Origin of the sequence: Segatella intestinalis, from assembly GCF_029348455.1 — a bacterium.
GTDB lineage: Bacteria > Bacteroidota > Bacteroidia > Bacteroidales > Bacteroidaceae > Prevotella.
On sequence record NZ_JARJVV010000001.1, the window covers coordinates 1 to 230686 of the forward strand.

At 47.5% G+C, this 230686-nt stretch carries 185 protein-coding genes, 4 tRNA genes and 1 rRNA gene (1 of these 190 cut by a window edge); 98 read left to right on the forward strand and 92 right to left on the reverse strand.

The window, feature by feature from the left end; all coding sequences use genetic code 11:
- Positions 1–77: ribosomal RNA gene (gene rrf / locus P3T48_RS14355) — 5S ribosomal RNA — on the forward strand; the annotation flags it as partial.
- A gap of 258 nt (positions 78–335) precedes the next feature.
- On the opposite strand, the gene rnr is transcribed toward rrf, so the two are convergent.
- Together rnr and P3T48_RS00010 are read right to left on the reverse strand one after the other, a co-directional pair.
- Positions 336–2633 (reverse strand): ribonuclease R, encoded by a 2298-nt coding sequence (rnr, locus tag P3T48_RS00005; RefSeq protein ID WP_158462852.1) that lies wholly within the window; start codon positions 2631–2633, stop codon positions 336–338.
- Positions 2634–2735: 102 nt separating this feature from the next.
- Positions 2736–3434 carry an NAD-dependent deacylase gene (locus P3T48_RS00010; protein WP_276505144.1) on the reverse strand — a complete coding sequence of 233 codons (699 nt, stop codon included), beginning with the start codon at positions 3432–3434 and terminating at the stop codon, positions 2736–2738.
- A gap of 138 nt (positions 3435–3572) precedes the next feature.
- Between P3T48_RS00010 and bamJ (P3T48_RS00015) the strand changes: the two genes are divergently transcribed.
- From bamJ (P3T48_RS00015) to bamJ (P3T48_RS00025), 3 genes are read left to right on the forward strand one after another with little or no spacing between them, the layout of a single operon-like run.
- Complete coding sequence (gene bamJ / locus P3T48_RS00015; protein WP_022252467.1) at positions 3573–4175, forward strand: BamJ family beta-barrel-assembly machinery protein; 603 nt, start codon at positions 3573–3575, stop codon at positions 4173–4175.
- A gap of 32 nt (positions 4176–4207) precedes the next feature.
- Positions 4208–5083, forward strand: a complete 876-nt coding sequence (bamJ, locus tag P3T48_RS00020; protein ID WP_276505145.1) for a BamJ family beta-barrel-assembly machinery protein — start codon at positions 4208–4210, stop codon at positions 5081–5083.
- A 43-nt stretch (positions 5084–5126) separates the two neighbouring features.
- The gene (bamJ, locus tag P3T48_RS00025) at positions 5127–6116 is read left to right on the forward strand and encodes a BamJ family beta-barrel-assembly machinery protein (RefSeq protein WP_276505147.1); all 990 of its coding nucleotides are present in this window, start codon (positions 5127–5129) and stop codon (positions 6114–6116) included.
- Positions 6117–6256: 140 nt separating this feature from the next.
- Here bamJ (P3T48_RS00025) and P3T48_RS00030 read toward each other — a convergent pair whose 3' ends face one another.
- Entirely contained in the window at positions 6257–7762 is a 1506-nt protein-coding gene (locus tag P3T48_RS00030; RefSeq protein WP_276505148.1) for a butyryl-CoA:acetate CoA transferase, read from the reverse strand.
- Positions 7763–8129: 367 nt separating this feature from the next.
- Here P3T48_RS00030 and cysS point away from each other — a divergent pair, with 367 nt between their 5' ends.
- The 4 genes from cysS to P3T48_RS00050 all read left to right on the forward strand — a co-directional run bounded on the left by cysS (position 8130) and on the right by P3T48_RS00050 (position 12988).
- Positions 8130–9620 carry a cysteine--tRNA ligase gene (cysS, locus tag P3T48_RS00035; protein ID WP_158462856.1) on the forward strand — a complete coding sequence of 497 codons (1491 nt, stop codon included), beginning with the start codon at positions 8130–8132 and terminating at the stop codon, positions 9618–9620.
- Positions 9621–9697: 77 nt separating this feature from the next.
- A complete protein-coding gene (locus P3T48_RS00040) occupies positions 9698–10165 on the forward strand; it encodes an Lrp/AsnC family transcriptional regulator (protein WP_022252473.1) in 468 nt (155 codons plus the stop codon).
- Complete coding sequence (locus P3T48_RS00045) at positions 10166–11914, forward strand: membrane dipeptidase (RefSeq protein ID WP_276505149.1); 1749 nt, start codon at positions 10166–10168, stop codon at positions 11912–11914. It begins immediately after the preceding gene.
- A gap of 57 nt (positions 11915–11971) precedes the next feature.
- Positions 11972–12988, forward strand: coding sequence for a M28 family peptidase (locus tag P3T48_RS00050; protein ID WP_276505150.1), 1017 nt, complete (start codon positions 11972–11974; stop codon positions 12986–12988).
- A 428-nt stretch (positions 12989–13416) separates the two neighbouring features.
- On the opposite strand, the gene P3T48_RS00055 is transcribed toward P3T48_RS00050, so the two are convergent.
- Positions 13417–14067, reverse strand: coding sequence for a DUF4294 domain-containing protein (locus P3T48_RS00055; RefSeq protein WP_443217150.1), 651 nt, complete (start codon positions 14065–14067; stop codon positions 13417–13419).
- Positions 14068–14247: 180 nt separating this feature from the next.
- Here P3T48_RS00055 and P3T48_RS00060 point away from each other — a divergent pair, with 180 nt between their 5' ends.
- From P3T48_RS00060 to P3T48_RS00090, 7 genes are all read left to right on the forward strand, one after another.
- On the forward strand, positions 14248–16227 hold the full coding sequence (locus tag P3T48_RS00060) for a helix-hairpin-helix domain-containing protein (RefSeq protein ID WP_276505152.1): 1980 nt from the start codon (positions 14248–14250) through the stop codon (positions 16225–16227).
- Positions 16228–16374: 147 nt separating this feature from the next.
- The gene (locus P3T48_RS00065; RefSeq protein ID WP_276505299.1) at positions 16375–18321 is read left to right on the forward strand and encodes an LTA synthase family protein; all 1947 of its coding nucleotides are present in this window, start codon (positions 16375–16377) and stop codon (positions 18319–18321) included.
- Between the two features lie 21 nt (positions 18322–18342).
- Complete coding sequence (locus tag P3T48_RS00070) at positions 18343–19401, forward strand: CDP-glycerol glycerophosphotransferase family protein (protein WP_158462861.1); 1059 nt, start codon at positions 18343–18345, stop codon at positions 19399–19401.
- 7 nt (positions 19402–19408) lie between these two features.
- Positions 19409–20482: a pyridoxal-phosphate-dependent aminotransferase family protein gene (locus P3T48_RS00075; RefSeq protein ID WP_276505153.1), complete on the forward strand. Its 1074-nt coding sequence runs from the start codon at positions 19409–19411 to the stop codon at positions 20480–20482.
- A gap of 25 nt (positions 20483–20507) precedes the next feature.
- Positions 20508–21854, forward strand: coding sequence for an adenylyltransferase/cytidyltransferase family protein (locus P3T48_RS00080; protein WP_276505154.1), 1347 nt, complete (start codon positions 20508–20510; stop codon positions 21852–21854).
- Positions 21855–22010: 156 nt separating this feature from the next.
- Positions 22011–23210 (forward strand): ATP-binding protein, encoded by a 1200-nt coding sequence (locus P3T48_RS00085; protein WP_276505155.1) that lies wholly within the window; start codon positions 22011–22013, stop codon positions 23208–23210.
- 22 nt (positions 23211–23232) lie between these two features.
- A complete protein-coding gene (locus tag P3T48_RS00090) occupies positions 23233–24006 on the forward strand; it encodes a glycosyltransferase family 2 protein (RefSeq protein ID WP_022252482.1) in 774 nt (257 codons plus the stop codon).
- A 59-nt stretch (positions 24007–24065) separates the two neighbouring features.
- Here P3T48_RS00090 and P3T48_RS00095 read toward each other — a convergent pair whose 3' ends face one another.
- The 10 genes from P3T48_RS00095 to P3T48_RS00140 form a co-directional block, all read right to left on the reverse strand.
- The gene (locus P3T48_RS00095) at positions 24066–24866 is read right to left on the reverse strand and encodes a glycosyltransferase family 2 protein (RefSeq protein ID WP_276505157.1); all 801 of its coding nucleotides are present in this window, start codon (positions 24864–24866) and stop codon (positions 24066–24068) included.
- A 12-nt stretch (positions 24867–24878) separates the two neighbouring features.
- Positions 24879–25820, reverse strand: a complete 942-nt coding sequence (locus P3T48_RS00100) for a glycosyltransferase family 2 protein (RefSeq protein ID WP_276505158.1) — start codon at positions 25818–25820, stop codon at positions 24879–24881.
- A gap of 12 nt (positions 25821–25832) precedes the next feature.
- Positions 25833–26651, reverse strand: a complete 819-nt coding sequence (locus P3T48_RS00105; RefSeq protein WP_276505159.1) for an alpha-1,2-fucosyltransferase — start codon at positions 26649–26651, stop codon at positions 25833–25835.
- A 33-nt stretch (positions 26652–26684) separates the two neighbouring features.
- On the reverse strand, positions 26685–27617 hold the full coding sequence (locus P3T48_RS00110; protein ID WP_276505160.1) for a lysophospholipid acyltransferase family protein: 933 nt from the start codon (positions 27615–27617) through the stop codon (positions 26685–26687).
- 74 nt (positions 27618–27691) lie between these two features.
- Positions 27692–29467 (reverse strand): LTA synthase family protein, encoded by a 1776-nt coding sequence (locus tag P3T48_RS00115; protein ID WP_276505161.1) that lies wholly within the window; start codon positions 29465–29467, stop codon positions 27692–27694.
- 180 nt (positions 29468–29647) lie between these two features.
- A complete protein-coding gene (locus tag P3T48_RS00120) occupies positions 29648–31501 on the reverse strand; it encodes an ABC transporter ATP-binding protein (protein WP_158462868.1) in 1854 nt (617 codons plus the stop codon).
- A 60-nt stretch (positions 31502–31561) separates the two neighbouring features.
- Complete coding sequence (gene miaB, locus P3T48_RS00125; protein WP_022252489.1) at positions 31562–32896, reverse strand: tRNA (N6-isopentenyl adenosine(37)-C2)-methylthiotransferase MiaB; 1335 nt, start codon at positions 32894–32896, stop codon at positions 31562–31564.
- A gap of 219 nt (positions 32897–33115) precedes the next feature.
- Positions 33116–34105: a phosphatase PAP2 family protein gene (locus P3T48_RS00130; RefSeq protein WP_276505162.1), complete on the reverse strand. Its 990-nt coding sequence runs from the start codon at positions 34103–34105 to the stop codon at positions 33116–33118.
- A 62-nt stretch (positions 34106–34167) separates the two neighbouring features.
- Positions 34168–35163 carry an NAD-dependent epimerase/dehydratase family protein gene (locus P3T48_RS00135; RefSeq protein ID WP_276505163.1) on the reverse strand — a complete coding sequence of 332 codons (996 nt, stop codon included), beginning with the start codon at positions 35161–35163 and terminating at the stop codon, positions 34168–34170.
- 149 nt (positions 35164–35312) lie between these two features.
- On the reverse strand, positions 35313–37022 hold the full coding sequence (locus tag P3T48_RS00140; RefSeq protein WP_276505164.1) for a Na/Pi cotransporter family protein: 1710 nt from the start codon (positions 37020–37022) through the stop codon (positions 35313–35315).
- Between the two features lie 107 nt (positions 37023–37129).
- Between P3T48_RS00140 and P3T48_RS00145 the strand changes: the two genes are divergently transcribed.
- Positions 37130–38791 carry a nucleoside kinase gene (locus P3T48_RS00145; RefSeq protein ID WP_276505165.1) on the forward strand — a complete coding sequence of 554 codons (1662 nt, stop codon included), beginning with the start codon at positions 37130–37132 and terminating at the stop codon, positions 38789–38791.
- 365 nt (positions 38792–39156) lie between these two features.
- Here P3T48_RS00145 and upp read toward each other — a convergent pair whose 3' ends face one another.
- The gene (upp, locus tag P3T48_RS00150) at positions 39157–39816 is read right to left on the reverse strand and encodes a uracil phosphoribosyltransferase (RefSeq protein ID WP_022252494.1); all 660 of its coding nucleotides are present in this window, start codon (positions 39814–39816) and stop codon (positions 39157–39159) included.
- A 204-nt stretch (positions 39817–40020) separates the two neighbouring features.
- On the opposite strand from upp, the gene P3T48_RS00155 reads away from it, so the two are divergent.
- The 12 genes from P3T48_RS00155 (at position 40021) to P3T48_RS00210 (ending at position 53210) form a co-directional block, all read left to right on the forward strand.
- Entirely contained in the window at positions 40021–40929 is a 909-nt protein-coding gene (locus P3T48_RS00155; RefSeq protein ID WP_276505166.1) for a DNA/RNA non-specific endonuclease, read from the forward strand.
- 290 nt (positions 40930–41219) lie between these two features.
- Positions 41220–42833, forward strand: a complete 1614-nt coding sequence (gene pckA, locus P3T48_RS00160) for a phosphoenolpyruvate carboxykinase (ATP) (protein WP_217757747.1) — start codon at positions 41220–41222, stop codon at positions 42831–42833.
- A gap of 309 nt (positions 42834–43142) precedes the next feature.
- Positions 43143–44609: a BamI family beta-barrel-assembly machinery protein gene (gene bamI / locus P3T48_RS00165; protein ID WP_276505167.1), complete on the forward strand. Its 1467-nt coding sequence runs from the start codon at positions 43143–43145 to the stop codon at positions 44607–44609.
- A gap of 32 nt (positions 44610–44641) precedes the next feature.
- Positions 44642–45325, forward strand: a complete 684-nt coding sequence (gene porG, locus P3T48_RS00170; protein ID WP_022252498.1) for a type IX secretion system protein PorG — start codon at positions 44642–44644, stop codon at positions 45323–45325.
- On the forward strand, positions 45325–46089 hold the full coding sequence (locus tag P3T48_RS00175; RefSeq protein ID WP_158462876.1) for an isoprenyl transferase: 765 nt from the start codon (positions 45325–45327) through the stop codon (positions 46087–46089). The genes porG and P3T48_RS00175 overlap by 1 nt, the downstream gene beginning before the upstream one ends.
- Before the next feature lie 81 nt (positions 46090–46170).
- The gene (locus tag P3T48_RS00180; protein WP_276505168.1) at positions 46171–48807 is read left to right on the forward strand and encodes a BamA/OMP85 family outer membrane protein; all 2637 of its coding nucleotides are present in this window, start codon (positions 46171–46173) and stop codon (positions 48805–48807) included.
- A gap of 56 nt (positions 48808–48863) precedes the next feature.
- On the forward strand, positions 48864–49379 hold the full coding sequence (locus P3T48_RS00185; RefSeq protein WP_217757426.1) for an OmpH/Skp family outer membrane protein: 516 nt from the start codon (positions 48864–48866) through the stop codon (positions 49377–49379).
- Positions 49380–49515: 136 nt separating this feature from the next.
- Positions 49516–50001: an OmpH/Skp family outer membrane protein gene (locus P3T48_RS00190; protein WP_022252502.1), complete on the forward strand. Its 486-nt coding sequence runs from the start codon at positions 49516–49518 to the stop codon at positions 49999–50001.
- Between the two features lie 115 nt (positions 50002–50116).
- Positions 50117–50659 (forward strand): OmpH family outer membrane protein, encoded by a 543-nt coding sequence (locus P3T48_RS00195; RefSeq protein ID WP_276505169.1) that lies wholly within the window; start codon positions 50117–50119, stop codon positions 50657–50659.
- Complete coding sequence (gene murI, locus P3T48_RS00200; RefSeq protein WP_022252505.1) at positions 50656–51492, forward strand: glutamate racemase; 837 nt, start codon at positions 50656–50658, stop codon at positions 51490–51492. The genes P3T48_RS00195 and murI overlap by 4 nt, the downstream gene beginning before the upstream one ends.
- A gap of 74 nt (positions 51493–51566) precedes the next feature.
- Positions 51567–51902, forward strand: coding sequence for a 30S ribosome-binding factor RbfA (gene rbfA / locus P3T48_RS00205; RefSeq protein WP_022252506.1), 336 nt, complete (start codon positions 51567–51569; stop codon positions 51900–51902).
- 78 nt (positions 51903–51980) lie between these two features.
- Positions 51981–53210: an FtsX-like permease family protein gene (locus P3T48_RS00210; protein WP_022252507.1), complete on the forward strand. Its 1230-nt coding sequence runs from the start codon at positions 51981–51983 to the stop codon at positions 53208–53210.
- A 29-nt stretch (positions 53211–53239) separates the two neighbouring features.
- Here the strand turns inward: P3T48_RS00210 and P3T48_RS00215 are convergent, their stop codons facing one another.
- The gene (locus P3T48_RS00215; protein ID WP_022252508.1) at positions 53240–53878 is read right to left on the reverse strand and encodes an O-methyltransferase; all 639 of its coding nucleotides are present in this window, start codon (positions 53876–53878) and stop codon (positions 53240–53242) included.
- Position 53879: 1 nt separating this feature from the next.
- Complete coding sequence (gene aroQ, locus P3T48_RS00220; protein WP_022252509.1) at positions 53880–54302, reverse strand: type II 3-dehydroquinate dehydratase; 423 nt, start codon at positions 54300–54302, stop codon at positions 53880–53882.
- A gap of 127 nt (positions 54303–54429) precedes the next feature.
- On the opposite strand from aroQ, the gene P3T48_RS00225 reads away from it, so the two are divergent.
- From P3T48_RS00225 to P3T48_RS00275, 11 genes are all read left to right on the forward strand, one after another.
- The gene (locus P3T48_RS00225) at positions 54430–55371 is read left to right on the forward strand and encodes a site-specific tyrosine recombinase (protein ID WP_276505170.1); all 942 of its coding nucleotides are present in this window, start codon (positions 54430–54432) and stop codon (positions 55369–55371) included.
- Positions 55372–55462: 91 nt separating this feature from the next.
- Complete coding sequence (gene metK, locus P3T48_RS00230; protein ID WP_022252511.1) at positions 55463–56737, forward strand: methionine adenosyltransferase; 1275 nt, start codon at positions 55463–55465, stop codon at positions 56735–56737.
- A 3-nt stretch (positions 56738–56740) separates the two neighbouring features.
- A complete protein-coding gene (locus tag P3T48_RS00235; protein WP_022252512.1) occupies positions 56741–57760 on the forward strand; it encodes a DUF4271 domain-containing protein in 1020 nt (339 codons plus the stop codon).
- A gap of 6 nt (positions 57761–57766) precedes the next feature.
- A complete protein-coding gene (locus tag P3T48_RS00240) occupies positions 57767–58516 on the forward strand; it encodes a uroporphyrinogen-III synthase (RefSeq protein ID WP_022252513.1) in 750 nt (249 codons plus the stop codon).
- A 3-nt stretch (positions 58517–58519) separates the two neighbouring features.
- Positions 58520–58972: a ribonuclease P protein component gene (rnpA, locus tag P3T48_RS00245; RefSeq protein WP_022252514.1), complete on the forward strand. Its 453-nt coding sequence runs from the start codon at positions 58520–58522 to the stop codon at positions 58970–58972.
- A gap of 46 nt (positions 58973–59018) precedes the next feature.
- The gene (gene yidD, locus P3T48_RS00250) at positions 59019–59264 is read left to right on the forward strand and encodes a membrane protein insertion efficiency factor YidD (protein ID WP_276505171.1); all 246 of its coding nucleotides are present in this window, start codon (positions 59019–59021) and stop codon (positions 59262–59264) included.
- Between the two features lie 175 nt (positions 59265–59439).
- Positions 59440–60603 (forward strand): IS4 family transposase, encoded by a 1164-nt coding sequence (locus P3T48_RS00255; protein WP_118192664.1) that lies wholly within the window; start codon positions 59440–59442, stop codon positions 60601–60603.
- 57 nt (positions 60604–60660) lie between these two features.
- Positions 60661–61962 (forward strand): tyrosine--tRNA ligase, encoded by a 1302-nt coding sequence (tyrS, locus tag P3T48_RS00260; protein WP_276505172.1) that lies wholly within the window; start codon positions 60661–60663, stop codon positions 61960–61962.
- 94 nt (positions 61963–62056) lie between these two features.
- Positions 62057–62127, forward strand: a tRNA-Gln gene (locus tag P3T48_RS00265).
- Between the two features lie 261 nt (positions 62128–62388).
- The gene (gene kduI, locus P3T48_RS00270) at positions 62389–63234 is read left to right on the forward strand and encodes a 5-dehydro-4-deoxy-D-glucuronate isomerase (protein ID WP_022252517.1); all 846 of its coding nucleotides are present in this window, start codon (positions 62389–62391) and stop codon (positions 63232–63234) included.
- 80 nt (positions 63235–63314) lie between these two features.
- On the forward strand, positions 63315–64118 hold the full coding sequence (locus P3T48_RS00275; RefSeq protein WP_276505173.1) for a gluconate 5-dehydrogenase: 804 nt from the start codon (positions 63315–63317) through the stop codon (positions 64116–64118).
- 76 nt (positions 64119–64194) lie between these two features.
- Here the strand turns inward: P3T48_RS00275 and P3T48_RS00280 are convergent, their stop codons facing one another.
- Positions 64195–64470 carry an HU family DNA-binding protein gene (locus P3T48_RS00280; RefSeq protein WP_022252519.1) on the reverse strand — a complete coding sequence of 92 codons (276 nt, stop codon included), beginning with the start codon at positions 64468–64470 and terminating at the stop codon, positions 64195–64197.
- Positions 64471–64678: 208 nt separating this feature from the next.
- On the opposite strand from P3T48_RS00280, the gene P3T48_RS00285 reads away from it, so the two are divergent.
- From P3T48_RS00285 to secDF, 3 genes are all read left to right on the forward strand, one after another.
- Positions 64679–65620 (forward strand): rhomboid family intramembrane serine protease, encoded by a 942-nt coding sequence (locus P3T48_RS00285; RefSeq protein WP_276505174.1) that lies wholly within the window; start codon positions 64679–64681, stop codon positions 65618–65620.
- 59 nt (positions 65621–65679) lie between these two features.
- Entirely contained in the window at positions 65680–66771 is a 1092-nt protein-coding gene (locus P3T48_RS00290; protein WP_276505175.1) for an endonuclease/exonuclease/phosphatase family protein, read from the forward strand.
- 103 nt (positions 66772–66874) lie between these two features.
- Entirely contained in the window at positions 66875–69898 is a 3024-nt protein-coding gene (gene secDF / locus P3T48_RS00295) for a protein translocase subunit SecDF (protein WP_276505176.1), read from the forward strand.
- 101 nt (positions 69899–69999) lie between these two features.
- On the opposite strand, the gene P3T48_RS00300 is transcribed toward secDF, so the two are convergent.
- Positions 70000–70071 (reverse strand) — tRNA-Arg (locus tag P3T48_RS00300).
- A gap of 174 nt (positions 70072–70245) precedes the next feature.
- Between P3T48_RS00300 and P3T48_RS00305 the strand changes: the two genes are divergently transcribed.
- Both P3T48_RS00305 and P3T48_RS00310 read left to right on the forward strand, forming a co-directional pair.
- Positions 70246–71202: an endonuclease/exonuclease/phosphatase family protein gene (locus P3T48_RS00305; protein WP_276505177.1), complete on the forward strand. Its 957-nt coding sequence runs from the start codon at positions 70246–70248 to the stop codon at positions 71200–71202.
- 539 nt (positions 71203–71741) lie between these two features.
- Positions 71742–72461 (forward strand): porin family protein, encoded by a 720-nt coding sequence (locus P3T48_RS00310; protein ID WP_276505178.1) that lies wholly within the window; start codon positions 71742–71744, stop codon positions 72459–72461.
- A gap of 108 nt (positions 72462–72569) precedes the next feature.
- Here P3T48_RS00310 and P3T48_RS00315 read toward each other — a convergent pair whose 3' ends face one another.
- The 5 genes from P3T48_RS00315 to P3T48_RS00335 form a co-directional block, all read right to left on the reverse strand.
- A complete protein-coding gene (locus P3T48_RS00315; RefSeq protein ID WP_158462890.1) occupies positions 72570–73427 on the reverse strand; it encodes an enoyl-ACP reductase FabI in 858 nt (285 codons plus the stop codon).
- A gap of 312 nt (positions 73428–73739) precedes the next feature.
- Complete coding sequence (locus tag P3T48_RS00320) at positions 73740–74780, reverse strand: peptidase associated/transthyretin-like domain-containing protein (RefSeq protein ID WP_276505179.1); 1041 nt, start codon at positions 74778–74780, stop codon at positions 73740–73742.
- Between the two features lie 146 nt (positions 74781–74926).
- On the reverse strand, positions 74927–76993 hold the full coding sequence (metG, locus tag P3T48_RS00325) for a methionine--tRNA ligase (protein WP_276505180.1): 2067 nt from the start codon (positions 76991–76993) through the stop codon (positions 74927–74929).
- 411 nt (positions 76994–77404) lie between these two features.
- Positions 77405–78028 carry a LuxR C-terminal-related transcriptional regulator gene (locus P3T48_RS00330; RefSeq protein WP_158462894.1) on the reverse strand — a complete coding sequence of 208 codons (624 nt, stop codon included), beginning with the start codon at positions 78026–78028 and terminating at the stop codon, positions 77405–77407.
- 42 nt (positions 78029–78070) lie between these two features.
- Entirely contained in the window at positions 78071–79930 is a 1860-nt protein-coding gene (locus tag P3T48_RS00335) for an ATP-binding protein (RefSeq protein WP_276505181.1), read from the reverse strand.
- Between the two features lie 240 nt (positions 79931–80170).
- On the opposite strand from P3T48_RS00335, the gene P3T48_RS00340 reads away from it, so the two are divergent.
- Complete coding sequence (locus P3T48_RS00340) at positions 80171–81400, forward strand: hypothetical protein (protein ID WP_276505182.1); 1230 nt, start codon at positions 80171–80173, stop codon at positions 81398–81400.
- A gap of 36 nt (positions 81401–81436) precedes the next feature.
- On the forward strand, positions 81437–82708 hold the full coding sequence (locus P3T48_RS00345; RefSeq protein WP_276505183.1) for a BACON domain-containing protein: 1272 nt from the start codon (positions 81437–81439) through the stop codon (positions 82706–82708).
- 149 nt (positions 82709–82857) lie between these two features.
- Here P3T48_RS00345 and P3T48_RS00350 read toward each other — a convergent pair whose 3' ends face one another.
- The 11 genes from P3T48_RS00350 to prmC all read right to left on the reverse strand — a co-directional run bounded on the left by P3T48_RS00350 (position 82858) and on the right by prmC (position 91244).
- Positions 82858–84405 carry a YifB family Mg chelatase-like AAA ATPase gene (locus P3T48_RS00350; protein WP_276505184.1) on the reverse strand — a complete coding sequence of 516 codons (1548 nt, stop codon included), beginning with the start codon at positions 84403–84405 and terminating at the stop codon, positions 82858–82860.
- Positions 84406–84463: 58 nt separating this feature from the next.
- Entirely contained in the window at positions 84464–85471 is a 1008-nt protein-coding gene (locus P3T48_RS00355; RefSeq protein WP_276505185.1) for a DUF4369 domain-containing protein, read from the reverse strand.
- 14 nt (positions 85472–85485) lie between these two features.
- Positions 85486–85571 (reverse strand) — tRNA-Leu (locus tag P3T48_RS00360).
- Positions 85572–85590: 19 nt separating this feature from the next.
- A tRNA-Gly gene (locus P3T48_RS00365) sits at positions 85591–85663 on the reverse strand.
- Positions 85664–85767: 104 nt separating this feature from the next.
- On the reverse strand, positions 85768–86373 hold the full coding sequence (locus P3T48_RS00370; RefSeq protein WP_276505186.1) for a hypothetical protein: 606 nt from the start codon (positions 86371–86373) through the stop codon (positions 85768–85770).
- Between the two features lie 25 nt (positions 86374–86398).
- Complete coding sequence (gene argH, locus P3T48_RS00375; RefSeq protein ID WP_158462900.1) at positions 86399–87739, reverse strand: argininosuccinate lyase; 1341 nt, start codon at positions 87737–87739, stop codon at positions 86399–86401.
- Between the two features lie 91 nt (positions 87740–87830).
- Positions 87831–88292 carry an SRPBCC family protein gene (locus P3T48_RS00380; protein ID WP_276505187.1) on the reverse strand — a complete coding sequence of 154 codons (462 nt, stop codon included), beginning with the start codon at positions 88290–88292 and terminating at the stop codon, positions 87831–87833.
- A gap of 19 nt (positions 88293–88311) precedes the next feature.
- Complete coding sequence (pyrE, locus tag P3T48_RS00385) at positions 88312–88944, reverse strand: orotate phosphoribosyltransferase (RefSeq protein WP_158462902.1); 633 nt, start codon at positions 88942–88944, stop codon at positions 88312–88314.
- A gap of 81 nt (positions 88945–89025) precedes the next feature.
- Positions 89026–89754: a ComF family protein gene (locus tag P3T48_RS00390; RefSeq protein ID WP_022253173.1), complete on the reverse strand. Its 729-nt coding sequence runs from the start codon at positions 89752–89754 to the stop codon at positions 89026–89028.
- Positions 89755–89768: 14 nt separating this feature from the next.
- Complete coding sequence (locus P3T48_RS00395) at positions 89769–90305, reverse strand: regulatory protein RecX (protein WP_254880120.1); 537 nt, start codon at positions 90303–90305, stop codon at positions 89769–89771.
- Positions 90306–90356: 51 nt separating this feature from the next.
- Positions 90357–91244, reverse strand: a complete 888-nt coding sequence (prmC, locus tag P3T48_RS00400) for a peptide chain release factor N(5)-glutamine methyltransferase (RefSeq protein WP_276505188.1) — start codon at positions 91242–91244, stop codon at positions 90357–90359.
- 89 nt (positions 91245–91333) lie between these two features.
- On the opposite strand from prmC, the gene ribD reads away from it, so the two are divergent.
- Positions 91334–92362 (forward strand): bifunctional diaminohydroxyphosphoribosylaminopyrimidine deaminase/5-amino-6-(5-phosphoribosylamino)uracil reductase RibD, encoded by a 1029-nt coding sequence (ribD, locus tag P3T48_RS00405; protein ID WP_276505189.1) that lies wholly within the window; start codon positions 91334–91336, stop codon positions 92360–92362.
- Between the two features lie 36 nt (positions 92363–92398).
- Positions 92399–92554: a hypothetical protein gene (locus P3T48_RS00410; RefSeq protein WP_276505190.1), complete on the forward strand. Its 156-nt coding sequence runs from the start codon at positions 92399–92401 to the stop codon at positions 92552–92554.
- A gap of 379 nt (positions 92555–92933) precedes the next feature.
- On the opposite strand, the gene P3T48_RS00415 is transcribed toward P3T48_RS00410, so the two are convergent.
- The 4 genes from P3T48_RS00415 to P3T48_RS00430 form a co-directional block, all read right to left on the reverse strand.
- The gene (locus P3T48_RS00415) at positions 92934–93455 is read right to left on the reverse strand and encodes a porin family protein (protein ID WP_158462906.1); all 522 of its coding nucleotides are present in this window, start codon (positions 93453–93455) and stop codon (positions 92934–92936) included.
- Positions 93456–94527: 1072 nt separating this feature from the next.
- On the reverse strand, positions 94528–94998 hold the full coding sequence (locus P3T48_RS00420) for an RNase H family protein (RefSeq protein ID WP_276505191.1): 471 nt from the start codon (positions 94996–94998) through the stop codon (positions 94528–94530).
- A 125-nt stretch (positions 94999–95123) separates the two neighbouring features.
- Positions 95124–96944: an arginine--tRNA ligase gene (gene argS, locus P3T48_RS00425; protein ID WP_276505192.1), complete on the reverse strand. Its 1821-nt coding sequence runs from the start codon at positions 96942–96944 to the stop codon at positions 95124–95126.
- Between the two features lie 218 nt (positions 96945–97162).
- A complete protein-coding gene (locus tag P3T48_RS00430; protein WP_158464133.1) occupies positions 97163–97357 on the reverse strand; it encodes a hypothetical protein in 195 nt (64 codons plus the stop codon).
- Positions 97358–97794: 437 nt separating this feature from the next.
- On the opposite strand from P3T48_RS00430, the gene P3T48_RS00435 reads away from it, so the two are divergent.
- The 5 genes from P3T48_RS00435 (at position 97795) to P3T48_RS00455 (ending at position 107222) form a co-directional block, all read left to right on the forward strand.
- Positions 97795–101061, forward strand: a complete 3267-nt coding sequence (locus P3T48_RS00435; protein WP_276505193.1) for a glycoside hydrolase family 2 TIM barrel-domain containing protein — start codon at positions 97795–97797, stop codon at positions 101059–101061.
- 339 nt (positions 101062–101400) lie between these two features.
- Complete coding sequence (locus tag P3T48_RS00440; protein ID WP_276505194.1) at positions 101401–102720, forward strand: TolC family protein; 1320 nt, start codon at positions 101401–101403, stop codon at positions 102718–102720.
- 56 nt (positions 102721–102776) lie between these two features.
- Positions 102777–104030 (forward strand): efflux RND transporter periplasmic adaptor subunit, encoded by a 1254-nt coding sequence (locus tag P3T48_RS00445; RefSeq protein ID WP_276505195.1) that lies wholly within the window; start codon positions 102777–102779, stop codon positions 104028–104030.
- A gap of 78 nt (positions 104031–104108) precedes the next feature.
- Positions 104109–106493: an ABC transporter permease gene (locus P3T48_RS00450; RefSeq protein WP_158464136.1), complete on the forward strand. Its 2385-nt coding sequence runs from the start codon at positions 104109–104111 to the stop codon at positions 106491–106493.
- 48 nt (positions 106494–106541) lie between these two features.
- Positions 106542–107222, forward strand: coding sequence for an ABC transporter ATP-binding protein (locus P3T48_RS00455; protein ID WP_276505196.1), 681 nt, complete (start codon positions 106542–106544; stop codon positions 107220–107222).
- A gap of 40 nt (positions 107223–107262) precedes the next feature.
- Here P3T48_RS00455 and P3T48_RS00460 read toward each other — a convergent pair whose 3' ends face one another.
- From P3T48_RS00460 to P3T48_RS00485, 6 genes are all read right to left on the reverse strand, one after another.
- A complete protein-coding gene (locus tag P3T48_RS00460; RefSeq protein ID WP_276505197.1) occupies positions 107263–108054 on the reverse strand; it encodes a Fic family protein in 792 nt (263 codons plus the stop codon).
- 16 nt (positions 108055–108070) lie between these two features.
- Positions 108071–108460: a HEPN domain-containing protein gene (locus P3T48_RS00465; RefSeq protein WP_117664037.1), complete on the reverse strand. Its 390-nt coding sequence runs from the start codon at positions 108458–108460 to the stop codon at positions 108071–108073.
- A gap of 5 nt (positions 108461–108465) precedes the next feature.
- Complete coding sequence (locus tag P3T48_RS00470) at positions 108466–108786, reverse strand: nucleotidyltransferase domain-containing protein (RefSeq protein WP_158464139.1); 321 nt, start codon at positions 108784–108786, stop codon at positions 108466–108468.
- Between the two features lie 78 nt (positions 108787–108864).
- The gene (locus P3T48_RS00475) at positions 108865–110055 is read right to left on the reverse strand and encodes a sensor histidine kinase (RefSeq protein ID WP_276505198.1); all 1191 of its coding nucleotides are present in this window, start codon (positions 110053–110055) and stop codon (positions 108865–108867) included.
- Positions 110045–111397 carry a sigma-54-dependent transcriptional regulator gene (locus P3T48_RS00480; RefSeq protein WP_276505199.1) on the reverse strand — a complete coding sequence of 451 codons (1353 nt, stop codon included), beginning with the start codon at positions 111395–111397 and terminating at the stop codon, positions 110045–110047. The genes P3T48_RS00475 and P3T48_RS00480 overlap by 11 nt, the downstream gene beginning before the upstream one ends.
- 294 nt (positions 111398–111691) lie before the next feature.
- Positions 111692–113926 carry a TonB-dependent receptor gene (locus P3T48_RS00485; RefSeq protein ID WP_276505200.1) on the reverse strand — a complete coding sequence of 745 codons (2235 nt, stop codon included), beginning with the start codon at positions 113924–113926 and terminating at the stop codon, positions 111692–111694.
- Between the two features lie 197 nt (positions 113927–114123).
- Here P3T48_RS00485 and P3T48_RS00490 point away from each other — a divergent pair, with 197 nt between their 5' ends.
- Positions 114124–114288 (forward strand): hypothetical protein, encoded by a 165-nt coding sequence (locus tag P3T48_RS00490; protein ID WP_276505201.1) that lies wholly within the window; start codon positions 114124–114126, stop codon positions 114286–114288.
- A 155-nt stretch (positions 114289–114443) separates the two neighbouring features.
- On the opposite strand, the gene P3T48_RS00495 is transcribed toward P3T48_RS00490, so the two are convergent.
- Together P3T48_RS00495 and P3T48_RS00500 are read right to left on the reverse strand one after the other, a co-directional pair.
- Positions 114444–115778, reverse strand: a complete 1335-nt coding sequence (locus tag P3T48_RS00495) for an ATP-binding protein (RefSeq protein WP_276505202.1) — start codon at positions 115776–115778, stop codon at positions 114444–114446.
- A 428-nt stretch (positions 115779–116206) separates the two neighbouring features.
- Positions 116207–117001 (reverse strand): ABC transporter ATP-binding protein, encoded by a 795-nt coding sequence (locus P3T48_RS00500; protein WP_276505203.1) that lies wholly within the window; start codon positions 116999–117001, stop codon positions 116207–116209.
- A 72-nt stretch (positions 117002–117073) separates the two neighbouring features.
- On the opposite strand from P3T48_RS00500, the gene P3T48_RS00505 reads away from it, so the two are divergent.
- The 4 genes from P3T48_RS00505 to P3T48_RS00520 all read left to right on the forward strand — a co-directional run bounded on the left by P3T48_RS00505 (position 117074) and on the right by P3T48_RS00520 (position 122625).
- Positions 117074–119101 (forward strand): AAA domain-containing protein, encoded by a 2028-nt coding sequence (locus P3T48_RS00505; protein ID WP_276505204.1) that lies wholly within the window; start codon positions 117074–117076, stop codon positions 119099–119101.
- A gap of 203 nt (positions 119102–119304) precedes the next feature.
- The gene (locus P3T48_RS00510) at positions 119305–120597 is read left to right on the forward strand and encodes an ATP-binding protein (protein WP_276505205.1); all 1293 of its coding nucleotides are present in this window, start codon (positions 119305–119307) and stop codon (positions 120595–120597) included.
- Positions 120598–120692: 95 nt separating this feature from the next.
- Positions 120693–121085 carry a hypothetical protein gene (locus P3T48_RS00515; RefSeq protein ID WP_158464147.1) on the forward strand — a complete coding sequence of 131 codons (393 nt, stop codon included), beginning with the start codon at positions 120693–120695 and terminating at the stop codon, positions 121083–121085.
- Positions 121086–121263: 178 nt separating this feature from the next.
- A complete protein-coding gene (locus P3T48_RS00520; RefSeq protein ID WP_276505206.1) occupies positions 121264–122625 on the forward strand; it encodes an MATE family efflux transporter in 1362 nt (453 codons plus the stop codon).
- An 89-nt stretch (positions 122626–122714) separates the two neighbouring features.
- Here the strand turns inward: P3T48_RS00520 and P3T48_RS00525 are convergent, their stop codons facing one another.
- Positions 122715–123587 carry a tetratricopeptide repeat protein gene (locus P3T48_RS00525; RefSeq protein WP_276505207.1) on the reverse strand — a complete coding sequence of 291 codons (873 nt, stop codon included), beginning with the start codon at positions 123585–123587 and terminating at the stop codon, positions 122715–122717.
- A 586-nt stretch (positions 123588–124173) separates the two neighbouring features.
- Here P3T48_RS00525 and P3T48_RS00530 point away from each other — a divergent pair.
- The 3 genes from P3T48_RS00530 (at position 124174) to P3T48_RS00540 (ending at position 128168) form a co-directional block, all read left to right on the forward strand.
- A complete protein-coding gene (locus P3T48_RS00530) occupies positions 124174–125457 on the forward strand; it encodes an ATP-binding protein (RefSeq protein ID WP_276505208.1) in 1284 nt (427 codons plus the stop codon).
- Between the two features lie 169 nt (positions 125458–125626).
- Positions 125627–126922: an ATP-binding protein gene (locus P3T48_RS00535; protein WP_276505209.1), complete on the forward strand. Its 1296-nt coding sequence runs from the start codon at positions 125627–125629 to the stop codon at positions 126920–126922.
- 370 nt (positions 126923–127292) lie between these two features.
- Positions 127293–128168 (forward strand): hypothetical protein, encoded by an 876-nt coding sequence (locus tag P3T48_RS00540; protein ID WP_276505210.1) that lies wholly within the window; start codon positions 127293–127295, stop codon positions 128166–128168.
- A 90-nt stretch (positions 128169–128258) separates the two neighbouring features.
- On the opposite strand, the gene P3T48_RS00545 is transcribed toward P3T48_RS00540, so the two are convergent.
- The 3 genes from P3T48_RS00545 to P3T48_RS00555 all read right to left on the reverse strand — a co-directional run bounded on the left by P3T48_RS00545 (position 128259) and on the right by P3T48_RS00555 (position 133427).
- Positions 128259–130448, reverse strand: a complete 2190-nt coding sequence (locus P3T48_RS00545) for a glutamine synthetase III family protein (protein ID WP_217758690.1) — start codon at positions 130446–130448, stop codon at positions 128259–128261.
- A 168-nt stretch (positions 130449–130616) separates the two neighbouring features.
- Positions 130617–131363, reverse strand: coding sequence for a LytR/AlgR family response regulator transcription factor (locus P3T48_RS00550; RefSeq protein WP_276505211.1), 747 nt, complete (start codon positions 131361–131363; stop codon positions 130617–130619).
- A 45-nt stretch (positions 131364–131408) separates the two neighbouring features.
- Positions 131409–133427 carry a histidine kinase gene (locus P3T48_RS00555; RefSeq protein WP_276505212.1) on the reverse strand — a complete coding sequence of 673 codons (2019 nt, stop codon included), beginning with the start codon at positions 133425–133427 and terminating at the stop codon, positions 131409–131411.
- A gap of 590 nt (positions 133428–134017) precedes the next feature.
- Here P3T48_RS00555 and P3T48_RS00560 point away from each other — a divergent pair.
- From P3T48_RS00560 to P3T48_RS00570, 3 genes are read left to right on the forward strand one after another with little or no spacing between them, the layout of a single operon-like run.
- The gene (locus tag P3T48_RS00560; protein ID WP_228114151.1) at positions 134018–134860 is read left to right on the forward strand and encodes a Cof-type HAD-IIB family hydrolase; all 843 of its coding nucleotides are present in this window, start codon (positions 134018–134020) and stop codon (positions 134858–134860) included.
- Positions 134861–134874: 14 nt separating this feature from the next.
- Entirely contained in the window at positions 134875–136074 is a 1200-nt protein-coding gene (ilvA, locus tag P3T48_RS00565) for a threonine ammonia-lyase (protein ID WP_276505213.1), read from the forward strand.
- A 59-nt stretch (positions 136075–136133) separates the two neighbouring features.
- Positions 136134–136508 (forward strand): RidA family protein, encoded by a 375-nt coding sequence (locus P3T48_RS00570; RefSeq protein ID WP_022252684.1) that lies wholly within the window; start codon positions 136134–136136, stop codon positions 136506–136508.
- Between the two features lie 134 nt (positions 136509–136642).
- On the opposite strand, the gene P3T48_RS00575 is transcribed toward P3T48_RS00570, so the two are convergent.
- Together P3T48_RS00575 and P3T48_RS00580 are read right to left on the reverse strand one after the other, a co-directional pair.
- A complete protein-coding gene (locus P3T48_RS00575; protein WP_276505214.1) occupies positions 136643–139651 on the reverse strand; it encodes a glycoside hydrolase family 2 protein in 3009 nt (1002 codons plus the stop codon).
- 58 nt (positions 139652–139709) lie between these two features.
- Entirely contained in the window at positions 139710–140597 is an 888-nt protein-coding gene (locus P3T48_RS00580) for a DMT family transporter (RefSeq protein ID WP_276505215.1), read from the reverse strand.
- A 151-nt stretch (positions 140598–140748) separates the two neighbouring features.
- Between P3T48_RS00580 and P3T48_RS00585 the strand changes: the two genes are divergently transcribed.
- Positions 140749–142404 carry an RluA family pseudouridine synthase gene (locus tag P3T48_RS00585; RefSeq protein WP_276505216.1) on the forward strand — a complete coding sequence of 552 codons (1656 nt, stop codon included), beginning with the start codon at positions 140749–140751 and terminating at the stop codon, positions 142402–142404.
- Between the two features lie 113 nt (positions 142405–142517).
- Here P3T48_RS00585 and P3T48_RS00590 read toward each other — a convergent pair whose 3' ends face one another.
- Complete coding sequence (locus P3T48_RS00590) at positions 142518–144176, reverse strand: putative transporter (protein WP_276505217.1); 1659 nt, start codon at positions 144174–144176, stop codon at positions 142518–142520.
- A gap of 299 nt (positions 144177–144475) precedes the next feature.
- On the opposite strand from P3T48_RS00590, the gene P3T48_RS00595 reads away from it, so the two are divergent.
- Positions 144476–145354, forward strand: coding sequence for a PfkB family carbohydrate kinase (locus P3T48_RS00595; RefSeq protein ID WP_276505218.1), 879 nt, complete (start codon positions 144476–144478; stop codon positions 145352–145354).
- A 6-nt stretch (positions 145355–145360) separates the two neighbouring features.
- Here P3T48_RS00595 and P3T48_RS00600 read toward each other — a convergent pair whose 3' ends face one another.
- From P3T48_RS00600 to P3T48_RS00625, 6 genes are all read right to left on the reverse strand, one after another.
- On the reverse strand, positions 145361–146419 hold the full coding sequence (locus P3T48_RS00600; protein WP_276505219.1) for a hypothetical protein: 1059 nt from the start codon (positions 146417–146419) through the stop codon (positions 145361–145363).
- A gap of 12 nt (positions 146420–146431) precedes the next feature.
- Entirely contained in the window at positions 146432–146956 is a 525-nt protein-coding gene (locus tag P3T48_RS00605; protein WP_276505220.1) for a hypothetical protein, read from the reverse strand.
- Positions 146956–147147 carry a PG0215 family putative anti-sigma factor gene (locus P3T48_RS00610; RefSeq protein ID WP_276505221.1) on the reverse strand — a complete coding sequence of 64 codons (192 nt, stop codon included), beginning with the start codon at positions 147145–147147 and terminating at the stop codon, positions 146956–146958. Before P3T48_RS00610 ends, P3T48_RS00605 begins: the two co-directional genes overlap by 1 nt.
- A gap of 26 nt (positions 147148–147173) precedes the next feature.
- Positions 147174–147686 (reverse strand): RNA polymerase sigma factor, encoded by a 513-nt coding sequence (locus P3T48_RS00615; RefSeq protein ID WP_158463725.1) that lies wholly within the window; start codon positions 147684–147686, stop codon positions 147174–147176.
- A 472-nt stretch (positions 147687–148158) separates the two neighbouring features.
- Positions 148159–149061 (reverse strand): hypothetical protein, encoded by a 903-nt coding sequence (locus P3T48_RS00620; protein WP_276505222.1) that lies wholly within the window; start codon positions 149059–149061, stop codon positions 148159–148161.
- Between the two features lie 258 nt (positions 149062–149319).
- Positions 149320–149487, reverse strand: coding sequence for a hypothetical protein (locus P3T48_RS00625; protein ID WP_276505223.1), 168 nt, complete (start codon positions 149485–149487; stop codon positions 149320–149322).
- Positions 149488–149956: 469 nt separating this feature from the next.
- Here P3T48_RS00625 and rplM point away from each other — a divergent pair, with 469 nt between their 5' ends.
- The 12 genes from rplM (at position 149957) to P3T48_RS00685 (ending at position 164401) form a co-directional block, all read left to right on the forward strand.
- Positions 149957–150418, forward strand: a complete 462-nt coding sequence (gene rplM, locus P3T48_RS00630; RefSeq protein WP_022252192.1) for a 50S ribosomal protein L13 — start codon at positions 149957–149959, stop codon at positions 150416–150418.
- A gap of 10 nt (positions 150419–150428) precedes the next feature.
- On the forward strand, positions 150429–150815 hold the full coding sequence (gene rpsI / locus P3T48_RS00635) for a 30S ribosomal protein S9 (RefSeq protein WP_022252191.1): 387 nt from the start codon (positions 150429–150431) through the stop codon (positions 150813–150815).
- Between the two features lie 157 nt (positions 150816–150972).
- Positions 150973–151755 carry a 30S ribosomal protein S2 gene (rpsB, locus tag P3T48_RS00640; RefSeq protein ID WP_158463726.1) on the forward strand — a complete coding sequence of 261 codons (783 nt, stop codon included), beginning with the start codon at positions 150973–150975 and terminating at the stop codon, positions 151753–151755.
- 104 nt (positions 151756–151859) lie between these two features.
- Positions 151860–152855, forward strand: a complete 996-nt coding sequence (gene tsf, locus P3T48_RS00645; protein WP_276505224.1) for a translation elongation factor Ts — start codon at positions 151860–151862, stop codon at positions 152853–152855.
- Positions 152856–152994: 139 nt separating this feature from the next.
- The gene (locus P3T48_RS00650) at positions 152995–153612 is read left to right on the forward strand and encodes a fumarylacetoacetate hydrolase family protein (protein WP_022252187.1); all 618 of its coding nucleotides are present in this window, start codon (positions 152995–152997) and stop codon (positions 153610–153612) included.
- 152 nt (positions 153613–153764) lie between these two features.
- Positions 153765–157376, forward strand: coding sequence for a type IX secretion system sortase PorU (gene porU, locus P3T48_RS00655; RefSeq protein WP_276505225.1), 3612 nt, complete (start codon positions 153765–153767; stop codon positions 157374–157376).
- Positions 157377–157535: 159 nt separating this feature from the next.
- On the forward strand, positions 157536–158717 hold the full coding sequence (gene porV, locus P3T48_RS00660) for a type IX secretion system outer membrane channel protein PorV (RefSeq protein WP_276505226.1): 1182 nt from the start codon (positions 157536–157538) through the stop codon (positions 158715–158717).
- Between the two features lie 11 nt (positions 158718–158728).
- Positions 158729–159208, forward strand: coding sequence for a 2-C-methyl-D-erythritol 2,4-cyclodiphosphate synthase (gene ispF, locus P3T48_RS00665; RefSeq protein ID WP_022252184.1), 480 nt, complete (start codon positions 158729–158731; stop codon positions 159206–159208).
- Between the two features lie 456 nt (positions 159209–159664).
- Positions 159665–160939 carry a glycosyltransferase family 4 protein gene (locus P3T48_RS00670; protein WP_276505227.1) on the forward strand — a complete coding sequence of 425 codons (1275 nt, stop codon included), beginning with the start codon at positions 159665–159667 and terminating at the stop codon, positions 160937–160939.
- Positions 160936–161712: a glycosyltransferase family 2 protein gene (locus P3T48_RS00675; RefSeq protein ID WP_276505228.1), complete on the forward strand. Its 777-nt coding sequence runs from the start codon at positions 160936–160938 to the stop codon at positions 161710–161712. The genes P3T48_RS00670 and P3T48_RS00675 overlap by 4 nt, the downstream gene beginning before the upstream one ends.
- Positions 161713–161917: 205 nt before the next feature.
- On the forward strand, positions 161918–163369 hold the full coding sequence (locus tag P3T48_RS00680; protein WP_443217151.1) for a glycoside hydrolase family 140 protein: 1452 nt from the start codon (positions 161918–161920) through the stop codon (positions 163367–163369).
- Between the two features lie 111 nt (positions 163370–163480).
- On the forward strand, positions 163481–164401 hold the full coding sequence (locus P3T48_RS00685; RefSeq protein ID WP_276505300.1) for a cation diffusion facilitator family transporter: 921 nt from the start codon (positions 163481–163483) through the stop codon (positions 164399–164401).
- Between the two features lie 103 nt (positions 164402–164504).
- Here the strand turns inward: P3T48_RS00685 and P3T48_RS00690 are convergent, their stop codons facing one another.
- Positions 164505–166562, reverse strand: coding sequence for a TonB-dependent receptor plug domain-containing protein (locus tag P3T48_RS00690; RefSeq protein WP_276505230.1), 2058 nt, complete (start codon positions 166560–166562; stop codon positions 164505–164507).
- A 372-nt stretch (positions 166563–166934) separates the two neighbouring features.
- Between P3T48_RS00690 and P3T48_RS00695 the strand changes: the two genes are divergently transcribed.
- From P3T48_RS00695 to aat, 4 genes are all read left to right on the forward strand, one after another.
- Entirely contained in the window at positions 166935–167441 is a 507-nt protein-coding gene (locus tag P3T48_RS00695) for a flavin reductase family protein (RefSeq protein WP_158463736.1), read from the forward strand.
- Between the two features lie 53 nt (positions 167442–167494).
- The gene (locus tag P3T48_RS00700) at positions 167495–167797 is read left to right on the forward strand and encodes an ATP-dependent Clp protease adaptor ClpS (protein WP_022252174.1); all 303 of its coding nucleotides are present in this window, start codon (positions 167495–167497) and stop codon (positions 167795–167797) included.
- A gap of 71 nt (positions 167798–167868) precedes the next feature.
- Positions 167869–170280 carry an AAA family ATPase gene (locus P3T48_RS00705; protein WP_504182840.1) on the forward strand — a complete coding sequence of 804 codons (2412 nt, stop codon included), beginning with the start codon at positions 167869–167871 and terminating at the stop codon, positions 170278–170280.
- Between the two features lie 56 nt (positions 170281–170336).
- Complete coding sequence (aat, locus tag P3T48_RS00710; protein WP_276505232.1) at positions 170337–171005, forward strand: leucyl/phenylalanyl-tRNA--protein transferase; 669 nt, start codon at positions 170337–170339, stop codon at positions 171003–171005.
- A 171-nt stretch (positions 171006–171176) separates the two neighbouring features.
- On the opposite strand, the gene pafA is transcribed toward aat, so the two are convergent.
- Both pafA and P3T48_RS00720 read right to left on the reverse strand, forming a co-directional pair.
- A complete protein-coding gene (gene pafA / locus P3T48_RS00715; RefSeq protein WP_276505233.1) occupies positions 171177–172787 on the reverse strand; it encodes an alkaline phosphatase PafA in 1611 nt (536 codons plus the stop codon).
- A gap of 225 nt (positions 172788–173012) precedes the next feature.
- Positions 173013–174116, reverse strand: a complete 1104-nt coding sequence (locus tag P3T48_RS00720; protein ID WP_276505234.1) for a glycosyltransferase family 4 protein — start codon at positions 174114–174116, stop codon at positions 173013–173015.
- A 246-nt stretch (positions 174117–174362) separates the two neighbouring features.
- Here P3T48_RS00720 and P3T48_RS00725 point away from each other — a divergent pair, with 246 nt between their 5' ends.
- The gene (locus P3T48_RS00725; protein WP_217758129.1) at positions 174363–175802 is read left to right on the forward strand and encodes a lipopolysaccharide biosynthesis protein; all 1440 of its coding nucleotides are present in this window, start codon (positions 174363–174365) and stop codon (positions 175800–175802) included.
- 180 nt (positions 175803–175982) lie between these two features.
- Here the strand turns inward: P3T48_RS00725 and P3T48_RS00730 are convergent, their stop codons facing one another.
- The 12 genes from P3T48_RS00730 to P3T48_RS00785 all read right to left on the reverse strand — a co-directional run bounded on the left by P3T48_RS00730 (position 175983) and on the right by P3T48_RS00785 (position 188583).
- Positions 175983–176945, reverse strand: a complete 963-nt coding sequence (locus tag P3T48_RS00730; RefSeq protein ID WP_276505235.1) for a glycosyltransferase family 2 protein — start codon at positions 176943–176945, stop codon at positions 175983–175985.
- Positions 176946–176976: 31 nt separating this feature from the next.
- A complete protein-coding gene (locus P3T48_RS00735; RefSeq protein WP_276505236.1) occupies positions 176977–178317 on the reverse strand; it encodes a DUF6080 domain-containing protein in 1341 nt (446 codons plus the stop codon).
- A gap of 101 nt (positions 178318–178418) precedes the next feature.
- Entirely contained in the window at positions 178419–179855 is a 1437-nt protein-coding gene (locus P3T48_RS00740; RefSeq protein ID WP_276505301.1) for a DUF6080 domain-containing protein, read from the reverse strand.
- A gap of 54 nt (positions 179856–179909) precedes the next feature.
- Positions 179910–180353, reverse strand: coding sequence for a GtrA family protein (locus P3T48_RS00745; RefSeq protein ID WP_276505237.1), 444 nt, complete (start codon positions 180351–180353; stop codon positions 179910–179912).
- 65 nt (positions 180354–180418) lie between these two features.
- Positions 180419–181090, reverse strand: a complete 672-nt coding sequence (locus tag P3T48_RS00750) for an HAD family hydrolase (RefSeq protein ID WP_276505238.1) — start codon at positions 181088–181090, stop codon at positions 180419–180421.
- 1 nt (position 181091) lies between these two features.
- A complete protein-coding gene (locus tag P3T48_RS00755; RefSeq protein ID WP_276505239.1) occupies positions 181092–182003 on the reverse strand; it encodes a decaprenyl-phosphate phosphoribosyltransferase in 912 nt (303 codons plus the stop codon).
- A 66-nt stretch (positions 182004–182069) separates the two neighbouring features.
- Positions 182070–183080: an acyltransferase family protein gene (locus P3T48_RS00760; RefSeq protein WP_276505240.1), complete on the reverse strand. Its 1011-nt coding sequence runs from the start codon at positions 183078–183080 to the stop codon at positions 182070–182072.
- A gap of 54 nt (positions 183081–183134) precedes the next feature.
- Complete coding sequence (locus tag P3T48_RS00765; RefSeq protein WP_276505241.1) at positions 183135–184259, reverse strand: acyltransferase family protein; 1125 nt, start codon at positions 184257–184259, stop codon at positions 183135–183137.
- Positions 184260–184263: 4 nt separating this feature from the next.
- Positions 184264–186162, reverse strand: a complete 1899-nt coding sequence (locus P3T48_RS00770) for a phosphoethanolamine transferase family protein (RefSeq protein ID WP_276505242.1) — start codon at positions 186160–186162, stop codon at positions 184264–184266.
- Between the two features lie 15 nt (positions 186163–186177).
- Positions 186178–186762 carry a nicotinate (nicotinamide) nucleotide adenylyltransferase gene (gene nadD, locus P3T48_RS00775; protein WP_217758070.1) on the reverse strand — a complete coding sequence of 195 codons (585 nt, stop codon included), beginning with the start codon at positions 186760–186762 and terminating at the stop codon, positions 186178–186180.
- Positions 186763–187066: 304 nt separating this feature from the next.
- Complete coding sequence (gmk, locus tag P3T48_RS00780; RefSeq protein ID WP_022252981.1) at positions 187067–187642, reverse strand: guanylate kinase; 576 nt, start codon at positions 187640–187642, stop codon at positions 187067–187069.
- 62 nt (positions 187643–187704) lie between these two features.
- A complete protein-coding gene (locus P3T48_RS00785) occupies positions 187705–188583 on the reverse strand; it encodes a YicC/YloC family endoribonuclease (RefSeq protein WP_158462936.1) in 879 nt (292 codons plus the stop codon).
- A gap of 89 nt (positions 188584–188672) precedes the next feature.
- On the opposite strand from P3T48_RS00785, the gene tsaB reads away from it, so the two are divergent.
- The 9 genes from tsaB (at position 188673) to P3T48_RS00830 (ending at position 196435) form a co-directional block, all read left to right on the forward strand.
- Entirely contained in the window at positions 188673–189365 is a 693-nt protein-coding gene (gene tsaB, locus P3T48_RS00790; protein WP_276505243.1) for a tRNA (adenosine(37)-N6)-threonylcarbamoyltransferase complex dimerization subunit type 1 TsaB, read from the forward strand.
- Between the two features lie 27 nt (positions 189366–189392).
- Positions 189393–189998: a DUF4290 domain-containing protein gene (locus P3T48_RS00795; RefSeq protein WP_276505244.1), complete on the forward strand. Its 606-nt coding sequence runs from the start codon at positions 189393–189395 to the stop codon at positions 189996–189998.
- Between the two features lie 42 nt (positions 189999–190040).
- Positions 190041–191351, forward strand: a complete 1311-nt coding sequence (gene murA, locus P3T48_RS00800; RefSeq protein WP_217758060.1) for a UDP-N-acetylglucosamine 1-carboxyvinyltransferase — start codon at positions 190041–190043, stop codon at positions 191349–191351.
- Positions 191352–191414: 63 nt separating this feature from the next.
- Complete coding sequence (gene rimM, locus P3T48_RS00805; protein ID WP_022252830.1) at positions 191415–191939, forward strand: ribosome maturation factor RimM; 525 nt, start codon at positions 191415–191417, stop codon at positions 191937–191939.
- 144 nt (positions 191940–192083) lie between these two features.
- Complete coding sequence (locus P3T48_RS00810; protein ID WP_276505245.1) at positions 192084–193250, forward strand: 1-deoxy-D-xylulose-5-phosphate reductoisomerase; 1167 nt, start codon at positions 192084–192086, stop codon at positions 193248–193250.
- A gap of 156 nt (positions 193251–193406) precedes the next feature.
- A complete protein-coding gene (rseP, locus tag P3T48_RS00815; protein ID WP_276505246.1) occupies positions 193407–194789 on the forward strand; it encodes an RIP metalloprotease RseP in 1383 nt (460 codons plus the stop codon).
- Positions 194790–195098: 309 nt separating this feature from the next.
- Entirely contained in the window at positions 195099–195521 is a 423-nt protein-coding gene (locus P3T48_RS00820; protein ID WP_276505247.1) for a hypothetical protein, read from the forward strand.
- Between the two features lie 6 nt (positions 195522–195527).
- Positions 195528–196004, forward strand: a complete 477-nt coding sequence (locus P3T48_RS00825; RefSeq protein WP_276505248.1) for an RNA polymerase sigma factor — start codon at positions 195528–195530, stop codon at positions 196002–196004.
- Complete coding sequence (locus P3T48_RS00830) at positions 196001–196435, forward strand: hypothetical protein (RefSeq protein ID WP_276505249.1); 435 nt, start codon at positions 196001–196003, stop codon at positions 196433–196435. The genes P3T48_RS00825 and P3T48_RS00830 overlap by 4 nt, the downstream gene beginning before the upstream one ends.
- A gap of 530 nt (positions 196436–196965) precedes the next feature.
- Here the strand turns inward: P3T48_RS00830 and P3T48_RS00835 are convergent.
- The 9 genes from P3T48_RS00835 to P3T48_RS00875 form a co-directional block, all read right to left on the reverse strand.
- Positions 196966–197199, reverse strand: coding sequence for an HTH domain-containing protein (locus tag P3T48_RS00835; protein ID WP_276505250.1), 234 nt, complete (start codon positions 197197–197199; stop codon positions 196966–196968).
- A 1953-nt stretch (positions 197200–199152) separates the two neighbouring features.
- Positions 199153–199278, reverse strand: coding sequence for a hypothetical protein (locus P3T48_RS00840; protein WP_276505251.1), 126 nt, complete (start codon positions 199276–199278; stop codon positions 199153–199155).
- Entirely contained in the window at positions 199275–200057 is a 783-nt protein-coding gene (locus P3T48_RS00845; protein ID WP_276505252.1) for a CPBP family intramembrane glutamic endopeptidase, read from the reverse strand. Before P3T48_RS00845 ends, P3T48_RS00840 begins: the two co-directional genes overlap by 4 nt.
- A gap of 217 nt (positions 200058–200274) precedes the next feature.
- Positions 200275–201120: a hypothetical protein gene (locus P3T48_RS00850; RefSeq protein ID WP_276505253.1), complete on the reverse strand. Its 846-nt coding sequence runs from the start codon at positions 201118–201120 to the stop codon at positions 200275–200277.
- Positions 201121–201446: 326 nt separating this feature from the next.
- Complete coding sequence (locus P3T48_RS00855) at positions 201447–202394, reverse strand: M23 family metallopeptidase (protein WP_276505254.1); 948 nt, start codon at positions 202392–202394, stop codon at positions 201447–201449.
- Between the two features lie 335 nt (positions 202395–202729).
- Positions 202730–203131 (reverse strand): hypothetical protein, encoded by a 402-nt coding sequence (locus P3T48_RS00860; RefSeq protein WP_276505255.1) that lies wholly within the window; start codon positions 203129–203131, stop codon positions 202730–202732.
- 59 nt (positions 203132–203190) lie between these two features.
- Positions 203191–205287 (reverse strand): ATP-dependent DNA helicase RecG, encoded by a 2097-nt coding sequence (gene recG / locus P3T48_RS00865; RefSeq protein ID WP_276505256.1) that lies wholly within the window; start codon positions 205285–205287, stop codon positions 203191–203193.
- Between the two features lie 48 nt (positions 205288–205335).
- Positions 205336–206007 (reverse strand): 2-C-methyl-D-erythritol 4-phosphate cytidylyltransferase, encoded by a 672-nt coding sequence (locus tag P3T48_RS00870; protein WP_158462957.1) that lies wholly within the window; start codon positions 206005–206007, stop codon positions 205336–205338.
- A 22-nt stretch (positions 206008–206029) separates the two neighbouring features.
- Positions 206030–206602, reverse strand: coding sequence for a DJ-1 family glyoxalase III (locus P3T48_RS00875; protein ID WP_276505257.1), 573 nt, complete (start codon positions 206600–206602; stop codon positions 206030–206032).
- 84 nt (positions 206603–206686) lie between these two features.
- On the opposite strand from P3T48_RS00875, the gene P3T48_RS00880 reads away from it, so the two are divergent.
- Together P3T48_RS00880 and P3T48_RS00885 are read left to right on the forward strand one after the other, a co-directional pair.
- Complete coding sequence (locus P3T48_RS00880; protein ID WP_022252140.1) at positions 206687–207577, forward strand: NAD kinase; 891 nt, start codon at positions 206687–206689, stop codon at positions 207575–207577.
- 59 nt (positions 207578–207636) lie between these two features.
- A complete protein-coding gene (locus tag P3T48_RS00885; protein ID WP_276505258.1) occupies positions 207637–209334 on the forward strand; it encodes an ABC transporter ATP-binding protein in 1698 nt (565 codons plus the stop codon).
- Between the two features lie 11 nt (positions 209335–209345).
- On the opposite strand, the gene P3T48_RS00890 is transcribed toward P3T48_RS00885, so the two are convergent.
- From P3T48_RS00890 to P3T48_RS00925, 8 genes are all read right to left on the reverse strand, one after another.
- Positions 209346–210245, reverse strand: coding sequence for an Rpn family recombination-promoting nuclease/putative transposase (locus tag P3T48_RS00890; RefSeq protein WP_276505259.1), 900 nt, complete (start codon positions 210243–210245; stop codon positions 209346–209348).
- Between the two features lie 340 nt (positions 210246–210585).
- A complete protein-coding gene (locus tag P3T48_RS00895; RefSeq protein ID WP_276505260.1) occupies positions 210586–212595 on the reverse strand; it encodes an alpha-amylase family glycosyl hydrolase in 2010 nt (669 codons plus the stop codon).
- Between the two features lie 323 nt (positions 212596–212918).
- On the reverse strand, positions 212919–213479 hold the full coding sequence (locus P3T48_RS00900; RefSeq protein ID WP_276505261.1) for an ORF6N domain-containing protein: 561 nt from the start codon (positions 213477–213479) through the stop codon (positions 212919–212921).
- A 167-nt stretch (positions 213480–213646) separates the two neighbouring features.
- Positions 213647–215047: an Outer membrane protein SusF domain-containing protein gene (locus P3T48_RS00905; protein ID WP_276505262.1), complete on the reverse strand. Its 1401-nt coding sequence runs from the start codon at positions 215045–215047 to the stop codon at positions 213647–213649.
- A gap of 16 nt (positions 215048–215063) precedes the next feature.
- A complete protein-coding gene (locus P3T48_RS00910) occupies positions 215064–216257 on the reverse strand; it encodes a SusF/SusE family carbohydrate-binding protein (protein ID WP_276505263.1) in 1194 nt (397 codons plus the stop codon).
- Positions 216258–216297: 40 nt separating this feature from the next.
- Complete coding sequence (gene susD / locus P3T48_RS00915) at positions 216298–217986, reverse strand: starch-binding outer membrane lipoprotein SusD (protein ID WP_276505264.1); 1689 nt, start codon at positions 217984–217986, stop codon at positions 216298–216300.
- 21 nt (positions 217987–218007) lie between these two features.
- Positions 218008–221058 carry a SusC/RagA family TonB-linked outer membrane protein gene (locus P3T48_RS00920; protein ID WP_276505302.1) on the reverse strand — a complete coding sequence of 1017 codons (3051 nt, stop codon included), beginning with the start codon at positions 221056–221058 and terminating at the stop codon, positions 218008–218010.
- A gap of 211 nt (positions 221059–221269) precedes the next feature.
- Positions 221270–222451: a site-specific integrase gene (locus tag P3T48_RS00925; protein WP_276505265.1), complete on the reverse strand. Its 1182-nt coding sequence runs from the start codon at positions 222449–222451 to the stop codon at positions 221270–221272.
- A gap of 1081 nt (positions 222452–223532) precedes the next feature.
- Between P3T48_RS00925 and P3T48_RS00930 the strand changes: the two genes are divergently transcribed.
- The 4 genes in view from P3T48_RS00930 to P3T48_RS00945 are tightly spaced (at most 38 nt apart) and all read left to right on the forward strand, a layout consistent with a single transcriptional unit that may run on beyond the window.
- Positions 223533–226586, forward strand: a complete 3054-nt coding sequence (locus P3T48_RS00930) for a SusC/RagA family TonB-linked outer membrane protein (RefSeq protein WP_276505303.1) — start codon at positions 223533–223535, stop codon at positions 226584–226586.
- Positions 226587–226606: 20 nt separating this feature from the next.
- Positions 226607–228298: a starch-binding outer membrane lipoprotein SusD gene (susD, locus tag P3T48_RS00935; RefSeq protein ID WP_276505266.1), complete on the forward strand. Its 1692-nt coding sequence runs from the start codon at positions 226607–226609 to the stop codon at positions 228296–228298.
- A 38-nt stretch (positions 228299–228336) separates the two neighbouring features.
- On the forward strand, positions 228337–229530 hold the full coding sequence (locus P3T48_RS00940; RefSeq protein ID WP_276505267.1) for a SusF/SusE family carbohydrate-binding protein: 1194 nt from the start codon (positions 228337–228339) through the stop codon (positions 229528–229530).
- Between the two features lie 17 nt (positions 229531–229547).
- A protein-coding gene (locus tag P3T48_RS00945) for an Outer membrane protein SusF domain-containing protein (RefSeq protein WP_276505268.1) crosses the window boundary here: on the forward strand, positions 229548–230686 show its 5' portion. 241 nt of this gene lie beyond the right edge of the window; the window shows 1139 of its 1380 coding nt (coding positions 1–1139); the start codon lies at positions 229548–229550; its stop codon lies beyond the right edge, outside the window.

Consider the following 230686-nt stretch of genomic DNA (forward strand, 5'->3'; position numbering starts at 1 on the left):
ATTCCGAACAGAGAAGTTAAGCCCACTTGCGCCGATGGTACTGCAATGCAATGCGGGAGAGTAGGTAGCCGCCTCCTTTTTTCATCAAGGCCTCAGGTTTCGAAAGATTCCTGAGGCTTTTTCGTTGCTTTTTCTTTTTCCTTTTCTTTTTCCTACATTCACTAATGGTACTGATTCTTTCTTTAATATAAATTTAATGGGGATATTTAATATCACAGATTTAGATTAGTTCGGTCCTTGATTACGCAGAATTTTGTGCGTTTCTTGATGATAGGTACGGGATTAATAAAAAACTGGACTAACCATGACGGTTAGCCCAGTATGATATTGAGAGATTATTTGTTTTTACGATGATTGCGTGTCTTCTGCTTAGACTTCTTAGTTCTTTTAGATGATGAGCTTGCCGCAGGCTTTTCTTTGCGAACAGGAGCAGAATCTCCAGCCAGAGTGAAGTCGAGTTGTTTCTTTTCGAGGTTGGCTTGAGCCACCTTGATGCGGATTTCATCACCTAACTGATATTTATTGTGATGGCGACGCCCTACCAAGCAGAAGTTTCTTTCGTCGAAGTCGTAATAGTCGTCTGCGATGTCTCGCATAGGAATCATACCTTCGCAGTGATTTTCGTCTATTGTTGCATAGATACCATAGCTTGTTATTCCACTAATGTGTGCATCAAATTCCTCTCCGAGCTTATCGCCCATAAATTCTACCATTTTGTATTTGATGCTGTCTCGTTCCGCATTCTGTGCTATCTGTTCCATTTCAGAGCAATGTTCGCAGAGTTCTTCGTAATGCTTTTCGTTGGCGCTTCTTCCACCAGCAGCATACTTGGTCAGTAAACGATGCACCATCGTGTCGGGATAACGGCGTATAGGAGAAGTAAAGTGCGTGTAATACTCAAAAGCCAAACCAAAGTGTCCGATGTTGTGTACTGAGTATTTTGCCTTCATCATGGCTCGCAGAGCAACCATCTGAATAAGGTTGTTTTCAGGTTTCCCCTCACAGTCGGCCATCAGTTTGTTCAGGCTCTTTGCCGTGGCTCCCTTTGTTCCTTCCGTTTTCATCTTATAGCCGAACTTTACGACAAACTCGCGCAGTGTTTCCAGTTTCTGTGGATCCGGATTGTCGTGTATACGGTAAGGCAGGGTTTTAGACTTCTTGCCTTTCTTTGTCTTTCCGATGCTTTCTGCCACTGTGCGGTTGGCAAGGAGCATGAATTCCTCTACAAGTTTGTTGGCATCCTTAGAGCGTTTGAAATAGCAGCTTATAGGTTTCCCCTTTTCGTCAACATCGAAGTGCAATTCCTCGCGGTCGAACTTCACGGCTCCGTTCTTGAATCGTGCTGCACGGAGTTTCTTAGCCAGTCTGTCGAGTGTGATGAGCTGCAGCGCATTTTCTCCCTGATAAGGATGTTGCTTGGTTTCTGCTGGTGCCGGTTCTCCAGTTCCGTCGACAACTCCATTGGCTTCCAGTAATTCTTGAACCTCTTCATATTTATAGCGTCGGTTACTCTTGATGACAGTATGAACGATTCGGTAGTTCTTTACTTCTGCATTATTGTCGAGTTCGAAGATAACACTGTAAGCCAGTTTCTCCTCGTCGGGTCGCAGAGAGCAGATGAAGTTGCAGAGTCGTTCTGGCAACATAGGGATGGTGCGGTCAACGAGATAGACAGATGTGGCACGCTTCACAGCTTCCTTGTCTATGATACTTCCTTCTGTGACGTAGTGTGAAACGTCAGCAATGTGCACACCCACCTGCCAGTTTCCGTTGTCCAGTTTCTGTATACTGAGTGCGTCGTCGAAGTCTTTTGCGTCCTTAGGGTCTATTGTGCAAGTGAACACATCCCTGAAGTCTTCTCTTTCCTTATAATCTTGCTCTGTGATTTCGCCAGTAATTTTGTTGGCAGCATCCTCTACGTTTTTAGGATACTTGTATGGCAATCCGTATTGGGCTAAGATAGAGTTCATCTCCACATCGTTGTCGCCCTTCTGTCCCAGCACATCCACCACTTCTCCGATGGGGCTTTTGTTTTCTCCGTCTGGCCATTCTATGATGCGTACCACGGCCTTGTCGTCAGTTTTTCCACCTTTCAACTTTCGTTTAGGAATGATGATGTTGTGAGCAAACACATCACTTGGTGTTACCAGATAAGCGATATCCTTATCTACTTTCAGTCGTCCCACGAAGCTGTCCTTGGCACGTTCTATGATTCTGTTGACCTGTGCCTCCTTGATGTGGTTCTTGCGTCGTGCGAGGAACGTAAATTCCACCATGTCGCCGCTGAGAGCACCCATTGAGTTTCGTTCCGACACAAAGATCGGTTTCTCGCTTCCTTCAGGTATTACTGAGTTCTTACCATTTGGTTTTCGCACAAACTTTCCCTCCATGACCTGAATGCTCTGGTTGAGCCTGTATGAGTTGTCACTTACTTTGGCGAGATAATCGTCCCATGCCATTTCCTCCATGATGTCGATAGCCAACATCTTCAGAGGATGTGTATCAAGATGCAGGGCACGGAAAATTTCCTTGAAACTGAGAGTGACGCCTGGCTGACTGGCAAAGAAATCGTGCAGCTTCTCAGTAAGCTGTGCCTTGTTCATTCTTTTGCCTCCTTTTTTTCCTTTTCCCATAGTTTTTCTTATTTTAATAGTTAAGGGGGTTGTTTTAATAATAAGGGGGATGTTTAAGGTATAGAGTTTTAGAAACTGATGCTCAAAGTAGTTTTGTTTTCACTATTTCAGCAATATGTCCTTTAAATCTTTCATTCCTTCGGAAGCCCCCTTCATGATATGCTCAATCTTGTAGTATCCGTTCGTGCTGACAGCGCTTGGGTCAATCAAGTAGATCGGTATGTTGGGCTTGGTGTATGAAATCAATCCCGCAGCAGGATAGACATTGAGCGAAGTTCCGATGATGACGAAAATGTCAGCTTGCTGTACAGCTTTGGCTGCAGGTTCTATCATTGGCACACTCTCTCCGAAAAAGACAATGAAGGGTCGCAGCAGACTTCCGTCTCCAGCCAGTGTGCCAGGTTTGATTTCGCAGTTGTCTTCGGGCAGTTCCTGAATATATCGAGGATCGTATGGATTTTGTGCAGAACAAACCTTACTCAGTTCTCCATGCAGATGTATGACATGGCTTGAGCCAGCCTTCTCGTGCAGGTTGTCCACGTTCTGCGTAATCACGGTTACCTCGAAGTTGTTCTCCAGCTCCTTGATGAGCTTATGTCCCTCGTTGGGCTTTGCCGCGTACAGTTTCTTGCGCAGCATATTATAGAAGTTGGTCACTAAGGTTGGGTCGGCCTCCCAGCCTTCGTGGGTGGCTATCTGTTCCACAGGATAGTTCTCCCACAATCCATCATTGCCCCGGAAAGTCTTGAATCCGCTTTCCACCGACATGCCGGCACCTGTTAAAAATACGAGTTTCTTCATAAATCTTTTATTAAGAATGCACAAAAATAGCAATTTTTCTGCAAATAGCATCGTTATGAGTAAGAAAAATGTTATCTTTGCACTCGTTTTAAAGTAAAATAAGAATATTAATAACAAAAAACTTTTATAGATAGATTTATGGACAAAGTAAGTTACGCTTTGGGTATTGGCATTGGTCGCCAGTTGGCATCGATGGGTGCAGAGACATTAAACATCGATGATTTTGCTCAGGCGGTCAAGGACGCCATTGCTGGCAAGTTGCAGATTAGTGAGCAGGAGGCACAGGAGTTGGTTCAGAATTTCTTCGCCGCTCAGGAGGCTAAGGCTCAGGCAGCAGCAGCCGAGAAGGGCAAAGTAGCCAAGGAAGCTGGTGAAAAGTTCCTCGCCGAGAATGGTAAGAAGGAAGGCATCATCACCACCAAGAGTGGTTTGCAATATCAGGTTTTGCGTGAAGGAAACGGCAAGGCTCCTAAGGCTACCGATCAGGTGGAGTGCCACTATGAGGGAACTCTCATCGACGGAACCAAGTTTGACAGCTCTTATGACCGTGGTCAGACTGCCACCTTCCCATTGAATCAGGTTATCGCAGGTTGGACCGAGGGCCTTCAGCTCATGACCGAGGGTGCCAAGTACCGCTTCTTCATTCCTTATCAGTTGGGTTATGGCGAGCGTGGCGCAGGTGCTGCTATTCCTCCATTCTCAGCATTGATTTTTGATGTAGAGCTTGTAGCAGTAAAGTAAACGAGAATTAAGATTAAAACATAAAGAAAACAATGAAAAAGTTATTTTTCGGAGCCGTTGTGGCTTGTGCAGCAGCTACATTTGTAGCTTGCGGCAACTCAACTCCTAAGGCAGACCTCAAGAACGATGTCGACACAATGAGTTATGCCATGGGTATGTCTCAAACTCAGGGCTTGAAGGAGTTCTTGGTAGAACGTATGGGCGTGGATACAGCTTACATGGACGATTTTATCAAGGGTCTGAATGATGGTGCCAATGCTGGCGACGACAAGAAGAAGGCAGCTTACTATGCTGGTATTCAGATTGGTCAGCAGATTAGCAACCAGATGGTAAAGGGTATTAACCACGAAGTGTTTGGCAATGACTCTACCCAGACAATCTCTTTGAAGAACTTTATGGCTGGTTTCATCACCGGTACTACAGGCAAGAAGGGCTTGATGACAGTAGAGCAGGCTCAGCAGGTGGCTCAGGCCAAGATGATGGCTATCAAGGCTAAGGCTATGGAGAAGCAGTATGGTCCTAACAAGCAGGCTGGTGAGAAATTCCTCGCTGCCAACAAGAAGAAGCCGGGTGTGGTAACACTTCCTTCAGGTCTTCAGTACAAGGTAATCAAGGAGGGAAATGGTCCAATGCCTAAGGACACTTCTTTGGTAAAGGTAAATTATGAGGGCAAGACCATTGATGGCAAGGTATTCGATTCTTCTTATAAGCGTGGCGATGCCGTTACCCTTCGTGCCAATCAGGTTATCAAGGGCTGGACAGAGGCTTTGGTTCGCATGCCTGTAGGTTCAGTTTGGGAGGTTTACATTCCTCAGCAATTGGCTTACGGCGAGCGTGAGCAGGCTCAGATTAAGCCATTCTCTGCTCTTATCTTCAAGATAGAGTTGGTTTCACTTGGTGCCAAGTAAAATCCTTTAAGAGACTCAATAATAAAGAGGACTTTCGAGAAATATGAATAAAATGATAATGACAGCGCTCGTCCTCGTGGCGAGTGCTTCTTTGTTTACGGCGAGTGCTGCAGGCAAGGGTAAGAAAAAGGACAAGGCCAAGAAGCCAGCCGCGTCTGCAGTAGTGTTGGCTTCAGTTTCCGACTCGTTGAGCTATGCTGCCGGAATGAAAGCAAGCAATCAGGGTTTGATACCTTATCTTCAGCAGGCTTATCAGGTTGATACAGCCTATATGAGCGATTTTGTGAAGGGTTACAGCGAGGCTTTCCAGCGTGGCAATACTCCTCAGGATGTGGCTTATGCTGCAGGTATTCTCATTGCCCAGATGGCGAAGAACCGTATTCTTCCTGCCACACAGAAGGAGTTTAAGTCGAGCAAGGATTCTATTGTTGCCGACTTGTTCAATCAGGGTTTTGTTGCCACACTTTCTAAGGACACCACTTTCTTCACTCCTGCCAAGGCAGCTGAGTATACAGAAGATGTGCTGATGGGTGCCGGCAAGCGTTGGTTGACAGAGAATGCCAAGAAAGAAGGCGTGAAGGTTACTCCAAGCGGTTTGCAGTACAAGGTGCTGAAGGAAGGCAATGGCGAAGTCCCTAAGGCGAGCGATGAGGTAGAGGTCATCTATGAGGGTCGTATGCTCGACGGCACAGTGTTTGATGCCACTTCCAAGCATCATGGTGCCAAGACAGACAAGTTTAATGCCGGCCGTCTTATCAAGGGCTGGACTGAAGCCTTGACGATGATGCCTGTAGGCAGTAAGTGGGAAATTTACATTCCTCAGGAGTTGGCTTATGGCGAGCGTGGTGCTGGTCAGATTCCTCCTTATTCTACTTTGGTGTTCGACCTGGAGTTGGTAAGCATCGTAAAGCCAGAGGTTAAGGAAGCTCAGCCAGCCACAGAAGTGAGCGACAAGACAGCTGCAGCCAAGAAAGTTGTTTCTGCCAAGAAATTGACTCCAGCCAAGAAGGCTGTTGCCAAGAGAAGAAAGTAAACTAAGTGACGGTTTAAATTCCTCACTAAGAGAATTCTGTAGAAACAGAAGCATAAAAGCAAAGAACTTGATGAATGGCCGATATCGGTCCGCTCATCAAGCTCTTTTTGTTTAAATCTTCATCATCTGCTTTGTCTGTTTTATTTCAGATATTCCCCGAAGTCGGTGAGTCGCATATCGCCCTTCTTCAGGAAGGTGTCGTGCATGGCGAGCGCAGCCCTCATGCTCTGAGGTTCGTGTCCCTTCTCTGCCAGCTTCAGGTATTCGCGCAGCATGGGTCGGTAGTCGGGATGAGCACAATTCTCGATAATCTCTTTAGCTCTGCGCAGCGGACCCTTTCCTCGCAGGTCAGCAACGCCCTGTTCAGTCACAATGACGTCCACATCGTGCTCCGTGCTGTCCACATGGCTGCACATAGGCACAATGGCTGAGATGCAGCCGTTCTTGGTGGTGCTCTGTGTGGTGAAGATCGATATGAATCCGTTTCGTTCGTAGTCGCAGCTTCCTCCGATTCCGTTCATCAACTTGCTTCCACAGATGTGGCTTGAGTTCTCGTTGCCATAAATGTCGCATTCTATGGCGGTGTTCATGGCGATGACTCCCAGTCGGCGAATCACCTCTGGCGAGTTGCTTATCTCGCTCTGCCGGATGGTGAGGTGCTGTTTGAAGTAGTCGATGTCGTTGTACACTTCTTTCAATGTATCGTTGGTCACGGTGAGCGACGAGCATGAAGCGTCCTTGATTCTTCCCTCACGCATGTATTTCACCACCGCATCTTGTACCACTTCGGTGTAAACGCTGAATACCGGCACGTTCGGATTTTGTCCTAATGCCTCCAGAACAGCATTCGAAGTGACTCCCACACCGCTCTGCAGCGGCAGGAACTGTGGAGGAATATGTCCCTTCTTCAGGTCTGATACCAGAAAGTCGGCAACGTTGTGTCCCATCTGTTCTGTCACAGGGTCGAGAGGTTTGAAGGCTCGTGCCTCTTCCGGAATATTGCATTCCACCACTCCCACAATTTTTCTTGCATCTATTTCTACATACTCTTTTCCTATTCTGTCGCCTACATTCAGTATTGGAATAGGTTTGCGGAATGGGCATTCTGCAATTTCATACACGTCGTGCAGAAATCGAGATGCAGGGCTATGGAATGAATTCTTCTCGATGAGCACCTTTTTGGCGAGACGCACGATGGTGGGCACGATGCCGCCAGCCGATGTGAGGAAAGCCTTGCAGGTAGTTTCGCCCTCCTCCAGGTCGGAAACCTCGATGATGGCAAGGTCTATTTCTCCATAGAAGCCGCGGCGCAGACGCTCAGCCATGTGCCCTAAGTGCATATCCTCATAGTCTATCTCGCCCATGTTGGTATGCGTGCGGAAGTCTTTATTGGTCGAAAATGGCGCACGGAACTTGATGGCGTTGGCTGCAGCCATGTCGCCTTCGATGCTCTGCGATGTAGAGGCACCAGTCAGGATTCCCACCTGGAACGGGCGTCCAGCCTCGTGTTCGGCGATGGCTCTCTTAGAGAGTTCTCGGAAAGTAGCCTTTGGTACGCCGTTAGGAGTAAATCCACTCAGTCCGATGTTGTCTTGATCCTTGATCATAGCTGCTGCTTCGGCAGCTGTCAGCCTTGTGTATGCCATTTTTTCTTTATGTTTAAATCTTTGATGTTTGGGTTGCAAAGTTACACAAATCTTTTAAAACAAAATAACTTTTTGTTAGTTTTATGCAAATAAAAGGTTATTTAGTTATCTTTGTTGTATATATATACGATTATTTTCTGCTTTATGCAAAAATAAGTGCTGTAATGTTGTCATTGTATGCTTTATTCCCTATAACTTTATTGCTTTAATTCTTTTTGCGATAAACTATCATTAGGTGAGTGTTTTATGGCAGTTTAAGAAGATTTTAACGATTATAGCAACATTTTGTTAGCAAATTGACTGATTAATCGAAAAAAAACACTAACTTTGCAACATAATAAACAAAAAAGAAAAAGCGTTATAAAATATGGAACAGAAACTATTGATCTATAACACCCTCACCCGCACAAAGGAGAGATTTACACCGCTTCATGCCCCCAATGTAGGCATGTACGTTTGTGGCCCCACTGTGTATGGCGACCCGCATCTTGGTCATGCGCGTCCTGCCATTACTTTCGATATTCTTTTTCGTTATCTCAAGCATTTGGGATACAAGGTGCGCTATGTGCGCAACATTACCGATGTGGGACACCTGGAGCACGATGCCGATGAGGGCGACGACAAGATAGAGAAGAAGGCACGACTGGAGCAGTTGGAGCCAATGGAGATAGCCCAGTACTACACCAACCGCTATCACGATGCGATGGAGGCACTCAATGTGCTTCCCCCAAGCATTGAGCCTCATGCCACGGGTCATATCATCGAGCAGGAGAAGCTGGTGCAGGAGATTCTCGACAACGGTTATGCCTACGAGAGCAATGGCTCTATCTATTTCGATATAGAGAAGTATAACAAAGACCATAAGTATGGCATTCTTTCGGGTCGCAACTTAGAGAATGTCATCAACGAGAGCCGTGAACTTGCCGGTATCGGCGAGAAGAAAAATCAGGCCGACTTTGCCCTTTGGAAGAAGGCTTCGCCCGAGCACATCATGCGCTGGCCAAGTCCTTGGAGCGATGGTTTCCCCGGCTGGCATTGCGAGTGTACTGCTATGGGCAGAAAATATCTGGGCAGCCATTTCGATATTCACGGAGGCGGCATGGACCTCATCTTCCCTCATCATGAGTGCGAGATAGCGCAGGCTGTGGCTTCGCAGGGCGACCAGATGGTTCACTACTGGATGCACAACAACATGATTACCATCAACGGACAGAAGATGGGCAAGAGCCTCGGCAACTTCATTACGCTTGAGCAGTTCTTCACTGGCGCCCATAAGAGTCTGGAGCAGGCTTATTCGCCTATGACCATCCGTTTCTTCATCCTCTCAGCCCACTATCGCAGCACCGTCGATTTCTCCAACGATGCCCTGAAGGCAAGTCAGAAAGGACTGGAGCGCTTGATGAATGGCTTGAACGACCTTGAGCGTGTGCCTGTAGCCAAGCAGAGCGACGAACAGGTGAAGAAGTTTGTGGGCGAGTTGCGCCAGCGTTGCTATGATGCGATGAACGACGACTTCCAGACACAGCTTGTCATCAGTTATCTCTTCGAGGCATGTCATGTCATCAATACCGCCCTTGACCATAAGGCCAATATCTCTGCCGACGACTTGAAGGAACTTTCTGACACCATGCGTCTTTTCACCTTCGACCTCTTGGGTCTGAAGAGCGAGAAGGGTGCCAATAATGATGCCCGTGAGGAAGCTTACGGCAAGGTTGTCGACATGGTGCTCAACCTGCGTGCCAAGGCCAAGGCTGACAAAGACTGGGCTACCAGCGACCAAATTCGCGATGCCCTTGCTGAGGCAGGTTTCGAGGTGAAGGACACCAAGGATGGTGTAACCTGGAAACTGAATAAATAAAAATTGTAAGAAGTGCTTGGACCATATTGTATTATCATGGCCACAAAGATGAAATAACGACATTAAAAACATAAAGAATGGATAAAATTGATAATCTTGACAGAAAAATCCTGGGCATCTTGTCTAAGAATGCCCGCATACCTTTCAAGGACGTAGCAGCAGAGTGTGGTGTGTCGCGTGCAGCCATTCATCAGCGTGTGCAGCACTTGGTAGAGGATGGTTACATCACCGGCAGCGGTTTCGATGTCAACCCCAAGAGCTTGGGTTATTCCACCTGCACCTATGTCGGTATCAACCTCGAGCGAGGCAACATGTACAAGAAGGTGGTGGAGCGTCTGCTCAACATCCCCGAAATCGTGGAGTGCCATTTCACCACTGGTTCCTATACCATGCTTCTTAAACTCTATGCCCGCGATAACGAGCAGCTCATGGATTTGCTCAACAATAAGTTGCAGGCCATCCCTGGTGTCGTTTCCACTGAGACTCTCATCTCTCTGGAGCAGAGCATCAAGCGTGAGATACCTGTTATTTTGGAAGACGAATAAATGGAAAACTTTGATTTGGAGTCGCACCTGCAGGGTGTGTACTCCGCCTTTCCCGAAGCGAAGCATCGTCCCCTCATAGGCCTTACTGCCAATTACGAGGGCATCGACGCTACGCTTCGTGAACGTTATTACAAGCAGGTGGTCGAGGCTGGCGGAGTGCCGGTCATCGTTCCTCCAGTGGCCGACACAGCCGTCATCATCAATACCCTCCAGCAGTTGGACGGACTCATTCTGACGGGCGGTGGCGACCATAACCCTTTGTGGATGGGCGAGGAGCCTTCGCCTCGTCTGCACAACATCAATCGTGAGCGCGATCTTGCTGAACTCTTGCTCGTTCGCCTTGCCTTCAATCGTCAGATTCCTATGTTGGGCATCTGTCGTGGCATACAGACCTTGGCGATAGCCCTTGGCGGAAAGGTGGAACAAGATATAGAACAGCAGGTGAAGCACAGTCAGGATGCCGACCGTTCGGAGCCAACCCACAGCGTCTGTTTGGTCAAGGACTCTACCTTATATAATATATATGGCAGCGAGCGCATCATGGTCAATTCGTTTCATCATCAGGCTGTGAGCCAGCCCGGCAAGCGCTTCCGTGTCATTGCCCGTTCTGCCGACAACATCATCGAGGCCATAGAGAGCAGCGAGTACAAGTCGATTCTCGGTGTGCAATGGCATCCAGAATGGCTCGAGGCGGAAGGTCAGAAAATCTTCCGTTGGCTGGTAGAAAGGGCAGACGAGTTCTATGCTGCCAAGCAGTTTCATGCCCGCAATCTTACTCTCGACACCCATTGCGACACTCCGATGTTCTTTCCTCAGGGTGTCCGGTTCGACCATCGCGACTCTCGCATCCTTGTCGACCTTCACAAGATGACCGACGGTCGGCAGGACGCCACTACGATGGTGGCTTATCTGCCGCAACCCAAGCCAGGTGAGAGTTTCAGCAGCAAGGTGGAGTTTGATGTAGAGACGCCTGTGCAGTATGCCGACCTCATCTTCGACAAGATAGGCGACATCGTGGCTCAGAATTCCGATTATCTGGCATTTGCCCGCACTCCAGCCCAATTGTATGCCAACAAGCAGTCTGGTCGCAAGAGCATCATGCTCGGCATAGAGAACGGTTTGGCAATTCATCACGACCTTGCCAATGTGGAGCATTTTGCCCAGCGAGGCATCGTCTATATCACACTTTGCCACAACGGCGACAATGATATTTGTGACAGTGCCCGTGGCAGCAACACCCATCATGGAGTAAGCGACTTTGGTGAGCAGGTTATTCGCGAGATGAACCGTCTGGGCCTCATGGTCGACCTGAGTCATGCCTCCGAGAAGAGTTTCTACGATGCTCTGCAGATAAGCAGCACACCTATCGTGTGCAGTCACAGCAGTTGCCGTGCTCTCTGCGATGTTCCACGCAATCTTACCGACGATCAGCTTCGTGCATTGGCAGCCCGTGGAGGTGTGGCACAAGTTACGCTCTATCATGGTTTCCTGCGCAAGGATGGCGAGGCCGACATTCTCGACGCCATTGCCCATCTGGAGCATGCCGTCAGCATCGTGGGAATCGATCACGTGGGCTTGGGAACCGACTTTGATGGTGATGGAGGCATTCGCGGACTTGCCGATTCCTCAGAGCTCATTCTCTTCACCCAGCAGCTGTTGCGCCGCAAGTACAGCGAAACAGACATTGCCAAGATTTGGGGCGGCAACTGGCTTCGTGTCATGCGGCAGGTACAGGAGAGTGTTAAGTGAAGAATGAAGAAAGTAGAACGTTGTAAGAGAAGAAAATATTAAACGATGACAAAAAAGATGAAAATCATATTGGGCTTTGTTGCTGCGGCAGCCATTGCTGCCGGGGCTTACACCTATAGCAAGAGCCATAGTGTGTCGCCCGACGTGCAGGAGGTGGAAGAGGCCGAGAAACTCAATCCCGTGGGTCCAGCCTTCAATGCCGACTCCGCTTTCGCCTATTGTGATGCGCAATGTCAGTTCGGTCCGCGCACAATGAACAGCGAAGCGCACGAGCGTTGTGGCGAATGGATCGTCAGCAAGTTCCGTCAGTTCGGCTGTCAGGTGGAAACCCAGAAAGCCGATCTTAAGGGCTACGACGGCACTATACTCAAGAACACCAACATCATAGCCCATTACAATCCTCAGGCATCCACACGCATCCTTCTGTGTGCCCATTGGGACAGTCGTCCATGGGCAGACAATGATCCCGACAGTGCCAACTGGCGCAAGCCGGTCATGGCTGCCAACGATGGAGCCAGCGGCATAGCCGTGATGTTGGAGATAGCCCGACAGTTGCAGGCCGACAAAAAGTTGAATCCACAAATAGGAGTCGACTTTGTGTGCTTCGATACTGAGGACTGGGGAACTCCACAGTGGGCTGACGTTCAGGACGATGGCGACTCCTGGGCTTTGGGCGCTCAATACTGGAGCGAGAACAAACCTTCTGATTATCAGCCCCGTTACGGCATTCTGCTCGATATGGTGGGCGGACAGGGTGCTCAGTTCTATCGTGAGGGCATGTCCATGCAGTATGCTTCTTCGGTAGTCCATAAGGTGTGGCGTGCAGCCCGTCAGGCAGGTTATGGCAGTTTCTTCCCCAAGAGCGACGGAGGCATGATTACCGACGATCACATTCCTGTCAACCAGAAGGCGAAGATTCCTACCATCGACATCATCCCTTATTATCCCGACTGCCAGCAGAGCAGTTTCGGTCCTACTTGGCACACCGTGAACGACGACATGGCTCATCTCGACAAGAACACCCTCAAGGCTGTGGGTCAAACCGTCATTCAGGTGCTTTACACCGAGGAATAGTTTCCTCGTCGTATGTTGGGAAGCCCCATCTTGAGCAGAGATATTGTAGCATTTGTCCACCATGCTGCATAGCTCTGTATTGTGCCTCCTTTGGGTCTTAATAGATGACCGACGCCGGTCGTCTATTGTGACCTTCCTTGGTCATAATAGATGCCCCCCGTGGGGCTTAAGAGGCCTCAGTTATATAGAGCACTTTTTCTCTTTAAAAACGAAAATGACACAAAATGACCATGACACAAAATGACCGAATTTCAGCATCCTCTTCTCTGTTTTTTAGTCATTTAGTCATTAGTCATTAAGAGAAAATGAAGCAAGTCAGGAAACCACGATTCCAAAGTGTCAAAGTGTCAAAATGACTAATGACTAATGACTAAAATGACTAACTTTTCAAGGTGTTACAGTATATGACCTTTCCATACATAGAAAAGTCAGATCTGTCCCGATTCCACCTGTCTTACCACACGTTCGGTAAGTCGGTCTACGCCGTTGGGGTCGTATTTCTTGGTAAGGCTGGCACCAAAGAGGGCGGCAAAAGCCTGATAGAAGCCTGCACGGATAGGACCAAGAAAAGCCTGTATCAGCTGATAGGAAGATGAGTTACACTCGCGGTAAACCAGTTTGATGCAGAGTTTGCCCTGGGCGTAGGTGAGTTTCTTCATGCGTGGCGTGTATTCGCGCTTGATGTCTTTTTCCACTCGTTTCATGTGCTCGTCTTTCGCCTTTTTGTTGGGAAGTGTTTCCAGATAAGCTCCTGTTTCCAGAATAATCTGTCTTACTTCCTTGGCGATGGGCAAAACTTTCTTTATGTTGTAAACCAGGCGGTTGTAAGCCATGCGCTGTTTGGCATCCTTGAACTCGGGTTCCGGATAGACGTACACCTTGTTGACCTCGACATACTGTACGCTGTCTTTGCCAATCAGCACCTTTCCCACCTTCACCATGGGGTCGAAGGTAGGTGCATCCATGTCCACCTCCCTGTCTTCGGGATGAGGCGTGGAAGTATCGTCGCTCTGCGCCAAGGCAGGCGCGGAGTGTGCGGCGAGGATAGCTGGAAACAGTATGGGTAAAAGTCTTCTCATTTTCATGATTTCTTATTCTGTGCGCAAAAGTAACGATATTTTTGCATTTAAAGAAAAATATTTGCCATTTTCTTCTTCTTTTTCATTATTTCACAGTACCTTTGTCCGGAGTACAGAGCATTCTCGTACACACCTAAACAATAATGACAATCTACATATCAACCTAAAAGCCCCAAAGAGATGACGAAGAGGACAATTTGGCTTTTGTTCGTATGTCTGATGCCGGTCATGGTCCTGGCTCAGAAGGAGATAACTGCTGCGACACCGTGGCAGCAATATCTGGATCAACTGAGCGATGTGGAGGACTTTGAGGACCAGTCGTGGAAGGAATATGAGGACGTGCTGAATGAGTTGGCAGAACACCCCATCAACATCAATACCGCCACTACGGAAGACCTTCAGCGCCTGCCGTTTCTCACCGCCCAGCAGATAGAGGACATCGAGGCTTACATCTATCGCTATGGGGCGATGAAGAGCCTGGGCGAGCTTGCCATGATAAACGGCATGTCGTGGGCTCAGCGCCAGTTGTTGACGTGCTTTGTCTATGTCGGTGAGGTGAAGACAAGGAGTTTCCCCTCTCTGCGCCAGATTGCTAAATATGGAAAGCACGAGCTGATGGGCATGGTGAAAGTGCCCCTGTATGAGCGCAAGGGCGATGCCGACGGCAGTTATATGGGGAGTCGTTACAAGCACTGGTTGCGCTATCAGTTTCGTTATAGCGACAAAGTGAAAATGGGTTTCACTGGTTCGAAAGATGCTGGCGAACCCTTCATGAGCAAAGGCAACGGAACTGGCTACGATTTCTATTCTTTTTATCTTCAGATACGCGGTTGGGGCAGGCTGAAAAACCTCACCTTGGGCCGTTACAGGCTGCATGAGGGAATGGGACTGATACTGAACAACGACTTCTCGTTTGGCAAGTTGTCCACACTCTCGGCTCTGGGCCGCAACAGCAATGTGATCAGGGCGCACAGTTCGCGCTATGCAGCCAACTATCTGCAGGGCGCGGCTGCCACGGTGACGGTAGTGCGCGGACTCGACGTGACAGGCTTTGTGTCGTATCGCAAGATAGACGCCACTCTGAAGGACGGAGGCATACAGACCATTCTCACCTCAGGACTGCACCGCACCGCCTCCGAGATGGCTAAGAAGGATGTGGCGTCGGCTTTTCTTGCAGGAGGCAATGTGAGTTATCGAAGGGGCGCTCTGCATGTGGGAGCCACAGGTTTCTACAACTCTTTCTCGCTGCCTCTCACGCCCAACCGCAAGTTGTTGTACAAACGTTTTGCACCTGTAGGGAGTGCATTCTGGAATGCGAGTGTAGACTATTCCTACGTTTCGCCCCGGCTTGTGGTGCAAGGCGAGACGGCAACCGGCTCGTGTGGGGTCGTGGCCACAGTCAACGCCATGAGCTACGTCTTCTCCAACCGCTTCTCGTTGGTGGCTCTTCAGCGCTTTTATCCCTATCGTTACTATTCGCTTTACGCCCGTTCCTTTGCCGACGGAACCAGTGTGCAGGACGAAAGTGGCGTGTATCTGGGCGGCAGCTGGACGCCTACCGACAGATGGAACGTGACGGCTTACACTGATGTGGCTTATTTCGCCTGGCCCAAGTTTGGCACCACGGGCAGCACGCACAGTTGGGACAATCTGCTCAGTATCACCTTCCGTCCATCGGGCTCAACCTTGTTGGGTGCACGTTACCGTTATCGCGACAAGCAGAACAATCAGACCCAGCGAGGCAGATTTTACGCCACGTATGGGGGCAGAAGCTGGAGTTGTAAGACGCAGTGCGACATGAGTTATGTGCGCGAGCCCGAAGCTGCAAGCCGAGGATGGATGGCAAGCCAGCAAGCAGCCTACCGATGGCGGTGGCTGAGGCTGACGTGTATGGCCGGCTACTTCAGTACCGACGACTATGCTGCGCGCATCTATGCCAGCGAGCCCACACTGCTCTACGGCACACATTTCGGCAGTTTCTTCGGCCGTGGCATGCGCCTTGTGCTGACAACCCGCGCCGATGTGGGCAGTCATCTCGTAGCCCTCTGCAAGGTGGGCAGTACCAAGTATTTCGACCGCGACTGTATTTCGTCAGGACTGCAGCAGATAGATGATTCCTCGCAGACTGATATCGAAATACAGGTGAAATGGCGATGGTAAGTCAAAATACGCAGCCAATTATTTGTATATTACATGATTTTTAAGTAATTTTGCCAACTGTAACAACATGTAATAAACAGCTAAAATAACACAAACGTGAGACTAAAGAGAAATTTGTTTACCTCGCCACTCTGTTTCGTCATCAATATGGCGATTGTATACATCGTTTATGAAATATGCCGCCTGGTGTTTCTGGCAGTCAACTGGAGTATGTTCTCCGACTCGCTTACCTGGCAGGCTTTTGGCGAGATGCTCGTGGGCGGCTGGTTCTTCGACACTTCAGCCATTCTTTATACCAACGCACTCTATGCGCTCCTGATGCTTTTCCCCATCCACTACAAGGAGAGTGCCCTGTATCAGAAGGTAGCCAAATGGGTGTTTGTCGTGGTGAATGCCGTGAGCATAGTGGCCAATCTGACCGACTGTGTGTATTTTCAGTACACAACCCGTCGCACCACAGGAACAGTGTTCTCTGAGTTCAAGAACGAGAACAACTTAGGCAGCATCTTCGGTGTAGAGCTTTTGCGCCATTGGTATTTAGTACTCATCGGCGTGGTGCTGATAGTTGCGTTGTGGTATTTCTACCGCATGCCCAAGGGCGAGCGTCCTGAGGCTGTGAAGCGTCCCTACAGACTGAAACCTATGGCAAGATACTATGCCGTGCAGACGGTTTGTCTTGTTGTCTTCGTGCCTTTCTGTGTTGCAGGTATGCGAGGCGGATTCACTACAGCCGTGCGTCCCATCACCATCAGCAATGCCAACCAGTATGTGGAGCGTCCACAGGAAGCGGCTATTGTATTAAACACTCCTTTTTCTATTATCCGTACCATCGACAAGCCCATCTTCGAGGTGCCAAACTACTATACAGAAAAGCAACTCAATGCCATCTATTCGCCTATCCATCATCCTTCTGATACGCTTGTTAAGCGCAAGAAGAACGTTGTGGTAATCATCATAGAGAGTTTCGGACGAGAATATATTGGCGGCTTCAATAAGTGGCTCGATGGTGGCAAGTATAAGGGTTATACACCTTTTGTTGACTCGCTGATGCAGCATAGTGCCACTTATCTGTACTCATATTGCAATGGTAGAAAGAGCATCGACGGAATGCCCAGTATCTTGTCGAGCATTCCAATGTTTGTGGAACCATTCTTCCTGACGCCTGCCTCGATGAACAATGTGAGCGGACTGGCTGGCGAACTGAAGAAGGAAGGCTATTACTCAGCTTTCTTCCATGGAGCCGCGAATGGTTCGATGGGGTTCCAGGCTTTTGCCCGCACCACGGGTTTCACTGATTATTTCGGTCGTACAGAATATGATGCAGACAAGCGCTTTGATGGAGACAAGGATTTTGATGGCACATGGGCAATTTGGGACGAGCCTTTCATGCAGTTTTACGCCACAAAAATGGGCGAGATGAAGCAGCCTTTCATGACGGCTCTCTTCACAGCATCGTCGCATCATCCGTATGTCATACCTGATGAGTATAAGAAGGTTTTTCCTGAGGAAGGTATCGTCATCCACAAATGTATACGCTATACCGACAATGCCCTGCGGAAGTTCTTCAACAAGGCGAAAACCATGCCTTGGTATAAGAATACGCTCTTTGTGATTACATCCGACCACACCAACTTGAGCGACCATGCATACTATCAGACCGACTTAGGTGGTTTCTGCTCGCCTATCATCTTCTTCGACCCGAGTGGCGAATTTAAGCCTGGCATGCGCGATGCCATCGCCCAGCAGATAGACATCATGCCTACGGTACTGAGCTATTTGGGCTACGACAAGAAGTATGTGGGCTTCGGCATCGACCTGCTCACCACGCCAGCCAAGGACACATGGGCTGTCAACTACATCAATGGTTTCTATCAGTATGTGAAGGGTGACTATCTGTTGCAGTGGGACGGACAGAAGACCAAGGCTATGTATCGTTTCCGCACCGACCTGTTGCTGAAGAACAACGTGGCAGACAAGGAACCCAAGGTGCGCCAGGAGATGGAGCGTCAGGTGAAAGCCATCATACAGTCGTACATGGAGCGAATGACGCAAAACCGACTGGTGTATGCCAATGAGAACAACAAAAAGAAGTAAACAACAAGAAAAAGCAAAGATATGAGAATCGTTCTGTTTTGTGAGAACAAGTATGCCATCGACATTCTCAACCCGATACAGGAATACGTGACAGCCAACCACTTGCCGCACGAGGTGCTGTGGTACATTCATCAGCCCAAGATAGACAAGTTTGAGTATGCCGATAAGGTGAGATGGACAGGCTCAATACAGGAGGTTTACGACTTCTCTCCCGATGCCATCTACGTGCCGGGAAACATCGTCCCCTACTATCTGCCTGGAGTCAAGATACAGGTGTTTCATGGCTATGCTGCCGAGAAGAAAGACCACTGGATTATACGCAGATATTTCGATACATACTTTACGCAGGGCCCTTATTTCACTTCACATTTTAAGGCTTTGTCGAAGAAGTATGGCGACTTCGAGGTGCTTGAGACAGGATGGCCCAAGCAAGACTGGATCAAGGCCAATCTGCATAAGTATGATGCCGAGCGTGAGCAGTTGCTCAGCCAGAGTGGCAAGAAAACCATCATTCTCTATGCGCCCACTTTCTCGCCCAAGCTTACATCGCTGCCTTACATCAAGGAACAGCTCGGCAGACTGGCAGAGGAGCGAAACGCCTTGGTGCTGATGAAGTTTCATCCATTGACCCGACAGGAATGGGTAGACGAATATCGCGACTGGGCGAGCCAGAGGAATGATGTCATCTTCATCGACAAGGGCGAGAATGTCACCAAGTATCAGCTCATGTCGGATGTGCTCATCAGCGACACGTCGTCCACCATCTATGAGTTCCTGTTGCTCTCGCGTCCTGTCATCACGCTGGGCACAATCTCGAAAGCCATCTACTGGGAGAACATCACCGAGCCGTCGCTGCTCATTGCTGCTTACGACCATGCCCTGACCGACCCTGAGGCTATAGCTAAGCGGCAGTGGATAGTAGACAACTACGATCCCTATCTGGACGGCAGGGTGTGCGAGCGCATGATAGCTGGTGCTGAGGACTACATACGTCGCCACGGCGTGCCGAAGAAGAGGAAGCTGAACCTTTGGCGTAAATATACCAGCATCAAAACATTTGGAAGAATCAAAAAAGGATAAATAAAATATGCTTAATTTTACAGTAGGACCTGTCATGGCAAGCGATGAGGTTAGAGCCATCGGTGCAGAGCAGGTTCCATATTTCAGAACAGCAGAGTTCTCAGAAACCATGAAGGAGAACGAACGGCTGATGAAGGAGTTTGCCAAGGCTTCTGACGATGCCCGCGTGGTGTTTATCACAGGTTCGGGAACTGCCTCGATGGAGGCTGTGGTGATGAATTGCTTCACGTCTGCCGACAAGCTGTTGGTGGTGAACGGAGGTAGCTTCGGTCATCGTTTCGTTCAACTGTGCCAGATACACGACATTCCTTATACCGAAATCAAGTTGGAAACGGGCAATCCGTTGACAGCCGAAGAGCTGAGCGCCTATGAGGGACAAGGCTATACTGGATTCCTTGTCAACTTGCACGAAACCTCAACGGGTGTTCTCTACGACATAAAGATTATCAGCGACTTCTGTCATCGCAACCAAATGTTCTTGGCAGTTGACTCCATCAGTTCGTTCCTTGCCGATCCATTCGACATGCAGGCATTGGGCGTCAACGTGATGATAACAGGTTCGCAGAAAGCTCTGGCTTGTCCTCCGGGCATATCGGTTATCGTTCTCGATGCTGAGGCTCAGAAGCGAGTGGAAGCCAACCAGGTGAAGTCGATGTACTTCGACCTGAAGGATGCCCTGAAGAATGGCGAGCGTGGACAGACTCCCTTTACACCTGCAGTCGGAACATTGTTGCAGATCAATGCCCGGCTGAAGGAGATAGAGCGCAACGGAGGCGTGGAGAGCGAGAACCGCAGAATGAAAATGTTGGCAGAAGACTTCAGAAGCAAGATCAAGGACTTGCCATTCACCATCGTGTCGAAGTCGATGTCGAATGCTGTCACTCCGCTCCATCCGCTCCATGCGTCGGCCTACGACATCTTCCAGAAACTGAAGGATGAGTATGGCATCTGGGTTTGCCCTAATGGTGGAGACATGGCAGAGAAGGTGTTCCGTGTGGGACATCTCGGACATCTCTCACCCGAGGACAACACCACTTTGGTGAATGCACTCAAGGACATGCAGCAAAAAGGACTGCTCTGAACAAAAACTCCATAAACAAAGAATAATGGTAAAAGTCATCACATACGGAACCTACGACCTGTTGCATTACGGTCATGTTCGTCTCTTGGAGCGTGCCAAGGCTTTGGGCGATTATCTCATCGTGGGAGTAACATCCGACACCTTCGACCGCGAACGTGGAAAGATCAACGTACAGCAGTCGCTCATGGAGCGTGTGGAGGCTGTAAGAGCCACGGGGCTGGCAGATGAAATTATCATCGAGGAATATGAGGGACAGAAGATTGACGACATCAAGCGCCTGAATGTCGACATCTTTACGGTTGGCTCCGACTGGAAAGGCAAGTTCGACTATCTTAAAGCCTATTGCCAGGTGGTGTATTTGGATAGGACCAGTGGCGTGTCGAGCACAGAGATACGCTCAGAGCAGCAAGTGGTGCGCTTAGGACTGGTGGGCGAGTCGCCCATACTCAACAAGATAGAGCGTGAGAGCCAGTATGTGAATGGACTTGAGTCGGGCAAGGTGTTTACCCTGAACGACACTTATCTTTCAGACAGTCTGAAGCGCACATCCCAGCAGGCTGCATCCTATCAGGACTTGCTCGACGACAGCGATGCGCTCTATGTCATTTCGGCTCCCGAGAAGCATTATGCACAGATCAAGGAGGCGCTGCAGAAGGGGAAGCACGTGCTCTGTGAGTCGCCAGTCACCATGGAGACTGAGCAGTGGGAAGAACTGCGACAGATGGCAAAAGACAGGAAGTTGGTGCTCATGGATTCCATCAAGACGGCTTATTCTGTGGCTTACTATCGTCTTCTATTATTGGCAAAGGGAGGCGTCATAGGCGACATCATTTCTGTAGATGCCACCTGTACAAGTCTGGTGGATTTTGATCCGACTCAAGACTCTCAGAAGAGCCTTTACGAATGGAACAGCATCTGCGCATGGGGTCCTACAGCGCTCCTGCCCATCTTTCAGTTGTTGGGAACAGGTTTCACCTCAAAGCAGATTGCCACTCACTTCTTAGACGAGCATCAGAAGTATGATGCCTTTACGAAGATTTCTTTAGTTTATCCTCATGCTGTAGCCTCGCTCAAGGTGGGGCAGGGTGTCAAGTCGGAAGGCTCGCTTGTCATATCAGGCACCAAGGGCTATATCTATGTGCCGGCTCCTTGGTGGAAAACCGATTACTTTGAGGTGAGATACGAGAATCCGCAGAACAATAAGCGTTATTTCTATCAGTTGGACGGTGAGGGCTTGCGCTATGAGCTTCTCTCCTTTCTCAAGGCCATCCGCACCGGCAAGGACTTCTCGTATGTGTCGGGCGACATATCGGAATGCATCATCAAGGTTATTGCCGATTTTGAGGCACGAAAGGATATGGTTGTTATCTGATAAGGATGTAAATCCTTCTTTCACCTCCTTCCAATAGAGGAACTGAAATAGCAGCGCGCTGCAAATCTTATGTATTTTCGAAAGAAAAATGCAGTGCATTTCATTTTTCTTGAGAAAGTTTTGTATATTTGCAGTGTAATTCATTTTTTTCTGCTTATGATAGAACGTACAGAGTATATGTCTCTTCTGGAGAAATGGAGAGATAAGAAAATAATAAAAGTGGTGACTGGTATCCGTCGTTGTGGCAAGTCATCTCTTTTGAGGATGTTTCGTGAGAAGCTTCTTGTTGAAGGCGTGTCTGAACAACAGGTGCAGGAACTCAACTTCGAAGACTTGGACAATGAGCCATTTCTCAACTATAAGGCTTTGTACTCGTATGTCAAGAAGAATCTCTGTCCAGGAAAGATGAATTATCTCTTTTTTGATGAGATTCAGATGGTGGATGGATTCCAAAAGGCGATAGACAGCTTATTCTTATTAGATAATGTTGACCTCTATGTGACTGGCTCCAATGCTTATCTCTTGTCTGGTGAGATAGCAACTTTACTTACTGGTAGATATGTAGAAATCAAGTTGTTCCCATTCTCTTTCAATGAATATCTCCAATCTATGCCTTCTGATACGAATATTGAGGCAGCTTATCGTGAATATATCGAGAAGAGTTCATTCCCTTATGTCTTGCAAATCAAAAATGACCGTGAGATGGTGCGTGAATACCTTACGGGTTTGTACAATACGATAGTACTGAAAGACGTGGTGAGTCGCAGGAAGATAACGGATGTCATGATGCTGGAGAGCGTTGTTCGTTTTCTGGCCGATAATATTGGCAATATATCCGTCATCAAGCGTATCAGTGACACGATGACTTCTTTGGGAAGAAAAATAGCTTCGCATACTGTAGAAAACTATATCTCAGCCTTAACGAACAGTTATATTTTTTATTCTGTTCCGAGATATGATGCCAAGGGGAAGCAATTGTTGAAGACAGGACAGAAGTATTATCTTGTGGATGTTGGTTTGCGCAGTATCATCAATGGTACCAAGGGTGGCGACTTGGGGCATGTGTTGGAGAATGTCGTCTATTTGGAATTGGCGCGTCGGGGTGGAGAAATCTATGTCGGAAAAATAGGTGATGCCGAGATAGATTTCGTTGTTGTTCAAGGTGAGCGAAAAGCGTATTATCAAGTTTCACTTAGTGTGAGGGATGAGGATACAATGAAGCGAGAATTGGAACCCTTGCAAGCCATACCGGATAATTATCCCAAATACCTATTGACGCTTGACAACGATCCGCAGATATTCCATGATGGCATCAAGCAACAGTATGTGTTGGACTGGTTGAGAAGGGAAAATTAAAATATTAAAAGATAAAATGGATATGAGCAATAATAAGATATCAGTAGTAATCAATACTTACAATGCTTCGCAGCATTTGGCACGAGTGCTTGAAACCGTCAAAGACTTCGACGAGATAGTGATTTGCGACATGGAAAGTACCGATGATACTTGCGACATAGCAAAGCGATATGGATGTAAGATTGTTGTCTTCCCGCGTGGCAACTATCAAATCTGTGAGCCCGCACGCCAAACTGCTATTGATGCTGCTTCTCATAAATGGGTCTTTGTAGTGGATGCTGATGAGTTGGTTCCTATGCAGTTAAAGGATTATCTTTATGGTTTGATAGCTCATGAAGATGTTGCCCAGGGATATTATGTTCCAAGAAAAAGTAAGTTTATGGGGCGGTTTATGCATTGTTTCTATCCTGATTACCAACTTCGCTTTTTTATAAAGGAAGGTACTGTTTGGCCTGCTATCATTCATGCAGATCCAATTATTCAAGGCCGAATTGATAAATTGCCTTCAAACAATGAAAATTTGGCATTTGTACATCTTGCCGACGATTCCATTTCTTCTCGTATGGCTAAAATCAACCAATATACAGAAAGTGAAATAGAAAAGAAGAAAGACCGAAATTATGGGATAGGTGCTTTGTTTTATCGTCCGTTTGTTAGATTTTTTAGAGCTTACATACAGAAGGGCGGTTTCCGCGATGGAATAGAAGGCTTTATTTGTGCTTGTTATGAAGGTATTTATCAATTTGTGGCAGTGAGCAAGATACTGGAAGATAGGAATCGTAAGAATGAAAAATGAAAATCAGCGTGAAGAGTGTTGGAAATGGCACTTCACGCTGATTGTGTTATTGCTTCATCTTAGGATAGATACTTATCTATTCCGTTTTCACACCATGAAAGGTGTTCTCGTTTTACTTTGTCAAGTTCCGCAAGGTGTCGTTGTTCGTTATTTTTAGATGCCTCTTTGTGGTAAAGGTGGTAAACATTTCCCCCCATTTTAAGAACTTTCTTCTTGACACCAGCAAAATGAAGGCGAAAAGCAATTTCTCCATCCTCGTGTCCCCATTGCATTAAGTCCTCATTGAAGCTGTTTACCTTAATTAGGTCATCTTTCCAAAAGGCCATATTGCAGCCACGTAAGTGGTCTATTTTTTTAGCATATCTTTCTGCCATAAAATGGCGTAAGAACTTGGAACGGAAACTGTTGAAAACAAACGTAATTGGCATATTCCAAATGCTCAGCTTGAATTTTTTAGAATCCATCAATCGTTTGGTTACTTTAGGAGATAGCTTCACTCTACTGCCACATACGAAATAGTTCTTTTCTGCAAGTTCAAGATGGTCACTTACGAAATGAGGTGACAGGACAACATCTCCATCAACTTGTAAGATGTACTCTCCTGAAATTTGCGCAATAGCTTTGTTTAGTATGATAGTTTTGCGAAATCCTCTGTCTTCATGCCATATGTGTTTGATAGGAATGGAGGTTTCATTTCTTAATCGTTCAATGAGATCTGTAGTCTCATGTGAAGAACCATCATCTGCTATAACAATCTCATCGGGTAAAATGGTTTGTGTAAACATACTTTTGATGGAAAACTCTAATGCTTCCGGCCAATTGTATGTAGATACAAGAATACTAACTTTTATTTTTTTCATTGTTATCTTGTTTTATAGTCTTAGCTTAATATGTAATATCTGGCAGAGTGTTTTGATAATGCGCTCCAAGTAATAGCATTTCTTAGTTACTCCATATTTGCGCATGTTGGCAAGTGTTTGTTTCTTGCGGCTTTCCTCCATGTTCGTTCTGATGATTTCCTTATATACATAACCTTTTGATAAGGTAAGTTGAAATCCATTTAATATAAGTTTATCCCAAAGATAGGTGAAAATGATTAGCTTTTCTGCTAATTGCTTTTCCTTTCTATCTATTTGAACTGTAACACTTTGGCTATGTCGCCTGAACCGATTAAGTCGTTTGTGTAAGATGGCGACATCACCTTTCTCTGCCATTTTTATCCAGAAGAGCCAATCTCCACAATAGTGCATAGCAGTAAAGTCTTTATCAATGAGGTGATACTTGCTCTTGCGGAAGACGGTCATGCTGGCATTGTAGGTTTCATCATGATATAACATGAAGTCTTTTAGGTATTGGTGGGAAGTATAGGTGTATGTCTTGCCATTATCTTTACCTAAAGGCCAGGTATCATAATTACGTTCCAATTTCTTTCCATCCTGGTCTACTAGGATTGACCCACAATGTGTGAATGAGATACGAGGTTTTTCGTCTAATATTCTCACAGCATTTTGTAGGAATGTCTTATCGCAATAATCATCGCTTTCTGCTATCCAGATATATTCGCCTTGTGCCAAAGCGATACCTTTCTCCCATTGTACGAATGGGTTGCCCGTGTTTGTTTCACCCAAGATAAGGTGGCTTACCTTGGGATGCGATGCAAATTGTTGAAGATATTGGCGGCTGCCGTCTGTTGAGCAGTCATCTAGTAATATAACTTCATAGTCGGTAAATGTCTGCTCAAATATGGATTGTAACCTTTGAGGAAGATATTTGCGGTAATTGTAGTTGGGTACAATAATGCTGACTTTTGGCATATAACAAATAGTTTATCTGATATTACGGAATAAATGATTGAACTTTTCGAAAGATGAGATAGAGAGTTTTTCCTCTTTATCTTCAAGCCAATATAGCGGAAGATCATGATACATGGCTGCTACCAGAGAGAATGTACTTGGGGCACCTATCAGGTAATCACATTCCGAAAGTAGGCAGAGGTCGTCTTCTTGACCTCCTTGTGGAAATACGATGGCTGCATCTTTTAGGTGGTCTCGATAGAATTGCTTGTCAAGGGCAGGATCGTTGCTGCAGATATACACTGTCAACTGCTTATCTGGAAACAGCGACTGGAACTGCTGAATGTAATCTTGGTATACATCATCTTCAAAATAGTATTTCCCATTATGCCATGTCTTGTAGTCACCTCGGCGAATATGCACACCAAGCCTAATCTCATCAATCTTCTTTTTGCCCATAAAGGCCTGGGTTTTATCCAGAATAGGCTTGTCGAAGGAAAAGAGGTCTATGATTTCTGCTTTATACTTGATGAAGAGTTCGTAGAAACGGACACACCAGCCTTTAATCAGAACGTGTTTGTTGCGGGCTACAATAGCAGCATCTCTTTCAATAGCCTCTTCGGCTATGTCGTTGAAGTCCACGGTAGCTATCAGTCCCCACTTGGCAGCGTATTTAGCTATTATATAAGTCAGGAAGTTATGGCCTTTAGTGTGGCATATCTTGAAATATTGGTATTTATAGCAGAAACGCATAGAAATGCTTTTTCTGCCATGCTCACGTGCCCAAGCGTAAACATGACCATACTGTAAGATATTGTTACACATACGTCCTTTGTCTGTTACAAATATCATCTTTTTTATCTGGTTAAATATAAATTCTGATAATTATTGTAGATCTCTTCTCATTTTATGCGTCAATGGGTCTACAACTTTGAGCCATTGTTCACGTGTACGTTTCCAGCGGTTGTGTGTCCAGAGCCAATAAGGAGGCTGGCGCTGGATAGTTTTTTCCAATTCGCGGAAATACATCTCGGTGATTTCAAACTTCTTACATTCTTTGGGTTTGTCGGTCAATAGTTTGAATTCTCCTTTATAATAGCCACGTTTCACTCGTTGCATATCCAAGTAGTATACAGCAAAGTTGGCTTTTATGGCTATTTTCTCTGTACCAGTGAGCACGGGAGTGTCATGGTGCAGAAAGTCGGTCCAGTAATGGATGTTGTTCCAAAAAGGTACCTGGTCGGCGATGAAGCCGATGACAATCTGTTTGCCTTCCTGGCGCATTTTTACTATTTTTCTTAAAGTTTCTGCCATAGGAATGCTGATGGCTCCTAAGCGGTTGCGGAGATACAGGAAGAGTTTGTCGAAGGCGGAATTCTCCAGTACATGATAAATCTGGCCGAATGTAATGTCCTCGCCAGCCCAAAGAGGGAGGGATGTTACCCACTCCCAGTTGCAGTAATGACCTAAGTATACTGCGCACGACTGTCCTTTCTGGCAGGATTCTCTTACCTTTTCGGCTCCTACAAACTGCATGCGTTTCATCACCTGCTTCTTGCTCATCGTGAAGAGCTTGATGGTTTCCACAAAATAGTCGCAGAGCCAAGAGTAAAATTCGCGCTCTATCTTTAGTCGCTCTTCGTCGCTCTTTTCTGGAAAACAATCGATTAGATGTTTCCTTACCAAGTGTCTTCGGTATCTTACAACATAATACATCATATAGTATATTCCATCGCTGATGGCATATAATATTGTTAAAGGTAGCAATGAAACCAAGTAAAAAATGCAGTAGAGACTGCCATACAATATTTTTCCCATGCTAAAATACTTTATGGTGGAGACTACATAGTGGCCTCCACCTTATGATTTTTTTCGAGTTTTGCGAATGTCTTTTAGAAGTATAGTCGCAACAAGAGTTCGCGAGCTTGTGCCTTCCTTTCTGCCTTCTTCAAATAATTAGGCGCTGCTAATGTTTGCTCTTCATTATAGCTATACGATCTGTCGTCTGGTACTGTTGTATCGAGCAGATTGTTGCCCAGTTTCATATAGTCGGTACCTTTGAAGGCAAACGGGGCTAATGTAGCCAAGATGTCATAGTGGCATCCATATTTCTTAGAGTATAGCGGATAGTTGTTGCTACGCAGATACGGAGGAAGGTATACATATAGTGGTACCGAGTTTTTCCATTTCTTGTCTACAGTATTGTAGTCAAGTATGGAGCGAACGTTGTGGTCGCCAGTGATGACAAGAATCGTGTTATCAGCCGCTTTCGATTTCTTGAATTTGTCGAGGAATGCAGCTAAGTTCTTGTCATAATACTGGAAAGCCCTAAGATATTTCATCACTACATTTTCGCCCACATTGCTAAAGCATGCTTGTTTGCAGTAGTCTTTTGGTAATGCTGGTAGTTTTACATTACTTGGCAAATCCAACGGCGGATGGTTGGTGGTGGTCATACCCATGATCATCTGTGGATGTTTGGTATCTCTATTGAGATGGTTTAAGATAACATCCAGCATGTATTCATCGTACACTCCGATGCCATTATATTCAGCCTTAGGAATTTCTTTCAGAATGTCAAACTTACCCGTCAGTTTGTCGAATTTCTGTTTTTTCAATGCTATGCCGCAATTTTCCCAAGCTAAGTCCATGCCCGAAATAAATTCGCACGTGTAGCCGCTATTTCTGAATGGTAGCGTGATGGCTGATGGCAAGCAATCTTTGCGATATTTAGAACGAAACACACGCGGATATGGTGTTGAAACAGTGATGTTCTCTATTGTTGCAACAGTTCCGTTGCGTACCGACTGATAATTGCTGAAAAAGATATCTTGGGCTAGATGCTTCTCCATGCCACATTGCAATGGTTTTTGGTGCAGCAGATAGTTGCTCCAGCTTTCGCTGCATAGCAGCAAAATGTTGGGTTGCAGATGCTTCATGGTATCAGCAGCATGGCTGAACAATACCTTGCGAAGGCTTGCAAGCGTGTCAGCAGTTAGGGCATTGTCGGCATCATTGAATGTATCCATTGCCTCTTTTAGGCTAGCAAAAGAATATTCTTTCAGCAGGGCATCTGTGGATTTCGTGTCGAAAACGACAGATTTCTCCTTTAATGCTTTCTTTAGCATATACGGAGCGTTTGGTATGATGTTGTTGATGCGTTCATCTGCCGATACAACCAGATCTTCCACTTGTAGTGGATACATACCCAAAGAACCTCTTAGGCATATTGCCAGTATGACTACGTACCCCACGAGCCTGCAACTGATACCTTTTGGCGAAATCTTGCAAGGCTTGCCTACGTGTGAGTATGCCTTATTGCTAATGATTTTGCATATAAATCCAACCACACATAAGCCTATAGCTATCCATACTACAGGATAATCGTCCCAAATGGTTTGAACCAAACTAAGAGGTTCTTCATCGAAGAAATCGAAGAAAGTTATGGATATATGGCTATTGAAATTGGCATAATATCCTAGATCGATAGCTGATAGGAGCGAAATCAAGATGATGGCTATCGCATAGTACCATGAGCAAAATTGCTTTAACCACATCTTGGTGTGCGCTGAAGCTATGAACGCTTGCGCCAGCATAATCACCGTAGGAAGCAGTGCTACATAAGCGGCAACTTGCATATCAAAGCGTAAGGCGTTGTATACCGTCATTGTAAGATCCCCGCATTGGTCGCATATTACCTGAATAGGTACGTTCAGAGCTATAAATATCAACCTAAAGAGAACGAGTATACCCACTACAAGGCTTGATGATATAAGCAATCCTCGCAGAAAAGGCATCGTATCTTTTATCCTGTATGTAATCTTCATCGTTGTTTGTTATTTTGTGTCTTATACCTGCTGCATATCATGCAACTTGCGGTAATAGCCATTCTTGGCTATCAGGTCTTCATGAGTGCCTCTTTCTACGATGCGTCCCTCGTGGAGCACACATATCTCGTCGGCATTCTTGATGGTGCTCAGGCGGTGGGCTACAGCCACAGTGGTGCGTGTCTTCATCAGTTTTTCAAGAGCATCCTGTACCAGTCGCTCGCTCTCTGTGTCGAGTGCTGATGTAGCCTCGTCAAGGATGAGGATAGGTGGATTCTTCAGAATGGCACGGGCGATGCTGACACGCTGGCGCTGGCCACCTGAGAGACGTCCGCCACGGTCGCCGATATTTGTATCGAAGCCTTGCTCTGACTGTGTGATGAAGTTGTAGGCATTGGCTATTTTTGCTGCGTTGGCTATTTCTTCTTCTGTGGCATCGGTCTTGCCAAATCGTATGTTGTCCTTGAAGGAAGCATTGAAGAGGATTGCCTCCTGATTCACGTTGCCTATCAGCTGTCGGAGGTCGTGCACGGCCAGGTCTTTCACGTTGATACCGTCGATAAGCACTTCTCCTTCCTGTACGTCGTAGTATCGAGGAATGAGGTCTACCATCGTACTCTTTCCGCTACCGCTCTGTCCTACCAGGGCAACGGTTTTTCCCTTGGGAATCACCAGGTTGATGTTCTTCAGCACATAAACCAACTCGTTGTTGCGGTGGTCGGTATAGGCGAAGGATACATTGCGGAATTCTATCTGATGCTCAAAGCTACTTATATGAGCAGGGTTCTCCTTATCCTTGATTTCTATCTTTGCCTGCAGTATCTTGTCGATACGGTCCATGGAGGCAAGACCCTTAGGGATGTTGTAGCTTGCCTTCGAGAACTCCTTCAGCGGGTTGATGATGCTGTAGAGCATGACGAGATAGAAGATGATGGTAGGACCGTCGATGCGTCCGTAGTCGAGAACGAGAATACCTCCAAACCACAATACGATGACGATGAGTATAGTGCCCAAGAACTCACTCATAGGATGCGCCATCTGCTGACGGATGTTTACTCGCATGATGTGGTCGCGATACAATCCGTTCACTTTGGCGAAAGCTGCGTTCATCTTGCTTTCAGCACAGAAAGCCTTGATGATGCGCAAGCCTCCGAGTGTTTCCTCTACCATGCTCATGGTGTCGCTCCATAGCGACTGTGCCTCCGTACTTTGCGCTTTCAGCTTCCTGCCTACAAAGCCCATAAACCATCCGAATCCTGGTACGAAGAGGATGGTAAAGATGGTGAGTTGCCAGCTGATAACCACGAGGGCAGTGAAGTAGGCTACGATGAGGATAGGATTCTTGAAGAGCATGTCGAGTGACGACATGATGCTGTTTTCCACTTCCTGTACATCGCCGCTCATTCGTGCTATGATGTCGCCCTTGCGCTCCTCGCTGAAGAATCCCAACGAGAGGGAGGTAATCTTGTGGTAGAGCTGGTTTCGGATATCGCGCACGATGCCTGTACGGATAGGTATAATCATGGCAGATGACAGGAAGTAAGCACCAGTCTTCAGGAATGTCATGAAGGCCAGGAACAGACCGATGACCAAAAGCGCCGTAGAGGCACTATACTCTACGATAAACTCCTGGATGTAGTAGTACATATTGTTGGTAGCTACTTCCTTGATGCTGCCAAGGTCTCCATTCCAGCTCATGTAGTCGTTGGCACGTATGCCTCCGTCTACCTGAAACAGGATTTGCAGGATTGGTATGAGTGCTGCAAATGAGAAGATGTTCAATATCGCTGACAGGATATTGAAGACGATAGAAAGTGCCAGGTACTTCTTGTAGGGTGGCACAAAGCGTCGTAAGACTTGCAAGAATTCCTTCATAGTCTGCAAATATAGTGCTTTTATTGAAAAACGCAAAGCCTTTTTGCGTTTTTCTTGTTTTTATTCTGTTATTTCCTCACCAAAGAGTGTAGCAGAGGTGGAACCTGTGATGCGTACTTTCACAAATTCGCCTATGTGATGATTGCCTTTGTCCATGATGACGGCCTTGTTCTGTTCGGTGCGTCCCATGAGTTGTTCGCGGCTTCTCTTGCTGAAGCCCTCGATGAGGATAGTAAACTCCTTGCCCTCGTCTTTCTTGTTTTGCTGGGCGCTGATCTCGGTCTGCAGTTTGATGAGTTCATTGAGTCGGGCTATCTTTGTCTCCTCTGATATGTTGTCGGGCAGATGCTTGGCTGCATAGGTGCCTGGACGCTCAGAATACTTGAACATGAAGGCGCTGTCGAAGCCGACTTCCTTGACGAGCGACAAGGTGAGCTGTTGGTCTTCCTCAGTCTCGTCGTGGTAGCCCACAAAGATATCTGTCGTGATGCCGCAACCTGGAATGATGCGCTTGATGGCGGCTATCTTGTCCAGATATTCCTCACGTGTGTACTTGCGGTTCATGAGCTTCAGAATCTTGTTGCTTCCGCTCTGGGCAGGGAAGTGGATATGTTTACAGAGGTTGGGCTCTTCGGCTATGGCTTGCAGGATGTCCTCGGTCATGTCTTCGGGGTTGGAAGTGGTAAATCGTACGCGCATATCGGGCACGGCCTGTGCCACCATGTGCAGCAACTGGGCAAAGGACAGGCTTCCTTCCTCGCGCTTGCCCGATGGAGAGAGACCGTAGCTGTTGACGTTCTGTCCCAACAGGGTTACTTCCTTGAAACCACGGTCGTGCAGGTCGCGTACTTCGCGCAGGATGCTTTCTGCATCACGGCTTCTCTCTCGGCCTCGTGTATAGGGCACGATACAATAGTGGCAGAAGTTGTTGCATCCACGCATGATGCTTACAAATCCGCTGATACGGTTTCCGCCGATTCGCTGAGGCACGATGTCGCGGTAAGTCTCAGTCTTGGATAGTTCTATGTTGATGGCGTTGTTGCCGTTTTCGCACTGTGCTATCATGTCGGGCAGGTTGAGATAGCTGTCTGGTCCGCATACCAAGTTGGCATAATGGTTCTCGATGAGGTCGGTCTTTACTCGTTCTGCCATACAGCCCAGCACGCCCAATATTACTTTCCGTCCTTTCTTCTGTTCGGCGTGAAGAGTTTCCAGACGGTGGTAAATCTTGTTCTCTGCATTCTCTCTGATGCTGCAGGTGTTGAGGAAGATGGCATCGGCCTCTTCTTCCTTCTCACACATGTCGTAGCCTGCCATTTGCATGATGCTGGCTACAACTTCGCTGTCTGCCACATTCATCTGGCAGCCATAAGTTTCGATAAATAGTTTCTTCATTGTTCTAGATGAATTCTATTTGTTTGGTTATTAATTGAACTTTAGCAAGTTCAGAAGTTATAGAAGTTAAAGAAGTTATCACTCCCTTCGGTCGTTAGAAGTTATAGCCAACAGCCTTTTTTGATTGAATATTTTGCTGTTAAGCATATGGCTTTAACTTCTCTAACTCCTTTAAATTCTTTAACTTCCCCATTTGCAATATATATAATAATGTGTATATTATCTCTGACTCAGTTTGGCGGTTGAGGTGTTGTGCTCGGTCATGTTGCGCGATACAGCCATCAGCCCGAAGTATACTGCTACTCCTGTCACCAGTCCTGCCAAGGCATCTATGAGGTAGTGAGCCTGTATGTATACAGTGGCCAGGCACAGGAAGATGTAGAAGGGCAGGAGAGTGTAGGTGAGCTTGCGGTTGCCCGAGTGCCATGCCAACAGCATGCATACGGTGCTGATGCTGACATGCGAGCTTGGGAAGGCTGCTGTGGGGCGTTCGCCTGCTGCCTTGGCGTCTTCTACGAGATGATAGAATATGCCGTCGGTATAGCCTGGTGTGGGCAGGCAGTCGGTGCAGTAGTTGAAATAGTCGTGCATGGGTGGAAAAACACCTTTGGCTATGTCGCTCAGTCCTACGGCATGATAGTAGAACGTTGGTCCGGCTACGGGCACGAAGATAAATATCACATAATAGATGATAAACGAGGCGTAGATGACGAATGTGGCACGCTCGAACTCTCTGTATCGGCAGAAGAAGTAGTAGTAAGCCACAATGACCATCATGGGATAGTACATCACGTAGCCCAAGTCCATCAGCTCGCTCACGATGACCCAGGGCATGTTCTTGGCAAACACCAGTGCTGGCTGGAATCCGAATAGCGACTGCTCCCATTGGGCAAAAACATGGTCCAGATTGGGGAACATACGGTTGATCTCGTAAGTGTCTGGATACCACCAGGCGAGGAGCGACAGTTGGGCGAGGATTCTTGCCATCTTGGTGATGCGGCAGGGAATCATGCGATATACAGCCCACATGGCTGCTGTGATGAACAGTACTCTGATGCGTCCCCATACCATAGACTCGGGGTTTACCAGTTTGGTGTAAGTGAAGAGCATGGCTATCACGGTGATGGCCATATATCCCAACATGACCCATTCCAGTGCCAGGAGTCCTTTCTTCGGGTTTTTCTCTATCTTGAAATAATCTTTTATCACACTATTCTTGTTTGTTGTTTTTTCTGAAGGTCGTAGTGAAAGTCAGTCTTTCTGTCCCATCATTACAGCCATCCGTTCTTCTTGTACCATTCTACGGCCAGCTTGACGCCTTGTTTCAGCTTGTAGCGAGGATGGAATCCCAGCTCATCGACAGCAGGCTCGATGTCGCATCTCCAGTTGCGCTGTTTCAGAATGTTGTATTTGTCGTTGTTCAGAGCCGACATCTTGCCAGTCATCCTTCCTATGTATTCGCCAAAGAAGGTTACCAGGCGGAGCACCCATATAGGCGCTTTGATGCGCAGGAGCCATGTGTCGCCCAACTCGTGGTGAAGCAGGTCGCTGAATGTTTCCGACTGATATACTTCTCCGTCGCTGAGGAAGTATTTGCGTCCGTTCTTACCATGGTTGAGGGCAAGGAACACAGCCTGCACCACATCCTGAACGTATACGAAAGTGATGTCCTGACGCTTGAAGCCTACCGAGAAATCGGTGTGCTGCTTGATGCTTTTTGCCATTAGGAAATAGTCTTTCTCGCGAGGTCCGTAAACACCTGTAGGTCGCAGTATGATGTAGGGAAATCCTATGCCTAAACTGTCGAGGTAGCGTTCGGCCTTGAGCTTGCTCTTTCCGTATGCCGTGTTGGGTTTGGGTGTGTCGTGCTCTGTGATTTCCTGATAAGGCTGCTTCTCGCGTATGGCACCAAAGATGCTGAGTGAGCTTACGAAGACGAATCGCTTGATGGGCATCTTCAGCGCGATGATGGCATCTGCCAGGTTCTTGGTTCCTTCGGTGTTGACGCGGTAAAAGTCGTCAACGTGCAGACACTTCGTTGCGCCTGCTGCATGAACCACATAGTCGAACTCGTGTCCGTCTAACTGGCTGATAAGTTCTTCCTTGGAGGAAAGATTGAGGTTGATGAAATGGATGCGCTCGTCCTGCAGGTATTTTCTGGAACTGGAAGGGCGAACTGCCGCCCATGTTTCCATACCTTGCCTGAGGGCCTCTTCTACGATGAAGCTCCCTATGAATCCCGACGCACCCGTCACTAATATCTTCATTAAATATTTATAAAATTGCAATTTTAAGGTGCAAAGATACGCTTATTTGTACACATGGCAAAGGAAAATGGTCTTTTTTTCAAGAAAGAAGGTCATATCATCCTGTTTTCTGGGATGATATGACCTTCTTGGGGCTGAAATGTAGCGATTTAAGCCTCGTGCTGACGCACGCCCATTCGGGCTTCTACGACGTTTACCACATAGTCGCCGAGTTTCTCGCATTCCTGTACGATATCCATGTACATCGTGCCTATGGCGTAGGTGTAGAGGTGGTTGTTCACGTCGTTGATGTTCTGGCTCTTCAACTGGTTTCGGTAGTTGTTGATTTCGTTCTCTATGTTGAACGAGAGATTGGCATCGTTGTCTACCTTATGTCCTACGAGCGTGATGTTCATCTGTGTGAGCGCCTGGTCGGTAAGTTCCATCATCTGGTGCATGTGCTCATACTGTGATGGTATGAAGTCTTCCTTGCCCTTGATGCGTCGGTTCAGGGTTCTTGCTATGTTGTAGCAGCTGTCGCCGATACTTTCTATTTCTGAAATCTCGCGCAGCATGGCGCGTATCTTGGCCTTGGTCTCGTCACTCAGATGTGAGTCGCTCACCTGATCCAGATACTTGGCAATCTCTATCTCCATATTGTCTGAGATTCCCTCGTACTTCTCGATGCGGGTGAAGAGTTTCACAAACTTATCTTCGTTGGTCTCGCCCAGGAGCTCTTTCACCATGCCAAACATTCGCTGTATGCGCTCGGCGAAGGAGTGGATTTCCTTTTGTGCCTCGAGGACAGAGATTTCTGGTGTCTTCATGATACCAGTCTGGATGAAGCGCAGGCGGAAGTCGTCCTCGTCGGCATTCTTCTTAGGACGGATGATCTTGCACACCAATCTCTCTATCTGTGGGATAAACCAAACCAGGATAAAGGTATTGGAGATGTTGAAGGTGGTGTGGAAAGCGGCAAGCACAAAGGACAACTTGGCAGCATTGGCGATGAAGTGTGGGTCGCTCTTTTCCATCACGTCGTCGTAGCCAACCCATCCGCATACGAGATGGATGAAAGGACGGAACACGCACAGAATCCACAGCACACCGAAGATATTGAACACCATGTGCGCCATGGCCGCCCTTCGGGCTTGCGTGTTGGCAGTGAGGGCAGCCACATTCGAGGTTACTGTGGTTCCGATGTTCTCACCCATCACGAGGGCAATACCTTGATAAATAGGCAGTACGCCGGTGGAGCAGAGTATCATCGTGATGGCCATGACGGCTGCTGAACTCTGTACGCACATGGTAAGCACGCTACCTATCAATAAGAAGACGATGGTAGTTTTGAAACTGTGAGGATCAAAGCTTGCGAAGAAGTCGAGGACGGGCTGGTTGTGAGCCAAGTCCATGTCGATACCGGTTTGTCGGAGAGTTCCCAAACCAAGGAACATAAAGGAAATACCAAAGATGAAGTCGCCAACGATTTTGCGTTTCTTGCTATAGATAAGGATGATGGCGAAGAAGAAAGCCGGCCATACAAAGTCGGTGATGTTGAACGAGAAGCCTGCACTCATGATCCAGGCGGTGAGGGTGGTTCCGATATTGGCACCCATGATGACTGATATGGCTTGTGCCAAGGTGAGAAGACCAGCGTTGACAAACGATACTGTCATCACCGTGGTGGCAGTAGAAGACTGCACGGCTGCAGTGATGAGTGTTCCTGAGAGGATGCCTGTCAGGCGGTTGGTGGTCATGGTTCCTAACACATGGCGCAGCTGTGGGCCAGCCATCTTCTGTAAACTGTCGCTCATCGACTTCATACCAAACATCAATAAGGCGAGTGCTCCGATAAGCCTAAAAAAAATCCAAATCGACATATTTTAATTTAATTTAAGTTGCTAATAGCATGTTGTTTCCTTTTTTATTTGTAATTTTACCCGAAAGTTGAGAGAACGTTTAACTTTGTAACACTATCGAAACGAAAATGAAACAAGTAGTACAAATCCGCTGCAAAAATAATAAAAAAACTCAGAAAGTAGCAAACGGAAGCACACTTTCTGATATTTTTTCTTCATTTAACCTCAAAATGGAGCATGGACCCGTGTCTGCCAAGGTGAATAACAAGGTGGAAGGCATGCATTATCGTGTTTACAACAACAAGGATATTGAGTTCCTCGATATGCGCACTTCCTCCGGCTCGAGAGCCTATACTCGTACACTTTTTTTTGTGCTCTGCAAGGCTGTGCAGGATCTTTATCCCGGGCATGATGTGGTGATCGACATTCCGGTGTCGAATGGTTTTTATGTCGATGTGCGACTGGAACGTGATGTTACGGCCGAAGATGTGGACTGCATCCGTAAGCGAATGCAGGAAATCGTGGATGCACGTATGCCTATCCGCCGCTATATGGTGCCTACTGAGGACGCCATAGCCCTCTTCGAGGAGAAAGGTGATGTGGAGAAGGTGAAGCTGCTGCGCACTTCGGGCTCGCTCTATACTACCTATTATAAAATAGGTGAATACGTAGACTTCTATTATGGCACGCTCCTCACCAACACCTCGCAGCTCTATCTCTTCGGGTTGGAGAAGTATTACGACGGCATGCTGTTGCGCATTCCGTCGCTCCAGAACCCTGATGAACTGGGCGAGGTAACCCGTCAGGACAAGATGTTCGAAATCTTCAAGGAGCATCATCACTGGCAGGATATTATCGGCATCCGAACAGTGGGCGACTTCAATGCGGCTGTTGATGCGGGCCATGCCACGGATATCATCAATATCAGCGAGGCGCTTCAGGAGAAGAAGATTGCCCAGATAGCCGAGCAGATAGCAGCACGGCCTGGGGTGAAACTCGTCCTCCTGGCTGGACCTTCGTCGTCGGGTAAGACGACTTCGTGCAAGCGTCTCTCCATACAGTTGGCTGTCAACGGACTGAAACCTCTGCAGATTTCTCTCGATGACTATTTTGTCGATCGCGAGCGAACGCCTAAGGACGAGAATGGAGAATATGATTATGAGAGTATCTATGCCCTCGACCTTCAGAAGATCAACGACCAGTTTAATGCCCTCTTCCGTGGTGAGGAGGTGGAACTGCCTAAGTACGATTTCCAGAGCGGCAAGAGTAAGAAAAGCGGCCAGCGACTCAAGATGAACGACAATAATGTGCTCGTGGTGGAAGGCATTCATGCGCTCAATCCCGAACTGACAGCCCAGATTCCCAACGAGCAGATTTTCCGTGTCTATGCCTCTGCGCTTACCACTATTTTGCTCGATAATCACAACTACATCCCGACAACCGACAACCGTCTGTTGCGCCGCATCATACGCGACTACAAATATCGTGGCGTCTCGGCTCAGGAAACGATTCACCGATGGCCGTCGGTACGTGCTGGCGAGAACAAGTGGATTTTCCCTTTCCAGGAGAATGCCGATGCCATGCTCAATACGGCCATGCTCTACGAGTTGGCTGTTCTCAAGATGCAGGCAGAACCGCTGCTGGAGCAGGTGCCCGAAAACTGCGACGAGTATGCTGAGGCTTACCGACTGCTGAAGTTCCTGAAGTATTTCAAGGGCATTCCTTTCAACAATCTGCCTCCCACGTCACTGTTGCGCGAGTTTCTTGGCGGAAGTTCGTTCCACTATTAAAGTGTTTTTGTGCTTGCGAAAGTGAATGCCGGTTTGGGTCGTCTATTATGACCAGCGTTGGTCATAATAGATGACTCGCATCGGTCATAATAGACGACCTTTATCGGTCATAATAGATGACTTATATAGACGTACAACTATGCACCATGCCCACTGCGATGGGCAAGTTTACCCATAACTATGAACAACTTTGCCCATCGTTATGGGTAAAGTTGCCCAAAGGCTTGGGCAGATGCTAATAAAGCCCTTCGTTGACTTCTTTTGCTGGTAAACGATAATTTTCCTAATGGTAAAAACGCAGATACTTGCATTGGCAATCGAAAGTATTTGCGTTTTATAGACACACAATGCGAGCTCTCTGATTTCTACAGCTTTCCTCCGTAGCAGAGATCGCCGGCATCGCCAAAGCCCGGCACAATGTATTTGTGCTCATTCAGTCCCTCGTCGATGGCGGCGCACCAGATAGTGGTCTTGTCATCGGGGAAAGTGTTCTTGATGTGCTCAATACCCTCGGGAGTTGCCAGTACACAAGCTACATGGATGTGCTTGGGCGAGCCTTTCGTGAGAATGGCCTTCAGTCCTAACTCCATGCTTCCACCAGTAGCCAGCATCGGGTCGGCAATGATGAGTGTCTTGTCGTCAATCTCTGGAGTGGCCAAGTACTCGATGTGTATTCCCACTTCGGTATGGTTCTTGTCTGTATATTCGCGGAAGGCGCTGACAAAGGCGTTTCCTGAGTGGTCGAAGATGTTGAGGAAGCCTTCATGGAAAGGCAGTCCTGCACGGAATATGGTTCCGATGACAATATCATCGGTAGGCAGGTTTACCCGGGCTACGCCTAAAGGCGTTGTTACATTCTCGGGCTTATAGTCGAGAGTTTTGGAAATCTCGAAAGCCTCATACTCGCCGATTCTCTTGATGTTGTTGCGGAAGAGGAGTCGGTTCTTTTGATACTCTTTGTCACGCATCTCAGCCAAATAGCGGTTGATGATGGAGTTCTGATCGCTTAGGTTAATTATTTTCATATCGTACAATTTTTATGCAAAGATATTGCAAGCGAGCGCAATGAAAGTTTACTTTCTGATTGCCGAGCGCAGCATATTTTATGCAAAGATACACGAAAATGCAGATAAAGCAAAGGAAAGTTGTCGTTTTTTTGAAAAATATATTCCTCTTTATGCTTTCTTGGTAAAAAAGTAGTACTTTTGTGCCTAAAAAGATATTGCATCATGAGTAGAAAGAAAAGAAGTTTGAAAGAGCGTCTGATAGGTTTAGTCGTAGTTCTCGTTGTGGCGGGCGGGTTCGCATTCAGAAGATCGCTTGATTCGGAGAAAGAGATTGTCAAGCCGGCCAATAAGACTGTCCTGGCAGAAAAGTCGGACACGAAGGCTGAGAGCGAGCCCAAAGACGACAGTTCCGCCTGGTATTCGGCAGAAGATGAGGCTTACATGGTGCCTCTCAACGAAGGGCTGAAGGTTCCTGAACAGCGCCTGAACCGTTATGCCTATATTACTTCTTACAATGCCGGGACGCGCAATCCCAACTGGGTGGCGTGGACACTTACAGCCGATCATGTCGACGGTGAGTATTCCCGTGGCGGACATAAGTTTATGGAAGATATGGACGTGCCTGAGCCACGTGCGGCTTATAGCGATATTCGCGAGGGAGAGTGTGGCTATCAGCGTGGACATATGTGTCCGGCAGGCGACAACAAGTGGTCGTATAAGGCGCAGAAGGAGGCTTTCCTGATGACGAACATCTGTCCGCAAAATGGCGACTTGAACCAGCGTGACTGGAAATATCTTGAGGAAGCCTGTCGCGACTGGGCCAGTAAGTATGGCAAGATCTATATCGTGTCGGGGCCGGTCTTCCGTTCGAAGAATCCCCAGACGGTAGGCGAACATGAAGTGTCCGTGCCCGATGCATTCTTTAAGGTAGTTCTCACTTTAGGTAAAAAACAGGATGCGCCCAAGTCCATCGGGTTTATTTATAATAATGTGGAAGGACGCCACAAAATGGAATATTATGCCCGTTCGGTAGATGAGGTGGAAAAGATGACGGGACTCAACTTCTTCAGTCATCTTGATGACAAGGTGGAGAACCGGATAGAGGCCGAGTGCGATTTGGGTAGTTGGTAGTTTTTTGTTCTGTAGCAAGTCTGGTTTGCTATATATAATAAGGTGTAACTTTTCGCCCCAAAGTGCATCGAGTTAATAATATTTGCAAAGTCTATGTGCCAAATTGCGGCTGAAATCCTTTCATTTAATTTTCTTTAACCTAAAAAGATTTTAAAATGCAGGAAATATATAAGCTAAAGTTGGTCGGGAAACATATTTTTCGTAACTTTGCGGCGGCTTTGAAAGAAAATCAGAATAACATCTTAAAAGTTAGAAAGAATTAATTCACAACTTAAATACATTTAATAAAAATGGCAAAGTTTGATAAGTCAGTTTTAGCAAAGTACGGAATCACAGGTACAACTGAGGTTCTCTACAATCCTTCTTATGAGGTATTGTTCAACGAGGAGACTAAGGAAGGTCTCGAGGGTTTTGAGGTTGGTCAGGAGACTGAGCTCGGTGCAGTTAACGTAAAGACAGGTATCTATACCGGTCGTTCTCCTAAAGACAAGTTCATCGTTGACGATGCTACATCTCACGACACAGTATGGTGGGATTCTGAGGAGTATCACAACGATAATCACAAGGCTACTCCAGAGGCATGGAACGCCGTTAAGGAGATCGCTAAGAAGGAGCTTTCTAACAAGAAGTTGTTCGTAGTAGATGGTTTCTGTGGTACACACAAGGATACACGTATGAAGGTACGTTTCATCGTTGAGGTAGCATGGCAGGCACACTTCGTAACAAATATGTTCATCCGTCCTCAGAACGAGGCTGAGTTCGATCAGGAGCCAGACTTCATCGTTTACAATGCTTCTAAGGCAAAGGTTGAGAACTGGAAGGAGTTGGGTCTCCACTCAGAGACTGCTGTTGTATTCAACGTAACTTCTAAGGAGCAGGTTATCATCAACACATGGTATGGTGGTGAGATGAAGAAGGGTATGTTCTCTATGATGAACTACTTCTTGCCATTGAAGGGTATGGCTTCTATGCACTGCTCTGCCAACACAGATATGAACGGTGAGAACACTGCTATCTTCTTCGGTCTTTCTGGTACAGGTAAGACTACATTGTCAACAGATCCTAAGCGTAAGTTGATCGGTGACGATGAGCACGGATGGGACGATGAGGGTGTGTTCAACTTCGAAGGTGGTTGCTACGCTAAGGTTATCAACCTCGACAAGGAGTCTGAGCCAGACATCTACGGTGCTATCACACGTGACGCTCTCCTCGAGAACGTAACAGTAGACAAGAATGGTAAGATTGACTTCGCAGATAAGACAGTTACCGAGAATACTCGTGTATCTTATCCTATCTACCACATCAAGAACATCCAGCGTCCATTCTCTCAGGGTCCAGCTGCTAAGCAGGTTATCTTCTTGTCAGCAGATGCATTCGGCGTATTGCCACCAGTATCTATCTTGAACGCTGAGCAGACTAAGTACTACTTCCTCTCTGGCTTCACAGCTAAGTTGGCTGGTACAGAGCGTGGTATCACCGAGCCTACTCCAACATTCTCTGCTTGCTTCGGTCAGGCATTCTTGGAGTTGCACCCAACTAAGTACGCTGAGGAGTTGGTTAAGAAGATGCAGAAGTCTGGTGCTAAGGCATACTTGGTTAACACAGGTTGGAACGGTACAGGCAAGCGTATCTCTATCCGTGATACACGTGGTATCATCGACGCTATCCTCAACCACTCAATCGACGCAGCTCCTACAAAGACTATCCCATTCTTCAACTTCGTAGTTCCTACACAGTTGGAAGGCGTAGATCCTAAGATCCTCGATCCACGTGATACATACGCTGAGGCTTCTCAGTGGGAGGAGAAGGCTAAGGATTTGGCTGCTCGTTTCATCAAGAACTTCAAGAAGTACGAGACTAACGAGGCTGGTAAGGCTCTTGTTGCTGCTGGTCCACAGCTCTAATTCAAGCACGCTTTCCCATGACGGGGGAGCATGTTCCTATCGAAAAATCGATAAAACTCATTATAATGGAATCCCGTTTCTCGCAAGAGAAATGGGATTTCTTTTGTTTCAGCATAAAGGCTGAAAGGCTAAACCATTGAAAGAAAAAAACTGGAAACTGGTGGCTTAACTGCCAGAATAGTTCCTTTAAATCACTAAACAAACTTAAAAATTGCCGTTAATTTCCATATTTTGCATAATAAAGCGAACAAAAGGGGCTTTTTTTGAAGAATTCTCCGTAAATTTGCAGCTAAAAATATTTAGAGTGTAATGAAAAGGAAGTTTTTAGCTTTCATCTTGCTGGTGACAGCAGGTTTGTCGTTGTCGTCTTGTCTCGACAGCACTGACAACAATACTAATATAGTATATTATCATGATACTGCCATCACCGACTTCTCGTTGGGCAAGATGGACAAGTTTGGAAAGAAGAAGGATGGCGTTAGTGATTCTCTCCTGAGAGGTGTCGTAGACGGCTCTACCTTCGGTTTCACCATCGACCAGACCAATCATGAGATTTATAATCTCGATTCTCTCCCTGTGAATACTCGTATCGCTGCCGTTCTTGCTACTATTTCTGCCAAGAACAGCAGTTATATTCAGATAAATTATGTAAAGCAGAAGCCTGAGAAAGAGGGCGAGACCGATTCTCTCGTGTGGTACAACAGTACCGACTCTATTGACTTTACCAAGACCAAGGAGAAGGCTATCCGTGTCTATGCACAGGATGCTTCAGCTTATGCCGACTACAAAGTGAAGGTAAACGTGCATACGCAGCGCCCTGATACCTTTATCTGGCAGTCTTTGACACAGGCCAATGCTAAGTTGGCTGCACTTAATAGCATGAAGGCTGTCAGTGCAGGTGGAAAGGTTGTGCTCTTCGGTAAGAATGCTGAAGGTGCTCTTGAGATGTTTAAGAGCGAGAATGGCAAGCAGTGGAAAGATGTCAGCACTGAGGCTAACTTGGGTAATCAGGCTGCCGAGAATGTGGTGGTGTTCGACAATAGTATCTATGTTCTTAATCCAGAAACGCATCAGCTGTTGAAGTCTATGGATGCGGAGAATTGGACTCTCGTTGGTACTTTTGCCTCGCTCAAGCAGTTGATAGGAGCTGGCAGCAAGAATCTTTATGCATACTCAGGAAATGACGAAGGCGTAACCGGCATTTCTGTATCTACTGACAAGGGTGCTTCATGGACAGCAGAGCAACTTGATGCTGACGCCAAGTACTTGCCAGTTTCAAATATCAATATGTCATATTCGGCTGTTCGCTCTACCAAGGATGCAGAGAATGTACTCCTTATCGGAAACCGCAACACAACAGAGAAAACTGATACTATCGCCATGGTATGGAACCGTACCATCGATTTCTCAGGTAATAATTTCGCTGGCAGCAAGTGGAACTTCGTAGAGTACGACAACAACCAGCCTTACAAGATGCCTAAGCTCGACCAGCTTGTAGTAGCTAAGGATGAAGATAGCTATATAGCGCTCGGTAGCGACGCCAAATGGTATGAGAGCATCGATGGTGGTCTCTCTTGGAAGGTAGACACCATGGTCATCATGCCAAAGCAGACACCTGCCTTCGACAAGACCAAGCCTTTTGCTTTTGTCAAGGTGAAAGAAGCTGCTGTGGCTCCCGACGGAACATCATACGACACCTATATCTACTGGTTGGTAAATGGTGGCAATGTATGGAAGGGACGCTACAACCGTGACGGATGGTTGAGAAAAAACTAAAATACCCCTATATATAATAAGGTGTAAAAAGCATGCGCAAGATACTCTTCATGATACTGATAATGATGGCTACTGCTGCTCGGATGAGTGCGCAGGATGACCCGCAGTATCGTATGGAGGTGGGTGCTGGAGTAGGACTTGTGACTTACGAGGGCGATTTCAATGGCAATATATTTGCCCAGATGCAACCCTTGGGAACAGTCGTGGGGCGCTATAATATAGATGCTTATAAGGCTCTGAAAATGGGAGTGAGCTTCGGTAAGCTGAAAGGTTCATCTGACAAGGTGGAAACTTATTATCCAGATTTTGAGGATGCCTCCTATAGTTTCAGCAATACGCTGGTAGACGTAAACTTGGTATTCGAATACAACTTCTGGCCTTATGGTACAGGGCGCGACTATCGCGGAGCCAAGCGTCTCACTCCCTTCATCTTTGGAGGTCTGGGAGCTACGTATGTGAAAGGTGGCGATAAAAATGTATTTACAGGCAATGTGCCCATCGGACTGGGCATAAAATATAAGATGTCGGAAAGAGTGAATGTTGGGCTCGACTGGGCGATACACTTCTCGTTGAGCGATGAACTCGACGGAGTGAAGGATCCTTATGGCATCAAGAGCAGTGGACTCTTCAAGAATACCGACTGCTATTCGGCACTTCAGCTGACGCTTACTTACAGCTTTAGTGCTAAATGTAGAACTTGCAATAAAGAAGATTAATGGCTAACGACTTGGATATGAACAGAATACCCCAGCATATCGCTATCATCATGGATGGCAATGGACGCTGGGCTACAGAACGCGGAAAGGAGCGCAGCTTCGGCCATCAGGCTGGAGTGGAGACAGTGCGCCGCATCACGTCGGAATGTACACGCCTCGGAGTAAAGTATCTCACACTCTATACTTTCTCTACCGAGAACTGGAACCGTCCGGCTGACGAGGTGGCAGCACTCATGGGACTTGTCCTTACTTCGCTTGAGGACGAGATCTTTATGAAGAATAATGTGAGGTTCCGTGTCATTGGCGACATAAAGCGCCTGCCACAACAGGTGCAGGACAAGTTGTGGCAGACCATGGAGCATACGGCACAGAATGACGCCATGACCATGGTGGTGGCCTTGAGCTACTCGTCGAGATGGGAAATTGTCAATGCTATGAAGGAAACTGTTTTCGAGGCTTTGACCAACGGCTCTTGCCCTACTGGCAGTTATTATGAGCTGGAGAAGCAACTCACAGAGGAAAACTTCAGCCGTCATCTGGACACTTATTTCATGCCCGACCCAGAACTCCTCATACGTACAGGAGGAGAACTGCGCATCAGCAACTATCTGTTGTGGCAGATAGCCTATTCGGAACTGTATTTCTGCGACACTTATTGGCCTGACTTCAGAGAGGAAGACCTTCGCAAGGCCATAGCAAGCTATCAGAGCAGGCAGCGTCGCTTCGGCAAGACAGAGGCGCAGGTGGAGGAAGAAGAAAAGTAGGAGTAAGCTGAATCAGTATAGGCTGTCTTCTACCAGAATAAAATAAGATAAAGCAACGTATTTGATACATATAAGACATCAATGGATAAGATAAGAAAGATTTTCATCCTCTTGTATGGCCTGGCTATAGGAATGCAGGTGCAGGCACAGGACAAGATAGTAAACCCAGACATCTCGTATGCCGGTACTCCTCGTACACTGACCATAGGAGGCATCAATGTGTCGGGTGTCGAGGGATATGAAGACTATGTACTCACCGGTATCTCTGGCCTGTCGGTAGGCGAGCAGGTAGAAGTGCCTGGTGATGATATTACCAATGCGGTAAAACGCTATTGGAAGCATGGCTTGTTCTCTAAGGTGGCTGTGGCTGCCGACTCTATTGTGGGTGATAAACTCTATCTGCACATCTATCTGTCGGTACGTCCACGTATCTCCAATATCAACTATATCGGTCTGAAGAAGAGCGAGCGTGAGGATATGGAGCAGAAGTTGGGTATGGTGAAAGGTACTCAGCTGACTCCTAACATGATAGACCGTGCTAAGATTCTGGCCAAGAAATATTTCGACGATAAAGGCTTTAAGAATGCCGATATCGAGATCAACCAGCGCGAGGATGTGACAGAAAAGAATCATGTCATCCTCGACGTAGTGGTGGATAAGAAGGAGAAAACAAAGGTTCACAAGATTACCATCGAGGGTAACGAGAAACTGAGCGACCATAAGATAAAGGGTGGACTCTTCTCGAAAGGTGCCTTTGCCAAGACTCATGAGGCTGGCAAGCTGAGCAGCTTCCTCAAAGCCAAGAAGTTTACTCCTGAACGCTGGAAGGAAGACAAGCAGAAACTTATCGACAAGTATTATGAGCATGGCTATCGTGATGCCCAGATTCTGGAAGACAGTGTCAGCAATTACGATGGAAAGCATGTGGACATCTATCTGAAGGTGGATGAGGGTAAGCAGTATTTCCTCCGCAACGTGACATGGGTGGGCAACACCGTATACTCTACCGACTATCTGTCGGCATTGCTCGGTATGAAGAAGGGCGATGTGTATAATCAGAAGTTGTTGCACAAGCGACTCAATGAGGATGAAGATGCTGTTGGCAACCTTTATTACAACAATGGTTATGTGTTCTCGAACATCAATCCTGCAGAGGTGAATATCGATGGCGACTCTATCGACCTGGAAATGCGAGTTACTGAAGGCCCACAGGCTTATCTGAGTCATATTCGTATCAACGGTAACACCCGTCTGTACGAGAATGTGGTTCGTAGAGAGCTTCGTACCAAGCCAGGCGACCTCTTCTCTAAGGATGCTGTCATGCGTTCTGTGCGTGAGTTGGCTTCTATGGGACACTTCGATCCTGAGAAGATGAATCCAGATATCAAGCCTAACTACGAGGATGGTACCGTAGACATCAACTACGACCTTACACAGAAGAGCAACGACCAGATAGAGTTCTCGCTCGGATGGGGTCAGACGGGTGTTATCGGTCGTGTGGGATTGAAGTTGAACAACTTCTCTATGCGCAACCTCTTCAACAAGAACAAAGAGCATCGCGGCATTATGCCTATTGGTGACGGCGAGGTGCTGAGCATCGGTGCGCAGACCAACGGTACCTATTATCAGTCGTACAACATCAGCTATTCTACCAACTGGTTTGGCGGAAAGCGTCCTATCCAGTTCAGTGTGGGTGCCTACTACAGTAAGTCTACCGACGTGTCGAGCAACTACTACAACAGTGCCTACATGAACAACTACTACAGTTATATGTACGGTTATGGTAATAGTTATTATAACAATTACGAAAACTATTACGATCCAGACAAGTACATTCAGATGCTGGGCTTGAGCCTCGGATGGGGTAAGCGCCTGCGTTGGCCTGATGATTACTTCACCCTCTCGGTACAGGTGGCTTATCAGCGCTACATGATGAAGAACTGGAACTATATGTTGATGACCAATGGTAATGCGAACAACCTGAACTTTACCATTTCGCTCAACCGTACATCTACCGACAACCAGCTCTTCCCACGAAGAGGCTCTGAGTTTGAGGCAAGTGTCAACCTTACTCCACCATGGAGTATGTTTGATGGCAAGGACTATAAGAATCTTGCCAACGATTCCAAGTCACCTACCTATGCTGCCGAGCAGCAGGAGAAATATCGCTGGGTAGAATACCACAAGTGGAAGTTCAAGGCCAAGACCTATACAGCCCTGACAAATGGCCAGAAGTGCTTCGTGCTGATGACACGTGTGGAGCTTGGCTTGTTGGGAGCTTACAACAAGTATAAGAAGAGTCCGTTCGAGACCTACTATGTGGGTGGTGACGGAATGAGCGGATATTCATCATACTATGGTGAGGAGACCATCGGTCTTCGTGGTTACGAGAATGGTTCGGTATCTTATAACCGCAGTACTGGCTATTATGCTTATGCATACGACCGCTTCTCATTGGAGCTCCGCTATCCTTTCCTCTTGGGTAACACCACTATTTATGGTTTGACCTTCGTTGAGGCTGGTAATGCTTGGTATGAAACCAAGAACTTCAATCCGTTCAGCATGAAGCGCAGTGCCGGTGTGGGTGTACGTATCTTCCTGCCTATGGTGGGCTTGATGGGTATCGACTGGGCTTATGGTTTCGACAAGGTATGGAACGGAAGCCAGTATAAGAAGGGTGGAAGTCAGTTCCACTTCATCTTGGGACAGGAGTTCTAATTTAAAGTGAAGAGTGAAGAACAAAAAGTGAAGAATTCATTTGTGGAGGATTTGAAATGAAGAAGATAATAATGATGCTGATGATGGCAGTAATGGCCATCACAGCGAACGCACAGAAATATGCCTTGATAGACATGGAGTACATCCTGAAAAATGTGCCTGCCTATGAGCGTGCCAACGAACAGCTCAACCAGGTGAGCAAAAAGTGGCAGGCAGAAGTGGAAGCTCTCAACATAGAGGCAAGCACCATGTACAAGAACTATCAGAACGAAGTCGTCTTCCTCTCGCAAGAGCAGAAGAAAGCCAAGCAGGAAGCTATCATGAACAAGGAGAAAGAAGCCAGCGAACTGAAGAAAAAATACTTCGGTCCTGAAGGTGAGCTCTTCAAGAAGCGTGAGGCGCTGATGGGACCTATACAGGAGGAAATCTACAATGCCGTAAAGGAGGTTTCCGACCTGCGTGGCTATTCGTTGGTTCTCGACCGTGCCAGCAACAGTGGCATTATCTTCGGCTCGCCAAAGATCGACATCAGCAATGAAGTGCTGAAGAAATTGGGCTATTCTGCCAACTAAGCCTAATAAGGCTTAAAATAATAGCTTTTCTTTTCGCATAATCAGAAAATTGTGCTATCTTTGCAAGCGGTTATTATATTGCAACCGAAAGAACTAATAAACAGTAATGAATTAATAATTAAAAACAAATAGAACAATGAAAAAATTAGTTTTAATGTTGATGCTTCTTGCTCCTATGACTATGATGGCGCAGAAGTTTGGTAAGGTCAACACCCAGACTATCATGCAGGCTCTGCCTGATGTTGCTAAGGCTAATGGTGAGCTCGAGGCTCTGCAGAAGCAGAAGGACAATGAGTTGAAGGCTATGCAGGAAGAGTTCCAGCGCAAGGCTGACGAGTACCAGAAGGGTGCAAGCACGATGAATGCTACTGCCAAGCAGCAGAAGGAGACTGAGTTGCAGGGACTTCAGCAGAAGATCCAGCAGGCTTATCAGGATGGTCAGCAGGAGTTGCAGAAGAAGAGCAACGAGCTGATGCAGCCTATCGTAGCCAAGGTGCGTGCTGCCATTGACGCTGTAGGCAAGGCTGGCAACTATACTTATATCTTCGAGGAGGGTGCTGCTATTTACACAGGCTCTAACGTCTTAGATGTAACCAAGGAAGTTCAGTCTAAGATCAAGTAACCGATTACTGGTTGGACAATAGAATAAAAAGGGCAGGCATACATGCTTGCCCTTGTTTCTCTTATATTATAATAAGGTGTCATTATTTATTTTCATTATCTAAAAGGTGTAACTCATGAAACAGATACTCTTGCCTTTGGTCTTTATGCTTATGCCCGTTGCGGCTTCGGCTCAGCAGTCTGCTCATCCACAAGTGTCGGCTCCTGTAGAACAGTCTTTGCGTTTTGGGTATTTCAGCTATGAAGAGGTGCTTCATACCATGCCTGGTTATGCGATAGCCAAGCATAATATGGACGACCTCAGAGCGAAGTATGATGCTGAAACCAAGCGTGCTGAGGATGAGTTTAATGCCAAGTACGAGGAGTTCCTCGACGGACAGAGAAGTTTTGCGCCTTCTATCTTGGAAAAGAGACAGGCCGAGCTTCGTGAACTGATGGCTAAGAATGTCACCTTCAAGGCGGAGGCTGTGCGCCTCTTGCAACAGGCTGATGCTGATGCTTATGCTCCTTTAAAGGCGCAGATAGATGCTGCTGTGCAAAAGGTGGGAAAGGTGAAAGGACTTGCTTTTATTCTGAACACAGACAAGGGAGCTTTTCCTTATGTGAATGCCCTATGTGGTGAGGATGTAACCCTATTAATCAAGGAGAATTTGAAATGATGTTGCCTTCTAATCCAGGTCCTATTGGAATCTTTGATTCTGGTTATGGCGGTCTGACTATTTTGCATGGACTTCGCCAGGTTTTGCCGCAATACGACTATATGTATTTAGGTGATAATGCCAGGGCTCCTTATGGCTCTCGTTCGTTCGAGGTTGTGTATAAGTTTACCCGTCAAGCTGTTATTAAGTTGTTCTCCATGGGTTGCCATCTGGTGATATTGGGTTGTAATACAGCTTCGGCAAAGGCTTTGCGCTCCATCCAGCAAAGGGATATTCCGGAGCTTGACCCCAATCGTAGGGTATTGGGTATTATTCGTCCTACTGCTGAAGTGATAGGCAACCTTACAAAAAGCAGACATGTGGGTATTCTTGCTACGGAAGGAACCATCAAGAGTGAGAGCTACAAGATGGAGATAGGAAAACTGTGGCCAGATATTCAGGTAAGTGGTGTGGCTTGCCCTTTATGGGCTGCTATTGTGGAAGCCAATGAGGCTGACAGCCCGGGAGCCGACTATTTTGTAAAAAAACGTATCGATCAGCTGATGAGGAAGGATTCGGATATAGACACCGTCATTCTGGGTTGTACGCATTATCCTTTGCTGATGAACAGCATAGTGAAGAATGTGCCTGATGGTGTGCGTATCGTACCACAAGGGCAATATGTGGCTAATAGCCTTCACGAATATCTGAACAGGCATCCTGAACTGGAGCGTAATATCACGCAAAACGGCACTTGTCAGTATCTTACCACTGAGAGTGAGGAAAAGTTCAAAGAGTCTGCACAGATTTTTCTGCATGAGCGCGTCAATGTGACTCATGTGGACTTAGAGTAATAGTTTTATAACCAGTGTATTTATGTTTAGTTGTTCAAAGAATTGAATGATTATACTTTAAAATTGAGAAAAATATGCAAGAAACAAGACAAAACCGTATATCAAGACTGCTGCAGAAAGAGCTCAGTCTTATCTTCCAGTCTCAAACACGCATGATGCATGGTGTGATGGTGAGTGTGACCAAGGTGAAAATAAGCCCAGACCTCAGCATCTGTACAGCCTATCTCAGTGTGTTTCCATCAGAGAAGGGAGAGGAGATATTGCAGAACATTACTGCCAACGAGAAGACGATTCGTTACGATTTGGGCAAGAATGTGAGAAATCAGTTGCGCATTATTCCTGAGTTGCGATTCTTCCTTGATGACAGCTTGGATTATCTGGAGCGCATTGATGAATTATTGAAAAAGTAGGATGTGAGAATAAGGGAGTCAAGACTGGCGTACTTGACTCCCTGTAAACTTTTAGGCCAAACAAGCAAAGCAGAATCTATGAATTTTCCTTTTTTCATTGCGAGAAGGTATATTTTTGCCAAGAAGAGTACGCATGCCATTAATATCATTAGTGCTATCAGTGCCATAGGTGTAGCTGTGGCTACTATGGCATTGGTCATAGTGCTGAGCGTATTTAATGGATTCCACGATTTGGTGGCTTCGCTTTTCACCAACTTTGACCCGCAACTGAAAGTTGTTCCTGTAGAGGGAAAGACGGTTCCTGCCGATGATCCCATATTGACCGAGATAAAAGCATTGCCACAGGTAGATGTCGCTACTGAGTCGGTGGAAGATCAGGCTTTGGCCATCTATCAGGATAAGCAAGCCATGGTTATGGTGAAGGGTGTGGATGACAACTTCTCGGAGTTGACGCATATCACAGATATCCTTTATGGCGACGGTACGTTTTCCTTGCATGCTGCCAATTTGGAGTTTGGAGTCTTGGGCATAAGGTTGGCCCAGACTCTCGGTGTGGGAGCGCAATGGAATGGATTTCTGCGAATTTATGCTCCACAGAAGGAAGGACAGTTTGATATGTCCAATCCTGATGCAGGCTTTGTGGTCGACTCGATCAATAGCCCAGGTGTGCTGTTCTCTGTTAAGCAGTCGAAGTATGACAAGAATTATATCATCACCTCTATTGCCTTTGCCCGTAATCTGTTTGGACAGCAAGGTATGTTGTCCTCATTGGAGATTCGCTTGAAGCCGGGTAGTGATCTTGAGGCTGTAAAGTCGAAAATGCTCAAGATAGCAGGAGGAAAGTATAAGGTGCTCGACCGCTATGAACAGCAGGAAGACACATTTCGTATCATGTCTATAGAGAAGATGATAGCCTACATCTTCCTTACTTTTATCCTTGTGGTGGCTTGCTTCAATATTATAGGCTCGCTGTCTATGCTCATCATCGACAAGAAGGATGATGTTCTGACATTAAGAAACTTGGGTGCCACAGATAAGCAAATAGCTCGTATCTTCCTTTTTGAAGGACGAATGATTTCTGCTGTTGGAGCACTCTTTGGTATCGGTTTGGGACTTTTGCTTTGTTTCCTTCAGCAACAATACGGATTGGTGCGTTTGGGCGACTCTGAAGGGTCGTTTATCGTGAATGCCTATCCTGTCAGTGTACATTATCTGGATGTGTTGCTTATCTTGGTGACGGTCATTGCCGTGGGATGGCTTTCAGTCTGGTATCCCGTAAGGTATCTTAGCAAGCGGTTGATAAATTAATGAGTGAGTCTTTCTTTTGAGAGTGTAAGCTATTTCTTTCTGATAAGGGTAAGACCATCTCTCAAAGGAAGAATGACAACTTCTACACGAGGATCTTTGGCGATGAAATCGTTGAACTTGCGTATGCCTTGAGTCTGGTGGTCGTGGTCGTAACAGGAATCTGTCACATGTCCATCCCATAAGGTGTTGTCAGCAAGGATATAGCCTCCTGGATTCAGGAGGCCCAATACCATTTCGTAAGTTTCGAGATAGGTGCGTTTGTCGCCATCAACAAACGCCATGTCGAACGTAATGCCCAGTTTGGGTGCTTCTATGTTTGCATCTCCTATACGAAAGTCAATCTTGTCGGCAACCGATGAGCCTTCTATCCATGGTCGGGTAAAGTCTTCCATTTCGTCGTTGATCTCGAAGGTGTACAGTTTGCCTCCTTCTTTCAGACCTTCTGCCAGACAGATGGCACTGTATCCACTGAAGGTACCTACCTCAAGAATGTTGTTGGGACGAATCATCTCAACGAGCATCTTTAACAGTCTGCCTTGTATGTGTCCGCTTGCCATACGCCCATGGATGGTGTGAATATTGGTGGCGCGGTACAGTCGATACAGATAATCGCCTTCTGGCTCAATATGCTGGCAGATATACTTGTCAATAACCTCTGTCTCTGTCATGCTATTTTTGTGCTAAAATGCCGGCAATGGCAAGGTCGTATGAAGCTAATCCGAAGCCGCAGATAACACCCAGGCAAGCTGCCGACAGATAAGAGTGATGTCGGAATTCCTCACGCTTGTGAACGTTGGAGATATGAACTTCCACTACGGGGCATTTCATGCTCCGTATACAGTCTTGCAGGGCTATACTGGTATGCGTGTAGGCACCGGCATTGAGAACAACTCCGTCGTAACTGAATCCTACTTCCTGCAACTTATTGATGAGCTCGCCCTCGATATTGCTCTGATAATACTCTATCTCGATATCGGGATACTTAGCCTTAAGTTGTGGAAGGTAACTTTCGAAAGAATTGTTGCCGTAAATACCAGGTTCGCGAACACCAAGCAGATTGAGGTTGGGGCCATTGATAATCTGTATCTTCATATCTAAACGATGTTTTTGTTTTAAATATCAGAATTTTTTTGTACTTTTGCGAGCAAAGAGCGAGCCTGTTGTCTGAGGGCTATAGGCGTTCATGTTCGCAGTTGTATATGCAAAGGTAATAATAAAAATGGAAACAAGCAAGAAAACGAGTACGGAAATTGTAAAGAACTATATGAGATATCTTAAGTTGGAGCGCAATTTCTCTGTCAATACGTTGGAGGCATACAGGCACGATTTGGATTACTTGCTCAGTTATGTGGCTCAGAACAATATGTCAGTGCTTGATGTTAAATTGCCAGACTTACAGCATTTCTCGGCATCTATCCATGATGTTGGGGTGGGAGCCCGTACACAGGCCCGTATCCTGAGTGGCATACGCTCGTTCTATCGTTTCTTGGTTCTTGATGGTTATCTTAAGGATGATCCTACCGAGTTGTTGGAAAATCCACAGGTGGGTCTGCACTTGCCTGAGTATCTGACAACTGAGGAAGTAGACCAACTGGAAAATGCTATCGACCTAAGTAAATGGGAGGGGCAACGCAACAAAGCCATTATTGAGGTACTCTTCTCGTGTGGCTTGCGTGTGAGCGAGCTTGTCAATCTTAAGTTGAGCAATCTTTTTGAGGAGGAGAAATTCGTTCGTATATTGGGAAAGGGAAACAAAGAACGGTTGGTTCCTATCTCGCAGAAGGCATTGGATGAATTGCATGCCTGGTATGGCGACCGTAATAAGATGAATATCAAACCGGGTGAGGAAGACTATGTTTTCCTCAATCGCAGGGGCGCTCATCTTACTCGTACCATGATTCTGATTATGATCAAGCAGTATGCAATCATGGCTGGCATCACCAAGACCATCTCGCCCCATACTTTGCGGCATAGCTTTGCCACGGCATTGCTCAAGGGAGGTGCCGACCTGCGAGTCATACAAGCCATGCTTGGCCATGAGGATATAGGAACGACAGAAGTTTATACTCATCTGGAGGATTCCGACCTCAGAAAAGCCATCTTGGAGCATCATCCTCGCAACATCATGTATGATAAGAATCAAAAAACACAACTTTTTTGAGCAAACACATCGGTATGTGGAAAATAATGCGTAACTTTGCAGCCCGATAAATATTATATATATAATAACCAAGATTTTAATAAGAAAAAATATGGCATATTTGTTTTCATCAGAATCAGTTTCTGAAGGACATCCAGATAAAGTGGCTGACCAGATATCAGACGCTTTGCTTGATCAGTTTTTGGCTTATGACGAGAATGCTCATTGCGCTATTGAGTCTTTCTGTACCACTGGTCAGGTAATTATTATGGGTGAGGTTCGCTCGTCGGAATATGTGGATTTGCAGGCCATCGCCCGCAAGACCATCAAAAAGATAGGCTATACTAAATCGGAATATCAGTTTGACGGAGACTCTTGTGGCGTGCTTACTGCCATTCATGAACAGAGTGATGACATCAATCGAGGCGTAAGCCGTGAGGAAGATGAGGAGCAGGGAGCCGGTGACCAGGGTATGATGTTCGGCTATGCTACCAACGAGACTGATAATTACATGCCCGTGTCACTCGACTTGGCTCAGATTATTATGCGCGAGCTTGCCAATATCCGTAAGGAAGGCAAGGAAATGACATATCTTCGTCCCGATTCTAAGAGTCAGGTTACTATAGAATATTCTGACGATAATATCCCTCAGCGCATAGATACCATCGTGGTCTCAACTCAGCATGATGACTTTATTAAAGATGCTAATGGTAACGATGATGATGAGGCTATGCTGGCAAAAATCCGAGAGGACGTGATCAATATCCTGATTCCTCGTGTCAAGAAGCAGTTGAGTGAAAAGGTGCTGGCCTTGTTTAATGATGACATCAAGTATTATGTCAATCCTACAGGCAAGTTCGTGATAGGTGGTCCTCATGGTGATACTGGTCTTACCGGTCGTAAAATTATCGTTGATACCTATGGAGGCAAAGGTGCTCATGGTGGAGGAGCCTTCTCGGGTAAGGACAGCAGCAAGGTAGACCGTTCGGCTGCTTATGCCACTCGTTATATAGCCAAGAACATGGTGGCTGCAGGTGTGGCAGACGAGATGCTCGTACAGGTAAGCTACGCTATCGGCGTGGCAGAGCCTGTAAGCATTTATGTCAATACTTATGGTCGTAGCCATGTCAATATGACTGATGGTGAGATTGCGAAAAAGATAAAGGAGATGTTCGACCTTCGCCCTAAGGCTATTGAGCGTAAATTAAAATTGCGTCAGCCTATGTTCCTTGAGACAGCTGCCTATGGACACATGGGTCGCAAGAACGAGGTGGTGGAAAAGATATTCACCAGCCGTTATCATGAAATCAAGAAGATGACGGTAGAGTTGTTTACTTGGGAAAAGTTGGACAAGGTAGAAGAAATCAAGAAAGTTTTCGGACTCTAAGCAATGGTGTTACAGGCAGATTCTGTACAGGTAGAGGCTGCTGAAGAAGAAAGTCTTCAGAACCCTGTTGTGCATACAGGCGAACTTACGCCACGGAAAGTGCTGAGCTGGTTGCCACGCAATGCGACACCGGCTCAGCAGGACTCCATGATTCGGGCTCATATCAAGCCCAGTGAAATCAGATGGAGCACGATGCCTGACACCCTTCATTTGCCGGGTCATCCTGCAGGAAAGAGCTTTCGGGATGTCTCCTTGCCGCAATATTATAGAGAGTCTTTCTTTTCGAAGGACTCTTTGTTTCATCCCGAGTTGCGTGGCGGTCGAATGGGTGTTTCGGGCGACCCGGTTCCATATTCGGTTTCGGGCGACAACTTTGTCACATCGCTGTTGTTGCTATGCTTTGTATTGGCATGTGTTGCTTTTGCTCAGTCACGTGAGTTTATCCTCCGGCAGTTACGAAAGTTCTTTTATACGCCTCGCTTTGGTACTACCGAGATATCGGAGACCTCTACTGAATTGAGGTTCCAACTCTTCTTGGTGCTGCAAACCTGTTTGTTGGGAGCCATTGGATTCTTTCTTTATTCTCGAGCATCAATCAGCGACACATTTACCATCGAGCAGTATCAGGTGATAGCAATCTATGCTGGAGTTGTGGCTTCTTATTTTCTGTTCAAGGCATTGCTCTATTCTGTTGTGGGATGGGTGTTCTTTGATAGAAAAAAAAACGTACAATGGATGAAAGCTTATCTCTTTCTCTTCTCATGTGAAGGAGTGCTTTTGTTTCCTGTAGTTATGCTGTTGACATACTTTAATTTGTCGCTGGATGCAGCTATCATTTATGCTCTGATAGTGGTAGGATTAGTTAAAATCCTCTCATTTTATAAGAGTTATATCATCTTTTTTAGAGGAAACGGCTCGTTTTTGCAAATATTTTTGTACTTTTGTGCCCTCGAAGCGGTGCCTTTCTCTGCATTGTGTGGAGGACTGGTATTGATGAGCCATTATTTGAAAATAAACTTTTAAGACAAAATGATTAAAAAGATCTTAGTTTCTCAACCCAAACCTGCAAGTGAGAAATCGCCTTACTATGATATAGAGAAGGAGTATGGTGTAGAATGTGTGTTCCGTCCATTCTTCAAGGTTGAGGGACTTTCTGCAAAGGAGTTTCGTCAGCAGAAGATAAACTTGCTCGACTATACTGCAGTAGTTTTCACATCACGCCATGCGGTTGATAACTATTTCAATCTGGCAAAAGAGATGCGAATCACCATTCCAGAAGATATGAAATATTTCTGTGTGATTGAGACCATCGCCCTTTATATCCAGAAATATGTGCAATATCGCAAGCGCAAGGTGTTCTTCGGAACAACAGGAAAGATTGATGGATTGATACCACAGATGGCTCGTCATAAAACAGAGAAGTATCTCGTACCATTGAGTTGTGTGCATAATGATGATATTAAGAATCTGCTTGATGAGAAGAAACTCAACCATACCGAGTGCGTGATGTATCGTACCGTGAGCAATGACTTCACCGAAGAAGAAATCGAGGGATTTGATTACGATATGATGGTGTTCTTTAGCCCAACAGGAGTGAAGGCTCTCAAGAAGAACTTCCCTAACTTCGAACAAGGCAAGGTCGCAGTCGGTGCTTTTGGCCCTGCAACAGCCAAGACGGTAGACGAGGAGGGACTTCGTTTAGACCTCAGTGCTCCAACCAAGGAATTCCCATCCATGACGGGTGCGCTAAAGGATTATCTGCAGAAGCATAATAAATAGGAAATGGAATCAACAACAGGAACCTATACTTTTGGCAAGGAAGAGAGGTTGTGTCGCAAGTTGCTCATAGACCAACTCTTCAGCGGAAAAGCCAGTTCTTTCTCAGCCTGGCCAATAAGAGGTGTGTTCTTACTTGTTGATGACTGCCAGAGCGAGAAGGCAGCCAGTACTGAGTTGTTGATAAGTGTTTCGAAGCGTTATTTCAAGCGTGCAGTCAAGAGAAATCGTGTGAAACGACAGATTCGTGAGGCTTATCGCAAGAACAAGGCTTTGATTGCTGAAGCCTTGGAGAAAGTAACAGGCAAGAAATTGCTATTGGCGGTGATATGGCAGGATGCCAAATTGCATGATACGGCAAGAGTGGAAAGTAAGATACAAATACTTCTGCGACGTGTGGCAGACAAACTGCTCCATGAGGAAGACAGATTGCCTTCGTGCAGTAAGGAAGATAAGTAGACACTATATTTTGGGAGGGAAGAAAATGGTGTGTAGCCTGAAGCAAATGATGAAGTGGTTATGGCAGGGCTTTAATATGGTCTTGACCAAGTTGCTGGTTGGGCCTATCCTGTTCTATCAGAAGTGCATCACTCCCTTCACACCTCCTTCTTGTCGGTTTACGCCTACGTGCTCAGAGTATGCCCGTCAGGCTATTCTCAAGCATGGACCCTTCAAGGGCATGCTGCTTGCTGTCAGGCGCATATTAAGATGCAACCCATGGGGTGGTTCGGGCTATGATCCCGTTCCGTAAGTTTCTGGCAGTTGTCAGGTCCCATATACATATTATAATATATAATAAATCACTACTGTCCCGTTAAAGTGGACTAATCGCTCTTTGAATTAATTGAAATACAGTCTATTAGGTGGTGTTTGGGAATGAAACGGACTTGATTTCGTAACTTTGCAGTCAAATTAAAATGACTGCTATGTTCCAAGACAAATACGTTTTTGCCCAGCTCACCGCTTTTTTGAACAGAACTCAGTTTAACAACTATGTTCGCAAGTATGATGGAAACCGCTATGTGAAGCATTTCACATGTTGGAATCAGTTGCTTGCTATGATGTTTGGTCAACTGAGTAATCGAGAGAGTTTGCGAGATTTGATTGTTGCTTTTGAAGCACATAGAGCAAAGCAATACCATCTTGGATTAGGGCGTAAGCCTATTGCGAAAACGACATTTGCTTCTGCCAATCAGAATCGTGACTACCGTATCTTTGAAGACTTTGCTTTCTATATGATGGAGCAAGCCAGGAAGAAACGAGTAACGGATATCTTCAAGTTGAAAGGCAATGTATATGCTTTCGACTCAACGACCATTCCATTGTGTTTGTCGGTCTTCTGGTGGGCAAAGTTCCGTAAGAAGAAGGGAGGAATAAAAGCACATGTGCTATATGACCTCGAATCTCAGGTTCCAGCTTTCTTCCATATCTCTACAGCATCAGTTTACGACTCAAAGGCTATGAAGGAAATTCCTTATGAATCAGGTTCTTACTATGTTTTCGACCGTGGATACAATGCATTCAAGGAGCTTTTCAAAATACATCAGCATGAATCGTTCTTTGTTGTGCGAGCCAAGAAGAATCTGCAATACAAATGCTGTAAATGGAGGCGCAGGTTGCCAAAGAATATATTGACAGATGCTGTGATTGAATTCACTGAATACAATTCATACCGGAAGTATCCAGAGAAACTCAGACTCGTCAATTTCTATGATGAAGAACAAGGTAGGGAGTTTGCCTTCCTGACAAATGCTTTTCATCTAACAGCTCCTGAAATCGCCAACCTTTACAAGAACAGATGGCAGATAGAGCTGTTCTTCAAATGGCTAAAGCAGCACCTCAAGATCAAGAAGTTTTGGGGTACTACAGAGAATGCTGTGAGAATCCAAATCTCATCGGCAATCATAGCCTATTGCCTTGTTGCTATCGTACAACATGATTTGCAACTTAAGCGATCAACTTATGAGGTTCTTCAGATTCTAAGCATTTCTCTTATGGATAAGACACCACTCGTAGATCTCTTCGAAAGGACTGATTTCAATAATTTCAAAGAACTCGATTGTCCCCTCTTTCCGGGGTTATTTGATTAATATTTAACTGGTCCCGATTTTAACGGGACACTAATGATAATAAATAGAAATCATTCTATGGCAAAAAATTTTGTTGAAGAATTGAAATGGCGTGGTATGCTGGCACAGATAATGCCAGGTACAGAGGAATATCTCAACACCCATATGGTGTCTGCCTACCTTGGAACCGATCCTACAGCAGACTCCCTGCACATTGGTCATTTGTGTGGTATCATGATGTTGCGTCATTTGCAGCGTTGCGGTCATAAGCCTTACCTCCTTGTTGGTGGTGCTACAGGTATGATCGGTGATCCTTCTGGCAAGAGTCAGGAGCGTAATCTTCTCGATTCAAAGACTCTCTATCATAATCAGGAGGCAATTAAGAAGCAGGTGTCTAAATTCCTCGACTTCGATGGTGATCAGCCCAACAAGGCAGAGTTGGTAAACAACTATGACTGGATGAAGGATTTTACCTTCCTCGACTTTGCCCGTGAGGTGGGAAAGCATATCACCGTTAACTATATGATGGCCAAGGATAGCGTGCAGAAGCGTTTGAATGGTGAGGCTCGTGACGGATTGTCTTTCACCGAGTTTACCTATCAGTTGCTTCAGGGTTACGACTTCCTTTATCAGTATCAGAAGTATGGCGTTCGCCTGCAGCTTGGTGGTAATGACCAGTGGGGCAACATGACCACTGGTACCGAACTTATTCACCGTACTTTGGGCAATGATGCAGAATGCTTCTGTCTTACCTGTCCGTTGATCACCAAGGCTGATGGCAAGAAGTTTGGTAAGACTGAGAGTGGCAATATCTGGCTGGATCGCAACCGTACCACTCCTTATGCTTTCTATCAGTTCTGGTTGAATGTAAGCGATGACGATGCTGAGAAGTATATCAAGATCTTTACCGACTTGGACCAGGAGACCATTAATGCACTTGTAGAAGAGCACAAGCAGGACCCTGGTCGTCGTGTGCTTCAGAAGCGTCTGGCAGAGGAGGTAACAGTGATGGTACATTCCAAGGAGGACTTGGAGATGGCTATTGCTGCCAGCAACATTCTCTTTGGTAAAGCTACCAAGGAAAATCTTGCCCAGCTTGACGAGGCTACTTTGAATGATGTCTTCGCCAATGTGCCTCATTATACCCTTGATAAGAGTCTGCTGGGTGGTAGTGCTGTTGACCTGTTCTGTCAGGAAGATATGCAGATTTTCCCAAGCAAGAGCGAAATGCGCAAACTTGTCAAGGGCGGTGGTGTGTCACTCAATAAGGAGAAGCTCTCTGCTTTCGATCAGCTGGTAACAGCTGAAGATCTTATCGACGGTAAATACCTCTTGGTTCAAAAGGGCAAGAAGAATTATTATCTGATTACAGTGAAATAGTATATTTCAGTGTATTTCAATAATAAAAATGCAAAAAGTATTAAAATAATTTGGTAGTGGAGAAAAAATCCGCTACCTTTGCATCCGGTTTGATTGTCCTATGGTGTAATGGTAGCACTACAGTTTTTGGTTCTGTCAGTGGTGGTTCGAATCCGCCTGGGACAACTTTTCAAAAACAACCCTTCAGGCTGTTATGGCTTGGAGGGTTGTTTTTTTTATGTCTTCTGACTCATTTTTTCATGAGGTGTTTATTGTTTTCTTTTCTTTCCTCTTTTTTAGTAGTATAAAATGGCATCTAATTTACACTTATCATTATTTCTAATAATAAAATAAGCAAAAAGGAAGAATCTTTCGTGTGTTTTTGGTGGAATTAGAAAAATAATTTGTAAATTTGCCATCAAACTAATCTTAGAGACTTAAAATTTCATGAAAACTAATTATTCACTTCGTTATGCGTCTCACCCTGTGGATGCTAAAAATTATGATACCCAGCGCTTGCGAAAAGAGTTCTTGATAGACACGCTTTTTGTGAACGATGAGGTTAATATGGTTTATTCCATGTACGACAGAATGATAGTGGGAGGTGTTATGCCTAAAGCCGAGACTCTTCGACTGGAAGCGATAGATCCTCTCAAAGCTACTTATTTTACCACTCGCCGCGAGATTGGTGTTTTCAATGTAGGCGAGGGAGAAGGTGTGGTTAAAGTGGGTGAAGAGTCTTTCACCTTAGGTTTTAAGGAGGCACTTTATATAGGCAGTGGCGACAGAGATGTGCTGTTTGAGAGCAAGGACCCTCAGCATCCTGCCAAATTCTATTTCAACAGTACCTGTGCTCATACCAGTTATCCTTGTCGTAAGGTGACCAAGCAGGATGCCATCTGTGCCCACATGGGTTCACTCGAAATGAGCAATGAGCGTAATATTAATAAAATGTTGGTAAACCAGGTGCTTCCTACCTGCCAGTTGCAGATGGGAATGACAGAATTGGCACCAGGCTCCGTATGGAATACTATGCCAGCACATACCCACAGCAGAAGAATGGAAGCCTACTTCTATTTTGAAGTTCCCGAGTCGCAAGCAGTTTGCCACTTGATGGGAGAACCACAGGAAACCCGTCATATCTGGATGAAGGGCAATCAGGCAGTCTTGTCGCCAGAGTGGAGTATACATAGTGCGGCAGCTACCCACAACTATACATTCATTTGGGGAATGGGCGGCGAGAATCTTGACTATGGTGATCAGGATTTCTATGAGATAACTGATCTGAAATAGCAGACTTGATTGAAATAGCAGACTTTAGAAACAAAATTGAGATAACAGACTTGATATAACAACAATAATTCTATTGAGATATGGATTTTTCTAAATTATTTTCATTGGAGGGCAAGGTAGCCCTTGTAACAGGAGCCGCTTACGGAATCGGCTTCGCTATCGCTGAGGCTTATGCCAAGGCAGGTGCAAAGATTGCTTTCAACTGTCGTAGCCAGCATCACATGGATCAGGCTTTGGCAGATTACAAGGCAAAAGGTATTGATGCCAAGGGATACATCTGTGATGTTACTGACGAGGAGCAGGTGAAGAAGATGGTTGTCGATATTGAGAAGGAACTCGGCGTGATAGATATCTTGGTGAATAATGCCGGTATCATCAAGCGTATTCCTATGACGGAAATGTCGGTAGAGGACTTCAAGCAGGTGGTAGATATCGACCTGACTGCGCCTTTCATTGTTTCAAAGGCAGTACTTCCTGGTATGATAAAGAAGGGACATGGCAAGATTATTAACATCTGCTCTATGATGAGTGAGTTGGGGCGTGAGACAGTTTCTGCCTATGCCGCAGCCAAGGGTGGCTTGAAGATGCTGACACGTAATATCTGTTCAGAGTTTGGTGAGCACAACATTCAGTGCAATGGCTTAGGCCCTGGTTATATTGCCACTCCTCAGACTGCACCTCTTCGTGAGCATCAGCCAGATGGCAGCCGTCATCCTTTTGACAGCTTTATTTGTGCTAAGACTCCTGCCGGCCGCTGGTTGGAGCCAGAGGAGTTGATGGGTCCGGCGGTGTTCCTCGCTTCAGAGGCATCTAATGCAGTAAACGGACACATTCTCTATGTGGATGGTGGTATCTTGGCTTATATCGGCAAGCAGCCAAAATAAACAGGTAGGACATAGACTATAAAATAAGGGCAGTCAAAAATGACTGCCCTTTATTTATCTGCAAGAATTTTTACAATTACTTGTTCAAAGCATCTGCAAGCTCAGCGCCAGCCTTGAATTTAGCAACCTTCTTGGCAGCAATCTGGATCTTCTCCTTTGTTGCAGGGTTGATACCCTCGCGAGCAGGACGCTCGTTAACACTGAATGTACCGAAACCTACCAACTGTATCTTGTCGCCAGCGATGAGGGCTTCCTTAAGTGCGTTAACTGTGGCGTCGAGAGCCTTCTTAGAATCAGCCTTGCTGATGCCAGCACCTGCTGCAATCTTGTCAATCAATTCTGTCTTGTTCATAATTTTACTTTATTAAATGATTAATACTAATGTTTTTTCATCGATTTTGCTTACAAATATAGAATTATTCTTTTAAAAGTCAAACAAAAAATGCAGAAAAGTGATGAATTTATTGAAAATTAAGTGTATTATGCCTTTTTTTTGGCGTTTTCACGGATATTTTTAGTAATTTTGCCGCAAATATTTAGTAATTAATCAGATTTTAAAGATGCGCAATATACCTATAGTTACAAAGAACTTGTTGATAGTGAATGTCGTAGCCTTCCTGCTTACTTTCCTGATGGGCAAGGATGCCAGTGGTGGCTATGCTCTGAATGATATTTTCGGACTCCATTTCTTTTTGGCTTCCGACTTTCAAATTTATCAGCTCTTTACTTACATGTTTATGCATGGAGGTTTCGAACACATTCTCTTCAATATGTTTGCCCTCTGGATGTTTGGCTGTGTGGTAGAAAGAGTGTGGGGAGCAAAGAAATTCCTTTTTTATTACATTGCTTGTGGCGTGGGAGCTGGTCTGTTTCAAGAGGCAGCTCAGTTTGTGCAGTTTTATGTGAAGATGTCTGACTTTATGCCTGGCATCACGATTGGCAATATATTCTCGGTATCCCAAAATTTGTCGGGTGCATTGAACAGTTGGACTACAGTTGGAGCCTCGGGTGCCATCTATGCCATTCTGTTGGCTTTTGGTATGATATTCCCCGAAGACCGCATCTTCATCTTCCCTATCCCAGTGCCTATCAAGGCCAAGTATTTCGTGATAGGTTATGCTGCCATCGAACTGTTTTCTGCCATAGCGACCACGGGTGATGGTGTGGCTCATATTGCTCACCTCGGAGGTATGGTCTTTGGCTTCTTCATGATTCGTTATTGGCGCAAGCAGATAGATGGAGGTTATGGTGGCAACAGGGCAAAGGATGCTTTTGCGAAGATGCGTGACACCTTTGCGGGCAAACATCGTAAACAGCAGTTTACTTATACCCGAAATGAGAACTTTACAGACGATGAGCGTCAGCAAGACTGGGATTATAATAAGAAAAAGCAAGCTACACAAGAAGAGATAGACCGTATCCTTGACAAGATACGCAAGAATGGTTATGATAGTTTGACTAAGGAAGAAAAGCAGATCCTTTTCGATCAGAGCAATAAATAAGGCTATCAATGATAAAGTACTAACAACATTACTTGCTAAGTCAGAAATAAGTTAGGGAAATGTTTGACGGAATCAAGATTTTCACCATACGGATGATAGCAGGCGCCAATGTCGCTTCTGTCATTCTGATGATGGCTGTAGGATACTCTGACCATTTGTCGCCAGAGCATTTTGCATTGCTGTCTACTGCCGGATTGTTCTTTCCCCTTTTCCTTTTCGTCAATTTCTGCTTTTTGTTCTTCTGGCTGATTGTCAAGGCGCGATATGCTCTTATTCCGTTTTTGGGCTTTTTGCTGTGTTATGTGCCGGTAAGGAAATACATGCCCTTGAATATCTGTAGCGAACCGCCTGCTGGTTCTATCAAAGTACTGTCTTATAATACGTTGAGCCTTGCAGAAGGCGTGACGGATGAGGATGGTGTCAATCCTATAGTGAAGTATGTGCGCAGGCAGAATGCAGATATTGTGTGTCTTCAGGAAGCTGTCCCTACCGCTTACGAATGGGAACAGATAGACACGCTGTTGCGTCCTGTTTATCCTTATATCGAAACCATCAATCACCCTAATGGCGGTAACGGCCTGATGGTGCTGAGCAAGTTCCCTATACTGGGCAAGGAACTGATTCCCTATGCCTCTAAAGGCAACTTGAGTGCGGCTTTTCGTCTGTCGGTAAAGGGTAAGGAAGTGTTGTTGGTCAATAATCATTTGGAGACTACAGGCTTGTCTTTAGAAGAGCGTCGTAAGTTCAAGAATTTAGTGAAAGGTAAATTGGAGACCGATACAGCCGAACAGACATCTAAACTGTTGATTGTAAAACTGGCGGAAGCCACTAAGAAACGTGCTCCTGAGGCAGACGCCGTGGCAAACTATCTGAGTCGGTATAAAGGAAAGAGCATCATACTTTGTGGTGACTTCAATGACAGTCCTATCTCGTATGCGCATCGTACGATAGCACAAGACCTGACTGATTGTTTTATAGAGAGCGGGAATGGATTGGGGATAAGTTATCACAGGAGTGGATTCTATGTACGTATAGACAATATCATGTGCTCTGAAGATTGGAAGCCTTATGGCTGTAAAGTGGATAGTAAAATAGCAGTTTCAGACCATTATCCCATGCTTTGTTACCTAAAAATGCAGTCTAAACACTAAAAAAAGAATAATATCGCAGAAATAATTTCTTAAAAAGAAAAAAAATGATTATTTTTGCACGTCATTATATGTAAATTAATAATTAATAACAATAAAAATAGAAATGCAAAACAAAGGAATTGTAATTTGTGTTGCCGTCTTGTTGACGCTTGCAAGCATCTTCTATCTGTCATTCTCGTTTGCTACGAGATATTATGACAGTAAGGCTGCAGAGTTGAAAGACCCCATTGCACAGCAGAATTATAAAGATTCTGTGAAGTATCTTGGTGTCTACTCTTATCAGAACTGCTTGGAAACTCAGATTGGTCTCGGACTTGACCTTAAGGGCGGTATGAATGTAATCCTTGAGATTTCTGTACCTGATGTACTTGAAAACCTTGCCGATCATAAGACCGATGCAGGCTTTACAAATGCCATGAAGGAAGCCAGAGCTCAGGAAGAAGCTAACGGTGGTGACTTTGTGTCACTTTTTATTAACGCTTATCACAAGAGCGCACCAGGTCATAAACTTGCAGAAGTGTTCGCTACCCAGCAGTTGCAGGGTAAGGTTTCTCCTCAGAGCAGCGATGCGGAGGTAGAAAAGGCTATCCGCGCTTCTGTACAGGATGCTATCGACAACTCTTTCAATGTCGTACGCACTCGTATCGACAAGTTTGGTGTTGTTCAGCCTAATATTCAGAAACTGGAAGGTCAGCAGGGCCGTATCATGGTAGAGATGCCTGGTATCAGCCAGCCAGAGCGTATGCGTAAGATGCTTCAGGGTAGTGCCAACCTCGAGTTCTGGGAGACATACAATTCTGATGAGATCGCTCCTTATCTGCAGCAGCTCGACACTCGTATCGCTAATGGCGATAATGGTGAGGAGAAGACTGATACTGTAGCAGCAGATTCTGCTGCAGCCAAGAAAGCCGTAGCCAAGGCAGAGCCTAAGAAGGCAGAAGGTAAGTTCTCTATCAAGAAGAAGGACGATGCTGCTGCTAAGGTAGGCGAGGATGCACAGAATGCAGCTGCCATCAAGGCTCATCCATTGCTGGCTCGTCTGCAACTCGCTGGCGGTTTGAGTACTGTAGGTTATGCCAGTGTCCGCGATACTGCTGCTATCAACAAGATTATCTACTCAGCCGTAGCTAAGCGTGTTTTGCCATCTGACTTGCGTCTGCTTTGGAGTGCTAAGCCAGCTGATCATCTGAATGTAAAGAATATCTATGAGCTTCATGCCTTGAAGGTGACTACCACTACAGGTCGTGCTCCATTGGAGGGTGATGTAATCACAGACGCCAAGGACGAGTTCGACCAGATGGGTTCTCCTGTTGTCAGCATGAAGATGAATACTGAGGGTGCACGCAAGTGGGCTCAGATGACCAAGGCCAACGTGGGCAAGGCTATTGCCATTGTGTTGGATGGTGTAGTTTATTCTGCTCCTCGTGTTAATGGCGAGATTGATGGTGGTAGCTCACAGATCTCTGGTAACTTTACTATCGAGGATACCAAGGACTTGGCCAACACATTGAAGTCTGGTCGTATGCCAGCTCCTGCACGTATCGTTCAGGAAGAGGTAGTTGGTCCTACTCTTGGTGCTCAGTCTATCCAGATGGGTATCATCTCATTCGTTGTGGCTTTCGTACTCTTGATGGTTTATATGGTTGTTATGTACAACATTGTACCTGGTATGATGGCTAACTTGGCTTTGCTCGTCAATGTATTCTTCACGCTTGGTATTCTGACGTCGTTCCAGGCAGCCTTGACGTTGCCAGGTCTTGCCGGTATGGTGCTTTCTTTGGGTACTGCGGTGGATGCCAACGTGCTTATTTATGAACGTATCAAGGAAGAGCTTCGTTCTGGCAAGGGTATGAAGCAGGCTGTTGCCGCAGGTTATGGTAACGCTTTCTCTGCCATCTTCGACTCTAACTTGACTTCTTTGATCACAGGTGTTATCCTGTTGGTTACAGGTACAGGTCCTATCCGTGGTTTCGCCACTACCTGGATTATCGGTATCATCGTATCTTTCTTCACTGCTGTGTTCTTGACTCGTCTGGTTTACGATTACAAGTTGAACCACGACAAGTGGATGCACTGCAAGTTTGACACTGCCGTTTCTCACAACCTGATGCAGGGCAAGAAGTACAAGTTCATGTCTATGTACAAGATTACCTTTACCGTAGCTATCATTGCTGCAGTAGTATTTATCAGCAGTTTCTTTGTACGTGGATTGAGCAAGAGTATCGACTTTACAGGTGGTCGCAACTATGTGGTTCAGTTCGAGAGCCCAGTTGAGCCAGAGGAGATCCGTACAGTACTTGGTGATGCTTTCGTCAATGCTGATGGAACTAAGGCTAATACAAGTGCCATTGCTATCGGAACAGATGGTAAGACAATCCGTGTGTCTACCAACTATATGATTGAGAGCAACAACCCAGCAGTCGACGATCAGGCAGAGACTATTCTCTACAACTCTTTGAAGAAGGCTGGTTTGGTTTCTCAGGAAAATGTTGATGCATTCAAGAATCCAGATGTTCGTCAGGGTGGTTCTATTATCAGTAGTACTAAGGTCGGTCCTTCAGTAGCCAAGGATATCACTATGGGCGCTATCTATAGTGTGCTCTTCGCTTTGATTGCTATCTTCCTTTACATCCTGCTTCGTTTCCGCAACGTAGCCTTCTCTTTGGGTTCTACCATCGCTTTGGCATTCGACGCCTTGACAGTTGTTGGTTTCTATTCTCTCTTGTGGGGTCTCGTTCCATTCTCATTGGAGATTGACCAGACCTTCATCGGTGCTATCCTGACTGTGGTAGGTTACTCTATCAATGATAAGGTGGTTGTATTCGACCGTATCCGTGAGAACCTGAAGCTTCATCCTAAGGGTGATCGTCAGCAGATCTTCAATGCTTCTGTCAACGAGACCTTGGCACGTACCATCAATACTTCTGTTTCTACATTGCTCGTGTTGCTCTGCATCTTCATCCTTGGTGGTGACAGCATCCGCAGCTTCTCATTCGCAATGATTCTGGGTGTTGTATTCGGTACATTGTCTTCTATCTTCATCGCTTCACCTTTGGCTTACCTCGTTTTGGGTCGTAAGATCAAGGCTGAGCCTGCTGAGGAAGTTGCAGCTGTTGAGGCTAAATAATCAATGAATCTGATTCCCTGTCCGAGTCCTTCGGACGGGGGCAAGATATAAAACAACAAAAGGTCGCATCCATCAAGGAGCGACCTTTTATTGTTTGTCAGTGATTCCACCGAGAATCGAACTCGGATCAAAGGTTTAGGAAACCTCCGTTCTATCCATTAAACTATGGAACCCCTGTAGAATATATTTTGCAAAGCCATTGGCAGAGTATGCAAAGAATGATTCTCTGTAGTACTGCGTGCAACTTTGCTTCTGCAAAGATACATCAAAAAAATGACTTTCCGAAATAAAAGCCCTTATTTTTTATCACTCCCTCCGTTTTACCCTATTATAATAATGTGTTGTCTATGTTTTTAGCCTTACTTTTATCCAGTTTACTCACTTTTGTAGAGCTGAATTGCGAGAATCTGTTTGATACACGTCACGATTCCCTCAAGAATGACATGGAGTTTACTCCTGAAGGCAGCTATCATTGGACTCGTACCCGGTATTGGCGTAAACTGAACAATCTGGCAAAGGAACTGGTAGCTTTGGGCGAGAAGGGAAATAAGGAATGGGAAATCCCTGATTTGGTGGCTCTGTGCGAGGTGGAGAACGATACGGTGATGACCGACCTCACCAAGCGCTCGCTTCTTCGTCTTGCCGGTTATGAATATCTGATGACTTCTTCGCCCGATGAGAGAGGTATAGATGTGGCTCTGATGTATCTTCCTTCTTCTTTCTGCCCTTTGCGTTCTTATCCCATACGTATCAAGTCTTTAGCTGGAATGCGCCCTACACGCGATATTTTGTATGTCAGTGGGCTTCTTCTGGGTGGTGATACCCTGCATGTGTTTGTTGTACATGCTCCCAGTCGTAGGGGAGGAGAGACGGTTTCTCGTCCTTTTCGTATGCAGGTTGCCAAGCAGTTGAACGAGGCGGTGGATTCTATCTATACCTTGAGTAAGGAGGCAAGTATCATCGTGGCAGGAGATTTTAATGACTATTCCGACTCACCGGCATTGTTGTCTTTGCGTGCAGGCTCCCGTCTAACAGAGGTTTCGCAGCATGCAACGGGCAGACATGGTGCAAAGGCCACATATCGTTGGCATGGTGAATGGCGCAGTCTCGATCATATACTTTGCAGTCCTCCTGTGGCAAGATGCTCTGTTGAGTGTTATGTGGGTGATTTGCCCTTCCTGATGGAAGAGGATGAGCGTTATGGTGGCTATCATCCTAAACGTACTTACTTGGGACCTCGTTACCTGGGAGGCTATAGTGACCATCTGCCACTTGTCTTTCGTTTTGAGCGTAAAGATGATTGAGTGCGATTGGATTCTTGAAGACTTCATGGTTCTGTGTATTTGTAAATAGCTTAGTCTTTGATGCTATATAAAAATGTGTATAGACTATGATGAAACACAATCTTTCTAATGGAGTGCCGTGGGTGTTGTAAAGTGTACTGCTTTAATAGGAAGATTGATTTGTGTGGGTTGTATATAAACGAAGAAAGTTACCTGAAAATTCAGATAACTTCCTTGTTTCTCCTAAGAATAATTTCTTAATATTATATATGTATAAGTAAAAGATGATGAAATGCGTTTCACAACGTCGTTTTTGTTTTCTGATGCAAAGATATGAAATAGTTATCTTTAGATGGGGTAAAAACAGTTTTTGTAGGCGTAATAATTGTTTCGTTGCTCCATTTAGCCAGTAAATGCCTTTATTTATGATGGCTTTAATAGCTTTTTGACTCTTTTAGTTGATTCCTTATGATATGGGTGCAATATTATGAGTGTGTTTGCGTTTTAGATAATATATATAAGGAGTATTCATGATTTATTAATGGAATATATAAGTGTTTATGAGAAGAAATATTTTATCACTTGTCTGCTTATTGGCTCTTTCTTTAGGGGCAATGGCGCAGACAGTAGAGAGTGAGGTCGGCAGGTTTTCTGTCATCCCTCGTGTAGGAGTGGCGCTTGCCAACTGGAGCAATAACCGCATTTATTATGCTTCAGGTGAAGATAAGGCTTCTTTGAAGTCAAGTTTCCAGGCTGGTTTTATGGGTGGTGTCGATGTGGAGTATCGTGCTACCAAGGAGATTGGCGTCAGTTTAGGAGCTTATTATGCCAAGCAGGGCTTCCGCTTCTCCAGTTATGAGGCTACTATTGATGCTGAAAGAAGGAAGTATCAGGGCATTTCCGACTATCACACCAATTTGCATTATCTCAATGTACCTTTGATGGTGAAGGGTTATGTTACCCGTCAGTTGGCATTTATGGTTGGCGTACAGGCAGGTTTCCTGCTCAACGATCCTAAGTATGAGTTTACCTCCATTGATATAGAGAGGGATCAATATGGTGGTGCTACCTATGACAATTCACAGAAGGTATCAGATTCCTGGCCAGCTAAAAAGGTGGATGTCTCTCTGCCTATAGGCTTGTCTTATGAGTATATGGGGGTAGTGCTTGATGCCCGTTACAACTTGGGACTTACTAATGTTGACGATTCTCCAGGTCATGATGACAGTTGTAAGAATCGTGTGTTTACATTCTCTGTGGGTTATCGTTTTGCACTTTGATAACATAGCAAAATCCGCATTCAGAAGAGTTTTCGATCTCTCTTCGAATGCGGATTTCTTATTTGATGCAGTATCGCTATCTTCTTGAAGCAGATATTGCGGGTTGTATTATCCGTAGATCACCTTTCCGTTCTCGTCCTCGTAAGGAGTCAGATCCTTTGCATACTGGTTCATGGCGCGAAGGCTCATACCCATAGACGAGAAACCACCATCGTGGAAGAGGTTCTGCATGGTTACCTTGCGTGTGAAGTCAGAGAACATCATTACGCAGTAGTTTGCGCAATCCTCTGCAACGGCATTGCCCAGTGGCGACATCTTGTCGGCAAAGTCCATCATGTTGTCAATATCCTTGATACCCTTACCAGCGGTAGTGGCTGTAGGACTCTGTGAGATGGTGTTGATACGCACGTGCTTCTCGCGACCGTAGATGTATCCGAAGCTACGTGCGATGCTCTCCAGCATACTCTTGGCATCAGCCATGTCGTTGTAACCGAAGAATGTGCGCTGAGAAGCCACATAAGTAAGGGCAACTACAGAACCCCACTCATTGATGGCGTCCAACTTCTTGGCTACCTGCAGCATCTTGTGGAAAGAGATGGCAGAAATATCGAGAGTCTTGTTCAGGAAGTTGTAGTCGAGATCATCGTAAGTGCGATGCTTGCGCACGTTAGGGCTCATGGCTACAGAGTGGAGAACGAAGTCAATCTTGCCACCCAATTTCTCCTGTGCTTCTGTGAAAACCTTTTCCAAGTCTTCTACGCTTGTCGCATCAGCTGCGATGATAGGAGCGTTGATTTGTTCAGCGAGTTTGTCGAGTGTACCCATTCTCAGGGCCATTGCTGTGTTACTCAGTGCGATGGTGGCACCTTCTTCAGCAGCCTTAACGGCTACTTTCCAAGCGATTGATTCCTCATTGAGGGCACCGAAGATGATGCCACGCTTGCCTTTTAACAAATTGTGAGTCATTGTTATCTTAATACTTTTGTTTATAATAACGGCACGATATCTTATATATATAATAAGGTGTAAACTTCTCTCGCTTACCATCTTTGCCGTTGAAATCGGGTGCAAAGGAACGCTTTTTTTTTTATATGAGCAAACTTTTTGATGAAAAAGATAGCCGTTTGTGCACAAACCCTATCAAACTGTGCATGTTTTTGGCCCAAAAAGCGAGATGTATGAAGGGTTCTTTCTGTTTTTGTTGTTTGTCATCACGGCTTTCTTCTGTATTCCCTTCTCTGCCTTCTATAACTTCTGAACTTGCGAAAGCTCAATTCTTTACATTTCCCAAAATCTTTTTATCAAGAGGCCTTCCGTCTCTTTGGCTACGTCGTAGGGGATGGCTGGCAGACAGTCGGGCAGAGTGAAGTTGTCGGTTTCTGTCCTGTCTTTCATTTCTGTCTGTGCTTGCTCCTTGGTCAAGGCTTTCACGCCGGTTACCACAAAGTCGTTCATCTCCTCTGTTTCTATTGCGCTCTTGCCAGGCAATGGTGTATTGTCGTAGTTCCATATCTTTCTGAATGATACGAGCGAGCTCCAGGCCTCCTTTTTATCAGAGAAGGTCCAGTCGCATACATCGGTCTTTATTTTGAGCAGCGGATTGGTGATTTTTCTGTATTGTGTGTTGTCTATGATGTGCCTGTACAGGTTCTTCTGGTGTGTGTCTATGTACATGATGGCTTTGTCGCTCTGCGTACCTTTGAAGTGTGAGCTATAGAATGTTGTGTCCCCCTTTATGCTGTTTATGGTATCGCGCTTCACATATTTGATGCGTGACATATCGAACGATCTGGCTTCGCTGAGGATGGAAATATTGAAGTTGATGAGCTTTCTGAGTCCGCTTCGCTCGTATTGTCGGCAGGCACGCACTCTGCGTTTTGTCTTCCCGTTTTCCAGGTTGATGTAGAAGTCCATGATGCCCTCCCGGTATAGGATGGTCTTTCCATTGTTGCGGCAGATGTCCCGAAAGACTCCGGTAAGTTTTATGTAGTCGGTCTTGTTTGCTGTCACTTCGGGCAGCGCATAAACCTTTTGCTTCAGCAGAACATCTCCTTTGACGGTCGACGCATCTATGGTTTTCGATTCATACGCCACGTTGCTGATGGTGATCATTCCGCTCTGTGGTTCTATGTTCCCCTTTGAGTCGCTGATGCACAGCAGGTGGTTGTCGCTGCTGAAGATGTAAGCGCCAGCAACGGGCTTCCCGTCTTGTTCGTCCACGATTCTTATCTGTGCGCATGCTGGCATCCAACAGATGCAGAGCAGCATGGCGATTGTAGAGATGATTCTATTTAAATGTATATTACGCTTTATTCCCATACGATTTGATATTTTTGTGATTTTTCCGCTTTTAGCTAATATAGAGCGGTACGCCGATGATATGGTAAAAGGCTCTATACCTTATATTAAAAATATAGATATAGAGCCTTTGCAATATAGGGGCGAAAGTACTTTTATGTTTGTCTTTATCCCACCTGGCTTCCTGGCTTCACCTTGCCCAGGAGAGAGGTGACGTTGAGGCTTCCGTCGAAGTTGACAGCCGAGAGAATCATGCCCTGACTCTCTATGCCCATCATCTTGCGTGGAGCAAAGTTGGCAACGAAGAGCACGTCCTTGCCGATGAGGTCTTCTGGCTCATAATAAGCAGCGATGCCTGAGCAGATGGTGCGCTCGGTGCCTGTACCGTCATCGATGGTGAACTTGAGGAGCTTCTTCGACTTCTTTACCTTTTCGCAGTTCAGGATGTGTCCTACGCGTATGTCGAGTTTCTCGAAGTCTTCGAAACTTACTTCTGGCTTGACAGGCTCTGCCTTATAGGAAGCCTCCTCGTTGGCCTTCTTGGTGTCGGCAAGTTTCTGGAGCTGTTTCTCTATCACCTCGTCTTCTATCTTCTCGAAGAGGAGCTCTGGCTCGCCCAACTGGTCGCCAGCCTTCAGCAGGTCGGTGCTTCCGAGTTGTGTCCATTCGAAGTTTGGCATATTGATCATCTTGCGGAGCTTCTCAGAAGAGAATGGCAGGAATGGCTCAAAGGCGATGGCGAGGTTGGCAACCAACTGGAGTGAGATGTTCAGAATGGTCTCTACTCGCTTAGGGTCGGTCTTCCATACCTTCCAAGGCTCGCATTCGGTGATATACTTGTTGCCGATTCGTGCCAGGTTCATGGCTTCCTTCTGTGCCTCGCGGAACTTGAACACGTCGAGGAACTGCTCTACCTTCTCCTTTACGTCCTTGAATTCTGCAATGGCTTTCTTGTCCACTTCCTGAAGTTCGCCACAGGCAGGAACCACGCCATTCCAGTATTTCTTGGTAAGTTGCAGGGCGCGGTTGACGAAGTTTCCATATACGGCTACCAACTCAGAGTTGTTGCGCTCCTGGAAGTCTTTCCATGTAAAGTTGTTGTCCTTGGTCTCAGGTGCATTGGCTGTCAGTACATAGCGCAATACATCCTGCTTGCCTGGTAAGTCTACGAGATATTCATGCAACCATACAGCCCAGTTGCGCGAGGTGGAAATCTTGTCATCCTCGAGGTTCAGGAACTCATTGGCTGGCACATTGTCTGGCAGAATATAGTCGCCGTGAGCCTTCAGCATGGTAGGGAATATGATGCAGTGGAATACGATGTTGTCCTTACCGATGAAGTGTACGAGGCGAGTCTCTGGATCCTGCCACCACTTCTGCCATGTGCCCCATTTCTCGGGATGTGCATCGCAGAGCTCCTTGGTGTTGGAGATATATCCGATAGGTGCGTCGAACCATACGTAGAGCACCTTGCCTTCAGCTCCCTCTACAGGAACAGGAATACCCCAGTCGAGGTCGCGTGTCATCGCACGTGGCTGAAGGTCCATGTCGAGCCAGCTCTTGCATTGACCGTAAACATTGGAGCGCCATTCTTTGTGTCCTTCCAGAATCCACTGCTTCAGCCAGTCCTGATATTTTCCTAAAGGCAGATACCAGTTCTTGGTAGGCTTCTTTACCAGACCGTGGCCTGGGTTGTTCTTGTTGGTAGGGTTGATAAGTTCCTCTGGTGAGAGGGTTGCGCCACACTTCTCGCACTGGTCGCCATAAGCTCCCTCTGCACCACATCGAGGACATGTGCCCACGATATTACGGTCGGTAAGGAACTCGCCGGTAACCTCGTCGCAGAACTGCTCCTCTACCTTTTCCTCTAAGACGCCCTTGTCATAGAGTGTGCGGAAGAAATCGGAAGCAAACTTATTGTGAGTAGGTGAAGTGGTACGGCTGTACACATCAAAAGAGATTCCGAAATCCTCGAAGCTCTTCTTGATAAGGTTGTGGTAACGGTCAACCACCTCCTGTACGGTGATGCCTTCTTTTTTAGCTCGGATGGTTACGGGAACTCCGTGCTCATCACTTCCGCCGATGAAGACCACGTCTTGCTTCTTGAGTCTGAGATAGCGTACATAGATGTCGGCAGGTACGTAAACTCCAGCCAAGTGTCCAATATGTACACCACCATTAGCATAAGGCAAGGCTGCCGTCACGGTGGTACGTTTAAAATTCTTTTGTTCCATATTAGCTAATATATTTTTGTTATTTGGCTGCAAAATTACAAAAAAATACTGTAATTAGTAGGAAATATTTGCTTTTTTCTTTAGCTAATTGGTCGTTGATACATGAAAAAGTAACACCCCGGCACCCCTATAGCCATGAGTAATTACTTTAATACTATACAAATTGTTTTTGGTTCGATATGAAATTGTTCTGACTCTTGTGAAAAATCTATGTTCTAAAGTTTAGAACATAAGTTCGATACTTTAGAACACAAGTTCCAAACTTTAGAACATAAGTTCGATAGTTTAGAACATAGATTTTTGTAGGCTTGAGAAAGTTTAGTTACATAAAAAAGCCGAAAACATGCTGTTTCGGCTATGCAAAAAGTCTGGATGACGAGTCTTTCCTATGGTAATCCGTAGTTGTGAGCTTCACTTTATGAAGTTGAGCCCCAACTGTATCGCTTTCTTCACGAGCTGTGCCATGTTGTTGGCAGAGAGTTTCTTCATCAGGTTGTGACGATGGAACTCCACCGTGTTGTTGCTGATGTTGAGTTGCTGGGCGATATCGTTGGTGGATAAACCATTGGAGATGTGTTCCAACACCTCAGCCTCTCTATTGGACAAGGTGATTTCTGAAGTGTCCTGGCTGTTGATGAGCCTCATGAACTGTTGGCTGAAATATCCCTTGCCCTGTTCTATCTTGCGAAGGGCAATGAGCACTTCTTGTGGATTGTCGCCTTTCATGACGATGGCATCGGCGTCCTCCTTCATCAGTTGGCGAATCGTCCAGAGTTCTTCGTGCATCGTATAGACCAGTATCTTGGTGTTGATGTGAGTCTGGTGGATGTACTTGATCAGTTCCATGCCATTGGCATCCTGCAATTCCAGGTCGATGATGGCGATGTCGATGTCTTTTTGCCTGAGCAGAAGGCGGCTTGATGCGATGTTGTTGGTGACATATATTTTGCCGTATTCTCCTGTGTGTTCAATGAGGGCTTGTAGCCCTGTTGAAACGATGGGATGGTCATCTACGATGAGAATGTTCTTTTTCATGTCTGTTTCGTTGCTGTCTGTGATGGGTTGAGAAGGCTTGGATTATAGTGGAAAACGCACCTCTACTTTGTATTCTTCGTCTTGTTCGCTGATGGTGAGAACGGCTTTCAGGGCTTCTGTTCTCATCTTCAGCGTATCTTTGCCTATACCCATCTTACCCTGTGTGATAGGGTGTTCTCGGGATATGTCATTGGCAATGCAGAGGGAGGCTTGGTTGTTGCTTGCGTCCAGGGTCACGGTAATCATCTTGCTGTAGCCATACTTGATAGCATTCGACACACTCTCTTGAACGATGCGATATACTTCTAAAGCCGTTCGGCTTGGGAGATTCAGCTTCTCAAAGGAACGGCTGACGAACGGTTTGACGATAGTGCCATTCTCGGCGCTCATCGACTGGCAATAGGTGCATACCAGCTCAGAGAGAGAGGCATTGTCGAAACGAGGTGGTATCAACTCGTGTGAGAGGCGACGCACATCGTTTCCTACATTTTTGAGCAGGCGTTCTGCAGCTTCCTTGTCGGTCTGCATCATGATGTTGACGGCGAGGATGTCGTTGCATACGCCGTCGTGCAGTTCCTTGGCAAGTCGCTTACGCTCAGTCTCCACTCCATTGATATAGGAAGTTTTCTCGGTCAACTCGGCACGTTGCTTGTCCAACTTTCTGCGGTAGAGAATGATAAGAATGGCGATGAGCAGGATGATGATGGCGATGGTGAGGCAGAGAATGCGGATGTAGAGTAGGCTCTGCTCGTGGTTCATCTTTTCTATTTGTACCTCTTTCTCCAAGGTCTTGTATTTGACGTTGAATTCGCTCAGTTGCTTGTCGATGTCGCTTTGTTTCAGGGAGTCAGCCTTCTGATAGGCAGCTTTCATGGTGCTGTAAGCTTCGTGTGTCTTGCCCAGGTTGTAGAGGCACTCGGCCTGGGTGGCAAAGAGTTTGTCTTGTGGCATCGCCATGTTGACATTGTTGAATCTGCTGATGCTGTCAAGCAGGATGCTCTGCTCGGCGTATCTCTTCTGTTTGCCCAACATTTGCGCCTTGATTTCCAGGATGCCAAGTATGCCGTTGCTGGTTGGACCCAAGTTGCGGCAAGCCTCGTCAGCATAAGCCATATAGTGCATCACGGAATCTGTCTTTCCCAAAGCTAAGTATGACTTGAGCAAAGGTGACAGATATTTGAGGGTCAGCACATTATAGTTGGCTTCTTTTACCATGCCCCAAAGAGGGGTGAGGAAATCGATGCTCTTTCGGTATAAGCCCTGTCGCATGAATATAGCCCCCTTGTTGGCGTGAGCAGACAGTCTTTCGATGGTGTCATTGGTGGCTATCGCCTTGTTTTCTGCCTTGTCGGAGTATTCGATGGCTTCACGGTATCTTTTTTGCTCGTTGAAAAGCACGGAGATGCAGTTGTTCAAGTATATCTCGTATTCTGTATTCTGACTCTCTATGGCTGTTTCCAATCCCTTTTTGTAGTAAAAGAGCGAGGAGTCGAGGTCACCCAGTCTTCGGTAGCAGATGCCCAGCGAACCGCACATCCCCATCATACCTTCTTCGTCCTTGATTTTCTCAGCGAACAGTATGCCGTTCTTGCCTATGGCAGTTGCTTCTTTCAACTTTCCGAGGTCGACGAGTGCCGTGGTCTTCTCGCAGGTAAGCCAACTGCGAGTGGTGTCGGCGGCATTCATCTGCAGAGCGCTGTCGATAAGGGTAATCGCAAGTTTTTTGTCGCCGGCGGCATTGTGGTTTATTGCCTCAAGGAACAGGGCATACGCCTTCTGCTCGTCTCCTGCTTTGTGGTTGGAACAGGCGGAGAAGAATGCCAATATCGGCAGCATGACGAATAGCCATGCCAATAGGGAGGATGGATGCTTGGATGTCATTATAGTCAGTTTACGTTGCATTTACCTTGCAAAGATAATAAAAAAAGAATTGAAAGTATATTTTTCTGCGATTGAAAATTTAAAGGAAGGTGTCCTTTTTCTGTAACTCGGGTTTCAAACTACGGAAAACCATAGGTACAAGGCTATGGAATAACGTAGAATTTTAAGGAAAAGATGACTTTTATGTCATGTGGAAAGACTTTCATCTTATTTTGTCTTACCTTTACAACTCAAATTTTTAAACTAACATGATATTTTAATATGGAAAATGAAGAAAAAGAACAGTTGGCTATCCGTAGAGAAGCTTTGAAGGGATATGATAATTTTTTGTTGTCAATAGGATTCTTCTTTACATTTGTGGTGTTGGAGAGAGGACTGTTTGTAATAGATGTTATCCTCATTGCCCTTGGCGCTTATTTTGCCGTGAAGCGTTCTGCTGGTATTCGCAACGAAGTGATTGCATCATGGGTGAAGAGTAGTGGAATGTTGCTGGCTGCTTATGGCGTGGCAGGTATTGTAGCTACCTTGTCCTTTGGTGTTGTTTGGGGAGGGGGATTGGCTGGCCTTATTGTGTTGATAGCGGGTTGTAAGCATCTTGGTGCTCTGCAGCAAGTTGGCAATTCTCTATGTTCAAGAGGTATGTTGCAGTATTTGCGCTATTTGCAACAAACCTATATTCTGTGGTCTGTCATCGCTTTTTTGGTGAAGGATACGTCTTCGGTTGTATATATCAGTTTGGCACTTGCCATCTTGCTTGCTAAAAATCATGCAGGAATGCTCAATGATGTGAAGCTGACATTCTTTAGGTCTGTTGGTGCGGAATGGAGTGCTCCTGACGATATGGAGGACAGTCATTATTGTGACGAGAAGAAGGTTCTGTGTGTAGGAGGTGTGGTGCTTGGTATTCTTTCGGTACTGATAGCCGACTCCCAACTATCGATTTCTGTGTCTGGATTATGGGACGTCTTTAACAAGAACTTAGGCGGACCGGCTTTGGTAAGTCCCATACTCTTTGTCGTCATGTTCCTTCTTTATGAGCGTATTGATCGTTTCGTATTGAAAGTGGATAAGGGGGATAAGTCGTATGTGCGTAGTGGCAATATGCGACTTTTAGGGTCTGTAGCCTTGGGTCTTTGGTCTTTCTTATGCTTGCTTTTTGGCGAGGACGCCAATGTGTATCTTATAGCTTCCTTCTGTGTGATCTTGTGTGTTGTTTTCGCTTATGAGGATACTCCCAAGGAGGTGCGTTGGCGCAAGATAGTTTTCCAAGCTGTGGCTGCAGGTATTTCTTACATGGCAGGATTCTCCATTGTCGGAGTGCTGATCCTGTTATTCTCATTGATGTTTCTCTTCAAGTTCATGAAGTTTGAGTTGCATGATATGTTCAGTTTTGGTAATTCTGTACAGGGATGGACCAATAAGGGCAATTTCCATATTATCAATACTGTCACGGGATTGGATGAGGATGGAAACCGTTGGGTTGTGAAATAAGTTTTTTAAAATGATAATGATTTAATACTTGAATTTATGAAGAAAATCTTTAGTTACTGGGTGCTGTGCCTGATGGCATTTGCTACCTCGGCATTGGTAAGTTGTAGCTCCGATGATAATGGAGACGAGTGGGGTGGATTTAAGTTTGAGAATGTTCGTGATGGCAAACTGTCTGTTGTCGCGGATCAAACCTCTTCAGAAATCATCATGAAGGCATCCAAGGCTTATCGTGCTTATGTTTCAGCTACGTCTGATGGTTCTTCTACAGAAGAAATCAGTTGGCTGCGTTATGAAGGCTCTCGCCTTGATGACGGAACCTGTCACATCAGTATCCAGCTTGATAAGAACGATACTGGGAAAAGCCGTTCTGCATACATTATTATAGTATGTGACGACAAGACGGTGCCCATATTGATTACTCAGACTGCTGAGGATAGCTCAAATGTTGGAGGAGATTCCGATGCAGATAATGGTGGAATTACGGCTCTCTTTACTATCACCAAAGAATGTTCTGTCATTACTGGTACTCATGTAGAGGATGATGGGACGGAGACTTATGAACTGCAGTATCAGAATGGCAATTTGACGAGGTTCAAGCATGTGGAGCGTGATGATATGGCTGGTGCCAGCGACAAGTATTGTATTGAGACTACTACCGGAACCATCTTCAACTCGGGAGCAAGCATCAAGACGGATTGGAATAGGAAATCTATCTATTATCCTTCTCAGAAGACAGAAGAGGATATGGCAGACTTTAATGCCAAATTGGAGAATGGAAGGATAGTCAGTGGTACTATCTTCAAGTCATGGATGAACGGCACAAGGCCATTTGAGATATCTTATAATGCTGATGGTACGATGATGCAGACTCGTTATAATGACATCAGTGAGTATGATGGCTCTGACGACTGGGACAATCATACTTTCATTTGGGAAAATGGTTATCTCACAAAGGTGAAGTGTGAAAGCATGGATGCTGTCTCTACATTCGCTTACGACAAGACAACAGCCATTCCTGCACCTTTTGACAAGACTCTTGACCTGAATATGTTGCTGCTTTTGGAGGAAGCTGAGTTCTTTGATGGCACCAATGGTGAGATTCTGAATGTCCTGGCTATAGGTGGCAAGTTGGGCACTCGCTCCAAGGGATTGATCAAGGAGTATCATTGCGATTGGACAGAAGACACTCCTTTCACTCTCAAGATGACCTACAAGAAGTTGACCAGTGATGAGGTCATTGTGGAAGTAAACCATTATGAAAATAATCAATTACGTTTTGGTTATAAGTGGACTATCAAGCGTTCTTAATCAATTAGCGAGAAATGAAATATGAAAAAGCGGACATTGGACTCAATCCCAATGTCCGCTTTTTGGTTAAAGCCAATAATAGTATCCGTTTCTATACTCAGCATCGTTTTCGGTGTAGCCTGACGGTACTTACCGATAAGACGAAAGTTCTATATTCCTCTTTCTGCCCAGTCGCCACGGTCGAGGGTGCGATAACCGATGGCCTCTGCCAAGTGGTGCGACTCTACATGCTCGCAGCCTTCCAGGTCGGCAATGGTGCGTGCTACCTTCAGGATGCGGTTGTAGGCGCGGGCAGAGAGTGACAGACGTTCCATCGCCATTCTCAACATGCTGATGCCAGCCTCGTCGGGTTCGGCATACTGATGTATCATGCGCTCGCTCATTTGTGCATTGCAGTGGATTCCTTTTTGTCCGCTGAAGCGTGCCGCCTGGATTTCCCTTGCCCTTATCACACGTTTGCGTATCTCGGCACTTGGCTCACCTTGTGCCGCCTTCGAGATGTCCTTGAAGGGAACGGGAGTTATCTCGCACTGGATGTCGATGCGGTCGAGCAGTGGACCAGAGATTTTGTTCATGTAGCGTTGTATCTGTCCTGGGGTGCAGACACAGTTGTGGGTTGGATCGCCATAATAGCCGCAGGGACAAGGGTTCATGCTTGCCACAAACATGAAAGAACAAGGATAGTCGATGGTGTATTTGGCGCGGCTGATGTTGATGTGCCGGTCTTCCAAAGGCTGGCGCAGCACCTCGAGGGTCGTCTTGTTGAACTCGGGCAGCTCGTCGCAGAAGAGCACGCCATTGTGTGCTAACGAGATTTCGCCAGGCTGAGGAGTTGCTCCTCCACCTACTAAAGCCACTTGAGATATGGTGTGATGGGGAGAGCGGAAAGGACGTTGCGAGATGAGCGATACGTTCTTGCCCAACTTGCCAGCTATGGAATGTATCTGTGTGGTTTCCAAACTCTCAGAGAGCGTGAGAGGAGGAAGAATGGAAGGCAGACGCTTAGCCATCATCGACTTACCCGAACCAGGAGGTCCTACCATGATGAGGTTGTGTCCGCCTGCAGCAGCTACTTCCAAGGCACGTTTCACATTCTCCTGACCTCGTACGTCAGCATAGTCGAGGTCGAAATGACTCTGATTTTCGTAAAATTCCTTGCGGGTATCGACGATGGTGGGAGAAGGATTGCTCTGGTCGTTCATGAACTGGATGACCTCGAGCAGGTTTTTCATGCCGTACACCTCTAAGTTGTTGACCACGGCAGCCTCGCGCACATTCTGTTCGGGTACGATGAGTCCCTTGAAATGTTCGGCTCTTGCCCTTATGGCAATAGGCAGGGCGCCCCTGATGGGCTGCAAGGTTCCGTCGAGACTCAGCTCGCCCACCATCATATATTCCTTGAGATGATCTTCTATGATGTTGCTGTTGGCTCCCAATATGCCGATAGCTAAGGGCAGGTCGAAACAGCTTCCTTCTTTGCGAAGGTCGGCTGGAGCCATGTTGATGGTAATGTCGGCCACGGGAAACTTGAAGCCACTATACTGCAGGGCAGCGGCTATTCGGTCGCGGCTTTCTCTTACAGCCTCGTCGCCAAGACCCGTGAGATGATACTGTACGCCTCGGTTGAGGCTTACTTCTATGGTTACGGTGGTTACTTCCAGACCGTTTACGGCTGCGCAATAGGTTTTTACTAACATGTCTTCAGGTTTTAGATGGTGATGAAGATTGTTGTCGTTTCGGGGGTGTTGATATGCTTTATTTCAGCAGTTGGTCCAACTTGCTGTTCAGCTCATTCTTCTTCAGGCTCCGCGCCACGATTTTGCCATTCTTCAGCACGATGTTGTCGGGGATTCCTATCAGTCCGAGTTTCAGGAGAGTCTTGTCGGCAAGCAAGTCTCCGTTGCATACGTTGGGCCATGAGATGGAGTCGCGCTCCAGGTTTCTTTTACAGTCGGCCTTATTGCCGTCTATACAGATACTCATCAGTTTGAGTTTTCCCTGCGAGCTACGCTGGCGCTTCTTGAGTTCACGCAAGAGGTCCATGCTGTCGAAGACAGAGGTCGACCAGGTGGTGATGACGGCTACGGGTGCCGAGGCAAGAGATGTGCTTGATATGAGTTTCCCGTTGGTGTCGTAGGCTGTGAATACAGGCAGTTGTGAGCCGATGCCTGCGCTCTTGAGCCATTTGAGCTGCTGTGCCAGTCTTGCGAGATTGCCGTTGCCGGGCTGTTCCTTGCTCAGAATGCTGAGCAGTTGTGAAGCCTTGGCGTAATCGGGCGAAAGAGCAGCCACGAAGTATTTTCTGACGAGGAATACGCTTACTACCGAGGCAGGGTTGTCTTTGATAAACCGCTCGGCTATTCGGGTTTCTTCGGGAGGTGAGACGTTGAGAATCTGTTCGCGGAACGAGTTCATGAGCTCATTGTCCTTGCTTCCCTTTACAGTAAGTTCCTTGAGGTGAGAGGCGTCAGCCTTGATGTCTACCGACTTTCCCGGCTCAGCGAATACAGGCTGCTCGGAGAAGTTGGGGAACACAATCATCAGAGTAAATTTGTCTTTGCAGGGAGCCTCGTAGGTGAAACGTCCGTCTATCACCTTGATGGTGTCGACACCTTCGATGCCGCCATCAGGACTGTAAACATAAAATTCACCTTGGTCCATGTGAAGAAATCTGCCTTCGAGCTGAAATCTGTTGCTGCTTACCCCACAGGCGGTAAGTGTAAGACTTGCTATTAGAATAAAAAAATAAGCAAATTTTTTCATATGTAGGAGGAAAGTGCCGCGAGCGGGACTCGAACCCGCACAGCCATTACTGGCCAAGGGATTTTAAGTCCCTCGTGTCTACCAATTCCACCATTGCGGCATGGTAAACAATAAAAGAGAGCGGAAAACGGGACTCGAACCCGCGACCCCGACCTTGGCAAGGTCGTGCTCTACCAACTGAGCTATTTCCGCAAAATGTGAGTGCAAAGATAGTGCTATTTCTTGGAACAGCCAAAAAAAATCACATTTTTTTAGATGAAAAGTTGTTTTTTCTTGGCTTCTTCCCTGTTCCGGGCTTAGTTTCCTACGCTTACTGGGGTTCCAAGTCCCTTGTAGTCGATGCCGTATCCCATCAGCGCCTCGCCCTTGGCTCCTTCTGTAATGGCACCTGTTTCCAAGGAATAGGTACGCTTGCACTTCTTGCACATGACCGACTGGCGTATTCCGTTCAGCTCGAGTGGATAGTTGGTGCCGCCGTATTGTGTGATACAGTTGGGGCATTGTCTGTCCCAGGCCACTTTTCCCAGGAAATTGCTGAGTCCGATAATGATTCCGTTGTTGGCTCCCAAGGGGCGAGTCTTGATGCGGTTGTCCCATCCCTCTATGCGGTCGGTAGTAATCTTGATGTCCTCGGTGATGTTTCTTCCGTCGTTGAGTGTGGAATAAATGTGCCAGACACCAAGATTTTTCACGCTGATGAAGGTGTAGCATCCGGGATTGAGCAGGGCTGTCTCAATGGAGGTTCCTGGATGCAACTTGGGATTGAAGTAAAAACTGCATGGGAAGCGGGTGCTGATCAGGTCTTCTGCATCACAGCCGACAAGGACTGTCAGGCAGAAGAGCAAGGCCATGCTCCACGCCCAGCCATGCTTCACCTTATTATATATATAGGAGTGTTTCACTTCTTTGTCTTTCTGCTTTTAGTTTTTACCTTCCGAGCAGTTCCTTTTCAGCATTCTCCATGCGCTCAAAGTGGAACTCGGAGAGGGTGTTCTCCATCAGTTCCTGAATCTTGTCGTTGCACAGGTTGCCGATGCTTCCCTCGTGGGTGTGGTGAATGTCCTTGTTGGGCTTGAACTCGCCAGCCTCGATTTCCAGTCCTACTTTCTTGTAAGCATCACGGAAAGGAGTTCCGTTGGCAGCCAACTGGTTTACTTCTTCTACCGAGAACATAGGGTCGTAGCGAGGATCGTCGAGGATGTGCTCGTTCACCTCCATCTTGTTGATGATGTAGGCAGCCATCTGCAGGCAGTCTTTCAGCTCGCCGAAGGCAGGGAGGAACACCTCCTTGATGATCTGCAGGTCGCGGAAGTAGCCCACTGGCAGGTTGTTCATAATGAGCATTACCTGTTGTGGCAGGCTCTGCAACTTGTTGCTCTTGGCGCGAATCAGCTCGAACACGTCAGGGTTTTTCTTGTGAGGCATGATGCTCGAGCCAGTGGTGCATTCCTTAGGCAGCTTGACGAATCCGAAGTTCTGACAGTTGAACATACATGCATCGAAAGCCATCTTGGCGAGAGTTCCCGCCACGGTAGCCATGGCGAAAGCCACGTTGCGCTCCATCTTTCCTCTTCCCATCTGGGCATAAACCACGTTGTAGTCCATGCTGTCGAAGCCGAGCAACTGGGTTGTCATGGTTCGGTTGAGCGGGAAACTGCTTCCGTAGCCGGCAGCGCTTCCCAAGGGGTTGCGGTTGGTCATGCGATAGGCTGCCTGCAGGAAGAGCATGTCGTCGGCAAGGCTCTCAGCATAAGCGCCAAACCACAGGCCGAAGGACGAAGGCATGGCTACTTGCAGATGTGTGTAGCCAGGCATCAGCACGTTCTTGTACTGTTCGCTCTTCTGTATGAGTTCATCGAAGAGAATCTTCACGGCATCGACGATTTCCTTCAGTTCGTGGCGTGTGAAGAGCTTCAGGTCTACCAGCACTTGGTCGTTGCGCGAGCGTCCGGAGTGTATCTTCTTTCCCATGTCGCCCAACTTCTGTGTCAGCATCAGTTCCACTTGGGAGTGTACGTCCTCTACGCCGTCTTCAATTACGAACTCGCCTTTTTCGGCTATGGCGTAGATGTTCTTGAGTTCAGCAAGGAGTTGTGGCAGCTCTTCCTTGCCGAGCAGTCCGATGCTTTCGAGCATGGTGATGTGCGCCATGCTTCCCAGTACGTCATACTTGGCGAGATAGAGGTCCAGTTCTCTGTCGCGTCCTACGGTGAAGCGTTCTATCTCCTTGTTCACTTCAAAGTTTTTTTCCCAAAGTTTTTGTGCCATTTTCTTATGTTGATTTACTTCATGTTACTAAAGTTCCTCTTGCCTGGAATCGTCTTGTTGCTTATTCCTCTTGAGGGGAAATGTCGTTGTTTTAATCTTCGTATGAAATCATTGCCAGGGCATTGGCAATCTTCTCTATGCCTTCTTCGAGCGGCTTCTTCACCATACCTTTGATGAATGGGTTGAGATCGGCCTTGATGGTAAGCTTCATCTTGCAGGCTGTGTCGCTTGTGGGCAGCAGCTGAATCCAGAGGTTGAAGGGGATGGGGCTGTTTTCTGTTTCAAACTTGATGGTCTTAGGCTCCTCGCGGTCGATAATTTGCATCTTGATTTCGCCCACCATAGGTGCGGTAATAGAGATGCTGTCGCTATCAAACTTGAGGTCCTTCAGCTTTTCCATTTCCTTTCTCTTGTCCTCAGGAATCTGGTCTTTCACCTGCTCGAATTTGTCTTTGAGTCGCTGCAGGTTGTTCAGATCGCTCAATGTACGATAAACAGATTCCTGCTTGTGTGGAATCTGCTTGATATTACTTTCGAATGTACTTGTGCTCATTATTGATGGATCAGCTTGATTACTTCTTCCAGTTGGCTGGGTCTTTGCGCCAGTCGTGGAGCAGTTCTACGTCTTCCTGTGCGATGTATCCAGTCTCCAAAGCCTCGGCTACAACGTGCTCATAGTCGGTAAGAGTTACCAGCTTGACACCAGCATCGGCAAATGCTTTCTCGGCAACAGGGAAACCGTAAGTGTAGCTTGCCACCATGCCGATAACCTCGTTTCCGTTCTTTCGGAGAGCCTCTACGGCTTTGAGTGAGCTTCCGCCGGTAGAGATCAAGTCTTCTACAACCACAACTTTAGCGTCAGACTTCAGTTCGCCCTCGATGAGGTTCTGCATACCATGGTCCTTGGGTTTAGAACGAACGTATACGAAAGGCAAGTTCAGTTCGTCGGCCACCAATGCGCCTTGTGCGATGGCACCAGTTGCCACACCTGCTACGGCGTCAGCCTCTGGGAACTGTTCGAGGATGGTGTGTACGAGTTCGAGCTTCACGTAGTTGCGCAGCTCTGGGAACGACAAAGTCTTGCGGTTGTCACAATAGAAAGGAGACTTCCAGCCAGAAGCCCATGTGAAAGGATCGTTAGGCTGCAGTTTGATAGCCTTGACGTTTAATAACTTTGATGCGAAATCTTTTTTCAGTTTGTCCATAATCATTAAAGGATTAAAGTTTTGTTTGCAAAGGTACGTTAAAACGCAGACAAAACCAAATTTATTATTTATTTTTTGAACTTATTGTCCTTTGGCGTATCCTATGGTGAGGATGCTGAACTTCATCGAGTCTGTTGCCTTCATGAGTTCCCGGCAGCATGAAATGATGGTGGCTCCTGTTGTGCACACGTCGTCTACGATGAGCAGATGTTTGTGTTCGAGGCTTTCGGCCTTGCTTCCTCCTGGTGCGTAGTCGGGCGACAGGGCAAAGACATCCTGCACATTGATGTTGCGTTCCCATCGGTTCTTGTGTGTCTGGCTTTCGACGAAAGTCTTTCTTCTGACGAGCTTGTTGAGTATGGGAATCTTTGTGGCTTCGTGCAGTCCTCGCGCTATGGCCTCGCTCTGGTTGTAGCCTCGCTCTCTTTTTCGTTTGGGCGCCAGAGGGATAGGCACGATGGCGTCTATGCCATCGAAGAACTGTATGCGGAGGGCTTCGTTGGCCAGTAGGTGTCCCATGCCTACGCCTACTTCCTCATGCTGGTTGTATTTGAGCTGGTAGAGCAGGTTGCTGGCAGGAGCGTGCCCGTGATAATGAAACAGGGCGCAGCATTTCTCTACGGGAATACTGTGCCAGAAGAGTTTTGCCATGTCGTTGTCTTCTGGCTGTTGCCAGGTGTTGGTGCGTGGCAGATGCAGATTGCACGCTATGCAGATGATTTCCTCCTCGCCCAGCAGTCGTTGGCCGCAGATAAGGCAATGGCGTGGACAGAGCAGGTCGAGAATCTGGGCTAATAGGCTGAGTCGCATAGGCCGGTTGTATTTTAGAATTGTTCCTCTTCGAAGTCTTCGTCTTCTGCTTCCATTCCCATCTTGTCGATGCACTTGTGTATGAGGTCTATGCTGAAGCCTCTTCCCATGGCAAATCGTATGAGCTTCATCGAACGCTCATAGTCGTTTTTCGCCTTGATGGTTTTGTATTTGCTCTTCATCAGGGGCAGCAGGGTTTCCATGTAGAGTCCGTCTTCTATCTCCTCGAAGATGGGGTCGGATATTTCCTTAGGTATGTGTTTCATCCAGAGAGCCTGTTCCACCTTGCGCCGTCCCCACTTGTTGTATTTTATCTTGTCGTTGATAAAGAAGCGGGCGAATCGTTCGTCGTCGACAAACTTCTTCTGTGTCAGGAACTCCATGTTTCGTGCAATGGCTTCCTCGCTCAGTTCCCACTTCTTCATCTTGTCGAGCATTTCCTGCGAGCAATGTTCGGCTTGGGTGCAGAGAGTGGTGAGCTTCAGCAGGGCTTGTTGCTCGGTCATGGGTTTCTTGGGTCGCTTGGGCTTGTTGTAGTTGCTGTATTCCATACTCATTCTTCTGTTTTCATATGAAAAGTTGAGGCTTTTCAGTCTCCTCGGTTATTTCTTCATCGCTCGCATCATTCTCTTCTTGCCATAGAAATCTTGTTGGGTCTCTATGTTCTCGAATCCGAATCCTTCGAGCATTTCCCTTGTTTCCTTCTCGTAGATGGGATTGATTTCGAAGTAGAGCCTTCCTCCGTAGACAAGCTCCAGGGCGGCAATCTCTGCGATGGCCCGATAGAATCTCAGCGGGTCTTCATCGGGAACGAAGAGGGCGAGGCCGGGTTCGTAGTTCAATACATTCTTCGCCATGTCTGCTTTCTCTTTCTCGCAGATATAGGGTGGGTTGCTCACGATGATGTCGAGGCTGGGCTCGTTCTTTATGCCTTCTTTTGTCATCTTGAGCAAGTCGAACACATCAGCATGCTTTATTTTTGTGTTGGAATTCAACTTCTTGGCGTTTTCTGTAGCTGTGGCAATGGCTTTCTCCGAGATGTCTATTCCTGTTACCGTCGATTGTGGAATGTCGAGACTTAGTGTGATGGCAATGCAGCCGGAGCCTGTGCAGATGTCTAAGATGTTGGGGTGAGGAACAGCTGGCTTTCCTGTTGCAGCCTCCTTCTCCTTTTGTGTGTCGACTATCCACTTGCAAAGTTCGGCTGTCTCGGGACGTGGGATAAGAACTCCCGGCTCTACACGAAACTTTCTTCCGCCAAAGTCGGCTTCGCCCAATACATACTGTACTGGCTCAGCTTTTTGCAGTCGAGCCATAATTTCTTCGAGTTTTATGCTCTCGTCTGCAGATAATTCAGTAATTTTGCCACAGATTATGTCGGTCAGCGTCATTCCGTATTTCACTTCCAGTACGGTGCGGACGATAGCTCTTGCTTCATCTGCATCGTAGAGAGGGGTGAGTGATTGCCAAAGTTGCTGATACGTATTCATGTCAGTCTACAATGATTTGATTTATTTTTCGAGAACAAAGATACGACATTTTATCGAAAGCAAGTAAAAAACAACGAAGAAATTGTGATATGGAGCAGAATAATATATCTTTGGGAAACCCTCTTGCGGGCAAACCTTCCCCTTCTCAGCAGGAGATAGACGAACACTTCATGCGCCGCTGTCTGCAACTGGCTAAGAATGGCCGTCAGAATGCGAAGCCCAATCCCATGGTGGGAGCCGTTATCGTAAGTGAGGATGGCAGAATCCTGGGCGAGGGCTATCATGTGCGCTGTGGCGAGGGCCATGCCGAGGTCAATGCCTTTGCATCGGTCAAGCCCGAGGACGAGCATCTGTTGGCAGGAGCTACAATCTATGTGAGCCTTGAGCCTTGTTCGCATTATGGCAAGACGCCTCCCTGCGCCGACCTCATCGTGAGCAAGCGGGTGAAAAGATGTGTCTGTGGGTGTGTCGATCCTTTTGCCAAGGTGCAGGGCCGTGGCATTCAGAAGATTCGTGAGGCAGGCATCGAGGTGACGGTTGGCGTGCTGGAGTCGGAATGTCTCGAACTGAACAAGCGCTTCATCACCTACAACACGCATCAGCGTCCTTACATCATACTGAAGTGGGCGCAGACAGCCAATGGATTCCTCGACAATGAAGGCAAGGGAATGGCTGTCTCTTCGGCCTTTACCAAGATGCTTTCTCATAAGCTCAGGGCTGAGAACGACGCCATCTTGGTGGGACGGGTTACCGATGAGCGCGACCATAGTCAGCTGAATGTTCGCGACTGGTATGGTAAGAATCCTGTGCGCTTGGTGATAGACCGCCATCATCCTTGTTTCGAGGGCTTGGACTTCTCTAAGGGCAACGAGGCGCTGCTGCGCCAGATCATGAGCTTCCTATATATTAATAAGGTGCAATCGTTGATTGTGGAGGGTGGAGCCATCACTCACCAGTCTTTCCTTGATGCCGGTCTTTGGGATGAAATCAGGATAGAGACAGCCACGTCAAAGTTTGTCAAGACAGGCACTGAGGCACCGAGGCTTCCTCATGGTGTAAAGCCGATAAGTCATGAGGAATACGATGACAACGTCATCGATACCTATGAGCGAGCATAAACACATTAAACACTACACATTAAACATTGACAATCGATGAGTAATAGATTTACATCGCGCCTGAGCGATAATGACGATTACAAGCGAGACGAACTGATTCGCAAGATAGAGCATGCCGTGGAGCGCATGACGCTCTCCGAGCTGGAAGCTTTGTCTTACGATATGTTTACTAAAGGGTATATTACGGATTAAAGTTTCGCAAGTTTTACCCCACACGCCCTGTTTTACCCCACACGCCCTGAAAGGGCAGAAGCTCTTAGCCCAGGGCAGCGCCTTGGGTTATCATGTTCGCAAACTTGACGCCCTGTAAGGGCAAAAGCTTTAAAACTCACACGGAAATTTATAAAGCTTTTGCCCTTACAGGGCGCATTGCTGACTGTTACTATACCCAGGGCGCTGCCCTGGGCTAAGAGCTTTTGGGCCTTCAGCCCGTACTTGAGCCACATGCGAAAGTTCAATCAGTAATAAAAACAAAAACTCGTAGTTTCGATTTAAATAAGTCTTAGCTTATGGAGGAAAGAAACTACGAGTTTTCTATGATGTGGAACCTTCATGAGAAGGCCTTGCCTGCTTAGAGGTTGAACTTGTAACCTATAGTCAACTGCAGAACATTTGTGTAGCCGTCACCATGCTTTGGCACCTTGGTAACACCGATGTTGTAGCGAGCGTCTACTACGAATCTGTCAAACTCGTAAGACATTCCTACAGGCACAGCGAGGTCGAAAGTGTTTACGTCTTTCATGTCGTCCTTGCTCACCATGAATGCGGGCTGAAGACCTGCCTTGAGGGCAAAGTTCTTGGCCACATAATAGTTGAGTGTTACAGGAATGTTCAGATAGCCCGGATTCCACGAGTAGTCGTCGTGTTTGCCACCCTGGAAAGAATAGAGAAGTCCACCGGCCAGACCCATCTTGCTTGTGAACTGATGCTGGATCTCAGCACCGAATACGAAGCCAGCCTTCCAGTCTAAGTCACCTACGGTAGATACATTCAAACCGATTTTAGGCTGAATGGTAGTCGAACCTGTTCTGCTCTGTGCGAAAGCACCAATTGATGATAATGCCACAAGGGCGATGAAAAGTAATTTCTTCATAATCTCTAATTTTAAGTTGTTATTACTGGATAGTTAATTCTCTCTGTTCAGGGGGAGTTTCCGAAAAAACTGCCTACAAATATAGTAAAAATATGGATATGCGATTTCTTTTTTCTTTATTTTAAGGCATTTTACATGTTTTTTATGAGATAATAACAGTTTTTTGTTGCAGTTTGCATATAAGTTTTGCAAGTTCAGAAGTTATAGAAGTAAAAGAAGTTATCACTCCCTTCGGTTGTTAGAAGTTATAGCCAACAGCTTTTTGTGTTGAATATTTAGCTGTAAAGGCATACGGCTTTAACTTCTCTAACTTCTGAACATGCGAAAGTTGAGTAAAGTCATTTTATTTTCCCAACTGGGTAATTATTTTTCTCCAGTTAGGGAAGTGATTTCTACACCTTTTTGAGTCGCAATGCATCGTTATGACATCTCAAATAGGCAAGAGTTCGATGGGAGATTGCCCTTCATGCCGCATAATTCCTTCCAAATGAGGTCAGAATACATGAATTTGGCTCCACTTACGTGCACTCCGAGAACAGGGAAAATCATCGGAACGATAGGTTCGTGCATGGATTTTGATGCCTGTGAGAGTATAAATGGCACTATTTTCGTTCATATTTCCCAGTTTTAGCACCTTTGTAGCGGTCTTTTTTGAGATGTCATTCTTCCTATTCACCTTTTTGTTTCTTGATAAATGGCTGATTATTAGCCTTTTAGAGAAGAAGCTAAGTTGCCTGCTGTTTCAGTTTCAGTTGTTTCAATTAATTTTTTGAGGGTTGAGATTTTTTCATTTTGTCAATTTTTTATTATATATAATTATTATATATATATTATAATTATATATATATTAAATAGTTATATAATAATATAATATAATATAGTAAAGAAAAAAGAACAAAAACGAAAGTTGGAACCCTCAAAAAATTAATTGAAACAACTGAAACTGAAACAAATTTTCAGCTCTCAGTCAGCTTTCCTCTCCCAGGCTGTTGGTCTCTTTTCCGCTGCATTCCACGAGTGCTTGTCGGGCGAGGATGGCTTCTAATGTCCAACTCGTATTCTTTGTTTCCTATCACTTTCTTCCGAAGTCGGCAGGAATCTCACCCCATTTCTTAGTTTCCCATTTCAGTATGGGGGTTGTGATGTTGTGCGTACGGAGCCAATTCTCGCCTCGGGCTATGATTTGATACAGTTGTTCAGTCTGCGCGTTGTGTTCCAGCTTGGTCTTGCATTGTTTCTTCTGTACCCACAGTTGCGCGTTCACGCTGTCGCTATAGATCACCTTGTCGGTAATGCCCCTTTGCTCCATGAGAGCCAAGGCGTGCACGATGGCAAGAAATTCGCCAATGTTGTTGGTGCCGTGCAGCGGTCCATAGTGAAACACCTGTGCTCCTGTCTGCAGGTCGATGCATTGGTATTCCATCGGTCCGGGGTTTCCCGAGCAGGCTGCGTCAACAGCCCATGCGTTGGCATTCACTTCCATGGGCAAGGGCAGCACGGTGTCGTTTCTCCATGAAGGAGGATTGGCTGGCAATTTGTTCATTGATGATAGAAAATAGCTGTAGTGGGTAAAAAAACGAAATGAGCATTCCCCAGAGCTCTTGGCTCTGGGGTTGCTCATTATTTGTCAATAGTCAATATTCTTTATTTTAAATTGTAGGTTATTCATTACATTCTTTCTGGAACCTCGATGCCGAGCAGCGCCATACCGTTCTTCAGAATCTTGGCGATGTTGGCAGCCAGTACTAAGCGTGTAGTCTTCTCTGCCTCGCTCTCAGCATTCAGGATGCTGTAGTCGTGATAGAACTGGTTGAACTCCTTGGTCAGCTCGTAGCAGTAGTTGGCTATGCTGGCAGGGTTGTAGTTGTTGCCCGCATCAGCCACGGCTGTGGCGAAGTCGTTCATCTTCTGTATGAGGTCAATCTCCTTCTCGTTGATAGGAGCATCAGCGCCCAATGTGGCAGGAATCTCAATGCCCTCGGCAGCTGCCTTGCGCATGATGCTGCGTATACGGGCATAGGTGTACTGGATGAAAGGACCTGTGTTGCCGTTGAAGTCGATGCTCTCTTCTGGGTTGAAGAGCATGTTCTTGCGTGCGTCCACCTTGAGGATGAAATATTTCAAGGCTCCAAGACCCACGATGCGTGAAATCTCCTGGCGCTCTTCCTCGCTCATGTCCTTGAACTTGCCCAACTCATCGCTTGTCTGGCGAGCATCTTTGATCATCTCTGCCATCAGGTCATCGGCGTCAACTACGGTTCCCTCGCGGCTCTTCATCTTACCGTTAGGCAACTCTACCATTCCGTAAGAGAAGTGAACCAAGTCCTTGCCCCACTTGAAGCCGAGGCGGTCCAGCAGGATAGAGAGCACCTGGAAGTGATAGTTCTGCTCGTTGCCCACCACGTAGATCATCTTGTCGATAGGGAAGTCCTTGAAGCGGAGGTCGGCAGTACCGATGTCCTGAGTCATATAGACCGAAGTGCCGTCGGAACGGAGCAGGAGCTTCTGGTCGAGTCCCTCATCGGTAAGGTCGGCCCAAACCGAGTTGTCGTCCTTGCGGAAGAAGAGTCCCTTCTCCAGTCCTTCCTCTACCTTCTTCTTTCCCTCGAGGTAGGTGTTTGACTCATAATATATCTTGTCGAAGCTTACGCCCATCATCTTGTAGGTTTCATCGAAGCCGGCGTAAACCCAGTTGTTCATCTTCTCCCAGAGAGCGCGAACCTCAGGGTCGTTGTTCTCCCACTTCACGAGCATTTCGTGAGCCTCCTTAATCAGCGGAGCCTCTGCCTTAGCCTTTTCAGTGGCAGCTTCTTCCTCCATGCCCTCCTTCATGTATTGAGCCTTGAGCTCTGCGATTTCCTCACGATAGTGCTTGTCGAAAGCCACATAGTAGTCGCCGATGAGGTGGTCGCCCTTCTTGCCGGAAGTCTCAGGAGTCTCGCCATTGCCCCACTTGAGCCAGGCGAGCATAGACTTGCAGATGTGGATACCACGGTCGTTCACGATGTTTGTCTTGATCACCTTGTTGCCGTTGGCCTCCATAATCTGAGCCAATGACCAGCCCAGGAGGTTGTTGCGCACGTGACCGAGGTGGAGAGGTTTGTTGGTGTTAGGAGAAGAGTACTCGATCATGACGAGCGGGCTCTGCTCTGTGACAGGTTTCTCACCGAACTTAGGGTCAGCGTTGATGGTGTTCAAGAGTCCTACCCATGCGGCAGGAGCGATAGAAAGATTCAGGAAACCTTTAACCACATTGAAGTCGGCAATCACATTGCAGCAGTTCTTCTTCAGGTATTCGCCAATTTCCTGTGCAGTATCCTCAGGTTTCTTCTTTGACATTTTGAGGAATGGGAACACGACGAGGGTAAGGTTTCCTTCGAAATTACTCTTGGTTTTCTGCAGGGCCACCATTTTCTCAGGCACGTCCTGTCCGTAAAGCTCTTTCACCGCAGCGATGACCGAGCTGATGATTTCGTTTTCTATCTTCATTTATACTAATTTTACCGGTAATTATTCAATAATTATGCAAGAAACATTCTCCTTCTTTGGCAGGAATGCGTTTTGCGGTGCAAAGTTACTGCAAATAAAGGACAATGCAAAATAAATCACGATAAATTTTAAGGGCAATCTCCCCCAGAGGTCTACACTCTTTCGAGAATAGTACCGAGAGCAGAGAATAAAAAACTCTTAACTGCTATCCTGAAGGTCTATACACCTTCGAGGATGATGGCAGCAACGTCTTCTGGTGTGTTCCACAGAATGCCGTCGTTCAGTTCGTCATCCGTAAAGCCACGAAGGGCTTCCTCTGCTTCCTTGGCTGTGATGGCAGGAGTGCCGTCCTCGTTTTTCGCATCGAGCAAAGCCTTCAGTATGGCAGCTCTGTATTCTTCGATAGTCATCATGTTCCTAATGTTGTTATGTTGTTTGTTTCTGGTGACAAAGATACTGTTTTTTTTACAAAAGAGCAAAGTTTTTCTCATTTTATTTCGATGAATATTGAAAAGTTTTAATTATTCTTGTGTTTTGCTGGTCTGGGAGTTCTTTCAGGAGTTTTTACGGGAGTTGAGTTATCCAGTTGGGCAGATTTTTACCAGTTTGAAAAGTGAGAATGACGGGCGTAGATGTTTGTCTGTCTGTCGATACAAAGTCATCCTTTTTAAGAGAATAAGTGTAAAGATAACATTTTTAACATAAAGAATGATTGCCAAGTCAGAAAAAACACTTATTTTTGCAGCAAGACAACAACAATTTTGCAAAAATAGAGTTCCTGACGCTTGCGGCAAGGGGACTCTGATGAACTGGATAAACCAAATAAATCCCTTTATATCATTCAACAACAATGAAACGAAAACTATTCCTTACTTTGGGTTTGGCAGCTTTGACCATGTACTCTTACGGAGTCAAGAAGCCTAAGACAATAGCCCGGAAAATGAACAAGACAACCATTCAGCAACCCACTTTCACCGAGTGGCACGACCTGCAGGTGAACGAAATCAACCGTTTGCCTCTTCACACATCCTTCTTCACCTATCCCTTTGCCGACATGGTGTATGAGGAAGGCGGAGTGGTAAAGAGCCGCAATCTTTCCAGTGTAGACAAGACGATGAGTCAGAATTTCCTTTCTCTTGACGGAATATGGAAGTTCAAGTGGGTGGAGAATGCCGACCAGCGCCCAACAGATTTCTATCTTACCAACCTCGATGACTCTCATTGGGGCACGATTCCTGTTCCTGGCAACTGGGAACTCAACGGCTATGGTCAGCCGGAGTATGTGAACATAGGCTTTGCCTGGCGCGGACATTTCGATGAGCAGCCGCCTGCCGTGCCAGTCAAGGACAATCATGTGGGCTCTTACCGTCGACAGATAGACATTCCTGCCAACTGGGACGGCAAGCAGGTGATAGCCCACTTCGGAAGCGTAACTTCCAATATTTATCTATATGTGAACGGACAGTTTGCCGGCTATGCAGAAGACGGCAAGGTGGCAGCCGAGTTCGACATCACTCCCTTCCTAAAGAAGGGCAAGAACCTCATAGCCTTCCAGACATTCCGTTGGTGCGACGGTTCCTGGTGCGAGGATCAGGACTTCTGGCGTCTGAGTGGTGTGGCTCGCGAGAACTATCTCTATGCCCGTGACGCCCATCTGCAGCTTGAGGACATTCGCATCACTCCCGATCTGGTGAACAATTACAAGGACGGCGTGCTACAGGTGGCAGCCAAGGTGAAGGGCCACGGAACCCTCAACCTCATCCTCTTCGACAAGGACGGCAAGCAGGTGGCAACAGCTGTCGGGGTTGCCAAGAATGGTCTGGCTCAGCTGTCTATGAAGGTAGACAATCCTCATAAGTGGACAGCCGAAACACCTTATCTCTACACCCTGCAGGTTTCGCTGTCGGGAGTTGGCAAAAGAGCCGACATGCGCCAGGCCAGTGTGACACCCGTCAAGGTGGGTTTCCGCAAGGTGGAAATAAAGAACCGCCAGTTCTTGGTCAACGGTCAGCCTGTACTCATCAAGGGAGCCAACCGTCATGAGATGGATCCTGATGGTGGATACGTGGTAAGCATGGAGCGCATGCTGCAGGACATACGCCTGATGAAACGACTGAACATCAACGCCGTGCGAACCTGTCACTATCCCGACGATCCACGTTGGTACGACCTCTGCGACGAGTATGGCATCTATGTGGTGGCAGAAGCCAACCAGGAGAGTCACGGTTTCCAGTACGGCAAGGACGCCGCAGCCGGAAAGCCTATGTTTGCCCGACAGATTATGGAGCGCAACCAGCACAACGTGTGCAACTTCTACAACCATCCCTCGATCGTAACCTGGAGCCTGGGCAATGAGACCGTGATGAGCGACAACTTCATGCAGGCTTACAAGTGGATCAAGAATCAGGACCAGAGCCGTCCTGTGCAGTATGAGCAGGCAGGCCATGGTGATGGAACCGATATTTACTGTCCGATGTATTATTCGGTGAAAGACTGCGAGGCATACAGCAAGAATCCTGCGAGCAACAAGCCTCTTATACAGTGTGAGTACAACCACACCATGGGCAACTCGGGTGGCAATCTGAGCGACTATTGGGCGCTTGTGCGTAAGTATCCCATCTTCCAGGGCGGTTTCGACTGGGACTTCGTCGACCAGGCACTGCATCGCCATCCACAGAAGCCTATGAGCATCAAGGCAGAAGCCATGAGTAACGAGCAGCTGCGACAGATAGAATACACCTACGGTGGCGACTATAACAAATACGACCCCAGCGACAACAATTTCAACTGCAATGGAATCGTAGGTCCCGACCGTCAGCTCAATCCTCATGCCTACGAGTTGGCTTATCAGTATCAGAACATCTGGACCACGATGAAGGACGTTCAGAAGGAAGAGGTTAATGTATATAATGAGAATTTCTTCGCCGACCTGAGCAACTGCGCCCTGGCGTGGAGCCTGATAGAAGATGGCGTGGAGACTCAGAACGGAACCCTTGCCGACATCGACGTGGCTCCACAGCAGACCAAGACTTTCACCATTCCTTACGACCTGTCGAAGGTGAAGGGCAAGGAGGTGTTCCTCGATATTGACTTCCGCCTGAAGAAGGCAGAGCCGCTCATGGAGGCAGGACAGATCATAGCCTACAGTCAGTTGGCGGTGAAGGAGAAATCATGCTGCGGACATTGTGCGTCAAAACAGGCAAGCACCCCAGCCGGCAAGAACGTGAAGGCAAAACTCATCGACCGGAAGGGCGAAGCCGACCTGGCTGTCGTCACTCCCGACCTCACCCTGAAGATAAGCCGCGCCACGGGACTCATCTCTGCCTTTACCTGTCAGGGCAAGTCGCTCCTGGGTGAGGGCGGAACCTTAAAACCCAACTTCTGGCGAGCTCCCACCGACAACGACATGGGCGCTGGTCTGCAGAAGAAGTTCAAGTTGTGGAAGCAGCCTGAGCTGACTCTGAAAACCCTCACGACAGCGAAGGACAAGAAGGCGAACACCTTCAGCATCTGTGCCACCTACACCCTGCCACAACTGAAAGCCGACCTGTCGGTGACCTATCTCGTCATGGCGAATACAGGCATGGTGAAAGTCACCGAAACCCTTCAGATGGCAGAAGGCGAGAAGGCGGACGACCTCTTCCGCTTCGGCATGCTCATGCAGTTGCCTTACGATATGTCGGAGAGCGAGTACTATGGCCGAGGACCTATAGAGAACTATTCCGACCGAAAGGAATGTATGCGCATAGGCATCTATCGCGACCAGGCCGACAATCAATATTTCCCCTACATCCGTCCACAGGAAAGCGGAACCAAGAGCGATATGCGCTGGTGGAAGCAGACCGACAGCAATGGCTTCGGACTGACGGTAAAGAGCTGTCAGCCTTTCTATGCCTCAGCCCTTCACTTCGATACCGACGAGTTGGACGATGGCGACGAGAAGGAACAGCGCCACAGCTTTAATCTGCAGAAGTCACGGTTCACCAACCTCTTCCTCGATGGCGAACATTATGGAGTGGGAGGCGAGAACTCCTGGGGCGCATGGCCTTTGGCTCCTTATCGCGTACATGCCGGCAACAAGAGCTTCAGCTTTGTCCTTGTGCCAGTGAAGAAATAAGAAAGGAGAGATCCTGCTTCATGCCACATTGAAGCCACACAGCTTTGCTGTCTATCGTTTCTGAAGTGTTTAGAAGCATTCTTTGTTATTTTCTTTTGAAGAATATGGTTTTGGAGAATATGGAAAAGTTTTATATAGTCATTCCTTGAAATGGCAGGAGTGTTAGCTGCTGTTTAGAATGATCAGCTTTAATTTGAGGTTTCTGTCCAACAATTAGACGGTGGTGTCTAATTGTTGGACAGTTTGTTTAATAAGGGTTTTCGTCTAAAGACTTGATTGTCAGAAGAAGTACTGTTTTGGCACGGCTCTTGTCCTTATCATGCCAAAATGAAGAAGATTATGAAAAGAATAGGAATATTGATAGGATGGTTGGTCTGGGCGGCTGGAGCCTCGGCGCAAAGCTGGAGCCTTGACGACTGCATGAAATACGCCGTGAAGCACGCCACGGAGGTGAAGCGGGAGGTGGTAAATGTCCGCCAGCGCAAGCAGGATTACCAGCATGCTGTGGCAGGATTCCTGCCAACTGTATCGGGAGGCGTGCAGGGACAGTATGCCTGGGGACGAAACATCGACCCGGAAACCAATACTTATAATAATGTAACGACATTCAATAATTACTATCAGCTTTATGCCGAACTGAATGTCTTTGATGGTTTCGCCACCATCAACGCCTTGAAGCAGGCAAAACTGAGTCGGGATTATTCAGCCACGGCGATGCAGAAGATTCAGGACGACCGCGCCATCGACGTGATGCAGAAATATGTGGATGCTGCCTATGCTGAGGCCAGCATTCAGATAGCAAGCGAGAAACTGAACGAAAGCAAGCGGATGCTGGCTAAGATGAAGCGTCTGTATGAACTGGGCGAGAAGGGGCGCCCGGATGTGGTACAGATGGAATCGCAGGTGGCGGAAGATGAATATAATCTTACGCATCAGGAGAATGTGGCAAAACAGAGTCTGCTCGCCTTGAAATCTGCGATGAATTTTCCGGTGGATGAAGAGCTGAAATTGGAACTGAAGTCAGGATATAAAGAGGTTTCTGAATCTGGAGTAAACTACGAAACCGTTTACCAGGGCTTCCAGCATATTTCTCCAGATTTAAAGTCGGCAGAATACGAAGTAGAGCGGGCAAGGTATGATTATAAGATAGCAAAAGGCAGATTGCTGCCATCACTCTCTCTCGGTGGCGGCATTTCTACCAACTATTATAAGAATCTCTCTCAGAAAGGGCAATACGATGGGTTTGCCTCGCAGTTTCGCAACAACCAGGGAGAATACCTCGCGTTGACCCTTTCCATACCTATTTATAATAGCGACCGCTGGCACAGCGTGAAAAAGGCACGCAACGACTGGCAACTGGCGCAGGTGAACCTGGAGGAAACCCGTCGCAAGCTTCACGACCAGATAGCCCAGGCGGTGATGGATGCAGAGGGTTACGCCAAGGAGTTGCATCAGATGCAGAAGAAGGTGGCCTCCGATTCGCTCGCCTATCACATGTCGAGCCGGAAGTTTGAGGAAGGAATGCTTTCCACCTTCGACCTTCATACCGCAGCCCAGACGCTTCTGGAAAGCAGAATCAAGGAACTCCAGATGCAGATGCTGCTCATTATCAAACAAAGGTTAGTTGCTTATTACCAGGGAGAAAATTTAATTAAATAAACCTGGAGAATGCAAGTGAATTCTTCACTTTTCGTTCTTCACTCTTCACTTAAATTATGGATATACAAATAGAAAAGAAAAAATATCTCGTGCCTCGCAAGTATTGGGCATGGATTGGCGGAGGAGCGGTTTTGATCGCAGTCCTCATTTGGTTGGGATTGAGCAATTTCTCTTCCACCCTGAAGGTGGATAGGAAGGGATTGAGCATCGGAACCGTAGAGAAGGCGCAGTTCAACGATTATGTTTCGGTGGATGGACAGGTGGTTCCTATCTCCGTGGTGCAGATCAGTTCCGAAGAAGGTGGTATCGTTCTGGAGAAAGTGGTGGATGAAGGTGCCCACGTGAACAAGGGCGATGTGATTGTGAAACTGAGCAATTCGAATCTCGACCTGGAGATTCTGAATGCCGAAAGTGAACTTGCCGAAAAGCAGGACATGCTTCGCAACACCCAGATTTCGATGGAGCAGGACCGTCTGAACAATAGCAACGAGGAACTTTCGCTTTCGCAGGATGTCATTACCAAGCGCCGCTCCTATCAGCATCAGGAGGCGTTGCACAAGGAAGAACTCAATTCGCGCGAGGAGTATCTGAAGGCAAAGGAAGATTACGACCTTGCAGTCAAGAAGCATGCACTCATCAGCAAGCGATTGAAGAAGGATGCACAGCTCCGCCGTTCACAGATGGATCAGATGGGTGATAATCTGGAAGCCATGCAGAAGAATGTGCAACTGGTTCGCCAGCGCAAGGAGAAACTGAACATCCGCAGCACCATTTCGGGCGAAATCGGCTTGCTCGATGTGGAGTTGGGACAGAGCATTTCTGCCGGACAGAAGATAGGAGTCATCAACGATCTCAGCGATTTCAAGGTACAGGCGCAGGTGGATGAGCATTACATCGACCGGGTAAAACCGGGGCTTACTGCCACTTTCGACCAGAACGGCAAGCATTATCTCTTGCAGGTTCGCAAGGTTTATCCCGAGGTAAGAGACGGCAGGTTCCGCATCGACTTCGTCTTCAAAGGTGTTCGCCCTGGCAATATCCGAACCGGTCAGACCTATTATGTAGATTTGCAGCTCGGTCAGTCGAAGCAGGCAATAATTATCCCTAAAGGCACGTTTTATAGTGTAACGGGCGGTCAATGGATTTTTGTATTAGACAAGAGTGGCAAGAAGGCTTATCGCCGCAAGATAACCATCGGTCGCCAGAATCCTCAATATTATGAGGTAATTGAAGGCTTGGAGCCGGGCGAGCAGGTTATCGTTAGCGGCTATGAAGCCTATAAGGATAATGATGTATTAGTTTTTAATTAGTAGTGATTAGTTAGTAATGATTAATTAGTAGTGATTAGTGATAAATTGGGCTAACGCCCTTGAAACAGGATATTTGATATGAATCATATTATTAACGCATTCAAGAATCTGCCCCGAAGAGGCCAGCACAATTTCGTGAAGATCTTGTGCCTGGCGCTCGGATTGGCAATCAGTTCGGTAATTATTGCCGAGATTTATTTCGAGCAGACTTACGATACGTACTTCCCAGGATGGGAAAGGACGTATCTGATTTCGGAAGTGGGGAGTAACCAGGGCGAAACCATGGAGTTTACCAATACTTCAGGAGCCACCGCCCAAGGTGTAAAACAATATGCGCCTATGGTGGAAACTGCTACCAGTACTCACTATTTTTATGATGATGCCCAATGCAAGATGGAAGACCAGAACATCGTTTCTGCCAATATTAGGATGGCAGATAGTTGTTTCTTCGATGTCTTTCCACAGAAGATATTGATAGGCAAGGCTAAACAAATATTATCCCAACCCTTATCCTGTCTCATCGATTCTGAAACGGCAGCAAAGATTGGCGGCAATGTTGTAGGAAAGCATTTCACGCTTTCTAATTATCCGGGAACCACTTTTACCATCTATGGTGTTTTCGAAGCGTTTCCATGGGGTTCTTCCTTTCATGGTACGCAGATGATTCTGTCGATGTGTAGTGTGCCATACGTATATTCCTACGATGGCAGAGGCCAATGGGTGGGAAATGATTCCTATAGGTCCTACATCCGGTTGGCAAAGGGGCATGAGGCAAAAGAACTCAAGCCTTACGTGAATAAGATGCGAGAGGATCATTTCCCTTTGAAGGAGATGAAGAATATGGGAATAGAACTGAACTATGATTTCACGGTATTGAGCGATGTTTACACCCAAAATCCTTATATCAAGAAGATGGGATGGATTATGGGAATTATCGCTTTTGTCCTCCTCTTCACTTCTGTGATGAACTATCTGCTTATCATCGTTGGAAATCTCGTGGGTCGTTCTCGCGAAATGGCTGTCCGTAAGTGCTATGGTGCCGAATCGAAGAACATTCATGCCATCATTTTCTCTGAGGCTTTGGTGCATGTGGGGCTGGCGGTTGTTCTTGCGGCTGTTCTTGTGTTCCTTTGCAAGGGAACCATCGAAAATTTCCTTTCTGCTCCGGTAAGCATGTTGGTACTTAATCGTGGCAGTTGGATATTGGTGGCTATCTGTATTCTGGTACTGCTGGTTGGCGGCTTGCTGCCAGGTTGGCTTTACAACAGGATTCCTGTAGCCATCGCTTTCCGTGGTTATAATGAGAATCGCAACCGATGGAAGCTTGCCTTGTTGGGTATCCAGTTCGTTATCTCTGGTTTGCTGTTCAGTTTGCTTTACATCGTGAATGGTCAATACCAGCTGATGTTGGGGCTCAATCCTGGGTATGATTACAATCATGTAGCGATTGTTTCGATAGATGCCAGCAATAGAGACCAGCGCAACCAATGTCTGGCAGAAATCAGACGGATGCCGAATGTCATGGATTGCAGTTCGACTTTTAATGTTCCGCTCGATGGGTATGATCGTAGTGGAAATATGGTAGGAGTACCTGGCGACGATAAGAATACCTTTAATATCATGGAGATGTCGGGAGTGGACGATAATTTCTTTAAGATGATGAATATTCCTATCGTTCAGGGTTCTTTCTTTACGGAAAGAAATGACAGTTGCCGACAGGTTATTATTGATGAACGAGGTGCTGAGAAACTCATCAAAACGTGGCATTGGAAGGATGGCGTAGTTGGTAAGCAAATTACCTGTACGGGTCATGATAATAATATCTTTACCATTTGTGGCGTGAGCAAGAATATCCGCTGGGGTGCTGTGGGAACCGGGGGTGATGGAATGAATGAATTTCCTGACTTGTATTTCTATTCAGCCAAGACGGCTTATTATATGTTGGTTAAGTTTAAAGAACTAAGGGATGAATCGTTGTCGGAGTTGCAATCGAAGGTGCAGGCGATGTATCCTAACAATAAGGTCGTCGTGAAGAGTTATGCCTCTGAACTGGCTAACCAGTATGCTTCCCAGCTCAATTTCCGCAACGGAATCCTGGTAGCCGGCATCGTGACGATGATTATCGCCCTCTTCGGATTGGTGGGTTATACGAGTGATGAGGTAAACCGCCGCCGCAAGGAGATTGCGATAAGAAAGGTGAACGGAGCCAAGGTGAAGGATATTCTTCGCATCTTCCTGAAGGACATTATGAAGATTGCCTTGCCTTGCATTATCGTGGGCGACTTGGGGGCTTGGCTGATAGCCCGACAATGGCTCATGTCGTTTAGCGAGAAGATTACGATGACGCCTTTGTTGTTTATCGGCGTTACCATCATCTTGCTTGTCATCATCGGGCTTTCCGTTGTCATCAACTGCTACAAGGTGGCTAACAGTAATCCGGTGAAGTATCTCAAGGATGAATAATATTAAAAGTAAAAAAGTAAAAAGGTAAAAAAGTAAAAAGATAAGAAAATGCTTAAAATAGAGAATCTTTGCAAGTCATTCCGCACAGAAGATGTGGAGACGATTGCTTTAAATAACGTATCTTTCACAGTAGAAGACGGCGAGTTTGTCGCCATTATGGGACCATCCGGTTGTGGCAAATCCACTTTACTCAATATCCTTGGATTATTGGATAATCCTACATCGGGAAAATATTTCCTGGGTAATCACGAGGTGGCAAACCTGAAGGAAAAGGAGCGCACGGATGTGAGAAAGGGAGAAATCGGTTTTGTGTTCCAGAGCTTCAACTTGATAGATGAATTGAATGTAGAGGAGAACATCGAACTTCCTCTTACTTACCTCAACATTCCGAAGGCGGAGCGCAAGGCAAAGGTGCAGGCGATTATGAAGCGAATGGCCATCAGCCATCGTGCCAAGCACTTCCCTCATCAGCTTTCGGGCGGTCAGCAGCAGCGAGTAGCCATCGCCCGTGCCGTAGTCTTCGGACCTAAGCTTATCCTTGCCGATGAGCCAACTGGTAATCTTGATTCGAAGAATGGAGCCGAAGTAATGCATCTGCTTACCGAACTGAACCACGAAGGTACCACCATCGTCATGGTGACGCATAATGAGCATGATGCCAAGATAGCCCATCGAATCGTCCGCTTGTTTGATGGACAAGTAGTGGAAGCGGATGGCAATCAGCTTTAATACTTCTGCTCTTTGGATGAATGTGTGGCACTATGCTTCATTAGAAGAGGAATGTCATAAATCGCTTGGTGTTAGCCTCTTTCTGCTTCAGCTCTTCTTCCATCCTCTGTATTGCCATCTTGAAGAAGAAGCGGATGAGGTGCTCGTCAGTTGCTTCCGTACGAATCATGCGGAGGGCTGAAATGTATTCCTGGCGGGCTTCGGATGGGATGATGAGGAGAGGATGATTCAATCTTAAGAGAATGTAGTTGCTGATGAGTCGTCCTGTTCTTCCATTCCCATCACGGAACGGATGTAGATATTCGTAGAAGCCATGAAAGCGGGCGGCAAGAATCATAGGATGAACGGCTGCCGAAACGATGACTTTTTCAGTAGATTCCAACAGCTTGGGAACTCTGGCGATGAGTTCTTCGTGGTCGCCAAATACCGTGTCGCCTGCAGCCATGTCCGTGGTGGTGTATTCGCCCGGAATGGCTCCTGGAGAATGGTAGGAAAGCGTGTGGCTGGTAACCCGTCTGTTGATTTCTTTTAGAAAATTCTCGTCGAGTGGATGCTGCGTGTTTTGCATCATGTACTCAAAGGCTTCGAAGTGGTCAAGCATTTCGAAAGCCTCGAAAAGAGTCTTTCCGGCAGGAATCATCCCTAATCCTTTCTCCTTCAGTTCCCGGGTATCATCTACGGAGAATGAGTTGCCTTCAATGGCGCATGAAAAAGTAGAGAAGAGTACTTCATCATATTTGATGTACTCTTCTCTATCCATTTTATTGATGATAAGGGTTTGATATTTTCCTCTCAAATCCTCGTATTCCTTGATTTCCTTTTCGAATGCCATAATCTTCTGTAAGTAATTATTTGACTAACTTTAATATGTTTTTTATAAAATCGTGTGATAAGCCAATAATTTCCAGGATGTCATTTTCGGAAATTTCGTACGCGCAGTTGTAATCGGCTTTTTGCCTTAACTGGAACATACGGGCGAGGAAACTGCCATAAGAGATATCTACGATACCAGTCTTTACGAAGTGTAAACTGAATTGGGTGTTAATGCCAGCATGAGTGTGGGCATTAACACCTTTTGCTATGAATAGAGCTTGTACGGCATGGAAGCAGGCATAATAATAGCGATTGGCTGCTAAATCCCAATGCTTTAGTTCAACCATTTCATCTGCTTGAGTTAAAAAGCGCTTGGCTTTTTCTACTTGCAGACTGATTAATGTGTCTTTGTTTACTTGATCCATAACTTTTATATTAAACTAATGCCGTCTCGATTTACATTCTCGTAAAAAGGGGTGAAGTTATACGATTCCCATTCTTTCTTTGTGTAAAGAATGGGATTGATTTCTGTGCCGAGGTCGCAACCTAACAAAACAAACGGGTAACTTACTTTGTCATAGTCCGTTTGTTCCAGTTTGTCTTTGTCTAAAAGGATAAGAATGTCCCAGTCTGAATCGTTGCGAGCATCACCTCTCGCTCTTGATCCATACAATATAGCCTTGCTTCCTGAAGGAATAGCAGATTTAGCTATTTCTTTTATCTTTAATATGGTCTTATCGTCTGTTGACATAAGCTTAATCTTTTATAAAGGCAAAGATATGGTAAAAAAGCGAAAGTGCCAAACTTTCCTTCCCCAAATTATACTTTTTTATGGGATGATGATGCGGAAGGTGGTGATTCCCTGTGCCTTGTCCTGATGGAGCGAAAGGCTGCCGCCGCTTACTCGCATGATTTGGCGGGAAAGGGAGAGCCCGATTCCGCTTCCTTCTGGCTTCGTGGTGAAGAACGGGATGAAAATGTGGGAGGCTACATCTTCGGGGATGAGACCGGCGTTGTTGCTCACGTCGATGATGATGGATTCCTGGGTGTTGGCATAGGCTTTGAGGCGGATAAATGCCTTCTTGCTTGCCGCGGATTGCAAATCCGCGGAGCGACATTCCTGCTTGTCTTCTCTTTCCTTTTCCTTGAAAGCTTCTACGGCATTCTTCAGAAGATTCGTTACTACGTGAGAGAGGAGGCTCTCATCGGCGTAAACCAGCAAATCCTTGGGAGAAACAGAAATCTCTACTTCGTGGTTGCAGAGCAGCGCCATTCTTTCCAGGAATGGTTCCACATAGAAGAGAGCAGGCTGAGGCTGGGGAACATGGGTGAAACGGCGATAGTTGTTGACGAAAGCCAACAGTTCGGTTCCTGTTTTGTGGATGGTTTCCAGGCCTTGCTTCAAGTCTTTATCCTCTGTAACCCGGGTAAGCAGAGTCTCGCTCAACGAAGTAACCGGCGTGATGGTATTCATGATTTCATGGGTCAGCACACGAATCAGTTTGATCCAAGAATCCACCTCCTGGTTACTCAGCTCGTGGCTCACGTCGCTCAGGGCGATGATGCGCACGTGCTTGTCTTTCAGCATGGCTTGCGTCTCATGTTTTGCCAGGTGTTCATCCTTCAGTTTCTCTTTTACCTGATTCATGTGGGTAAGCACATCCGCATCGAGCAACCGGAGGGCTGCCTGGTTGTGCTGCAGGATGTTGTCGTGACTATCCACCATCAGGATGCCCGTATCCACCGCATTCAGAATCTGCTCGTAATATTTCTCCCGCTCCATCTGCTCCTCTCTCGTATGCTGCAGGAAGAGTTTGATGCGGTTGAGGGATAGATTCAGTATCTTATCCTCCTTAAACCCCTTCTCCGTAGAAAAGCTGAAGGAGAAATCCCCATTATCTATCGCATCAAAAAGGAAAGTTACCTTCTTGATGTTACGGCGATAGTGACGGTAAAGTCGAATGTACCCTACTACAGCCACAAGCAAAAACACGATAATTATAATTAGTTTATAATCCATATCGCTTAATCTTATTATAAAGCGTCTGGCGGGAAATGCCCAGTCTTGCGGCTACTACCGACAGATTGCCTTCACATTCCCTGATGGTTTTCTCTATCATTCGGCTCTCCATCTCGTCGAGCGTCTGAACCTCTTCCAGGGGCTTCTCTCTTTTCGTCTGGTTTCCGCCGTCAATATCTTCTGCAGAAATCTTTCCGCCATCAGACAGAATCACGGCTTTCTCGATGGCGTGCTGAAGTTCGCGGATGTTGCCGTACCATGGCAAACTGGTAAGTTTTTTCTCAGCCTCTTCCGAAAGGCGGAGATTCACCTTATTATATAAATCGCCATATTGACGGAGGAATCTTTCTGCCAGCGGAACGATGTCTGATTTTCTTTGTCTTAGGGCAGGCAATTCCAGATGGATGGTGTTGATGCGATAGAGCAGGTCCTCTCTGAATTCGCCATCGTTTACCATCTGCTGCAGGTTGCGGTTGGTGGCGCAAACCAGTCGGACGTTGATAGGAATCTGCGTACTTCCGCCCACCCTTACGATGCTTCTGCGTTGCAGGGCGGTAAGGAGTTTTGCCTGAAGACTGTAGGATAAGTTTCCTATCTCATCCAGAAAGATAGTGCTGCCGTCGGCAAGCTCAAACTTGCCCGGTTTATCCACCTTGGCATCGGTAAAAGCACCCTTTACATGACCAAAGAGTTCGCTCTCGAAAAGGGTTTCCGTGATGGCTCCCATATCCACAGGCAGCATCTTTTTCCCACATCTTGTGGATAAACGATGTATCTCGTTGGCTAACACCTCTTTACCCGTTCCGTTTTCACCTGTAATGAGGATATTTGCATCGGTTGCGGCCACTTTTTCCACAATACTTCTCAAATTGTTCATCACTTCGCTATCTCCCCAATACATCATGCCAGTCGAATCATTTCCACTTTTTCTGCTAACCTTTTTATCTGTAGGTTTGTTCTTATCCCTTGCCTCTATCAGCGTACGGACCAATTTCTCATTTTCAAAAGGCTTCACGATGAAGTCGGAGGCACCTTCCTTGATGCCTGTTACGGCAAGTTGGATGTCGGCGTAAGCGGTAAAGAGCACTACTTCGGTTTTCGGGTTGAGACTCTTGATTTCCCTGAGCCAGTACAATCCCTCGTTTCCCGAATTGATGCCGCTGGAGAAGTTCATGTCGAGCAGTACCACGTCGGGATGCTCCTCTCTAAGTTTGGCTGGAATGGAGTTAGGGTTGGCGATGGTGATGATGCCATCGAATATAGGTTCCAGCAGCATCCTTACCGTAGTAAGAATGTTGTGGTTGTCATCAACAATCAATATCGTTCCTTGTTTCTTTGTCATTATTTTTTTTACTATCTTCTCTTAAAGCTGCGCACGTTTTCCAAGGGACTTTTCTTGAAACCTTGCACGTTTTTCAAGGACTTTTTGTTCTGTTCTGCCACTTTTCCAAGGGACTTTTGGTTGCAAAGATATAAAATATCATAGAAAGGCGGCCATGATTGTCTAATAATTAGACGAAAAATGCCGATAGTGGTGTCAAAAGTTATTTTTTCTGCAACTTTTGGCACCCTTATCGGCACTTGTTTATTCAGAATTCAGATTTCTGATGCAGAATTGCTTATCCTATAAAGGGAGTTACAGCTCTATCGGAACCACAACTTTTATGCTGAAGTTGCGGCCCATATTGTAAACGCCTCTTCTGCCCGTCACCTGGTTTACGTCAAGATACTTCAGACGGCTCAGGTGGTTCTGGTAAGCACGGTTGGTAAGGTTCTCGCCAGAAAGATAGAGCGAGAGAAGGCGCTTGCCGTGGAGCTTCACGTCGGTTCCTGCGTAAATATTCAATAAGGTGTAGGATGGCGTGGCGGTCTCCGTCTCGTTGGCTGCAAAATAATGGTTCTGGCGAAGATTGCAGTCCATCTGCAGCTTAACGAAGAGATGGTCGAAAGTCTTGCCGTCGCAGACAAACTCATACCTTACATCCGAAACCCAACGAGGGGCTGGGGTGAATGGTAGATACTTTGATTCGGCAGGCTGATGCAACTGCACGGAGTTGACATACGAGAAGGTGTTGCCGAAATGCAGACGCTCTACAGGATGGATGTCGATGCTTGCCTCACCACCCAGAATGCGGGCGTCGCCTGATGTAAACTGATAGGCAGGCGTGTCGTCGATGAGGATAGGCTGATTATTCTCATCAGCCAACTTCTCGCTGTAGATGTAATGGTTGATGCGATTGGCAAACAGAGAAAGGGAAGCCGAAATGATAGGCGAAGAATAATCTAAACCAAGGTCGAATTGCCAACTGTTTTCCGGCTTCAAACTGGTATTTCCCAATTCGTATCGCTGGGTTCCCTCATGCACACCGTTAGATGCTAATTCGCTGATGTTTGGAGCACGGAAACCTCTTGCTACGTTCAGCTTGATATTGAAATCGGGCAGGATTTCGTAAGCCAATCCGATGCTGCCGGTTACTCCCTCAAAGCTGCGCTTGAAAGCCTGGAAGCGGAAAGCATCATGATCCGAATCGGGACCAGCCAATCCTCCATTGTTTTCCGAAGACTCCTCTTCTCTCAAAGCCTCGCTGTGCAGGTGGCGATGATCGTATCTGATTCCTCCGCTCAGGTTCAGTTTGCCTATCTCCTTGCTCACCGTGGCAAATACACCATAATCGAAGAGATGATAGGCTGGAATCAGGAATTCAGAGCCTTTGTTTATCGACTGCTGCCACATGCCGTTGATGCCCGTAGAGAACTTCCATCCATTCATTTCCGGCGAAAGGTAATGCAGGTCGTAGTTCACGGTATGGAGCATGAAGTTGAGTCCACATTCTTTCGGATTCTCTTCCTCCTCAAACTCCTGACGTCGGTTCTGCTGATAACCCAGAAGGAGTTTCAGGTTGCCGTCGCCCAGAAACCAGGAATTATCCAGCACAGCCTTGTAATGATGAATCTGCTGATAAGGCATCGGTTTGCCATAGCTCTTCACATCGTAGCCGTCGGGCACTTCCAGCTCTCCCGTTTTCTCATCTCTTTCTCCCTCCACGATGCCCGGAGTGAGATGATAATAATCGAGTGTAAGGTGCGAATGCCCCATTCGGTAGTTCCAGCCGAGAAGCTGCGAGAATGCCAGCTCTCTGAGCGAAGAACCGAATACGTAACCATCGTATTTGTTCTTGTAGGCATGCGCCATCTTGCCGCTGTATCGGGTGTTCCAGACGAATCCGCCCTGGTTGCCGGAAAAGTTGAGCGAATAGTCAAAAAGTCCGTTGTTGGTTTGATAGCCCGTAGAGAAATTCGCTCTCATGTCGCCCTTGGCAAGTGTAGGAGCAGAGTGGAAGATCAGGACGCCTGCCATCGCATCCGAGCCATACATGAGGCTTGCCGGACCTTTCAGAATCTCTACGGAATGAACCGAAGCCGGGTCGATTTCTATTCCGTGTTCATCGCCCCATTGCTGACCTTCCTGTCTGATTCCATCGTTCACCACAACCACGCGGTTATAGCCCAGGCCACGGATAACGGGTTTTGAAATGCCGCTTCCCGTGGTAATCTGCGAAACGCCAGGCTGGTGGGCGATGGCGTCGATGATGTTGGTAGAAGGTTGCATTTCGAGCTGGCGGGCAGAAACAAAGGAGATAGGGGCCGGCGATTGCTTCAGCTTCTGGCTGCCCGTCAAACCCGTTACCACCACTTCGTTCAGCTTGATGCTCGATTCCGTCAGCGGCTGGTGCTTGGTAGAATCGCTTGCTTCCTCTTCATGAATGTTTGCTTCTTCTTTATCATGATTTGCTTCGTTTATAGCCATAGCAGAGGCTGTAGCTGACGAGCACAGGCTCATCAGTATTATTGATTTCAATATAGTTCTCATTATGTTGTTTGTTACCTTATTCTGTTAATATTCAGTTATTTATATAATAACAGAGAATAAGGTGGAGCACGGGTAGATTTTACCCCCTTCGCCCTGCACAGGCAAGGAGAGCAGAAGGCACGGCGAGGGGAGAGATGTAGCACAGCGAAGGCAACCCAAACCAAGAGGGATGGAGCCAGATAAGGAGTGCTTTGCAATTGGCAAAGCACACATTCGTGCATGGTATTCTGCAGGGCTATCAGATGGCCGTCGTGATGAACATGATGGGCGCAATCGGCACAAAAGAAATCAGCATGGGTTCCCTGCGCTTCACCATGATGGTGAAACGTAACGGCTATGAGCATCGGCAGGTAAACCAATAGCAGCAGCCAGGAAATCCTGATTCTCTTATGCGTTATCCTCTGCATTTAACAGCATTTGTTTATGCAAATTATCTACAGTCTTCTGTATTTTCTGTTTGCAAAGATAATGCAAAGTTCTTCATTTCAGCTGTGGTTATTCTTTGAATTTCGATATTTTAACGAAGATTATCTGTTTTCAGCAGAAAAGCCATGTAGAGGGGAAGAATGAGAGTTTGTGGGGCTGTACCCACATTTACATCTCCCAGTTTGATGGCTTGAACTACGTGATACTTTTCTGGGTTCGAAAGGATGGTCTTGGCACTTTTGATGTTTCCGTTGCTCGCCTTTACTTCTACCAATGTGCATTCGCCTTCGTATCTTGTAACAAAGTCAATTTCCAACCCCGAATCCTTGCGGAAATAATAGAGCTTACGATTCATCTTACCAAAAATGTCGGCCACCAGATTTTCAAAGATGGCTCCCTTGTATCCATAGAGATTGCCTTGCAGAATATCAGCAGCCGTTCCTTGTTCGAGCATACTGATGAAAAGCCCCGTATCTGCCATGTAAACCTTAAACTGGTCGGGGATGGCGTTGCCATCAAGCGGGAGTTCGGGCGCAGACAGATTGTAGCAACGGCGGATAATGCCTGCATCTTCTATCCATTGCAAACTGCCCTGATATTTACGTCCTCTGCCGTTGGGGCGTACTGTGGCGTATGCGAATTTCTTGTTTTCCTTACTCAGTTGACGTGGAATTGACTCGAAGCATTCTCTGATTCTCGACTTGTCAGCTTGTGGAGCATATTTCAGCATATCTACTTTATATTCTTCGATGATGGCTTGCTGCATCCGTAGCACGTTTTGCATATTATGAGTTTCCATAAATACGCTCACGGCTCTTGGCATTCCGCCAACAATGCAATATTGCAGCAGCAGTTGGCGCATTCTTTCGTGGATGGCTTCTTGTACTGGAGTCTTTTCTTCCAGACAGCGATGCAGGTAGTCGATGGTCATTTTCTTAATGCCATTTGCCCAGAGCCATTCCTCAAAATCCATTGGATACATGTCTATGATAGTCTCGTAACCTACAGGAATTGGAGCCTCTGACGAAGCTTTGGTATGGTAACCGCTGACTCCCAGCAGGGAACCCGTACCGATGACATCGTATCTGCCATCAGTCTTGAAGAATTTCAAGGCTGTGCGGGCCCGTGGGCATTCCTGTATCTCGTCAAAGATGATACAGGTCTTGCCCGATACGAAATTGGCATCAGGTATTAAGGTAGAAAGTGTCATGCAGAGAAGATCGATGTCCAGGCCACCATCAAATACCGACTTGTATTCTGGGTGCTGGAAAAAGTCTATATACACAACATGCTCATAATTTTTATGGGCAAAATCGAGTACCGAGAATGTCTTTCCGCATTGGCGACATCCTTTGATGATGAGAGGCATTTTGTGCTCATCACTCTTCCATTCTTTGAGATATTTCTCGATTTTTCGTTTAAACATCTGTTTTCTAATGATTTATGATGTGTTGTTCTTGATGCTGTGCACGTTTTTCAAGGGACTTTTCTTGAATCCATGCACGTTTTTCAAGGGACTTTTTGTTCTGCTCTGCCACTTTTTCAAGGGACTTTGCGGTTGCAAAGATACATTTTTTCCTTCTTAAAAGGAAAGAAATCGGTAATTATTTCCTTTTAAAAGGAAAGATTTTCCTTTCTCTCCAATTATTTTTTGTACTGAGTCCACTTGAAAAAGTCGAAAATCGTATTTTTTGTCTTTGCAACTTATTGATAATCAAAAGTAGGTCTTCGTAAAATTGGCTTTTTCAAGTGGGCTTTGTACTGAAGTTTCGCAAGTGGTTTAAGTACGGGCTGAAGGCCCAAAAGCTCCAGAAGCAGCACGCCCTGAAAGTCAGTTATCAAAATAAAGCCCCCTCACTCTTCCTCAATCCTTATTGCCAGCGAATCCTTGTCAAGGTGTATGCCGTTATGCTCGATGAACAGCGAGAGCGAGCCTCGGGCAGCCAGCTCGTGCGGTGTACCGGTCTCGAAACGGCCTGACTGCATCAGCCAGAGGCGGTCGGAAAGCTGAAGCGCTATTTCTATATCGTGGGTGGAGAGGAATATGGTCTTGCCAAGATTGTGAGCCAGGCTGCGCAGCAACTGCAGCATCTCTGCCTTGCTGGGATAGTCTAAGAACGCCGTGGGCTCGTCGAGGAAGAGGATGGGCGTGGACTGCGCCAAAGCCTTGGCGATCATCGTCTTCTGTCGCTCGCCATCGCTCAACGTGCTTATCCTGCGGTCGCTGAGATGACTGATGCCGACCTGACGCATGGCTTCGGCGACAAGGGCACGGTCTGCCTGACTCAGACGGCCCCAGAACCCGGTATAAGGGGAGCGCCCCATGCCGACAAGGTCGGCTACGGTGAGCCCCGAGGTCTCTGGCTTGGCGGTGAGTACGATGCTCATCTGGCGCGAAAGCTCGCCACGGGTGAGGCTGGAAAGGGGTACGGGACGGCTGCCAGTACCGAGCAGCACCTCGCCCTGCAAGGGGCGGAGAAAGCCCGAAAGAGTGCGCAACAGGGTAGACTTGCCTACGCCGTTGGGACCAATGAGGCAGGTCAACTCACCGGCACAGAGGCAGCCTGTGAGATGACGGGCTACGACCTTGGTTTCGCCCCGATGGCGGTAGCCGATGCTGAGTTCGCTGAGAAGAACAGATGATTTCATGATGCAAAGATAAGTGATTTTTCTTGATAATACTTATCTTTCCCAAAAAAAAGCCGTACTTTTGCACACGATATGGAACAAACATCACCAATACAAGCACTGCTTCAGCAACGTACCCTACTGCAAATAGAGTATTACACCGAGAAAGAAGCCTTTCGCAAACAGACCGAACAGATGGGAATGCAGCGAAAGGTGAAGAGAGGCGATGCCTGGTTTCCGCTACGCATAGGAAAAAGCTTCTACAACTCGCTCAACCAAAACGCCATAGAGGTGTTCCGTACCGAAGACCAGGACATCGAACACAACTTTGAGTTCGGAAGACCCGTCATGTTCTTTAAGGCAGGGGAAAACAAATCCGCGCAGACAGACGGGAAGACAGAAAAGAAGATGTTGAAATACTTCTCCTTCACAGGCACCGTGAGCTATGTGGACGGCGACAGAATGGTGATTACCGTACCCGACTCGGCACCGCTGCTCGAACTGCAGCAGGCTGACGTGCCAGTGGGCGTTCAGCTGTCGTTCGACGAGACGAGCTACAAGACGATGTTCGATGCCCTCGACCGCACGATGAAAGCCAAGAACAACCGCCTGGCTTATCTGCGCGACCTCTTCTACTCGCACCGGAAAGCAGAACGATACAGCTTTGAGCCCATGAGATTTCCCTGGCTCAACCCCACCCAGGAACAGGCCGTGAACGAGGTGCTGTGGGCGAAGGACGTAGCCATCGTGCACGGTCCTCCAGGAACAGGAAAGACCACGACCCTGGTGGAAGCCATCAACGAGACGCTGATGCGGGAGAGCCAGGTGCTGGTGTGCGCCCAGAGCAACATGGCGGTGGACTGGATCTCAGAGAAACTCGTGGACAGAGGCATCAACGTGCTGCGCATCGGCAACCCGACACGAGTCAACGACAAGATGCTCGGTTTCACCTACGAGCGACGCTTCGAGAACCATCCCGACTATCCGCAGCTGTGGGCCATCCGCAAGGCCATCCGCGAACTGCGCAAGAACCGCAAGAAGGGAAGCGAGAACTTCCACCAGAAGATGGACAGGCTGAAGAGCCGTGCCGCCGAGATAGAGATAAGAATCAACGCCGAGCTGATGGGCGAGGCAAGAGTCATCGCCTGCACGCTGGTAGGCTCGTCCCACAGACTCTTGGAGGGAATGAAGTTTGGCACACTCTTCATCGACGAGGCAGCTCAAGCCTTAGAGGCAGCCTGCTGGATTCCGATGAGAAGAGCCGGCAGAGTAGTGCTGGCGGGCGACCACTGTCAGCTGCCGCCTACGGTGAAGAGCATCGCCGCCATGAGAGCAGGACTGGGCAAGACGCTGATGGAGCGCATCGCCGAGAACAAACCCGAGGTGGTGACGCTGCTGAAGATACAATACCGCATGAACGAGGAGATCATGCGATTCTCGAGCGACTGGTTCTACCACGGCAAGGTGCAGAGTGCGCCACAGATAAAATACCGGAGCATCCTGGACTACGACCACGCCATCACATGGATCGACACAGGAGACACGGAGAATCAGATAACCATCGAGGGGGAAGAGGCTTCCGAGGATACTGCATCCAGTTCATCGTCGGCGGATCATAATCCGGTTTCAGCACCAGTTTCCCCGCAGAATGTAGACATGAACTTCAAAGAGCAGTTTGTGGGCGAGAGCTTCGGCCGCATCAACAAGGCAGAGGCGGAGCTTACTCTCCTCACCCTGGCGGAATACTTCACCAAGATAGGCAAACAGCGCGTAATTGACGAGCGAATCGACGTGGGAATCATCTCGCCCTATCGTGCTCAGGTGCAATACCTCAAGAAGCTCATCAAGAAGTATGAGTTCTTCAAGCCTTACCGCCGCCTGATCAGCGTCAACACGGTGGACGGATTCCAGGGACAGGAGCGCGACGTGATCCTCATCTCCTTGGTGCGGTCCAATGACGAGGGACAGATCGGTTTCCTGAAAGACCTGCGCCGCATGAACGTGGCGATGACGCGTGCCCGCATGAAGCTCATCATCCTGGGCAACAAAGACACCATGACGAAGCATCCTTTCTACAAGAAACTGTGGGAGTATGTGGAGGCTATCAACAACAACGAATAAGATGGGAAAGCGGTTGTCATGAACGTAATACGAGGAAGGTTCGTGTAAAAAAGTGTATGCATACGAGTAAAGTTCGTGTAAAAAAGTGTTGAAAACATTTGAAAGTTCGTGTAAAAAAGTGTATCTTTGCAACCGACAGAGCTGTTTAAACATCATAACAGCAAGTTATTAGCATCATTAACAACTTCAAAATGTATGTAAGGATGAAAAGAACGGTCATAGAACAATTAAAAGCATGGAAAGAGAGCCTTTGCAGAAAGCCCTTAATCTTATCAGGAGCAAGACAAGTAGGCAAGACTTATATCCTCCAGGAGTTTGGAAAACAGGAATATGACCACGTAGCCTACATCAACTGTGATGGAAACTCTGAGATTGCCAACATATTTGCAGAAGATTATGATATGAAGCGAGTCCTAATGGTTATCGGAGCCATTAGCAAACAGCCTATAATCCCTGGCAAAACGCTTATCATTCTGGATGAAATACAAGAACTTCACAAGGGACTTTCCTCGCTGAAGTATTTCTGTGAAAATGCACCAGAATACCATGTGGCTGTAGCAGGTTCACTTTTAGGCGTTGCCATGCACCAAGGAGAATCCGCCCCAGTGGGAAAGGTTGATATCCTTCGACTCTACCCTATGTCTTTCGAAGAGTTTCTTATGGCAAAAGACGAAGAACAGTTGCTGAACATATTGAAAAGTAAAGACTGGAAGACCATCACATTACTTCATGATAAACTCATCAAGATATTAAGAGAATATTATTTTGTAGGGGGAATGCCTGAGGCTGTGAAAACTTATCTTGCAACCAACGATGCAAATCTCGTCAGACAGGTTCAGAACAACATTCTCACCATTTATCGTAGTGACATGTCGAAGCATGTCAGCCCAAATGAAGCCACTCGCATCAGCATGGTTTGGCAATCCATCCCTTCCCAGCTTGCCAAGGAAAACAAGAAGTTCATCTATGGAGCGGTGAGAAGCGGAGCACGAGCCAAGGATTTTGAGATGGCAATACAATGGTTGGTGGATGCAGGCCTCACCTATCGCATTTCCCGAGTAAGAGAAGTTGGAATGCCTTTGAAGTTTTACGAAGACCTCAATGCCTTCAAGCTGTTTCTCCTGGATGTCGGCCTCCTGGGTGCGCTGAGCGAGATGGAACCTGCCCAAATGCTCATCTCCAACAAAGCCATGACGGAGAGCAAGGGGGCGTTCACGGAAAACTACGTCCTTACTCAGCTATTATGTCAACAGGACATTTACACCTATTATTATAGTAGGGGAGACGCTCGCTTGGAGATAGACTTCCTTGCCCAGCACCAAGGGGTGATAACTCCGATAGAGGTAAAAGCGGAAGAGAACCTGCGTTCCAAGTCACTTCGCGCCTTCTTTGACGCCCATCCCGACTTGCGAGCCATCCGCTTCTCCATGTCGCCATACAAGGAGCAAGAGTGGATGAAGAATGTCCCATTGTACGGGGTAGAGGAGAGTTTTTAGGAACTCTTCTCACAATACTCCCTGAACTTTGCCTTAGTCATGGCAATACCAATGAGTCTATTAGATAACGCAACAATAACAACAAAATAAAAAATATGCTACAACGAGACTACATACAGCGACTGATACGAGAGTTTATGGCCGCACTCGAGAGAATGCTCGAAAAGAAAGAGGTAGAGGTGAGACGCGAGAAGATTAAGGAGCTCTATGACCAATACGTAGGTCCTTATGCCTTCTACAGCGTCGCCACCATCGACGACGTGATGAAAGCCATGGCAGGCATCGCCGACGAGGAGAAGCGGCTCTCCAAGATGAACATGCTCGCCGAACTCTATTATCACGAGGCCGATACCGTGGGGCAGCCCACAAGGGACGAACTCCTCGGCAAGGCCTTCATGCTCTTCGACTACGTGGAAACCCACGGAGATACGTTTTCCATTGAGCGCCGCAACAAAATGGCAGAAATCAAGAAGGAGTTAAGGAGTTAAAGGAGTTAAGACAACAGCTTTGTGGACTTGATATTAAACACAAAACATTAACCATTCCCTCAAGGCCGTTGTCTTAACTCCTCAGCGACCGAAGGAAGCGATAACTCCTTAACTCCTTAAACTCCTGAAAAAAATAACTTTTCGAATAGGATAACAAAAAAACTAATCATAAAAATCAATGGACAAAACCCAAAAATCAAAGTCGGTAAACGACATGACGGTAGGCTCGCCCTTGCGAGCCATCATCCAATTTGCAATACCACTCATCCTGGGTTACATCCTTCAGCAGATGTACCTCATCATCGACGCCGCCATCGTGGGAAGATGGATAGGCGTGGGAGCCCTTGCGGCAGTAGGCGCATCCAGCTCCATCATGTTCCTCATCATGGGCTTCTGCAACGGCTCCTGTGCCGGTTTCGCCATCCCAGTCGCCCAGGCTTTCGGCGCCAAAGATTACCCCAAGATGCGGACTTACGTCAGCAACAGCATCCGCATCGCCGTGGTGTTTGCCGTCGTCATCACCTTCCTTTCCTGCATCTTCTGCGGAAAGATACTGCACCTGGTGAATACGCCGAAGGAAGTCTTCGACGATGCCTACATCTTCCTGATGCTGCAGTTTGCGGCGATACCTTTCACCATCGCCTACAACCTCCTCTCCGGTCAAATCCGTGCCTTAGGCAACTCGAAGCAGCCATTCTATTTTCTCATCACCGCCTCCGTCATCAACATCATACTCGATGCCATTCTCATTCTCGGCATGGGGTTGGGCGTAGAGGGAGCAGGCATCGCCACCTGGCTATCGCAGGGCATCTCCGTGCTGCTCTGTATCAGGTTTATCCATAAGAAGATGCAGATTCTGATACCGAAGGGCGAGGAAAAGAAGTTTGACAACAAGAAGGTAAGCATACTGCTGAACAACGGCGTTCCGATGGGACTGCAGTTCTCCATTACCGCCATCGGTCTCATCATGCTTCAGAGTGCCAACAACGCTTTGGGAACGGTTTATGTAGCAGCATTCACCGCCTCTATGCGCATCAAATACCTCTTCACCTGCGTGTTCGAGAACATCGGAGTGGCAATGGCAACCTATTGCGGTCAGAACCTGGGAGCCAGGAAGTTGGAGCGAATCGGTCAGGGCGTCAGGGCAGCCATCAAGATGATGGTGGTTTATTTCGTCTTCACCTTCCTGCTCATCTATCCGTTTGCCGACGAGATGATGATGCTCTTCGTGGATAAGGGCGAGGCTGAGGTGGTAACTTATGCTGCCCAGTTTATGCGCATAGCCAACTATTTCTATCCTTGTCTGGGCTTGCTCACCATCCTGCGCTACAGCATCCAGGGCTTGGGTTACAGCAATCTCTCGATGATGAGTGGCGTAATGGAGATGATAGCGAGATGCGGCGTGAGTCTCTGGTTAGTGCCTGCCCTGGCATGGACAGGAGTCTGCTTCGGCGACCCGGTAGCCTGGGTCATGGCAGACCTCTTCCTCATCCCCGCCTTCCTGTGGCTTTATAAGCATCTGAAGAAGGAAGTGCTGTAGACGATGAAAACGACGACTTGTAGTTATAAAAAATAATCTTTCTAACTGGGAAAATATTTTTCCCAGTTAGAAAGATGAAATTCTATTATTCAGTATTCGTTATGGAAAACCTTATAGGGGTCCATCTGCTGCATTTTCTCCTTGATTTTCTGCTCTATTCCCTCTGATGGTTCTGGAATTTCGGCACCCATTTCCTTGGCAGCAGCCTCATCCTCGGCAGCACTGGCACTATCACCCAGACTTCTGCGAACCTCGCTGCGCTCGCGATACGCATCAATAGAGAAAGGATTTACCTCCATCACCTTACCGTAGGTCTGTTCAGCCTCCTCCATCTTTCCCTGCGCCTTCTCTACACGAGCCTTCAACAACAGCACATCCTCGTTGCCCGGAATATGCTCATAGAGGAAAGTTGCATCGAGTTCTGCCTCGGAAAGCTGAGCCTGATCCAACAGGATGCTGCCACGAAGCAATCGGGCGGCATAGAAATCCTCACGCTTGCCTATCGCCTCAGTCAGCATCGACACGGCACGGATGGGTTCGCCCAATCCCCGGCAAGCCTTGGCATAATAGAGATAGGTCTGCAGATTCGATGTGTCCAGGTGAAGAGCCTTATCGCATACCTCCAACATGGCAGTATAGTTCTCCATCATATACGCCACATCCGCCATACGCAGCAACACCGCCACGTTGTCGGTTTGGGCTTCCGAGAGAATCTGCAACTGCTCATAGGCTTTCTGCAGATCACCCATAGAGATGTAAGCCTGCGAGAGATAGTCGCGGCATTCCAAATCTTCGGCATTCAACTGCAGAGCGTGTTCCAAAGACTTGGCTGCAAGGTCAAATTGATGCATGCGGAGAGCACGAACACCATCATATTTCACCATGTCGAAGTCTTTTTCCTTCTCCTGTTTCACTTCCTCAGTAGTCTTTTGGCCACCAAATAGCTTTTTAAATATGTTCATAATCCCACTATTTTTTTAGGTTTTGAATTGTTTGTTGTTGAAATCGTATCAAACGACAGGGCAAAAATATGAATAAAATCCCGAAAAACGCCCCTTTTTTGGAAGAAATATTTTCTTTTTTCTGATTTCGGAAAGTAGAGAACTTATTTAACTATTTGATTATTAACCTTTTAGACAGAAGCAAGCTAACAAAATCTTCCAAATTCCAAATCTTCTAATTAATTTTTCAGCATATCCATCCTACCCTCCTTTTTATATATATATTTATATATATAATTAATTAATAATCAATATGTTACACAATATAAAAAGTAAAGCAGACGGACAAGCGAAAGATGCATACCCTCTTAAAATTAATTGGAAGAACTGGAATCTGGAAGATTTAGCAGGGTAACTGGAACGCAGCCCCAGGGAAATCCCCTCTTCTATAGAAGGCAAGCCCAATCCATTTGCTTTTCACCTTAGGAACAGAAAATCATAGGAAAAACATTAATTTTCCTTAAACAAACCGCTTTCTAGGATTATTTCGAAGTATAGTTAGAAATATTTCCGTATTTTTGCAAAGTATACTTTAAAATATTTCTGTATGGACAAGCAAATTATCAAAAATATCATCATCGAGAAGCAAATAGCCATCCCGAACTACAAACTGGTTCACCGAGATTTCCTTTTCGGCGACAAGTCGAATTATATTCTCGTAGGTATCAGACGAGCAGGAAAATCCTACTTACTGTATCAGGATATTCAGACCAGACTCAACAAAGGAGAACAGTCGGCCCAAGATATTCTCTACATCAACTTTGAGGATGAGCGCTTGTCATCCCTCAAGGCTGAAGAACTGGGCACTATCCTGGATTCCTACATGGAACTATATCCAGGCAAACAGCCCTTCGTCTATCTTGATGAGATTCAGAATATAGAAGGTTGGGAGAAATTTGCCCGCCGCTTGGCTGACTCCCAATATCGCGTGATGATTACAGGCAGCAACGCCAAGATGCTGGGCAAGGAAATGTATTCTACACTTGGAGGAAGATACATTCCGAAGGAAATCTTTCCTTTTTCCTTTGCAGAATACCTAACCTATCATCAAGTAGAACCAGGTGAAAACTGGGAATACAACCAACAGATAAAATCAATAGTATCCAACTATTTTGATTCCTACTTTTACGAAGGGGGAATAGCAGAATCGTTTGAGCAGCCCGACAAGCGGGAATATCTCAACGCCCTGTATCAGAAAATTCTGATTGGCGACATCGTGGAGAGAAACAGCATTCGCAATTCAAGAATATTCCGCTTCCTGGCTAAAAAACTTGCCGATAGCGTGATGCAGCCTTCATCCCTGACCAGATTGCAACACATGGTGAAATCTACCGGAGACACCATCAGTTTGCCAGCCCTAAAGGATTACCTGGAATACATGCAAGATGCGTATATCTTCTTCCCGATTCCGAATCTGGTTTCACCTATGACAGAACAGGCAACACTTCAAAAAAGATACGTTGCCGATAATGGAATACTCAATCTCTTTCTGTTTCAGGGAGAAACGAAGCTGTTGGAGAATATGGTGGCGATAGAACTGAACAGAAGATTCAGAAACACGACAGAAGAAACCTTGCTCTATTATTTCAACAAGAACGTAGAGATAGATTTCTGCGTTCCTTCTGCCCAGTTGGCCATACAGGTATCTTACAATCTGAATGATGAGGCAACCTACGAGCGAGAAGTAGGAGGACTGATAAAATTTCTGAAAGCCTTTCCAGGCTATCACGGCTACATCATCACCCGTGATTACCAGACCCAAATAAAGGCAGATGGTTATACGATAGAGGTAGTACCTATCTGGAAATGGCTACTGCAAGACAACAACTAGAGCTTTAAAGAGCAAAAAGAGATTTTAGATAAAAACAGAAACTTTCCTTTTGAAAAGGAAATTATTACCGATTTCTTTCCTTTTTAGAAGGAAAGTTTGTGTCTTTGCGACCGAGTGTAGGTATCTACATATTAACAATAAAATAATCAGTAATAAAGAAGGTACACAAATGGAACTACGCAGCACATTTCAGTCAATCATTTCCTTGCACCAAGAGGAATTACCTTTTGCCTTGCAAGAGAGAAGCACCCAACTTCCGTTGGATGGAAACCGCATCGTGACTGTTACTGGCATTCGCCGTTGCGGAAAGTCATCATTATTGGGACTTACGATTAATCGCCTGCTACAACAAGGAACTCCAAAAGAGCGCATCCTCTATGTAGGCTTCGACGATGAACGTTTTCTTTCCATGTCGCCCGAAAACTTCGATGAATTGCTGCAAGCTTATCGTGAAATGTATCCCGACACATCGCTTAAGGATGTTTATATGTTTTTTGATGAAATACAACTCATAGAGGGATGGGAACTCTTTGTTCTCCGGGTGTATAAGAATTATTGCAAGCATATCTATGTAACAGGTAGCACAGCCAAGATGCTTTCAGAAGAAATGGCTTCCGCTTTGCGAGGATGGCCTGACGAATATCGCGAGTATCCTTTGAGTTTCAAGGAATATTTGGCGTTCAAAGGCATCAAGGTAAATCCATTTAGCGAAGCTGGCAAGGCAAAGATAGCGGTCTCCTTCCGCGGTTATTGCGAGGAGGGCGGTTTTCCAGAGGTTGTTCTCGAAAAAAGCAAGATGGAAAAAGTCAAAATCCTGCAGTCTTACTTCAACACCATGCTCTTCAGGGATATGGTGGAGCATTGTCATATCGGAGCTTCTCCTTCGGTGGTGCGTTATTTCTTAAAGAGTGTGATGAACAAACTCACGAAGCCGACCAGCGTGAACAATATTTATAACGACTTGAAATCGCAAGGCTTAAAGGTCTCCAAGGATTCCCTCTATCTGTGGCTCGACTATGCTTGCAACATTTTCATGTTTCGCAAAGTGGAAAAATACGATAAGTCGATGGTAAAACAGCGTTCTGCTCCTGCCAAGTATTATGTGGCAGACATTGCCCTGCGCAATGCCGTATTATTGCCTGAGAGCGAAGATGCAGGCAAGGCTTTGGAGAATATCGTTTATCTCAACTTAGAGAGAACACTTGGAGAAGAGGACGGGATATTCTACTTCTATGAATCGAAGGAATGCGACTTCGTTGTGAAAAAGGGCGAGCGTGTAGCTGAGCTGATACAAGTCTGCTGGACATTGAATGATGATAACGTAGAACGAGAGATAGGAGGCTTGACAGCTGCCTCCTCCGTTACAGGCTGCAAACAGGGAAAAATCATCACTTTCTCCCAACGGGAGACCTTCGAACGAGACGGAATAAGGATTGAGGTTATGCCGATATGGGAGATGGAATAGGAAAAGGGGCTTTTCTGGGACAGCTGCCAGTACCGAGCAGCAACACACCCTGCCTGTAGGGGCAGAAGCTCTTAGCCCTGGGCGTTTCGAGACCGACACACCGCACGAGCTGGCAGCCCGAGGCTCGCTCTCGCTGTTCATCGAGCATAACGGCATATATAGATACTTTTTATTTTTTAATGCTATTTTTAGATAAATATTTATAAAATCGGTGTAAATTATATTAAATAAATCGGTTTTAAAAGGTTTAAATTGTAATTTCTTATTAATAATTCTTATTTTTGAAGCATGTACCGAAAAAGTTTCGATACTTTCTAATAACCTAAAACTTAAGATAATGAATCTAAAGTTTACAATTAACAGCCTAATTATGGCTATTGCACTATTAGTTAGTGCCGGTTGTACAACCGAAAACGGTGATGGTAATGAATCATCCCATGTAGCGAACCAGCAAGTTAGCTTGTCGTTTTACCAAGTGACCATGCAGTCATTGGAAAATTCTCAGGCAAAGACTCGAGCAGACGAAAGCAGTACGAGTACTGCTTTGAAGAACAGCCCGTTTACTTACTTGGATATTTCTCTGATCCCTACCAATGGCACGGGAAAAACTATCGTTTTCAGACAGGTGAAGGCTGAAATGGCAGACGACTTCGGTCATGTCAGTATGCAGGTTCCTGTGGGTGAATATGATATGGTGGCTGTAGCCAGCAAGAATGCCGATGTGAAGATTAATTCTGTGACGGAGGTTGTCTTCCCCAACAAGGTGACAGACATGGCGGCTGTTTGCCAGAAGATAATGGTAAAGGATGGAAACAATGCTTTTAATTGCAATATGAAGCGTTCTGTGGCTAAGTTTACCATTGAAAATAAAGGTGCCACGACGGACGTGGTGAAGAATATGAAGTTCCGCATTTCGGGTAACTGCAGCAACAAATGGAATCCTACGACAGGTCTGGCGGCTGACGTGAGCGTGGTGACTCCGACAATCGAGATGAGCAATACTTATTCCCGGTTTAACGCTTATGTCTTCCTGAGCTCGGCGGAGGAGGAGAATATCAAGGTGGATGTGGAGATGCTGGACTCTGAGGGCACGCTGCTGAAGAGTCTGTCCTTTGAGAACGTTCATCTGAAAACCAACTATGTGACGAAATACACCACCGGCAATCTCTTCGGTGTGTCGAACTCGGCTGACTTCACTTTCTCTGATGCTGAGTTTATGGACTCTGGCACTGGTAAGAACTTTTAGAATGGCGGTGGCTTCCCTATAAGATAAAAGGCTGGCTTCGAAATGAAGTCAGCCTTTTTATGAATATGTTGTGTTCTTATTCTTAATACATTACCGGATGAAGAGCAGCTCGCGATACTTTGGCAGTGTCCAGAGCTCATCGGCTACGAGAAGCTCGAGTTTGTCGATCTGATAACGGATTTCCTCCATCTTAGGCGCCACGGTGTCGTGATAAGCCACTGCCTTCTCGCGCTCGCTCTCTATTCTGTTGGCCACTTTACGGGCATTCACCAGAGCCTCTACTCCAGTCTCTATGGTCTGCGTGCGCTCGGCTATCTCGCGGATAATCTTCACATTGCGAGCGGTGAGTTTCTTGCCTTCCTCTCCGCCGAAGATATTGATCATGCCCTCTACATTCTTTGCCAGACGGCTCTGGTAGTGGGTTGCCACAGGAATGATGTGGTTCATCGAGAGGTCGCCCATCACACGGGCCTCTATCTGAATCTTCTTGGTGTAGATTTCCCATTTCACCTCGTTGCGCGCCTTCAGCTCACTCTCGCTCATCACATTGGTCTTGGCGAACATGTCGATGCTTTCCTTGTCGAGATAACGGTCGAAGACAACGGGGCAGGACGCCTCGCAGTCGAGTCCGCGCTTCTGAGCTTCTTCCTTCCACTCGTCGCTGTAGCCATTGCCGTCGAAGCGGATGGGCTTGCAGGTCTTGATATCCTCGCGCACTACGTCGATGATGGCGGAAGTCTTGTCCTCGCCTGCCTCGATGAGTGCATCAACTCTTGTCTTGAAGTTCTGCAGCGCCTCGGCTACAGCTGCATTCAGCACGATGAGCGACGATGCACAGTTGGCCTCGCTGCCTACGGCACGGAACTCGAATCGGTTGCCGGTGAAGGCGAATGGGGAGGTGCGGTTGCGGTCGGTATTGTCGATCATCAACTCAGGAATCTCCGGAATATCGAGCTCCACACCCTTCTTGCCTGCCAGGGCAAAGAGTTCTTCCTTGTCGGCTTTCTCGATATGATCGAGCAGGTCGGTGAGCTGCTTGCCTAAGAAAGATGAGATGATGGCTGGAGGAGCCTCGTTGGCACCCAGTCGGTGCGCATTGGTGGCACTCATGATGGAGGCCTTGAGCAGACCGTTGTGCTTGTACACGCCCATCAGGGTTTCCACGATGAAGACGACAAAGCGCAGATTGTCCTCGGGAGTCTTGCCTGCAGCATGGAGCAGCACACCTGTATCGGTACAGAGACTCCAGTTGTTGTGCTTGCCCGAGCCGTTGACACCGGCAAATGGCTTTTCATGCAACAGTACTCGGAAGCTGTGCTTGTGAGCCACACGCTTCATCAAGCTCATCAACAGCATGTTGTGGTCGACAGCGAGGTTGCACTCCTCATAGATAGGAGCCAGCTCAAACTGGTTTGGCGCTACTTCGTTATGGCGTGTCTTGCAGGGAATACCCAGTTCGAGAGCCTGGATTTCAAGGTCTTTCATGAACGCCTGCACACGCTCTGGAATGGTGCCGAAGTAATGGTCGTCCATCTGCTGGTTTTTGGCTGAATCGTGCCCCATAAGGGTTCGCCCAGTAAGCATCAGGTCGGGGCGTGCCGAGTAGAGACTCTCGTCCACAAGGAAATATTCCTGTTCCCATCCCAGGTTGGTCTGCACCTTCTTGACCTGTGGATAGAAGTAATGGCACACGTCGGTAGCCGCCTCACTCAGTGTGTGGAGCGAACGCAGCAACGGAGCCTTGTAGTCGAGAGCTTCGCCAGTGTAAGAGATAAAGATGGTAGGAATGCACAGTGTGTCGTCGATGATGAAGACCGGCGATGTTGGATCCCATGCCGAATAGCCACGCGCCTCGAAGGTGTTGCGAATACCTCCGTTGGGGAATGAACTGGCGTCAGGTTCCTGCTGTACGAGCAGTTTTCCGGAGAACTCTTCTATCATGCCGCCCTTTCCGTCGTGCTCTACGAAGGCGTCGTGCTTTTCAGCTGTTCCCTCTGTGAGGGGCTGAAACCAGTGCGTATAGTGTGTTACCCCGTTTTCCTCTGCCCATAGCTTCATGCCGGCTGCCACAGAGTCGGCGATGGAACGATCCAGTCGGGTACCGTTGTCTATCACGTCGATGAGTTTCTCGTACACATCGGATGGAAGATACTTGTACATCTTCTGGCGGTTGAATACATACTTGGCGAAATACTCCGAAGGTCTTGTCTTGGGAGCATCCACCTCTACAGGTCTTTTTTTGAAGGCCTCGGCTACAACCTCAAATCTCAAATTAGCCATTCTTTTATTGTTTGTTTAAAGTTTGCGGTGCAAAATTACAAAATTCTTGGCAAATGGCTAACATATTGACGATTTTTTATAATAAAATCGCACAAAACTGCTCATAATAGTAGTTTTTGGCACAAAACAGCTCACGATAGTGATTTTTCACACAATGACGGGGGTTGTCTACAGACTGCTGAACCTCTCTATGAGTTTGCGCCGATAGAACCGCCCCACCTTGACATGAGTGAGCGTTTCGAAGGGTGGATAGAAATGGCACACGTTGTCGACCACCTCGATGAGATAGTTCATATTGATGATGCATCGCTGGCTCACCTGCACAAACTGGCTGTCGAAATCGAGCAGTTCCTCGCTCTTCAGTGTGCGCTTCAGTCTCACCGGAGTCTTGCATCCTGCCACCACAGCCTCCCAGCACCGCACCTCATGGTTGTACTGAAAGAGGCACACGTCGCGCTTGTCCACGAGCCGAAAGTCTACGGTGTTGGTATAGAGCAGAAACTTGTCGTCGCTCTTCTTGCCGTCCTGCATTTCCTTCTTGCCGTCGCTTGCGGCTGTCACTTTCTGCAGTCTGCCCATTACCGTTGCCAGTTCTTTCCCGTCTATGGGCTTGAGCAGTACATCGAAGGCTTTTTTGCGGAAGGCAGGCAGCACAAACTCATCATAGGCGGTGTACATCACTACACGGCAGCGTCCATGCGTGAAGATGTCGACACGGTCGAGGAAGTCGAGCCCCGAGATGTCGGGCAGCTGTACGTCGAGGAATATCAGGTCGGGCTGATGCTCGCTCACCATAGTGAGTCCGTCAAATCCGTTGTAGGCGATGCCTGCCACGCTGACCTCGTCGTAATCTGCGAGATGCTCTGCCAGGTTTCGGGCTGCATCCTTGTTGTCGTCGATAATGATTGTTTTCATGAGCTGTATGTGATGTTGGTTTTTGTTTTCTTTTACTTTCGGGGTTTAGAAATCCAGTCGGAAGTCGTCTGGCACCATGATGACAGCCTCACATCCACAGGCGTTACCCGCCTCGTCTTTCCTGTTGGTCATGGCGAAGGACATCTTGCTTCTGTTGCGCTCATTCACGATGGCTACGGTCTGCGTGATGATGCTGAGCCCCGTGCGCTTGCTGCGTCCCACGCTTCGTATATCGAAACCGGGTCCGTTGTCGCATACGGCTATCCGTATCATCTTCTGCCTGCGCTCCACGCTGATGTCGAGTTGCTTGTGTCCTTCCCATCCTCTGAGTCCGTGCACAAAGGCATTCTCTACCAGTATCTGCACAAACATGGAGGGTATCTTCACCTTATTTATATATACATCGGGAGCGATATGAATATGAAAGTCGAAGTCATCGCTCAGCAACTGCTGTTCTACCTTCACATACTGGTTCACGAAGTCGAGTTCATCGCCCAGGGTTACAGCCAGCTGGCACGAGATGTCGAGGTTGGCTCTGATGAGTCGGGTAAGCTCCTGCAGTTCGTGTGCTTCCTGCTGTTCGGAGTGTACAATCTTATTGTTGAGCACATTGAACACAAAGTGGGGCGAGATGCGGTTGCGTGCGCTTCCCAGCCTCAGTTTCATGATGTTCATCTTCGTCTGCAGGTCGCGCTTTCGCGTACGCAATATCCACAGTGCGAATATCAGTGCCAGCACCAATGCAGCCGACACGACGGCAAAGGTTGTGGCATGCGCCTGCTGTATGTCGGCATTCTTTCGTTCGAGTTCCAGAGAATGATGCAGCTTCAGTGTGTCCTGCGTGAATCGCTCCATGATTTCCGAGGCCCGCATATTGATGCGGTTGTGCTCCAAGGAGTCGTTCTTCCTCATGTCCTCTCTCAGGTTGTCGTAAGCCATGCGGTAGTTGCCCGTCGACTCATAGTAGCGCCGCAGGTAATTGTTGCGCACCTGTCTCATCGTAAAGGCGATGTTGGCTGTGTCAATTCCCTTCTCCGTGTCGAGGACCGACTTCACTTCTGCCATGTTGCCACGCTTCACCGCCAGGCCTATACGTATGGTGTTGCAGTAGTAGGTGATCAGCGCATCGTTGGTGCGGCTGGCAAAGGGCTCCACTTCGTCAAGATAATGAGCTGTGGAGTCGAGGCGATTGAGGTTCAGATACACATCCGCCAGGTTTACCTTGCAGATGAACATATCGAAATTGTCCTGCATGTGATGTTTCTCCAACAGGCTTTTCAGGGCGACGAACTTCCGGAGCGATGCCTCGTAGTCCTTGGCGTAATAATAGTAGTTGCCATAGTTGTTCAGAAAATAAGCCTGCATTCCCACCGACATGGATTTCATGCAAGCCTCCGTCTGCTGATAGTAGCGCAGCGATGTCTTCCAGTCGTTGAGTTGCTGATAGATGGTGGCAAGACCCATGTAGAGCGTCACGTTGTCTTGCTTGGGCAGCTCGAGCGAATCCACCAGGAAGAGTGCTCTTCTGTACCACGCGGCAGCCTCTACGAGGCGGTTCTTGAAGAGATAGGCGTCAGCCAGATTGGCACACACCAGTGGGCGCTGACTCTGCAGATTACTCTCCCCCAGCAGCGAGTCGGCACGATGATAGAGCCTGATCACCTCGTCGGGGTCTTTGTGGAAGTTGTGCAGGTTGACAGCCTGGCAATTATAAGCATAAGCCAACAAAGCGTTGCACCTCGACGATGAGGATTGTCTCTTGGCAAAGTCGATTGTCGCCTTCAGATAAGGTGCCATGGAGTCGGGAGTGGCAGAAAGACAGTACATCTTGCCCATCCTGACATAGCATTCATAGTAAGCGATGCTGTCTGGCGCCTCAGCCATAGCCTTGAGAATCATCTGTCGGGCTTGCAGCGACTTGGCACCTATTGAGTCCTCAAGCTGCTGCAACAGGAGCTGCCCGGCATCAGGCACAGCCTTTCCTTCCTGCCGACTACAAGCCGCCACAAACAGCAAGCACAGGCTCACTGTCGCCAAGATCATGTACTTCAGATATGTTTTCACTACTTTTTTATTCCAAATAATCTGCTGCGAAATTAATCATTTTTTTTGAAACGACAAAGCCTTGACTACAAACTTTCTTTGCTTTTATCTTCTAACTTACGATTATTTTTTACCACATAGGCACGTTTTCCGACAGCATAAGCACTCCTTGCACCCATTTAGACACGATGTGAGTTTTTCTGTGTTTGCACTTTCATAAGAAATGCTTAACTTTGCCGAACAAGATATTTTGCCCAATGACACGACGGTGTCATAACATCATCAGGAAAATTATGTCTGTTAAACCCCTTTTCTGACAAAGGTTGGCGCTCCTCTCGCATTCTTATGTCGAGGGAGCGTTTTTTTGTATGTTTGACAGAAGTTCCCTCATTTGCGAAACTTCAATAAAAATAAATGAATTTATTTTGTATTGTCTTCGTTTTGGATAAAATCTTCACGCTCAAGAATGAAAAAACTTTTTCATTCTCTTCGCTTACTCAGATTTTTGCACTACCTTTTAATAAAGTAGGCTGCACTCAACAATAAAAATAAATGAATTTATTTTGTATTGTCTTCGTTTTGCACTACCTTTGCAAGCAAAAAGACAAGATATGGACAAACAGCAAAACAGAAATCAGGCACACTTGCCCTACCGCATCATCGCACTCGACTTAGACGGAACTCTCACCAACCACGACAAGGTGATAACTCCCAAAACACGTGAAGTGCTACTCAAGGCACAGCACGAGGGTGCCATCGTGGTGCTGGCTTCGGGAAGACCGACCTATGGCATCGTGCCGCTTGCCAACGAGCTGAAGCTCGACACACATGGCGGTTTCATCCTGGCTTACAACGGTGGAAAAATCGTGGACTGGGGCACACAGCAGGAATGCTTCGCACAGCACCTGCCGCCATCTGCCATCCCCGTCATCTACGAATACGCCAAGCGGAAGGGACATGCTCTGTTGGGCTACGCCGGAAACGAGATCGTGACGGAAATGCCCGACGACCCTTACGTGAAGGAGGAGTCGCGCATCAACAAGATGAACATCAGACGTGTGGACAACCTGCTGATGCACTTGGAGCCTAACCCCACCAAACTGCTCATGACGGGAGAACCGACAACGATGATCGTTGCCGAGGAAGAACTGGCTGAACAGCTGGGCGACAAGATGGATGTGTTCAGATCGGCGCCTTTCTTCCTGGAACTGGTGCCGAAGGGCATCGACAAGGCGCAGTCGCTGTTGAGACTGTTGGCTAAAGTGAACCTCACGCCTGCAGATATGATTGCCTTCGGCGACGGATACAACGACCTGAGTATGCTGCGATTGGCGGGAATGGGTGTGGCCATGGCGAATGCTGCGCCGGAGGTGAGAGCCGACGCCGACTACGTGACGCTGTCGAACGAGGAGGACGGTGTGGCTGTGGCGATAGAGAGGTTTTTGAATATTTAATGAAATAATATAATATGTTACAGCTGGACAATTTCTACAAGGCTCGCTTCGTGCTGAGCAAAGTGATTAGAAAGACTGAGCTGGTTCACACTCCGCGAATCAACCCAGAGAGTGATGTGTTTCTGAAGCCGGAATGTCTGCAGAAGACGGGATCGTTTAAGATTCGTGGTGCTTACTACAAGATTTCGCAACTCTCTCCAGAAGAGAAGGCAAAGGGTGTGATAGCCTGTTCGGCGGGCAACCATGCCCAGGGTGTAGCGCTCGGTGCTACTGCCATGGGTGTGAAGAGCCTGATATGTCTGCCCGAGGGCGCTCCTATATCGAAGGTGGAGGCTACCAAGCGATTGGGCGCTGAGGTGTGTCTGGTGCCGGGAGTCTACGATGATGCTTATCAGAGGGCACTGGAGCTGCGCGACAAGCACGGCTACACCTTTGTGCATCCTTTCGACGACGAGAACGTGATTGCCGGTCAGGGGACGATCGGCTTGGAGATTCTGGACCAGCTGCCCGAGGTGGAGGCAGTCGTGGTGCCTGTGGGCGGCGGCGGACTGATTTCGGGTGTGGCGTTTGCCATCAAGTCGCTCAACCCCAAGGTCAAGATCTATGGTGTGCAGGCTGAGGGTGCTGCCAGCATGGTGCAGAGTCTGCACGACCACAAGCAGGAGAAACTGCCCTCGGTGGCAACTGTGGCCGACGGCATCGCTGTGAAGGAGCCTGGCAAGCTGACTTTTGAGACTTGCTCGAAATACGTAGACGAGATTGTGACGGTGAGCGAGGACGAGATCTGTGCAGCCATCCTGAAACTGATAGAGAGCGAGAAGATGGTGGCTGAGGGCGCCGGTGCTGCCAGTGTGGCTGCCGTGATGTACAACAAGGTGCCGGTGAAGGGCAAGAAGACTATCTGTATCGTGAGCGGCGGTAACATCGATGTGACGATTCTGAACCGTGTGATTACGCGTGGTCTTGCCAAGAGCGGACGCCTATGCACCATCGAGATGGAGCTCGACGACAAACCGGGCGAACTGGTGGAAGTGTGCTCGGTAATAGCAAGCTTGGGTGGAAACATCACGGGTGTGCACCACGACCGTTCTGCCAACCGCCAGAAGGTGAACTCGTGTGTGCTGCGTCTCACCATGGAGACCCGTGATGCTGATCACGTGAAGGAAATCAAGGGGGCGCTCGAAGAAAAGGGCTTCCACCTGTATATTGTTTAAAGGTAAAAAGGTAAAAAAATAAAAAGGTAAAAAAAATAAAAAATTAAAAGGTAAAAATTATGAACGCAATTCACACAGACAACGCGCCTGCTGCTATAGGACCTTATAGCCAGGCTATTGAAGTTAATGGTTTCGTATTTGCATCGGGTCAGATTCCTATCGACCCTGCAACGGGTAATTTCGTAGAGGGTGGCATCAAGGAGCAGACCCGCCAGGCGCTCACCAACGCGCAGAACATCCTGAAGGCTGCCGGCACCGACCTCGCCCACGTGGTGAAGACTACAGTCTATTTGGACAGCATGGACGATTTTGCAGCCATGAACGAGGTTTACGCCGAGTTCTTCAGCCAGCCTTTCCCTGCCCGCTCTGCCGTAGCTGTAGAGAAGCTGCCCAAGGGGGCCTTGGTAGAGGTTGAGGTATTGGCAGCGAAGTAAGCAGACCTTATCATCGTAACGGAAGTTAATTTATCTTCTTCCGTTACGATTTTTTTATTATTATAAAAAATCATACCATCTGCACGAGATGGTATGATTCACACTAACACTTAGGGCGTATAAAAAACACCATGCTACTGGGCCTGCTGGCTACTCTTTCCAGAGGCGTAACGCAGCATGTTGAGCAAGAGCTGGCGGCCTACGGCGTCGGCTTTGTTCATACCTTGCGTGTTGAAAGTATTCATCGATTCGTTCATACCGTCGAGGTCCACCTTCTTGTTATAGGCGGCTGTGCCACGCAGACATGCAGGAATGTCGAGCGTGGTGATGAGCACGCGTCCTCTGCCTACGGCTATCTCGGAGAGGGCTGAATACACCTCCTTGCGATGGTCGGACACACAGCCTACGAGCACCTCGCCATTCATGTCGCGCAGACCGACGCGGCGGCGGTTATAGGCGGCAAAGCACTGATACTCCCAGTTGAACACACAGTCGGTGGGCAAGCCCTCGAAGATGGGGTGTGACCGGCAGAAGAAGTTGCCTCCATACCAGGAGCGCCCCAACTGCTTGAATCCCCGGTAATCCATGATCTCCTTATCGCTGAGCAGGTCGGCCCAGCGCAGGGGATTGTCGACGATGACAACTGTGTGGCCTGTGCTTGCCCATTCGAGGATGTCGCTGTAGCCACTGCCGAACTGGGTTGGCTCAAAGGCTCCCACAATCATGAAATCGCCCTGCGGACGACCAGCCTTATAGTCTGTAGTCTGTATGCCCTGACTCTTGAGATAGGCGGCGAGCACTCCTGTGGTATCTGCCACCACGCACGTGCCCTCTATGCTCTTGGCGTTCATGGCTACGGCATAGATGCGGTCGCTGCCTGCTGCCACGGTGCGGCCCTGCTGCACCAACTTGGCGTCGACGCTGACATAGCCAGAGCCTGTCACCTTCCACTGCCATCCGGTCATCAGGTTCTCGCCATACACTACACCACCACTCACCTTTACCTTGCGCTTGGTCTGAGCCAAGAGGCGCCCTTTGGCATCACGGGCGGTCAACACCAACTGTGCCGTGCCGTGTACGTTCTTTCGATTGACGATGTACACATCGGTGGTGGTGGTATCGCCTACAGCCAGCACCTTGTTGGTCAGCTTTACTGCCAGGTAGAGAGGGCGGTTGTAACGGGCAATGAGGTCGGCGTCGCCCTTCAGGTTGCGGTAGTTGTCGACGATGCCCGAGTGGTTCTCCAATTTCATTGATTCCCATCCGTTGACGGCGTAGGCATCGACGGTGTTGCTGATGTGTATATTCTCTATCACTCGTCCCTGATAGTAGTAAGCCACGTTGCCCATCTGTCTGGTCAGACTGTCGACACAGGGGAAGGCTTTGCTGAAGCCACGCTGGCGCAGGAACTGATCGTAGGCATCGTACCAGGCGAGGTAGTCTTTGGCTTCCCATCCTGTGGTGCGCCCGGTGCGCAAAATCTCATCGCGTATCAGCTGCAGGCGTGGTGGTGTGCCGATGGCTCCCTCCTCGCCCCAATATACGATCTCGCCCTTGTTGGCGGAGTAGCGCAGATAGTTGTCCTTACCTTTATATATATAGTCGTGATAGACACCGGGGCCTCCGGCATGATGGTTGTCCCACCACCCTACGTTGTAGAAAGTGGTATCGTTGGGCATCAGGTGCAGTTTGAAGTGATCGTCGGGCTCTCCTTCGGGGTTCTTGCCGTTGCACGAGTTGTAGGTCAGGATGCGCGAAGGATCCAGTCGGTGTCCCATCTGCATCTCACGTCGGTCTTCGGCCTGCGGAGACGCTCCGCGCTCGTTGTGCAAGTTGTAGATGACGAGCGATGGGTGCGAGCGGTCGCGGCGAATCATGCGTGCCAGCTTCTCGTTGCGATAATCGAAGTAGAACTTGGTATAGAGAGTTCCGTCATCAAACTTGCCTGCGGGATACTGGTTTCCACCAGGCTCCTCGAAATAGAGCAGTCCCAGTTCGTCAGCGGCATCGAGTACATCGGGGTTGCCGATGGTGCGGTGAAAGTTGAGCATCGTCATGCCCAGTTGTTTGGCGTCACGCACCTGCTTGTAGGCCAGTTCCCTGGACGGCGTGATGCCGTTGTCGGGCCAGAAGCTCCACGATATGGCGGTCACGAGGGTGATGCGCTTGCCGTTGAGGTAGAACTGTTTGTCGCCCCTCACCGTGCGCACCTCGAACCAACGGAAGCCAAAACGCTTCTTCACCTCGTCGTTGCCCAACCTCAAGGTCAGTTCGTACAGGTTGGGGGCGTCGACACTCCACAGTCTGGCCTGTGGCAATGACACCTCGATGGTTTTCTCGGCTGTGGTCATCTGGTCGTTATGACGCCATACCACCTTCTGGCTGCCACGCTCCCTCAACTCCATCACCAACGGAGTGTCGGCAGTAAGTCCTCCTGCCGCAACATGTACCTTCACGACAGAGGGGACAGGGGTGTTCTCGACAAACACGTCGTCGATGTACGTCCTGTCGGTGGCACACAGATGCACACGCCCCGTGATGCCGCCAAAACCATGCGAGGGATTGGTGAGATAGTTGCCCCACGCATAGCACTGCGAGTCTTTCCAGTTGAAGTTGCCGTTAGGGTCGGTGATGCGGATGGCGACATCGTTCTTCTGCCCCAGCTTGACGTATGGGGTGATGTCGATAGAGAAAGGGGTACTGTTGACGAGGTCGTAACCTGCGAGCTGGTGGTTGACGAACACCTCGGCGCGAAAGCGTACGGCATCAAACTGCAAGGTGATGCGCTTGCCTGTCCAGTTGGCAGGCACGTCTACCGAGGTATTGAACCACGATACGCCCACATAGTTTCCTGTCACACCGTAGGTCTGTCCGTTCCATCCCCACAGCTCTCCCTCGACAGTGGCAGGCAGCTGAACGTTGCGCTTCTGGGGAGTGTCGAGCAACTGCCATCCTCCTGTGGGCTGATGAACGGGGAGCGCAGCAACATTGACGGGCGAAACATACAGCTCGTCGCTGTTCCATTGAGCCTGAGTGTCGAGCGTAATGTTCCACCCTAACGAAGAAAGGTCGACCGACTCTCGTGCCATCGACTGCAGCGATACCACAGCCAAGGCCAATAATAGTTTGTTCTTGATTAACATAGAGATTAAGTTTTAAAGTTTTAAAATAAAGAGGTGTAAATGCCAAATAAGTTTGTTTTTATTCTGTCTTCCTGTCGGCAGTGTACATACCTATGAGGATGCAGGCAGCACCTGCGAGGAAGTAGGGAGTGATTTTCTCGCCCAGTACCCAGGAGGCAAAGATCATGGTGGAGATGGGGTTGAAATAAACCCAGTTGGTGGCTTTGACGGCTCCCAACTTGGAGATGCACCAGTTCCACGTGAGGAAACACACCATGGAAGCCAGACAGCCCAGGAAGAGCAGGTTGGCAAGTACCACGGGATGCGTGAGCACCTCCGGGGAGGGAAGACCTGGCACCACGGCATAATAGGGCAGAATGGTGAGTACGCCATAGAAGAACACCTTTCGCGTGATGAATGCGGCACTGTACTTGTCGGACATCGACTTCATGAGCAGCGAATAGACAGCCCAGCACATACAGGCTGTGAAAGCCAACGCATCGCCCACGGGAGAGAGATGGAGCACGAAACGGCCGTTGAGCACCACGATGACCATGCCCACAAATGCCAACAGCGAACCCATCAGCTGAACCACATGAATGTGCGAGGAGCGATAGACGAGCCTCACCAACAAGGTGGCGAAAAGAGGACACGAGCAGACGATGAGCGAGGTGTTGGTGGCGGTGGTGAAGTTCATCGCCTCGTTCTCGCTCAGAAAGTAGAGTGAGCCGCCCGTAATGCCCAACAGCATCATCCTGCCCTCATCGCGCCACGACGAGGCGAAGAGCCGACGGTGGTTGAAACACAGCATCAGCACATAAGCCATGAAGAAACGAAGGGTGAATATCTGGGCTGGCGAAAGGCCATGAAGCATCAGCACCTTGGTGGAGACAAAGGTGGTTCCCCATATCGCCACAGTGATGAAGGCGACAAGATGATAGAAAAATGTACTGTTATGTTGTGTCATCGTGATTTAATAAAAACTAATGCAAAGATAATGCAAATGAGCGCAATGAAAGCTTGCTTTCAAATTGCCGAGTGCAACTTATCTTATGCAAAGATAATGCAAAATTCTGAATGAGCGAAAAGAATATAAAAAAATATCGTATCTTTGCAGCATGAAATTTCATCCAATACATATAGACCCAGCCTCGGGCATCCGGTTGCCCGAGAGAATGAACAATCCGTTCTGTTATGAGCCACACCCTCTCTGCATCATGGTCTGCAAGGAGCTGCAGGAGAAAATCGCCCAGCGTGACGACTGGCGCGAGGAGATAGACCGTGGCAAGATGTTCGGCGTGCTGATCGTGGAAAAGCCCCGGAAGGACGGCGAAGCGACTGAGCCACAGACAGGCTATATAGCAGCCTACAGCGGACAGATAGGTGGCCGGAGCGACTGGAGTGGCTTTGTGCCTGCCGTATTCGACTATCTGAAGCCCGACGGATATTTCAAAAAGCACGAGACCGACATCTCGGACATCAACGTCGCCATACACGATCTGCAGAACGATGAGCGGATGAAACAGATAAAGACGGAAATCGACACCCTGAAAGCCCGTTGGCAGCGCGACATCGACGCCTATCAGCTACAGATGAAGACTGCCAAAGCACAGCGCGACGCCCGACGCAAGGCGGGCAACCTGAGCGAGGAGGAAAAGGCAGAAATGGTGAGGGAGAGCCAGTTTATGAAAGCCCAGCTGAGAAGACTCAAGAAAGAACGGGACAGGAATACCGACATCGAGGAGGAATACGACAGAAACCAGAAAGACATCAGGTATCTGAAACAACTGCGCAAAGAACTCTCTGACTCACTGCAGCGATGGCTGTTTGGCAAGTTCTGTATGCTCAACCCACAGGGCGATCGCAAGAACCTCTTGGAGATTTTCAAGGACACGGCAGCCAAGATTCCACCGGCTGGCAGCGGAGAATGCTGCGAGCCCAAGATGCTGCAGTATGCCTACAGCCACGGTTATCGTCCGCTGCAAATGGCCATGTTCTGGTGGGGAGAAAGTCCGAAGGAGGAAATACGCCATCACCTGAACTTCTATCCTGCCTGCAACGGCAAGTGCAAGCCCATCCTGCAATGGATGCTGCCCGAGGCCACCTGCTCGCGGACGGAAGAATACAAGGCGGAGCTGAAGACTATCTACGAAGATGAGCAGATAGCCGTAATATGCAAGCCGGCAGGAATGTTGTCGGTTCCAGGAAAGAACGGAGCCGAGTCGGTGTATTCCATCATGCGGAGCAGAATGCCCGAGGCCACAGGACCGCTCATCGTTCATCGGCTCGACATGTCGACCAGCGGACTGATGGTGATTGCCAAGACCGAGTTTGCCTATCATCGTCTGCAGCAGCAGTTTGCAGCCCGACAGGTGGAGAAGCGGTATGTCGCCGTCGTGGGTTGCCAGGACAAGGCAGCAGCCGACCGCATGGCGCAGGAAGGAACCATCAGTCTGCCTCTGATGCCCGACTACATGGACCGTCCACGCCAGATAGTGAGTCATGAGCATGGCAAGGAGGCAGTCACCGAATATCGGGTGCTCGCCCGCATCGACGACACACACCTGCGCCTCGCCCTCTGGCCCAAGACAGGCCGTACACATCAGCTGCGCGTGCACTGTGCCCACAGCGAGGGGCTCCATGCCCCCATCGTGGGCGATCCGCTTTATGGCAATGAACCGGCACAGCGACTCATGCTGCACGCCGAATCCATCAGTTTCGAGCATCCGCTGACAGGCAAGAAAATTTGTTTGGAAGAAATGATTAGTATTTAATTCAGGAGTTAAGGAGTTAAAGGAGTTAAGACAAATGCTTTTGTGGACTTGAAATCCCCATTCCCTCAAGGCTGTTGTCTTAACTCCCTTAACTCCTTTAACTCCTTAAAAAACTATACGAAAAACATGATCAGCACTTGGGCGATAATCACCCTGACAAACATGCCGAGGGGATAAACCGTGGCATAACTGACGCTTGGCGTGTCGCCGTCGATGGTGTCGTTGGCATAGGTCAGCGCCATAGGGTTCGCCATGCTGCCACACAGAATGCCGCAGATGCTGCCAAAGTCGTACTTCTTGGTTTTCAGAATGACGAGTCCCACTATCAGCACAGGCACCACGGTGATGGCAAAGCCTATACCTACCCACATCAGTCCCTCAGGGCGAATCACCGTCTCGAAGAACTGTCCGCCAGCCTCCAGACCCAAACAACCCAGATAGAGCGCCAGTCCCAACTCACGAAGCATCAGTCCGGCGCTGCGCGTCATATAAGAGATGAAATGCACACGTGGGCCCAGGGCACCGATGAGGATTCCCATCACGATAGGACCGCCCGCAATACCGAGACGCACAGGAGCCGTCATACCGGGAATGTTGAAAGGTATCGTTCCGATGGCAAGACCCAGGATGATGCCCAGGAAGATAGCGCCAAGATTAGGCTCGTTGAGCGTCTTGACGGCATTGCCTAAAAACTGCTCCACATGGTCGATGCTGGCAGGATCGCCCACCACGGTGAGGCGGTCGCCATACTGCAGTCGCAGGTCGTCGGTGGCAAGAAGGCGAATATCGCCACGGAGCACACGGCTCACATTCACGCCATAAGTGTTGCGCATGGAGAGATGACCCAGCAACTTGCCGTTCAGTCCCGGACGGGTCACCACGATGATGCGGATCTCCACCTTGGCATCGATGGCGTTCCAGTCCACCTTCTCGCGGTTCCAGTCCTTGTCCACCTTCTTGCCGAAGAGAATCGACATGGCAGAAACCTCATCCTTATTGGTTACCACCAGCACACTGTCGTTGGTGTGCAGCACAGTGTCGGCCTGAGGCACGATGACCTGGTCGCCACGCCACACGCGCGAGATGATGAACTTGCGGTGTGTGAGCATCGAAATCTCGGCTATGGTGTTGCCATTCAGGGCAGGATTCACGATGATATACTGTCCGATGGCAGTATGGTCGTCCTCGTCGTTTCGTCTTATCTCCAGGTCGGCAGGCTTCACAAAGAGCTTGCGCATCGTCATCATCGCCAGGATGACGCCCACCACGCCCAAAGGATAAGTCACGGCACAGCCCAGGGCAGCACCGCCGCTGGGAAGTCCCAACTGCTGCAAAGCCTGCTGGGCAGCACCCAGGGCAGGCGTATTGGTAGTAGCGCCGCAGAGAATGCCCACCATGTCGGGCAGACTCACGGGCAGCAGCCAGCACAAAACCAGGGAGAAGAGCGTTCCCACCACGATGACAGCCATCGACCACAGGTTGAGCGCAATGCCCTCATGTCGCATGGAGCCGAAGAAGTTGGGGCCGACATAAAGTCCCAGTACATAAACAAACATGGTGAGTCCGAAGCTCTCGGCAAACTCGAGCATATCCTTGTCGATCGAAAGTCCGAAATGACCGGCAATGATGCCTACAAAGAACACGAAGGCAATGCCGAGAGAAATGCCACGCACCCGAATCTTGCCAAGAGCAAGACCCAGTGTGCAGATAAGGGAAAGTATGACGATGCCCTGCACCGCCGAATGATCGTAGATTAATCCATTAAACCACATGACAATCTATTTCAGCCTTTTATTTCTGAGTTTTTTGTTATTTGCTTTTATTCAACTGCAAAGGTACAGCATTTTTTCGACAGAGCAAAAGATTGGGTATTAATTTTCGGAAAATATACATAAATCGTCCGAAAGGTATTGGCTCAACTTTCGCATTTTGCTCAACATGAGTCACTTATTGTCCAAAATCGTTTGCCGTTTCGGAGAATTGTGGTAACTTTGCACACAGTTTCAATGCATCAGAAGCGACAGGGCGCACATCGTGAAACCACAACACAGACATAATAGAAAAAAAGACAATGACAGATATTTGTTGTATAGGACACATTACTAAAGACAAGATAGTAACTCCCAACCGAACCGTATATATGGCGGGCGGAACCTCATTTTACTTCGCCTACGCCATCAACCAACTGCCCAAAGACATCACCTTCTCATTGGTGACGGCGATGGACCCCACCGAAACCGAGCCGGTGGACCGAATGCGCAAGGCAGGCATCAACGTGATGCTCAACGCATCACGCAACACGGTGTTCTTCGAAAACCGCTACTTCGGCGAGAACCAGAACGAGCGCAAACAGCGGGTACTCGCCAAGGCCGACCCCTTCACTATCCCGCAGCTCAAGGACGTAGAGGCCAAGGTGTATCATCTGGGCAGCCTGCTGAGCGATGACTTCTCGCCCGAGGTAGTAGAATATCTCGCCACCAAGGGCAGAGTGTCTATCGACGTGCAGGGCTATCTGCGCGAAGTGAGAGATGAGAAAGTTTATCCCGTCGACTGGCAGGACAAACTGAAAGTTCTCAAGAACACCTATTATCTGAAAGTGAACGAGACAGAGATGGAAACCATCACCGGCAAGAAAGATCCGCGCGAGGCAGCCCTGCTGCTACATTCCTGGGGCGTGACCGAAGTCATCATCACCCTGGGCAGCGAGGGCTCGCTCATCTATGTAGACCAAACCTTCTACGAGGTCCCAGCCTATAAGCCTCACGAGGTCGTCGACGCCACAGGCTGTGGCGACACTTACTCAGCAGGTTATCTGTACAGGAGGCTGCAGGGCGCATCACCCTTAGAGGCAGGCAAGTTTGCCGCAGCCATGTGCACCATCAAGCTGGAGCACAATGGCCCCTTCAACCGCACGCAGAAAGACATCCTGCTGATAATGGGAGAAGCTTAGCTGAGCCTATCTGCTCATCGACCGTGCGGTGAGGTCGAGCAGACTTTGCAGATAGTCGTCGTCAGTATCCTTCTTCATCTTGGAGAGGGCGTTGGCGCAAAACTTCCTCTCCTCAGCGTAGAGAAGAGAGCCGTGACCCTTGCATAGCCTGATGATCTTGTTGGCAATGCCCGTCTGCAGATTGCGGCGCAACTGCGACTGGAACCCCCATCGATACTGATCCTTAGCATTCTTGAAGGCAGCACGCAGGTTGTTGAGCAGAGTGAGGAACTCAGCGCTGTTTTTGGGTTCCGGCTCGTTGGCAGAATACTTCTTGGCAAGGTTTTTCCAGTACTTCACGGTCTGTCCGTTGACCACCACCGAGTCCACGCCGTCGCTGCTGCTTACCACCATACTGCTGAGTCCGTCAGCCAGACTGTTCAGGTCAGCCTCCAGACCCTTCAGGTCGTCTACCTCAGCGACGGTTCCATCAGGATTGATGATAGTGGCACGTCCCGTGACGCGATGAGCCCTTTCCCATGCCGGGTCCCTGCCATAGAACAGATAGACGGAACCTTTGATCAGCTCCTCGTCGCCGTCCTTCCTGGCCCGCCAGCTGTTGCTCTCGTCATTGCTGCTGTACCACACCAGGGTGTACACATATCGCATGGTGCTGTCCTTAGGGTCGCGGAAATACTGCAAATTGTAGTTGCGCTCCTTGTGCGCACCGAAGGTGATGCTCTGCGAATTCTTCTCGCCGTATGCTATTCTTTCCTGTGTATCAGAGTTGAAGCCCTTCTTCTTGATCATGGAAGAGTAAGCAATCTTGTTGCTGGCGAGCAAAGCCTGGTTGTAAGTCTCTATCGGCTTAGCTTTCCTGACGGGGACAGCATAATCGTAGGAAACGACATACCCCTTGCTGTATTGTTTCTTCGACGAAGTAGCGACATAGTCGTTGGCGGTGAGCCAGGCAGTAAGGTTCTCGAAAGCCTGCTGAGGCATCAGGATAGTTTTCTGTGCGACGGCAGTACCCGAGAGTATCATCAGGCAAGCCATCATGACGATTCTGAGATTCTTTTTCATCATGTTTTCCTTTCTTTATTTTACGTTCTCTTGTTCTTGTCCATAATCATCCTCATCGTTATACGATGCCAGGTCTTCAGTCTGCAGGGCGCTGACCAGATACAGGCGGAAGAGCATTTCGTTCTGCTGCTCCTCGAGCGCTTGCAGATGCGCCTCAGCCAAAGCTTCGGGCGACTGCTGCATAGAGTCGATGACAGTCTGAGCAATCCATGTCACAGGAGGCGCCGGACTGTGTAGATGCTTGCGATAGACACCACGTTTGCGAGGTCGCATCTTCGGCCTGACCGCCTGTTTCACCTGATTCCTCACCTCAGTTTCTGCAGCGGGCACAAGGGTCTCAGCAGAGTCTTTGTCAGCCCGTGCCAGCGTCGCAGCAGGCGAGGCCGTACAGTCCCCGTTCCTCGCAGGCCAAGTCATAACCACGAGCAGAGCCACGGCGGCGGCGGCAGCAAGCAAGCACCACAGCGGGCGCAGACGCGAACGATAGCGAAGCGGCTCACGGCAAACATCCCCATCAGTCGTTTCCCCGTCTACAGGCATCAGCCATCCGTAGGCATACCCTTGTCGAAGTAAGCGAACATTTGCTGATAAGGCTTCAAGTCATCGCTCACATCAGCGTGTGCAGCAAACCATTGGCTTATCCGTTCCTCCTCCTCTATCGAGGTAAGTCCCTGCATGAATTTCCCGATGAGCAGTCTAATATTCTTTTCTCCATTCATTTTTATATTCATATTTAATGTTCAGTGTTTAACTTCCCTCATTCCCTCGAAATCTCCATTCTTCTTCTGATTTCCGTCAGCATCCTTTGTCGGGCTCTCGACAGGATCGTAGCAGCCGAAGCAGGAGTGATACCGATGATACCGGCAATCTCTTCCATGCTTTTCTTCTCCACCTGTCTCAGGTGCAGCACCTGGTATTGCGTGGATGGCAGTTCGAGCAGTTTCTGTTGCAGCCACATATCGTTCTCCTGCGTTTCCATCATCATGTCGGGAGGCGGCTCGTGGCTTTCAGCCTGAAGATGCGGATGCAGCAGCAAGGAGACTTCCCGCTTTTTGCGGTGTCTGTCGATACAGAAGTGTTTGGCGACGCATCCCGTCAGCCCCTTAGCATGTTGCGCAGAGGTGATGTCCTTTCTGATGGCCCACAGCCTGAGCATGGTGTCTTGCGCCACGTCTTCGGCAGTCATGCCGTCGGTGCCACAGCCCCTGCAGACGTGCAGGGCTGTTTGCCGCAGCTCGGGAACCAGTGAGGTGAATTCTTTCTCTGTCATGTGTGCCTTGTTTGCTTGTTCTGATGTATAAACGAAGAAATCGGAATTTTATCAACACCTTTAACTTCTCTTAACCTCTGAGGAGGCAGAAGTAATTACTCAGCACCCATATTGTCATGAGTTGTTACGTTAATGTGAGTCAACTCATATTATCAATAAAGCGTAAAGTGGTCAACTAAAATCGTTAAACCACAATGCAATAGGCTTCAACTGCTTACGAAGCCGCTTTCATTGCTCTACGAAATAGGCTTCATTGACTATCGAAGCCGATTTCATATTTCGAGCCTTTTCTATTCAAAGTTTTCAATAGGGGTGCTGAGTAGTTACGGTCAGAAGTCCTTAATGACAACAGTTCGAGTTTCACTTATTACAAAAATGAGGACTTAATTGACGAAACATCAGTCATCAATTAAGTCCTCACATCAACGGACGTAAGAATCCAAGCCCCTTTTACAGGGAAGCCACCGCCATTCTAAAAGTTCTTACCAGTGCCAGAGTCCATAAACTCAGCATTAGAGAAAGTGAAGTCAGCCGAGCTCGACACACCGAAAAGATCGCCGGTGGTGTATTTCGTCACATAGTTGGTTTTCAGATGAACGTTCTCAAAGGACAGACTCTTCAGCAGCGAGCCCTCCGAGTCCAGCATCTCCACATCCACCTTGATATTCTCCTCCTCCGCCGAGCTCAGGAAGACATAAGCGTTAAACCGGGAATAAGTATTGCTCATCTCGATTGTCGGAGTCACCACGCTCACGTCAGCCGCCAGACCTGTCGTAGGATTCCATTTGTTGCTGCACTTACCCGAAATGCGGAACTTCATATTCTTCACCACGTCCGTCGTGGAACCAGTATTTTCAATGGTAAACTTAGCCACAGAACGTTTCATGTTGCAATTAAAAGCATTGTTTCCTTCCTTTACCTTTATCTTCTGGCAGACAGCCGCCATGTCTGTCACCTTGTTGGGGAAGACAACCTCCGTCACAGAATTAATCTTCACATCGGCATTCTTGCTGGCTACAGCCACCATATCATATTCACCCACAGGAACCTGCATACTGACATGACCGAAGTCGTCTGCCATTTCAGCCTTCACCTGTCTGAAAACGATAGTTTTTCCCGTGCCATTGGTAGGGATCAGAGAAATATCCAAGTAAGTAAACGGGCTGTTTTTCAAAGCAGTACTCGTACTGCTTTCGTCTGCTCGAGTCTTTGCCTGAGAATTTTCCAATGACTGCATGGTCACTTGGTAAAACGACAAGCTAACTTGCTGGTTCGCTACATGGGATGATTCATTACCATCACCGTTTTCGGTTGTACAACCGGCACTAACTAATAGGGCAATAGCCATGAATAGGCTGGTAAAAGGTTTTTTCATTTGTTATTATGTTTTATGTTGATTTACAATGTTTTCTGCGGAGTTAAAATCTCGTCTCAAAAATAAGAATTATTAATAAGAAAATATAAAATCAGAACTAAAAATTGATTTATTTAATATAATTTGCACTGATTTTGCAAATATTTATCTAAAGTCGGTCTCGAAACGTCCTGACTGCATCAGTTTGAGGTGGTCAGAAAGCTGAAGCGCCATTTCTATATCATGAGTGGAGTCGAGGTCGTGGATGAGTAAACTATTCTATCTGATACCATTATCTCTATCGCTATTGTTCAGCTTACGGTTGCCTGCATGATATCTGCGGCCATGGTTGAAGCTGGCGGTAAAGACGAGCATGTTGCTCTGGTCTGCAAGGCGCACCTTGTTCTTCTGCTGCACATACTTGTTGAAAAGTTCATCCTTATACACGCAGCCATGAGGATAGAACACGAATAATCCGAGTACGCCCCCTTTCGCTCATACGCGTAGACCTGTTGTCACGTACGACTATGTGACTTGCCTATAGGCTTGGGCAATTTCTAATCATGCTGAACTTTTAAAACTTCCCGATTTGCAAAAGTTGAGTGTATTATATATTAATGTACGTGCGCGCAAGAAAAACTTGCTTCCTACTTTTTGGTAAAAAAGTACTGTTTAAAATTCAAAATTGAGTTAAATATCTATAAAAGTAAAACGCTTGAGTTTGTAACTTACACATAATTAAATAAAAATGTGTACTTTTGCAGTCCGATTATTTACGGGGATACGCTTAGAGTCCCCTGGGCAGTGTGTGTTAATAGCAATCTCCTGTGGCCGGGAATTGCGGTTAGTGAATCGCCTGTCTAAAAGTGAGTAAAAAGATTTAAAAACGTTTTTTAGTAGTAATTTAAAATTTAAAATGGACACATTAAGTTTCAAGACTATCTCCGTAAACAAGGAGACAGCTAAGAAAGAGTGGGTTGTAATCGACGCAACAGACCAAGTAGTTGGTCGTCTTTGCTCAAAGGTAGCAAAGTTGCTCCGCGGTAAGTACAAGCCAACTTTCACTCCACATGTAGATTGTGGTGACAACGTAATCATTATCAACGCCGCTAAGGTGGTATTCTCTGGCAAGAAGGAGACAGATAAGGTTTACACACGTTACACTGGTTATCCTGGTGGTCAGCGCTTCAACACTCCAGCTGAGTTGCGCACACGTCCTGACGGCATGGACAAGATTTTGCGTCATGCAGTAAAGGGTATGTTGCCAAAGGGCCGTTTGGGTCGTTCTCTGATGGACAACCTCTTCATTTACGATGGCACAGAGCACAAGCATGAGGCTCAGAAGCCAAAGGCAATTGATATTAACCAGTATAAATAATTAAGGTAGAATGGAAGTAATTAATGCAATTGGTCGCCGCAAGAGCGCTGTAGCTCGTGTATACCTTTCAGAAGGTACAGGTAAGATCACAATCAACAAGAAAGATATTGAGACATATTTCCCATCAGCAATCCTTCGCTATGTAGTGAAGCAGCCATTGCAGTTGCTCGAGGCTGAGGGTAAGTATGATATTAAGGCAAACCTCGACGGCGGTGGTTTCACCGGTCAGAGCCAGGCTCTTCGCCTCGCTATTGCCCGCGCGCTCGTTAAGATCGACGCTGAGGACAAGAAGGCATTGAAGGATGCAGGCTTCATGACACGTGACTCACGTGCTGTAGAGCGTAAGAAGCCAGGTCAGCCAAAGGCTCGTCGTCGCTTCCAGTTCAGCAAGCGTTAATCTTATACATATTATATATATATACAGATTATATATAGCTGAGCTAAAAAGTTTAGTATCTAAATCGGTGAGATTCCATTAATCGGGGACTACTCATCGACTGATCTAACAATTAGATTCAAAAAGAAAGTAAACAACAATTAAACAAGAAAAGACAATGTCAAGAACAAATTTTGACCAGTTACTTCAGGCAGGTTGCCACTTCGGACACCTCCGTCGCAAGTGGAATCCAGCAATGGCTCCTTACATCTTCATGGAGCGTAACGGTATTCATATTATCGACCTTAACAAGACCGTAGCCAAGGTAGACGAGGCTGCTGAGGTGCTTAAGGGAATCGCCAAGTCAGGTAAGAAAATCCTGTTTGTCGCTACTAAAAAACAAGCTAAGGACATCGTAGCCGAGAAGGCTGCCTCTGTCAACATGCCTTACGTTATTGAGCGCTGGCCAGGTGGTATGCTCACTAACTTCCCTACAATCCGTAAGGCTGTCAAGAAAATGGCAAACATCGATAAGCTGATGAATGATGGTACATTCTCTAACCTTTCTAAGCGCGAGTTGCTTCAGGTAAGCCGCCAGCGTGCCAAGTTGGAGAAGAACCTTGGTTCTATCGCCGACCTGACTCGTCTTCCAAGCGCACTCTTCGTTATCGACGTAATGAAGGAGCACATCGCTGTTAAGGAGGCTAACCGTCTGGGTATTCCAGTGTTCGGTATCGTTGATACCAACTCTGATCCTAAGAATATCGATTACATCATCCCTGCCAACGACGATGCAAAGGATTCAGTAGAGGTAATTCTCTCTGCTGTTTGCGGTGCTATCGCTGAGGGTCTTGAGGAGCGCAAGGCAGAGAAGGCTGATGAGAAGGCTGCTGCCGAGCAGAAGGATCAGCCTAAGAAGAAGGCTGCCCGCAAGGAAGAGGCTGCTGAGGCTGCTGAGTAATCAGGCAAAGGCTTAATAAGCTCTGAGCCATCATCCAGGAAAGGGGTGGCTCAGTGTTATAGCAACAAATAGAACATTAACTATTTTAATTAAAGAAAAATATTATGGCTGTTTCAATTGAAGATATCAAGAAACTTCGCGCTATGACAGGTGCTGGTCTTGCTGACGTAAAGAAGGCTCTGACAGAGGCTGAAGGTGATTTCGATAAGGCAAAGGAGTTGCTCCGTGAGCGTGGACTCGCTATCGCTGCAAAGCGTTCTGACCGCGAGACATCTAATGGTTGCGTTCTCGTTAAGAAGGTTAACGATTTCGCTGCTATCATCGCTCTCAAGTGCGAGACTGACTTCGTTGCCAATGGTGCTGACTTCATCAAGTTGACATCTGACATTCTCGATGCTGCTATTGCTGCCAAGGCTCACACTCTCGATGAGGTGAAGACTTTGAAGGTTGGCGAGTCTGATGCTCAGGCTGCTGTAACACAGCGCTCTGGTATCACAGGCGAGAAGATGGAGCTCGACGGCTACTGTGTTCTCGAGGGTGAGAACATCGAGGTTTACGACCACATGAACAAGCACACTCTGTGTACTATGGTTCAGCTCAACGAGAACAACGAGGAGGCTGGTCACAAGGTTGCTATGCAGGTAGCTGCTATGCGTCCTGTAGCTCTCGACGAGTCTTCTGTTTCTGAGGAGACTAAGAAGACAGAGCTTGAGGTAGCTGTGGCTAAGACCAAGGAAGAGCTCGTAGAGAAGGCTGTTAACGCAGCATTGAAGAAGGTTGGCATCAACCCAGCTCACGTTGACTCTGAGGATCACATCGAGAGCAACACCAAGAAGGGTTGGTTGACACCTGAGCAGGCTGAGGAGGCTCGCAACATCAAGAAGACTGTAAGTGAGGAGAAGGCTGCTTCTTTGAACCCAACTATGATCCAGAACATTGCTAATGGTCGTCTGGCTAAGTTCTTCAAGGAGAACTGCCTCGTTGATCAGGAGTTCCAGTTCGGTGATGGCGACAAGCAGACTGTTGCTCAGTACCTCGCTTCTCAGAGCAAGGATCTCAAGATCGTTGCTTACAAGCGCTTCACTCTTGCTGCTGAGTAATCTGCTGTTGCGGACGAAATGCTTGGCATGGCAAGATTAATTTGACTTATAGTTAAATTAGAATATCAGGGAGTTATGGAGTCAAGGCTTACGCTTTGCTTCTAACTCCCATTTCTTTTTTATATATATTTTTGGGATTATGAAGATATTTGCCATAGGCATGAACTATGCCGAACACAATAAATCGCTACATGACACGTTATCTAAACCAGAGAGACCTGTCATTTTCACCAAAGCCGACTCGGCGTTGCTGAAGGATGGAAAACCATTCTTCATCCCTGATCATCTGGGACGTATAGAGTACGAGACAGAGTTGGTGGTTCGCATCTGCAGGTTGGGAAAGACCATCCCGCAGCGCTTCGCCCACAGATATTATGATGCGGTGACGGTAGGAATCGACTTCACAGCCCGTGAGATGCAGAAGAGGCTGCGTGAGGCTGGCCAGCCATGGGAACTTGCCAAGGGCTTCGATGGTTCGGCGGCGATAGGTACATGGATGGATGTGCAGAAGTTTCGCGACATACAGGCCATTCATTTCCATCTCGACATCAATGGCAAGACTGTACAGGAAGGTTGCTCCAGCGATATGTTCTACAAGGTGGACGAGATTATCTCCTACATCAGTCAGTACTTCACGCTGAAGACGGGCGACTTGCTTTATACAGGCTGTCCTACCGGTTGCGGACCTGTCAGCATTGACGACCATCTCGAAGGTTATCTTGAAGACTGGAAGGTGCTCGACTTCAATTGCAAGTAGTTACATTTGCAAACAACCCAATGAAAGCTGTTCGTAAGATTTTCAGAGTAAGCGCTTTTAACAAGCCACTCGAAAGAACAGTACGGGTTTACAGAACAGGGCGGTGGAATTTATCTTCCGCCTCATAAGAAACAAGTTTGTTATTCCAAGATATGACGAATAAAAGAGTTAGGATATTTTTCGTATGGATGGCCTTGCTGGTTCTTGCTTTGCCGGCAAAGGCACAGCAGCGGTTCTTCAACTTGACAGCCGACGAGGTCAAGGTCGACTCTGTGTTGCCACATTTTCTCTATTCCATTCCTTTGCCCGAAAACTATCAGGACTCCGTCTACACCGTCTCGGTGAAATATCCAGAATATATGGATATGACCGTGAGCGATGTGGCCAACTACAATCGCATATCCGGTGCAGCCCTGCCTTCGCAGGTGCCTCTTAGTCAGAATATCTCCGTGAGCAGAAGGAAAGGATATCTTGTGGCTTCCTTCTGCCCATTGGTTTTCCGCAACAATAAATATCAGATGCTGGTGAGTTTCATGCTCGATGTCAAGGCAAAGGCCGTGAAGAACAGCGTGCTGCGCCAACGCAAGAACGACAAGGCTTATGCCTCGGCAGCCGACATCTATGCCGAACATTCTTTACTTGCCTCGGGCAAGTGGGCAAAGATAAGAGTCAGCTCTTCAGGTGTTTACCAGCTTACCGATGCCACGGTTCGTCAGGCAGGCTTCTCCAATATCAATAAGGTGAAGATTTATGGCTATGGCGGCAATCTGCAGAACGAGGCTCTTTATGCCAACGACCTGGCCCGCACCGATGATTTGAAGGAAGTGCCCCAGTGTGTCGTAGGTGGAAAACATCTCTTTTATGCCAAGGGTCCTGTCAGCTGGACGTCCAACTCATCGACTGTCCGCCGACGCAATCCTTATTCCGATTATGGTTATTATTTTATTACTCAGAGCGACGAGGAGCCTGTCACGGTCGACTCGGCAACCTTTGTTTCCTCTTTCTATCCGTCGCCCGATGACTATCATTCGCTTTACGAGGTCGATGGCTACAGCTGGTATAATGGCGGACGAAATCTCTTCGACCCAACGCCCATCAGCGTGGGCGGCAGTCAGCAGGTAGTGATCACCAACACCACTGGCAGTCAGAAAGGACGCCTTACCGTCAATGTCTCGGCAGGAGGAAATAACCAAATACGCATTCTGCTAAACGGCAAGGACATAGGTACCTTGAATGTTCGTATTCTGGATTATTGCAAGGCAGGGCAGGACTCAGGCACTTATCTGCTCGACAATCTGAAAGTCGATGGTGGCAAAGATACGATCACCATTCAGAATGTGAGCGGTGAGACAGCCCGTCTTGACTATGTGTCGATGGCTTGGGAGAAGGCGATTCCGCTGTCGCCTCTGTCGGGAAAGCATCCTACAGCCACTTATGTGAAGAACATTACCAATCAGGATCTTCATGCTGACGGTCAGGCCGACCTGGTCATCATCGTTCCCTCTTCAGGCGCACTGTTGAAGCAGGCACAGCGCCTTAAGGAGTTCCATGAGAGTCATGACGGTATGCGGGTGAATATAGTTGCCGCCGACCAACTGTACAATGAGTTCTCGAGTGGCACACCCGATGCCAATGCCTATCGTCGCTATCTCAGAATGTTGCAGGACAGAGCTGCGACAGAGGCCGACATGCCTAAGTATCTGTTGCTCTTTGGCGACTGCGTTTGGGACAACCGCATGCTCACAGCCGACTGCAAGCGGTTTGATCCAGACGATTACCTTCTCGTCTATGAGAGCGAGAACTCGTTTAGCGAGACAACCTGCTATGCAGGTGACAGCTGGATGGGCATCCTGGCAGAAGGTGCAGGTTCCGACGCACGGCGTGAGCTGCAGGACGTAGGCGTGGGCCGATTCCCGGTAACCACAGTAGCCGAGGCGAAGATCATGGTCGACAAGACCATCAATTACAGCAAGAATCAGAATGGCGGAGCCTGGCAGAACACCATCATGTTCATGGGTGACGATGGAAATGACAATATTCACATGAAGGATGTCGACTCTGTGGCCAATAGCGTGGGCAGGGATTATCCCAATTTCCTGATCAAGAAAGTGATGTGGGACGCCTATACCCGTGAGAGTTCAGCCACTGGCAATACATATCCAGAGGTGAGCAAGATCATCCGCCAGCAACAGGCCAACGGAGCCTTGGTCATGGACTATGGAGGGCATGGCAGCGCCACCCTCATCTCGCACGAGTCAGTACTTGGACTGAGCGATTTTAGCGAGTCGCGCACCTCCAATCTGCCATTGTGGGTGACAGCAGCCTGCGACATTATGGCTTTCGACGGCGTAACGGAAACAATAGGCGAGGCAGCCGTGCTCAACGAGAAGGGCGGAGCCGTAGCTTTCTATGGAACGGCCCGTACCGTTTTCACATCCGCCAACAAATACATCAACCATGCTTTCATGAAGCGTGTGCTCTCCCTGCAGGACGGCAAGCCCTTTACATTAGGCGAGGCTCACCGACTGGCGCAGAACGATGTGATGTTGGGAACCAACCGTTATCCGACCCCTACCCGGGAAGACCCCAACAAGACGAGTCCCGAACAGGACAATACCGAGAATCACCTGCAGTATTCGCTGTTGGGCGATCCAGCCCTGTCGCTCAATCTTCCTACAGCCCAGGTTGTGGTCGACGAGATCGACGGCGTGGCTGTCGGTTCAGGAACGATGCCTACGGTCAAGGCAGGATCTGTGATCAAGATGAAAGGACATGTGGCAGGAGTAGAAGGATTCAATGGTGTGGTGACAGCAACGGTGCGCGACACTCAGGAAGAGATAACCTGTAAGCTGAACAACACCAGCAATGACGGCGCAGAGGTGGCGTTCAAGTATTTAGACCGCACCAAGACGCTCTATCATGGTTCCGACAGCATTCGCAACAGCAGTTTCGAGCTGACGTTTGCCGTGCCCAAGGACATCAACTATGCCGATGGTCAGGGAATGATCAATCTCTATGCCCTGAATACCGATAAGACCATCAGAGCCAATGGCTCCTGCGACCAGTTTATTGTGGGAGGAAGTGCCGAGGCAAAGAACGATTCGGTAGGCCCTTCCATCTATTGCTATCTCAACTCGCCTTCGTTTGTCGATGGTGGAAATGTGAACAGCACGCCTTATTTTGTGGCAGAGATCAAGGATAAGGACGGCATCAATGCAGCCGGCAGCGGAATAGGTCACGACCTTCAGCTCGTCATCGATGGCGACATGGCGAAGACCTATACGCTCAACAACAACTTCAGCTACGATTTCGGAACCTATACCAGTGGCTCCACCTTTTATAGTATTCCCGAGTTGGAGGAAGGACCTCACAGACTGCAGTTCCGCGCATGGGACATTCAGAACAACAGCTCTACAGCCGTGCTTCACTTCAACGTGGTGAAAGGTTTGCGTCCGCAACTCTTCAACATCGGCGTGACCAATAATCCAGCCCGTACTTCCACCACGTTCATCATCAGTCATGACCGTATGGAGAGCAATATGGATGTGGTCATCGAACTCTTCGATGCGGCAGGCAGACAGATGTGGCGTCATGCCGAGAGCGGAGTGTCGGCTACGGGCAATTATACGGTCGATTGGGATTTGTCGGTAGATGGTGGCCGCCCCCTGCAGACGGGCGTCTATCTCTATCGTGTCAAAGTGTCGTCGGAAGGCAGTAGCTATGTGTCGAAGACGAAGAAGCTCATTGTCATCAGCAACAGATAAGACAGGCGATAAAACAATAACAGAACTTCTATAACTTCAGAACCCAGCGAAAGTTGAGAAAATAAGAGGATATTAACAACAAATAAGGCGCACGGCAAAATAAAAAGGCTGCTTCTGCGTTTTATTTTAGGCAACAGAATAATAAACCACAAAGAAGATATGAACAAAGCATTCAGAATATTACTGGCGGTGCTCCTGGTGCAGCTCTCTCTGCAGGCGAGTGCTCAGGAAAAGAAGGATCTTTTCAATCCAGTCAACTATGCGGTCGTTTCGCAGACCATAGCTCCTGATGCCCGTGGCGGCGGTCTGGGAGACGTAGGTGCGGCAACCGACCCAGATGTCAACTCTCAGTACTGGAACCCCGCCAAATATCCTTTCTGTATCTCGCGTGCAGGAGTGGCGCTCAACTTCACACCTTGGCTTCGCTCGTTGGTCAACGATATGAACCTTGCCTATTTGGCAGGCTATTACCGCATTGGCGACCACAGCGCCGTGTCGAGTTCGTTGCGCTATTTCAATCTGGGTAAAGTCTACACCTCTTACGAGGGAGCCGAGTCGGGAGAAGGAACCACTATCAATCCTTATGAGATGTCGCTCGATGTAGCTTACTCGCTGATGCTGAGCGAGACATTCTCACTCTCTGCCGCTTTGCGCTGGATTTATTCCGACATGCGTTTTGATGAGCGCGAGGACAATTCTCCCGCTTCCGCCTTTGCTGCCGATATTGCAGCCTATTATCAGAACTATATCAACATCGGCCAGCGTGAGTGCCAGTTGGGTATCGGTCTCAACATCTCTAACATCGGTAGTAAGATCAAGTTTAGCGGCAAAGAGTACAGCGAGTTCTTGCCAGCCAACCTCCGATTGGGTGCCTCGCTGATGATTCCTATCGACGAGTACAACCGCCTCACCATTGCAGCCGATGCCAACAAACTGTTGGTACCTACCGTTCCCAAGCAGGAAGAGGGCGAGGACAATTCTGAATACGAAGACCGCGTGCATCGCGAGTATAATGATATTTCAGCTATCCGAGGCATTTTCAAGAGTTTCGGCGATGCGCCAGGCGGATTCAAGGAAGAGCTGCAGGAGATTTACTATGGCGTAGGAGCAGAGTACACCTATAATGACAAGTTCTCGCTCCGTGCAGGCTATCATCACGAAGCCGAGAACAAGGGCAACCGCAAGTACTTTACCGTCGGTGCCGGTTTCAAGATGAGTGTGTTCCAGCTCGATGCCGGTTATGTAGTAGCCACTGCCAAGAGCAATCCGCTCGACCAGACGTTGCGCTTTTCGCTCACCTTTGATATGGACGGCATCAAGGACCTGTTCAAGAGAAGATAAACCCCAAAATGATGAATATTCGAGTAGGATTCGGCTATGATGTCCACAAGTTGGTGGCAGGGCGCGAGCTTTGGCTTGGCGGCATTAAACTAAATTACGAGTTGGGCTTGTTGGGGCACAGCGATGCTGATGTGCTGATACATGCCATTTGTGACGCACTCTTGGGAGCAGCCAATATGCGCGATATCGGCTATCATTTCCCTGACACTTCGGCCGAGACGCTGAATGTCGATTCCAAGATATTGCTTCGCAAGACCATCGGACTGATAGCCACCAAGGGTTATCAGGTAGGCAACATCGACGCCACAGTGTGTGCAGAGCGCCCCAAACTCAATCCTCATGTGCCAGCCATGAAAGCCTGTCTGGCAGAAGTGATGAACACCGACGAGGACAACATCTCCATCAAGGCAACCACTACCGAGAAGCTGGGTTTCACGGGCAGAATGGAAGGAATATCGGCTTATGCCACGGTTCTCATAGTGAAAGCTTAACGACCGTTAATGGATGCTTAAAATGTGTTGTGTTCGGGCACATCTGATTGATTTACATCAAATAAACACTAAAATCTATCATTTTCCTTTCAAAATGTTTGGTGATATAGCAAAAAATGTTGTATCTTTGCATCGTCAAAAGGTTAATAGATTGTTTAGGTTAGTAGTAATAGATTTAGGTTTTTAGTTATTAGGTTTTAAGGTAGATTGTTTAACAGATAACAAAGGGGATCGTGAGATTGCCTTTGGATTAGAAAAATTAAAGTTAAACATAATGATACGCTGCAGCTCGTTGAGAGTTGCAGCGTGTTTTTTTTAGTGACACTTATCATTTTGTAGTGTCTTTTGTTTTGTGTTTTCCCCAAATAGCATTATCTTTGCACATGTGTAAGATTGCATACGTCCTGCCGTGTCGAGCCGGGCAAGCATGCAGTCGAATATTAAAACAAGCAAACGATGCGAGTACTCATAGTAAATACAAGCGAGCAGACCGGTGGCGCCGCAGTAGCAGCCAACCGTCTGATGGATGCTCTTAACAACAATGGAGTTAAGGCCAAGATGTTGGTGCGCGATAAGGAGACAGAGTCGATCACAGTGGCTCAAATGCCCCGTTCCATCTTCGGACAGTGGCATTTCCTGTGGGAGCGTTGGTGTATCTTCTGGCACATGCGCTTCTCCAAGCTTCATCTCTTCGACATCGACATCGCCAATTCGGGTTACGACATAACGGGCTTGCCTGAGTTCAGGGAGGCCGACATCATCCATCTGCACTGGATCAATCAGGGTATGCTCTCATTGGGTTCTATCCGCAAGATACTCAAGAGCGGAAAGCCCGTGGTGTGGACTATGCACGACATGTGGCCAGCCACCTCGCTGTGCCATCTCACCATGGGGTGCAACAAGTTCCGCAGCGGTTGCACTAAGTGCAAGTATCTGCCTTCGGGAAGCTTTTGTGGCGATTTGGCAGCCAAGGTGTGGCGCCGCAAGCAGAATCTCTACAGGCAGAACAACATCCTCTTTGTGGCTTGCAGCAAGTGGCTGGCAGGCGAGGCGAAGTCGAGTCTGCTTCTCTCCGGGCAGAAAGTGGTAAGCATCCCCAATCCCATCGACTCCCGAGTATATTGTCCAGCCGATCGTCAGGAAGCCCGCACCCGTGCCATCCTGCCAGCCGACAAGCGCATCATCCTCTTCATAGCCCAGCGAGCCACCAATCCCTACAAGGGCATGAATTATCTTATGGAAGCCTGCCAGCAGCTGGCAGACAAATATCCCGAGATGCGCGACAATACCTGTGTCGCCATCCTTGGCGGCCATAGCGAGGAACTGGAGGGCAAGTTGCCCTTCCCGTCCATCTCGTTGGGATACGTGAGCGACGACCGTCGCATCGCCGATATTTATCGTTCGGCAGATGTCTTTGTGCTTCCCTCGCTTTCCGAGAATCTGCCCAATACCATCATGGAGGCGATGGCTTGCGGCGTGCCCAGCGTAGGTTTCAAGGTAGGCGGCATTCCCGAGATGATAGATCATCGCAAGAACGGTTATGTGGCCAACTATCGTGATGCAGCCGATCTGGCGGAAGGAATCCACTGGGTGCTCTTCGAAGCCGATGCCGACGAGGTGCGCAGCAACTGTCTGCACAAGGTGTCGTCCAGCTATTCGCAGCACGTCGTGGCACTCAAGTACATCGAAGTCTACAATCAGGCGATGGCCTATAAAAACTACCATATATGATCAAATTCACCATCATTACCTGTACCTATAACGCAGAACGGGTGCTGCAGCGAACCCTCGACAGCGTAAAGAAACAAACCTATTGCAACATCGAGCACATCATCATGGACGGAGGCTCTTCCGACAAGACCCTGTCCATGGTAAGAGCCTACCAGCACAAGATAAGCAAGGGCGAGAATGCCCACGACATCGTTGTCGTGTCGGAGCCCGACCGAGGACTCTACGATGCGATGAACAAGTCGATAGACCGTGCCACGGGCGACTATTTAGTGTTTCTCAATGCAGGCGACGTGTTTCCATCTGCCGAAACATTGGAGTATGTTGCAGGTTGTGTGGGTGAAGGTGAAGTGCTTCCTGGTGTGCTCTATGGCGATACCGACATTGTAGATGCAACAGGGCGCTTTCTGCATCATCGACGTTTGCAGCCACCTGCTCACCTGTCTTGGCGTTCGTTTCGTTGGGGTATGTTGGTTTGCCATCAGTCATTCTATGCCCGTACCGACTTGGCAAAAGGCATCCATTACAACCTCGATTATCGTTTCTCTGCCGATGTAGACTGGTGCATACGTGTGATGAAAGAGTCTGCAAGGCTTCACCTGCCATTGCGCAATGTGGGTGCTGTCATCACCCATTATCTCGATGGAGGTATGTCGGTGCAGAACCATCGTGCTTCTCTTCGCGAGCGTTTCGAGGTGATGCGCACCCATTACGGGCTGCTCACTACGCTCTTTGTTCATGCCTGGTTTGTGGTTCGTAGCATCTTCAAAAGATAAGAGTTTCCTTCGTGATTTTATCTCGACAACCCAGATGTTGAGCATTCTTGTTGCCTTCCTCGTCTTGCTCGTCTGCATCATGATGGCAGTCCGCAAGAAATCTACGCACGCAGAATCACAATAACCAGCCTTTTTTTGCGTTATAAGTCTAAGAAGACTTAAAGCTACAAAAACAATGAAGAAAACATTCAAGACCTTGACCATCATGACTGTGGTCTGCCTACTCACTGCCACAGTCCATGCCGCAACCCATGTAAAGCCCTGGAGTCATGGTAGACTGATGGTGTCTGCTGATCATCGCTATCTGCAGTTTGAGAACGGACAGCCGTTCTTCCTTTTGGGCGATACGGGCTGGCTGTTGCCCGAACGTCTCGACCGTTCGGAAGCACAGTATTACCTTCAGAAATGCCGTGCGGCAGGCTTCAACACTGTCTTGGTGCAGGTGATGAACGGAACCCCTGCCTACAACATCTACGGACAGCCCTCGCTGCCAGCTGGATGGGACTTGACGAAGGCCGATCCCGATGGTGTGTACAGCTATTGGGATCACATGGATTATATCATCAAACTGGCCGAACAGAATGGTATCTATATCGGTATGGTGACTATATGGGGCTCACAGGTGAAGGCAGGTAATATCAATGCACGCCAAGCCAAGGCTTACGGCAGTTTCCTGGCCAACCGATACAAGGACTCGCCCAACATCATCTGGGTGATGGGTGGCGACATACAGGGTGATATTCATCCCGAGGTGTGGGAGTCGTTGGCAAGCTCCATCAAGAGCATCGACCACAACCACCTAATGACGTATCATCCCCGTGGACGCTATACGTCTGCCAAATGGTGGAGCAAGGCGGGGTGGATAGACTTCCATGCCTTTCAGAGCGGACACCGCAAGTATGGACAGCGCATGGGCAACAAGGACTATCCCATTCCCGACAATACTGAGGAGGACAACTGGATGTATGTTGACTCCACCTGGGCCTATAAGCCTATGAAGCCTGTGCTCGATGCAGAGCCCAGCTATGAGGATATCCCCAAAGGACTACACGACCCTTGTGAAGAGCGCTGGCAAGACTACGATGTGCGTCGCTATGCCTATTGGAGTGTTTTTGCCGGCTCTTGTGGTCACACCTATGGTCATAACGCCATCATGCAGATGCTGAAGCCTGGTTATCCCACGAGTTATGGCATCAGCGGCTCGGAGAAAACTTGGTATCAGGCTCTTGATGACCCTGGCTTCAATCAGATGAAGCATCTCAAGAACCTGATGCTCACCATGCCTTATTTCGAGCGGGTGCCCGACCAGAGCATCATTGTGGGCAGGAATGGCGAACGCTACAACCGTCTGCTTGCCACCCGTGGCAAGGATTACCTGATGGTGTACAACTACAACTGTGTGCCCATGAAGATAGACCTTGGCAAGGTGTCGGGCGATAGGAAAAATGTGTGGTGGATGGATGCTGCCACAGGCTGTCTCGACTATATCGGCGAGTTCGACAGCCGCATCGTAACCTTTGCCCCACAGAAGGGAGTCAGAGGCATAAGCGACGGCGTGTTCATTGCCATCGACAGCAGCAAGCATTATCTTGCCAAGGACCAGAAACAGATTGCAGACCAGAGCCTGGCAGGCAAGCCGAGAGACCTGAACGAGTAGGTAACTCAGATAATACATGATTTTTTTATCTTTTTTAATCTCTTATCTTTTCCGTTTTCACAAAAATAAGCTATCTTTGCCGCCCAATTATACAAAAACATGAATGTTATGATGGATGAGAAACAGAGATTGAGAGAAGTTTACAAGGTAACAATAGCTGGCAGCATCATCAATGTGCTATTGCTCGTGCTGAAGTTTGCCGCAGGCATCTTGGGGCATTCTGCCGCCATGATAGCCGATGCCATCCATTCGCTCACGGATTTCGCTACCGATGTGGTGGTACTGGTATTCGTAAAACTGGGCAATAAGCCGAAGGATAAAGACCATGATTATGGGCATGGCAAATACGAGACGCTTGCCACTGCCATCATCGGCATTTCGCTCTTCGTGGTGGGTGTGATGATCTGTTATTCTGGTGTTACCAAGACCTATCGTGCCATCTGCGGCGAGACATTGCGGCAGCCGGGCGTTGTAGCCTTGATTGCTGCCATAGTAAGTATCGTGATGAAGGAGTGGGCTTATCAGTTTACGGTAAAAGCCGGAAAGAAATATCATTCCGAGGCAGTTGTGGCGAATGCCTGGCATCATCGCAGCGATGCTTTATCAAGTATCGGAACGATGTTCGGTATAGGCGGTGCCATTATCCTGGGAGAAAAGTGGGCGGTGCTCGATCCGCTGGCTGCCATTATCGTGAGTGCCTTCATCATCAAGGCCGCCTGGGGACTGGTGATGCAGTCTGTGAAAGAACTGACGGATGCCAGTCTTCCGGAAATGGAGGAAGATGAAATTCTGAAGATTGCGAACGAAGAGCAGGGAGTGGAAGAGATTCATAACCTGCGTACCCGTCGCATCGGAAACAAGATTGCCATCGAGATGCATGTCCGCATGCCAGGTTCTCTTTCGCTTTATGAGGCGCATGAGCATGCTACTCATATAGAAACAAAACTGAAGCAGCACTTCGGCGCAGATACCCATGTGGGAATCCATCTCGAACCGATAAAAGTGAACGGAAAATATCTGAAACCGGAATAAAAGTAGGTAGAATTATACGAACTCCGACTAAAAAAGGAACGAGCCTTGAAGTAACTGATGAAAAGTTCGCTTCAAGGCTCGTTTTTATTATATTGCCAGTTTATTACCAACCGAGGTTGACACTGGCACCAGCCATGATCCACAGTCCTGGCTGCTTCACGCCAGCGAGGTCGTAGTAGCGATGGCAAGTGATGTTGTCGGCCTTCACGTAGATGCTATATTTCTTCTCGTCCCACATGAGCTTGCAATCCACTTTGGTGTAGGGAGAGTAACCATTCATGCGTTGTTGCCAGCGCACCGCCCATGAAGCAGAAAGTTTTTTCCATATCTGATGATCCAAGCCGAAGACAGCTTTGTGCTTGAGATATTCCAAGGCATAGAGCGACTTGAGAATGTCGGCATCGGTTTTATGATCCTGGTAGATATAGGCATATCCCACCTTGATGCGTGTGATGAAGCAGTTGTGTATGAGCTCTCTCATGTAGATAGTAGCATCGAGGTTATAGCCCATGTTGTTGAGCTTTCCGATGTTCATCACGTGATATTTGCTGTCGGCGAGTTCTGTTTCCGAGGTCTGCACCCAATCTATCATGTTGGTGCCGTGAGCGTAGAACCCGCTTACAGTTGCAGCCAACCCCTTCTGTCGGTACTGTGCACCTATCTTGAAGGTGGAGTTCTTCTCAGGGCTTAGTGTGATGTCGCCTTGTTGCACCACATTACTGATATATAGATCGGTGTAGGTAGGCATACGCAGCGCCTTGTTCCAGGAAGCAAAGAACTTCCAGTTGTCGTCAGGTCTATAGCTCATGTCTATACCTGGATAGAAACGGAAGTCGTTGTCAAGTCCTGTGTTCTTATTGGCGAGGACACCTGCCGAGAGTGTGAATCCGCCAAAGATGAAGTTGTGCTCCAGCATGATGTTGGTATTGGTTCGCTCGCCCTTACGCGTATATTGACGGTCGGTTCCGTGAATGTTCTTATAGTCTTCTTCTGCCAGTGGCTCGCCGAGGGCAGTAGAGTAGATACGCTCCTTGCTGATATCGAACGCTACGGCTGTCTTACCTAACATCCATGCTATATTGGCATTTAGTCCGCCTCCATATACATCCAGGTCGTGGTAGTTCTCGCCCGCTGCAGCCCCCGCTTTGCCGCGTGTCAGCTGATAGTGGTCCTTGAAGTTGTTGTAATAGAACTGTGGAGCGATTTGCCACGTCTGGTGTGGGTTGTGCAGGTTGAGGTTGAGCGACGCCATGGCGTGGTCGGTCTTCTCATACTGGTTGTTGAACTTGGCGCTGTAGAATGTGTTGGCGCCGTAGCTCTGTTGGGCATATCCCACCTGTGCGTTGATATCGAAGCGTTGGTTGTAGCTCAGGTTGACTTGTCCGAAGGCTTGTCCTTTCTCAAAGTCGCTGTTTTCAGTGCCACCATCCGAGCGCTTGTAGCCACCGCTGGCAGAGTAGGCGTGTGTCCACTTACCTGTGGTGAATGAAGACTGTAGGCGCCCCTGTGTAGCAAAGCTGCCAAACGATCCACCCTCTACAAGTGCTGCCACTCCATCGTTTTGCGCTTTTCGAGTCACGATGTTGATGGCGCCATTGAAGGCTGATGTTCCGAAAATGCGAGAAGCAGCACCCTCGAGCACTTCGATGTGATCGATGTCGGCAAGTGCAACAGGGAAGTCGGAAGCATTGTGACCCGTCTGTGGATTGGAGATGTTGACGCCATTCAGGAGAATGGTAATCTGGTCGAAGGTTCCACCATTGATGGAGATATCCGTCTGTACACCAAAGCCACCGCGCTGACGGACATCCACGCCAGTAGCTAATTTCAAAACATCATTGATGGTCTGCGCAGCCGCACGATGAATATCGTCGCGGGTAATGACAGACACAATCTTTGGTGACTGCTCAACAGTCATTGGAGCACGTGAGCCGGTAACGTTCACCGCGTCGAGCTCGTAAGCCTTTCCTCCCTTATACAGGGTAGAGTCGGCCTTTACACCCTCTGTGCTGATGCCTTCAGCCTTGGCATGGCTGAGTGTGGCAACGCTGAGTGCGCCCACGAGCACCTCTTTTCCCAAAACGGAGAAAAGAGCATAGCCCTTGTTGGAGAAGTGGTTGAACTTCAGGCTGTTGTGCTTGTTAAAAATTGATTTGTACATTAAAAATGAATGTATAAAAAGATTAAAAAATAAGCCTTTGGCTGTTTTGCCATGGGCTTTCGGCTTGCAAAGGTACTGCAAAAATCTGATTAAGCGAAGAGATTGGGAATTTATTTTCATCCCTGAGTGTGAGATTTTTTACTGAACTTCAGAAGTTATAGAAGTAAAAAAATCTTGTAAAAAATCCTATTCCTTACAATTATACGCAGTTTTTTATTATCTTTGCATAAGATATCCTGCGCTCGGCAATTTGAAAGCAAGCTTTCATTGCGCTCGCTTGCGGTATCTTTGCACTCAACTTTCGCAAATGTGAAGGCTCTGCTAATGACACAACATAAAGGTGAGTTTCACCTTATTAAATATAATATAGATATGAAACAGATAGACATTAAGCAAATCAACGACAATGTTTTTGAGACGATAGGGAAGGAGTGGATTCTTGTGGCTGCAGGCAACAAGGATAAGTTCAACATGATGACAGCTTCCTGGGGTTGCCTGGGCTGGCTGTGGAACAAGCCCGTGGCAGTGGTGTTCATTCGTCCCGAGCGCTTCACACACGAGCTCATAGAGGCCAACGACACCATGACACTCTCTTTCTTGGGGCATAGCGAGGAAGCACGCAAAATATACAATTTCTGCGGTTCAAAGAGCGGACGCGACCTCGACAAGTGTGAGGCCACAGGACTCAAGCCCGTCGTCTTGGAGGGTGGCAGTATCGGTTTCGAACAGGCCCGACTCACCTTGGAGTGCAGAAAACTCTATAAGGACAGTATGTCGGCAGAAAAGTTTATCGACAAAGACCTTCTGCAGTGGTATGGCGCCAAGGGCGGCTTCCACGATGTGTATGTGGTGGAAATCACTCATGCCTACGCAGAGTAAAACTATCAAGAAGACTCATTCTCTCTTAGCAACAAAACAAACGCATTTGAATTATGGCACAAGGACAAACAGCAGTAAAAGAACGTCAGGATCTTGAGATCAAGAAGCCTAAACGTTATCAGGTACTTCTACACAACGACGACGTCACACCGATGGAATTTGTCGTCGACATTCTGTACACATGCTTCTTCAAGGCCGCCGAGGAATCCAATGCCATCATGCTCAAGGCCCATCGTGAGGGGAAAGCCTCGGTAGGCATCTACAGCTATGACGTGGCAAAGAGCAAGGTGGAGAAGGCGAGGAGGAAGATAGACAAGGCAAAGTATCCTCTCGAATTTACCATTGAGCCTGTGTGAAAAATTGATTTTGCAAAGTTGAGTAAAAAATAAGTATAGCTATGGAATTATTCCCAGGACTTACCCAATCCATGTCCTTCTTCTTTTGCAAGGCAATGGACAATGTAGTCTCATACCATCACGAGTTTCTCATGCCCGAGCATCTGCTGTTGAGCATCATCGACCATCCCGAGGTTGTCCGTATCATGCGCCGGATGAAGATTGACCAAAAGTCCATGCGTCAGGAACTCGATGCGTGGCTTAAGCAGCAGGAGCGCATTCCCAAAGAATTCTCTCATGTGAAGCCCGAGCCTTCGGTGCTTTTCAAGGCGATGCACAGCTCTGCCTATCTGGTCAACCTGGCTGGCGGAGCAGGTGTTAAGCTCAATGTGACTCATTTCCTCACAGCCATGCTGACTCTTCCCTACACAGAGGCTCCCTTTCTCATCGACAAGTACATCGGTGAGCAGGGCGAGAAGTTCACCCGACTCGTAGGTGAAAAGTTTCCCGATGAGGAAGATCCGGAAATGAAAGAGCTTAGCAAATTCTCTCCCCTGTTGGCGAACGAGAGTGAAGGCGGCCTCAGTGATGAAGAGTTGATGAACGAGATGAGGGCATTTATAGAAAGCGGAAGTTCCGACTTCGATGATGACGACGAAGACGGTGATGACGGCGACTTCTGGTATGATGACGACGATGACAACGATGAAGACGACGGCATCGACAACGATGAGTATGACGACCCTGAAGGCTGGCAGACCGGAAAACGCCATCCCTCCGACTGGCATAAGCTCGTCACCTGCATCTCCGACAAGGTAGACCAGCACAATCCGCTCATCGGCCGCGAGAAAGAACTCGACCGCACCATACAGGTGCTCTGCCGTGCCGAGAAAAACAATCCGCTGCACGTGGGCGAGCCTGGTGTGGGAAAGACAGCCCTCGTCTTCGGACTTGCCAAACTCATCAACGAGAATCAGGTGCCCGACCGCCTCAAGGGAGCCCGCATCTACGGCATGGACATCGGACAGATGCTTGCCGGATCGCAGTATCGTGGCGACTTCGAGAAACGCATCAAGATGGTGATGGACGGAGCTGCCAAGGAGGGCAATGTCATCATCTATATCGACGAGATTCACAACATGATAGGAGCCGGAAGAGGATCGGATGGCGGACCTGATGCCTCCAACATGCTCAAGCAGTATCTCGAGGCTGGCGACATCCGCTTCATTGGTTCCACCACCTACGAGGAGTACAACCGCTACATGGCGAAGAGCAAGGGCATCGTGCGCCGTTTCCAGCAGATCGACATCAAGGAGCCTTCCGTCGACGAAGCCATCAAGATTCTCGAGGGGCTGCAGCATAAGTACAATATCTATCATGGTGTCACCTATCGCAAGGACGCCCTCGAATATGCGGTGCGGGCCAGCGACAAGTACATCAGCAACCGCTTCCTGCCCGACAAGGCCATCGACCTCATGGATGAGGCCGGCGCCTATCTTGAGGTGCATCCTGCCAACCGCCAGCGCTCTTATGTCACCAAGGCCGTCATTCAGCAGATTCTCACCAAGGTGTGCAAGATAGACGCTGCCGCCATCAAGGACGAAGACAACTCTGCCCTGGCATCGCTGCGCCAACGAATGCTCGACAAGATCTATGGTCAGGACACAGCCGTCGACAAGGTGGTGGAAGCCGTGATGATGGCGAAGGCAGGACTCATCGACGACGACAAGCCTATGGCGTCGCTTCTCTTCGTAGGACCTACGGGAGTGGGCAAGACCGAGGTGGCACGCGTCCTCGCCCGCGAGTTGGGCATCGAGCTGGTGCGCTTCGATATGTCCGAATACACCGAGAAGCATGCCGTTGCCAAACTCATTGGCTCGCCGGCAGGCTATGTGGGCTACGAGGACGGTGGACAGCTCACCGACGCTATCCGCAAAACGCCCAACTGCGTGCTTCTGCTCGACGAGATAGAGAAGGCACACAGCGACATCTACAACATCCTGCTCCAGGTGATGGACTATGCCCGACTTACCGACAACAAGGGTCAGAAGGCTGACTTCCGCAACGTCATCCTCATCATGACCTCTAATGCCGGAGCTCAGTATGCCTCGCAGGCCAACATCGGTTTCGCAGGCAATGTGAGTCGTGGTCAGGCGATGCTCGCACAGGTGAAGAAAACCTTCCGCCCCGAGTTCATCAACCGTCTTTCCGACACTGTGGTGTTCCACGATATGGACAGGCACATGGCAGAGCTTATCCTCGACAAGAAGCTTGCCCAACTCGCCGACAAACTCAGCGCCAAGGGCGTCTGTATCGAGCTTACACCTCAGGCGCGAGAGCAGCTCCTAAAGTGGGGATTCACCAAGGAGTATGGTGCCCGCGAGATGGATCGTGTCATCGGCAACCGCCTCAAGCCTGTGCTCATGAAGGCTCTTCTCTTCGGCAAGCTGAAGAAGGGTGGAAAGGCTGTGGTTAAGCTCGAAGGCAAGGAACTGGTGATATAGTTAAGATGTTAACTTCTCTAACTCTCCATTTGCAATTAATACTCAAAAAAAGAACAATGATATTTCAAATAGACGAGTCAACGCCTTATCCCACGTTTCCCGACCCACGCTCAGGCGATGAGGACGGACTCTTTGCTGTGGGCGGCGATTTAAGTATCGACCGCCTGCTGCTGGCTTACTGCCACGGCATCTTCCCCTGGTACAGTTTTCGCGACCAGCCTGATATTCTGTGGTATTGTCCTATGCAGCGTTTCGTCATCTTCCCCGAAGAGATACACGTGAGCCACTCCATGCGCACGCTCATCAACAAAGACCAGTACAGCTACAGCATCAATGAGGCGTTCGACGACGTCATCGCACAGTGCAGCAAACTGCGCATCGAGCAGGATGGAGCCTGGCTGGGCGACGATATGATCAAGGCTTATACGGAGCTTCATCGTCAGGGCTTTGCCTCGAGTGTAGAAGTGTGGGACGACGCTACCGATCAGCTCGTGGGCGGACTCTATGGCGTCACCATCGGCCCTGTGTTTATTGGCGAGAGTATGTTCTCCCTCGTTCCCTCAGCCTCCAAGCTGGCGCTCATCTATCTGGCCCGTTTCATGCAGCGTAAGGGAATGAAACTCATCGACTGCCAACTCGAGACTTCGCATCTCCGTTCCATGGGCGGCAGATTTATCGGCTACGATGACTATCTGAAAATCATCAATGATGATGATGAGTCTTGATAACAGAAAATATTATCAAGATTTTTTTGTTTTATCAAAAATTAGAGAAAAACAAATCCTGACTGAAAATCGACTATGAACAAAATGACTCAGTCAGGATGTTGTAAGAAGCTATGACATTCTAACGTCTTAACCCCTTGATACTTTATAAAACTTATTTCTGAAATTCCATTAGAATATAGGTGTTCCGATGCAGCCGTTGGGTGCCTGGATGTGGAGCAGGGCACTTACGGTGGCGGCAATGTCGGTCATGTAGTGAGGCTGGGTAGTGGCACCATGCTGAATGTGCCATCCCATGAAGACCAAAGGAATGTGGATGTCGTAAGGATTCCAAGCGCCGTGGCTGGTGCCCTTCGCTACATCGTACTCATAATGGGCAGGCTTCAGAACAATCTGCACGCCTCCGCTGCGCTCGCGGTTGTAGCCGTTGATGGCACGGAACTTCAACTGCTCGGGAATGCTTTCGGTCGAGGTCTTCTCCATGTCGAAGGCATAGTGCACAATCTTCTCTTTCTTCAGACGGTTGACTACCACCTGCTTCACGGCAGCATAGTCGAGACCAGCCTCCTCGATGGCGGCGGTGTGAAAGAACACCTGATAGTTCATGATTGTCATCACGAGGTCTTTGTCGGTGTTGAACTTAGCCTTGAGCTCCTGGTTAAGTTCCTTGACCATAGATTTCCCGTTCCAGATGCCGGCAGGTATGCGCTGGTCTTGCAGGAAGGCGGCATTGTTGACAGCACCATGGTCGGCAGTGAGGAAGGTGAGATAGTTGCCCTTGCCGATGGTCTTGTCGAGATAGGCGAAGAAGTCGGCAAGCGCCTGGTCGAGGCGCAGATAGCAGTCTTCGGTCTCAACGGCGTTGACTCCCACCTGATGGCCGATGTAGTCGGTGCTCGAGCAGCTGATGGTGAGCAGGTCGGTGTCGGTGTTTTTGCCTAAGTTCTCGCCCTCGATGGCAGCCTTGGCAATATCGAAGGTGAGGTTGCAGCCGAAGGGTGTGTTGCGGATGATCTTGTAGCCATGCTTCCTGTAGAGAGCAGCGAGGTCGAGAGGCAACTGTGCCTTCTCGCCGTCGACGATGCCATTCTCGTAGTTGTTGGCGTCGGCTGTGCTCTGCTGATAGGTGTCGATGGGGTAGAGGGTTTCCCACTTCTGTGAGAGATATTTCTCTGCCAGCTTACGCTTGTTGAACTTGTTGACCCACTCGGGCAGTTTGTCCATATAGAAGGTGCTGGTGATGAATCGTCCTGCCTTGTCGTCGAACCAATAGGCACCGTTGGCATGATGTCCGGCAGGAAGGATGGCGGCGCGGTCTTTCAGCGCCACGCCAACGACCTTGGAGCGGTTGTTGGTGGCAAGGCGCAGCTCGTCGCCGATGGTTGTCACCCACAGATTGCGTGGCGACATGTAGCCTGCCTTTCCATCGGAGCCTACAGGTTTCACTGTGTTGTCGCCCACGCAGTTGACAATCTTTCCGTCTTTCACAAAGGCGTTGCCGGCAATGCCGTGTATTGAGGGCACGGAGCCTGTCCAGACGCAAGAGTGTCCGATGGCAGTGACGGATGGGATGTAAGGTATCTGGCAGTTTTCTACGCTGAAGCCTTCGCCGAGCATTCGCTTGAATCCGCCTTCACCATAGCGGGCATAATAACGATAGAGATAGTCCCATCTCATCTGGTCGATCACAATGCCCACCACGAGCTTGGGGCGTTCGGGTTGTGCCTGAGCTATTCCGCAGAAGGCACAGAGAATGAAAATCAGTCGATAAATTCTGTTCATGTTTTATAGGGTTACTGGTTAATCTTTTGCAAAGATTGTACAAACGAGCGCAATGAAAACTTGTTTTCAAATTGCCGAGTGCAGTCAATCTTCTGCAAAGTTAAATAAAAAAACTGATTAAGCGAAGAGAATGATTTTTTATTTCTAAAATCGAAGGCTATCCCAAAGAAAATGCGTAATTTTGTTGCCGAAACTAATTTAACTCCAGAAACAGCGGATAAATCCTCAATCTTCTCCCCGGTAAACTCTTTCGTAAGCCTCTTGCATCTGTTGCAGCGAAAAGTGGCTCATGGCATACTTTCGGGCTTGTTCAGCCCAGAGAGCTCTCTCGCCTTGAGGAATGGTATGGGTGAAGAGGCGCATGTAGGCATCGATGTCGTTGTGCTCCACCTTGAGCGGCCAGTCGGCGGGCAGCGTGTCGGAGAGCCCCTTGGCATCATTGATGATGACGGGCGTGCCCTCCATGCTTGCCTCGATGGACAGCAGCGCCAGACCCTCGTGTTCTGAAGGCATGAGCAGATAGTCGAACGAACCGAGATAAGCCGACAGGCCGAAGAGTGGCGGATGGATGCTGGCATTGGGCGCATCGCCTATTCTGTGGATGAGCATGTCCTTGAGTCTGCCGTTGCCGAAGATGTGGAAGAAGTAGCGGTCGTTGCAGCTTAGTCTCTCCACGATGTCGGCCAGATGGCTGATGCCTTTCTGCTCCTCCATGCGTCCGGCAAAGAGGATGTTGACCTTTCCCTCCATAAGCCCGGGATACGTCTTCCGCTCCTGGCAGGGCGCAATGCCATTATATATAATAGGTGGCAGGGCGTGGTAAGCTTTCTGATAAGTATCGAGCACCGAGGTGGAGATGGCGATGTTGGCATTCTTCGACTGCAGCCAAGCTTCCACCTTGCTGCCCGTCTTCTGCATGCCGTGCCACAGCGACGTGTTGTGAATGGTGCGCACTACGCGGCAATGGCGGGCGAGACGGGGAAAGAGATGGAAAAACCGATAGACCGCCCATTCGGGAATCTCGCTGTGGCAGTGGACGACTGTAGGACGATACTTCAGGAAGAGGAATACAAACCACAACGGAAACAGCAGCGCTGCCGTCTTCTCGAAGAGGTAGTGAAACGGCACTGTGGGAACGGGTGAGCGGTGGAAGGCGATGTGAGCCGCTTTCATCTCGCCGATAAACTGCCGTGTGAAGGGCGAACGGCCTCTCACGACCTCGACAATATGATACTCGAAGTCGGGATTCTCGGACAGAGCAATGTTGAGTGCCACGCGCTCGGCTCCGCCCATGTCGAAGTGGGATATGATATGGAATATTCGTTTCATACGACAAAAATAAGCAAAATGTTTTGAACTTCAAACAAATAGTGCTAATTTTGCAGAAAATAAAACAGAACAATCGTATTTCAAGGAGTTAAAGGAGTTAAGAAGTCAAGGAGTTAAGACAAATGTCTTATTGTTTGAAAGCCAAGTAAAAATGCTGTTGTCTTAACTCCTCAGCGACCATGGGGAGCGATAACTTCTTAACTCCCCTAACTCCTTGACTTGCGAAATTTGAATAAAAACGGAAAAATGGCAGAAACATTAAAGGAGAAAACGGCTAAAGGATTGTTTTGGGGAGCTATGAACAGTGGCTCCACACAGGTGCTCAACATCTTGTTCGGCATCTTCCTGGCACGCTTGCTCTCGCCTGCCGACTATGGAATCATCGGCATACTCACCATCTTTACACTCATTGCTGGCAACCTGCAGAGCAGCGGATTCACGCAGGCTTTGGTCAACCTGAAACATCCCACCGACCGCGACTACAACTCGGTGTTTTGGTTCAATGTCATCGTGAGTTTTGCGCTCTATGTGGTGCTCTTCTTCAGCGCTCCGCTGATAGCGGCTTTTTTTCATCAGCCCTGCCTTGTATGGCTGTCGCGCTTCGTGTTTCTGGCTTTTTTCATCTCCTCGTTTGGCATCGTGCAGAATGCCTACATGACCAAGAATATGATGAACAAGGAGATAGCCATCGTGAGCTTCGTGGCGCTCATATCATCGAATGTGGTGGGCGTGTGCCTCGCCTTCAGCGGCATGGCCTACTGGAGCCTCGCATGGCAGCAGGTAATTTTTATTACGGTGCTCAACTTTGGCAGATTCTATTACACAGGCTGGCGGCCACAGCTGCATATCGACTTCGGACCGGTGAGGCAGATGTTCGCCTTCAGCGTGAAGCTGCTCATCACCAATATCATCAATACTGTGAGCAACAATGTGCTGACCTTTATCTTCGGTCGTTTCTATCCTATTGACGATGTGGGCAACTACTCGCAGGCTTACAACTGGAACACCAAGGCCAATTCGTTTATCTCCAACACGGTGGGGCAGATAGCGCAGCCCGTGCTCTCGTCGGTGAAAGACGACCGGGGCAAGGAACAGCAGGTGTTTCGCAAGATGTTCCGCTTCACCTCCTTTCTCTCCTTCCCGCTGATGTTCGGACTGGCACTGGTCTCGCACGAGTTCATCCTCATCACCATCAGCGACAAGTGGATAGCGAGTGTGCCCCTGCTGCAGATTCTCAGCGTGAGCGGAGCCTTCGTTCCGCTGTACACACTCTATCAGAACCTCGCCATCAGCAACGGACGCTCGGATGTTTACATGTGGTGCAATCTGGGGCAGGTGGTAGGATTGCTGGCGTTGGTGCTTTGCTGTCACAGCTACGGCATCTACTGGATGGTTGTGGCTTACACAGCCTTTATGATATTGTGGCTGCTGGTGTGGCAGGGCGCCATCAGACACATCACAGGCTTGCGCTTCAGGGATGTCTGTCTCGACACACTTCCCTTCCTGTTTTGTGCGGCAGGCTGTATGGTGGCAACTTATTATCTCACCTGCTGGCTGTCGAACATCTACCTGCTCTTGCTGGTAAGAATCATCCTGGCTTCTTCGCTCTATTTTGCAGTCATGAAGCTTCTTCGCGTCAAGATACTCGAAGAATGTCTCACATTCATGAAGAAAAAGAAAAAATAGTGTGCAGAAATCTCCGTTCCGTAGTTTGGAATGTCCGTTCCGTGATTCGGAATGGCCGTTCTGTGATTTGGAATGTCCGTTCCGTGATTTGGAACGGAGAATTTGATAAGTGAGAAGAAACAATTCACTCACTTCCTCCCAACATTCCCTTAACTTTCTCCCAAACTTTTCTTAACTTCTCTATCTTCTGAATATCTGTAAATTATAAATTCTTCTGAACAACAGATACAAGAGATTTACGTGTTTCACCTTCCAGCCACGGCGCAGCAGGGCGATACAGAGGCGGCAGACGGGATGGGTGACGCGATAGGTGCAGATGCTGTCTACCTTTTCGAGAGGCAGATGCTGTTCGGCTGCTACGCGATAGGCATTCACCATGCCGATGTCGGTGGCTGTGCGGTAAATACCCTTGTTGTCATGCTGCTCGATGAACGAAGCCACAAGCTGGCAGGCCTTGAAGTGCGAGGTGAGGTTTTTCTCCGAGATGTCGTGGGTGTAGGAGGTGATGTTGTCTTTGCGATAATAGTACACCACATCGTCGATGAAATAGCGCTTGGCAAAGTACATGACTCGTGCCACCACGGCGTAGTCCTCGCTGTAGTCTATGCCCTCGACGCTGTATATGCCGTGGTTTTCGAGCAGATCCCTGCGATAGATTCTTCCCCAGATGCGGTTGGAGGTGATGTTCTGGCAGAGCAGTTTGCGCTGATAGGTGCGATGGCTGTCATGGGCGGCAGGATGAAACAGAGTGGCTTGTCCGTTCTCCCAGTCGGCAAAGCCTCCGTCTACGATGTCGGCACCGCTCTTCTCGGCAGCTTTTACCAGCTTTTCCACTGCATCGAGTGGCAGAAGATCGTCGCTGTCCACATGCATGATGTATCGACCCCGCGAGGCAGCGAAAGCTGTATGGCGTGCGCCTCCCAAACCCTTGTTGTGCTCGTGCTGAATCAGCATCACCTGTGACTTTCGCTCAGGAAACCTGTCGATAGTCTGTTGCAGTATTTCCACACTTCTGTCCTTGGTACAGTCGTTTACAAACACATACTCTATGTCGGCAAAAGACTGCTGGAACAGAGTCTCGGCACATTGTTCTATGTATTTCTCTACACCGTAGATGGGGACGAGGATGGATACTGTGGGCATGATGGTGAAAGGTTTGGATGGGTGAAGTAATTTACAATAGATACTGGGCAATGAGCAGCCCGTTGTAGAAGAATAGGAATACAGCAAGCACCATGACGATGAGGCGCAGATGCGACTGGTTTCTGGCGCTGAGACCTTTGAGCAGATAGCCTATGGCGATGGGGATGATGAAAGCCCAGTGGGCTGTCATGATGTACACCTCGTTGAGGCCGAAGCCCAATCCTAAGTGTATGAATGCGTCGAACGCCACCCATGCACCTATCATCCACAGGAACTTCGACCTGCGTCCCATCCACAGACCTGCGGCAAAGAGCACCACGAGGATGGCTTCGAGAACATAGGGCAGAGGCGTGCGGTAACGTACAAAAATGGGGCGACGGGTGCCGACGTCCTGCAGCAGATGATCTTTGTGAAGGATGAGCGATTCGCCAAAGACATTCTCTACCAGCGACTGTGGACGCGACACGCTGAGGTCGGCCCAAGAGAGGATGCCTTTCTCCTTGATGGCGGTTCCGTGAATCTCGCGTTTGCGCTTCTGGTCGGCTTCCACCTGTGCCTTGAACACGCTGTCGCGCTGTTCGCGTGCATGCAGAATGCGGAGTCCTTCCTGGCGGTGAGGAATGATGAAAGCCTCGTTCTGCCAGATGGCTGCTGCGATGATGAACAGCGAGGGAATGACGATGCCCATCAGCAGGTGGCGCCATCTGAAGATGTCCTTGCCGTTGGCAAAGAGGGCAGAGAGGAACACCTTGGCTCCGTTGGTGATGGTGATGCCTGCCGTGAAGACGAAGAGCGTGGCTGTCTGCCAGGCCGGCATCTTCTCACGGTTCACGATGTGCTTGCCTGCCACATAGAATGTGAGGGTGAGCATGAACATCGACAGACCGAAATGGTCGGGCACGAAGCTGGAGAGCATGATGTAGGCAAAGGAGAAGAAAAGGGCCGACAGCAGGTTGGAGTCGAGTTTGTCAAGCTGCAGTATCTCACGGAAGGTGCGGCGGATGAAGACAAACGAGTAGGTGGAGAGAATCGTCATCACCACAGCCACGAGGATGATGGCGATGTTCTTGCCCGTGAGCTGCATCTGCCAGTAGTTGAGCAGATAGAACGGATACCAGAGAAATGGCAGCAACGGATGACGGAACTCGGTGTAGTAGGCGTTCCACTTCGACACGGTGAGATAGGTGAACACGTCGAAGCCCGACAGCTGATAGTATCGGGTGAAGAGACTCCAGTAGCCTATGTAGTTTCCGCCCTTGGTAAAGGGCGTGAAGTGATAGCACACCATGAGTGTGTTGAGTGCTGCGAATACAAGGAGCGCCACGATGACTGCCCACTTCTCTTCTTTTCTTATCTTGAAAATATGGTTCATATTTGTTGCTTAATATATTGTTTCTCTTTTACGTCATGGAGGAGTTCCGCTGGGGAGTTAAAGGAGTTATCGCTTCCTTCGGTCGCTGAGGAGTTAACTCCTTAACTAAGCATATAGCGGAAGAGCAGCGCTCCGTTGTAAGTGATGAGATAGAAAGTGAGTCCTATCAGGACAGAACGGCAGAGCGAGAGGCTCTTTCCTCGCAGGTGGTGCAGGAAGAAGGCGATGGCGATGGGCACAAAGAACATGTAGTGTGCCGTCATGATGTAAATCTCGTTGATGCCGAATCCCAAACCGATGTGCAGGGCAATGTCGAAGAGGAAGAAAAGCATCGACAGACAGAAGAACTTGGAGCGCACGCCGAAGAAAATGCCCAAAGCGAAGAGCAGCAGAATGATGCCCTCTACGATGTAGTTGATGGCCGAGTCGTAGCCCACGATGACAGGACGGCTTCGCAGCACGTCCTCCAACAGGTGCTGGCGATGCAGCTGGATGGCTTCGCCAAAGAGGTTTTCCAAAGCCGTCTCTGTGCGCGAGGTCGTGATGTCGGTCCAGCCCATAAACTCGCCTTTGGCAATGGGCTTGCCCGTGTTTCTGTTCCATATCTGCTTATGGTCTCTCACGTACTTCGCCTGTGCCTTCTTCTGTATGATGGCTTTCACGGCAGCCTCTACCTGTGCCGAGTCTTTCACCTGTGCCGTATCGCGATACTGCTTGTAAATCAGCTGCTTGGCCTCTTCGCTCTTCTTCATTCTCATCTCGTGGCGTGCCATCTCCTTGGGCCATACAAAGGTGCGGTATTCCACACGTGCCACAGCCCACATCAGGGCGGCTGGCAGGATGATGCCCAAGAGCAGATACTTGGGACGGAAGAATTTCCGGCCGTTGGTAAACAGGGCTGCGAGGAATGTCTTTAGTCCGTTGTTGAGCGATACGCCTGCTGTAAGCACAAAGAGCACTACGGTCTGCCAGGTGGTGAGCCGGCGTCCTTTCTGCATGCAGATGCCGCTGATGTAGAGTGTCATGAGCAGCAGCATCATCGACAAGATGAAATGGTCGGGCACCATGGCCGAAACCATCACATAGGCAAAGGAGAAGTAGAAAGCCGACAGCAGGGTGGCGTCGCAGCTCTTCAAGCCTATCACTTCGCGGAAGATGCGGTAGAGGAAGATGAACGAATAGAAGGCGCAGAACACGAGGATAATGGCCACGATGTACTGCACGCAGTTGATGCCTGTAAGGGCAATGAGTGCCTGGTTGATCAGGTTGGGAATGTACATAAAGAAAGCCAGCAGAGGATGGCGATACACGTTGTACTCTGTGTCCCAACAGGAAACGACAGCATAGGTAAGCGGGTCGAAACCTGCCACATGGAAGGTTTTGACAAAGAGTTTGTGATAGTTGTCGCTGAGCTGTGTGAACTGGCTATTGTACTTGATGATGGTCAGCGCATTGAGCACGATGAACAGGAGCAGTGCCACGAGAGCCTGCCATCTCTCCTCGCGCTTGATCTTGAATATCTCGAAAGCTTTTTTTATCATGATGTTTGCTTTTGATTTTCTTGCTTGTTGGGGAAGACAGATCTTCATCCTTCACTTCTTCAGGAAGAATCTTACTAAGAGGAAGTTGACGGGAATGCAGACACAGAGTGTGGGCAACATGGCTATCTGCTTGGTCAGTCCCATGCCCACGAAGAGATTCAGACAGACCGTCTGCAGGGTGTAGTTGATGATGTGAGAGAACGTAAAGCCGGCTCCTCGCTTGGCATTGGCCTTGACACGGAAGGTGTAGCGTGTGCTGGCAATGAAATTGAACACGAAACTGGCGATATAGGCAATGGTGTTGGCCGTGGTGGCCAGAACATGGTCGTTGCCGCCTAACTGGGGAAGACCCCAGGCAAGGCTGGGAATCATGACGAGATAGATGACGTACTGCAGGATGGTGGCTGCCACACCTACGATGCCAAACCTTACCACCTCGCCCAACTTCTCGCGTTTCAAGTCGTCCATCTGCTGTATTCTTTGCTTGATGTTCATGTCTTTGTTAATGATTAGCATGCAAAATTAATCATTTTCCCTTTATCCCGCAAATCTTTCTGCAACTATTCGCTTTTATGGCTGTTTACCAAATGCCCTTCGTCGGCAAAGGCAAGCATTTCCTTGTCGCCACGACTGTCGCCGTAGGCGGTAATGTGGTAACGGCTTCGGTCGAAGGAGAGAGCCGGCTTTTTTGCTTCGCCTGATGGCTTTTCTTCATCTGATTTCGATGAGAGAGCCTTGCTGATACGTCTTACTTTCTCTGCGCCATAACAGTTGGCTGTGCTGAAGCGCCCGGTCAGACAGCCGTCTTTCTCTTCTACTTTTGTTCCCAACACCTCGACTTCCCCAATGCCCTGTGTGGCGAAGAAGGGGCGAACCCAGTTGTCGATGCTGGCACTCACTATGAAGACTTTCTTTTTGTCCTCGACGGCCCGGCCGACAAGGGCAATCATATCAGGACGAAGAAGGTTGCTGCGTTCTTTGGCGAAGTCCTGGCACAGCAGATTGAAGGTGCGTGTGCTCATGCCGCCGAAGAAATGGGTGAAGATGAGCTGCTTCGCTTTCCAGTTGGGATAGAGGTGAAGTTTCATCAACACCAGGATGGGGCTGTAGAGCAGAAAGCCCCACAGCAGGCGCCATGTGCCAGCTTTGTAACGGATAATCTCCAGGAGCGTGTCCTTGGTGGTGAGTGTTCCGTCGAAGTCGAAACAATATATTCTTTCTTTTTCCTCCATATTATATAATGTATATAATAATCAGGAATGAGAGGAGCCAGGCCAGGATGATGAACTGTGTGATGTGGTCGTGGAGCATGATACGGGTTGGGTCGCCGCTCTGTTGGTCTACCACAGCTATCTGTATGTAGCGCAGCAATCCCACCAGCACGAAGACACTTGTGAGATAGAGATGCTCGGTGTTGAAATGCTCTATCACCTCCGGACTTACCGTGTACATGATGTAGCACACAAGCGTTACCGAGGCAGTGATGGTGATGGCCTGGTTGATGAAGGTAAGGTTGTAGCGGCTCGTATTCTTGCGTGGCGCCTCGCCCGTCTTCTCCATTCTCAGCACATCGTCGCGTCGCTTGGCAAAACTCATGAAGAGCGTGATGAGGAAAGTCATCAGCACAATCCACTTGCTCAGAGCAATATCGGTGGCCACACCGCCTGCCAACAGGCGAAGCACAAAGCCGAAGGCAACGATACAGACGTCGATGATGGCGTATTGCTTTAGTTTGGCGCAATAGCAGAGATTGAGCAGCCAATAGAAAAGGATGATTCCCATGGCCTTCCATGAATCGAGTGCAGCGCTGATGACGATAGAAAGGATGAGCATCAGAATCATCAGACAATACGCCGCCTTGACAGAAACGGTTCCCGAGGCAATGGGTCGGTGGCACTTTACGGGATGGCGCCTGTCGGCTTCTGCATCGAAAATGTCGTTGAAGCAATAGATACTCGATGCGGCAAAGCTATAGGCAAAGAAAGTGATGACACCAGCCAGAAGAGCGTCGGTGTTAAACAAAGCTCCGCCAAAGAACAGCGGTACAAAGACGAATCCGTTCTTGATCCATTGTTTGGGGCGTATGAGTCGCATCAGCGCAGAGAAGCCCCGGCTTTCGTTCATTCTATAATCTATTTTTTTCATGATTCTCTGTTTTCTTTAATATTCTCTTGAACTTCCCCCTGCGAAAGTTGAGTATTCTCAATATTCTCAGTATTTGATAATCTTGGATATTTGTCGGCTGATCCATCCTGCTGTCTTGCTGAGAAGCCAGGCTGCAGGAAGCGTGATGGCTATGCAGACGAGGAAGGTGGGCCAGTAGCCCCAGTGATATTTCTCTATGTAGTGGAGCACGAAGTGAATGTGGATGAGGTAAGCCTCTAAGCTCAGCGCTCCTACAAAGATGAAGCCTCGGTTGAACCATTGGGGAGTGCGGCGGAAGATACGGTTGAGCAGCAGAATGCTCGTAATGGTAAGGGGAATATAGAGCATGCGCTCTAAGAAGAGAGGAAACATGCCGTGGCGTTCTTGTTCGAGGAAGATGCTCGAGGTGAGCGTCATCAGAAACATGATCCATATCATCCAGATGCTGGTGCCGTCGAGGCTTTGCCGTTGTCTTACCATCTCGCCCATGTTGATGCCGATGAAGAAGATTGGCACGCGGCTCCAGAAAATCTCCAGATGGCCTACGGCATGGTGGATGGGAGTGACATACTGCACAAGGATGCACCACATGATCATGACCACAGGCAACCAGCGATAGATGGGGTGGCGCTTGATAAGCTCCATGTAGCCTGGTGCAAAGAGATAGAGCATCATGGTGGCGGGAATGTACCAGAAGTTCAACTCGTCGTGAAGCCAGAAATCCCAGTTGATGCTGATGTCGCCCACGAGGTCGACCCATGCCCAGAGGTCTCCTCCCTCAAAACGCGGAATGTAGAACAGGCAGGCTATGATGAGCCAGGCGGGATAGATGCGCAGATAACGGCGCACGAAGAAGTGGCGCACGTCAGGATTCTTGGTCCACGAGAACCACAGACCTATACCGCTGAGGAAGAGAAACATGTCTACTCCCACATTGCCCATGCGACGAAGCCCGAAGAAAGCATCCTCGCGGGGCAGCGCCACATGAAAGAGGATGATGAAAAGCATGGCGGCTCCCATCAGTTCGCCTCTGAATCGGCTTATATTGGCAAGTTCTATATCTTTGATTTTTATCATAATGAAAGGGGTTGAATTGTCTTCACTTTCGAAACTCACACTCTTTACTTCAGCTTACTTCATCTTTGGGCTCGGAATCTTCTTCATCAGCTCAGAGAAGAGCCATGCTAAGCAGATGCTCGATATGATGTAGAGCAGCAGTCCGGCGTACATGTCGCCCCAACGGCTGATGGGGATGAATATCTTGCGGGTGATAGGATGGCAGACGAAGAGTGCTGCCGATATTCCGCCCATCCAGTCGAGAAATCTGTATGCTCCCTGCAGCCATTTCACTCCGCTCAGCACCTTTGCTACCAGAACGCAGAACAGGCAGACGAAGAGAGGCACGAAGGTCCAGCCCAACATGCTTCCGCTGAGACTGTAGATGATGGCTCCGCAGAAGATAATGCCAAAGGCGTTGGTTGTGTTGTGATGGAAAGTCATGAGAATCTTCTCGCCATAGCGGGCATAAAGAATGCCGATGCCGAATGGCAACATGCCGCCCATGAAGTTGTAGCGATAGCGGTTCATCGCCTCACCGTCGGGCGAGAGACACAGTTGAAGCGCCAGGCAGACCACCATCAGCACTACGGTGAAAGCCCAGTGGCGACGGTAGATGAAGAGGCGGTAAATGATGTAGAGCTGCATCATCAGACCGAAGAACCAGAATGGACCGGGCCAGATGATGCGGTCGGGATTGGGCAATACGTTGTTGAACATGCCCAGCATGGCGATGATGTCGAGCGACTGATAGTGATGAGGCCCGGGAGTGAGGTAGTCGAGCATGGTAAATGCGACGAACCCCACAATCATCATCTTGAAGAGCTTGAGGTAGTGATAGCGTACGAATCGCAGTCCTTCACCCAGATTGGGCAGGTGACGGCCTGTGATGCTGAATCGCTCTGCGCCCTGTGTGAGGCGTGGACCAGACTCGTATTTCAGCACCAGTCCGTAGGCGCTGAGGAAGAGAAATACGGGCACTCCATAATGTCCGAAGAATGACAGCAGATGCATGGGCAGCCAGCCGTCGGGCGACGCCATTACCTGGTGCAGCCAGTCTACGTTGCGCTGTATGTACTGGTATTCGTTCTCCTTGACGATGGGGCCCAGCCAGTGGCAGTAGTTGTGCAGAAAGATGCCGATGATGGCAAGTCCTCTCAGGGCGTTGCACTCTGTTCGGTTTAGTGTGGGTGTACTCATAATCTTATTTTCCTTTCTTCTTCTCGTTAGCTTTCTTCTCTTTTGCTATATGTTCATCTCTCAGCTTGTCGTAGTCGGCAGAGTTTTTCAGGATGCGTGGCCGCATCTCGTCGTACTCAGGGCTGAGGATGTTGTATTTGGCCTGATAGGTTGGCGTTTCGATACCAGCCAGATAGAGCAGCAGATGGGGCAGGGCGTCGGTCATGTAGCGTCGGTCCTTGGCCTTGCGTATCTGCTTGTAGATGTCGCGATGCTTGCGTATATATTTGCGCGAGCAGTAAATCCAGAAGGGAATCTCGAACTCGTAGTGGGCAAGGGGCCAGTCGATGGCTGCCGAATGGTTGCGGCAGATAAAGCCTCGGTTCTCCTCGTAGCATTCTTCTCCGTGGTCGGGCATGTAGATGATGATGGCGTCTTCCTTCTCGAATCGCTTCACTATCTGTGCCACGATGGAGTCGTTGTAGAGGGTGGCATTGTCGTAGTGGCTCAACATCTTGCGTTGCTTGGCGTTCAGCTCGGGGCGCTTGTCCTCGTAGTTGCCTGCCCAGAACTCGGTTTGCTCCTTGCGGTAGCGCGACTTGTAGTCTACGTGCTGACCCATGAGGTGGAAGATGATGAGGTTGTGCTCGCCCTGCTTTTGTTTCAGGTGGTTGTCGTAGTCGTCGAGCAGTCCGTCGTCGAGCGGATGAAGCTCGGTGTTGCGGTTGTCAAACTGCAGCTTGCTGAGCTCTGGGTTGTTGAGGAAGAAGCCTCCGCTGAAGTCGTAGACTGCTTCCTTGGCCTGTGGCAGGAACTCGTTGGTGATGAAGGTGACTTGATAGCCTGCCTTGCGGAAGAGTTCGGGGAAGAGCGGATAGTCGCACCAGTCGCCTTTCTCGCCTACAACGTGTGTCGAGAAGACGTTCTTGAAGACGAAGCTGGTGAGGTTCCAACAAGTCACGACATCGGTAAACTTGGTGAGCTTGCGCGACTTTTCGAGCGCTGCCTGGCGTGGTGTCGTCTTCATGAAGTAGCCATACTGCTGGGAGTGATGTCGGCCGTAGCTCTCGCCTATGATGAGCACGATGTTCGACGAGCGGTAGCTGCAACTGTCTACCCGTACGTCTTTGGCGGCATGTATGAGCTGTGTGATCTGTTTGGCGGCCAGCTTGTTGGCGTAGATGCTGAAAGCCAGTCGGTTGATAGGAATATAGAGTTCGGCGTGTCCCTTGTTGGTGAGCTCGTGCTCCACTTCGCCTATGTTCTTGCCTCCGAAGAGCTTGAATGTCGCCATCTTGTTGTGCCAAGAGGTGCAGGCTCCTGTTATGAAGATGATGATGCCTATCACGGTCAGGGCGTAGGGTGTGGCACGGGTAACGCGCATCACCCAGTTCCATCTCTTCTTGAGCGACAGCAGCTCGATGAAGGTGACGGCAAAGCCCAGACTCTTGATGATGGGCTTGCGGAAGGCTGCTACAAAGGCCTGTACGAGGATGAGCAGCAGAATCCATCCTACGGCGCTGAAGATGACGGTAGGCGAGAGGCAGGCTGATATGAAGTTGCTTGCCTCGTCGGGATTGGTCTCACCCACGAGCATCAGCATCGAGGGGTTGAGCGTGGAGCCGAAGTTGACGAAGCAGTAGGTGTCGGCAAGCGCTGTGACATATAATATAATGTACAGCAGGCTCCTTACGCAGAAGCGTATCTTCCGCTTCTTGGGCACGAGCATCAGCAGGGCACAAACCACGTAGACGTCGACAAACAGTTCCAGCGCCAGGTTGTCGTACACGACTCCCCAGCGTGGAGTTGTCACTACGGCACAGATAATGCCGAGCAGATACATAAAGATGAAGAAGTTGGCGTTGCCGCGGATGGGGGCGAAGGCTAACTTCAGAAAACTCTTGGTCTTTGTTTTCCAGTTCATTTGTTGTTGCTCTTGTTAGGGGTGTTGGTTGGAGTAGTATTGCATGGCCAGTGGCTCTATGCAGTCGGGCACCATGCCGTGTATGCTTTTGCCTTCCTTGATGCGTTGACGGATCTCGGTGCTGCTGATGTTGAGCAGAGGCGTTTCCACTATGGTTACGCCCGATGGCACTTTTCCTATGTCGCACCCTTTTCGCGGATAGACGACGATGGGGTAGTGGCTCAGGATGTCTTCGTGGTGAAACCATTTGTCGAAGGAAGCCCAGTTGTCGCCTCCTATGAGGAGGGTGAAGCTGACGTGGGGGAAGTCTTGGCTCAGCGCCTGCAGCGTGTGCCAGGTGTAGGAAGGCTTGGGCATGTGGAACTCATAGTCGCATGCCTTGAGTTTTGGCTCGTCGGCAATGGCTTGTTCTGCCATCTCGAGCCGCAGTTTGTCTGTCAGCAGGTCGGTGGCTTCTTTCTTGAATGGGTTCATGGGCGAAACCATCAGCCACACTTCATCCAGCCCTGCCTGCTGGCAGAGGCTCTTGGCAAGGGCGATGTGCCCTGTGTGTATGGGGTTGAAACTCCCGCCGAATATACCCACTTTCTTCTTTTGCATCTTTCGCTCTTGTTTTATGTTTGACTTGAGGCATCTGTGACGGCTTTGTCCGGTCGTCTATTATGGCCAAGCCCGGTCGTCTATTATGACCAAGCTCGGTCGTCTATTATGACCAACTCTACTTTCGCAAGTATGTTCCACACGCCCTGAAGGGGCAGAAGCTCTTAGCCCAGGGCGTGCTGCTTATAGGAGCTTCTGGGCCTTCAGCCCGTACTTGAACCACTTGCGAAACTTCAATGACTAATTCCTGCCTTATCCGACGACTCGACCCGGACTTTTCCTTGAAACCTCAGCCCGGCTTGTCTTACTCTTGATTCAGAAAGTCGGAAACGAGCTTGTAAACTTCCTGTTCAGCCTTCTCCAGGTTGTCGTTCACCACGATGTGGTCGAACTGTGGAGCGAAGGTCAGCTCGTAGTTAGCCTTTGCCAGTCGCTGTTCGATAACTTCGGGAGCATCGGTGCCACGACCGTTCAGACGGCGGCGAAGCTCTTCTACCGATGGTGGCTGTACGAAGATGCTGAGGGCGCGCCCGCCATAGAACTTCTTGATGTTGACGCCTCCTTTCACGTCTACATCGAAGACTACAGAGTCGCCAGCCTCAAGCTGGTTTTCCACTTGCGATTTCAGCGTGCCGTAGAATCTGTCTTGGTACACTTCCTCGTATTCCAGGAATTCGTCGGCTTCTATCTTGGCTTTGAATTCCTCGGGTGTGAGGAAGAAGTATTCCACTCCGTTCTGTTCGGTTCCACGTGGTGCACGCGATGTGCAGCTGATGGAGAAAGCCAGTTTCAGTTCGGGGTGTTCCTTCATCAGCCAGTTTACGATGGTGCTTTTTCCGCTGCCCGATGGGGCGCTGAATATTAACAGTCCATTCTTCATTTTGCTTTGAATATTATACTTTGAACTTTATGATAAGTAAAGCCATAGAATTCTTCACTCTATTACAGAGCATTGAGCACTTGTTCCTTGATCTGCTCCAGCTCGTCCTTCATTTTCACCACGATGTTCTGCATCTCAGCCTGGTTGCTCTTCGAGCCAGTGGTGTTGATTTCGCGTCCCATTTCCTGTGCGATGAAGCCCAGCTTCTTGCCCACGCCGTGTCCTTCCTCGTTCATTGTCTCGCGGAAGTACTTCAGGTGATTGCTGAGTCGCTGCTTCTCCTCGCTGATGTCGAGTTTCTCGATGTAGTAGATCAGTTCCTGCTCCAGTCTGTTCTTGTCGTATTCGACATTAGGAATCTGCTGCAGTCCGTTCACGATGTTGGTCTTGATCTTCTCTACGCGCGATTTCTCGTAAGGCTCTATGCTGGCAAGCAATGCCTGGATGTTGTCCACTTTCTCGGTGAACTTCTTCTGCAGTGCAGCTCCCTCCTGGCGGCGGAACTCGATGAGGTGGTTCACAGCCTCGTCGATGGCTTGCTGTGCAGCCTTCCATTCCTCGTCGGTCAGTTCTTCCACATCGGTCTTGGTCGTCACGTCGGGCAGGCGCAACAGCGTAGCATACCAGTCGGCAGGCTCAGGAATGCCTGTCTGTGCCGAAATCTTCTTGATTTGCTGGTAATAGTTCTCCACCAGCGCCATGTTGATGGGCGTGGCGTCAGCCACAACGTCCTTTTCTATCCAGATAGAGAAATCAATCTTGCCTCTTTCCAGATTCTTGGCGATGAACTGACGTATCTCCATTTCCTTCTCTCTATACAGAGGAGTAATACGTGTAGAGAGGTCGAGAGCCTTGCTGTTCAGCGACTTAACCTCTACGTTGATCTTCTTTTCTTTGTAGGCTACGGTAGCTTTTCCGAAGCCTGTCATTGACTGTATCATATATTCTTCACGTTAAATTTCTGCAAAAGTACAAAAAAATGCGAGAAAAAGCGTAAATTTGCACCTTATTTAAGAATATATTTATTTTTATGGCTTGTATTTTAAGTATTGAGACGAGTACCGACGTGTGCTCGGTGGCAGTTAGTGATAATGGAGCCGTGATTTTCAACAAGGAAGATCACAGCGGTCCCAACCATGCAGTTAAGTTGGGCGTGTTCGTCGATGAGGCTATCAGTTACATTGATTCCCGCAATATTCCGCTCGAGGCTGTGGCAGTAAGTTGCGGTCCTGGTTCTTACACGGGTCTTCGCATAGGAGTGAGTATGGCCAAGGGCCTTTGTTATGGCCGTGGCGCAAAGCTCATCGCCGTGCCTACACTCGAGTTGCTGGCTGTGCCCGTGCTCCTTGGCGAGCATCCTGCCGAGGAAGATGCGCTCATTGTGCCTATGCTCGACGCCCGCCGAATGGAAGTGTATGCGCAGGTCTTCGACCGTGCCCTCCGCGAGGTGCGCCCTATACAGGCCGACATTGTGGACGCAGAAACCTACAAGGAGTATCTCGACCGTGGTGCTGTCTATTTCTTCGGAAACGGAGCAGCCAAGTGTATGGAAGTTATCAATCATCCCAACGCCCATCTCGTGAAGGACATCGAGCCGCTGGCAAAGAATATGGCGCCATTGGCCGAGAAGCGCTTCGTGGAAGGCAAGTTTGAGGATGTGGCTTACTTCGTGCCTTTCTATCTGAAGGACTTCGTGGCCAAGATGCCTAAGAAACTTATTTGATATTTACACCTATTATTATATATATTAATGAACATAGACGGATTAGACTATAACACCCAGCGAGAGCAGATCGTGCTGCCTGAGTATGGACGAGAGATACAGCAGATGGTTGACTATGCAGTCGGCCTGCCCGACCGTGAGGAGCGTCAGCGATGCGCCAGGGCCATCATTGCCATCATGGACCGAATGTTCCCCGAGAGCAAGAATGTGGAGGGCCATGAGCGCAAGCTCTGGGATCAGCTCGCCATCATGAGCCGTTTCCAGCTCGACATCGACTATCCTTTCGATGTGACAAGCGCCTCGCAGATGGCCCAGAAGCCTGAGCCCATGCCTTATCCGATGAAGAAGATTCCCGTGCGCCACTATGGTGCCATGCTCTTTGAGGCTTTCGAGATACTGAAGACCATGGAGCCTGGCAGGGAGCGCGACGAACTGGTGAAACTCACTGCCAACCAGATGCATCGCAACCTGATGCAGTGGAGCCATGGTTCGAGCGACGGCGAGAAGGTGGCTTCCGACCTGGCCCGCTTTACCGACGGAAAGATTCAGCTCGACTTGGACACTTTCAAGTTTGAGAGAATTGTAGACCGTGAGCAGTCGCAAGGACGCAATGGCAAGAAAAAGAACAAGTAACTTATATTCCCCTTATCATTCATAACCCCCAAAGAATAGTCTATGGAGTCATTTATCATAGAAGGCGGTCATCCGCTCACAGGAACCATCATTCCGCAGGGTGCCAAGAACGAGGCACTCGAAGTGATTTGCACTACTATCCTTACCGACGAGCCTGTGCGCATCAAGAATGTGCCAGACATCCTCGACGTGAACAACCTCATCAAGTTGCTCAGGGAGATAGGCGTGAAGGTAACTCAGAACAGTCGCAACGACTATACATTCCAGAGCGACGAGCTGAAGCTCGACTATCTCGACAGCCTGGAGTTTGTGGCTAAGTGCTCCTCGCTGCGTGGAAGCGTGCTGATGATTGGTCCGCTGTTGGGACGCTGTGGCAAGGCAACCATCGCCAAGCCGGGTGGCGACAAGATAGGCCGCCGTCGTCTCGACACCCACTTCCTGGGATTCAAGTGTCTGGGTGCCAAGTTCGTGCACGACGACGAGCGCAATGTCTATCAGATAGAAGCCAGGAAACTGAAGGGCTGCTATATGTTGCTCGATGAGGCTTCGGTTACGGGTACTGCCAACATCATCATGGCTTCGGTGCTTGCCGAGGGAACCACCACCATCTATAATGCAGCCTGCGAGCCTTATATCCAGCAGCTCTGCCATCTGCTCAACGCCATGGGCGCTCAGATCAGCGGCATAGGCAGCAACCTTCTTACTATCGTGGGCGTGAAGTCGCTTCACGGAGCCGAGCATCGCATCCTGCCCGATATGATCGAGGTGGGCTCGTTCATCGGTATGGCTGCCATGTGTGGAGCCGGTGTACGCATCAAGGACGTGTCGGTCCGCAACCTGGGAATCATTCCCGAGGCTTTCCGCCGACTGGGTGTGAAGATAAAAATTGAGGGCGACGACCTCTTTATTCCTGAACAGAAGCACTACGTCATAGATTCCTTTATCGATGGAACCATCATGACGCTTGCCGATGCCCCATGGCCAGGACTTACCCCCGACCTCCTGTCGGTTCTCCTCGTTGTGGCGACACAGGCACGTGGCAGCGTGCTCTTCCATCAGAAGATGTTCGAGAGCCGACTGTTCTTCGTCGACAAGCTCATCGATATGGGTGCACAGATTATTCTCTGCGACCCGCACCGTGCTGTGGTGGTGGGCCACGACCATAAGATCCGACTCCGTGCCGGCAGAATGACAAGTCCTGATATCCGTGCCGGTATTGCCCTGCTCATTGCTGCGATGAGTGCCAACGGTACAAGCCGCATTGAGAATATCGCACAGATCGACCGTGGCTACGAGGACATAGAGTTCCGACTCAATCAGCTCGGAGCCAAGATTACGCGTGTCACGGATTGAGTAAGTGAAGAGTGAAGAATTCAATGGCTTTACTGATCATGATTTTCAAAGATTCTATGCGATATGATAAGACGAGACGACGTTTATAAGATAGGCAAGTTGGGAAAGCCCCACGGCGTGAAGGGAGAAATCACCTTTGCCATTACCGACGATGTGTTCGACCGTGTGGATGCCGATTATCTCATTCTCGACATCGACGGCATCCTGGTGCCTTTCTATATAGAGGAATACCGGTTTAAGAACGACGAGAATGTGTTGGTGAAGTTCGAGGACATCGATACGCAGGAACAGGTGCGTGCCTATACGGGCTGCGAGGTGTTCTTTCCCCGTCATCTCTCCGACAGCGATGAGGAGAATATGTCGTGGGCGGAAATTATCGGCTTCCAGCTTGTTGATGCCACTACCGGTCTGGTGATAGGCACGATCGACCATGTGGACGACAGCACTATCAACTTGCTCTTCGAGATAACGACACCTGCGGGAAAGGAACTGCTGATTCCTGCCAGCAACGACTTCATTCACGAGGTGGATGCCGGGCAGCGTGTCATCAAGATGCAGTTGCCCGAGGGAATCCTCGAGTTGGATTAAATGGCTGCGAAAAGCTACAAAGCAGATATGTTATCCGTTAGCCTTGGCGAATAAACTTTCTGACTGGGCAGAAGATTTTTCCCTGTTGGGAAAATAAAAAAGCCCTGTTGCGAAGGCTTGCAAATTAGAACAAGATAAGAGAAAATGAAGAAACAACAAATATGTATCCTTGGCTCCACGGGAAGCATCGGCACACAGGCGCTCGACGTGATAGAGCAGCACAGCGACTTGTATGAGGTGTACTGTCTTACAGCCAACAACCGTGTGAAGGAGCTGGCACAGCAGGCTCGTAAGTTCAAACCTGCTGCCGTGGTGATAGCCAACGAGGCACATTATGACGAGTTGAAAAAACTGTTGAGCGATGAGCCAGACATCAAAGTCTATGCCGGTGCTCAGGCGCTTTGCGACATCGTGGAGGCCGATCCTATCGACATGGTGCTTGCCTCTATGGTGGGCTTCTCAGGACTTGAGCCGACAATCCATGCCATCAAGGCCCGCAAGAAGATCTGTCTTGCCAACAAGGAAACCCTCGTCGTGGCTGGCGAACTGATATGCGGTTTGGCCCAGCAGTATCATGCGCCCATCCTGCCGGTCGACAGCGAGCACAGTGCCATCTTCCAGAGCCTGGTGGGCGAGGACGACAACGAGATAGACAAGATATTGCTCACCTGCTCGGGCGGACCTTTCCGCCATCACACCATGGAGCAGTTGGCTAAGGTAACTGCTGCCGATGCGCTCCGCCATCCTACATGGGACATGGGAGCCAAGATCACCATCGACTCGGCTTCGCTCATGAACAAGGGTTTCGAGGTGACTGAGGCCAAATGGCTCTTCGGCGTTCCTGCCGACAAGATAGAGGTGCTCATCCATCCACAGAGTGTCGTGCACAGCGCAGTGCAGTTTGTCGATGGAGCCGTGAAGGCTCAGTTGGGTGTGCCCGATATGCGTCTGCCCATACAGTATGCCTTCTCCTTCCCCAAGCGCCTGCCTCTGCAGGGCGACCGTCTCGACTTGTTCAAGACCAAGGACTTGCAGTTCTTTGAGCCCGACTACGAGAAGTTCAAATGTCTGCGCTTGGCCTTCGAGGCTATCAGGAAAGGTGGCAACATGTCGTGCATCGTCAATGCTGCCAACGAGGTGGTCAATGCCGGCTTCCGCCGTGGCGAGTGTGGATTCTTGCAGATGGGCGACATCATAGAGCAGGTAATGGCGAAAGCCACCTTCGACAGTCAGCCCGATCTCGACGTCTATCTGCAGACCGATGCCGAGGCCCGACGCATCGCTGCAGAACTGATGAAGAGTGCGTCATAATATAATGAAGGTGTGAGAGACGCTATATATATAATAAGGTGTGCACACTGTCAATCACGAATTATCAATAAAGTTTATCAATCATAATCATGGTGAACGGCGGGAGGAGCCTCACAAAAGTCTCAGTTTTCTGCCTTCACAGTTCAAAGTAAAACAATGGAAATATTCTTGATCAAGGCGCTTCAGCTCATGTTGGCGCTTTCCATATTGGTGTTGCTCCACGAGGGCGGTCACTTTTTCTTCTCCAAGCTCTTCGGAGTTAGGGTAGAGAAGTTCTATCTCTTCTTCGACCCTTGGTTCCATCTCTTCGAGTTCAAGCCCAAGAATTCGGACACTACCTACGGAATGGGTTGGTTGCCATTAGGCGGTTACTGCAAGATTTCGGGTATGATCGACGAGAGTTTCGATACCGAGCAGATGAAACAGCCCGAGCAACCCTGGGAGTTCCGCTCCAAGCCAGCCTGGCAGCGTCTGCTCATCATGATAGGTGGTGTGCTGGTCAACTTCGTGCTGGCGCTCTTCATCTATTCGATGATTCTCTTCCACTGGGGCGACGACTACGTGGCTACCAAGGACATGAAGCAGGGCATGGCGTTCAACAGCGAGGCTAAGGCCTTGGGTTTCCAGGATCATGACATCTTGGTAGGAACCGAGGAGGGAGCGTTCAAGACCTACGATGGCGACATGTTCCGTGCGCTCTCTACTGCCCACAGAGTCGACATTATCCGTAATGGCAAGCCTATGAGCCTGCAGTTGCCCGGCGACATCAACATGCTGGGCATGTTCAAGGCTACTCCCCGTTTTGTGGAAATCTATCAGCCTCTTCGTATCGACAGTGTGGCAAAGGGCACACCTGCCGCCAAGATTGGTCTTACTCCTGCCGATAAGATTCTGAGCATCAACGGTCAGAAGGTGGAGACTTTCAATGCCTTCACCAACGAGATGGGCCGCATCGACGACCAGCTGGCTGCTGCCACTACTGCCAAGGACAGCGCAGCCATCCTCAATGCCCAGTTGACGGTGCTGAAAGCCAATGGCGACACGCTTACCACATCTGTTCAGCTCGATGCCTCAGTGGGATACACCCGCATGGGATTCGTCAACTACAATATTGTACGCGACTATAAGGTGACTCACATCCGTTACGGATTCTTCGAGAGCTTCCCTGCCGGCATCAAGTATGGCTGGAATGTCTTGTCGGGTTATGTGGGCGACATGAAATACGTCTTCTCTAAAGAGGGAGCCAAGAGTCTGGGCGGTTTTGGCGCACTGGGAAGTCTCTTCCCACCCATGTGGGACTGGCACGCTTTCTGGTTGATGACAGCCTTCCTGAGCATCATCCTTGCCTTCATGAACATCCTGCCTATCCCTGCACTCGATGGCGGACACGTGTTCTTCCTCCTCTACGAGATGATAACAGGGCGCAAGCCTGGCGACAAGTTCCTTACTTATGCTGAGTATGCGGGCTTCACCATCCTCTTGCTCCTTCTCGTCGTTGCCAACCTCAATGACGTGTTGCGTCTCTTCGGCATCATTTAAGGAATAATCCGTAAATTAGCTGAGTCCACTTTAAAAAGTATCCTTATGTTTTGATGGTACTTTCTAAAGTGGACTCTTAAATTATAGTGTTGCGGAATTAAGGTTAAACAATTTCTCAATACTCCTTACTACAAGAATCAGCGCTGTTTTCAAATAAAATCAATTATTTTTGTTCCAGCAATGTCACCTTTCGCCCGTGCCGCTTGTTATATAAATGAACTGGTTCTGCAAGAAGCAACAAACGCACCGCTTCTGCATATAACGATATAACAAACAACAAGTATAACAATTTAAAAACGAAAGAAGAATATGGATTTAGTAGCAATCTTGGTTCCGTTAGGAGTAGCAGTAGCCCTCCCGGTATGTATCGTGTCAATCATTTTCAGAAGCGCGATGGCGGCAGACCGCAACCGCAAGGAGATAGTGCTCGCCGCATTGGAGAAGAACCCCAACCTCAACGTAGAAGACCTCTTGAAAGGCATGAAGAAGTCGGAGAAGCTTATCAAGGAGAAGCTGCTCGCCAGACTTGAGCGCGGCTGCCTCTGCTGTCTTATGGGCGTAGCGTTCATATTGCTCTACTTCTTCTGCGAAGTGATCAGAACAGATATGCTCCTTATCGTAGGTGCAGCGCTGATACCTATCGGCATCGCCTTCCTCATAAGCTACTTCGTAGGCCGCCATATGCTCGCCAAGGAGATGGAGGCAGAGCAGCAGAACATGAAGCAAGAGTAATAACGTATGACGAGAGAACAATTCATAGCACTTGTGAAGAGTGAGCAGGAGGCGTTGCGAGGCTTCCTGCTCGCCCTCTGCTGCGGCAAGCGCGACGATGCCGACGACATAGCTCAGGAGACGCTGGTGAAGGCTTACCTCTCTTCGTCGGCCTATCGAGACAAGGGCAAGTTTCGCGCGTGGCTGTTCACGATAGCACGCAACACCTTCCTCAACCACAAGGCAAGCAAGCACACGTTCGACGACATCTCCGCAGCGCGCAGTGTGGCGTCAGCAACGTCAGCCGACTCCGCCTTCCGCCATCAGGAGCTGTACATGGCGCTCGCCACACTCTCGCCCAAGGAGCGCTCGGCAGTGGTGATGTTCTACATGAGCGGCTACTCGGTGAAGGAGATAGCCGACATCACCGACTGCACCATAAACGCCGTGAAGCAGCAACTCTCGCGCGGCAGAGACAACCTTAAAACAATATTGAACGTATGAAGAAAGATAAAGCACTTGAGGAACTCTTCCTCGCAGCCCGACCCACCTTTGACGATGGTGACGCATTCATTGCCAGACTCGAGAAACACCTCGACGCCGTTGAGTATCTGAAGCAGCACGAAGAAGCCTGCCTCAGACGCTACCGCTATGCCATGCTCGCAGCCTTCGTGCTTGGAGTTATCTTGGGAGGAGGCGTCATAGCCGTTATGCTCGCCATGCCAGCCGAACAGCCACTCTTTTCGTTCGGCGTGGAGAACGCTCTGCTCGTAGCGCTCGGACGGTATTCGCGATATGTAGTGCTCGTGCTCGTCTCGGGTCTTGTATGCTTCACGATAGTTAGTATAGTGAACATCGTAGTAGATTTGTTGAGTCTGCGCGACCAAACACGGGGTAATTACTCAGCACCCTATTGTCATGAGTTGTTACGCTAATACAGTGAGTCAACTCGTCTTACAAATAAAACTAAAAGTGGTCAACTAAAATCGTTAAACCACAACTATGCACTTTGCCCAATACGATGGGCAAGTTTACCCACAGCATTGGGCAAGTTTGCCCATCCTTATGGGCAAAGTTGCCCAACGCCTTGGGCAGATATTAACAACGCCCTTTGTTGACTTTTCTTGATGGTAAGCTTTAACTGCTTACGAAGCCGCTTTCATTGCTCTACGAAATAGGCTTCATTGACTATCGAAGCCGCTTTCATATTTCGACTTTTCTATTCGATATACCTTCCTTCTCAAAGATAGCCAATAGTTTTGTGACATACTCCACATCATATTGCGGAAAGGAAGACACGAAGTAAACCTCTCCAAACTTGCCATGGGCAATTTTACTCTTAATCTTGTTAACTACAGCATCTTGCATATAGATATTGATTTTGTTTTGGTCGGAATGATTGCAAATATTTCCGACTGCGAAGATATTGTTTTTATTTCAAATAACAATGTTTTTCCCTTCGAAATTAAGTTTTCTTGGCTGAAAAATGGCATTTCTTGTCATTTGTATAATAATATGTTTTACTTTCTCTGCTATATTTTATAGATGCACCCATTGCTCTGAATTCGTCTACAAGGTTGTAGAGTTGTCGCTTGGATACATGTAGTTTTTGTGCTAACTCTTCTGGTGTTCCAGTGTTGCTATGCAGCAACAACTCATGCATCTTTAATCTTCTGTAAATTTCATTCTGAATATTCATGTTTTTACAAATCAATTTCATCCTCAAATTCACAACCTATTAGGCTTAGTGGAATTTTGTTTGCAAATCGAAAAAATCCTCCAATTGGAGTGAGTTTCTCAGATTTTATTTGTACTTTTGCTAAGTCTTTCAGAGTTTCATTTATTATTAAATGCAACAGTTAGTTCGGTGATAGAAAACACTATCAGTTGATTACTATAACTCAAGTTCCTCGCCACTTGATGAAAAGAAAGAGGGCTGAAAGTTATACATTTAAAAGGGCAAAGCTTCAGAGCAGTCTAATGTAAAGCGATAATATTCGGAGCATTGAAATTGCAATATGTATCATAATTGCTGGTCTTTTAGACCTCAATGTTTATGTAACTTATTAATTGACAGCACTCACGTACAGCCCTTTCGCATTTCGCGCTTTCAGCGCAAAGGAAAGTTTCTATTAATATAATCAATAAGCCGCCTATGCTACATATAGTAAACAAAATCAAAGAAAAGCCAAAAATCTTATTTATATGTGTTGGTCTTGTACTGCTTTTACTTTGTATATTCTTGAACTTTATATATAGACCATATGCTTATTCCAGACATTTAAGTGATTTTCATATTTCAGATAGCTACACCAGTTTTTTAGGAGTCCCTATGGGAGTGTGTTACATACAGGGATGTCTTCGTGCTCATAAGCAACAATCCATTGTTGGAAGTATATTAGAATCCATGTTAATTCTTATAGGCTTTGAATTCGTTGACGCGTTTTTTACTAAAAATATCGACTGGATAGATATTTCTGCTGCGTGCTTAGGTGGATTTTTCACGTATATCATTTATTACTATTTTAAAAAACATTGTCCGATTAAGTGAGATAAGTAACAACTCAGCACTCCTATGGGGATGCTGAGTTGTTACTTCTATATGGATGCTGAGTAGTTACGTTTTTAGTTAATTTGAAAAAACGATCAGGACTTGAAACACGCTCTCTTTTTTATACTATAAAAGAATATATGTAACTCCATTCAGTAATATGTGTGCGAATATACTTGCGTAAATTCCCAAGTTCAACCTGAAATAAGTAAACAATATTCCAGCACTAAATTGTGGCAAACAAGCAATGATGAGATAAGGTAAGTAATACATTTCTACATTGTAATTATTTATATGCATTAGGGAAAACCATAAGATAGAAAACCAGATGAATGATCTATATAGATATTTATTACTTTTGATACTATCATACCTTGCTTGCGGTATCTTGTAAAAAAGATATCCCATCACAAATGCAATTGCTAACTTTGTAAGAATTCTAATATATTTGTCGTCTATGTGATATAATTCTCCTAAAATGAAAAAAGAGATACAAGTTACACTGATAATGATTTCTGTCTTGTGGAATGACAACCATAGTCTGTGTATTGTTTCTTCTATGATCGGCCCAATTACTATTAACATTAGTATTGTGTCTTTTGTTATATTTTCCTTTGGCTTAAGTTCTTTAGGCCATCCTATATGATGTGCATAGCTGATAACAAGAATAGAGACTATTAATAAAATAAGATAAATAACAGCCCCCTTTATAAGTATCACTATCGGTTTCTCTCCTTTATCCTTATCAGAAAGATAATGATTAATATCTAAATTTAAATACTTCATAATTTAAAGATTTTACTTTTTAAATCAAAGTCATTTGTATAATAATATGTTTTCTCTATCCAAGCAGGAGGTAAAAGTTGCATAAAATTAAATAAGTTACTCAGGTCAAAATACCTGAGTAACATTAAAGGTTAATCACTAAGTTTCTAATTTAAGATTCATCGTTAGAACGACAAAATATTCTGTTCCTAAGAAGGAATTGTATAGCCAATTAGTGAGTGAAAAAATAGACTATTCCAGCTGCAACACCTATAGCAACACCTATTAAAAAGCCTTCCAACCCAGTCTTTAGGATTTTTTCTTTATATTCCTTGTTCATTTGATATTCTTTATTACATAATACAATGCAGCTACAGCCACAAAACCGACGATAACACCTACGCCAAATCCTCCTGCAAATTTTTTCATTTCGGAAGTTGTCAAATCTGTAAGTTTGTTCATAATCTTTCTGTTTTATAATTTATTTTTCTTATGATGAGAAATATCAGTATGCTATTCAAAGGCACAATGATAAGTATGCCTATTAATGGATGGTTGCAGATTATATCCAAAAACGAGAGACTATCAATGCTGCTCGGTATGCAGCATATAGAGTTGTTCGTAATATGTATTATAATCGAAGGCCACAGGCTTTGGGTTTTAAAGTATAACCATCCCATAATTATGCCCAATGGCAATGCACTTATCATCTGGGTAAAATTCAAATGTATGATGCTAAAAGTAATAGCGGATACACCTATAGCCCACCACGGATTACTTTTCCATTTGAGTAATTCTTTCAGAAACACTCCTCTGAAGAGAAATTCTTCTGCAATTGGTTGGATAACTCCCATTGTCAATATACAGAGGAATTTTTCTTGCATTATACTCTCCAGTTCATGCTGATAGTAATTAGGTATATCTATGACAGAGCCTACTATTATAAAGCAAATCAAAGCTAATACAGCAATAATCGGATAGTATGTTAGTGTAGACAATGGTTGTTTTTTGAATTGTCTGACAATAGGGAACTTATAACAACACCATAAAATGATTGATACTACAAATACAAGATGAGAGTATATTATATTTATTTCATTTTTAGCTGTATTTGTAAATATACCAGCAATTGCAGGGTAAAGTAATTGAAAACACCAAGAGCCAATTATTGCAATCAGCAATGCTGTCAAAAGGTGTTTGAAAGCAATGGCCAAATAATTTTTGTTGTTATCTTTTACCATAATTATATCTCTTTTGTTGTTATTAGTTTATCTGTTGCAAAAGTAGTATTTTAGAATCAAACAGAATGTTAGGCAATTGTTATTTTTATGTTAAATCTATTGTCTTTTTTACAAATATGGAATTCAATAAGCATATTTGTATATCTGTAGAAGGAATTATTCCTTTTGACAATATGGATTTACGAACTATTGTCTAATCGTTGATAGTCTCTATTTCTTACAATTTGGCTGGGTCATAAAACTGTAGTTTCTTCATTTCTGCTTGTTCTTCTGGCGACAGGAGTGGCAATCCATGGACTGATATATAGTTTTCTATCGCTTGAGTAGCTTCTTGCGGTTGCAGATTAATGCCTGATTCTTTCTTCTTTTCATCTACATATTCTTGTTCCGTAATAAACAATTCTGTAACAACATGAATTAACTGTTTATGAGAATCCTTTTTATGCCAATAATTGTAACTTTGATCAGTTTTCTGAAAAATCAAGTTTTTAAAGGAATAATAATCCTCATCACTTAATCGGTATGCCTCCGTGAATTTGTCACTTACTATTTCCTGCGAAAAACCAAATATATTTTGAGAAAGCTTGTCATATGTAGGCACCATATCCATTTCTATCGTACAGCATTTACTGACAGAATCAGTTGTTATTCTTCCTATTGTTTGACTGTCTTTTTTGATATATCCAATATTAGCAGAATCTTGAATAGTATACTTTTTACGACATTCCTCTATAAAAGTTGTTCCTTCTGGCCACGGACGAAATGTTGCTTGATCGCTAAGCATAAAGGCCCTTTTCTTATCTTTGCTGATAAGCTCTTCATTTCTTAGATAACGACAGCCATACTTTCTTAAATATACTTTTTCATTTTTTAGATTGATATAGTATTCCACGATACCATCCTCGTAATATTTAAGCAAAGAATCATTGTGTTGATAACTACGAAAATATCCCTTTAATCTTACAAACTTAGGTTGTTTACCACTTATCGTAACATCTTGTAATTTTACCTGCCCTAATACCTTTAGCGGTAAAAGCAATAAAACTAAATACAAATATTTCATAATTTAATAATTGTTGAATTCCGTTGTCGCCTGCAAAGTTACAATAATTTGCGAATACCTTTTGTTAGCTAACTGTTATATTTATGTTAATTGTGCACACTTTAAAAAGTCAGAACACAATCAATCTGAAGTTCAGAAGTTTTAGAATTTAAAGAAGTTATCACTCCCTTCGGTCGTCGGTAAAAGTTATAGCCAATAGCCTTGGATGGAATGTTTAGTGTACGAAAAAGCAGGAACTTCTATTGGGGAGCTCCTGCTTTTGTATTTATTGTATGAAAGTTTATTTTGCTATGTTATGCCGGGCAGTCTGTCGGATGATGACAGAATTATGAATATCTGATAATCTGTCCAGGAGTAAGCTTCTTGTCCTTCTTGTAACCATTGAGGCGGCAGATCTTCTCTACGCTTACACCACGCTTCTCGGCAATAGAGTTGAGAGTCTCGCCGTACTTAACCTTGTGGTAAAGCTTCTCGCCACTTGCGCTGGCTTCGTATCTGCCCACAGAGCCTCCGTTGACTTGCTCGCGTGTGTAGCCACCGTTGCCCACTTTTCCACGAACCGAGTTGGCTGCAATGCCCTCGTGCTCGTATGTGTCGCGGTTGAAGTCATAGTAGTCGCCCACTACGTCCTGGTTGCGGAAGTCGAACATCAAGGCAGGGTTCAGGGCTACGCCGCAAAGACGAGTCTCAAAGTGGAGGTGCGAACCTGTGCTTCGACCGGTATTTCCACCGAGTCCTATCACTTCGCCGGCTCTTACCTCCTCGTTCTCTTCTACGAGCTGTGCAGAAAGGTGACCGTAGATAGTCTCCAGTCCGTTGTTGTGACGAATAACGATGTATTTGCCATATCCGCCTCTCTCATATCTTACGATACGTACTTTTCCTGAGAAGGCAGCACGTATGGTGTCGCCGATATATACTTTGATGTCCATACCCTTGTGGCTACGGCCAAATTGCGCACGATAACCGAAGTTGCTGGTTACCACGCGGCTCTGGGTAGGCATACAGAAATGACGAAGGTCTATACGGAAATGCTCAGGCAGCGATGTGGCTTTGTGAGCGTATTTATTGGAGAAATCTTCATAGAGCTCGCTGGCTGGGTTCTCGCGCTCTTCCATCTGGCGATAATGAGAGATGGCTAAAGTGTCGAGCGACTTCATTCGATGATCTACCGGTGCCTGACGTGCCAGAAGGTCTTGAGCCTGAGTGGGCACGGCAGCGAGGGACAATAATACTCCTACAAAGATTTTACTTATCTTGCTTTTTAAACTCATAATTCTAAATTAATACTCTTTTAGGTTGGTCGTTTAGCATACAGAACAATAAGAATTCTGTACGGAAAATCGCAATGCAAAGTGCTCTAAGATGCGATTTTGTTATATAGACGTTGCAAATATACCAAAAATAATTCAAATAACCTAATGGATTAACATAAATTATTCGGTCTTTAACATGCTCGTTTTCACTCGGATAGCTTTCGAATGCAGTTTATATATAGGCGAATTGGCATAATTATTGCATGAAAAGGCAAAAGCTGAATTTAACATTTTTTCTGTTTCTCGTTTTTCCTTTTTTTTACTCTTGTTGGATATCGCTGTTCTTTTGTAATTTATCCATTTTTCAGATATCTGAGCAGAGCTACGGCAGGTGAATGTCCCATGAAGATGTACTTCTTTACCTCCGGACTTGTGAAGTGGTTGCACTGTGTATAGGCTTTATAGAGTTCATCGAGATTGATGGTAAATTCCTTGCCCGAGCTTTCTCTTATGCCGATGATCATCTTGGCGGTGACGTGCAGTCGGATGTATCTGATGCCTGTTACGCTTTCTATCTCTTTGATGCCTATGAGCTTTTCTCTCATTTCCTCCTTGGTCAGGTCGGGCCGTGGCTCTGGCTCGCGAACCAGTGGTTTGCGACCACGCTTCTTGGGTGTGGAGGCAGGCACAGTGGCTGGCGTGGTGGGCATGTCGGGGAAGAGGTTTCCTTCAGATGTTTGTTCTTTTATTGCCATTTTTGCTTCTGTTTTACTTGATGTTGATAGCCTGTGTTGTCTGGTTGAGGGGGCTGCCGCTAACTGATGGCAGCCCAGTTGATGTTGGTTTTCTTCAGCTCTCTGAGCCTCGACCATAGTGGTGCGTACTGGGGAAGACTGCATTGCGGATCGGCCTCGATAACAGCTTGCGCCTCCTGTCTTGCCAGTTGCACAAGTTGACCATCGCGTGCTATGTTGGCTATCTTCAGGTCGAAGGCTATTCCGCTTTGCTGCGTTCCCTCCAGGTCGCCAGGGCCTCTAAGCTTCAGGTCGGCTTCGGCTATTCGGAATCCATCATTGGTGTCGCACATGATGTCGATTCGCTTTCTTGTATCCTCGCTCAACTTGTAGTTGGTTACCAGGATGCAGTAGCTTTGGTCGCTTCCTCGTCCTACTCGTCCTCTGAGCTGGTGTAGCTGAGAGAGTCCGAATCGCTGCGCATCCAGAATCACCATGACCGAGGCGTTGGGCACATTGACGCCTACCTCGATGACGGTTGTGGCAACGAGTATCTGGGTTTCACCCTTCACAAACTTCTCCATCTCGGTTTCCTTCTCTGCAGGTTTCATCTTGCCGTGCACTTTGCTGAGGTTGTAGTCGGGGAAGGCTTCCTTGAGAGTCTCGAAGCCTTCTTCCAGGTTTTTCAGATCGCTCTTCTCGCTCTCTTTGATGAGCGGAAATACGATGTAGACCTGTCGCCCCATGTTGATCTGTCGTCTGATGCTCTGATAGAGTGAGGTCAGTTGGGTGTCGAACTTATGCAGCGTCTGTATGGGTTTTCTGCCAGGCGGCAGTTCGTCGATGACACTTACATCCAGGTCGCCGTATATAGTCATGGCAAGGGTGCGTGGTATAGGGGTTGCCGTCATGACCAATACATGCGGCGGATTCAGGCTCTTGCTCCATAGCTTGGCTCTTTGTGCCACACCGAAGCGATGCTGTTCGTCGATGACAGCCAGTCCTAAGTGTGCAAACTGCACGGTTTCTTCTATGATGGCATGAGTTCCCACCAATATCTGCACCTCTCCGCAAGCCAATGCGTCGAGTATGGCCTGTCGCTTTTTGCCTTTTACGATGCCCGTCAGCAGTTCCACCCTGATGTCCATCCCCTTCAGAAACTCCCTGATGGTTTGCAGATGCTGTTCAGCCAAGATTTCGGTAGGAGCCATCATGCAGGCCTGGAATCCATTGTCGAGTGCGATGAGCATGGTCATCAGTGCCACGAGTGTCTTGCCCGATCCTACATCTCCCTGCAGAAGTCTGTTCATCTGTTTGCCGCTGCACATGTCGGCGCGTATCTCATGCATCACCCGCTTTTGTGCTCCGGTAAGACTGAAAGGCAGGTTGTTCGCATAGAAATTGTTGAATATCTCTCCCACACGGTTGAACACGTATCCCCGGTATTTGCGTCGCTGGTCGCTCGCATACCTTAATATATTAAGTTGCACGTAGAACAGCTCCTCAAACTTCAGCCGCACCTGTGCCTTCTGCAGTTCCTGATGAGAGTGTGGATAATGTATGTTGCGGAAGGCCTCGTCGCGTGAGACAAGGTGCAGACGATGGGTGATAAAGTCGGGCAGGGTTTCTGGCAGGGCAGGAAGCTTCTCTATCAGCGCCTTGGCTATCTTCTCTATGGCGCGCGATGTAAGCCCCATCTTTTTCATCTTCTCGGTGGTGCCATAGTAGGGCTGCATGCCCATGTCGGAGAGTTGCAGCGACTGTGCGTCATCGATATCGGGGTGAGCAAACTGGAAACGTCCGCCATAAAGCGTTGGCTTGCCGAAAACAATGTATTCGGTATCGGTCTTGTAAGTCTTGTAGATGTATTGTGCGCCGCGAAACCAAACTAAGTCAGCCACTCCGAATCCGTCGGAGAAGTGGGCTACTACCCGTTTGTTGCGTTTCCCCATGTCGAATTCCTCGAAACTGAGGATCCTTCCCTTTATCTGTACAAAGGGCATTTCCGGTGTCAGCTCGCTGATGTGGAACACCTTGGTGCGGTCTACATATTTATAAGGATAGTATTCCAGCAAGTCACCATACGAGCAGATGCCGAGCTCCTTGCTCAGAATCTCTTTCTTCTTAGGACCTACGCCAGGCAGGTACATGATGTCTTGGTCTAAAATACTACTCATTTTTTTAAGTGAAGAGTGAAGAATGAAGAGTGAAGAATTCCCTTGTTCTTATTCTGCTAATAGGGCTTCTGCCACCTTGATGTCGAAGGGGGTTGTAATCTTGATATTCTCGCGGTTGCCTTCCACCATAGCCACCTGGCATCCTAAGCTTTCCACCACTGATGCGTCGTCGGTAAACTGAGCCTTGTAACCCTGATTGAAGGCTTGCTTGGCAAGAGCAATGTCGAAAGTCTGAGGAGTCTGTACCACACGATAGTCGTCGCGCATCACGTTTTTGCCTCCTCCACGCTGGTCTATATAGCGCAGTGTGTCGGTCACAGCATATACGGGTATGGCGGCATATTCCTCGCGGGCGGTCTCGTAGCATTCGTCTATGACTGAGGTTGATACGAATGGGCGCACACCGTCGTGTATTCCCACCACTCCGTCGGCGTCATCGGGAATAAGCGCCAGTCCGTTCTTTGATGACTGGAAGCGGGTGTCGCCACCATTGGCTATCTGGTGCTTGATGTCGAAATGATGCTCCTCGCAAAGCTGGTGCCAGTATTCCTGCTGGCTCTCGGGCAACACAAGGATGATGTTGATGTCGGGGTTGTATTCGTAGAAGCGCTCTATAGTGCGCATCAGTATGGGCTTGCCGGCTACAGGCAGAAACTGCTTGGGCGTCTCTGTTCCCATGCGCAGTCCTTTGCCTCCGGCAACAATGATTACGTAATCCATAATTTAAGTGAAGAGTTAAGAATTATTTGTTGCTCATCAGGTGTGTGTACCTCATGCCTTTCTGCAGTTCTGCCACAGCCTCGTCGCCTACGAAGTAGCTCAATATCTTGTAGGCATAGGGCAGGGTAGCAGCCGGACCTTCACCTGTTATCACGTTGCCGTCCTCCTCATACAGATGACCAGTATACTCGGTGTCGGCAGCAAAGTATTGTTCAAAACCAGGATAGCAGGTAGCCTTCTTGCCGTTGAGGATGCCCGTGCTTGCCAATACCATAGGGGCAGCACAGATGGCACCTATGCGCTTGCCGGCCTTGTGATGAGCGATGAGCGCCTGTCGCACGCCCTCGTGCTCGTTGAGATGAGTGCTGCCTGGCATTCCTCCTGGAAGAAGGAGCATGTCGGCATCGCCAAAGTCCTGAACATCCTCAAAGCGCATGTCGGCTTTCAGCGTTACGCCATGAGAAGTTTCTACCCATTCGCTGCCCGTAATGCTTACGGTCTTGATGTCTACACCACCTCTGCGAAGTATGTCTACCGGAGCCAAACCTTCGATTTCCTCGAAGCCATTGGCAAGAAATTCGTATACCTTTGCCATAATTTTATGTTCTTTTTGTCTGATTATTCGATTTATATTATTACCTTTGCAAAAGTAAGAATAATAATTGAAACAGCAAAATAAATGACACGACAACCATTGAAATTTGCGATATTTGGCAATGAGTACCAGGCCAAGAAGTCTACTTCGATAGAGAAGATCCTGGACTATTTAGCGCAGAAAGGCGCCGAAATCTATGTGGAGAATGCCTATTACGAGTTTCTCACCCGCAGTCAGCACATCGATGTGAAGGCGGCAGGAGTGTTCGAGGATTACAACTTCGATGTGGATTATGTCATCTCCATGGGTGGCGACGGCACCTTCCTCAAGGCTGCCAGCAGAGTGGGAGCCAAGGGAACACCCATCATCGGTGTCAATATGGGGCGACTGGGCTTCCTGGCTGATGTGTTGCCTGGCGAGGTGGAGGCAGCCTTGGACAGTTTGTATGCCGGTGAGTGCCAGATAGAGGAACATGTCGTCATTCAGGTAGAGGCAGAGGGAGGTGTCTTGGCAGGCAATCCTTTTGCCCTTAACGATATTGCCGTACTGAAGCGTGACGATGCGTCCATGATTTCTATTCGCACGCAGGTGGATGGAGAGTTTCTGGTTAACTACCAGGCTGACGGACTGATCGTGACCACTTCTACGGGCTCTACAGCCTACAACCTGTCGAATGGCGGACCTATCATCATTCCCCAGAGCAGCAGCCTGTGTCTCACGCCCGTGGCTCCTCATAGTTTAAATATTCGTCCCGTCGTCATTAATGATACGGCAGAGATAACACTCGATGTGGAGAGCCGTAGCCACAACTACCTTGTTGCCATCGACGGACGCAGTGAGCGAATGACTGAAGGCACACGTCTCGTTATCCGCAAGGCTGCCCATACCATTAAAATAGTAAAACAGCGCAACCAGCGATACTTCTCCACTCTGAGAGAGAAGTTGATGTGGGGTGCCGATCAGAGAGGAAGATGAATTTAAGTGAAGAGTGAAGAATGAAGAACGAAGCGTGAAGAATTCAAATGAAGAGATGGATGAAGATAATCAAGGTTCCCAAGTTCAAGTATGATGCCAAGACCCTGCTCAAGTGGCTTTGGCGTTCCTGGCGTGGCAACCGTTTGCAGGCTACGCTCAATGCTGTTGTCGGCTTGCTGTCTGTTGCTGTCAGTTTAGGACAGGTGTGGGCGGTGAAGCATGCCATCGATGTGGCTTCGCATGCCGTGCAGGGCAATATCTATTGGGCTGTGGCATTGATGGGTGGACTGATATTATGCGATTTCGCACTCAACATCTCTGGCATCTGGATAAGAAACCTCCTGGGCATCAAGGCGCAGAACCGTATGCAGCAACGTATGCTCGACCGCATCCTTCGCTCGGAGTGGCAGGGCAGGGAGCGCCTTCATTCGGGTGATGTGCTCAACAGGCTTGAGGGGGATGTGTCGCAAGTGGTAGGCTTCCTTACCGAGACTATTCCAAGTACCTTAAGCGTCCTGGCGCTTTTCCTCAGCGCCTTCTTCTATCTCTTCTCCATGGATAAGCTCTTGTCGGTAGTCATCGTCGTTATGATTCCCATCTTCCTGGCTTTCAGCAAGGTGTATATGGGCAAGATGCGATTCCTGACCCGTCAGGTGCGCGATTCCGACAGTAAGGTTCAGAGTGTGCTGCAGGAAACCATCCAGCACCGCATGCTTATCAAGACCTTGGAGAGTAACAGCGTCATGGTGGAACGGTTGGAGAACACCCAGTGCGAGCTTCGCTCCAAAGTGGTGCGTAAGACCATATTTAGCGTGTTCAGCAACTTGGTTCTTAACTTTGGCTTTGCCTTGGGCTATCTGGTGGCATTCCTTTGGGCTGCCGTGCGCATGAGTGCAGGCTCGCTTACCTTTGGCGGCATGACTGCCTTTCTGCAGCTTGTCAACAAGATACAGGGTCCGGCACGCAACCTTGCCAAGCTGGTTCCTGCCTTTGTGGGGGTGTTTACTGCTGCCGAACGACTCATGGAGTTGGAGGAAAATCCATTGGAGGAACAGGGTGAGCCAATAGAGATAGACTCGCCTTGCGGCATTCGCCTTGAGGGAGTGAGTTATGCCTACAAGGCAGAGCAGTCTGAGGACGACTCAGCTTCCGATGCCCGCAATGTCATTCATCAGCTCGATTTCGATTTCACACCAGGCAGCTGTACTGCTATCTTGGGTGAGACAGGTGCCGGCAAGACAACTCTTGTTCGCCTTATCCTGGCTCTGCTTCGTCCGCAGCAAGGTCAGCTCTCTATATATAATAAGGTGAAGAGTCAGACGCTCACTCCGCTTCATCGATGCAACTTTGTTTATGTGCCTCAGGGCAACACGCTGATGAGCGGAACTATCCGCGACAATCTGCGGTTGGGTAAGCTCGATGCTACTGATGAGGAGATGGTTGAGGCTCTGCATAAGAGTTGCGCCGACTTTGTGATGGAGTTGCCTGCAGGCTTGGATACTCTTTGCAGCGAACAGGGAGGAGGACTGAGTGAAGGACAGGCACAGCGTATTGCCATAGCCCGAAGTCTGTTGCGCAATCGCAGCATCATGCTTTTTGATGAGGCTACGAGTGCCCTTGACCCAGAAACTGAGCGCCAGCTATTGCAGAACATCCTGTCTTCTCACGACAAGACCATTATCTTCATTACCCATCGTCCTGCTGTGGTCGACTATTGCGACCAGGTGCTCAGAATAGAGCGCACCAACAACAGTTGAATATTTCCTCTTCAAGAGTGAGGGTGACATAACCGAATGTCTTCTATGCTCAGTCCTGTGGCTTGGGAAATAATTTCCAAAGGAATGTTCTGTGAAAGCAGGTTGCGGGCTATTGCTTTTTTCTCTTCAGCTCTTCCCTCAGCTCTTCCTTCAGCTCTTCCCTCAGCCAATCCTTCTAATTTAGCATTGCCGAGTACGTCATTCTGAATCATGATGGCATTGATATGCTCGTCGTATGCGTGACGTTCTGCATCCGACATCTCGTAGTATTTTAGCTTCTCGCGAGCCTCTTGCAGACCTGGAGCTTTAGTGTCTGGAGAGATAACGCCATTCTTCAGATAGTTTACCCATTCTTCCAATGGTGATTTTGCCACTTTATTGAACTCGTTGACACGCACAAGGATATAGGTGGGGAAAATCTCAGAAGGTGATTTTCTTACGATATTGTTCTTTTCCTTGGCACTTATCACGAGCTGGTCTTTCGTGTGCAGACCTGTAAAATTGTTCTGTCCGATATAGATGTAGTCAGAACCTTTTCCGAGATCGAAGTACAAGATGCTGATAGAATATACCTTTTTCACCTCCTTATAGCTGTTGCCGAGGTTGATATGCTCAGTAATAGCTTTTGCTACTCCATAAAGAACTCGCTCTAAGTAGTATAACTCACTTGTGTTTTGTATTTCCACAATGATAATTTCTCCCTTGCTGTTTCTGGCTTTTATATCAACGCGGTTGAACTTATCATCTTCTTTCTGCTGATTACTTTCACTTTCCAGTATTTCTATGATTTTTACTTTTTCATTCAGAAATACGGTAAGGAATCCTTCCAAAACGTCAAAATTAGCTTTCTGACGGAGTAATCTTTTGATTGCCCAGTCGAAACGGATGTATCTATCTCTCAGTTCTGCCATAATAAAACCTCCTTTTTGTTTAAATGATAATTGCCGAGTGCGGAATATCTTTTGCAAAGATAGCACCAACGAGCGCATTGAAAACTTGTTTTCAGATTGCCGAGTGCAGAATATCTTATGCAAAGATGTCACCAACGAGCGCATTGAAAACTTGTTTTCAGATTGCCGAGTGCAAGATATCTTATGCAAAGATACATTTTTTCTCTTTTGCTTCCAAATGTTTTACCGAAAAAATGATATTTCTTCTTTCTCGGCTATTTTACTCTAAACGAAAAACTGGCGACCCTCGCATACCGTGAGCCGCCAGTTGAATAGATGAATTATATGTTAGGTTTTTTATTTACTTGATAACTACCTTTTTGCCATGGTGGATATAGATGCCAGCCTGGTTGGGCTTTTGGTTCATCTTCATACCACTGAGTGTGTACCAAGCATGATCGGTGTAGCTGCCTGCGTTTTCTGTTGTAGGCAAGTCGATACCTGTATTTATGTCTTTAGTGACATTCGTAACAACATACTTACCATTACTCTTACCAGGACCCACTTTGACGAAGATAGTTGAGTTGACTCCAGTAACGTCGAGTGACTGCGTTTTCTCTTTTGTTCCTGCATCGTTAGGCTCACAGAAAACAAAGTTGAGCATTCCATCTTTTTGGGTAATGGTGAAGTCCTTATAATACCAGTTCTTGCCATCAATCATCTTGGTCTGTGTAATGGTGGTTCCAGGCCATTTAAGTTTATCATCAGTGTTACCCCAATAGTAGAAGTTCACCTTCTTCCAGTCTGTACCATCAGTATTGACATATACGGTAATGTTGTAAGGCTCGAAACGCTTGATGCTATACTTATAAGTGCGAATACCGCTTACAGTACCATTGATGAGCAGACCCACCTTCAGAGTGCATGAACTGCTGATGTCGATAGATGTACCGCTTGTTGCCTGAGTGCTGCTGGCTGTAGGGTCGCTGCCATTGGTGGTGTAAACTAACTTGGCAGAGGTGCTCTTGCTTACTGCAGTAAGAGCCACTTTGAAGCCCTCCTCGTATTCGCCAGAAGCCTTGTCTGCCCATGCGGTCTCTGAGTTGTTTGACAGATAGTACATGTAGTTTTTGCCAGAGAGGATGCGGGTGTACTCAGTCTTTGATAGGGTAGTCATCATGCTTGGAATACCTACAACCACCAACAACTTGCGACCATTAGTACCATTTACTGCATTAGCAAAATACTGTGTGTTGCTGGCATATTTGCTATAAGAACTTGTGTTGGTGATACCTACTAATTTGCGGGCTTCTATCATGCTCTTCAGTTCATGCTCGTATGCTTTCCAGTGAGGCTGGAAGATACAAGGAGTACCAGGCATGGCAATGAGGAATGCGTTGGCAGCAGGAATATATGCTGTAGGGATAGGGTCTTTGCTTCCCTCGTTGCTATTGTCCTCGCGTACCTGTATGTCGTGGTTTTCTACGAAGGTTATGGCATAACGGCGATAGGAAGCATCAGACATCAGACTGCTGTTGTTCAGTTTTGTCCAGTTGTTGCTTCTGATAGCATCGGTCATGTTGTAATGGAATTGGAAGTCGAAGGCACCGCTCTTCTTGCCTGTATTGTTGATCCAGTTCTTGATATTGCCTACACCATCCCAATACTCGCCTACGGAGTACTGAATACCTGTTGCTGTGTTGTAGTCGCCCACATGGCTCGCGTTGAAACCTTTTACCATGTCGTAGCGGAAGCCGATGTAGCCAAGGTCTTCTTTCAAGAATTTCAAGTAAGCCTTTACCACTTTCTGTACGTTTGCGCTCTTGTGGTCCAAGTCGCGGCAGTCACCAAAGTCAGAGCCTTCATCGTTGTTGTTGCTGAGGCTGACACCTTCTTTTTGAGCTTGTGTTGCCGTTTTGCCACCATCGTCGTTTTTGCAGATGTCGGTAGGCAGCATCTGGTAGGTCACTCCATTGTATGTCTCTGCAGGGAAAGTGAACCAACCCTCGGTATTGCGGTGGTTGATGACTACATCGGCAATGGTTCCGATACCATTGTTCTTAAAAGTCTTGATCATGGAACGCAACTCGTCTTCTGTTCCGAAACTGGAGTTGTGGTTGAAATAGTAATAGGGTTTATAGCCCATTACCTGTACGGTTTCAGCACATTTTCCGCTCTGAGGAACCCATACGAGGTCGATGAATCCTTTGAACTCTGTAGTCTGAGCCTCAAGAGCTTTCCATTGTGCAGCCTCGTATGCATTCCAAGAGAAGCCCTGCAGCATGACTCCATTATAGTTTGCCGGCCATCCCTGTGCCGAAGCACTGATTACTGCTAAGAGTGCAATAAGTGTCAAGTAAATTTTCTTCATATACTTCTTGTTTTTTGTTTTCGGTGGTAAAGTTATGATTTTCTTTTGTAGTGACAATCTTTTCTTGACCTAAATCAAGCAAACGACTTGCGCAAACGTTTGCATTTACAGTGCAAATTCATAGTATCTGTCATGACCTCAGTTCAGAATCATGTTGTTTCAGGAGGCGAAAAGCGATAAACTCCTGTTATTGGCGTATTGCTTTTTTACTTAAGTTTTGCCCCACACACCCTACCCTTCAGGGCGTGCCAACCGTACAGGTCGAAAGAATGCAGGGCATACAAAAAGGCGGTTTCTGAATAGAAACCGCCTTTTTCTTTCTTTTATTCTTTGGATTCCCTTGTTGTTTCCAAAGAGAATTTGAGGATTCCCAGGTTCACACCAAAGGTAAGCTTGCGCATTTTCAGTGGCAAGTTGTCGGCGAAGACTTCGTTCATGGCAGTCTGTATCTTGTCCTCTGTGTTCTTGTCCGGATAAATACCATGCTCCTTAGCATCTTCGTTCACCTTGTCGATGGTTCTTGCCAATTTGCGAAGTTTGGTAAATGTATCAATGATGGCAATGGTAGTGCTGATGGCTAAATCACCTTTCAGAATAGTGGCAAGCATATAAAGTCCTTGTTCAGTAAATGCGTGAGGTGCAACAGTGGAATGTTTGAGTTTTTTGAACCGATCAAAATTTTTGATGAGTTCTTCTTTCTCGTTGTTATTCAACTCAATAACATAACCTGGAGGAAACTTTTTAGGGTTGTTTCTTAGTGCTTGGTTGATTTCTCTGGTTTCTACTCCATACAATTCCGCAACATCTCTGTCAAGGATAACTTGCGTATCCCTGATGACAATGATTTTACTTTCAGTTTTTACAATATCTTCTTGATGTCCCATAATTCCTTTTTTAGAGCTATTTATGGGCAAGGATACGACTTTTCCTCGTAACTTCCAAGGTTTTAGGGAAAAAATACTTGAAAAGGGGGAGGAGAACGAAAAAAATAGGCGACTCCCGGAATTGAGAGCCGCCTATTAATTTTAAGTTTATTTGATGAAGCAAATGCTTACTTCTTAGTCAGCACACATTTAGCAAAGCCTTCTGCCCAAGCATAAAGCTTGATGTCGTAAGTACCTGCTTCTACAGTGATGTTTCCACCATTCTTTGTTGTGAGGTTATCTAACTCTCCACCCCAACTGATGGCCCAATCGTCGTTGGCACGGAACTTGATTTCACCAGCACTCAATGTGATGTTCTTAACTTCCCAGTAGCCATTAACTTCCTTGGTATCCTTATTGTAAGGAACGTAAGTCATATCTACGTCTGAATCCCAACCTTTAGGTGATGCACTACCAATGATTCCAATAGATGTAATAGGAGTCAGAGTGTAAGTCTTCTCAGATAAGTCAACATCTACCTGATAGTAACCTGCAGGCTCTGTAATTGTGATGTTAAGAGCATCAGGAGCAGTATTGAAGTCTGCGCCATAGTTGGTGCCCTTCCACTCTGGCTGAGTACAGAACTTGAAACCATTCTGGTTCAGGTACATGTAACCAGTGAATTTTACACCATCTTCACCTGCGAGATAGTCATTTGTTGCCCAGCCATTAGCATCACCTGCCATATAGAGGATAGGCTTGCCTACAGAGTAAGACAGGTTGTTCATGTCGAGAGTTACAATCCATGTGCCCTTACCTGCGATAACCATGGTCTGTGGAGTACCCCAGCTGTCGCCAGTATAATAGATTGTACCAGAAGCATCTTCGCTACCGTCTTTCTCGCAACCCATGACACCTGTGTTGATTACATCCCAGTTACCACTTTCATCCCACTTGCTGCCTTCATAGAACTTGAAGTAGTTCTTGTCTTTCTTTGTGGTGACCTTGAGCTGGTAAACACCATCAGACATTTTGGTCATCCATACAGGATGTTTTTGATCCCAGTCATTTCCGTTTACCTCGCCAAGCATGTAGTAGCCCTTTTCGTCGATAGCAGGAGTTGGGGATGTTGTAATCTTACCTGTAGTTTCACCTACTGTGTTGATGGCAACAGCATCGCCTGAAGCCAAATTGACAGAAACCTTTGACTCAACTTTGATGTTACTTGCAACGCTGGCGCGAGTTTTATTCTGTTTGCAGAGAATCTTCTCCAATTCGGTTGCATTTACCTGAATGTTGTTGCCAATGATTTCGCCTTTGATAGCTTCACCGTTCACTTTCAAGTCTTTCAGTGTATAACCTGTAACATCAGCATCTGTTGAGTTGACTGTAACGAGGTTGATGACTCCGTCTTCGTCTGGCATATTACATTCTGCTTCAGTACCTGCTGCGAAAGTAATTCCGTATTTGGCAGCTGAGGCCTCCTGTGGATTGGTCTGAGGATTAGCCCAATCATCGTAGTCGCCGTTGCAGCTGGCAAGTGTAACACTTGCCAAGACTGCTAAGCTATATAAAAATGTTTTTTTCATTGTGCTTTGGTCTTAATTATTTAACTTCTGCTGTGTAATTATCAAAGTCGATATACAACTTCTGTCCAACTTGGGTTGTTACAGAGTAATCTGCGCCCTCAGTCTCAGTCCAGCTGTTTACGATATCATATCTACGCCAGAATAAGTTGCCTTTGTAAACGGTGAATTCTGTTCTATACCAGTCCAAATCGCCCACCTTGACAGCTGCGCGAAGCTCTGCGCTGGCAGTGAATGCTGGAGAAACCCATTTGCCATTCTTATCTGCTGGAGCTGTCAGAGCATAAGCGTCATCAAATGCCCAAGTACCAGTCATCTCGACACTACCACCTAAGATGTAAACCTTTGTTGGGTAAACAGATAGTGTCCACTCGATGTTCTTCTTGTCTTCTGTAATCTTGCCTTTGAACAAGAGAGTGTACCAACCTGCGTTGGCTACCTTGATGTTTTGCTCCTCACCTGCAGAGATACCTGCACCAGCTTCATCGTTGATTTCCTTAAGACGGTTGATGCCGCGATAGTCATTGTTTTCTGTACCCCACTTGAACTCACCACCAGCTGGCAAGTAGATTACACCATAGTAGTTACCTTCCAAACCAAAGACCTTAGGAATAGCTTTCCAACTCTGCCATGGAGTCTGGATAGAGCTACCTATCAAGTAGAGATTATCAGTGAACTTAGCATCAGGAGCCTCGTAAGCAGCCTTGACAGAAGGCAGGGTAATGACATTTGAATAGGTCTCGCCCAAGTTAGAATCTGCTGTGATATCAATGACTGCACGAAGGCGGATATAAATTGACATTTCATCAGGTACACTTGTGTCAGGATTAGCAGCCTGGAAAAGAGCTACCACTGCATCGTTTACTTCAGAGGCATTAACTTCCATTTCGGCAGTTTTATAAGATGTGGCCAACTCAGTATGAGTGGCAGTAGGATCGCTGATGAATTTCGGGTCGATAGATACTTGTACATAATATCTGACTACGTAAGGAATTCCACCATAGTTCGGCTGAGAGCATGTCAGTTTCAGTGATTTAGCACTTTTCAGATCATAAGTATTGTTTTCTGCAAGAGCAGGAGTATTCAATACAAATCCATCCGCAACATGACTCAAGTCCAATTTAGGGTTGCTGTCTCTGTCTTCATCACAAGATGTGAAGAGCAAAGGGAGTACCAATGCCGGCAGCAACATGAATTTGAATATTTTTTTCATAATTGATTTCTATTTAAAATTAAATCTGGGTTCCTAACACTTAATATTTAGGGTTCTGATGCAAGTTAGGATTGTTCTGAATCTCTTTGCCTGGAATAGGATAGATATCGTAAAAGGACTCAATACCTGAACCTTTTTCTACACCACCCTTGAAGCTCCAGAGATATTTAGAACCTGTGAACAAGCCAAAGCGAACCAAATCAGAACGACGGCGGCCTTCCATATAGAACTCACGGCACCATTCATCGATAAGAGTCTTCTCGTCTACTGATGTAGCTTGCTGGTCCACCGGACGATTGGCACGACCCTGAACATACTGGATGTCAGCCAAACCTTCCTGACTGCCGTTGAGGCGGTACTTAGCCTCGGCACGGGTCAGATAGATTTCTGCCAAGCGGAACACAGGGAAGTCTGTGTCTGAAAATTTCTGATGATGCTGTACTGAACCGTCTGCATGGATGTTGCTCCACTTTACGATAGACGCACCATTCATGAAGTCATTGATGGCTTCGCCTGGTACAAGAGTACGTACTTTGCCATCGCAGCCACCGACACCCATATAGAACAGGGCGCGGTCGTCCTTAGCCTTTGCTACGACATCGGCTGTACTGATACCCTTCTCATTATCTTTTGCTATAATCTTCTCTTGTGTTGCATTTTCAGGGATATCTTCTTTAGCAGCCATAGGAATATCCCCGTTGGGGAAGAACTTCTTCACCAAGTCTACACGGGCAAACAGACAACTCCAAGGGTCACTTGTGCTTGCATAAGGCATACCTGCTTTATTACAAGCATTTATGAGGTATGAAGTTCCTGCATACGACTCAGTTTTCACACCATCCTGACGGATAGGGAAGATGATTTCCTGCATAGCCTCTGGGTTGCAGTCATTGTCGCCCATAAACAACTGCTGATAACCGCTATAGCCATTCTTTTTTTCACGAGAAAGATCGTATTTACCGCTGTTGATAATCTCGTCGCAATAATGAATAGCCTTCTGGTAGTCCTTTACCTGACCATCGGTATAAACTTCAGAGTTAAGAGCCAAGCGGGCATGAAGCGCGTATGCTGCACCACGGTCGGCACGTCCGAAGTCCTTGGCAGTATTATAGGCACCTACCTCAGCCATCAGAGGCTCGATGGTGGTCAACTCATTATCCAACCATTCGTAGAGATCCTTGCCACTTTTCTCGATAGGGAGATTGTTGTCGAAGGTGTCCTTGAAAGGAGCCTTGCGAAACAGGTCGAGGAAATAATAGTAGTTTAGCGCACGAAGGAAACGAACTTCTGCGATCTTGTCCTCGCTCAGACTACCAGTCTGCTCTGAAATAAACTGGTTGTATAAGGTTACATTAAAAATGAGGCGCTGGTATGCATAGTCTACACGCACATTATCCTTGGTCCAACTCATGCTGGTAATAGGAGTGATGCCTGGATTTTCCTGCCATGCCCATGCTGTTTCGTCTGTCATCAACTCTTGCAGGTTGAATACTGTACGGATAAATCCGTATTCACCCTCGGGGTCTCCAGTAGAAAAGTCTGAAGATCCATCAGGACCTTTCTGACCGGTTAGACCAAGAGTAGCATACTGCTTGGCCAAAAGGCCCTGTACGGTATATGTTGGGGAAGACTGTGGATCAATGGACTTGATATTCAGTTCGTCAGCACAAGAGACAAAGCCCATGCACAACATACTTGCCATTGCAGTCTTTATAAATATCTTTTTCATAATTATCTCCTTTTTAATATTTTAGAAGTTAAGATTCAAACCAAGCTGGAAGCTGATAGGACGTGGGTAACGACCATTATCGATACCACCCTGGATTTCTGGGTCAATACCCTTGTACTTGGTAATGATGAATGGGTTCTGAACGGTGAAATAGATTCGTCCGCTGCAAATCTTCTCGGAACCAGCCTTGATCAATGCAGGGAAACTATAACCCAATGTCATGTTGGTACACTTCAAGTAAGAAGCATTGCGCACGAAATAGTCACTTTGCTGAGTCGGGTTGAGAGTTTTACCCCAAAAACCAAGATTGACGGCATCTGCTGTTGTATTAGTGAAAGCACCTTTTTCCCATATCAAACTCAAATTAGCCTTATCGCTCAAGAAATCGTAGTACACATAGTTGCCGATAGATGCATGGAAGGCTGCACTGAAATCCCAGTTCTTATAGATGAACTTGGTGGTGAGACCCATGATGACATCAGGAGCAGGGCTCTTGTAGCAATAACGGTCGTCCTCATCAATTTTGCCATCTGCGTTGCGGTCAACATACAGACCCTCAATGGGCTTGCCGTTCTCATCGTAAACCTGCTGCCATACATAGAAAGAATTAGCAGGTTCGCCAACTTTGTTAATCATAAGCTTTGTTGAGCCCATACCACGAGTTGCTGTTTTATCAAGCCAAACGTAGTCATGCTGACCTGCGTCCAACTCGGTGACTTCGTTGTGGTTCCATCCTACGTTGTAGGTTACATCCCACATAAAATCCTTGGTAACGATAGGCTTGACATCAAATGCCAATTCCACACCATAGTTTTCCAAAGAACCGATGTTCTTAAGGAGACGGTTGCTAAAGTTGGTACCTCCGGCAATGTCTACTACTGATATAAGGTCAGTGGTCTTACGATAATAACCCTCTACATTCACACCGAAGCGGCCATTAAGAGCGGTGAAATCAAGACCGGCATTGTAGGTTGTAGTCTTTTCCCATGTCAAATCGGCATTGTATGCTCCTGGGCGCATGGTCTCATAATATGTATCGCCAAACGGATACTGTGCATAAGGGTTGCCGACGGTATATGCTGGAGTATAGTAGAAGTCTTTACCAACATCCTGCTGACCAGTTTTACCCCAACCCAAACGGAGTTTCAATTCGTCAATCCATGTTACGTTCTTCATGAATGGTTCGTTGTTGATCTTCCAGGCAAAGGCTGCTGCAGGGAAGTAACCCCACTTCTTGCCATTTCTGAAACGAGAAGAACCATCGGCACGGTATGTAGCTGTAAGCAAATAACGATCCAACAAGTTGTAGTTGAGACGTCCAAAGTAAGAAACTAAAGAGTTGTGGCTCTTTCCTATAGTATTCTTCATGTACTGTGGGCTATGTACATAGTTCCATTCTCCATCTACCATCTGTGGATTGTTGTCTCTCAAGTACTCATCGATACCGCTTCCGAAATTATAGCCTGTACTGTGATAGTGGCTTTGCTCAGCACCTGCCATGATGTCGATGTCGTGAACACCAAACTTATGGGCATATTCTGCATAAGCTTTTCCTTCTATATTGTATTTATAGGCATGATTGGTACCATACCAGCCAAAATAGTTGTTTTCGGTGATAACAGAATATTTAGAAATGTTATCATTTTGTTTGCCATCCATATAGTGGGCTCCTATGGCTGCATGCAAATTCAAGTCTTCAAAGCCATGAATTTTATAGTCTACCTCTAAGTTTGAAGAAATGTCATGAGCCTTTGCAATATGCTTGTTTTGATTAAGGATAGCTACAGGGTTCTGTGGAACACTACCGGCAGGAAGATACATCCAGTTAGGATCGGAAATCGAAGTGGATTTATCCTGCGCATATTGGAAGTATCCACCAAAGAATTTGTATTTGTCTCCATCTCCGTAAACAGGTTGTGTAGGATCCATCTTGAGCGCGTTGTTGATGGCTGACGAGTCATCTACATAGCGGTTCTTTTCAAACATATACTTCGCTGTAAAGTTGAAGTTCAAATGCTTGTCAAGGAAGGAAGGAGCTACATTAATTGATGTATTGAAACGCTTCATCCAACTGTTTTTGAGAATACCGTTGTTGTCTTCGAAACCTAAACCAATGCGGTAAGGCATATCCTTCAAGCCGCCCTGGATACTGAGGCTGTGTTTGGTAGAGACAGAGGTGCGGAAAATCTCGTCCTGCCAATCAGTGTCGGCTGTACCCATTGCGCTTGTATCGAAGCCCAAAGAGGTTGCTGCCTGCTTGAACTCACTGGCATTCAGTACCTCGTATTTCTTCTGGATGGTAGATACAGTGATATCGCCATTGTAGGTAACGGTAGGTCTCTGACCTGCACGTCCCTTCTTGGTGGTGATGATGATGACACCATTAGAAGCACGAGAACCATAGATGGCTGTTGCAGAAGCATCCTTCAATACAGTAAAGCTCTCGATATCGTTAGGGTTAATCATCGCCAAAGGGTTACTCATACCACTCACACCATTGTTGTCAATAGCCAAACCATCAACCACATAGAGAGGCTCGTTGGTAGCATTCAGAGAGGCACCGCCACGGATGCGAATCTGAGCACCTGCACCAGGTTTACCACCTTCAGTCAATACGTCCACACCGGCAATCTTACCTACCAACATATCTGAGGCACTGCTTGTGATACCCTTTGACATCTCGTCTGGCTTGATGGCTGTGACAGAACCCGTCAAGTCGTTTTTCTTAGCACGACCATAACCGATGACAACGACCTCGTTCAATGACTTAGAGTCGTCGATCATCGTGATGATCATGTTCTTGCTTGCTTGTACTGTCTTTGGGGTCATACCCAAATAGGTAAAGGTTAGCTTAGTACCGGGAGCTGCGTCGACAGAGAAGTTACCATCCATGTCGGTAATGCCTACTGCCTTACCGTTGACTGTAATGGTAGCACCCATGACAGGCTCACCAGAAGCATCTTTCACTTGTCCCTTAATGGCATTTGACTGCGCAAAGGAACTTGCTGTCAGGAGAAGACCGCTTGCGAGGGTCAACATCCTAAGAGGCAATTTAATTTTTACCTGCTTCATCATTCTGTTTAATTTTTAGTTAATATATGCATGTTGTTGTTAGTCGGTTTTTATTCCACGCTTATTTCCCTTTAGCCGTTAGTTATTAGTCCGCTCGGTTAAAAAATATTATAAGGTGGTATAGCTCATCTCATCATTTTGTTTGATCTTTAAATGTGTAAAATGCTTTGTCTGCTTCGGCTTTCGGAAGATGACGTACCTAATCCTGTACCTAAATTCTGTCTAACAAATGAATCGTTTCTATCTTTTTCTTGTTTACGATTTCGGCATATACCTGTGTTGTTTTGATGTTTTGGTGTCCCAACAACTTGCTTGTTGTATATAGGTCGGCTCCCATGGTAAGTAATGTGGTGGCAAATGTATGGCGAGCCGTGTGAAAAGTTGTTTTCTTCTCTAACCCTGCGGTTTTAGCCCATTGCTTTATCTGGCAGTTGACAGAAATGTAAGAAGGCAGTTTGAATACAAAATCCTCTGGTTTTGCATTTCCTTTACTGGGCATCCATGCCAGAGCACTTCCCGACAAAGGCACGGTCACTACCTGTTTAGTCTTTATCATTTTCTTACTGATGCAGATGCCTTCCGTCTCTTTCTTTACGTCCGACCATTTGAGCGTCTTGATGTCACTGATTCTTAAACCGCAAAAGCAAGCAAAAAGGAAAGCCTCTTTTACGGATGTGTTTTTGCAGGGGGTGTTTATTAGGGTCTTGACCTCTTCAACGCTCAGATGTGTACGACTGCTGTTGTTCTTACAGATGATTTTTTTCTCTTCTTTTTTCAACAGGCGAGTGGGGTTCTCGGCAATGATTCCCTCACGCACTGCTTCATTTAATGCCGTGACGAACGTATTGAAGTAAAGTCGGGCTGTTCCCTGGGCAAGCTTTTTCTGATGATGCTGCCCTCGTTTGGGCTTGTCGAAGCCGATGGTCATAGCGTTGGCAAGATAAATCACAAAACCTTCACAGTAGGCTTTGTCTAATTGACTCATTCTGACAGACTCTCCCTTATATATAATAAGGTGTAGCATGGTGTTACGGATTGTGGCAGCATTGCTTCCACTTTGCCCTTGCGCTTTCTTCCTCTCAGCATACGTCAGCATCCAGTCTTTCAAAGCCATATCCCTGAGAGCTTTCTTTTTGATACCGACCATCCCGTTCATGTACTCTTTGATTCGCTCGCACTTGATAAGTGCTGCAATTTGTAAGGCATTGTTGTTTCTCTCTTTTGCAATTTTGTCTTTGCCCTTCTTGTCATCAATGAGAAACAAACCATCCAATTTCTCATAAACATACCCTTTGCTGTGAGAACCGGCAATATATCTTCTAAGATAAAGTGCCTTGTTGCCATTCCTGAGGGGTTTTGCCCATATCTTAATGGGCTCTTTTACTTTTTCCATAATTCTATAATTCATTGTTAATATTTCATTTGTAACTACTCTCTGCTTACTCTTATACTATATAAATGTTTTGTTTAAACTACAAAAAAGTTCCGTTCCGTGACACGGAACGTACATTCCGTAGTTCGGAACCGCCATTCCGTGATTTGGAACGTACATTCCGTGTCACGGAATATAGATTTATCCGCAAGAGACAGAACAATTTCATAACTAACCGAAAATAATATGACCTGTACGGTTGAAATTACTCTGCACGCCCTGAGCCAACGGTCACCGGCCGAAAGCATAGGTAAGGGACAGAAGCTCATAGAAGCAGCACGCCCTGAAGGGGCAGAAGCTCTTAGCCCAGGGCAACGCCCTGGGTTATCATGTTCGCAAACTTGGCGCCCTGTAAGGGCAAAAGCTTTAAAACTCACACTGAAATTTATAAAGCTTTTGCCCTTACAGGGCGCATTGCTAACTGTTACTATACCCAGGGCGATGCCCTGGGCTAAGAGCTTCTGCCCTTTCAGGGCGTGCTGCTTATATGGGTTCCAGCTCCTTCATCCCGTTCTTGAATCACATGCGAAAGTTCTGTTACTATATTTCCATAAAAATGGAGCTGTTTTAAACCTTTCTGGTTAAAGTACCTAAAGATGTACCTAAGGCAAATATTATGCAAACGTTTGCACAATAAGAATGCTGTTTTTAACTCTAAAAAAAGTACAAGTAAGCGCAAAAGGAGTTACATTTGCATACAGAAAGTTAAAATGGTACAAAAAATACCATTCCTACCTTATAATAATGTAGAGACCTAACGACCGACTGGATATTGAAAGTTAATAGCTAACAACACTAACTAAAAGCCAAAACTTATCCAGAACGCCACAAAAGGTTATAACTTTATTTTAAGTGCAGGATATAACTAAGCAAGATTATTCATATAAACTTAAAGATCAAACAAAATGATGAGATGAGCTATACCACCTTATAATATTTTTTAACCGCGCGGACTAATAACTAACGGCTAAAGGGAAATAAGCGTGGAATAAAAACCGACTAACAACAACATGCATATATTAACTAAAAATTAAACAGAATGATGAAGCAGGTAAAAATTAAATTGCCTCTTAGGATGTTGACCCTCGCAAGTGGTCTTCTCCTGACAGCAAGTTCCTTTGCGCAGTCAAATGCCATTAAGGGACAAGTGAAAGATGCTTCTGGTGAGCCTGTCATGGGTGCTACCATTACAGTCAACGGTAAGGCAGTAGGCATTACCGACATGGATGGTAACTTCTCTGTCGACGCAGCTCCCGGTACTAAGCTAACCTTTACCTATTTGGGTATGACCCCAAAGACAGTACAAGCAAGCAAGAACATGATCATCACGATGATCGACGACTCCAAGTCATTGAACGAGGTCGTTGTCATCGGTTATGGTCGTGCTAAGAAAAACGACTTGACGGGTTCTGTCACAGCCATCAAGCCTGATGAGATGTCAAAGGGTATCACAAGTAGTGCCTCTGATATGTTGGTAGGTAAGATAGCTGGTGTAGACGTACAGACTGCTGGTGGTCAACCAGGTTCTGGCGCACAGATTCGTATCCGTGGTGGTGCCTCTCTGAATGCTTCTAACGACCCTCTCTATGTAATCGATGGTTTGGCTATTGACAACAATACCAATAAGGGTATGAGTAATGTCTTGGCGATGATTAACCCTAACGATATCGAGAGCTTCACTGTATTGAAGGACGCTTCGGCTACCGCCATCTATGGTTCTCGTGCTTCTAATGGTGTCATCATCATCACCACCAAGAAGGGACGTGCAGGCCAGAGACCTACGGTTACCTACAATGGCGATATCACAATATCTACCATCCAGAAGAAATATGATGTGATGAATGCCAGCGAGTACAAGCAGGCTCTTACTTCTTTAGGAAAAGATATAAGCACTTTGGGTACAGCCGACACCGACTGGCAGGATGAGATTTTCCGCACTGCCATCTCTACCAAGCACAGCCTCAGCATTCAGGGTGGTTTGAAAGATATGCCTTATCGTATTGGTTTAGGCTTCGAAGACAACAACGGTATCGTTAAAACCAGCTGGATGAAGCGTTTTAACACTTCTGTTAATTTGGCTCCTTCCTTCCTCGACAAGCACTTGAACTTCAACTTCACAGCGAAGTATATGTTCGAAAAGGATCGCTACGCACAAGCAGAAGCAGCCATCTTTAACGCACTCCGAATGGACCCCACACAGCCCGTTCGCGTAAACGATGAGAAGTACGACTGCGTAGGCGGATATTTCAATTACCTGCAGGGAAAGAGTGATAAGATTACCGATCCTAATTGGAAATACATGCCTGCTGCTAATTATCCGCAGAACCCAGTGTCTCTCCTTGACAATTACAAGTGTATAGCCAAAACTCATGACATATCTTCAAACTTGGAGGTAGATTATAAGATTCATGGCTTTGAAGACTTGCATTTGCATGCAGCCATAGGAGCACAATACACTGATGGTAGACAAAATGAGGAATACTCTAAGTATACTGTTGCTAATCCTGAATATAACTATTTTGGTCGTTATAACACTGATCATCAATACAAATACAGTATTGAAGGAAAAGCATTTGCTGAATATGCCCATAAGTTTGGTGTTCACGACATCGACATCATGGCAGGTGCAGAGCAGAGCCACTACCACAGAACAGGATATAACTTTGGAACTGGTATTGATGAATACCTGAGAGATACCAATCCTCAGTATGAAGCTACAGAAGGTAAATGGAATTATGAGAATGATCCAAAGTTCCAATCTGACGAGTTTTGGAAAGCCCATAACTCATTGGTGTCTTACTTCGGACGCTTCAACTATAACTTGCTGGATCGCTATTTGCTTACAGCAACCTTCCGTGCCGATGGTTCTTCACGCTTTAGAAAAGGCAAGAAGTGGGGTTATTTCCCTGCTGCAGCCTTTGCCTGGAAGATTAACAACGAACCTTTCTTGAAGGACGCAAAATGGCTTGACGAGTTGAAGCTCCGCTTGGGCTGGGGTATGACTGGTCAGCAGAATGGTATTGACGACTTCTACTATACTACTCTGTACAGAGTCAGCAACAGTTATGCACAATATCCATTCGGTGACAATTATTATCCTACTTTACGTCCATCTGCAAGCAATTCTGACCTGACTTGGGAAAAGACTACAACCTACAATGCAGGTCTTGATTTCACCGCTCTCAATGGCCGCTTCGGCTTTAACGTAGATGGTTACTATCGCAAGACTACCGATCTATTGTCTCAGGTTGCTGTTGCCGCTGGTACTAACTTAAGCGACAAGATCTTGAAGAACGTTGGTTCTTTGGAAAACTATGGTGTGGAATTGGCATTCAATGTGAAGCCTATCGTCACCAAGGACTTCGTATGGGATGTAACCTACAACGTAGGATGGAACCATAATGAAATCACCGAGTTGGAAGCAGGAAAATCAGACTGGGTTGAGACTGGATCTTCAGTATCTCGTTCAAATGACACTAAAGTACAGGCAAACAAGGTTGGAGAGCCTATCAATTCTTTCTATGTTTACCAGCAGGTTTACGACGAGAATGGCAAACCAATTGAGGGACTGTATGTTGACCGTGATGCTAACGGAATCATTGATGATGGTGACCGTTATTGCTACAAGAGCCCTGCACCTGATGTCATCATGGGTCTCACCACCAAGTTCATCTACAAGAACTGGGACTTCAGTGCAGCCTTCCATGCATCTATCGGTAACTATGTGTACTACGATTTCCTGAACTCAAAAGCTATTTTGGACCAAATTACACAATACGGTAATATTAACACGACAGCAGAAGCTTTCAATCTTGGCTTTACGGGTTCATCTATAAAACCGAATATACAAAGCGACTATTTCGTACGCAATGCTTCTTACTTGAAGTGTAGCAACATGACATTGGGTTACAGCTTCCCAGCATTGTTCAAGGCTGGTGCTGAAAAGATTTGCAGCGGACGTATCTACTTCACCGTACAGAACCCATTCATCATTACCAAGTACAAGGGTATCGACCCTGAGGTAAGTAGCGGTATGGACAAAAATCCTTACCCACGTCCAATAAGCTTCCAACTTGGTTTGAATCTTAACTTCTAAAAAACAAAAAGGAGACAATTATGAAAAAAATATTTATAAAGACTGCAATGGCAAGTATGTTGTGCATGGGCTTTGTCTCTTGCGCAGACGAACTGAACATCAAGTCGGTTGACCCACTTAATCACCAAACATATACGGTAGAGGGGCTCTTGGCTAAGCAGTATGCTACCCTTGGTCTTACAGGTCAGAAAGGTCCTGATGGTTTAGCAGATATAAGTGGCAACGAGGGTGAAACTGGATTTATCCGTACAGTGTTCAACCTGGAAGAGTTGATGACAGACGAAACTTTGTGGGCTTATCAGGAAAATGATGGTATTGCTCAAATCACCACCATGGATTGGGATAAGAATAATGTGCGTGTTAACTGGGCATACCAGCGCCTCAGTTATAACATCAACCAGTACAACTTCTTTATTTCTGAGCAGTCTGGTAGCCTGAGTGAGGATAAGATCGCAGAAGTTCGCTTCCTCCGTGCATTGAACTACTATTATTTCCTTGACCTGTATCGCAAGGCTCCTTTCAAGGATACCTTTGACAACAATCTCCCTACCGAGAAAAGTGGCAAGGATCTCTACGAGTGGTTGGATAATGAGTTGACCACCATTGAGCCTCTGATGGCTGAGGTGGGCGCTTATAACACAGCCAAGGATTTTGGACGTGCCGACCGTGGTGCAGCATACGCACTCCATGCTCGCTTAGCTCTTAACTCTGCCGTTTATACCGATGGTCAGGTAAAGGACTACCAGAAGGCTATCGATTATTGCGACAAGATTCTCAACAACGTAGGTGAAGGCGAAGGTAAATACAATCTTTGCCGCGCAGAAAAGAACGGTTACAGCGGTTACCAGCAGCTGTTCATGGGCGACAATGACTGCAACCCAGAGGCCATGAAGGAAATTATCTTCCCTATCCGTCAGGATGGTGTAAAGACTCGCGCTTATGCAGGAACTTCATACCTCGTAAATGCTTCTACCATATCTGGCATGCCTTATGCAAGCACAAGTGACCCATGGAAGTGTCTGTTTGCACGTGTAGACTTGGTAAAGAAGTTCTTCCCTAATGGAGATATTCCTAAGGCTACCGATGAGGATCTTTTGTCCAATCCATCTAAAGATCAGGTGATTGCAAAGGATAATGAGAAGGGTATCAGTACTGCCGATGTCGTAGCACAGGCTAAAGACGATCGCGCCCTGTTCTATATGGGTATCGGTGGATGCAGTGACAAGGTACGTACTCTTACACCTGGTGATGCTATCACAAGTCCTCTGAATGGTGCGTCTTTTGTTAAGTGGACCAACCTCCATGCAGACGGTACAGCACAGCACCATCAGAAATTTTCAGATACCGACTTCCCTGTGTTCCGCTTGGCAGAAATCTATCTGACCCGTGCAGAAGCCAAGTATCGTCTCAACGGCAGTCAGGATGGTTTGGAAGACATCCTGAAGGTTCAGGACCGTGCCAATCGTGACTTGAAAGCTACATCAGTAGATGAGCAGACTCTTATCGATGAATGGTGCCGTGAGTTCTATATGGAAGGCCGCCGTCGTTCCGACTTGGTTCGCTTTGGCTTGTTCACAGGTTCTAAGTATCTCTGGAGTTTCAAGGGTGGTTCTGAAAATGGTCAGGGTATTCCAACAAAATGCGATATCTATCCTATCCCAGGCGATGAGATTAAGAACAACCCTAACATGCATCAGAATCCAAAATACTAATTGTTAGGAAACAAGATTTAAATTAAAAGAAATCAATTATGAAAAAGATATTCAAATTCATGTTGCTGCCAGCATTGGTACTTCCTTTGCTCTTTACATCTTGCGATGAAGACAGAGACAGCAACCCTACATTGGACCTGAGTCATCTTGCGGATGGATTTGTATTGAACACTCCTGCTCTTGCAGAAAACAATACCTACGACCTCAACAGTGCAAAAAACTTGGTATTGACATGCTCTCAGCCAAATTATGGTGGAGTACCTTACTCTATGACGTACTATGCACAGGTTTCTATCGACCCTGCATTCGTCAGCGATGCTACAGCCACTCATGTAGAGTTGGCGACACCATCCTCAGATGCAAGCAGATTGGAATTTATTGCATCCGAAGTAAACGATGCTGTGGTATCACTCTTCAAGGCTGCCAATCCTGATGCAAGTGTTCCCGAAGAAATGCCAATTTACATTCGTCTTCGTGCTGTTATTCGCGTTACAGCGTCATCTTATTTAGGAGAGACTTTCTCAAATGTTATTACGCTGCCTTCTGTCAAGGCTGTCTATCAGGCTCCTGATGCGAAGTTCACCGATAATCTCTACTTGATAGGTAGCTCTATCCAGACTCCATGGCAGAGTTGGAAGGCTATTCCACAGGTACAAGGTGTAGCTGGCAACTACTATGGTATCGTCTACTTGCCTGCAGGTGGTGAGTTCAAGTGGGGTACAGAAAACAATGACTATCGCGGCATCAACCGTCTTAAGGAAATCAACGATGAAGCCGGTGCAGAAATCTCTGCAGGTGAGGAGCAAAACATCAAGGTAGCCAACGCTGGCTGGTACACTCTCCACTTCAAGGGTAAGATTACCGAAGACAAGAAGAACATCGACTGGACACTGACTGTTTACAAGACTCAGGTTTACCTGATTGGTGCTTGTATTGGTCAAAGCGATTGGGGCTTTGCTGACGATACTGCTCTGACACCTCCAGACGATCCGAGTGGTGAATGGGTTTCTCCTGAATTCACTGCCAGCACAGAACTTCGTGTATCTGTCAAGGTCGGTAGCATCGACTGGTATTACACAGAGTTCACTATTCATAATGGCGAAGTGTTCTGGCGTAAATATGATATGCCAAACAACTGGGCTGAGACCATGGGTGCAGATTACTCTGTAACTACCGCCCCTGGCAAGAAGTTGTATGTCAACTTTGATACAAATAAAGCAGAAGTTAGATAATTTAAGATCAAAGCAAAATGAAAAAGACATTTTTATATAGCTTAGCAGTCTTGGCAAGTGTATCACTTGCCAGCTGCAACGGCGACTACGACGATTGGGCTAATCCTCAGACCAATCCACAGGAAGCCTCAGCTGCCAAATATGGTATCACCTTTACAGCAGGTCCTGAAGCAGAATGTAATATGCCTGACGAAAATGGAGTCATCAACCTCGTCACAGTCAACTCGACAGATGCCAATGTTACAGGCTATACACTGAAAGACTTGAAAGTAAATGGTGAGGCAATTGAAGGTGAAATCGTTGGTAACAACATTCAGGTAGATGCTAACGAGTTGGAGAAGATTCTCTGCACCCAGAACAAATCACGCGCAAGCGTTGCTCGTGACATCAACGTTGAGTCTAAGGTTTCTGTCAACTTGGCATCAGGTGATGCCGTTGCCATCAATACCGTAGGTACGACTACAGCCAAACTTAAGCCAACCCCAACTCCTGCTATCGATGAACAGGGCTACTACATGCTTGGCGAGGTAAACGGAAATAACTGGGATGCAACAAGTCCTGTATGGATGACCAAATTGTCTGATGGTGTTTACCAGCTCAAAGTCACTACAGAGAAAGACAAGAACTACTTCAAGTTCTACGAAGGCAGCAAGTGGGATGAAAGCGGTGATTGGAAAGTCATCAACAAAGGTGTCTTGGGTTGCGAGAAGAATGGTTGCGAAGATGCTTCTGGTACAATCTATTATACTGGTGACAGCTGGGGTGAACCCCAAACAATGGTTATCCCTGGTGTTGGTACATGGATTGTAACTCTCGACATGAACAACCTGACATATACAGTTGGCAAGCCTATCCTCTATATGGCAGGCGATGCTAATGGATGGAAGCAGATTGACGTCCTCAATAGTGATGATGGTGCTCACTTTACAGGTTATATGTACCTGAACCAGAATGGTTTCAAGTTCAGTACTCAGCCAAACTGGGATGGTACCAACTATGGTGCTGACTTTGATACAGCTCCTGATGCAGGAAACATCGTGATAACAGAAGAAGCAGGTTTCTATCAGGTAGATGTTGACTTGTCTGCGAAGACTTACACACTGACTCCATTTACTATTGGTATCATTGGTAGCGCAACTCCTAAAGGTTGGGATGG

Excerpts from the sequence above, each read along its gene's own strand:
- P3T48_RS00060 (WP_276505152.1), top strand. The coding sequence starts at position 14,248 with ATGACGAAGAGGACAATTTGGCTTTTGTTCGTATGTCTGATGCCGGTC.
- argH (WP_158462900.1), bottom strand. The coding sequence starts at position 87,739 with ATGGCACAAAAACTTTGGGAAAAAAACTTTGAAGTGAACAAGGAGATA.
- P3T48_RS00210 (WP_022252507.1), top strand. The coding sequence starts at position 51,981 with ATGAATTTTCCTTTTTTCATTGCGAGAAGGTATATTTTTGCCAAGAAG.
- P3T48_RS00940 (WP_276505267.1), top strand. The coding sequence starts at position 228,337 with ATGAAAAAGATATTCAAATTCATGTTGCTGCCAGCATTGGTACTTCCT.
- P3T48_RS00100 (WP_276505158.1), bottom strand. The coding sequence starts at position 25,820 with ATGCCAAAAGTCAGCATTATTGTACCCAACTACAATTACCGCAAATAT.
- bamJ (WP_276505145.1), top strand. The coding sequence starts at position 4,208 with ATGAAAAAGTTATTTTTCGGAGCCGTTGTGGCTTGTGCAGCAGCTACA.
- P3T48_RS00875 (WP_276505257.1), bottom strand. The coding sequence starts at position 206,602 with ATGGCAAAGGTATACGAATTTCTTGCCAATGGCTTCGAGGAAATCGAA.
- rbfA (WP_022252506.1), top strand. The coding sequence starts at position 51,567 with ATGCAAGAAACAAGACAAAACCGTATATCAAGACTGCTGCAGAAAGAG.
- pckA (WP_217757747.1), top strand. The coding sequence starts at position 41,220 with ATGGCAAAGTTTGATAAGTCAGTTTTAGCAAAGTACGGAATCACAGGT.
- P3T48_RS00745 (WP_276505237.1), bottom strand. The coding sequence starts at position 180,353 with ATGAACATCAAGCAAAGAATACAGCAGATGGACGACTTGAAACGCGAG.
- P3T48_RS00010 (WP_276505144.1), bottom strand. The coding sequence starts at position 3,434 with ATGAAGAAACTCGTATTTTTAACAGGTGCCGGCATGTCGGTGGAAAGC.
- P3T48_RS00495 (WP_276505202.1), bottom strand. The coding sequence starts at position 115,778 with ATGTTTAAACGAAAAATCGAGAAATATCTCAAAGAATGGAAGAGTGAT.
- P3T48_RS00755 (WP_276505239.1), bottom strand. The coding sequence starts at position 182,003 with ATGAAAAAAATAGATTATAGAATGAACGAAAGCCGGGGCTTCTCTGCG.
- P3T48_RS00430 (WP_158464133.1), bottom strand. The coding sequence starts at position 97,357 with ATGATGACTATCGAAGAATACAGAGCTGCCATACTGAAGGCTTTGCTC.
- tsaB (WP_276505243.1), top strand. The coding sequence starts at position 188,673 with ATGGCTTGTATTTTAAGTATTGAGACGAGTACCGACGTGTGCTCGGTG.
- P3T48_RS00530 (WP_276505208.1), top strand. The coding sequence starts at position 124,174 with ATGGACAAGCAAATTATCAAAAATATCATCATCGAGAAGCAAATAGCC.
- prmC (WP_276505188.1), bottom strand. The coding sequence starts at position 91,244 with ATGAATACGTATCAGCAACTTTGGCAATCACTCACCCCTCTCTACGAT.
- P3T48_RS00795 (WP_276505244.1), top strand. The coding sequence starts at position 189,393 with ATGAACATAGACGGATTAGACTATAACACCCAGCGAGAGCAGATCGTG.
- nadD (WP_217758070.1), bottom strand. The coding sequence starts at position 186,762 with ATGCAAAAGAAGAAAGTGGGTATATTCGGCGGGAGTTTCAACCCCATA.
- ribD (WP_276505189.1), top strand. The coding sequence starts at position 91,334 with ATGGAGCAGAATAATATATCTTTGGGAAACCCTCTTGCGGGCAAACCT.
- porV (WP_276505226.1), top strand. The coding sequence starts at position 157,536 with ATGAACAAAGCATTCAGAATATTACTGGCGGTGCTCCTGGTGCAGCTC.
- P3T48_RS00760 (WP_276505240.1), bottom strand. The coding sequence starts at position 183,080 with ATGATAAAAATCAAAGATATAGAACTTGCCAATATAAGCCGATTCAGA.
- P3T48_RS00670 (WP_276505227.1), top strand. The coding sequence starts at position 159,665 with ATGCGAGTACTCATAGTAAATACAAGCGAGCAGACCGGTGGCGCCGCA.
- bamJ (WP_022252467.1), top strand. The coding sequence starts at position 3,573 with ATGGACAAAGTAAGTTACGCTTTGGGTATTGGCATTGGTCGCCAGTTG.
- metG (WP_276505180.1), bottom strand. The coding sequence starts at position 76,993 with ATGGAACAAAAGAATTTTAAACGTACCACCGTGACGGCAGCCTTGCCT.
- P3T48_RS00560 (WP_228114151.1), top strand. The coding sequence starts at position 134,018 with ATGGACAAACAGCAAAACAGAAATCAGGCACACTTGCCCTACCGCATC.
- P3T48_RS00190 (WP_022252502.1), top strand. The coding sequence starts at position 49,516 with ATGAAAAAATTAGTTTTAATGTTGATGCTTCTTGCTCCTATGACTATG.
- yidD (WP_276505171.1), top strand. The coding sequence starts at position 59,019 with ATGATGAAGTGGTTATGGCAGGGCTTTAATATGGTCTTGACCAAGTTG.
- P3T48_RS00845 (WP_276505252.1), bottom strand. The coding sequence starts at position 200,057 with ATGGTAAAAGATAACAACAAAAATTATTTGGCCATTGCTTTCAAACAC.
- P3T48_RS00930 (WP_276505303.1), top strand. The coding sequence starts at position 223,533 with ATGAAGCAGGTAAAAATTAAATTGCCTCTTAGGATGTTGACCCTCGCA.
- P3T48_RS00705 (WP_504182840.1), top strand. The coding sequence starts at position 167,869 with ATGTCCTTCTTCTTTTGCAAGGCAATGGACAATGTAGTCTCATACCAT.
- argS (WP_276505192.1), bottom strand. The coding sequence starts at position 96,944 with ATGAAGATAGAAAACGAAATCATCAGCTCGGTCATCGCTGCGGTGAAA.
- P3T48_RS00520 (WP_276505206.1), top strand. The coding sequence starts at position 121,264 with ATGGACAAAACCCAAAAATCAAAGTCGGTAAACGACATGACGGTAGGC.
- upp (WP_022252494.1), bottom strand. The coding sequence starts at position 39,816 with ATGAAAATAATTAACCTAAGCGATCAGAACTCCATCATCAACCGCTAT.
- P3T48_RS00925 (WP_276505265.1), bottom strand. The coding sequence starts at position 222,451 with ATGGAAAAAGTAAAAGAGCCCATTAAGATATGGGCAAAACCCCTCAGG.
- P3T48_RS00330 (WP_158462894.1), bottom strand. The coding sequence starts at position 78,028 with ATGAAAAAGAACATTCTCATCGTAGATGACCATCCCATCGTTTCAACA.
- rpsB (WP_158463726.1), top strand. The coding sequence starts at position 150,973 with ATGTCAAGAACAAATTTTGACCAGTTACTTCAGGCAGGTTGCCACTTC.
- P3T48_RS00115 (WP_276505161.1), bottom strand. The coding sequence starts at position 29,467 with ATGACGGTATACAACGCCTTACGCTTTGATATGCAAGTTGCCGCTTAT.
- P3T48_RS00675 (WP_276505228.1), top strand. The coding sequence starts at position 160,936 with ATGATCAAATTCACCATCATTACCTGTACCTATAACGCAGAACGGGTG.
- P3T48_RS00185 (WP_217757426.1), top strand. The coding sequence starts at position 48,864 with ATGAAGAAGATAATAATGATGCTGATGATGGCAGTAATGGCCATCACA.
- P3T48_RS00240 (WP_022252513.1), top strand. The coding sequence starts at position 57,767 with ATGATTAAAAAGATCTTAGTTTCTCAACCCAAACCTGCAAGTGAGAAA.
- P3T48_RS00765 (WP_276505241.1), bottom strand. The coding sequence starts at position 184,259 with ATGAGTACACCCACACTAAACCGAACAGAGTGCAACGCCCTGAGAGGA.
- rnr (WP_158462852.1), bottom strand. The coding sequence starts at position 2,633 with ATGGGAAAAGGAAAAAAAGGAGGCAAAAGAATGAACAAGGCACAGCTT.
- P3T48_RS00475 (WP_276505198.1), bottom strand. The coding sequence starts at position 110,055 with ATGGATTATAAACTAATTATAATTATCGTGTTTTTGCTTGTGGCTGTA.
- aat (WP_276505232.1), top strand. The coding sequence starts at position 170,337 with ATGATATTTCAAATAGACGAGTCAACGCCTTATCCCACGTTTCCCGAC.
- susD (WP_276505264.1), bottom strand. The coding sequence starts at position 217,986 with ATGAAAAAGATATTTATAAAGACTGCAATGGCAAGTATGTTGTGCATG.
- P3T48_RS00615 (WP_158463725.1), bottom strand. The coding sequence starts at position 147,686 with ATGACAGAGAAAGAATTCACCTCACTGGTTCCCGAGCTGCGGCAAACA.
- P3T48_RS00140 (WP_276505164.1), bottom strand. The coding sequence starts at position 37,022 with ATGTCGATTTGGATTTTTTTTAGGCTTATCGGAGCACTCGCCTTATTG.
- rpsI (WP_022252191.1), top strand. The coding sequence starts at position 150,429 with ATGGAAGTAATTAATGCAATTGGTCGCCGCAAGAGCGCTGTAGCTCGT.
- P3T48_RS00380 (WP_276505187.1), bottom strand. The coding sequence starts at position 88,292 with ATGAGCACAAGTACATTCGAAAGTAATATCAAGCAGATTCCACACAAG.
- P3T48_RS00480 (WP_276505199.1), bottom strand. The coding sequence starts at position 111,397 with ATGACAAAGAAACAAGGAACGATATTGATTGTTGATGACAACCACAAC.
- P3T48_RS00175 (WP_158462876.1), top strand. The coding sequence starts at position 45,325 with ATGGCTAACGACTTGGATATGAACAGAATACCCCAGCATATCGCTATC.
- bamI (WP_276505167.1), top strand. The coding sequence starts at position 43,143 with ATGAAAAGGAAGTTTTTAGCTTTCATCTTGCTGGTGACAGCAGGTTTG.
- P3T48_RS00410 (WP_276505190.1), top strand. The coding sequence starts at position 92,399 with ATGAGTAATAGATTTACATCGCGCCTGAGCGATAATGACGATTACAAG.
- P3T48_RS00465 (WP_117664037.1), bottom strand. The coding sequence starts at position 108,460 with ATGGATCAAGTAAACAAAGACACATTAATCAGTCTGCAAGTAGAAAAA.
- P3T48_RS00840 (WP_276505251.1), bottom strand. The coding sequence starts at position 199,278 with ATGAACAAACTTACAGATTTGACAACTTCCGAAATGAAAAAATTTGCA.
- P3T48_RS00350 (WP_276505184.1), bottom strand. The coding sequence starts at position 84,405 with ATGTTAGTAAAAACCTATTGCGCAGCCGTAAACGGTCTGGAAGTAACC.
- P3T48_RS00885 (WP_276505258.1), top strand. The coding sequence starts at position 207,637 with ATGAAGATAATCAAGGTTCCCAAGTTCAAGTATGATGCCAAGACCCTG.
- P3T48_RS00145 (WP_276505165.1), top strand. The coding sequence starts at position 37,130 with ATGAAACAAGTAGTACAAATCCGCTGCAAAAATAATAAAAAAACTCAG.
- pafA (WP_276505233.1), bottom strand. The coding sequence starts at position 172,787 with ATGAACAGAATTTATCGACTGATTTTCATTCTCTGTGCCTTCTGCGGA.
- P3T48_RS00110 (WP_276505160.1), bottom strand. The coding sequence starts at position 27,617 with ATGGGAAAAATATTGTATGGCAGTCTCTACTGCATTTTTTACTTGGTT.
- P3T48_RS00275 (WP_276505173.1), top strand. The coding sequence starts at position 63,315 with ATGGATTTTTCTAAATTATTTTCATTGGAGGGCAAGGTAGCCCTTGTA.
- aroQ (WP_022252509.1), bottom strand. The coding sequence starts at position 54,302 with ATGAAGATACAGATTATCAATGGCCCCAACCTCAATCTGCTTGGTGTT.
- P3T48_RS00825 (WP_276505248.1), top strand. The coding sequence starts at position 195,528 with ATGACGAGAGAACAATTCATAGCACTTGTGAAGAGTGAGCAGGAGGCG.
- kduI (WP_022252517.1), top strand. The coding sequence starts at position 62,389 with ATGAAAACTAATTATTCACTTCGTTATGCGTCTCACCCTGTGGATGCT.
- P3T48_RS00590 (WP_276505217.1), bottom strand. The coding sequence starts at position 144,176 with ATGTGGTTTAATGGATTAATCTACGATCATTCGGCGGTGCAGGGCATC.
- P3T48_RS00860 (WP_276505255.1), bottom strand. The coding sequence starts at position 203,131 with ATGGCAATAAAAGAACAAACATCTGAAGGAAACCTCTTCCCCGACATG.
- P3T48_RS00750 (WP_276505238.1), bottom strand. The coding sequence starts at position 181,090 with ATGGAGGAAAAAGAAAGAATATATTGTTTCGACTTCGACGGAACACTC.
- rplM (WP_022252192.1), top strand. The coding sequence starts at position 149,957 with ATGGACACATTAAGTTTCAAGACTATCTCCGTAAACAAGGAGACAGCT.
- P3T48_RS00355 (WP_276505185.1), bottom strand. The coding sequence starts at position 85,471 with ATGAAAAAATTTGCTTATTTTTTTATTCTAATAGCAAGTCTTACACTT.
- P3T48_RS00285 (WP_276505174.1), top strand. The coding sequence starts at position 64,679 with ATGCGCAATATACCTATAGTTACAAAGAACTTGTTGATAGTGAATGTC.
- P3T48_RS00055 (WP_443217150.1), bottom strand. The coding sequence starts at position 14,067 with ATGAGAAGACTTTTACCCATACTGTTTCCAGCTATCCTCGCCGCACAC.
- P3T48_RS00900 (WP_276505261.1), bottom strand. The coding sequence starts at position 213,479 with ATGGGACATCAAGAAGATATTGTAAAAACTGAAAGTAAAATCATTGTC.
- P3T48_RS00540 (WP_276505210.1), top strand. The coding sequence starts at position 127,293 with ATGGCTATTGCACTATTAGTTAGTGCCGGTTGTACAACCGAAAACGGT.
- P3T48_RS00605 (WP_276505220.1), bottom strand. The coding sequence starts at position 146,956 with ATGCCTGTAGACGGGGAAACGACTGATGGGGATGTTTGCCGTGAGCCG.
- P3T48_RS00085 (WP_276505155.1), top strand. The coding sequence starts at position 22,011 with ATGATAGAACGTACAGAGTATATGTCTCTTCTGGAGAAATGGAGAGAT.
- P3T48_RS00535 (WP_276505209.1), top strand. The coding sequence starts at position 125,627 with ATGGAACTACGCAGCACATTTCAGTCAATCATTTCCTTGCACCAAGAG.
- P3T48_RS00830 (WP_276505249.1), top strand. The coding sequence starts at position 196,001 with ATGAAGAAAGATAAAGCACTTGAGGAACTCTTCCTCGCAGCCCGACCC.
- tyrS (WP_276505172.1), top strand. The coding sequence starts at position 60,661 with ATGGCAAAAAATTTTGTTGAAGAATTGAAATGGCGTGGTATGCTGGCA.
- P3T48_RS00730 (WP_276505235.1), bottom strand. The coding sequence starts at position 176,945 with ATGCCCACAGTATCCATCCTCGTCCCCATCTACGGTGTAGAGAAATAC.
- cysS (WP_158462856.1), top strand. The coding sequence starts at position 8,130 with ATGGAACAGAAACTATTGATCTATAACACCCTCACCCGCACAAAGGAG.
- bamJ (WP_276505147.1), top strand. The coding sequence starts at position 5,127 with ATGAATAAAATGATAATGACAGCGCTCGTCCTCGTGGCGAGTGCTTCT.
- P3T48_RS00855 (WP_276505254.1), bottom strand. The coding sequence starts at position 202,394 with ATGAGTTTAAAAAGCAAGATAAGTAAAATCTTTGTAGGAGTATTATTG.
- murA (WP_217758060.1), top strand. The coding sequence starts at position 190,041 with ATGGAGTCATTTATCATAGAAGGCGGTCATCCGCTCACAGGAACCATC.
- porG (WP_022252498.1), top strand. The coding sequence starts at position 44,642 with ATGCGCAAGATACTCTTCATGATACTGATAATGATGGCTACTGCTGCT.
- P3T48_RS00415 (WP_158462906.1), bottom strand. The coding sequence starts at position 93,455 with ATGAAGAAATTACTTTTCATCGCCCTTGTGGCATTATCATCAATTGGT.
- P3T48_RS00600 (WP_276505219.1), bottom strand. The coding sequence starts at position 146,419 with ATGATGAAAAAGAATCTCAGAATCGTCATGATGGCTTGCCTGATGATA.
- P3T48_RS00820 (WP_276505247.1), top strand. The coding sequence starts at position 195,099 with ATGGATTTAGTAGCAATCTTGGTTCCGTTAGGAGTAGCAGTAGCCCTC.
- P3T48_RS00695 (WP_158463736.1), top strand. The coding sequence starts at position 166,935 with ATGAAACAGATAGACATTAAGCAAATCAACGACAATGTTTTTGAGACG.
- gmk (WP_022252981.1), bottom strand. The coding sequence starts at position 187,642 with ATGAAGAATGGACTGTTAATATTCAGCGCCCCATCGGGCAGCGGAAAA.
- secDF (WP_276505176.1), top strand. The coding sequence starts at position 66,875 with ATGCAAAACAAAGGAATTGTAATTTGTGTTGCCGTCTTGTTGACGCTT.
- P3T48_RS00395 (WP_254880120.1), bottom strand. The coding sequence starts at position 90,305 with ATGGAATACAGCAACTACAACAAGCCCAAGCGACCCAAGAAACCCATG.
- metK (WP_022252511.1), top strand. The coding sequence starts at position 55,463 with ATGGCATATTTGTTTTCATCAGAATCAGTTTCTGAAGGACATCCAGAT.
- P3T48_RS00435 (WP_276505193.1), top strand. The coding sequence starts at position 97,795 with ATGAAACGAAAACTATTCCTTACTTTGGGTTTGGCAGCTTTGACCATG.
- P3T48_RS00785 (WP_158462936.1), bottom strand. The coding sequence starts at position 188,583 with ATGATACAGTCAATGACAGGCTTCGGAAAAGCTACCGTAGCCTACAAA.
- P3T48_RS00725 (WP_217758129.1), top strand. The coding sequence starts at position 174,363 with ATGGCAGAAACATTAAAGGAGAAAACGGCTAAAGGATTGTTTTGGGGA.
- P3T48_RS00895 (WP_276505260.1), bottom strand. The coding sequence starts at position 212,595 with ATGAAGAAAATTTACTTGACACTTATTGCACTCTTAGCAGTAATCAGT.
- P3T48_RS00225 (WP_276505170.1), top strand. The coding sequence starts at position 54,430 with ATGGAAACAAGCAAGAAAACGAGTACGGAAATTGTAAAGAACTATATG.
- P3T48_RS00620 (WP_276505222.1), bottom strand. The coding sequence starts at position 149,061 with ATGAAAAAACCTTTTACCAGCCTATTCATGGCTATTGCCCTATTAGTT.
- P3T48_RS00155 (WP_276505166.1), top strand. The coding sequence starts at position 40,021 with ATGAGTAGAAAGAAAAGAAGTTTGAAAGAGCGTCTGATAGGTTTAGTC.
- P3T48_RS00420 (WP_276505191.1), bottom strand. The coding sequence starts at position 94,998 with ATGAACAAATTGCCAGCCAATCCTCCTTCATGGAGAAACGACACCGTG.
- P3T48_RS00810 (WP_276505245.1), top strand. The coding sequence starts at position 192,084 with ATGAAGAAACAACAAATATGTATCCTTGGCTCCACGGGAAGCATCGGC.
- P3T48_RS00050 (WP_276505150.1), top strand. The coding sequence starts at position 11,972 with ATGAAAATCATATTGGGCTTTGTTGCTGCGGCAGCCATTGCTGCCGGG.
- susD (WP_276505266.1), top strand. The coding sequence starts at position 226,607 with ATGAAAAAAATATTTATAAAGACTGCAATGGCAAGTATGTTGTGCATG.
- P3T48_RS00735 (WP_276505236.1), bottom strand. The coding sequence starts at position 178,317 with ATGAACCATATTTTCAAGATAAGAAAAGAAGAGAAGTGGGCAGTCATC.
- P3T48_RS00340 (WP_276505182.1), top strand. The coding sequence starts at position 80,171 with ATGGAAAATGAAGAAAAAGAACAGTTGGCTATCCGTAGAGAAGCTTTG.
- P3T48_RS00335 (WP_276505181.1), bottom strand. The coding sequence starts at position 79,930 with ATGCAACGTAAACTGACTATAATGACATCCAAGCATCCATCCTCCCTA.
- P3T48_RS00045 (WP_276505149.1), top strand. The coding sequence starts at position 10,166 with ATGGAAAACTTTGATTTGGAGTCGCACCTGCAGGGTGTGTACTCCGCC.
- P3T48_RS00890 (WP_276505259.1), bottom strand. The coding sequence starts at position 210,245 with ATGGCAGAACTGAGAGATAGATACATCCGTTTCGACTGGGCAATCAAA.
- P3T48_RS00040 (WP_022252473.1), top strand. The coding sequence starts at position 9,698 with ATGGATAAAATTGATAATCTTGACAGAAAAATCCTGGGCATCTTGTCT.
- P3T48_RS00215 (WP_022252508.1), bottom strand. The coding sequence starts at position 53,878 with ATGACAGAGACAGAGGTTATTGACAAGTATATCTGCCAGCATATTGAG.
- P3T48_RS00575 (WP_276505214.1), bottom strand. The coding sequence starts at position 139,651 with ATGTTAATCAAGAACAAACTATTATTGGCCTTGGCTGTGGTATCGCTG.
- P3T48_RS00545 (WP_217758690.1), bottom strand. The coding sequence starts at position 130,448 with ATGGCTAATTTGAGATTTGAGGTTGTAGCCGAGGCCTTCAAAAAAAGA.
- P3T48_RS00455 (WP_276505196.1), top strand. The coding sequence starts at position 106,542 with ATGCTTAAAATAGAGAATCTTTGCAAGTCATTCCGCACAGAAGATGTG.
- P3T48_RS00525 (WP_276505207.1), bottom strand. The coding sequence starts at position 123,587 with ATGAACATATTTAAAAAGCTATTTGGTGGCCAAAAGACTACTGAGGAA.
- porU (WP_276505225.1), top strand. The coding sequence starts at position 153,765 with ATGACGAATAAAAGAGTTAGGATATTTTTCGTATGGATGGCCTTGCTG.
- P3T48_RS00570 (WP_022252684.1), top strand. The coding sequence starts at position 136,134 with ATGAACGCAATTCACACAGACAACGCGCCTGCTGCTATAGGACCTTAT.
- rnpA (WP_022252514.1), top strand. The coding sequence starts at position 58,520 with ATGGAATCAACAACAGGAACCTATACTTTTGGCAAGGAAGAGAGGTTG.
- P3T48_RS00500 (WP_276505203.1), bottom strand. The coding sequence starts at position 117,001 with ATGAAATCATCTGTTCTTCTCAGCGAACTCAGCATCGGCTACCGCCAT.
- P3T48_RS00255 (WP_118192664.1), top strand. The coding sequence starts at position 59,440 with ATGTTCCAAGACAAATACGTTTTTGCCCAGCTCACCGCTTTTTTGAAC.
- P3T48_RS00320 (WP_276505179.1), bottom strand. The coding sequence starts at position 74,780 with ATGGGAATAAAGCGTAATATACATTTAAATAGAATCATCTCTACAATC.
- P3T48_RS00390 (WP_022253173.1), bottom strand. The coding sequence starts at position 89,754 with ATGCGACTCAGCCTATTAGCCCAGATTCTCGACCTGCTCTGTCCACGC.
- P3T48_RS00195 (WP_276505169.1), top strand. The coding sequence starts at position 50,117 with ATGAAACAGATACTCTTGCCTTTGGTCTTTATGCTTATGCCCGTTGCG.
- ilvA (WP_276505213.1), top strand. The coding sequence starts at position 134,875 with ATGTTACAGCTGGACAATTTCTACAAGGCTCGCTTCGTGCTGAGCAAA.
- P3T48_RS00720 (WP_276505234.1), bottom strand. The coding sequence starts at position 174,116 with ATGAAACGAATATTCCATATCATATCCCACTTCGACATGGGCGGAGCC.
- P3T48_RS00850 (WP_276505253.1), bottom strand. The coding sequence starts at position 201,120 with ATGAAATATTTGTATTTAGTTTTATTGCTTTTACCGCTAAAGGTATTA.
- P3T48_RS00440 (WP_276505194.1), top strand. The coding sequence starts at position 101,401 with ATGAAAAGAATAGGAATATTGATAGGATGGTTGGTCTGGGCGGCTGGA.
- P3T48_RS00460 (WP_276505197.1), bottom strand. The coding sequence starts at position 108,054 with ATGGCATTCGAAAAGGAAATCAAGGAATACGAGGATTTGAGAGGAAAA.
- P3T48_RS00880 (WP_022252140.1), top strand. The coding sequence starts at position 206,687 with ATGACACGACAACCATTGAAATTTGCGATATTTGGCAATGAGTACCAG.
- P3T48_RS00650 (WP_022252187.1), top strand. The coding sequence starts at position 152,995 with ATGAAGATATTTGCCATAGGCATGAACTATGCCGAACACAATAAATCG.
- P3T48_RS00550 (WP_276505211.1), bottom strand. The coding sequence starts at position 131,363 with ATGAAAACAATCATTATCGACGACAACAAGGATGCAGCCCGAAACCTG.
- P3T48_RS00870 (WP_158462957.1), bottom strand. The coding sequence starts at position 206,007 with ATGGATTACGTAATCATTGTTGCCGGAGGCAAAGGACTGCGCATGGGA.
- P3T48_RS00135 (WP_276505163.1), bottom strand. The coding sequence starts at position 35,163 with ATGAAGATATTAGTGACGGGTGCGTCGGGATTCATAGGGAGCTTCATC.
- P3T48_RS00470 (WP_158464139.1), bottom strand. The coding sequence starts at position 108,786 with ATGTCAACAGACGATAAGACCATATTAAAGATAAAAGAAATAGCTAAA.
- P3T48_RS00310 (WP_276505178.1), top strand. The coding sequence starts at position 71,742 with ATGAGAAGAAATATTTTATCACTTGTCTGCTTATTGGCTCTTTCTTTA.
- P3T48_RS00315 (WP_158462890.1), bottom strand. The coding sequence starts at position 73,427 with ATGACTCACAATTTGTTAAAAGGCAAGCGTGGCATCATCTTCGGTGCC.
- pyrE (WP_158462902.1), bottom strand. The coding sequence starts at position 88,944 with ATGGACAAACTGAAAAAAGATTTCGCATCAAAGTTATTAAACGTCAAG.
- P3T48_RS00095 (WP_276505157.1), bottom strand. The coding sequence starts at position 24,866 with ATGAAAAAAATAAAAGTTAGTATTCTTGTATCTACATACAATTGGCCG.
- P3T48_RS00680 (WP_443217151.1), top strand. The coding sequence starts at position 161,918 with ATGACTGTGGTCTGCCTACTCACTGCCACAGTCCATGCCGCAACCCAT.
- P3T48_RS00905 (WP_276505262.1), bottom strand. The coding sequence starts at position 215,047 with ATGAAAAAAACATTTTTATATAGCTTAGCAGTCTTGGCAAGTGTTACA.
- P3T48_RS00070 (WP_158462861.1), top strand. The coding sequence starts at position 18,343 with ATGAGAATCGTTCTGTTTTGTGAGAACAAGTATGCCATCGACATTCTC.
- P3T48_RS00280 (WP_022252519.1), bottom strand. The coding sequence starts at position 64,470 with ATGAACAAGACAGAATTGATTGACAAGATTGCAGCAGGTGCTGGCATC.
- P3T48_RS00120 (WP_158462868.1), bottom strand. The coding sequence starts at position 31,501 with ATGAAGGAATTCTTGCAAGTCTTACGACGCTTTGTGCCACCCTACAAG.
- P3T48_RS00180 (WP_276505168.1), top strand. The coding sequence starts at position 46,171 with ATGGATAAGATAAGAAAGATTTTCATCCTCTTGTATGGCCTGGCTATA.
- P3T48_RS00910 (WP_276505263.1), bottom strand. The coding sequence starts at position 216,257 with ATGAAAAAAATATTCAAATTCATGTTGCTGCCGGCATTGGTACTCCCT.
- P3T48_RS00770 (WP_276505242.1), bottom strand. The coding sequence starts at position 186,162 with ATGAACTGGAAAACAAAGACCAAGAGTTTTCTGAAGTTAGCCTTCGCC.
- P3T48_RS00585 (WP_276505216.1), top strand. The coding sequence starts at position 140,749 with ATGAAATTTCATCCAATACATATAGACCCAGCCTCGGGCATCCGGTTG.
- P3T48_RS00835 (WP_276505250.1), bottom strand. The coding sequence starts at position 197,199 with ATGAATATTCAGAATGAAATTTACAGAAGATTAAAGATGCATGAGTTG.
- P3T48_RS00445 (WP_276505195.1), top strand. The coding sequence starts at position 102,777 with ATGGATATACAAATAGAAAAGAAAAAATATCTCGTGCCTCGCAAGTAT.
- P3T48_RS00610 (WP_276505221.1), bottom strand. The coding sequence starts at position 147,147 with ATGAATATAAAAATGAATGGAGAAAAGAATATTAGACTGCTCATCGGG.
- P3T48_RS00030 (WP_276505148.1), bottom strand. The coding sequence starts at position 7,762 with ATGGCATACACAAGGCTGACAGCTGCCGAAGCAGCAGCTATGATCAAG.
- P3T48_RS00690 (WP_276505230.1), bottom strand. The coding sequence starts at position 166,562 with ATGTACAAATCAATTTTTAACAAGCACAACAGCCTGAAGTTCAACCAC.
- P3T48_RS00920 (WP_276505302.1), bottom strand. The coding sequence starts at position 221,058 with ATGAAGCAGGTAAAAATTAAATTGCCTCTTAGGATGTTGACCCTCGCA.
- P3T48_RS00515 (WP_158464147.1), top strand. The coding sequence starts at position 120,693 with ATGCTACAACGAGACTACATACAGCGACTGATACGAGAGTTTATGGCC.
- P3T48_RS00580 (WP_276505215.1), bottom strand. The coding sequence starts at position 140,597 with ATGACACAACATAACAGTACATTTTTCTATCATCTTGTCGCCTTCATC.
- P3T48_RS00595 (WP_276505218.1), top strand. The coding sequence starts at position 144,476 with ATGACAGATATTTGTTGTATAGGACACATTACTAAAGACAAGATAGTA.
- rimM (WP_022252830.1), top strand. The coding sequence starts at position 191,415 with ATGATAAGACGAGACGACGTTTATAAGATAGGCAAGTTGGGAAAGCCC.
- P3T48_RS00510 (WP_276505205.1), top strand. The coding sequence starts at position 119,305 with ATGAAAAGAACGGTCATAGAACAATTAAAAGCATGGAAAGAGAGCCTT.
- P3T48_RS00105 (WP_276505159.1), bottom strand. The coding sequence starts at position 26,651 with ATGATATTTGTAACAGACAAAGGACGTATGTGTAACAATATCTTACAG.
- P3T48_RS00090 (WP_022252482.1), top strand. The coding sequence starts at position 23,233 with ATGAGCAATAATAAGATATCAGTAGTAATCAATACTTACAATGCTTCG.
- P3T48_RS00485 (WP_276505200.1), bottom strand. The coding sequence starts at position 113,926 with ATGAGAACTATATTGAAATCAATAATACTGATGAGCCTGTGCTCGTCA.
- rseP (WP_276505246.1), top strand. The coding sequence starts at position 193,407 with ATGGAAATATTCTTGATCAAGGCGCTTCAGCTCATGTTGGCGCTTTCC.
- P3T48_RS00700 (WP_022252174.1), top strand. The coding sequence starts at position 167,495 with ATGGCACAAGGACAAACAGCAGTAAAAGAACGTCAGGATCTTGAGATC.
- P3T48_RS00080 (WP_276505154.1), top strand. The coding sequence starts at position 20,508 with ATGGTAAAAGTCATCACATACGGAACCTACGACCTGTTGCATTACGGT.
- P3T48_RS00505 (WP_276505204.1), top strand. The coding sequence starts at position 117,074 with ATGGAACAAACATCACCAATACAAGCACTGCTTCAGCAACGTACCCTA.
- recG (WP_276505256.1), bottom strand. The coding sequence starts at position 205,287 with ATGAGTAGTATTTTAGACCAAGACATCATGTACCTGCCTGGCGTAGGT.
- P3T48_RS00290 (WP_276505175.1), top strand. The coding sequence starts at position 65,680 with ATGTTTGACGGAATCAAGATTTTCACCATACGGATGATAGCAGGCGCC.
- P3T48_RS00685 (WP_276505300.1), top strand. The coding sequence starts at position 163,481 with ATGGATGAGAAACAGAGATTGAGAGAAGTTTACAAGGTAACAATAGCT.
- P3T48_RS00065 (WP_276505299.1), top strand. The coding sequence starts at position 16,375 with ATGGCGATTGTATACATCGTTTATGAAATATGCCGCCTGGTGTTTCTG.
- P3T48_RS00235 (WP_022252512.1), top strand. The coding sequence starts at position 56,741 with ATGGTGTTACAGGCAGATTCTGTACAGGTAGAGGCTGCTGAAGAAGAA.
- miaB (WP_022252489.1), bottom strand. The coding sequence starts at position 32,896 with ATGAAGAAACTATTTATCGAAACTTATGGCTGCCAGATGAATGTGGCA.
- P3T48_RS00305 (WP_276505177.1), top strand. The coding sequence starts at position 70,246 with ATGTTTTTAGCCTTACTTTTATCCAGTTTACTCACTTTTGTAGAGCTG.
- P3T48_RS00075 (WP_276505153.1), top strand. The coding sequence starts at position 19,409 with ATGCTTAATTTTACAGTAGGACCTGTCATGGCAAGCGATGAGGTTAGA.
- murI (WP_022252505.1), top strand. The coding sequence starts at position 50,656 with ATGATGTTGCCTTCTAATCCAGGTCCTATTGGAATCTTTGATTCTGGT.
- ispF (WP_022252184.1), top strand. The coding sequence starts at position 158,729 with ATGAATATTCGAGTAGGATTCGGCTATGATGTCCACAAGTTGGTGGCA.
- tsf (WP_276505224.1), top strand. The coding sequence starts at position 151,860 with ATGGCTGTTTCAATTGAAGATATCAAGAAACTTCGCGCTATGACAGGT.
- P3T48_RS00450 (WP_158464136.1), top strand. The coding sequence starts at position 104,109 with ATGAATCATATTATTAACGCATTCAAGAATCTGCCCCGAAGAGGCCAG.
- P3T48_RS00345 (WP_276505183.1), top strand. The coding sequence starts at position 81,437 with ATGAAGAAAATCTTTAGTTACTGGGTGCTGTGCCTGATGGCATTTGCT.